Consider the following 230686-nt stretch of genomic DNA (forward strand, 5'->3'; position numbering starts at 1 on the left):
CTTGACCTTGATGTTACAGATACACGTGAAGGTGTCATCTTAGCGCGCGAACTTTTGGCTGCAAACACAGACTATCACGTTGAATTCATCGATTCACTTTCAGACGAAGCTGTTGAATATGAAAAAGAAAACGGTGGCCTTGAAATTACAAGCTTTTAATTAAAAAAAGATGCTTGCCACCCGCATCATCAAAAGATTTACTGCAAAACACTTTAGAAAAGGACGAAAGTCACCACTCTAAAGTGATTTTGTCATACAAATATGTATAGAAAGAAAACAATGATTAAACCATTAAAAATTAACTCCGACGAAGTCGCAGTTTACGCTATTGGCGGACTGGGCGAAATCGGTAAAAACACATATGGTGTCGAATATCAAGATGAAATTATCATCATCGATGCCGGTATAAAATTCCCAGAAGATGATCTTTTGGGTGTCGATTATGTTATCCCTGACTATAGTTATATTGTCGAAAATATCGACCGTATCAAAGGGCTCTTCATTACACACGGACACGAGGACCACATCGGTGGTATTCCCTTCTTGCTTAAGCAAGCAAATATCCCTATTTATGCAGGTCCGTTATCTCTAGCTTTAATTCGTGGAAAATTAGAAGAACATGGGCTTTTGCGTGATGCAAAACTCTTTGAAATTCATGCGGATAGCGAAATTAAGTTTAACAATTTAAGTGTTAACTTCTTCCGCACAACGCACTCCATTCCAGAACCTTTGGGTATTGTTGTCGAAACACCCCAAGGTAAAGTTGTAGCCACAGGTGACTTTAAGTTTGACTTTACACCTGTTGGTGAGCCCGCTGATTTGCATCGTATGGCTGCTCTCGGGGAAGAAGGCGTTTTGCTTCTTCTCTCAGACTCAACCAATGCCGAAATTCCAATTTTTTCTCACTCTGAAAAAGTTGTTGGTCAAAACATCATGAAGATTTTTGAGCGCATTGAAGGACGTATTATTTTCGCTTCTTTCGCTTCAAATATCTTCCGTTTACAACAAGCCGTTGATGGTGCTGTAAAAACTGGACGTAAGATTGTTGTCTTTGGACGTTCTATGGAAAAAGCCATTGTTAACGGTCTTGAGCTTGGATACATAAAAGCCCCTAAAGGAACTTTTATTGAACCCAACGAGGTGAACCAATACAATTCAAGTGAACTGCTCATCATGTGTACAGGTTCTCAAGGTGAACCAATGGCTGCTCTAAGCCGAATCGCTAATGGTATGCACCGTCATATCACATTACAAATGGGAGACACCGTTGTCTTCTCATCTAACGCGATTCCAGGTAACACACATGGTGTAAACCAATTGGCTAATACAATCACCGAAGCTGGTGCAACCGTGGTTTATGGTAAGATGAACAACATTCACACTTCCGGTCACGGTGGACAACAGGAGCAAAAATTAATGCTCCGTTTGATTAAACCAAAATACTTCATGCCTGTTCACGGTGAGTACCGCATGTTAAAAATTCATGCTGGACTCGCTCAAGACACTGGTGTTCCCAAAGAAAATTGTTTCATTTTCGAAAATGGTGATGTTCTGGCTTTGACTGCTGAGTCAGCACGCTATGCTGATCATTTCCCTGCTGCTGACACTTATGTTGATGGCTCAGGTATTGGTGATGTTGGTAATGCGGTGCTTCATGACCGTCATGAGCTTGCTGAAGATGGTATTGTACTTGCTGTTGCTACCGTAGATTTCAAAAATAAAACAGTGCTTGCAGGTCCTGATATGTTAAGCCGTGGCTTTATTTACATGCGTGAGTCTGGTGATTTGATCCGTAATGGTCAGCGTGTACTTTTCAATGCTATCCGTGAAGCCATGCTCAACACAGAAAATGTTAACGAAGCTGTCGTAGCACGCGCCATGCGTGAAGCGTTGGCTCCGTTCCTTTATAAACAAACTGAACGTCGTCCACTCATCGTTCCGATGATTATGACACCTGATGAAAAATAATACAAAACCACATCTTAAGATGTGGTTTTTGGTTTTGTTATTTTAAGCGTATTAAGCTTATTTTCAGTTATCTTACTATAATTAAGGGTAAAAAACGTTTAAATAGCTGAGGGCTTTCATGTATAAATTCTCCAAAATTATCTTTGCTTATTATCTTCTGTTTCTATTTTGGGGGATTCTTTTTAAATTTGACATCACACATACGATAAATACAGCGCATTTTTTCCCTTCCCGTAGTCTAAACGTTTCACCATTTGATGCTTCTGGTGGACGTTTAGAAATCCTTTTTAACATCCTTATTTTCATTCCTTTTGGCTTTTTTATGGGACGCTTTTCAGAACGGAGCTTCCTCGGAAAATGGGGAATAATCTTCCTTATCAGTCTATTTGTCGAAATCCTTCAATTTATTTTCGGAATCGGAGCCACCGATATAACCGACGTCATCACAAATACTTCTGGTGGTTTGATGGGCCTCTTGCTTTATCATGCCTTTCAGAAAAACGAAAGAAGACAAGATGTGACGAGCTTCTTTTTTGGTGGCTTTCTGCTCTTCTTTACTTTCATCCTTCTGCTTCATTAAAAAAAAACTGAGTTCACTCAGTTTTTTTTATCTGTGCATATTCATCGGAAAACAGCTGATGCAGGGCCTCTTTTTCCTCTTCACTAATAAAAGCCCCATCAATAGCATAATGATTGATTCTCTCAAAATCACTCACTTGAAAATCATACCATTCTGCAATTTTCTCATACTCCTTCTGCAAATTGGTATTGCTCACTGTGCGATTGTCAGTATTTACAGTTACATGAAGACCTTTCTTATACAATTCCAAAAAAGGATATTCTTCAAGATGACGGATAGCTTTGGTTTGAAAATTACTGGTTGGTGCCATTTCCAAAACGATCCCCAACTCCAACAAAACATGTTGATAGTCCGGAAGCTCTTTCGTCATGATGCCATGGCCCAAACGTGTTGCTCCCATCTCGACAGAATCAATGATGTTTTGTTCGCACCCTGGACACTCGCCTGCATGCAGCGTGACTTGTACACCACAGCATGTCACCTTATCCAGCAAGTTTTTAAATTTTACCTGCGGATAGTTCACCTCATCACCTGCCATATCAAAGCCAACCAAATGTTCATCATCGATTTCATCAAAAAGCGGCACCAATTTTTCTAAACGTTCAACCGGTAACTGACGTAAACCACAAATAAGAACATTGGCAATAATGTCAAAATCTTCTTCCGCACGAGAAACACCAGCAATTACAGCTTCTACGGCTTCTTCAAGTTCTAGATTTTTTTCTAAATGTTGACCCGGAGCAAAGCGAATTTCAATATATTTGACATTATCCTCGGCAGCTTGACGAACCACATCATAAGCCGCCATCTCAAGATTCACATAGCTTTGAAGTAAAGGCAAGACAAAGTCAAAGCGCTCCAGATACTCTAAAAGACTTTGAGTCGTTTCGGGCGCTTGTGCACGTTTCAGTATTTCATCATCACTCATATTTAAATCGTGCCCCATGTTATTAGCCAACTGCTTAATACAAGACAAACTGAGTGAACCATCAAGATGACAATGAAGTTCAACTTTCGGCATTAAAGCAATGGTTTCTGAATTAAGCATTAGATTAGAGCCCCCATAAAAATATATTTTTTCTATTTTACGCTTTTTTCTTACGACATGCAAATTTTTTCATTAAGAATATATTGCGGTACAGAATATTCTTGCATATCATCCTTGAGTGATTTTTTTGCCATTTAATTGAAAGGCGTTAACTGTTAATTTTGTCTCCGCCGCTTTATTTATCTATTTTAAGTACATATTTCTTACGGCCATTGATTTCTTTTTCTTCTACCTCTGTTTCTGGTGGCAGTGTAAAGGCTGGGCGGATATGGGCGGGGTAGACTACGCCATTTCCTGAAAACATCCCATCTTCAATTGTTTTTGCTACTGCAGAAGCTGTCGCAAAAGCCGTACGGAGCCACCAAGCATAAGCAGTAGAACCACCTTCTAAAAAAGCTAGTCGAGTAGTATTTCCTCCCTCCTTCCTCTTGAAATACAGTAGATTTCCTTCATCTTCCAAAGGAATTTTTTGCTTATAATTTCCTACATCAATATCTGAAAGCAAGAAAAATTTCCGTTCTATCTTATCCATATGCCTTTTTTTCAAAACTAGGTTTCAACGCCCTTATCTTAATTTCTGTATAAGGTATATCTTCTTGTATGCCCTTAGAAAAACGCTGGATAAAGTCCTTATTCATAAAGGAATCAGGTATACTATGTCCGTAATAAAATCTTTTCCACCCCACTTGAAAAGCCATAGGCGGATCCACAAGATATTTTCTTAATAACGAAACATGGCCTTGCCCAATATAATTTTTCGTGAGAACCAGATAAGGTACTAGCTTTCCGTCTTCTTTGACATGAACGGTATAGCCCAAACGTTTATCTCTATCATAGGCTAACTCTCTTAAAGTTTGTGGCTCTTTTGTGGGAAAGAGGTAAATAAAATCCTCCCTTTTTACAACTATAAACACAGCAATAAATAATTGGGTAATGCTTAAGATCATAAATAGCGCCAATCTTTTTTTCCTTTTCATTACTACCTCCTTAGCAAATATTGATAAAAGCTTCACTAACTAATACGAAAAAAAAGAACAAGAAATCATCCTTGTTCTTTTAGTTTTCCATGGCATTTGCCACAGGTATATTTTCTTATATCAATTTTACGTTGGCGTTGATAAATTTGTTGACAGCTTTGACACACATAAGTATGCTTAGCTTCTCTTAGGGATGGAGCATAACGCAGACCTCCCACTTGAGCAAGTAAGACCTTAAACTCCCTGTCCTTATGCTTATAACCTCTTTGCTGGGCATAGAGATGATAATGAACCAACTCATGGAGAATAATACCATCAAACTCTGCTCGATTTGCCATTTTAGGGTTAAAATCCAAATGCATATCCTTAGGAAAGAAGCGACCGCCCGTACTGCGTAACCGACTATTCCACTGCGCAGTGTGCAGAAAAGGACGCGCAAATTTCTCTACAGAAAGTCGGCGCACATGGTCCGTCAATTCCTCATTGTTCACGGGGTTCAACCAAAGTTAAATTAATCTTACCGCGCTCTTGGTCAATTGATTTTACCCAAACGGTTACGATTTGTCCTACAGCGACAACTTCATGAGGATTTTTCACAAAGTTTTTGCTCAAGTCAGAAACGTGAATTAATCCGTCATTTTTTATACCAATATCCACAAAAGCTCCAAAATCGACAACATTACGCACTGCGCCCTCAAGTTTTTGACCCACACGCAAATCGCCCGCAGAAAGAACATCTTGACGTAAGATGGGTGCATCAAAATTATCACGTAAATCACGCCCTGGTTTTGTTAAATCAGCAATAATATCTGTCAATGTTTCGCGCCCAACCCCAAGTTTCTCTGACATTTCGGCAATATTTACTTTTTTCAAAATTGTTGCTGAATGCGCATCAAGATCAGCTATATCAAGCGTTTTGAGTAATTTTTCAACCACTTTATACGACTCTGGATGAACTCCAGTATTGTCAAGAAAATTCTTTGCATCAGGGATACGAAGGAAGCCTGCTGCCTGCTCAAAAGCTTTCGCCCCTAAACGAGGAACTTTTTTCAATTGTGCACGGCTCGCGAGTGCTCCATTTTCCTCACGAAACTTCACGACATTATTGGCTAAAGTTTTGTTAAAACCAGCAACGTGTGAAAGAAGCGCTGGACTTGCTGTATTTACATTGACACCAACTTGGTTGACGACCGTTTCAACAACAAAGTCCAAGTTTTCGGTAAGTTTCTTCTCTGCAACATCATGTTGATATTGGCCTACACCAATAGCTTTCGGTTCTATTTTCACTAACTCAGCCAAAGGATCTTGCAGCCTTCTTGCAATGGAAATAGCCGAACGTTTCTCCACCGTCAGGTCCGGAAACTCTTCACGCGCCAACTCTGAAGCCGAATAAACAGAAGCCCCAGATTCACTGACGATGACATAAAAGACATCAGTAAGACTGTTTTCTTTTAAGACCTCAGCCACAAATGCTTCCGATTCACGACTGGCTGTACCATTACCAATAGCTATCATATCGACCTTATATTTAGAAATCAGCGCTGCTAAATCCTTTTTAGCTTGGGCAATTTGACTCGCATTGGCAGGTTTTACAGGGTAAATAACTGTCGTCGTCAAGAGTTTACCTGTCGCGTCCACAATGGCAAGCTTTGCTCCTGTACGATAAGCGGGGTCAAAGCCCATCACCGTACGCCCTTTAAGCGGTGCCACCAAGAGCAAGTTTTTCAAGTTTTCACCAAATACTTCAATGGCTGCATCTTCAGCTTTTTCCGTTAATTCTCCCCGTACTGCACGTTCCATTGCTGGAAGCAACTTTTTCTTCACTGCTTCTTTAATGGCCAAACTCATGTATTTGTTGTTTCGTGCAGCAAAACGATTTTCAAAAAAGCGTAAAATTTTATCTTCATTATGTTCAAACTTTACAGAAAGAACGCCCATCTTTTCTCCACGATTCAAGGCGAGTACACGATGATTAGGAAGTTCAGACACTTTCTCCGCAAATTCATAATAAATTTGGAAGACTTTTTTCTCATCGAGGCTTTGCTCTTTCAGACGGCTTTCTAAGAGGCTGTTTTGTTTCACTTCACTCAACAACCAGCTCCGCAATTTAGCATCCTCAGAGATAGCTTCTGCTAGGATATCCATGGCACCTTGAAGCGCCTGTGCTGCCGTAGCAAAAGGTTCACTCGTATATTTTTCTGCTTCTTCTTCAAGATTTGCTGTGTTTTTGACAATGAGTTGTGCAAGCGGGAAAAGACCGTTTTCTTTCGCCACTGTAGCTTTTGTGCGACGTTTTCCTTTATACGGGAGATAAAGATCTTCAACTTCAGATAACTTCTCAGCTGCTTTTATTTGAGCTCTAAGCTGATCCGTTAATTTGCCTTGTTCCTCAATCTTTGACAGAACCGCTGTTTTGCGATCCAAAAGTTTTGTCAGGCTGTCGTTTTCATCAATAATTTTTTTGATTTCAACTTCATCTAAGCTGCCTGTAACTTCTTTTCGATAACGGGCAATAAAAGGTACTGTGTTACCTTCTACTGTCAGTTCAAGCACTTTTTGAACTTGTGAACTTTTAATATTTAGTAATTCAGCTATTTTTTGCGTATTTTCCATTCTTCCATTTTACCATATTATCCCCATTTTCAATTCATGTGATTTCGATGTATATTTGCTAAAATAGCTCTAGTAAAAAATTAGAAAGTGGAAGAAATGGAATATTTAGAATTAGCCCAATCACGCCATGCCGTCAAAAAGTTTGACAGCAAGAAAGTCCCCCTTGAAGAAATAAAAGATATTATTAAAACTGCCCGTCTAGCCCCTTCAGGTATCAACATTCAAAGTTGGCACTTTGTCGTTATTGATTCAGCTGAAGCCAAAGCTGCACTTTTAAAAGAAGTAAATCCTTCAAACCACGAACAGATTGAAACGGCGGGTGGATTGTTGATGATTTTTGCGGACAGCCAATATGCTGAGCGTCTTAGACTTATTAGCGAGCGCGGAAGTAAAGAACTGTCAAGTCTGGACATGGAACGTTTTACTCAACGCTATCAAGCTTATGTCAATGGTTTTGATGCTGAATACCTCAATACCTATATGTCCATTACAACTGGTCTGGTCACAATGAACTTGCTCTATGCTATATATGATAAAGGTTATAAAGCAAATGTTGTCCTTGGCTATAAACGCACAGAAAAAATTAATGAGATTCTCAAGGTCGATAAAAAATATCGCCCAGAACTCATCATTCCTTTTGGAACTTCTGAGGAAACAGGCAACCCAAGTTTCCGCTTGGGGCTTGAGGATATTATGGAGATTCGGTAATAAAAAGTCTGCGTTACTGCAGATTTTTTTATTTTGAGTTTAACATTTTTGAGCGTTTTGTAAAAAAAACTCTAAGCCAAACATGGCTTAGAGTTATAACTCGTGTGAAACGAGATTACATCATTTTGTTGTAGAATTCGACGATAAGTGCTTCGTTGATTTCTGTGTTGATTTCATCACGTTCTGGAAGACGAACGAGTGAACCTTCAAGTTTATCAGCATCGAATGATACGAAGTTTGGACGTCCTTTAGTTGCTTCAACAGCTTCAAGGATTGCAGGAACTTTCATAGATTTTTCACGAACTGAGATAACTTGACCAGGTGCTACGCGGTATGATGGGATATCAACGCGTTTGCCGTCAACGAGGATGTGACCGTGGTTTACGAATTGACGTGCTTGACGACGAGTAGTTGCAAGACCAAGACGGAATACAACGTTATCCAAACGTTGTTCAAGCAAAGTCATGAAGTTGAAACCAAGAGTTCCTTCTTTAACACGTGTAGCTGCTACAAACAAGTTACGGAATTGACGTTCAGAAACACCGTAAGTGAAACGGAGTTTTTGTTTTTCAGCCAATTGCAAACCGTATTCAGAAAGTTTTGAACGGTTGTTAGGGCCGTGTTGACCAGGTACGTAGTTACGACGTGCAAGTTCTTTACCAGAACCTGTAAGTGAGATGCCGAGACGGCGTGATTGTTTCCATGATGGACCAGTATAACGTGACATGTAAATGTCTCCTTCAAATTTTTTTGAAGAATATTGACAGCCTCGAATTCGTGCATTTCACTTTCGCCTTACAGCTTCGGTTACTTCGTAACAAGTGAAATGTTGACGAGTTTTCTAGCTGACTGCTATATTCAACTTTACTATTTTAGCAAAATTATTAAAAACTGTCAACATGATAAGTGCATCACTTACCGTAATCTTCTTATTTAGTTTTCACTTTAACAACTGCTGCAACACTATTGCTACTTCGCTTCATTTTCGTTTGATAATAAAATACAGGAATACCCGCAAGTGTGATCGCTATCCCAATCATCGCAAGGACAGGCTGCTGTGTAATAGTCGTCCACATGATAAACAAGGCACCCAACATTCCAACGATAGGAAGGACGGGGTAAAGAACCACTTTGTATGGGCGGTGCAAATTTGGCTCCTTTTTGCGGAGGATAAATACTGCAAGAATTAACAAGAAGGAGAAAAGCCACATCACAAAGATAACAAGATTTGTCAGAATATCAAAGGATCCTGCTGCCATAAAGATACAAGCCAAACTCCCCACCAAGGCTGTTGAAACAAAGGGAATAGCATTTTTATTGAGTTTACTTAAGTGTTTCGAGAAAGGAAGTGAGTTTTCCAAAGCTAGAGCATAGGGTACACGAATTGCTGTCATTGTGTAGCCATTGAGCGTGCCATAAACAGAAACTAAAATTCCAATCGTCACTAACTTACCACCATTTACACCAAATAATTTTTGTGCAGCATCTGAAGCGGTATTCGCATTTCCTGCAATCTGCTCCAGAGGCAGAACTTTCAAAAACCCTAAGCTAATCGCAATATAAATAAATGAAATAACCAATAAACCAATGGTGATAACTTTCGACAGATGTTTTTGCGGATTTTTCATCTCACCGGCGATATTCCCTACATTCATCCAGCCATCAAAGGCAAACAAACTCGCGACTAAGGCGCCACCGAGTCCGGCAAAGAAGCCGATATTTTGTCCCGCCTGAATCGGAAACAACTGCACATCCACTTGCGAATGGGTTGATAAACCAAAAATAATAATCAAAAAAATTGGGATTAATTTCAAAATCGAAGTGACTTGCTGAAAACGTGAAGTAAAACGTGAGCCCAGTAGATTAATAGACATGATAGTTAAAATAGAGGCAATAGCGATAGGTAATAATAAGCCTTGAGGCAGGCCAAGCAAATTCAGGACTTGTGTGGCAAAGATTATTCCTAGGGCTGCCATATTTCCAGGATTATAAATTAATACTTGTACCCAGCCAAAAAGAAAGCCCACTAATTTTCCATAACTGCGCTCTAAATATTTTACAGCACCACCTGTTTCCGGAATGGCAGCAGCTAGTTCAGCAACGCTGAGTCCCGCACAAATCGTTAAAATCCCCCCTACTGCCCAAGCAAGCAAGGTTAGTGAAGCGGATTGGGTTACTGCGACCATTGCAGCAATTTTGAAGAATACTCCAGCTCCAATAACCGTTCCTACAACAATAGATAAGGCTCCGAAAAAACCGATATCATTTTTCAAGTCTTTTTCCATATAAGATCTTCCTTAAGTAATATATTCACTAATTTTTTAGTGTTATGCACTATTATACGTTAAGTACTTCTACACACCAAACCATTTATGGGACTTCACGAGCTTGTTAAGTAAATGTAAATTTTTAGATGAATTAAAGAGTAAAAATTCATCTAAAAAAACTTCTCACCAAGCGCAACTAAAAGGCTGTCCGAAGACAAGAGCTTTTTATCCACTGCTATTTTTTCAAACCAACCTTACACAAGATCATGAACAATACCCCTAAAAATTAATACCAGTTTGTCGGATTATACCAACAAGAAAAAGTATCAAAAGTTCTTCCATAAGTAGTTGCAAGTGCCCATTGTTTAAATCCAGCATTTGCTACTTGGATTCTCGTACCTACTTTAGCTTTAGCACCATGTCTTTGATATCTAGAGCTGTAATGGTTAGAATGTCCTCTTTTCATTCTTCCCCAATCATAAAGTTCAGAGAAATATACCCATCTTCCTGAAGCATGATTAATAGCTGGTCTTGCTTTTTTATTGGTGTTAGAATCTAAGTTACTTTCTACAATATTACCTTCAGGGTCAAAATGGATATATCCCTCAGAATCTGATGTATGTGTGATATCCCCATAGGGTTCTTGTTTGTCCGCAAAAGCAACTGAACCACCGAGAAAACTTCCAAACAGTCCAAAAGAAAGGACTAATGTTGCTAAATATATCGTTTTTTTCATCTTTACCTCCCCAAAATTTTTTATATACAATGTTGCTAGGTCTTCGATAATTTTACAGTGTTGGATTGTTCGTGATCTTGTGTAAGGCTAATTTTAAAAAAGGGCAGTGGAAATTTAAAGCTCTATGCTTTTATTTCCTTTCTTTGCAAGTTCCTCATCATGGGTGACAATGATTACTGCTTTCCCATCTATTGATTGTTGAAATAAAATATCCGTAACGATATCTCTGTTGAGTGAGTCTAAAGAACCTGTGGGTTCATCTGCTAAAATAAGTATGGAGGGTTTTAAAATAATTCGCGCAAGCGCAACGCGCTGTTTTTCACCTCCAGATAAACTGCTAATGGTTGTCGATAGTTTTTTATTTAAATTGACCGCATTCAGTGCCTCCTTTTTTTGTTTTACTTTCTCTTTCCTACTTAATTTGCTATATTTTAAGCCTATTTCTAAATTATAATTAATTGTTTCTTCTTCAACCAGGCCGAAATCTTGAAATAAAAAAGATATTTTATTTCTCTTTATTTTTAGCTTTTCTTTTGCTTTCAGCTCTGCCGTTTCAACACCCTCAAATAAATATTCTCCTGAACTTACCGTATCGTTCATCCCCAGTATGTTTAACAGCGTCGACTTTCCAGAGCCGCTCACACCTTTGATCGTAACAAAATCACCCTTACTTACAGTAAACGCATGGATTGAAAAAATGGGTTTATCCTGTATTTTTTTTTGGATATTAGATAGAGAGACTATTTCGTTTTTATTCATCACTTTCCCCTTTAAAGATTTAATTAGACTTTCTTTTTTCAACTCTAAACAAAGTCATACTGACTATAATGACATTGAGTACCATGGCCAGAAAGATATTAATAACAAATTCTTTGCTGACTTCAGACAAGAGTATAGCTATAGATAAACCGATCATTAATTCAACTATCAACAATAAAAAGACTGATGCATAAGTTTCAAAAAATGAATAACCGTTTAGCCTTAATAAATAAAATTTTTTCTTATTATACTGGAAGAAATAGGCAGTGGTAAGTAAACAAACAATGGAAAAGACAAAAACAGTCAATAAGGAGCTGGTTAATAAATAACCTAATGAAACGGACAGTCTTTTTATTAGCGTGATATCTGCTTTTTCATAGGGAACAAAAGAAGGTAAATTATCCTTTAGCTTGTTTTTCTCTAAAAGATCGTTAAGTTTTTCACTTGACTGCCCAGCTGTTTTTATTTTGATTGGTGGATACCTATCACCATTAAAAATATTCCTTTCCCAACTGTCGCTGTTTTTGAGTGTTAAAATATCTAAAATAGGATAGTCATCAATCCATAGCTTATTGGGAACAAAACTATAGACAGGTTGTTTATCTTTGATATAGATAATCTCAGTTAACTTTTCCTCAAATTGGAGCAATTCTTTAAAATAGTATTTTTCTATCTTCGTTAAGTCTTCACTCCCCTTGAATCTTTCGGGAATGAGTAATATCCTTTTTTCTTCACTTTCTTCTATAAAAACTCTCTGGTTATTTTCATCGAAAATCTCGAATTTTTTTAAATAGTTAGGGTTGAGTTGTATCGTTCGCCCAAATACTTCGTTCTCTTTTGTATTATAATGTTCTATATTTACGAGCAGGCTCCCGTTTTGGTTTAAATAGCGATAAATTTCCTCCTCTTCTTCTGCTCTAAAATCCTTGTCATGGTCAAATTCAAGTTGATTTTTTCCCACAACAACGGGGTAAAAAACATGATAGTTATCTTCACTTATTTTTTTAGGCACCTCACTATTCCACGTGATATTAGATGCTTCATACATAATCCTTGCTAAATCTAGGTGAGTTACGACTAACATCATCAGAAAAATAAGTTTTATTGCTGTGGGTAATAAATGGATAAATAACTTTTCTGCTTTATTTTTACTCTCTTTTTTTCTCCGATTTAACCTCTCCACAACATAAACCATCATCATCAACCAAACATAACTCAAGGAGAGGAGTAATCCAATATTGATCATAAAATTGACACAATAGCTGCGTGAAATGGTCCCTAATAAATACGTAAGTAAAGCAATCGTTGCCAAAATACAAGTTGCATACCCCTTGCCGATGAAGTTATTTATACTCGCTACGATAGAATAGCCATTTTGTCGTAAAATATGAATTTTTTTATGAACCGAAAAAATCCAAAAACTCAACATCACCGTAAAAAAGGCTATGCCAATCTTTAAATAACTTGAAATATTGTAAATATCCCTACCCGATGATAATTCATAACTTTCACTTTTTTCAAAATCTGCAAAATCTTTGTAAGTATAGTTCTCATCAAAAGCTTTGTTATAAGCATTTTTAATCTGTTCTACCGTATCTTTATATTTGTTTTTATCCTCTGTTTTTATAAAAACTTGCCACTCAAATTCATTTTTATTTTTTAAATTATCTACACTGTCTATAGTTAAGACTGATTTACTCAATGGAGGAGTGTACGCGCTCTTTTGATGCGTATTAGGCGTATACAAAGTTATCTCTTCTTTCGGTAGAAACTTAAAATTAATGCCTTCTTCAATAAAGTACCCTTGGTCTACAACTTTATAGAGTGTAAATAATCCCTCCTGTTTTGAAATGTTTTCTATAATATCAATCGCGCTGTCATTCTCTTTTTTATTTGTTATTTTTTTAGTTTTTTTTACAGGAGAATAACTATCCGTATATCTAAAAAAGTCTGTCACTTTATCTCTTGAATATTGCTCTACCTGAAAAATAAACATTCCAAATAAAATGCTGAGTAGAAGAATAGCAAGATTAAATTTTAAAATTCTTTTTTTCAAACAAGCCTCATTTCAGTTAGTATTTTTATTCTCAAGTTCTGTTTTCTACTGTTTTTTGATCTGTTCTGCAATTTGGACTTCAATTCCTCCTATTCACAATAATTTTTATTCATGGCACACTATTATCCGTAAAAAAATATGAGATATAACAAAAAAATCAAAAAAACTTTTTAACTGCTACTTCTAGAATCGCAACGCTTCCTTGAACTCTCCTATTTACTTTGACCTATATAGTACTTCCTGAGACTAGAGTGACAATATTAATGCCAAATTCAAAGCAAAACAAAAAATAGACTCCAAAGAATCTATTTTTTAACTCACGGACTCCAACCGCAATACAGGCTCAGTTTTCATTTCCAACAAAAAAACTCATCTACGAAAGATGAGTTAGGGTTAGTCGGTAATCGGGAAGACAGGATTCGAACCTGCGACACCTTGGTCCCAAACCAAGTACTCTACCAAGCTGAGCTACTTCCCGGAGGTATGAAAATTTTTATAACACTGAGAACTAGTCTTGACTTTTAGCAAGAGTACTTGCAGAGTAAATTTGCCAAGCAAATTTCTATCCGCAACCTCAAAGCAATGCTTTGAGCTCTACCAAGCTGAGCTACTTCCCGGAGGTATAAAGATTTTTTACAATAATAAAACGGGCAAGCCCGAATTAATTATTATGCACCCGGCAGGATTCGAACCTGCAACCGCCTGATTCGTAGTCAGGTACTCTATCCAGTTGAGCCACGGGTGCGTTTTTTAACTACTTGATTATTATAGCAAATCAACTTTGCGAATGCAAGAATAAACTCATAATTAAACAAAAAAAACCGAAATTATTCAGTTTTTTCATTCTAAAAATAAGGACAAGAATTAACGACTAAAGGCATTCCACGACAGTAAAAGAGCAGCCAATATAAAAATACTCAGTAATAAAATAAAATCATTTTTTGACCATTTGAGCTGACGATATTTACTGCGTCCATCGCCTCCTTGATAACCTCTTGACTCCATGGCAACTGCTAGATCTTCTGCACGACGGAAGCTCGAAACAAAGAGCGGAATCAATATCGGAATAATCGAGCGGACTTTTTGCAAGAGATTTCCTTCACCAAAATCCATTCCTCGTGCCTTTTGTGCATTCATAATCATGGTTGTATCGTCCATCAAGGTTGGAATGAAGCGCAGTGAAATTGAAAGCATAAGTCCTAATTCATGTACAGGTACCTTGATTTTCTTCAAAGGCGCCAAGCCAGTTTCAATACCATCTGCCAAAGTTAACGGCGGTGTGGTCAATGTGAGCACTGTCGACATAAAGATAATTAACACAAATCGGAAGAAAATATAGAGTGCGTTTATCAAGCTCTCTGTTGATATCTTCAAGATCCAAAATTGAAAAATAATATGTTCTCCAGGTGTAAAAAGCATCTGAAAAATGACTGTAAATAATATCAAACCAATCATCGGTCTTAGACCTTTAAGGAAATAAGAAATAGAAATGCCTGATAAAAGTACGCCGGCAAAAGTATAAAGAATTAAGAGTAGATAGCCTAACCAGTCATGTGCAAAGAAAATCACGATAACAAAAATAAACATGACTAAAAGTTTGCTGCGAGGGTCTAGACGATGAATCAGCGAATTTCCGGGGATATAACGTCCCATGAGCATATTTTGCATTCTACTTTTTCGCCTCCTTCAGCATTTGAATCAACTCTTGACGTTTGATAGGCAAGCGGTCAAAGAGCACACCTCGTTGCCCTAACTTGACGGCAAATTCCGTTGTTTTAGGTACTCCAAGCTCATGCTGCATCAAAAACTCAACATTTTGAAAAACGTCCTGAGGGGTACCTGATGAAATAACACGTCCTTTTTCTAAGAGGTACACCTTGTCTGCATATTCGGCCACATCATCCATATTATGTGTGACCAAAACAACTGTCTGTCCTTCTTGATGCAGATGACTAAAGAGCTCCATCATCTCGATGCGGGCTTTGGGATCCAATCCAGCTGTGGGTTCATCAAGAACTAAAACTTTAGGTTCCATTGCTAAAATCCCCGCAATGGCAACACGGCGCATTTGTCCACCTGATAATTCAAAAGGTGACTTTTCAAAGTTTTTTTCTGCTAAACCCACAAGCTCGAGTTTTTCCCTTGCAATTTTAAGCGCCTCTTCTTGCGAGACACCAAAGTTTTGTGGACCAAAAGCAACGTCCTTCAAAACGGTTTCTTCAAAAAGCTGACTTTCCGGAAACTGGAAAACAACCCCCACTTTTTTACGTGCTGGCTTAATTTCTTTTTGCTTACTGCTGGCCTGAATAACAATATCGTCAATATTGACCTTACCTTCTGTGGGTTGCAGCAGGCCATTAAGATGTTGTAATAGTGTTGATTTCCCTGAACCTGTATGACCAATAAGGGCAGTATAACTTCCTTCTGCCACCTCTAAATTGATGTCAAAGAGCGCTCGACTCGCAAAGGGAGTATTCGGTTGGTAAGTGAAATTTACCTTATCAAATTTAATCATTTTCTCAGTCTTTCTGCTAAGAGTTCTGCCAGTTCTTCTTCATTTAAATATTTTTCTGGCAAGTTAAAGTCCGCACGTAAATCCTCGGCTAAGTTCGATGTGAAAGGCATGTCTAAACCAATATTAATCATATCCTCACCAGAGGCAAAAAGTTCCTCTGGTTTGGCGGATTTGATAATTTTACCTGCACGCATGACCAATACACGATCCGAAAGGGTAGCTTCATCAAGGTCATGGGTAATCGAGAGCACTGTCAGATTATATTCTGCCTTAATTTCACGGATAACGCGCATGATTTCAGCACGTCCTGTCGGATCAAGCATGGAAGTTGCCTCATCAAGGATAATAATTTCTGGACGCAATGCGATAATACCTGCAATAGCAACACGCTGTTTTTGTCCACCAGATAATCGTGCAGGTTCCTTGCCTTTAAACTCAAGCATATTGACTTGTTTCAAAGCCTGATCTACACGCAAAATCATCTCCTCACGGGGAATGCCCTGATTTTCCATTCCAAATGCCACGTCGTCCTCAACAGTTGCTCCAACAAATTGATTGTCAGGATTTTGGAAAACCATTCCTATTTTTTGACGAAGCGTCCACACGTTCTCCGAACTTAAAATTTGTCCGTCAATTTTTATATTTCCTGATACATTTTCAAGTAAACCATCAATAGCGCGAGCTGTGGTTGACTTCCCTGAACCATTTTGACCAATGATAGAAACCCACTCTCCTGCTTGGACAGCAAAAGATACCCCATCTAAAGTGGGCGCTTCTTGATCTTCTTCATATTTGAAAGTTAGGTTTTCTACTTCGAGGATTTTATTCATAAAACTAATTATACCAAATGACTTGCATTTTCGCTATCTCTCATTTTTACAAAAAAAGCCCTAATGTCAGGGCTTAAACATTTTTGCAAAATCAATTTCCTCTTCAGAAATTTTAACATCCTTCAGGGCCGATTTTAAGGCAAGATTTTTTGCTTTCTTGGGGAGCTGGTACTTTTCTTCAGGGGCATGCGTAGTAGGGCTAGCCAACTTTTGTTGTGTACTTTTTTTCTTTGGGACTTTGGGCTTCATTGCTTTTTGGGACAACTTCATTTCCGGAAAGGCAAGCTTAAGCTTTTCAATAGTCTTTTCTACACCGAAATTACTGCCTATCCAGAAAGGGGTGTCACTCGCTTTTGCTGCTTCTTTTGCAAATCGTACTGAAGCATGAGCGACATTGAGGTTCCGAATCATGACAAAGTCAGCTTGCGCCACTAATTGGTCGATTTCAGAACGCTTAGGCTTTTTCTTATCAAAACCAAGAAAGCCAACTTCTACAGCTGCAAGTCCTTCACGTAAATCATGCCAATAGCCTGACTCACAAATTACTAACACTGTTTTCATATTAGCTTTTCCTTATGAATTTGTTCTACAGCTGCTTTACCGTCATTGAGTTTTTCCCAGATAACTACGCGATGTTCAGCAAGGGATTTTTTCACATCAATAATTCGTTGATTTGAAGACCCTCTAAATTGGAGCAATAAATTTTTCTTACTAAGTTTAAAGCGACCGTCAACAAGTATATCAATATTTCGCAACAGCTCAAGTTTAGTTTCATCCTCTTGTAGAAGCTCTTCCCAAGTATAGCCCGTCCAAGACCAAATGTCCTTTTCAGGAAGTTCTGCACGTATACGTTTGACGAGCGGCAAAGCCACGCCAGTATTGAGGAAAGGCTCGCCACCAAGTAATGTCAAGCCTTGAACATAAGACTGGCTCAAGTCTGACATGATTCTTTCTTCTAATTCTTTTGTATATGGACTACCGTAACGGAAATTCCAGGTTGCTTGGTTGTAGCACCCTTCACAGTGGAATTTACAGCCGGATAAGTAAAGCGAGCAACGCACACCTTCACCATCAACAAAATTGAAAGGCTTATAATCTGAAACATAGCCCTGTTCCAAATCCGAAGCAAGCCACTCTTGTGGTTTGGGATTATTCATCTGTCATTACTCCTATCTCTATTTTATCTAAAATTTCACAGTTCTTCCTCTTAATCACAATGAGGAGGATAACTTACAGGCAAGCCTGATAAAGCTTGTCGACCTTCATTAATTCCTTTAGAAAAAATGAGGGGCATGTATCAAAAAAATGAGCAATTTCTTCCGAAACTACTCATTCTATTATACTACTTTTTAGACTAAATCATTTGATTTTTTTTGCTCACGACGCGCAATAAATGGAAGGAGCATTCCTAAAAGAATCAAGACAACAGGTGTCAAGATGTTCGAAGTCAATTGGAACCACCAAGCAGAAGGATCAGCAGCAAAATCAACTTTCGGTACCATACCAAGCACACATGCTACTAAAGTGAACAAGAAACACCAGATACCTGCAAACATCGCTAAGCGTTTTTGCTTGATAAATTTGTACTCAGAAGTAAAGTGTTTAATCGCACGATTAAGCATGATGAAGGCAAAGAATACCCACATATAGCGCATTGGCATTACGACTGAGTTTAAGTTTGTCAGCCATTTGACCAATTCGTTCATGTTTCCTATTCCAAGTAAAGGCATCAAAATAACGATACTTACCAAAATTCCTGTCAATACAAAACCATTGATCAATGTTCCTTTGGCAGTTGTTTTACGTAGCCAAGCTGGAACAAATTGTGGATCTGCATCCGCAAGCAAGATACGCAATGGCGCATCAATTGAAAAGGCAAGCGCAGCAATTTGACCGATACCTTGTGTAAAGGCATAAACATACATCAGGCTCTTGCCAATGCCATAGTGTTCGCCAAGCATTTGAAAAGCGGCATAAGCACCATTAGCCATGAGGTCATCAGGCAGGTTACCACTTGTAAAGAGCATCCCCATCGCAACGGAGCCAAGAACGGCACAGACACCGACCATAGCAGCAAGCATAAACATTGCTTTTGGAAACTCACGTGCAGGATTCTTCATTTGGTTGACATAAGGTGAAATTTTTTCTGCACCACCAACCGCAAAGACCAGCATAGAGATTGTTGTGAAGTAACTGAAGTCAAATTTAGGGATATATGTGTTGATATTTCCCATATCTGGCGTTGCGATTGCAAAATCTTTTGCAATAAAAGGAACGCTGACAGCCATAACGATAAAGAGCAAGCTCATAACAAACATTGCTGTTCCTGCGAGTCCCCCAATAACTTTAAGCGTGTTTAAGCCTTTTGTTGCCAGCCAGAGGAAGAGAAGGAAAATAATCAATGAAATGATGGCAACCATCGGAACAGACATCAAACTGACAAGCTGTCCATCTCCACGGCCAATCCAACCAAAGGCAATTAAAATAGCTTGAGGTTTTTGGGCCAGGTAAGGGATATGCACCACCCAATATGTCCAGGCTGCATAGTAGGCAAGACGTTTGGTTGAAGTTTGTTCAACCCACGAACTTACGCCCCCTTTACTGTCTTTAAAAGTTGAACCTAACTGCCCAACAATAAGTGCGTAAGGTACAAAGTAAAGCGCCAAAATCAAAATCCATGAGGTAACAACTGTGATCCCTTGCTGGGCGAAGTTATTGACCACATTTCCCATGCCCCAAACCATGTTGAAGGCGATAAATGCGACGGTAAACCATCTAATTTTTTTAGTGTCCATATTACTCCTTAAATTTTTTATCACTCTGCGGACAAGACAAAGTAATTTTTTACGCGCCTTTTACAAATGTAAAAAAGCGGTTGCATTAAAATTATAAAATAAAACTTAAACACTGTCAATCTTATTCTTGAATTTTCACTAAAATTTTAAAATTATTCCTGCTTCTTTACCTTCTCATAAAAAAAGCGAATCCTAAGATCCACTTTTCCCTTTATTTTACAAACTTACTCTTTGCATGATCTACAGCTTCGCTGTCAATACTCTCACCATCTTCAAGAACACCTACAGAGCCATTCATATGTTTCACACGCGCTGATATTTCTTTATGGCGCCCATGAACCATTGGTCGAGCTTGTGGGTTACCGAGGTAACCACATGTGCGTTTTACCACGTCACATGTTTGGGGGTTAGCATTGTCACATTGGGGACATTTAAAGCCACGCTCAGTCGCAGTAAAGTCCCCTTCAAAACCACACTCATAACAATGGTCAATTGGGGCATTTGTTCCCAGATAACCAATGCGATCATAAGCAAAGTCCCAAACGGCTTCCAATGCACGAGGATTTTGTTGAATCATTGGATATTCCGCATAGTGGATAAAACCACCATTGGCATAAACAGGATAATCTTTTTCAAACTCCAATTTTTCAAATGGAGTTGGATTTTTACGCACATCATAATGGAAGCTGTTTGTATAGTAATCTTTGTCAGTGATATCCGCAACGGAACCAAATTTCTCTTTATCCATACGACAGAAACGGTCTGTCAGACTTTCACTTGGTGTAGAGTAAACGGAGAAATGATAGCCGGTTTCTTTGCTCCAGTCTTTACAATCTTGGTTCATGCGTTTTACTATTTCCAAAGTAAAGTCTTTTGCTTCCTTGTTATTTTCCCAAGTTGGTCCATAGAAACTTGTTGCAACTTCATAAAGGCCGATATAGCCAAGAGAAACTGTCGCACGTTCATTTTTATAAAGCTCATCGACTGAATCTTCAGCTTTCAAACGCCCCAAGGCCCCGTTCATAAAGAGAATAGGCGCATTTTTGGGTTGTGCTTCTTTTGTACGGTTAACACGGTAAACCAAAGCATCCTTAGCAATGGCAATGCGTTCATTAAAGATTTCCCAGAACTTTTCTTTATCTCCTGCCGCTTCAAGTGCAATACGTGGAAGATTTACCGTTACAACTCCAAGGTTATTACGACCGGCAGTGACTTCATTGCCCTTTTCATCTTTCCATCCATGAAGGAAACTACGGCATCCCATGCTTGCTTTAAATGAACCTGTTAACTCGACAATCTTGTCATAAGACAAGATATCTGGATACATACGCTTTGTGGCACATTCTAGTGCCAAGTTTTTAATGTCATAGTTTGGCGTACCCACTTCGAGATTTAAACCACGCTTCAAGGTGAAAATTAATTTAGGGAAAATAGCTGTACGATGCTCTTTTCCTAAACCTCCAATACGGACTTTCAGGATAGCTTTTTGGATTTCACGTGCATACCAATCTTCTCCTAAGCCAAAACCAACGGTAACAAAAGGCGTTTGACCATTTGAAGTAAAAAGCGTATTGATTTCATATTCCAAAGATTGCATCGCATCATAGATGTCTTTTTTAGTTTTTGCTTGAGCATAGGCTTCGCGTTTTTCCGGTTGTTCAATCCACTCTTCCGCATCTTTTAAATGCTTCGCATAGTTCAATTTTGCATAGGGTGCTAAAATTTCATCAGCGCGGTCAAATGAACAGCCGCCGTATTGTGAGCTGGCCACATTGGCAATAATTTGTGAAGCTTGAGCGGTCGCTGTTTGAATAGACTTAGGTGAATCTACTTGTGCGTTCCCTAATTTAAAGCCGTTCTCAAACATATTTTTAAAGTCAATCAAACAACAATTTGACATCGTTGTGAAGGGAGAATAATCTAAGTCATGGTAATGAATTTCCCCTTTTTGGTGGGCATTCGCTACATGAGGAGGAAGCATTTTTAAACCAATGGCTTTAGAAACAGCACCTGCAGTTAAATCACGTTGTGTATTGAAAACATCGCTGTCCTTGTTTGCATTCTCATTGACAACTGTTTGATCTTTATTGATCAGTTTTTCGATGGTGAAGTTAATGTCTGTTGCCTTGCTTCTCTCAAGGTCACGCTGTGTCCGATAAGTTGTATACACTTCCGCCCACTTCGTTTCACCAAGTTCCATCAATAAATGTTCTACAATACTTTGAATTTCATAAATCTTAACATTATCCGTAAAACGTGTGAATATTTCACGCACGACCCGATCACAAATTTCTGCGATACGGTTCTCTGAAGCTGGAGGTACTATTTCGTCCCCAGCTTTTTGCAATGCCTCAAAAATTTTGCTACTGTCAAACTTTACGGAGCGACCATCACGCTTAATCACACTGATTTCTTGATCAGTTACGACGGTGGTTTCCTCAACCATTCTCATTCTTTGTTCCCCCATTTTTATAATTCCTTGTGCTTCTATTCTACCAAATAAAAAATTCTTTTTCCACTATATCTAGTATCATTTTTTATGAAAACAAAAGAAAGCACACTATATATAGTGTTGAGGGCAAAAACAAAAAAAGAGCTATTTTTGCTCTTTTTTAGTCATTAATCACATTAATTTGACAAGATTTCATTGTTTCTAAAGCTGCACGATGACTTTCTGGAGTTACACCTGTACAACATGAAGCATCAACAGAAATTTTCACTTCTGGAGCAAATGACTTAATCAACAAAGCATTTGAAACCACACATATATCTGTACAAATACCAATGAGTTCCACTTGATCCACGTTCTCGTTGCGGATATATTCTGCAAGCTCTACCGAACCAAAGATATTTTTTTCGAACACACGTTGAAAACCAACTTGAGCTTCCTTATGTATTTCCCAACCCGGAGTCCCTTTTTGACAGTGAATCACTGGCAAGTTTTGACCTTCTTGAGTTGTCAAATAATCTTCAAAATGTGTATCCTGTGTGGCCAGTCGTTCATTTTCGGCGTAAGTTGCCAACTTCTCGATAACCTTTGGAACAATAGCTTGCGCTTCTTTTGTACCCAAAGAACCATCTATAAAATCATTTTGAAAGTCAATCAATACCAGTAATTTTTTCATAAGCAAACTATACCACACCTCTTAAATAAGGTCAAATGTGTTTCAGAAAAGACTAAATATCACGATTTTTTCAATACTGCTTAAAATAACATATAATGACTTTCAACTAAAACGTAGTTAAAAACGTAACTAATTTTTGTCAGGCAAGGGGCTGTATATCTGAGATATACGGCTTTTTTTATCACCAAAATCTTACGAAAAACAGCACTTTTTTACCACTACTTTTAAGATAGACTCAAAACCTAGGAACAACGCTTCAATACTTTTTCACAATTTTGTGCTAAGCATAGGAACTTATATAAACTTGACAACCACGCGCATTTAGAGATTCATTTTAGGTGTTTTTCTTGATTTTCATGTATGCTAAGGACACTATCAAATGCCTTTTATCCCCACTGTTGAGCGATTTCTATTCAGAAAAAAAGTTTTTCAGAACTCCGTACACTTGGAAAAAGCTAATCTCACTCGGTTCTTTTATCTTATAATTTTTATTCAAGAGGGGTGGGGGTCATACGGAAAAGCCTTGTGTGTTATTTGTGTCTCCCACTCCGTTCCCAAACCCCAAAATAAAAAAGTTTTTCAACGGGGGACAGCCAATTAATAATTTCACACCCCCTTTACTTTTTAAAATGTTGTGCAACTTCATACGTGACTACACCTAACCTATCCTCTATCTAAATTTTTTATTTTATTTTTGACAGGGGGGCTTGATAGATGTGTACTTATTATCGATCACAAATACTAAATCTCACATTCTTTAATTATGGTAAATATATAGTATAATCGGAAATTATTTTATATCCTGTTATCCTTGTCAGTTACTGGGTTTATATCGTCTTTCTACAAATCATTAAAATAGTGTATTTTTTCAATACTAAAAGCCCACAGTTTCACGCTGTGAGCTTTTTAATTAATATAGTTTTACATAGAACGTAATTGTTTAGTTATTATTGTAGCCAAATTTACGTGACTGTAGCATATTTTTCCAATAAATTTCGCGTTCCAATGCATTTTGCTTACCAATATCATTTTTATTAAATATTTCTAGGATACTATATTGAAAATTTTTCTTTATATATTCTATTCCTTTAACATTAACTATTTCCTTCAGCTTTGTATTGGGATATTTGCTATCTTCTAACTCATTTTTATCATATCCCTCAGCAAGATATGTCGACCACCTACCATAAATACCATGTTTTCCTGTTGCCGATCCAACATATAATTTACCTGTTTTTATATCAGTAATTAAATAGACACCATAGACTTCTGATAAAGCCTGAATCCATGATTTATTATTCCAGTGCTGTTTTAAATCATAATAGCTTTCACAAATGTTATTATATCCAGGGAAATCGATATCTAATTCAAAATAAGGCTTAGGCAAAATAGAATTTATGTGAATATTATTTATAATATCTTGGTTTACATAGAAAAAACTTTGACCACGGTTTTTAAAATCAACAACTACCTTTTCCATAAATTTATCGTACTCTTGGAGTCTGACAGCCTCAGCATAACTTTCTGAGAACTCCTCAGATAACTCGTAAGTTAAGCTATACTTTGTTTTTATATCGTATGCCCCTACAAAAAGCCATTTGTGACGTTCTACTTCAATAAATTGGAACTGTATATCCTTTTCTGAGTTTCGAGATTGTTTTTTATTTCCTACTGTTAACATCATCGGAACAAATTTGTTTTCTTTTTTTCTACACATATCAGCATAATCAAAAACCATACTATTTTCTTGCCAATTCGTATTAAATCGAAGTTTAATTCTTTTTCCATTATATTTTTTTAACAAATTATCAAAGTTAAAAATGTCTTTTAGTAAAATGGTCATGGGACTTCCTTCTAAAAATTATTAAGTTATTAATAGTATATCAAATTAAGCATTATCTCTGATAAACATATCTATTCTATTTCTTAACTCCTTGATATTTTATAAATCAGTAAAAGCGCGTGACGAAATACAAAAAGTCCGCTGGAACGGACTCCTTGCACTCTAAATTATAACATACACGCATTTCCGCGATTTTTATTTTGTAAGACTATTATATCAAATGCTAGCCTTTATTTCTTGTAATACTCTTTGGCCAACTTCTTAACCTCTCGAATAGGATCAGCACACAAGCGATAAACCTTGTTATAAGTCAGTCCTGTGAGTTCTGCGACCTCATTAATCTTTAACTCGTCCACAAACCTTAATCTTAAAAGCTCCAGTACCTGGTCACTGAGTGGATTAAATATCTCGTCCAGTTTATCAATAGTTTGTCTGTTCTTCTTAACATTCGTATCATCTCCGCCGAACCGCTCGACAAACTTCTCTGCTCGACTGGTAGACTCTTGTATAAAACCCAGTAAATAGAAACGTATTAAAAATTTGTAATTGCTCATGATTTAGCTCTCCTTTTTTAGATGTGATATAATATTCATGGCAATATTAAACTTAATGAAAAATGAATTACACTTCCACGTCTTGCCAACGTGGTTTTTTGGTTTTATAGAGAATTGAATATATTATTATAAATTAGCTTTAATAACCATATAACGATTTAAATATCACTCATGTTATGTTATAATGTCATTAAATATAATAAGGAGTGGTAAAATTCATGAAAGCACAAAACTTCATACCTCAAAATTTACCTTTGTCTAATACTGTATATGACATTAATATATATGCTGGAAAATTAATAAAAGCAAGTACTTTACTTAATGCTCTTGGACATACAATAGGAAATTCAAAAATAAATTCAGAAATTTTTATGTTACCTTTACTTAATCAAGAGGCTGCTTCATCTACGAGGATAGAAGGAACACAGGTTACTATTGATGACATCTACGAGGCTCAAAATTCAGATTCTGAGAAAAATATCAATAATCAAGAAGCATTAAATTATATTGATGCAATTGATTATGGAAAAGAATGCATTCAAGAAAGAGGGTATATAAGCAAAAGATTGTTGAAAGAAATGCATGCGATTCTTATGTCTAATGGTGTTCGAGGTGAAAAGAAAAAGCCCGGAGAATTTAAAAAAACTGAGAATTATATTGGTAAAAAGGGCTCCAAAAGAGAGCATGCGGACTTTATTCCTCCTGGTCCTGAACATACTGAGGCGTTAATTGACAATTTAGTTGACTACATCAATTCTGAGGTAGATGATGATAAAATTTTATTTAAAACTGCAGTAATTCACGCTCAATTTGAAACAATTCACCCTTTTTTGGACGGAAACGGAAGGATTGGTCGGGTCTTAATTCCTTTATTTTTATATTATAAAAAAGAAATTGATAGCCCTATTTTCTTTATAAGCAAAAGTCTCGAAAAAAATCAATTTCAATATTATCAGAATTTGAATGCTACTAGATGGAATCAAAACTGGAATCAATGGATTGAATTTTTTCAAGAAAATACAATTCGGCAATGTGAAGATACAATAAGTTTAGTTCGCGAGACGGAACAGTTATTAAAAGAAGATTTAGAATTGTTGAAGTCTCAGCATAATCATTATCAAATCGAAAAGTATATAGTTGCAGTATACTCTTCCCCTATTTTTACTTTGAAAAAGATATGTGATCAAACTGGAATCTCTTATCAATCTTGTAGAAGTTATACAAATACATTGTTACAAGAGAATCGAATATTTAGTAATAATACTAAACGTAATACAAGATTCTACAATTATAGATTTTTAGATAAATTACGTTGAAAACTTTTTAATTTAAAAAATAAGTCTACAATAGTCTTTGTTTTTTAGGCACGCTCCTCTCTCGAGGGGCTTTTTTTCACTTCAACATTTTCCAACATGCCTAGCCTTTTTCCTTACCGTAACCTTGCCGTTATTTCTTAAAAAATTTTATCAAAAACCTTGTACTAACCTTGTACCTTTCATTGGTGTAATTTCAAGTTATAAATATTACAGTTAAGCCAACAGTAGCAAGCACAATCACTGCTTTTATAACTTTGCTACTAAAATAGTTTTTTATGCCAACATTTGCCAACAATACGTACCTCTTACCTTAGTAAAACCTTAGAGTTCTGATGTAGTAAAAATTAGTATTATCGTACCTTTTAGAGCCGTGTTCTGACTTATTTCAGCACCCAATTACAACAATTTGCTTAAAACCTAAGCATTACTAGTACTCATAGTATATTTATGATTAACCAAAAACTCCGAAAACATGAAAAAACCCGCAATTTCGTACCTCTTTTCTTAGCTGTATGATCAATTACACAAAACCGCACACGATAATTTTCATTGAACTCCTACTAAGCCAATAAATACAAGCCTTTACATCACTTTTAAAGTTCTTGGAAAATACCGTATTCGTTTGGTTTTGTATTATTTCGTACCTACTATTCATCATACAGTTGCAAGAAGTAGTAAGCACCATTCTTACACAGCTTTCTGATATAGCCCTCTGACACGTTCTGCTCACGCGCAATAGTTGTATAATACACACGCTTGAGATAGTGCCTAATGATGATGTCGTGCTCTCGTGGGTGTTCTTGCTTGAATTGTTCAAGGCAGTTGTTTAAATGCTCTATTTCAGTATCTGAGAAACTATAATACTTGTCATTCCCGAACTCATAGACGTGCCATACCTTAAAAAATAGTCGTTCAAATCGAGTGAATTCATCTTCAGTTATCTTTGCTTTGCTCATGTTTATATGTTCCTTTCTGGTAAAAATAAATGTCAAGTTTTGTTAGGTTTTCGTACCCCTTTAATGCGTACGGATATTCCACCTTTTTCCACCAATTTACTCTAGCATTTTCTAGCAATTCGTACTTTCTTTATTATTTCCAACCTTAGCATTTCTAAGCATTTTCCCTTTTAGGGTGTCGGATTTGTCGGATATCGTACCTTTTTTAGGGTGTGACATTTGTAACCTTTCGTACCCACCGTGTAAAGTTTGTAAGGTTTCGTACCTCTTCCCGTGTCCGATATGTCCGAATGATTGCTCTTTTTTAGGGACTCCAAAAACTCTGAAATCGTACCCTTTTTTAGGGACAGCAGAAAAGGAAATGTCGTACCTTTTTATTTTGAAATACCTACCCAAAACCATACCTACTTAACCACCAAAAGCCTAGTCAATCGACCAGGCAATTTTTTATTTTGCTTTCTCATATCCTTTAGAGAGTGCTTCAGCTATTTCTGAGTGCGTGCTTTTCCACTTTGAGAAAATGGCTTTGTCTACTCCTATAATTTGGTTAGCGATATAAGATTGTTTAAATCCTTGGCGTGCGTATTCTTCGAGTTTTTGTAAGCCCTCTGCAGTTAGCCACTCCGTCACGCTCGGCTTTCTACGTTGCAAAGGTCTTGCTCTGAACCCTAAGAAAGTGTTATCTGCATTATAAGGATCACGTTTATTTATCTGTTCCTGTGGCAGTGGTGCGAACTCTTCAGCAAGTTGCTCCAGTCCTCGGCTTGGTATACCTGCGATAAAGTCACAGACCTTAATTATTTTATCTATGGTTATTCCTCAACTTTCCCCATTACACCCAAACTGCCTTCAAGAATAGAAATAGCTGTTTGGACTTTGTTCATGCTTACAGCGTCCTGCCCGCTCTTTAAAACATGGTCTTGGACTTCATGGAGCTTATTCAACATATCCACGTTGAGCTTGTCCTCTGCGGGTAGGTTGTCATAGGTTTCTTGGTCTTTAGTTTTTACAGGGGTTGCTCCCTCTTCTAATTCAAAGCCTAATAACTCAGAAATAGCTTCTAAAGCGTGCATGTTCATGTCTGCCAAATCTTTCGCCTTGATTTCTGAACCGTCTGTATAACGTGGGATATAGTTTGGGTCGCCTGTAAACATGGAGTCATTCAAGCTATAAATATCTTGTAGTTCTTTCTTGATAGTGTTTGCTGGTAGGCTTTCCTTAACTTCTGCCGTAATACTTAGCTCTGTCATGCCTAAGAGTTCAAGAATACGGTCAAGTTCTTCACTTACTAAAGAACCGAATACTTCGGGATCTCCCGCTGAAAGCTCGTGGGCTTTAAAAGTCATGTCTTGCAAGTCCGTGATAATTGTTTTTACCGTCCCCTGCGCTTGTTCTGTGTGGCTTTCTGTCACTTGGTCTAAAGATAACCCTAAACTTTCTGTAAGTTCGACAAGGCTGGTGCGTAAAGCCTTAGCAAGTGCTTGCTGTGTGGCTGGTGTTTCTACTCCTTTGTCATCAACGGCGATAAAATCCGTATCTGAATGAGAGAGCCCACTGGCAAGCGTAAAGAGAGTGAATAACTTTGTTTTGATGTCATGGCTTCGGCTGTTGCTTAGCAACTGCTCTAGCGCTTTGGTATCATCCTCTGTATCTGAATAGCTAAAGCCCTCTGCGCCTGTTTTCATCATCTCGTGCATATCTAAATCAATACCTAAGATGTTGCAAACTGTAATCATGGCTTTATTAAACTTCTCGTGTCGCTCTGTTGCTGTCAGTTTTGGAAATTTATAGCCATTTTGTAAGTCTGTGATTGTGTTGAGTGCTTCAGCAAGTTCAAACTTCATTTTTCCGATTTCTGTTTTTGGTGTGTGTTCTTCGTTAAATTTGATAATATCTGTCATTTTGTGTTTTCCTTTTCTGTTTTATCTGAGGTTCTAGGCGTACCTATACGCTTGCTCACAAAAGCCAACGTATTGCCTAGGTCTTTATAGTTCAATGTCATAAGTGCGTGCCTAAGGCTCACTGGTAGCCGTATACGCTGTGTCTGCTCGAACTCATTAAGAAGTGCCTGTTTTTCCTTGGGTGCGTTATGGACGATTATAGGCGGTGTTCTGTTTTGGTTTTTCATGGCATTAGTTCCTTTTCTTTTCCTTGTTTTGAATAGAAAGCACAGTAGGTAGCCAATGAGGTTTCTTATAATTTCGTTTTGACTTCGCAAGTGGCATATTGAGTACCTTTGCATTATTGCTTAAAGATAATTCAAATGCTGTAGTAAATAACGGCTCTACAACTGATTTATCACGTCCAGCTTTTAAATCACGTTTCGCTTGTTGTATTAAGCGGTATTTATCAGCAATTTCTTTCGTAATAACAAGAGGCTTTCTCTCTGTATTTTCAGTGAAGTAGATGAACTTACTCACTAAAGCATGACTTTGCTTTTCATCACAGATAAGCAGTGTAAGATTTTTGGTTCGTCTTACTGTTAACGTATATTTTCCTAATCTCATGCTTTTACACCTCCAATATACTCCACTTGGTAACAATCCCCTAAGAAAGTAAAAGTAATGATAGTTTTGCCGTCAAACAGCTTGTCTGTATTGTCGTCAACCTCGATATGGTGGCGTGCTTTGGCTAAACATTTCCCAAACAATATTTTTGCCTCGTCTACATTTATAAATTGTGTCATTATGCTAACTCCTCTGTTATCATTCCTTTGTTTTTTATATGTGATAATTCTTTGCTTGCGTACTGATCAGCTACAATAAAAATAGTTCTGCTGTCTTGGCTTGTAAAGATTTTAGAAAGTACTTTGCGTAAAGCTGTTCCGTTATCCCTGTGTAAGACAAGGAGATAGCTATATAATGACGGTGCTGTTTCTGATTGATAGTTGTAAATATCAAAACTGTAAAATTCTTGTATCTCTAGCAGTCTTTTAAGAATGCGCCGATACATTAAAACAGTATATGGTGTTTTTCCCATTTCTTTTTAGCCTCCAATTTGTTACAATTAGAGAAAGAGAGCGCGTGAGAGCGCGTGAGTTCACGAGATTTTCTCTAATTTGGTTTAAAGTCGTCTTCGCTCTTCCAAAGTTTCAGACGGCTTTTTCTTTTGTCAAAAATTCTTTAATTTCATGAAACGCTAGTCCAGCTTGCAACATACAGATAATGCTATCTGTGTAAGCTCTAAGCGTTTCTTTTTGTTCTGTGGTTAATTTATCGCCTGACTTCTTAAAAGCTCTCAGACTGCGATATTTCCCCTCTGTCGTAAGCTGTACAAGCAAGTCAATGATTATTTTGCGATAGTACGGCTTATAGTTTTTACTCTGTGAAATAGCTTGATTTAATTTGTTCATATTCTTACTCGATCGCTGGGCACGCGCTTTGGTCAGTAATGGTCAGTTTATTTTGTAGGCTTCACATACTGCAGTAATAAAAATGTTTGCGTATGGTGTGCCTTTCTGTTTCCCTAAGAGAATTGCGGATACATCTTGCTTAGGGTATCCAGTTAATCGCACTAAGGCTTGTTGTGTCCAACCCTTATCTGACAGATACTGCTTAATTTTCAAGCGGTAGGCGTCCATGTTTTGCGTTGTGTCAATCATTGTTAAGTGTTCCTTTCTTTTTATGCGTAAGATAATATGTAAGTCATTATGTATATTTATCTTTGACAAACAGTATATGTTTGTGTACAATGAATGTATAGAAAAAATCACTTAATAAACTAAATATCAATGGCTGGCAGGCTTATCGAATTTGTTTATAAGGGCTTTTTGCTTACTTTTTATCTGACAGAATTATAATAACACAAAGATATACTTTCTGTCAAATCTAAACTTACGTTTTGTATTCTTTTTTTACAAAAAACGACTTGAAAGGCACGAAATGACTATCTTTGAAAGAATTAAGGAACTATCCAAAAAAAGGAATATCTCAGTAAAAGAGCTTGCATTGCAACTCGGTTTTAGTGAAAATTTATTCTATCGCTGGAAAACCACCAATCCAAAAGCTGAAGATCTCGCAAAAGTTGCCGACTACTTCAACGTGTCCGTAGACTATTTACTAGGGCGTGAGGAAGCGAAGCCAGTAAACGAACCAATAGACTTGGCAGAAGTCGCAAACTCTGATGATGACGACGCCATTTGGGAAACCTTCCTAAACGCTGGTGGTCGTCCGTTAACTGAAAAAGATAAAATGGGCATTAAGTTACTTTTTGCAGATCGTTGGGAAGAGTTCCGACAAACTGCAAAAGAACATAAAGAAGGTAAAAAATGAGGGCGATACATGAATCAAGAAGAATTGACCGCTCTCGTTATAAATGAGATTGAGAAATTAGGCATTGATTATCGACCTTATAATCTGGATAATCAACACGCTTTAATAAACAACACTTTAAAAGCTGGGAGTTACAACCAAACCACAGCTACACCTTTCGACCACGCGCACGAGTATATGCACGCCTACTATAAAGACGATCGACGAGAAAACGAATGCGACACACTGAGCCGTGCGGAAAAGAGAGCCAACAAAGAGGCTGTCCTCATGTTGTGGGACTGGTTTGTACAACGAGGCGGAACGTTTGACGATATTTATATGTTCTGTCAAGTTACAGGTTGTCCCTATGAGATGACAAATCGGCTTATTCGGTCGATGTGCTGTGATAATTGCGACAAGAGCTTCAAAGAATGCGCGGTTGAATACCTCAGCCAATTCGATGTCATCACACGAGACAATCTCAACATATACAACTTCTTGGATTACTACGACTACCACTACAACGCTTTTGAAGAAGCGAAGTCTTTAATGTGGTCGCTGTGCTGGTTTGAGTTGGTATGATGAAAAGGAGAGTAATATAGATTCAGATAATATGAGTAATTTCGAAGAAGATTTATACAAAGCCGTTGTAATTGCAACTTATGAAAAGAAATTTGGCGATAGATACAGACTACCACATAAAGACTTTGAGGATTTAATGAAGTTACCTGTTTCAGAGCTTGAAAACGTCATAAGTCAAATGATTGCTTCAATTTAGTAAGGAGTTAGATAAAATGGAAAAAAATAGAGATCAAGAACAAGGAAACGTAAGAATGTGTCCTAACTGTAAAACAATAGATGCTTTTATGCTTGGGCGAATTGAACGACTTCAGCGTGATGATTTAACACTTGTCGTTACTGATTGGTATTGTTATGTATGTGATACAAAATTTCCTGACGGTAATAAAAAAATACAAGAAGATGCTAATTACATCCCACTGAGGGCTAGTAACAAACCTTTATAAGTACTTGACATTTCAATTATTGTTAAACGTCCACAAACCATGCGTACACAGTACTTATAGCTGTTTTCCAGTAAATGAAAAGCACTGTATATGTCAAGTTTTGTCACCCTATATAGTTTTAAACCTTAACATTTCTTAACAAAATAAAAAGCGCCTGGGCGCGTGAAAGGAGTTCCGAAAAATGGGAAGAGATTTAACTCAATCGTCAATAGATAGACAAAGCATATTGAACAACCCATTTGCATTAGAAAAAGCTCAAAAAGAATTTAACTTGGAGGGCGTGTACTTTACTAATCAACAAATTGCAGATTTTTATGGCGTTAGTTTACGTACGATTACTGCTACAATTGCAGACAATGAAGAAGAATTAACAAGAAATGGTCTAGAAGTTGTAACTGGAGAAAAATTAAGGAGTATTTTTGCTCACAGTAACTATTTTGGTAATGCAGAACTTTACACTACCAAAACAACAAAGCTGACAGTATCAACGTTTAAGACAGTCTTAAATTTTTCCATGCTTTTAAAAACAAGCGATAAAGCTAGAGAAGTAAGAAGTAAAATTTTAGATATAACAGTAGAAGTTTTAGAGAATAAAACTTCTAACAGCACAAAGTATGTAAACCAACGAGACAAGGAATATATTCCACATGCTCAACGTGAAGCGGTAGAAAGGAAAAAATTCACAAATTCTCTCAAAGATTATATAAATATGGGGAATTATAAATACGCATATTTTACAAACGAAGTATATAAAGCAATCTTCAGAGAACGTGCTCAAGAGTATAAAAACCTTTTAAAACTTACTTCAAAAGAAAATATACGCAACACCCTATATAGCGAGGTATTATTGATTATTGCTAGTTTTGAGGCAGGTTTAGCTAGTGAGTTTGAAAAGAATAGTCTAGCTTTAGGGCGAGGGTTGTCAAAAGAGGAGGCTGATAAGATAATATATGATTTTTCTGAACAACCTCTACTCACGCCATTTTTAGACAATGCAAGAACTTTAATGGCTTCTAGGGATAACTCATTAAGAGATGTAAAACACGAGAAACTTTCAGAATATATAACAGCAATGTCTCAAGAAGACTATGAAAAATTTCTGGGTGAACAAAGTAAATCTTTAGAACAGCAAATCCAAGAAAATAGAGCAGTGTTTGAAAGGTTGAAAGATAAGTGATAAACTATGTGACCTTAGAAATTGCATACAAGGAGCATGAAAAGATAATTAATAAAACTGGTGGGCTTCATGGTATAAGGAACGATCGTTTAGAGAGTGTTTTAGAGCATATTCAAAATGACTTATACTATCCATACTTTGAAGATAAATTGTGCCACTTAGTTTTTTCAGTAGCTGAAAATCATTCTTTTCAAGACGGCAATAAACGATCATCAATCGTTTTAGGTTCTCTATTTTTAAAGATAAACAGTTATCCTGACGAAGTTATCAATGATTTTATACAAAAAATGGAAGCTCTGGTATTAATGATTGTTGAAAAAGAAATTTATAAAGAAGACTTAAATGGGTATATCTATTTCATAATTAATCAAGAAGAAATGCCAGAGGAGCTTTTAGAACCTTTAGAAATTCGCTTGGAGAGAGAGCGGGGTTATTAAGAAAATCAGTAAGTTTCTGCCACAAGTGGCAAAACCGAAAACTTCATTGTTGCATTCCTATATTTTAAGACTGCTCTTTTTAATGAGTCCGACAAGTCCGAAATACCTCCCCAAAATCTCCCTAAATACTTTGCCTAGGCGTTGGCATTATAAGTTGACATATTTTCAAGAAAAAGGCGAAATGGTTGCACAGGGGTAAGATGTAAAGCAGTCGTACCTAAACCGACAATTTGTCGGGTATGCCCTACCCTTGCAAGTGTAGAGCTAAGGTCGCATTTAACAATATTATTTAACTAAAATAGAAAGAAAAAATGAAAACACTCGTAATAATAGCCCACCCTAATATAGAACAATCAAACTTTAATAGAGCTTGGAAAAATGAATTGGAAAAACATGATGTAACGGTACATGATTTGTATAGGGCTTATCCAACGGGCAACATTGACATTGAAAGAGAGCAAGAACTCTTAAAAAGTCATGACCGCATTGTTTTTCAATTTCCTTTATATTGGTATAGTACACCAGCATTACTTAAACAGTGGCAAGATGATGTGTTAACTTACAACTTTGCTTATGGTTCAAAAGGAACTTTTCTACACGGTAAAGAATTCATATTATCTATTTCGGCAGGCTCTTTAGAAGAAGATTATCAAGTAGGTGGGCGTAAGCAATTTTCTATAAGCGAGGTCGTTCGACCGTTACAAATGATGAGCCAGCTATGCGGTTTTAAGTTTATGAAGCCATTTGTACACTACGGAGCAAATACAGCTAACGGCAGTGAGATAACTCTAAGTAGTAAGTCTATGGTTAACCATATTCTTTTGTGACCTAATTGTCCTGTCACAACTCATCCGCAAAGGAGTAGCTCAAACAGCGCCCTAGAAAGGAAATGTAACATGAAAAATCAAAAACGAAAATACTATAAAAAAACCTATCAAATAATAACTCTGGTTATGCTTTTACTTATTCTTCTACTCGTGTACTTATGGCACGAGCATGTTTTGACACTATCATTCTAAGGAGAAAGAAGAGGACTTTGCAATGAAACAAGGCGACACTATCAAACTCTCAAATGGCGAGAAAGCCACAATAACAATGGGAGATGAAAACAAAAATTTTAATAATATCTATGTAGTTCGTTTAGAAAACGGAGAGCGTCGCGTTATCGACCGCAAGACTCTATCTTTAGCGAATAAGGAAAACACCTAGCCAAAATCTAATCAATGACATCAACGCACGCGCCCTGTAACGCTCAAAAATGCGCGTGCCATATAATCATGTTTAAATTCTCTTAACTTTGCCTTGCCTGACAATAGAACAGGAGATACGAACATGAACATAAAAGAGATCACAAAAAAAGACGGTACAATCGCATACCGTGCTAGTGTTTATCTTGGCGTTGATAGTCTGACAGGTAAACAAGTGCGTACAACCGCCACGGCTAAAACTCGCAAACAATGCGAAATCAAAGCTAACCAAGCTATAAATAATTTTAACAAAAATGGCTGCACGGTAGCAAGAGAAAGAGTTGTCTTTAAAGATTTTGAAGAGCTTACTTTAAGTTGGTTTGAAAGCTACAAATTAACTGTTAAAGAAAATTCTATTAGAGTTGCGGAGAACTTTATCAACGTCTATTTGTTACCTTCTATCGGGGCGTATAGGCTTGATAAAATAAACACAGTCTTGTTACAAGGAATAATTAATAAGTGGGCTAGAAATGCTAATACAGCGACTATAATTAATGGACGTCGTGAGAAAGGGAAATGTAAGGACTATAAACTCCTTCTTAATTTCATCACTCGCATATTAGACTATGGTATACAGCTTGGAGCAATTGACAGCAACCCAGCAAAGCAAGTTATACCACCAAAATTGAAAGCTAGAACATCTCAAAAAATTAAATATTTTGATAATGATGAGCTTAAAAAGTTTTTAAAGTATCTAGATAACTTAGAAACAACTGCAGAGAACCAAAGAATTTCTACTCTATATAAGTTATTGCTTGCCACTGGTTTACGTGTCGGAGAAGCACTTGCTTTAAATTGGTCAGATATCGACTTTAAGGATAATTATATCAATGTATCTAAAACAATTGTACAAAAGAGTCGAACTATACAAAATACCCCGAAGACTAAAGAAAGTGGTCGTGTGATTTTTTTAGATGATAACACCGTACAAATCCTTAAAGAATGGAAAAGAACTCAACAAAATGGAGTAATTTCGTTTCATGATGAATTAATCTTTTCTTATAATAAACTCTCTCGGACGTATGCTTGTGAGCGAGAAAAATTAATCCGACACTTCAAAAAGGCTGATGTTCCTAATATAGGTTTTCATGGCTTTAGACACACACACGCAAGCTTACTGATGAATAATGATGTAAACCCTAAGGAGATACAGCACAGGCTCGGTCATTCAGATTACGGAGTAACCATGAACACATACAGCCACCTTGCTAAACACAAAGAAAAAGATACTGCAGAAAAATTCGGCAATATCTTGAAAGCATTATAATTTTTTAATAAACGTAGTTAAAAGCGTAGTTAAATATAATTAAATGAGCTTACTTCCCTTTAGAATAAGGGATAACCCCCTTTTGTTTTTTCATAAGCAAATTATAGCAAAATTACTTTAAAAAGCAAATGCTGATAAAAAAATAAGCTCTTCTTTCATGCCAAAAGAAAAAACTCCACAATCGGAGTTTTTTCTCTATTAACGATGGTACTTCTTGTCTAGATGATTGTAAACAGGAAGACCAATTAAGGTAAAGACAACACCGACCATGGCTGGAACTTGGTTACTCATATAGTCTGAACTGATCAAAGTCATAACCAAGATGAAGACCCCACCAATGATTGCAATAATTGGAATCACAGGATAAAGTGGTACTTTATATGGACGGACTAATTCTGGTTCGCGCTTACGTAAGATAAAGACCGTAATGAAAACCATAGTGTAGAAAATCCAAATTACAAAGACCAACATATTTGTTAAGAAGTCGAAAGCATCGCTTGAAAGCATTGTTACAACTAACATGATTGCTGCAATTGCAACTTGCAGAATACCTGAGTTTACGGGAACACCGCTCGCTGAGAGCTTTTTGAACGTTTTCCAGAAAGGGAAAGATTTCTCTGTTGCCAAAGCGTATGAAGCACGCATCCCTGTCATCGAGTAACCATTAATTGTACCGTAAACAGAAATCAAGATACCAATTGTGACAAGTTTGCCACCCATCCCACCAAATATTGTATTGGCAACAATAGCAGGGAGATTAGGATTATTTTCCATCAAGGTTGGAATACCTAAAGTACGAATATAAGCCGCATTGATAAAGACATAGACAAACATGATCGCAACTATACCGAGAATAATCGCACGCGGCAAATGTTTTGCAGGATTTTTCATTTCACCGGCAATATTACCAGCATAAATCCAACCATCATAGGCAAACATAGTTGCTAAAAGACCTGAACCAATTGCGGATGCCAAGGATAAGTTTTCTCCTGCTGTAATAGGAAGCAATTGGAAATCAACACCACCAGGACGAAGTAAACCAACAACCACAATCAAGGCAATCGGAATTAACTTAATCACTGTTGTAACGGACTGAAGCCCCCCTGCAGCTTTAGAACTAATAAAGTTAATCAAGGTAACTGTAATTGCTGCAATTACACCGACTATTGCGGTATTAGCAGCACTCACATTCATCCCAAATAAATTTAAAAATTGCGTACCAAATACAACAGACAGCGCTGCAATATTTGCAGGGAAGTAGATAATAGACTGTGCCCAACCTAAAAGAAATGACCAACGTTTACCAAAACCACGTTGAATGTAGCGAATCATCCCACCTGTTTCAGGAATAGCAGCAGCAAGTTCTGCCGCAGTTAACCCCCCACAAATTGAAATGATACCACCAAGGATCCAAACCAATATGTGCAATCCTGGTTGGCCAGTGAGTTCCGCAACTCGTCCAGCCTTGAAGAATACACCTGCACCAATAACCGTACCCATTACTGTTGTAAGGGCAGGGAAGAAACCAAGCGTTCGCTTCATTTCATTTTTTTGTTCCATAAGAGCTCCTCTTTCAAAGATAAATTTTTGATAAGATTAATAATAACAATGCTGATTCCTAACATCAGCATTAGAGAGTAATCTTGTAACCGATTACTCTCTTATTTTAACATAATTTTCGATTTTGTGATGGGATGAACTTAGTTTTTAGCCTTTTAATTTCTCTGTAAGTTTTTCAAGCATTTCTTTCGTCATTGCATCTAAATCATATTTAGGATTGAAGCCCCATTCTTCTTTGGCACAAGTTGCATCGATAGAGTTTGGCCAGCTGTCTGCGATACCTTGACGGACTGGATCTACATCATAATCCATTGTAAAGTCTGGCATGAATTTTTTGATTGATGCAGCAATTTCTTCAGGCTCAAAACTCATCGCAGTGATATTGAAAGCGTTACGGTTTACTAATTTGTCTGCAGGTGCATTCATCAAGTCGACAATGGCATCGATTGCATCTGGCATGTACATCATATCCATTTTTGTTCCTTCAGCGATGAAGCTTGAATAATGACCATTTTTGATTGCTTCATAGTAGATATCTACAGCATAGTCTGTCGTTCCTCCACCAGGCAATGTTTTATAAGAAATCAAACCTGGGAAACGCACACCACGTGTATCAACACCAAATTTAGTGTAGTAGTAATCACAAAGCAATTCCATAGAAACTTTAGTTACACCGTACATTGTATTTGGACGTTGAATAGTCACTTGAGGTGTGTTATCCATTGGAGTGCTTGGCCCAAAGGCTGCAATAGATGATGGTGAGAAGTATTGGAGCTTAAGTTCACGCGCTGTTTCCAAGGCATTAACCAAACCACCCATGTTCAAATTCCAAGCAAATTGGGGTTTTGCTTCAGCAACAGCTGAAAGAAGTGAAGCCAAGTGGATAATAGTATCCACACCATTATCTTTAGCAATTGCCATCATTTTGTCGCGGTCCATGACGTCCAAAATTTCAAAATGACCGTCAGTCACAACTGGATTACCTTCGACTTCACGTACATCTGTTGCGATAACATTATCAACCCCAAGATCTTTACGAAGACGTTCTGTTAATTCTGATCCGATTTGTCCGAGTGCGCCTGTGATGAGTACTTTTTTCATTATATTTTCTCCAATATATTTGTTATATGCTTACTTGTAATAAAATGGTTTTTATTGCCTCAAGGAATTAAATCAAGCCGATTTCTTTACCTACTTTGGCAAAAACAGCAACCGCTTCATCTAACATTTCTTTCGTATGCGCTGCTGTAGGCATCGCACGTACACGTCCTGTTCCAAGTGGTACAGTTGGGAATACGATCGGTTTAACATAGACGCCATTTTCAATCAATTTCTTAGAAAACTCTTGTGTTTTCGCTTCATCTCCGAGAATAACTGGAGTGATTGGAGTTTCAGATACACCCGTATCAAAGCCGGCTTTTTGTAATTCTTCTTTGAAATATTTTGCGTTGTCCCAAAGTGTTTCAACATATTCTGGATGATCATGCATTAAGACAAAGGCTTCTTTAGCTGCCGCTGCTGCACCCGGTGTCAATGAAGTTGAGAAAAGGAAAGGACGCCCTTGTGATTTAAGCCAGTCAACCAAAAGTTTTGAGCCTGCTACATAGCCGCCCACTACACCAATCGCTTTTGAAAGTGTCCCGATTTGGAAATCAATCTTATCTTGCAAACCAAAATGTTTTACTGTACCAGCTCCGCCGCCCATAACACCAGAACCATGCGCATCATCAACATAGGTAATCAAATCATATTTTTCAGCGATTTCAACAATTTCTGGTAATTTAGCAACGTCACCATCCATTGAGAACACGCCATCTGTGATGTACATTACTTTATTGTATTCACCAGACTCCGTCGCTTCTTTTGCTTTTGCTTCAAGATCAGCCATATCTTGGTGTTTAACACGGATAATTTTAGCACCTGAGAGACGACATCCATCAATAATTGAGGCGTGGTTCAGTTCATCTGAAAGAATCGCATCCCCTTTTTTCATGACGGCGCTGATCGCTCCCATATTACAATTGAAACCTGATTGAAACGCAATCGCGGCTTCTGTGCCTTTAAATTCAGCAATTGTTTTTTCTAATTCAATGTGTATATCTAAAGTGCCATTGATAGTACGTACAGCACCAGCTCCAGCTCCATATTTATCTGTTGCATCTTTTGTCGCTTGAATTAATTCAGGACGTGTTGCAAATCCCAAATAGTTATTTGAAGCAAGGTTAATCATCTTGTTACCCGCAACTGTAATCTCAGGTCCATTGGCACTATCTAAAACGTCAATCGTGTTGAGTAAACCCTTTTGTTTAAGGTCTCCAAGCCCATTTTCGAGGAACTGTGTTAAAACTTTTGAAGTCATTCTATAACCTTCTTTCAATTTTTAGTTACATGCTTTGTAACCGTTTACAGTAAGTTTAACACTTTTTATTTTCTCATGCAAGGATTTCTTTGCACTTTGATTAAATTTTAATTTAAATTACATGTCTTTGTGAATTTCGTGATGTCAGAGTAAATTATCTCACGATTAAAAAAAGACTGAACTATACAAAAAAAGACTCTGAAATTCAAAGTCTTTTTTTTTAAAGAATTATTGATCGTTGTCATTGGCAATGAGAAAATGATCCACAACATCTTCAATACGGGCCAAGTCAACATTCCCGCCTGAAACGATAGAAACAACTTTTTTGCCCTTCACATAATCATCAACTTTACCTGAGAGGATAGCTGCTGTTGCAAGAGCGCCAGCGCCTTCCACCACGATTTTTGTACGTTGAATCAGATCTTTAATGGCTAATTCAATTTCTGCTTCTGTCACAAGAACCATGTTATCAACGATTTGATTGACTACTTCAAAAGTCAATTCGCCTGGGTAAGCCACATGACAGCCATCTGCAATCGTTGGCGCTTCATCATGGTGTACTTTCTTACGTTCTCTAAAGGATGCCGTCATACCATGACAATTTTCAGCTTGAACACCAATAACTTGAATATTAGGATTAAAAGATTTCAAGGCAACTGCAACACCTGAAATCAAACCACCACCGCCTACGGGCACCAATACTGTGTCAACATCCCACAGGTGATCTAAGATTTCTAAACCGATTGTTCCTTGTCCAGCCATTACCTCTTCATCATCATATGGGGGGATATACGTAATATTATTTTCTTTAGCATAAGCTTCACAGAAGGCCTTTGAATCATCAAACTGTTCGCCTTCAAGCATTACTTCTGCACCATAGCCACGTGTAGCATCAACTTTAGCTTGAGGCGCACCTTTTGGCATAACAATAATACTCTTGATTCCCAAAAGTTTTGATGTTAGAGCAACACCTTGGGCGTGGTTACCTGCTGAACAAGCAATAACTCCACGCTCCTTTTCTTCTTGAGACAATTGAGCAATCTTATTGAAAGCACCTCGGAACTTGAATGAGCCTGTTAATTGCATATTTTCAAGTTTCAAGTAAACTTCGCCACCTGTTTTAGCAGTCAAGAACATTGACTGAATCAATGGTGTTTCACGTGCATATTGTTTAACAGTGTTTTGAGCTTTTTTAATATCTTTAATTGTAATTGGCAGATTTGCTAAATTTGGCATAATTCTTTTTCCTTAGATTTCTTTTTAAAGTTCCGTATAAGTGACATCGATTGAATCAGCAAGTGCTTTAGAAACGACTTTTCCTTTATAAACACTCAAACCAGATAAAAGCTCTTTTGATTTCAATGCCTCATCTAAGCCTTTGACTGAAATGTCCTTGAGGAAAGAGATATTGCCTTGAGCCAAAGCAATTGTCGCTGTACGTGGTGTTGCACCTGGCATATTTGGCACAGCATAATGAATAATGTCATGTTTGATGAAGACGGGATCCGCATGGTTTGTTGCATGATCGATTGTTTCAACAGTTCCCCCTTGGTCAATCGCAATATCCACGATAACAGAACCTGGTTTCATAGATTCAACCATATATTCTTTAACTAATTTTGGTGGTTTAGCGCCAGGGATTAAGATTGTTGAGATAAAGACATCCGCAAGTTTAATATTTTCTTCAAGAGCTTCAGTTGTTGATTTAACGATTTCAACTGTTTTGCCTGCATAACGTTCTTTAAGTTGAGCGATACGCGCATCGCCAAGTTCAATGATAATAACCTTACATCCTAAAGCAACAGCCATATCTGCGGCATTTTCTGCGGCATTACCACCACCAAAGATAACTACAGTACCCGCCTCGATACCTTCAATACCAGGGAGAAGAATTCCTTCCCCTTCATGTTGTTTTTCAAGATAATATTGCCCAATATTAACTGCACGACGCCCTGCAATAGCTGACATTGGTTTAAGTAACTCCAGCACACCATTGATTGAGATGTTTTCACCAGAAATAGCTGTTACACCGACTTCCATCATTTTTTCAACACAAGCTTTATTTGCTGCCAAATGCAAGAATCCCCAAATAATTTGTCCTGGTTTGAAATATTTATATTCAGATTCCATTGGTTCTTTGACTTTAACAATCAACTCCGCTTCCCAAGCAGTTTCTGTATCAACAATTTGCCCTCCAGCTGCTTCGTAAAGGTCATTTGTAAAACCACAACCTGCACCAGCATTGCTATCGACAAGGACTTCATTACCTGCTTCAACGAGTATTTTCACGTTTTCTGGAGTCATCCCCACACGCGCTTCACCTTGTTTTGGGTCTTTAATTACACCAATTTTCATTTTGTTTCTCCTTTGTGAATTCTTTATCAATTAAATGATAGCACTTTCATTCTCTTTTGGCAATTATTTTTGTGAAATAAAACACTTTTTTAACGGTTTATTATTCTTCCTGTCTATATTCTGTCAATTATAAAAAAAGACACTCAAATCTTACAATTTGAATGTCTTTAAACTTATTTTAGTGGTCAACTTCGTCTGGATTGCGTGCTAGACCTGCTTTCCCATGAAGGCTGTCAATAAAGGCGATATCTTCTTCAGTCAAATCAAAATCAAAGATATCCGCATTTTCTTTAATACGGCTTGCCGTTACAGATTTAGGTAAAGGAAGGTAGCCTTTGTGTAAACTCCAACGTAAAACGACTTGGGCAACTGTTTTACCATATTTAGCTGCAATATCCGTCAATTCTGTAACCGCAAAGATTTTACCTGTACCAAGAGGGCTGTAAGCTTCTGTCAAAATATCGTGTGCTTTATTGAAGGCAACAACCTCTTCTTGCTGATCCGAAGGGTTAACCATAATTTGATTGACCACAGGTTTAATTTCGGCGACTTCCAATAATGGTTCCAAGTGACGTGGATGGAAGTTCGATACCCCAATAGCACGCACTTTTTTGTCGTGTACGCCTTCTTCCATGGCTTTCCAAACGGCGGCATTGCGCTCTGCAAAGTTTGGACGAAACGCTTTTGGATTTGGCCAGTGAATAAGATAAAGGTCCACATAGTCTAAACCTAATTTTTCCAAGCTTTCGTTAAGTGCTGCTCGTGCATCTTCTGTTGTGCCAACGGCCCAAAGTTTTGTCGTAATAAACAAATCTTCGCGTGCAATTCCACTGTCTTTAATCGCGCGGCCCACTGACTCTTCATTGCCATACACAGCTGCTGTATCAATATGACGGTATCCCACTTCTAAGGCGGTTTTTACAGCTTGATATGCTTCTTCGCCATCTTTAGATTGCCATGTTCCAAAACCCACTTTTGGAATTGTCATACCATTTGCGAGAGTGTAAGTTTCTGTAAGTGACATAATTTCTCCTTTTCTTTACTTTCTAGCTTCATTCTATCACTTTACGAGGTCAGACAAAAAAATTTTGGTTCAAAAAATGGTAAAATAGAAGAATACTAAGAATAGTGGAGGTAGAAAATATGGCTGAAGTAGAATCATTCCAGCTCGATCACACAAAAGTTTTAGCACCTTACGTGCGTCTAATTGGGACAGAAACTGGTCCTAAAGGTGATATCATCACCAACTTTGATGTCCGTTTTGTGCAACCTAATCACGGTGAAATCCCGACAAGTGGACTACATACTATCGAACACTCAATGGCAAGTTTGATACGTGACCGTATTGATGGCATGATTGACTTTTCTCCTTTTGGATGTCGTACTGGCTTCCATATGATTATGTGGGGCGAACCAACTGCTGAGGAGATTGCCAAAGTAATCACTTCATCTTTGGAAGAGCTTGCAGGAGACAGTTTCACTTGGGATAATGTCCCAGGGGTTGCCGAAAAAGAATGTGGAAATTATCGTGATCATTCATTATTTTCAGCAAAAGAATGGGCGAAGAAAATTTTAAGTGAAGGTATCTCCTCGGATGCTTTCGAACGTCGCCTTGTAAAATAGAGAGAAAGAGAACCATGGGAAAGTATCAATTAGACTATAAAGGGCAAGCCTCTGTCCAAAAATTCCACGAAAAAAATTCAAATAAAAAGACAGATAAGTTGTCAAAAATCGAGGAATTAAAAAAACAACACCAAGCGAAAAAGAAAAAAGAGAAGAAAGCATGAAAAAGTTAAACATTGCTTATGTTGGTTTTGGGAAGTCCACCAATCGCTATCATATTCCTTATGTTAAAATTCGTGAGCACTTCAACATTGCACGCATTGTCAATCGTAGCCTCGGTAAACGTCCTGAACAAGCCATACTTGAGGCTGAAGGAACTGTTTTTTCAACAGACATCAATGATATTATTCAAGACGATTCGATTGATTTAGTCATCGTAGTCACGCCAGGTGCTGCACATTACGAAACCAGCAAAAAGCTTTTACTGGGTGGAAAAAACGTTATCTGTGACAAACCTTTAGTAGAAACTTTAGAACAAGCCAAAGAATTGGTGGGTATCGCTCAAGAAAAGAACCTCTTCTTTATGCCTTTCCAAAATCGTCGTTTTGACAGTGATTTTTTGACGGTCAAAAAAGTTTTGGAGGCGGGTTACCTAGGAGATTTGCTTGATATTACTGTCACTATGGATCACTATCGTCCAGCAGACGCATCTGCTGGAAAAAACTTTGATGGTGCCTGGTATGGCCACGGTGTACACATGGTTGACCAAATGGTTTCACTCTTCGGTCAACCAAAAGATGTACAGTACGATATACGTTCGACACGTGATTCAAACGCTGTAGATGATTACTTCTCTGTAAACTTGCTTTACACCGATTTCCGTGCAACCGTTCAAGCCACTGAACTGGCTGCGCTCAAACGTCCCAAATGGGTGCTTTATGGTTCTAGAGGAACTTTAATTAAAGAAAACGTTGACCAACAGGAAAATGATTTGAAGGTGGGAATCTTCCCAGGAAGTGAAGGGTTTAGTGCCGATACACCACAAGATTTTGCTCAATTGACATACTACAATCAAAATGGAGATCGTATTGACAAGTCAATTCCTACGATTTTAGGCGATTATGGCCGTGTTTATGATACAGCTTATGAGTCAATCGTGAATGGAGCTGAAAAACTCGTTTCAGATGATCAAATTTTGACGGTTATTGAAACTTTAGAAAATGGTTTTAAATAAGAAAGTCCTCTTTGAGGGCTTTTTGTATACCTTTCTATCGGCAAAAATAGCAATTCATTTCCTGAAAGAACTGAAAGATAAAATGTTAAAATGACACTATGACTATTACATTTAAAAATGTCACTAAAAAATACGGAGACAAAGCCGTACTTTCAGATATCAACTTCTCCATTGAAAGTCATGAGTTTTTTGTACTCGCAGGATCTTCTGGTGGCGGAAAAACAACATTACTCAAGATGATTAACCGGCTCATCGAACCCAATGAAGGGCAGGTTCTCATTGATGATCAAGATATTCAAACGATTAATTTAAGAGACTTGCGTCTTCAAATAGGATATGTTCTCCAGCAAATTGCGCTCTTTCCTAACATGACCGTTTTAGAAAATATTGGTCTCATCCCGACGATGAAAGGTTGGAGTAAAAAAGAAACCCGTGCACGTGTACTCGAACTCCTTCCTTTAGTTGGTCTAGATGCTGAAAAGTACCTTAACCGCTATCCTCACGAACTTTCTGGGGGTGAAGCACAGCGGATTGGTATTTTGCGTGCTATTGCCTGCAAGCCAAAGATTATTTTAATGGACGAACCCTTCTCCGCTCTGGATCCTATCTCTCGTAAACAGCTACAGGAACTGGTCAAAGATTTGCAGAAAACCTTGAAAATCACAACAGTTTTTGTTACCCACGATATGTCTGAAGGAATGGCGATGGCTGACCGTATCGCGATTCTCAAAGATGGGGAACTGCAGCAGGTGGGCCGTCCCCAAGAAATTTTAAATGCCCCAGCAAATACTTTTGTGGCCGACTTCTTCACGGACTATCAGCAAGATTTGTCTCAATATAAGTTAAAAAATCTTGAACAAGCTCTTGCGACACATACTTTTTCGGAAGAAACGCCTTTGACAGAAATCTTAAATAGTCTGGAGGACGATGCCCATGAATAATTTGATTGCTACCTTTCAACAGCAAGAGCACCAGTTTTGGACCGCTCTTCTAGAGCATATCCAAATTTCCTTGGTTTCTCTTTTTATCGCTATTCTAATCGCACTTCCTCTTGCCTTACTTTTAAGACGTTATCCCAAAATTGCTGAGCCTGTCCTGCAACTTACTGGAATTTTCCAAACGATTCCAAGTTTGGCCTTGCTTGGATTATTGATTCCTTTCATTGGGATCGGTTCGTTGCCAGCTATTGTCGCATTAGTTGTCTATGCCCTTTTTCCTATTATTCAAAATACCTACACCGGACTTCAACAAATTGATCCGTCCTTAATTGAAGCAGCAACTGCTTTTGGAATGAATCGGCGAGAGCGCTTGATGAAGTTTGAGCTGATACTTGCTTTGCCCTTTATTATGGCTGGTATTCGTACAAGTGCTGTCATGATTATTGGGACAGCAACTTTAGCTGCACTTATTGGAGCAGGTGGGCTCGGAAATTTCATTCTCTTAGGCATTAACTCCAATGATGTTAACCTTATCCTGATTGGAGCGATTTCTTCTGCCTTATTGGCCGTTATTTTCTCAACCTTACTCCGCTTCTTGGAAAAAGCAAAAATTCGTACCATTCTGATTAGCTTCTTTGCTGGTCTTTTACTCTTATTGGGTTCATATTATCACCCTCAATCCAATGCTCATCCACAGATTACCGTTGCTGGAAAGCTCGGAGCTGAGCCGACACTTTTGATAAATATGTACAAGGAAGTCATTGAAAAGAACAGTGACATCGAAGTCACTCTCAAGTCCAACTTTGGAGACACCACCTTCCTTTACAATGCTTTAAAATCCAATAAAATTGATATCTATCCTGAATTTTCTGGAACAGTCTTAACGACATTCTTGAAAAAAACCACAACCTCCACCGATCCAAAAAAAGTTTACGAAGAAGCACGCGCAGGCATAGCTAAGCTTGATAACTTTGCCTATCTTACACCTATGGAGTTTCAGGATACATATGCTTTAGCTGTGAAAAATAGCTACGCCCAGAAACATCACCTTAAAAATATTTCTGATCTCCAGGGGCTGCCTTCAGTTAAAGCTGGCTTTGACTTAGAATTCGCACACCGCCAAGATGGCTATATTGGTATTCAAAGTTTATATGGGCTAAATTTTGACGTGAAGACAATGCAAACAAGTTTGATCTATAATGCCTTGAACAGTGATAGCATTGATTTAGCCCAAGTTTACTCCACAGACAGTCAAATCAAACAGTATGAACTTACTGTACTGAATGATGATAAAAATCTTTTCCCACCTTATCAAGCAGCTCCTTTGATGAATAAAGACCTCCTTAAGAAGTATCCCCAATTGGAGCAAATTTTAAACCGACTTTCAGGAAAAATTACCAATCAGGAAATGATTGACATGAATTACGCCGTCAATGTTGAGCAAAAAGATCCCGCTGCCGTGGCACATGACTTTTTAGTGAAACACAGTTTGATTTAAAGGCTAAGCTTAAGAACTCTTACATAAGGGTTCTTTTTATATATTTCCTAAGCGAGCGCAAGAAATCAGCACCTGAAACTATGCTATAATGAAGTTATGAAAAAATATGATGTAATCGTTGTTGGGGCTGGACCTTCGGGTATGATGGCTGCTATAGCTACTGCAGAAAATGGTGCCCAGACAGCTTTAATTGATAAGAACAAAAAGGTAGGAAAAAAACTGTTGATGACGGGGGGCGGACGCTGTAACGTTACCAACAGCCATTCGGTAGACGACATTATCACTCATGTCCCTGGAAATGGGCGCTTCTTGCACAGTGCTTTTGCTCAATTTTCGAACTTAGATATTATTGACTTCTTTGAAAAAAATGGCATTCCGCTCAAGGAGGAAGACCATGGGCGGATGTTCCCAGTAACCGATAAATCTCGAACCATTATTGAGGGACTTTTCAGTAAAATAGAAGAACTTCAGGTGGACTATTTCCCAAACTCTGCCGTAACTGAACTCAATATAGAACATGGCGCTATTACTGGACTTGAAACAGAAACAGAGAGCTTCACAGCCTCTTGTGTTGTCTTATCTACTGGCGGCCGCGCCTATCCATCGACAGGTTCTACTGGTGACGGTTATAAACTAACACGAAGTGCTGGACATACCATTACAACCCTTTATCCGACAGAGTCCCCCTTAATTTCTTCTGAAACATTTATTAATGAGAAAACTTTACAAGGTATTTCTCTTCGAGATATCCGCTTAAGTGTACTTAATGCTAAAGGAAAAATCATCATTGAACACCAAATGGATATGCTCTTTACGCACTTTGGCCTCAGTGGTCCTGCAGCACTTCGCTGTTCTAGCTTTATCAACCAAGAGCTGGCTAAAGGCGCAGAAAGCGTTACTGTACAGCTGGACAGTTTCCCCGACATATCTGCGGCACAGCTCTTAAATGATTTGAAAAATACTGCACGTGACAATGGAAAGGCTGTTAAAAATGCTTTTGCAGCGCTCACGCAGGAACGTTACTTACTTTTCTTACTGGATAAAGTCCAAATCGATGCGGATATGCCTGCAAAACAATTGACCGAAAAACAATTAGAGAAATTTTCTCATATCCTTAAAGCATTTCCAATCCAAATCGATAAAACTTTTCCGATTGAGAAATCTTTCGTTACTGGTGGAGGCGTTCAGCTTAAAGAAATTAATCCAAAGACAATGGAAAGTAAATTAACGCCTGGCCTATATATGACAGGGGAATTGCTTGATATTAACGGTTATACTGGAGGCTATAATATTACTTGTGCTTTTGTGACAGGTCATGTAGCAGGTACCCATGCTGCAGAAATGGCCTCTTATATGAAATACTGAACATACTTTATAAAAACATCTAAAAATCAAGTTCATTCTTGCATTCTGTCTCGTGAAATGGTATTATATTAAAGTACCAATTCGCGGAAGTGGCGGAATTGGCAGACGCGCAGGATTAAGGATCCTGTGGCCTATCTTGGCTGTGCGGGTTCAAGTCCCGCCTTCCGCATCGCAAAAACACCGGTTATTTACCGGTGTTTTTTATGTTTCTTATTTCAAACAACTGCCTCCTCAGTAATACAAAATACTGGTTTACCGAGACGCAAACATGATATACTGATTTTAACTATTGGAGGACTTTATGCTTTATCTACTCTTTTTTCTCACTGTTTCTGGGATAGGCTATTTGCTGATCAAATTTAAAGACCGCAGTATCTTTGGCGGCTTGCTTTTTGCTGCAGGTTTGATACTCTCATTTTTCACCCTTTTAATTCTTGGACTCGTCTTCCTTGATAAGACCTCCTCTCATGGTTCAATGCTTGCTTTAGCAATTTTTTATTTGCTTATCCCTCTCATCTTTTTAGCTGTATGCATCTATCTCATTTTAAATTCTCAAACGATGCGTACTAAAGAAGGAAAAAGCTTAACTGCAAAGCTCTCCGCTGCCATGGGCCTAAACTTAATCATCAGTTTTCCACTTTTTGTCTTCTTAATTACAGGCGTATTCAAGCTCCCACTCTTTCTGAATATCATTTTGTTATTTATCCTCTTACTTGATCTAATACTGTCTTTTATTTTTATTGCCTATCTCTTTTATTCTTGGATGTACCAAATGCTGCCGCTCAAAAAACATATTGACTATATTATTGTATTGGGATCTGGTATTTCTAGTGAGGATGTTCCTCCTCTTCTAAAAAGCCGTTTGGACAAAGGAATTGAATATTTCTATAAAAATCCGAATGCGAAATTTGTCGTGAGTGGTGGTCAAGGTGCTGATGAGCCTGTTTCTGAAGCTTATGCTATGCGTAAATACCTCCTCTCCCAGCATATTCCTGAAGACATGATTATTCTAGAAGATCAATCAACCACAACTTATGAAAACATGCTCTTTTCAAAACAGCTTATCGAAGAAGATTGGCTCACAAGATGTGAGGCTGAACATCCAAAGCCAAGTATTATCTTTTCAACCAATAACTACCATGTGCTCCGTGCACGTTTATATGCCCGTAGAGTGCATCTCAAGGCTGAAGGGGTTGGTGCACCCACTGCACTTTATTTCTTGCCCACAGCGCTTATACGTGAATATATAGCTCTCTTATCACACAATAAAATATGGGTTATGGGACTCATCGGTTTTGTTTTCTTGATTTTATTGTATAGCTTTTTTGATTTTATTATATAACTTTTTGCCAATATAAAAACACACGGTGAATGAATGACCGTGTGTTTTTGTTATACTACACCAACCAAGGCATAGCGTAAGATGTAAAGAATAAGCAAATGCGCGGGATAAAAATAATAGAATAGATCTCTTTGCCACTGGGCTCCGCTGCCGCCGCGTTGCCCATTGTAGAGGTAAATAAAAGGTAAAACAGTAATAATCATAAATTCATTTGAAAAACTGAGCACCTGATAAAGCGTACCTACTGCACTGCCTGTAAAATAGCCCACCAAACTCCAGGTGAGCAAAAGAAGACTAAAAGTAATAATTCCCGCTGAAATTTTTGCCCATCTTCCTCGGAAAAAATAGAAAATGAGGACCAATACAAGCTCATATGGGCCACCCTCACTCAACAAGATAAAGGGCAAAAGTAATACAATGACTAAGCTGTAAGAAAAATACTTAAGCTTCGTCCCTTGATTTTTACGCATAATATCAATTGCCCAGATGAAAGCAAATAAGAGTGCCAGAGTCATAAAAATATTATGACCAGCAAGAAGTAAAAATATATCAAATTTCCCATATGGATCCTCAAAACTGCTCCTTGTCAGCAAGTTGAAGCTAATATTGATGGCATACATCAATAGACCACTACCTAAAAGCCTTAAAAAATATTTTTTTCGACTTCTTGTATAATGAAAGCCTTCGACCATCATAAAGACAAATAGGGGCGCGACAAATCTCCCTAAAAATCCTATCCAAGTAGGTAAGCCCAAGTAGCTCCCAAGATAAGTGTTCACATGGTCAATAACCATAAATATTATACCTATGATTTTTAAATCATAGCTAGAAAAAATTTTTTTTCATACGCTGTTCTCCTTTATTCGTAAAACAGATTTTCTAGAAGAAACCAGCCTAGCTAAAGAGATTTAAGAGGCAAGAGAGCTGCTTCTATTAAGTCGGCTTTTTTTAGAAAAACTGATACCTTTTTATTATAAAGGAGGAATTGTACATTCACTCTTACATTTCAGTAATTTATGACCTATTAAAAAACTGTTGGAGCAACTTTCCAACAGTTTTTTCTTATTTTGTTATTTGAATAAATAAGACTTTCAAATAATCACCTTCTGGGAAAGAGGAAGCCACCTTGAAGTCGGCCGGCAAATGCTCTTCCTGAAAAATCTCAAATTTAACATTTTTATTTTTAAGGGCCTGTTCCACCATTTTACGGAATTTCTCACGGCTGACATTAGCAGCATTTGTGGAGGCAATCAAAAGTCCTTCTTTATTTAAAATATCGATTGATTCTTGAACGAGTTCCCCATAATTTTTCGCGACCGAAAAAGTCTTCTTCTTGTTACGGGCAAAGCTTGGTGGATCTAAAACAATGACATCGTAACTCAACTCTTTTTTCTTGGCATAATTAAAATAACCAAAAACATCCATAACATAGATGCGCTGACTCTCAGGATCAATACCATTCATTGTAAATTGTTCTCGCGTTTTATCTAAAGAACGTTTGGCCAAATCCACTGAGGTTGTCTGGCTTGCTCCTCCAAACGCTGCTGCAACCGAAAAAGCGCCTGTATAACTAAACATATTTAAAAGAGTCTTACCGACCACTAAACCACTCGCTAAAGTACCACGAACTTCTTTCTGATCTAAGAAAATCCCTGTCATCAACCCTTCATTCATATATGTTGCATAGGTCACTCCATTTTCCATAACAGCCAATGGTTCTGGAGCAATTTTTCCCCCTATATGTCGCGTTTCAAAACTTAATCCCTCAAAACGAATTTTTTCATAAATTCCTTTGATTTCAGGATAAACAGATTGAAAAGCAGCTATAATATCTGTACTTTGCGTATAGATAAAAGGATTGTACCAGCTAAAAACAGCATACTCAGCATAATAATCAACAGTCACCCCTCCTAATCCATCTCCTTCACCATTAAAAATCCGGAAGGCTGTGGTGAGATCATCTTGGAAAAAAGAAAGTCGTGCGCGCTTAGCTTCTTCAAACTTCTCTTCATAGAAGCTCTGGTTTATAGCCTCTGGAATTTGACTTAAAAGCCAACCGGCACCTTTATTTTGCTTCGATAAATAGCCTCTTCCTAAAAAATTTTCTTTTTCATCAACAAAGTCAATAAACCCATCTTCCTGTGGAGTAGACTTTAAATCTTCGGCAACAATTAAGGGGAAAGCGCGGCGAAGCTTAAGTGCGGCCTGCTTTTTTACTGTGATTTTCTTCATAACATTATTGTATCAAAAAAACAGACCATGGTCTGTTTTTTATTGCATTATTTTTCTGTAAGAGCATCAAGTCCTGGAAGAACTTTACCTTCGAGAAGTTCCATAGAAGCACCACCACCTGTAGAGATCCATGAGAATTTATCTGCACGGCCAAGGTTGATTGCTGCAGCTGCTGAGTCACCACCACCGATGATTGATTTCACACCTGGTTGAGCAATGATAGCATCCATAACACCAATAGTACCTGCTTGGAAATCAGGGTTTTCAAAGACACCCATAGGACCGTTCCAAACAACTGTTTTAGCGCCTTCAAGTTCTTTAGCAAAACGTTCCACTGATTTAGGACCTGCATCAAGACCAAGGAAACCTGCATCAACTGCTTCACCTTCAGTATCTTTTACTTCAGTGTAGCCAGCAAAAGCATTTGCTTCTTTTGAGTCTACTGGCAAGATAAGTTTACCGTCTGCTTTTTCAAGCAATTCTTTTGCCAAGTCAAGTTTATCTTCTTCAACTAAAGAGTCACCGATTTCGATACCTTGTGCTTTGAAGAATGTGTAGGCCATACCACCACCGATGATAACTTTGTCTGCTTTACCAAGCAAGTTTTCAATAACACCGATTTTATCTGAAACTTTTGAACCACCAAGAATCGCTACGAATGGACGAACTGGGTTTTCAACAGCTTCTTGGATGTAAGCAATTTCGTTTTCAAGCAAGAAACCAGCTACTGCTTTATCCACGTTAGCAGAAATACCTACGTTTGAAGCGTGTGCACGGTGAGCAGTACCAAATGCATCATTTACGAAGATACCGTCTCCGAGTGAAGCCCAGTATTTACCAAGTTCAGGATCATTTTTAGATTCTTTTTTACCATCAACATCTTCAAAACGAGTGTTTTCAACAAGCAAGATATCGCCATCTTTTAATTCAGCAATAGCAGCTTCCAATTCAGCACCACGTGTAGTACCTGGGAAGACAACTTCTTTGCCCAATTTTTCACCCAAAGCTGCTGCTACTGGAGCAAGAGATTTACCAGCTTTGTCTGCTTCTTCTTTAACACGACCAAGGTGAGAAAAGAGAATTGCGCGTCCGCCTTGTTCAAGTACATACTTGATTGTTGGAAGAGCTGCAGTAATACGGTTATCATTAGTAATTACACCATCTTTAAGTGGGACATTGAAGTCCACACGAATAAGAACTTTTTTACCTTTAAGATCTACATCTTTAACAGTCAATTTTGCCATTTTCTGGAAATCTCCTATAAATTTTTATTTAGTAATAAAGTAATTATATCACAATTTGGGTAAAACTTTCTCTCCAAGCATTATCAATAAACTCACTGCTGATCATATAATATATTCGTTATTTTTTCCTTCAAACGATACTTTTCCATACGGTGCAATTCATCGCCGGCGAGGTAACTTTTGAGGAGCCGTCGGTAGCGTAAATTTAAGTTTTCAAAAACTTCTTCAAGTAAACTTCCAGAAATCAGGATATGTTCTGGACTGGCTGCTTTCCCCTTTAGAGCATCAGAATATTCGTATATATCTACGCCAGTCCCGCAATCAAAACCCCTTTTAAAAGCCCGCTCCCTTCTTTTAATATCAATAAGTCTCTGCTTATAGCGCACCTTAAAATGGCAAAATAAGTTCCTTTGCGTCACACCATCTCCCAGCAAATCGTATAATACCAAACGCCCTTCCTGCTGATAGTCATCAAACGTCCAAAAATTTATCGGAATCAAACGACTGTTCTTCCACACAATATGTTGGACAGAATGAAAAATTTCTTCCAGCTGCTCCATATCTAAATTATGCTCCATCCTAATATTTTTTTCTCCCCTCTAGAATAACTTCCAACTTACCGTAATTTATTTTATTCCCTCCTTTTGTGATATGCCTTACTCCTATATAGTAGAATATCATAGCTTAAGCTAAATACAATTATCAAATTATTTTTTAAATTTCTAAAACATAATCGAAAATATGGACATTTTTTAAGTTCCAGAATATAAATTGACATTTTATCAAAAAAAATAGAATATAGGCACTTATCTTTTCATCTTAGAGTAATAAATAACGATTCTCTGATATTTAACAAAAATAATTTATTTGCCATTTAAAAACAAAAACAGCAACTTCATCTCTAAAATTACTGTTTTTATATATAGATCTTCTTACTATAATTGAACGGAAATATTTGATAATATAATTATTTCCACTCACCCCAATACTCTTTATTCGCTTCATAAAGTTCATCTAAAACTTTTTTACCCGTAGTATAGTCAGGAATCGTTTTATTGAGCATTGTTGCTTCAAGCGCTGCTTGATAAGAATGAGTCAATGCTGCTTCTACTGTCTTTTGCTCATATGCTTTTTGCATTTCCATCAGTCCTTTTTGGAAAGCCGGAATTTTCCCAATATTAATCGGTTCTGCTCCGCTACTTCCAACATAGGCAGGTACTTCTACCACAGCTTCTGGATCAAAATTTGAAATTGCACCATGATTTTTTTGATTTACAACAAAACGCTCCCTCGTGTTATGAATAATCGCATAAGCAATATCTACGATATAGTTTCCATGTACACCTGCATGAAGTTCTGAATCTTTTGCACTTCCTGCCGCAATTACACGTTCACATTCTTCATAAATCCGTTTTTCTCTTCCCTGCATGACATAATCACCACGAGTGAAGTTCGCATCGAGATGTTCCATCGCTTCATCAGGTGTCAAATAATACTGAAGGTAACAATTCGGGAAATATTCTGGGAAGCGGTTAAACAAACTGATCATTTGCTTATAAGTTTCAACCCAATATTCATCCCCCACAGTTTCTTCATTTGACATGAGAAATGTATCAATTTTTCCTGAAAGTACATCTTCTCTCAATTGTGGCAATAAATCTACACCATTTTCATCAATGATGTTTGTCCACCAGCCAAAATGATTCAAACCAAAGTATTTAAAAGTTAAATCACGATGCTCTTTACCAAAGTATTTTGCAATCGCCCCTTCAATAGAGATAGGCATGTCACAGATACAAAGCACTTTTGCTTCTGGAAATTCTTGATAAATTGCTTCAGAAAGAATAGCTTCTGGATTAGTATAGTTCAAAATCCAAGCATCCGGACAAAGTTCTTTCACTTTTTTTATGATTTCTAATACTGCAGGAATTACACGCATGGCAAAAGAAAATCCTCCTAAACCACATGTTTCTTGTCCAATAACTCCATTTTGAATACAGATTTTTTCATCAATAGATCTCTGATAATTTAAACCTGGACGAATTTGCATAAATAGAAAATCTGCTCCTGTTAATGCCTCATCTATATCTGTAGTATAGGAGACATTAACTTTCGAGCCTGTTTCCTTATAGTACATTTCTGTGTATTGTCCTAAGAGTTGTGCTCGTTTTTCATCAATATCATAGAGTACTAAATCTGTGAGATTTAATTCTGAAGAACGTTGACGTAGTACTTCGAGTATTCCAGGAGATTGAGTAGATCCTCCCCCAACCATTACAAATTTGTTTCCCATTATTCTATTTTCTCCTTATTTTATAAATTTCCATAATGGATAATTTCAAGATTTTTAGCTTCAATAAGTGACTTGACTTGAGGTGCAGTCAAAAGTTCGACTTCTCTTATTCTTTGAACATTAAAGGATGAGCCGAAATATAGAGCTTCATCCACGAATGCGGGATGAACCATAAGCTCCGTTATATCTTCTGTCACTCCTTCTAGTACCCTTTGAATTTCTTCTAAGCATTGGTTTTGAGCTTTCAAATATGGAATGTCCATATTGCGAATAGCTGAATAATTCATTAAATCCGCAAAACCTCGGATATCTTTTTGATAATTCAGGTCAACTCGCTCCTCTAAACCAAATGCATTCCGAAATGTGAGCTTGTATTTTTCAGAAATACGTTTGACAATTGACTCGTTACCTTCAAATGTGTGCACATGATGATGACTATCCAAATGAGTCAAAGGTACGCCTTGATTCAATAAATAGTCAATTTGTGTACACCACTCTTTAAAAATTTCTTCATCATTGATTTCATTGCGCTTTTGATGATATTCTTGTAACAAATGAAATTTTCCATCTTCTCCTTTGAGTGTTGTCCCTTGGGTCATCGGTGCGCCACAGGTCAATACTAAGTGTGCTCCAACACCTAATCCCGGATAATCTTTAGCGAGTTTAATCGCTTCATCACAGCCTGGCATATTCGCCATTAAAGTCGTAGAGGATAAAACACCCTCACGAAACGCTTTGATTATTCCTTGATTGACTCCTGAGGAGTATCCAAAATCATCCGCATTGATAATTATTTTTTTCAAATATTTTCCTCTTTCTCTCGTTTTGTTTTTTCTTACAAATGCAGTATACTATATCTAAGTAAGCGTTCGCAATAGATTTATAGCACTTTGCATATGCTTTCAATAACTGAAAATATTTTCAAAAAATAAAGGAAAAGTTATGACAAAAATATATCATCTTGATCGTCTCCTACCAAATAACTCATTTCGTCCAGAAGATGAGAAACTCATTGAGAGCATTATCACAGCAATCCAGAAAAAGGAAAGTTTAGACATCAGAGATATCGCTCAAAAAAATTTCTTTTCTCCTTCTTCAATTAGTCGTTTGGCCAAAAGAGGAGGGTTTAATAATTATAAGGAAATGATTTTTTTCTTGTCTAAAGAATTCTCAGTTCAAAATCTGGAAAAAATTGAAGCTCTTCCCTATGCATTTTGTCAAGAGTCTTCAGATGAAATAGCTTCTATTTTTAGCACAGCTTTTACGGACAAAAAAATCTATCTCTATGGTGAAGGCTTCTGCCAATTTTTAGTAAGTTACACTTATCGTAAATTGCTTCTAAAAAAAGTTTACGCCATCGATTTAGAAGGAGTAGAAATCAGTTTAGTCTCAAATGGTAGGCCCTATACTCTTTTTATTTTTTCACAGTCTGGTGAAAATAAGCGTGGCTTGATTAAAATTCAAGAATGTAAGTCTTCAGGTGGAAAAGTCGTTGTTTTCACAGCCTCCAAAAATAGCAGTTTCACAAGACAAGCAGACCTTTCCTTCATTGTGGAAACAGGATCAAATAAAATTGAGCCTGAAAATCAAGAATTAAATTATTTCTACGGCAACTGTTTAAATTTAATAGAATGGCTTATTCATCAATATGCAAAAGATTAATAAAAGCCCCTCTTTACTTTAAGTGTAAAGATGGGGCTTTTTCAAATTATTCTATTAACCATTGACTAGACCAAGCCGTTTCTTGTAAATCACTGACTTCTAAATAGCCTAAATTGTGCTCAGTATTAATGACTTGTGTGGGTTTCCATCGATTAACGAGACGCACATACCCATCAATAGAAATTTTTTTCCATTGCTCACTATAATAAGTTTCTGGAACTTTTCCGTGCTCTACATAACCTGTCTGGTTTTCATTATGGAGTAATTCCCCTGTTTCAGCATTTTTAATAACATAATATTTCCCTTTAGGAATGAGTTGCCATTTTTCGTTTAAACCATTTTCATTGCTCAAAACTACTTTGTCCGACTCAGAATTTAAAGAAATGAATTCCCCCGTTTGTCTATTTTTCAAATCTTGCTTTGGAATATCATATCCTGAATCTTTTTTGTATACATGAACATAATCCACTGCCCACTCTTTTGGAAAAACGTCATTATGTTTGCCCGAGCCTGCATCAGTATAAATATTAAGAATCATTCCCATTGGATAATCCGGTGATTCATTTATTGTTCTGAATAGCTGTCCATCAAAATAAAACTTTAAAGAGCCTGGTTCCCAATCCACTGCATAGGTATGGTATTCATTCATCAAACTGTCCACCCCTACTGCACCAGGAACAACTGCTTCCGCACCTCCTTGTGTCGCCGTAGTGCTGTCTGTCCAAGAAGTTGAGAAAAACGGATCATTCCAACCAAAGGTCGCAACTTGCCAAATTCCTTTTTGGCGATTTTCTTCAGTAATTCCTTTTGTTCCTACAGGACGTTGGACATTTGCACTATAATCAAAGAATGTTTCGATAATATCAATCTCGCCCGTCTGCTTTGAATTGAACCAATCGTTAGTGTCATTTTGCATTCCGACCAACCACCATGCTTGGTGGCCTCCTCCTCCTGCATTAGAGAGCTTGGCTCGAATTTCAAAATAGCCATAAGTCGTCGCATAACCTCCAGTTTGTGCATCTCCAAGCATCTCCTCGCTGGCTGGAATAGGTGACATTAATTTCTGAGAGCCGCTAAAATTATGTATCCAATTTTTATTGAACGATTGAATGGCACTTGACTTCACGCCGTTCGTACCATAGCCATAATTATCTTTATCTAGAGTAGGTGCCCATGGTTTTTGATTGATATCAATATACTCTTTCAAAACACCATCCTCAATGCGATAATTCGCTTTAGCATCCTCTTTATTGTCTGCCCAATGTGACAAATAAGAATCCGTCCATTTTGTTTTATCTAAGGTGGGTCCATCAAAGTCATCCTGAAAATCAATGTGATACCCTGGCTTTTCTGGTATCTTGCTTTCTCCATGAACATTTTGTACTCCAAAAGAAGCAATGCCTAGTGCTGCGCCTGCCAATAAAATTTTCTTTTTCATACACGAATCTCCTGTCCGTTGTATCCTTGAATATTAAACTGAGAAAATAGGGGAAGTAAATCCTAAAGTCTCTGGATCGTTAACAATCTGACCTTGCTCACTCTCCATAGCAACAATAATAACCATATCCTCCTTTCCTGCAGATTTTATTTCTTCAGTATCCATTTTTGCAAGAAAATCACCATGCTTTATTGATTGTCCTTCTTGTACTTTTATTGTAAAAGGTTTTCCTTGCAAATCTACAGTATCAATTCCCATATGAATAAGAATTTGATGTCCTTCTCTCGTTTCGATTCCAATTGCATGCTTTGTCGGGAAAATATTGGTAATGACACCATCCACAGGTGAATATACTTCTCCATTATGGTTTTTAACCGCAAACCCATCTCCCAATGCTTTACCTGAGAACACTTCATCCGGAACTTGCTCCATTGGAAGAATATTGCCTTTCGCTGGAGAATAGAGTTCTAGATTACTTTTCTTCTGTTGAGAGATATTTGAATGTATTGTTAGGTCCTGTTTCAGTGTACTTGGCAAGTTTAGTTTCCCTGATTTCAAGTTTTCAATATAATTCTCTAAATCTTCTCGTAGCGTCTCAACTCCTATTCCAATGATAATTTGAATATGTTTTTGTTTATCAACTACACCTGATGAAGGGAAGGTTTTCAATAAATTAATATCAACTTTACTTGCATCTTTAACATCACAACGCAAACGTGTGTAACAATTATAAACTTCTACAATGTTTGAAACCCCACCAAGGCCTTGAACAAGTATCGCTAAACCAGCTTCTTTTTCTTTCGCCACCATTGTGTTTTCGTCATCATTTTCAAGCATTGCCTCACGGCCAATGGTTGGTAAATTCAATTTAAGAATAACTGTTTTAAATGCAAAATACTCAATAATCCCCAGTCCCAAAGCAATTGGGAGAATCCAATATTGATGCCCTAAATTTAATGGAACAAATAATGAAGGTATTGTTTCTGGAATACTCCCAATCATTACTTTCAATCCCAAAATATCAGAGAAGAAATAACCTAGCCCAAACACGACTGCATGAATTACCCAAAGTACCGGAGCCGTAAATAAGAACAAAAATTCAATTGGTTCAGTTACACCAGCCAAAGCAGCAACAATAACTGTTGGGAAAACAATTGCTTTAACCTTTGCTTTATTTTCAGGGCGTGCAGTTTTAATAAAGGCAAGGGAAATCGCTAGTGGAAGTGCCAATGGACCAAAATTAGTTAAGAATCCAATTGCGGGATTCATTTGCGTCACCGAACCAATATCCCCAAGTTGTGCCAACCAAATGTTATAGGCGCCACTCACTGCTTGACCAGCAATTTCTGCAGTACCACCTACGGGAGTATAAAGCATTGGCATCCATAAGAGGTGATGCATGCCCACAGGTAACAGCATTCGATTAAGAAAACCATAACCAAAGAACCCAAAGGGGCCAGATTTAGCCATTCCATCTACCAAGAAATTAATTCCTGAATTTATCATAGGCCAAATATAAGTAATAATAATAGCTAGAAAAATTGTCACAAAGAGAGTCAAAACAAAGGCAAACTTCGTTCCCTCATAAGGCGCTAAATATTTGTGGAACTTAACATTACCAAAACGATTAAGCATAAATCCTACAAGGCAACCTAAAATAATGCCTAAAAAGACTCCCATATCATTGACTTGAATTCCTAGAACTGTATTTTGTCCTGTTCCAAACAACCCCATTTCGCCTTCTTTTGCCAAACGATTTGTAAGCGTCAGCCAAGCATTATTCGCAAATAGAAATATCATGAATGTACTCACCGCAGTGATTGCGGCATCTGTTTTCTTTTTAGCGAGTGCAGTTGCAATGCCCACACAGAAAATGATCGATAATGAGCCTATTACTCCACTCGTAATAATACCAAAGAAGAAATCTCCAATAGTTTTAAACAAACCTGGCATAAACTCCATTTTCATTATGGCAGCGATTGAGATAATTAACCCCGAAACTGCCATAAACATCACAGGTTGAATAATCGCTCGTGCAAATGTTTGCGTTGCTTTCTGAAATGATTCTTTCATAATAACTCCTTAATGTTATTTTTATTTTCAATCATAGTTTACAAGATTGCAAACGCTTACGCAATAGACCAGAGGGTTTTATATTCTATTTTCAATTTCTGAAAATATTTGCAACTTTTGAAAATTACATTATCTAACTGTTCATACTCCCTAAAAAAAAGAAGATTTAAAGGAAGTTGCTGGAAAACACAAGAAGCTTATATTTTCAGTAACTTCAATTTTATTAGGATGGTTTTTTTATATATTATAATTTGATATTTTATACACTCAGGACTAATTTTTGAACAAAAAAAAGGCAACTTCATAAGAAATCGCTGTTTTTTTGAGGCTTACTTCTTCTCATCAAATGTAGAATGTTCCATATATCCAATCTTTTTAAGTTTCAAACGAAACTCGAACCCATTTGCACTTTCTGATCAAATCGGAGACCCTATCATCTCCCAACTTACCCCTTTTCCAAATATAGCTTCAAATTTCTCAGAATCGGGATTAGATGCTTAGCATACAAAAACTTTTATGAACTATCCAAAGGTTTTGTTATTGTTTTTTCATATCCCAATAAAGATATTTTTTACCCATATTATAGTACCAACGATATCATTTTAATCGGTGATAACGATACAATTAAACCTAAAATAAAAATAGTCACGTTTACAGTTTCGCAAGACAACAAAAAAAGCAAGAATCGCTAAACTCTTGCTATCACTGATGCCGAGGACCGGTTTCGAACCGGTACGAAGGTTACCCTTCGCAGGATTTTAAGTTTCAAATTTAGCGATTTTTATAGCTTTCTAAAAGTTTAAAACGCTCTACAATCACATTTAACAGCACTTCTATTTTTGTACATTTGCTTAAAACTCTGGTTTTTGGTCAAACTTTGGGAAAGTCATATATTCCTTGGAAGGTATATAATAAATTAGACACGAAGTTAAGAGAATTCGTGAAAGGTTTATTATGGCACGTCCAAAATACACAAGTCGTGGACTCAAAATGAAATAAAAGCGGATTGAAACTTGTCCAAAAGCTGATGCATGAGCAAGAATTAAAATCAGTTGTAAATAAGAAATTCAAAGCTGCTAAAAGTCAGTCAAATAATATTTCAAGAGACAAACTCATAGTTAATGAACCTAGTCACGTCAACCAAGTTCAGGGATTAAAGTATTTAACACCCTATGAATTTGAAAATAAACAGAAAATTATAGCCGCTTAGGCATAAAGGAAATTTACTTATTCTGCTGTCTAATTTCTTGACTTAATGTCAATACTTTTTTATTTTTCTGTATAGATATTTACTTTACTATGACATATACCTAAATAAAAATAAAGGAGTACCATACATTACTATTTGATTTGATTTAACAAATATCGCCTCTACTACTATATTCTTTTCCGCATAGATATTATTAAAAATTTTCAGACATAAAATACTCATTAATAATTCGTTGCTTTTAAACTTCTTCCCACATTGAAAATCTTGACCAAGATTAACATGACCAACAAGTGCACTTAAAACAATATAAGCTCCAGCAATATTAGTCTCTTTACAAATTATTGATACAATATTGTCAACAATAGACAATTCCACTTCTTTGCGTAAGTTCTCATTAATAAATAGTTTCTTAGACATTTTCTTTCCCTTTATATTTTTTCAGAAACTACTTTATTCTTTGATATTAAATAAAAGGTTTTGTTGAAATTTCTGTAAAAGTTCCATTTAAAGTATCGACTTGGTAATATAGTATATTTTCAGTGTTTACAGAGCATATACCAATGACTAGATCATTTACCTTAGTATAGCTCATATTTAAGTCACAACTATTTGAACATTTTATAATTGCCTCTCTCTTCAACCATTTTTGATAAAACATTTTCTTTCTATCTTCTAGCATTAAGTGTTTATTAGATCCGATAAATTTATCATAAGTTTGTTCCTTCCTATCTATATATATTTCTGCATCTAATCCAATAGAAAGTGATGCTATACCTAAAACATAGTAATTACCCGAATGAGATAGGCTTATGAAAAAAGGAAGATTCCTAAATTTATGAACGGAAGTGAAAAAAGACTGAGAAGAAATTTGTTCAGAAAGTCCCTTCATTTTTAGAATTCCATAAACAAAATGACTTCCAACAACCAATTTTCTCTTTGTTGATTTACGACTTGCTTCTTCAAAACGTTTTAAACGTTCACCTGATAAACAATTTTCTAAAGAATTAGTTTTATCTTCAAAAATATATATTTCAATTTCTTTCATTGAGAAAACTCTCTACCTCGATAAGTATATTATTTAATGAACGAGAGGACTCCCTTACTATTTCATATCTAATTTCTTCAATAGAATTAGCATAGGATTGAAGAGACTTATAAAAGTTGAAAACAGAAGATTGAATCTCTTCTAAGTTTGATTCTTTATTCAGAAAAGCACATGCTCCTAGTTTACTAAATTTTTTTATATTCCACATTTGTTCATTAAACATGGGAACACCTATAAAAGGTATCCCTTGTTCAGCCATTGCATAAACAGTTCCTTGCCCCCCATGTATAATAGCGAAATGTATCTTATCTTTCAGATTTTTAAAGTCAATGAGATTTACAAACTCCACATCCTTATCTTTAAAATTATATTTTTCACCAAAGGTTGTTAAGATATAAGGGAAATCATTCGGTAATTTTTCTACAAACTTTTGAACCCAATTTGGGTCAGAAGACGTTCCAAAACTTAAGAGTACTTTCTTTCTCTGCACCTTGAGTATAGGTAACTTCTCAATCTTTTTATTAGGTTTAAAGATTATGGGACCGACCACTTTTAACGAGGATTTTTTTATGTCATAGAATTTACTATAATCAGATATTAAATTTAAATCACCAGTAAAAAGCTCCAAAGCATTTTTCATTGTTTCAGAATTATGATTTTTTAAGTATCGATTCCAAGTTTCTACATTTTTAGAATAATTATTAATTAATTTTTTTAATGTATTTTTTACTTTTTCTGTCTGATACTTTGTCTTTTTATGATATGGTATGACACCTTGAATATTATCAACAATCTCATCAATTTGTATAGCACCTGATAAAATCCAAACCAAAGGTATTTTTTCTATTTTACAACTTATTACAATGCTTAATCTATAGCCTGTAAAAACCGCATCAAAGATATTTTTCTGAAGGAAAGCACGTTCTGCATTACAAATTACAGAAATTTCTTCATCAGACAAGAAGTTAAAATCAGTATCAAAAGAAAAAAACTTCCGATATCGTGTCTTATCGTATATATTTTTATCTTCTTTAAGGCTATGAAATATATATTTTGAATTTTTAAATAGAAAAGAGTAATAAACTTCTCCTAATATATGAATCTCATAGCCAGATTTGAAAAAATAATCAGCAATTTGTGACATGCGTTGACTTTCTCCTAAATTCATCATAAAGGGTGCAAATAAAAACTTTTTCAATAATGTACCTCCTCGTAATAAGAAATGGTGTATAAAATAAGATAGTGCTAAATTTATATTATTTCCGAATAATCATAAATGATACTCCTCCAAAATGAGAATACGAAAGAATGATATAATATCCTGGAGAAAACGAGGAATCATTCAAAAGAAAAGGGATCTCCTCTCCAGCACCATCTGAAGAAAATCCTAAATCATATTTACATACGTTAATGTTTAATAGGCTATCTAAAGACTCAAAAATTTCATATTCTACGGCAGAAGTTTTTTTATTACCATTCCATACGACTTCTCTTATATCTCCCAATTCAAGTCCTATATCTGTAATTTTATCTTTTATAGCAGAGATTATTTTATTTCCAATATATTTTGGAGAATTACTTTTATTATCGTATTTTATTTGTTCGGAACAAATAATTTTGTGAGTATTTGCTTCATCATGTGATGATAAAATCATAGCTTGACAATAATCTGCAGCAACAAATGTATCACCATCATATCCTAAAGTTTCCCAAGCCAGAAGAGATAAGTCAGTCCATTGAGTCGCAGACACAAGTACAATATATTCTAAGCCTTCATTTTTCATAAGCTCTCTAGAATATATTTCTCCATCAATAAACCCAACATTTGAAGAAATAACAGAAACTGGTCCTTTAATCCCAAAAAGAATAGAAAGCATACCAGCCGCTGCATTCATAACAGTAAATGGAAACTTTGCTGCCGACACTTTATTATATCCATCTCTTTGAATTTGATTTTCAATATCTTCCACCACTTCAATAGGTCCTGTAGTCGTACTAAAAAGTATACCTATTTTGCTAGAATCGATTTTTTTTATATTTAAACCACTTCGATCAATTGCTACTGCTACAGTATTTGCTATCATTTTTGAAAAACGATCCATTTTCCTGAACTGAGCTGGATTTAATCTTGAGGATTTTGTTTTATCAATATATCTTAACCCTTCTATTTTAGAAAAATCTGCCGTAATTATTTCGTACATTTCCTTCTTATCACTAGAATTTTCTATTGTAGATGCGAAAGACAAAACATTTGGTTGAACAGATTCCTGAACTTTATACGTTTCTTCAGAAACAGTATCTCTGGCTAAAAGTATGCCGCTATTATTTCCTCCAAAAGCAAAAGACAGATTCAAAGCATAGTCTATTTCTTTTTCAATACTGTCTCTCATGACAAAACGGTTACTATTTTCTTGAAAATCTACTTTTGTAGCAGGTATCTTATTTTCTTGAATAGCTAAAATACAGTTTATTATCTCAAGTATCCCAGCTGCGCCAAGTGCATGCCCTGTACTTCCTTTTGTACTACTTATCTTGGTAGATTCTGGAAAAATTTTATCAAACATTGATTTTTCCATATTATCATTTGCTTTGGTCCCAGTACCATGCCCATTAATATAATCTATTTTATTTAGAGGTACTACTGACTGAAAAGATATATTTTCTGCAACACGAATTGCACCTTCCCCCGTGGACTTAGGAGCTGTGATATGATAACCATCAGAAGTTATTGATCCAGCTAGTATCTTCCCAAAACCTCTCGGTCTATCTCTTTCTAAAACAACAAATCCTGCACCTTCACCTAAACTAATTCCTTTACCAGTAGAGTATGGCTGACAAGCAGATTCTTTATTAATTGCTCCAAGTGAGCTAAATCCAGCTAAAGAAATATCACTCAATTCATCACACCCACCACATATAGCTATATCACATTTATTATCTTGTAAAAGCTGCATTCCCAGAATAACAGCATTGTTACTTGCTGAACATGCTGTAGAAATAACATAATAACTTGCATCATTAAAACCATAGTGTTGAATGAGTTGATCGGCTATATTATGAAGTTGTCTCTCTTCAAATACATGTTTCGGTATAGTATAATTTCCTTTTTTAAATTGATAGAAGGCGGCTTGACCAGGTATTTTACCTCCTAGTGATGTCCCTAAGCAAATTGCAATTCTCGTATGCTTTATATCTTTATTAAAATTAGCAGATTGAATGGCCTCGTCAAAAGCAGAAAAAGCCATTTTAAAATTTTTAGATTGTTTTTGATATTTTTCTGGTATATCTGAAATGTTAGATACCTGTCCAACAAACGCTTGTAACTCATGCTTCCCATTGGTAAATCTTTTTCTATTTATGGTATGTTTTTTAGAAAACAAATTCCTTTTATGTTCTTCTAAGTTAAATCCAAGAGATGATATTACTCCAACTCCTGTAATATTTATATTTGTTTTCATTTCTTTACCAACTTTCAGGGATGACATATGGATTTGAAAGAGTTGTAAGTTCTGTACCATTTTCTGTACATAAGTGGATACCCGAATGAGCATAATATGAATCTACAAAAAGGAGCCCAATATAATTTCTATCTGCCTTACCATCTATATTTTCCTTAACATAATGAATTTTTCCTATTTGTTGTTTATCAAAATAAACTATATCATTTTCACAAACTTTATTGGCAGAAGAAAAGGCAATACTTTGCATAGTAGAATTGTCAATTTTATTTAAAAGTGCTTTTTTCCCCCTAAAGTCTTCTTTCGTAAAATCTAAATTCCAAGAATATCCCAATTCAAATAAATTATTTCTACTTTTAAATATGTTTGACAACGGATGATTGACTTCAAACTTCACATAATCCTCCAGTTCTTTATCAAATTGCTTCACTCCCTTTAAATGTATTTTAATGAATTCCTCTAGATTATCAGAATTTATAAGAAATTGATAACCAAATTCTCCTGAAAATCCAAATCTTGACAAGATAATTTCTGAATTTTCAAATTGTGATAAGATAATTGCTCGAAAATTTAAGGTTGAAATATCATAATTATAAAAATGCTGAGCAATTTCTCCAGAATTTTTTCCTTCAATTTGAATCAATGTTTTTTCTTGTGAGATCTCTTTAATTTCAAAGCCTTCACTATTCGTAAATAATGATAATAAGTCTCCTTCAGAAAACAATAAGTATTTATCTTCTAGTTTATAAAAAAACACCTCATCAAATACCTGTCCGTCTTCATTGAGTATAAATGAATACCCTGACGTATCTATATCTATAAATTCTAAAATTTTAGGAATATAATACTCTAAAATCTCTTCTGCCCTATCTCCAGTGATTTCAAATATATTTCCATCGAATGTCTTCCATGATTTGTTTTTTCTAAAATCAGTATAATTTTTATTATCCATAGTTCTTATCCTCCAATAAATTGAGATATTTTCACATTTTGAGATACTGATTCTTGATTCGGTATCACACAGCGAATTTTTAATTTGTTATTTTCCTTATATGAGTAGATACTTCCCTTAAATATCTTAAAAGATGTATATTGACTATTGGCCTCCTCAAATATAAGTAACTCTTCATCAATTTCCCATGTAGGCCCCTTATTACTATATAAATAGCTCTCTCCATACTTAAAGAATTGAACTTTACTTGCACAAACATAGTCAAATTCAAAAATTGTATATGCAGAAGAATTATTAGAAAAATTTTGTAGCATTAAACTCTCTGCATTCTGATTTAGAACATAGTTCATTTTATTCTTGGTTTCATGTACATCATACCGAATAGATGAATTCATAGTTTGTCCATAGCACTTTATATTTTTTAATAAGTGACCACTAAAATTGACTTTTTTCAATAGAAGCTCTGGAATCTTTGATAAGTTTAAATGCTCAATATCCATTTGACGGAAATGTAGAGAGTAATGGATATTATTTTTAGATTCCTGTAATAAAATTGTAACTAAAGGGCGAAATTGTACCTGATTGCTCCCTCTATTGTTTGTTTGATAGCTCAGTTGAAGCTTTTCTTTTGGGAAATGATACTGAAACTCTTTATTTCTTATTTGATTTTCTCTAACAAAATCATCTGATTCATCTGGAAAAATTCCTGGAATGTATGCCCGATATTTTCCTTTTTCCTTTATAAGGTAATTCTGAGACCTAAACTTTAAGCCATATTTTGCATAAATTTTTTTAGAAACATTGATATCTTTAAAAATATATTGAACATTAATACTGGATCCATCCAATAATAAGATTTTTTCTATATCAACTCCTGAACCAATACATTTGATTATTATTTTTCCTGGATACTCTTCACTATAAAATTTGGTGTTAACCGGTTTAGAAAACTGAAGGAAAGGATCTTCAATAAGTACACGATCTCCATCTTTTTCGATAATATAAAGGTCCCCATCTTCCAAGTTAATTTCTAAGTGATAAGATAAGAATGTTTGGTGTACTGGAACTAATTTACTTCTCGATTCCATATTACTATAGTGGAGATTTGCAAGAATATTACCTTTAGTAGTCGTAATATTAGCAGTACAAAAAATTTCATTTGAAGATGAAAACAATTCAATTTGGGGATTCTCCCTAGATATCATTCCCATTGCTTTCTCATCAGTAGTTAGTTCAATTTGTAATACTTCATCAGAATAGAATTTACTTTTAAAAAACAATCTATTATCTTTTTTAAAAATATAAACTCTAATAAATGAAAAATGTATATCAAAAGGTGACTGCCCCGCTGGAAATACTTTAAACACGATATCTTCATTGGAAATATTTGTGCTAATTTCTGTATATTCCCCTCTGTCCCTCTGTTGAATAACCTTAAATGTATTCATATCATATTCATTAATTATTTTTCCCTTAAGAGTAAATGCTTTCAATATCTTGGGCAATACACTTCGTAATAAATAACAGTGGTAAATATCTTCATAGCTCTCTTTAAATAATGTAAATCCATTATGCTTTGAAAGCGTTAGTGATGCTTTATTATACCGACTAATTTCCGTAAAATGTAATCTAAATCCAAGTTTTGAGGTAGCCATGAGAACTTTTTTTTGGAAAAAATGAATTGCAGCTCCTGTTCGATGTGCTGAATCAATGAGAAGATAACCACTGTAAGTATAACAATCATCAATGGACCCAAAACTAATAAATTTGAAAAAAGCAGTAGTCCCTATAATTTGTCCAAATTTTTCTAAGATGAAAAAATGGCTAACTTCTTTCACCTTCATGGTCTCAATAAAATCTTTTTCAGAAAGTGGAATATTATCTAAAAATTGATAAACTTTATTTTTATTAAAAAGTTGAACAACATCTGGTATATCTTCTCTATGTAATTCTCTTACCTTATAAATATTACTCTTTCCCATTCAATAACCTCTTTTTCAAAGCAAAATGTAAAATTATTACAACAAATGTAAACACTATCACATATAAAAGCATATTATCAAATGAAAGTACATGGCCCCCCAAAGTTTTCAAAGTTATACCATACGATTCACTATAAGTTATTTTTTCACTTGAAGAAGCGGTGCCAAAAACTTCCTTAATGCTACTTGTCATTAGTTCCTGCTTGAGCATTGCATTGACTTGTGTGAGAGGAAACCATGTCATTATTTGAGAAAGAGGGGTACCAACAGTTCCAATTGGAATATATATTCCTGATATAAAACCAATGAAAGTTCCTATAATAGTACTCAAAGTACTAAAGGCGGATCCACTCTTTATAAATAAAAGCAAAGGTAGAGTCATACTTGCGGATAATATACAACTAAGAGTGATTGTGAAAAATATTTTCAAAAAATCAAATATCGTAAAAAGAGCAAAAGCATGAGTTCCATTAAAAATAAGGATTCCCAAGAAACAACAAATGAGAGAAATACATGTTCCTAATAAAATAGCAGAAAGAGCATAAGATAACTCAAATTTCCATGGAGAGTAGGAACTTATCATAAAATCTTCGTCTATCTTATTTTCTCTATCAATAATCATGACACCGAATGCCCCTAATGTACTTGTTAAGGTAGCAACAGTTGTTAATCCAGCAATCAGCCAAAAATTAACCATTTGAACAGCTTGGTCCCGTAATTCTTGATTTGGAACACTTTGTTGTATGGCTTCCATTTGTCCTTTTCCAATAAATATCTGATAGAGAACCAATAGAATGATAATTGAAAGAAATGAAAGAACAAAAGCAATCCTGTCTCGTGTATAAACTAGAAGATTTCTTTTAATTAATGCTATCATAGCTCTTCCCTTTCTATATTTTTTATCAAGTTTAAATAGGCCGTTTCTAAACTAGCCTGTTGTACATCAAAATTTTTTATTTTTCCTCTATTTTCTGAAACAACAGTTACTATTTCGTCGATATTAAGCCCTTCTGCCACAAAATTTCCATCTTCATCCTCAATAAATGTAAAATTTTCTTTTTTTAAAGTTTCTCCGTTTTTCATATTTACTTTTAATTTTGTTGTAGAATTTTTTTTCACCAAGTCTTCTGTTGTTCCAGAATAGAGGAGAGCCCCGTGCACTAAGATATCTACACGATCACAAAATGTCATTTCTTCTAAATAATGTGTAATCAAAATGATCGTCATTCCTTTTTCTTTATTTAATCCATAAATTGCTTCCCATAGACTCTGCCGTGACTGTGGGTCAAGTCCTGTTGTTGGCTCATCTAACAACAGAACAGAGGGCTTATGTATCAAAGCACGTACAATGTCTACTTTTCTTTTCTGCCCACCGGAAAGTGTACCATATTTTTTATTTTTTAATTCATCAATATTCAGAAAGTGTTTCAAATCGCTTAAGTTTTTCAAAGTCTCTTTTTTATCAAGCCCATACAAAGCACCTCTTGATAACAAGTTTTCTTCAACAGTTAAAAACTTATCCAAACGGCTTGTCTGAAAAACCACTCCAATTTTTTTGTACAAGTGTTCCGCCTTGACAATATTAGATTTTTCACTCCAAACAATAGTACCTTTTGTTTGTTTAACAGTTTGAATAAGAAGACTAAATAAAGTTGTTTTACCCGCACCGTTAGGACCTAGTAATCCATAAAATTTTCCTTCTTCATATTCAAAAGAGACATTCTTCAAAGCTTCAAATTTACCATATTTTTTCTCGATACCATGTAAAGATATTTTCATTTTTGTGAAACCAGAACCTTTCCAAAACCAATAACTCTATTATTTTTATTCGAAATTTTTACATCTACTTCAAATAATTTTCCTAGAGCTATTTTTTTTTGACATTTTATATAAAGAACTTCCCCAGGCAATGCAAGACCTTTAAACTTGAAATTTTTGATACTTGCAAGATAACCAACTTTTTGAGCAAGTTCTTCACTATATACAATCTTTTTTTTATCACTATTTTCAATATTGTCTGTATCTATTTCATCTAGAATATACATTAGTGCCGCAGCTTGAGCTCCAGACTCAACAAGTAATACACCTGGTACAATAGGATTCTGAGGAAAATGCCCTTGAAAGTATGGCTCTGTTACTGTTATATTTTTTTTACATAGAATTTCACCTCGAGAATACTCTTCTACAGAATCTACCATTAAAAAAGGAAATCGATGTGGCAATAAAGTCATAATCTGTTTAATATCTAATAAGCTCATAGTATTATCCTTTGCTTTTTTCATCCATAATATAATCTGTGAGTTTATTTATAGATGAAAAAATGGACATGTCATCATCAGTAAGGGATACATCAAATTCCATAGATATACCAATGGATAATTCCAATGCATCAATAGAATCAAGTTCTAATCCTCTTCCAAATAATGGCTGATCATTCTGAATTAACTTTTTATCAATATCTAACATTAAAGATTCTATGATTATATCTTTTATTTTATTTTCAATAGTTATACGTTTATTTATGTTTTGCTCTTCAATTGTCCAATCAATCATTTATCATACCTCCATCAATAACAAAGTTTTTTCCCGTAATATATCTTGATTTATTGCTTGATAAAAATTCAACTAGAAAAGCCACTTCTTCTGGTTTTCCAAATCTTCCCAATGGTATCAAGTCTTTTTGAATCCTCTCTTTATCTAATTTTATAGTCATATCAGTTTCTATAAATCCTGGACTAACACAATTAATTGTAATGTTATCTTTTGCAAATTCTTTTGATAATGATTTTGAAAACGCTATAAGGGCACCTTTACTTGTTGAATAATTTGTTTGCCCAATCTGACCAGTTACTCCACTAGTTGATGAAATATTAATAATCGCTCCTCCTTTTTTCTCTTTTTTCATAATACGTAGTACTTCTTTACATAAATTTACGGCGCCCATTAAATTGATATTTAAAACTGCATCCCACTTCTCCTTGGACATCATTAGGAAATAACCATCTTGAGTGATCCCTGCATTATTAACTAAGCAATGAATAACCCCATACTCTTCATAAATTTCCCTTATAAGTTTTGAAACCTCTGCTGCACTCGAGACATTGCATCTTTTGGTTTGAATGTTTTCAGATTCTTTTTCTAATAGAAAGGCTGATTGTTCATCTTTATGATATATTGCTATGACGGTATCATATGTCCGTGCAAGTTCTAAACAAATGGCTTTACCAATTCCTCTTGTCCCACCTGTTACAATTGCTAATGTCATATTCGTATTTCTCCTTATAAAAATTTTATACTTGTGTCCATTGCTCTTAAATTTTTAGAAATAAACCTATTGGAAGATAAATCATAAACTTCTAGATTCTTCCTTCCAACTTCCAAAAGAATCTCCTCCCAGTTAAAGGTTATGTCAAGTTGATTTTTTATTTCTTGTTTTAAATTTTTAGTATGATATAGATACTTGAAACTACTATTCTGGATAATATTTAAGTTATCAACTAACTGGTAATAATTGTCTCTTAAATCTGATAAAAACTGTGTATGGTAAGGTATTTTTAATCCCAAACTCTTTAATCTCAGAGGAATACCTAAGTTAGCAGCATGTTCTTCTAACTTCAGTTTATCCGATTGAGAAAATGCGAGTACTTCAGTTGTATGATTTGTTCGTATAGAGACTTTAATAATTTCTGAAAGCTCACACACTGTAGTCTCTAAATCCTTACAACTAGATGTTAATGCTAACCACATTTCCTCACTCCCTAAATAACTCTCCATTAAGTCAGCTCTTTTTTTAATAAATGCCAGCAATCTATCTAGTTCTACTGATTCACTTGCAAAAGCAACATTGAATATTCCTGCGCTATGAGATGAAAAATATTCTATTTTTGACAAATCTATCTCTGAAACCCTCCACCAATTGTAAATAAATGTGCTTAACATTGAAGCATAAGTTTCATTTAATGGTATCTCCCCTGATAAAATATTTTTAAAATATTCATAAGAAAACGGACTACTCTGATTTATATGATTTAAGATTTTTTTCCCATTTATAGAACTATTGACCTTAACCAAATCACTCATTCTGAGGTTACCTTGTCCACCGAATAAGACAATTTTTGACATATATTAATTTCCTCCTACTCCTAATGTTTGCCTTTGATTACGATATAATAAAAGGAGATTCCATACTTTTGTAAGAAAAAAGGCGCAATCAAAAAAGATAACTTCTTTTTTGATTGCGCCTAATTTAATAGTAACGACTCCTGATAAAAATGATTATAACACTTCAAGTAAGCGCTGTCAACCCAAATATTTATTTTAATTTTAACATAAGTATTATTTCATATTGTTCCTCTAAAGAATAAAAATACCTTCCTAGAGTAAATAATCTCCTCGGTTTAGCTCCCACGAACTAAATCCTCAAGCTCAAAGATCTTCATTTTCTAAATCACTTAATCTTTTCTCCCGGTTCTCTCTATCCTCTAATGCTTTCTCCCCATTTGTCAACTGCTCTTGGAGAAAAAAGGAATGTGGCTCTTTTTCCAGTTGCTTTCTTAAGCGTTCAATATTTTCTCTCAGAGTCTTTTCCTCACGTTGATAAGTCGCAATCATATTTTCTTTAATTGGTGCAAGTTGACTCTCCAGATTCTCTTTCATAGAATCAAGTTCTTCAATTGTATAGTCCATACATGAGAGGAAATCCTTTTTGCTCACTTCAATATCTGCGTATTTATATCCAAATTCGTAAGTCAAATCTAACATACTCTCTATGAAATCAGAAATTTTTTGATCAACTTTAACACTAAAAGCATCACTAATCCTATTGACCTTGTGATAAACTCCCCCTTTATAAAGCACATATTCATAAAGAGAATGAATACTTACCTGATAATAGTTGGAGAGAATAACCAACTCCTCTAAATTAGGTTCGGCTAACCCCAGCTCCCATTTAAAATAGTCTCCTCGATTGGGTAAGAACGTCTCAATTTCTTCTCTTGTCTCCCCTCTGGATTCTCTGAGATTTCTAAGATTGGATGCTAAAAAGCCACTTCCTTTTACATCTTCAAGCATGGTGTCCATTCTCTTATTTGTCTCATTAAAAAGCTCTACTAATTTTTTCAAGTTTCGCTTATCATCCGTTTCTCCGAGCAAGTAATCAACATTTGTATCAAAAATTTTTGCTAAAAGAACAACTGTATCCAACTTTGGTTCTCTTTTTCCATTTTCCCAACTATTATACGAATTTTGCTTCACCCCGACAGCCTCAGCTACTTCGCTTTGAGTATAATTTTTTGAGAGTCTCAACACTTTTAATCTGTATGCAAATTTTTCCATTTCATTCCTTTTGTCTCGTTTCGAGATTATTTAGTTGACTTTATCCTTAAAGTGAGATATAATCTATTTATCTCATTTGAGGAGCGTTTAATGGTATTATATCACAAATTGTGTATATCTGACAAAAATTGTAAGATTCAACCGGGAGAGAGCCAAGGAATGCGCTCGGGATATAAAAATATCGTCATTGGGGATAATTCTGCACTCAATACTGAAAAAAATAAGAAAATAAGGAAGAACTATGGATTCAAAACAATTAGCTGAACAGCTCCAAATCTCTCCTTCCACTCTAGCAGAGTGGAAGTCACTCATAAAAAAAGAAACCGGTATTGTCTTTGCGACAAGAAAAGTTTCCACGGGCTTCTATAAAGGTTCAAGAAGAGCCAAGCCGCACCGTAAGGTTTATACCTGTACCGATTTTACCCCTAGTGATGTAAAGCGCTTTGAAGAGCTAAAAGTTCTGCTCTCTCAAAAAGTCGGACGTTTAAAAGCCATTCGTGAAGTTTTTGGAAATGACTTTGATGAGAACGACGAAATAGCTCAAATGCGTCACAAGATCAAAGTTCTCAAAACGCTCTGTGGTGAGCATGATGAGGACTATGAGCATCTTTGGCAAAGATTCACTAAAGCGAACTCACTGTGTAAAAAAACGTCAAAATTGAATCAAGAACTTCAAGCAAAAGTTGAAAAACTTGAAGAAAAGAATCTTGCCTTAAGGCAAGAGATTGATGCGTTGAATGCACGTAAACTGACTGCACGTTTATTCAATCGCTGATTCAGAGGTTTGCTTCCTCGTATTTTTCCATGGTCAAGGCTCGGCGCCCCAAAGGCGAACGAAGGCTGGACAATGGAAAAATCCCATGGAGGGGGAGGAAAGCTCCTTGAGAATCAGCACCTTAATGTCCAAGGCTTGATTGACACTAAAAGCTAGCAAGAAAGGTTTTTCGTATGAAAATCAAAACAACTTCAGGCTATTCAGCCGAAACTGCCGCAAAATTTTTGAGTGTCCATGATACTTTCTATCTTTTAAGTACCGAAGTCACTCCCAAAGTCAAATATGACCAAGACAATAAACCAACAGATGAGATTACAGGTTATTCACTCTCCGTGATACAAGAAGGGATCGATGAATCCTTTGAGGTGAAGTTCTCCTCTCGTCCTGATCTCTCCAGCTTAAACTTTCTTTCACCAGTAACCTTGACGGGCCTAGAAGGCTGTGAGGTGGGGGCTAATGTCTATTTCAAAGCAAGTGGTCTTAAGCCTTCAAAAGCTTAACATACAGCTTTACATGCTGGAGGAGGTGAGGGGCAATGTTGATTGGTTCGGTTGTGTCTTTTTAGGCACACCTGCACAAATCAATATTGAGCTTTACTTTCTTCTTGTGGTTGTTTAGAAAAAAGGGTTAAAAAGCCACTTGTAACGCACGGGAATTGATGGGCTTGTCTTCAATCAATTCCCATAAACCCTTTTAACACAAGGAGTTACACCAATTTCATGTTTTCATAAATGGTGTATTTCTCACAATAAAAAAGTAGTCGTTTAGAATTTAGAGGTTTAAAACGACTACCTAAAGTATTACAAAACGACTATAAAACTACTTTTACATTCAAGAAAGGACGATGATTATAAAAGCGAAAACAATACAAGCGAAAACTTTCTTCGGGATGCAATATCTTGAAAAAGAATATTGGCACTTTGATGAAGAAACGCTATCACAATTCGAGAAGTTGATTACTGACCCTCGAAAAAACCAAAAAGAAATCTTTACATTGGTTTGCGAAAAATTCAAACAAGATTATCAAGACGACATCGTCACACTTGCGATTGTCTTACAAGATAAAGATATTAATGAGAATGGCAAACTAGAAGCTCCGCATTTGCATTGGGCAATTCATTTGAAAGAGCGAACAACGCTCAATAAAATTGCGAAAGCGTTCCAAATCGATCCCCAATACATTGAAACAGGCAACCAAGGGAAAAATGCGATGATTGGACGTCTGGCTTATCTGACACATCAAACAGACCCCGATAAATTTCATTATGACCCACAGGATGTAGAAACATTCGGCACTTATGATTACGTGAATTTCGTGAACAACAATAAGATGAAATTCAAGAAAAGTCTTGCGACAAAGCGATACAGAGCTACAAAGTATGAATTGAACTATATCTTACAACAAGTACAGGTAGGAGAACTTTTTATTGAAGATATCCTCTCCGATGAAAAATACTACTTTGTCTATGCCAACAATCTCGCAAAATTCAAAGAAGCTTTTGAAGCTTATGCTCATAGAAACTCTTTATTGACCATACAAGATAGAGTCGCACAAAAATTTGAATTTACTTCCATCTACATTTATGGCCATTCAGGCAGTGGGAAATCTGAAATTGCTTACGACATATTAAAACAGATCGAGCTTTTGAGCCAAGAAGTAGGGTTACGTTGGCACTCTTATTTCGGTGGAAGTAAAAATGCGGTAGACGATTACAAAGGTGAGGAACTTCTGCTCTTTGACGATGTACGTCCTGAGACATTCAGTCCTTCGGATTGGACAAAGATTTTAGATTACAAGAACAAGTCTGCTTTATCGGGGCGTTTTCATAATCGCCCTTTATCGAATCGTTTGGTTCTTATGACCAACACACAAAGCCCTTTTGCGTTCTTCACATTTGAGAATGAACCGATTGAGCAATACTTGAGGCGTTTAACCTATGTAATACGTGTGGAAGCCGTGGGAACAACAGACGAGGAAATGAAAAATACAAAGTTCACTATTCTTATGCCTGATCGTGCCAGAAACTATCATTTGCGAGAAGTGCATCATATGACAGGAAAAGCAGAACTTTACAATTCGAAATGGTTAGACAGCCTTTTTGAGCAACTTATGAACAAAGAAAAAAAGCCATCACTTCCTACTTTGGACGGTAAAAGTGACAGCATAAACTGTGAGGTAATCTAAAAAGATTCCTCTCTTAGTATAACACAGGAGAGCTATGATTAAAAAAATAAACAGACAAGAACTTCAAGAATTAACAGGATTAAGCAAAACACAAATCAATCGGATATTTAAACAGGCTAGGCTCAGTCTAGCTTCAGAGTTTCCTTTTTATCAAAATAGAAAAATTCTATCTCTCCCAGTTTCAGCAATTGAAAAAATTGTGGGATATGAATTAACAGACTAACATGTTATAATAGCACTTGTACAAAAATCAGGTGCTGTTTTTGAAAGGACTTTACAATGACAGTTACCAAAAATAAAAAAACAAAAAAATGGGAGGTAGATATCTCCGACGGTTTCTCACCAATCAATGGTGAAAGAAATCGCCACCGCAAAACTGGCTTTAATACCAAAAAAGAAGCGGAAGATTATGAAGCAAACTTTAGAACTTTTGAACTTCATCAAGTAAGCAAACGTCAAAAAATCAGCATTGAATATCTTTTCTCTATCGTACAACATGACGATATCAACAATGATAAAAAAATGTCTTATCGCATTACTCAGGAAAGAAATTATAATCGATATTTAAAGTCATATTTTGCAAAAGCTGATATGTCCAAGATAACATATGATGATATTATCGAATTTAGGAATCACCTTCTAAGCTGTAAAGCAAAAGGAGGAAATGGACGGACACTAAGTAAAAATACAGTGAACAAACAGATATTGCTCCTAAAAAAAATATTAGATGTTGCCATTGTTAAAGGTCTGATTTTCTCCAATCCATGTAAAAACGTAAGAAAACTGCGTATAGACAAAGTTGACATGAAATATTACACTTTACATGAATTTTCTCAATTCATCAATTGTTTTGATAAAACAGATTATCCCTATAAGCTTATCTTTTCTATGTTGTTTTATTCCGGCGCTCGTATTAATGAATTACTTTCTTTAACTTGGAATGATGTGAATTTTAATATCGGTTACATCGATATCCACCGTAGCATTTTCAGGCTCAAAGGAATAAATTATTATGACACACCCAAAACTAAAGCAGGAATCAGAAAAATTTATATCCATAAAAAGCTTTTGGACGAATTAAAAATATGGCAAACTAAGCAGTTCAACATATTACATGAATACACTGATAATTTGATGAACCTACAAATATTTCAAGACTGTCCCGAAGATATCTACAAAGACCGGGTGCAAATCAAAAAAACAAAAATTTATGAAGAACACCCACATTTGAAGAAAATCAGAATACATGATTTTCGACATTCTCACGCTGCCCTTCTTATCAATCAAGGTTTAGACATCTTCAAAATAAAAGAACGCATGGGACACGAAACAGTTGAAATTACGTATAATTTATATGGACATCTTTATCCCGACAAACAAAAAGAAATAGCGGATTTACTCAATGAAATCAGCTATTAAAAATAAAAGTGGTCAATTCTGGTCAGGTTTACAGTTTCACAAAACAAGATATAAGAAAAGCAAGAGTCGCTAAACCCTTGCTATCACTGATGCCGAGGACCGGTTTCGAACCGGTACGAAGGTTACCCTTCGCAGGATTTTAAGTCCTGTGCGTCTGCCAGTTCCGCCACCCCGGCAAAATATGGAAAATCCCCCACTAAGGGAGAACTAACAAAGCGAACGACGAGATTCGAACTCGCGACCCCAACCATGGCAAGGTTGTGTTCTACCCCTGAACTACGTTCGCAACGCTTAAAGAAAGTTAAACTCTCTTCATACCTCTAGCTGTACTCCATTAGGTCTAAACAGTTAAAGGAATGCCGACTACATGATTCGAACACGCGACCCTCTGATTACAAATCAGATGCTCTACCAACTGAGCTAAGTCGGCTATAAAAGAAATGCGGATGAAGGGACTTGAACCCCCACGCCCTAAAGCACTAGAACCTAAATCTAGCGTGTCTGCCAATTTCACCACATCCGCTTGACAAGTTCTTTTACGCTTTATACCTCAACCTAATGTTAAAGTATGACCCGTGCTGGGCTCGAACCAGCGACCCTTTGATTAAAAGTCAAATGCTCTACCAACTGAGCTAACGAGTCTATTTCTTTTATTACCTTTCAAGTAAGTCTACTTGAAACGGTTCCGACGGGAATCGAACCCGCGATCTTCGCCGTGACAGGGCGACGTGATAACCGCTACACTACGGAACCTATGGGAGTTAACGGGATCGAACCGCTGACCCTCTGCTTGTAAGGCAGATGCTCTCCCAGCTGAGCTAAACTCCCAATCACTTGGCATTTACCATATCTCACAGGGGGCAACCCCCAACTACTTCCGGCGTAATAGGACTTAACTTCTGTGTTCGACATGGGAACAGGTGTATCTCCTATGCAATGAATACCAAATCATGGTCTGAATGTATTGAACACTCAAAACTAAATAACAATCTCTTGATAAATAAGTAAAGCTAAACTCATATGTTCTATTACTTGGTAAAGTCCTCGAGCTATTAGTACTGGTCCGCTCCATCCCTCGCAGGACTTCCACTTCCAGCCTATCAACCTGATCATCTCTCAGGGCTCTTAATTCATAAAGAATGGGAAATCTCATCTTGAGGTGGGCTTCGCACTTAGATGCTTTCAGCGCTTATCCCTTCCCTACATAGCTACCCAGCGGTGCTCCTGGCGGAACAACTGGTACACCAGCGGTAAGTCCACCCCGGTCCTCTCGTACTAAGGGCAGATCCTCTCAAATTTCCTACGCCCGCGACGGATAGGGACCGAACTGTCTCACGACGTTCTGAACCCAGCTCGCGTGCCGCTTTAATGGGCGAACAGCCCAACCCTTGGGACCGACTACAGCCCCAGGATGCGACGAGCCGACATCGAGGTGCCAAACCTCCCCGTCGATGTGAACTCTTGGGGGAGATAAGCCTGTTATCCCCAGGGTAGCTTTTATCCGTTGAGCGATGGCCCTTCCATGCGGTACCACCGGATCACTAAGCCCTAGTTTCCTACCTGCTCGAGTTGTAGCTCTCGCAGTCAAGCTCCCTTATACCTTTACACTCTACACATGATTTCCAACCATGTTGAGGGAACCTTTGGGCGCCTCCGTTACTCTTTAGGAGGCGACCGCCCCAGTCAAACTGCCCGACAGACACTGTCTCCCACGCCGATTATGCGTGTGGGTTAGAGCAACCATGAAGCAAGGGTAGTATCCCAACAGCGACTCACTTGAAACTAGCGTCCCAAGGTCAAAGTCTCCTACCTATCCTGTACATGCTTCACAGGTACTCAATATCAATCTGCAGTAAAGCTCCATGGGGTCTTTCCGTCCTGTCGCGGGTAACCTGCATCTTCACAGGTACTAAAATTTCACCGAGTCTCTCGTTGAGACAGTATCCAAATCATTACGCCTTTCGTGCGGGTCGGAACTTACCCGACAAGGAATTTCGCTACCTTAGGACCGTTATAGTTACGGCCGCCGTTTACTGGGGCTTCAATTCAGAGCTTCGACTAATGTCTAACCCCTCCTCTTAACCTTCCAGCACCGGGCAGGCGTCACCCCCTATACATCACCTTGCGGTTTAGCAGAGAGCTGTGTTTTTGATAAACAGTTGCTTGGATCTTTTCACTGCGGCTGTATTTCTACAGCACCCCTTCTCCCGAAGTTACGGGGTCATTTTGCCGAGTTCCTTAACGAGAGTTCTCTCGATCACCTGAGGCTACTCGCCTCGACTACCTGTGTCGGTTTGCGGTACGGGTAGTATTGAATTAAACGCTAGAAGATTTTCTTGGCAGTGTGACATCAAGGGCTTCGCAACCGTAGTTGCTTCCCCATCACAGCTCAATGTTAAAGGAAAATGCATTTGACACATTCCACACCTCACTGCTTAGACCAGAATCCATTAACTGGCTCCCTTTAGCCTACTGCGTCCCTCCATCACTAACAATACTAGTACAGGAATATCAACCTGTTGTCCATCGACTACGCCTTTCGGCCTCGCCTTAGGTCCCGACTAACCCAGGGCGGACGAGCCTTCCCCTGGAAACCTTAGTCTTACGGTGGATAAGATTCTCACTTATCTTGCGCTACTCATACCGGCATTCTCACTTGTAATCGCTCCAGCACCCCTCACGGTATACCTTCATCGCTGATTACAACGCTCTCCTACCATTTAATTAATATTAAATCCACAGCTTCGGTAATATGTTTAGCCCCGGTACATTTTCGGCGCAGGGTCACTCGACTAGTGAGCTATTACGCACTCTTTGAATGATAGCTGCTTCTGAGCTAACATCCTAGTTGTCTGTGCAACCCCACATCCTTTTCCACTTAACATATATTTTGGGACCTTAGCTGGTGGTCTGGGCTGTTTCCCTTTCGACTACGGATCTTAGCACTCGCAGTCTGACTGCCGCACATGTGTATTAGCATTCGGAGTTTATCTGAAATTGGTAACCCGAGATGGGCCCCTCATCCAAACAGTGCTCTACCTCCAATACACTTAAATTGCGACGCTAGCCCTAAAGCTATTTCGGAGAGAACCAGCTATCTCCCAGTTCGTTTGGAATTTCTCCGCTATCCACAAGTCATCCAAACACTTTTCAACGTGTCCTGGTTCGGTCCTCCAGTGCGTCTTACCGCACCTTCAACCTGCTCATGGATAGGTCACTAGGTTTCGGGTCTACATCATGATACTAAAGCGCCCTATTCAGACTCGCTTTCGCTACGGCTCCGCCTCTTCAGCTTAACCTCGCATCATAACGTAACTCGCCGGTTCATTCTACAAAAGGCACGCTCTCACCCATTGACGGGCTCGAACTTCTTGTAGGCACACGGTTTCAGGTGCTATTTCACTCCCCTCCCGGGGTTCTTTTCACCTTTCCCTCACGGTACTGGTTCACTATCGGTCATTAAGGAGTATTTAGGCTTGGGAGATGGTCCTCCCGGATTCAAACTGGATTTCGCGTGTCCAGCCCTACTCAGGATACTGCTAGGTATAAAGTCTATTTCAAATACGAGGCTATTACTCTCTTTGGCTTACCTTCCCAGGTAATTCTTCTATAGACTTTAAGTCCACGTTGCAGTCCTACAACCCCAAGAAGCAAGCTTCTTGGTTTGGCCTGTTTCCCGTTCGCTCGCCGCTACTTAGGAAATCGTTTTTACTTTCTCTTCCTGCAGGTACTTAGATGTTTCAGTTCTCTGCGTTACCTTCGCGTAAGCTATGTATTCACTTACGGATACTATGCATAACATAGTGGGTTTCCCCATTCGGAGACCTAGGGATCAATGCGTACTTACTGCTCCCCCTAGAATATCGTCGTTAGTCACGTCCTTCTTCGGCTCTTAATGCCAAGGCATCCACCGTGCGCCCTTATTAACTTTGCCATTAAAACAAGTATAAGTTTTTTCGAACTCTTTAAAAGAATTCGCAGCTTTACAGAAATGTTTAAAACATTTCTCGGTTTATTTATCGTTATAAGATATTGTTATTTAGTTTTCAATGATCAATTCCTATTTTAACGTCTTCGTTGACCAGATACTTCCGTATCTTATGGAGCCTAGCGGGATCGAACCGCTGACCTCCTGCGTGCAAAGCAGGCGCTCTCCCAGCTGAGCTAAGGCCCCTTCTCTCAACGCAATCTTCTCTATCTTGCATCAAAAGACTGCTTGTTGGTCTTTATAGACCCCTCAAAACTGAATAAAGTAGAACAACATCTTTTTTTATATTCCTTAGAAAGGAGGTGATCCAGCCGCACCTTCCGATACGGCTACCTTGTTACGACTTCACCCCAGTCATCGGTCTTACCTTAGGAAGCGCCCTCCTTGCGGTTAGGCAACCTACTTTGGGTACTCCCAACTTCCGTGGTGTGACGGGCGGTGTGTACAAGGCCCGGGAACGTATTCACCGCGGCGTGCTGATCCGCGATTACTAGCGATTCCGACTTCATGCAGGCGAGTTGCAGCCTGCAATCCGAACTGAGAATGGTTTTAAGAGATTAGCGCACCCTCGCGGGTTGGCGACTCGTTGTACCATCCATTGTAGCACGTGTGTAGCCCAGGTCATAAGGGGCATGATGATTTGACGTCATCCCCACCTTCCTCCGGTTTATCACCGGCAGTCTCACTAGAGTGCCCAACTTAATGATGGCAACTAGTAATAAGGGTTGCGCTCGTTGCGGGACTTAACCCAACATCTCACGACACGAGCTGACGACAACCATGCACCACCTGTATCCCGTGTCCCGAAGGAACTCCTTATCTCTAAGGATAGCACGAGTATGTCAAGACCTGGTAAGGTTCTTCGCGTTGCTTCGAATTAAACCACATGCTCCACCGCTTGTGCGGGCCCCCGTCAATTCCTTTGAGTTTCAACCTTGCGGTCGTACTCCCCAGGCGGAGTGCTTAATGCGTTAGCTGCGCTACAGAGAACTTATAGCTCCCTACAGCTAGCACTCATCGTTTACGGCGTGGACTACCAGGGTATCTAATCCTGTTTGCTCCCCACGCTTTCGAGCCTCAGTGTCAGTTACAGGCCAGAGAGCCGCTTTCGCCTCCGGTGTTCCTCCATATATCTACGCATTTCACCGCTACACATGGAATTCCACTCTCCTCTCCTGCACTCAAGTCTCCCAGTTTCCAATGCACACAATGGTTGAGCCACTGCCTTTTACATCAGACTTAAGAAACCACCTGCGCTCGCTTTACGCCCAATAAATCCGGACAACGCTTGGGACCTACGTATTACCGCGGCTGCTGGCACGTAGTTAGCCGTCCCTTTCTGGTTAGATACCGTCACTTAAGTAATTTTCCACTCTACTTAACGTTCTTCTCTAACAACAGAGTTTTACGATCCGAAAACCTTCTTCACTCACGCGGCGTTGCTCGGTCAGGGTTGCCCCCATTGCCGAAGATTCCCTACTGCTGCCTCCCGTAGGAGTCTGGGCCGTGTCTCAGTCCCAGTGTGGCCGATCACCCTCTCAGGTCGGCTATGTATCATCGCCTTGGTAGTCCTTTACACTACCAACTAGCTAATACAACGCGGGATCATCAAGTAGTGAAGCAATTGCTTCTTTTAAATAAGAATCATGCGATTCTCATTGTTATGCGGTATTAGCGTTCGTTTCCAAACGTTGTCCCCCGCTACTCGGCAGATTTCCCACGCGTTACTCACCCGTTCGCCGCTCTTCATAAAAATAGCAAGCTATCTTTAATCATCGCTCGACTTGCATGTATTAGGCACGCCGCCAGCGTTCGTCCTGAGCCAGGATCAAACTCTCATTTAAATTTAGTTCATCAAATGAACTGGCTGTTGTTTTGTCTTTCATTATTGAATTGACAGTTGGTATACAAGAAGTTCCCTTCTCGCATATAGTCATTCTACTTTATTCAGTTTTCAAAGGTCTATCGCTCTCACGGGAGATACGCTCTCTCGCGACAACTATTATATTCTATCAAACTACTCCCTCCCTGTCAAGAATAAACTGTGGTTTTTTACTTCTTTTTTTACCCTTGTTCGGAAAACCCCGCCGTTGTCACGTTCTTTAACACTAAAAAAATCAGACACCTAGTGTCTGATTTACATTTTTATTAAAAGAGATCCTCAAAGAGACTTAATTGATTATCTTCTGGCATTCCTTGGAGAATTCCCATCGATTTCATATTGTCAACAACCGTTTGTGACACGCCACCTCGTTTACGAAGTTCCATAATACTCAAGAACTCTCCTTCTTTACGGGCTTCAACAAGTTGTTTTGCCACGTTTTCGCCCAAGCTATCCATGGTAATAAAGGGTGGAATCAATGTATCGCCATCAATAACAAATTCTGTAGCTTCACTGCGGTAAAGGTCAATTTTTCCAAATTTATAACCTCGTTCAAGCATTTCATTACAAAGCTCGAGCGTTGTCATTAAAGAGACCTCAGTGTTTGTTGCATCGAATCCTTTATCACGAATCTCCTTCATCTTCGCCTTGACTGCCTCTAAGCCAGCCCCCATTGTCGCAACATCAAATGTTGTTGCACGAATAGAAAACCACGCACAATAGTAGAGTATTGGTTTATGGACCTTGAAATAAGCGACACGAAGCGCCATCATAATATAGGCCGCTGCATGGGCTTTCGGGAACATATACTTGATTTTCGAACAGGATTCAATATACCAATCTGGAACACCATGCTCACGCATGGCATTAACATAGGTTTCTCTTTCTTCTGCCCCAATCTTGCTCCACATCCCTTTACGTACACGTTCCATAATGTTAAAGGCCATGGATTCATCTAAGCCCGCATGTATCAGGTAAACCATAATATCATCCCGACAACCGATAACGCTGGACAAGTCAGCAATACCGGAACGAATCAATTCTTGGGCATTACCTGCCCATACATCCGTACCATGTGAAAGTCCTGAAATTTGCAGTAAATCCGCAAAAGTTTTAGGCTTCGCTTCAGCAATCATGTTCATTGAAGTGAAGGTTCCCATCTCAGGAATACCTAGCGTTCCAAGTTTTGCGCCCAGTTGTTCCTCCGTAATCCCCAACGACTCTGTACCTGTGAAGAGTTTCATTACCTCCTCATCATCCATAGGAATATCTTGTGGGACAATCCCCGATAAACTTTGGAGTTTTCGAATCATCGTCGGATCATCATGTCCAAGAATATCAAGTTTTAAGATGTTGTCATGAATCGCATGGAAATCAAAGTGGGTCGTTTGCCACTCCGCACGCACATCATCAGCTGGGTATTGAACGGGTGTAAAATCGTAGACGTCCATATAGTTTGGAATAACGATAATCCCGCCCGGGTGTTGTCCAGTTGTACGTTTAACACCTGTTGAAGTCATGGCCAAACGATCAATTTCGGCATTGCTATAAAACTGGTTGTAATCTCGTTCATAACCTTTGACAAAACCAAAAGCTGTTTTTTCGGCTACCGTACCAATAGTTCCCGCGCGAAAAGCATAATCTTCCCCAAAAATATCCCGGACATCCAAATGGGCCAAAGGTTGATCATCTCCCGAAAAGTTCAAGTCAATATCGGGTACTTTGTCCCCCTTGAAACCTAGGAAAGTTTCAAAGGGAATATCGTGACCGTCTTTAACCAACTTATGTCCACATTTTGGGCAATTTTTGTCAGGCATATCATATCCTGAACCATAACTCCCATCGTCATAGCATTCAAAATATTGACATTCTGGGCAGCGATAATGCGGTGCAAGAGGATTGACCTCGGTAATACCAATCATTGTTGCCACAAGTGATGAACCCACCGATCCACGAGAACCTACTATATAACCACGTTCATTTGACCGCCGTACAAGTTCTTGCGAAATAATATAAACCACGGAAAATCCATTCCCTATAATAGAACGTAACTCTTTTTCCAAACGTGCATCTACAATATCTGGCAGAGGATTACCGTACCACTCGTGCGCTTTCTCATAAGTCAAACGCGTGATGCGCTCCTCGGAACTTTCTCCACCTTCAAAGGTCATCTTCGGTGTATAAAGGTCATCTCTTACAGGCGTTAATTCTTCAAACTGCTCTGCCATTTTTTGCGTATTGGTGATAACAATTTCACGCGCTGTGGCTTCGTCTAAGAAACTGAATTCCTCCAGCATTTCGTCTGTCGTACGGAAATGGGCTTCGGGCAAAGGTAGAGGTTTTGCATGCTCGCCTCGCCCTTGGTTCCAGTTGATTTCTGCCCCTTGACCCAGAGAACGTATAATAATCTCACGATTTATCGCATCTTCTGGGTTAAGGTAGTGAGCATCTCCAGTAGCTAAGACGGGTTTGCCTAATTTCTTACCAAGCTTAATCAAGTCCTTCAGCGTTTGTTGGAGCTCTTTTTCATTCTTAAAATTGCCACCGACAACAAGAGAGTGATACAGCGCTGGCGGCATAACTTCAATAAAGTCATAAAACTTCGTAATCTCTAATGCTTCTTCAAAGGTTTTATTTGTTATGGCATCAAAAACTTCACCTGATTTGCAGGCTGACCCAACGATGATACCTTCTCTATGTTCTTGCAAAACAGAACGCGGAATACGTGGTACACCAGCAAGATATTTAACATTAGAATAACTTACAAGTTTAAATAAATTCTTCAACCCTGCTTGCGTTTGAGCATAGAGTGTGACGTGCTTTGGACGAACTTTCTTATAAGAATCTTCCGCTACAAGTTTATCGTTCAAATCAAGCAAGGATGTCCACCCAAAACGATCACGAACTTCGTTAAGGAATACAAACAATAGACGCCCTGTAGCTTCTGCGTCATAGTTGGCCATATGGTGATGTTCTAAACCAATTTGAAACTTTTTCGTTAATTGGCCTAAACCAAAACGTTTCATCTCTGGGTACAGATTACGGGCGAATTCCAAAGTATCCACTACCGGTTGCTTAATGATTGACAAGCCATTACGCTGATAATTCATATTCATAAAGCCGACGTCAAAAGTGGCATTATGGGCAACCAGGATACTGCCTTGACAAAAGTCTTGAAAAGCTTTCAAAACATCATACAGCGGCTTTGCATTTTTTAAATGATCCTGTGTAATACCTGTTAATTCCGTTGTAAAATCACTAATGGCATAACCAGGGTTAATAAACTCATCAAACTCCCCAATGGGATTGCCCTTGTGCATCTTCGTTCCGGCAATTTGAATCAGATCGTTATGAACAGCAGATAATCCTGTCGTTTCCACGTCAAAGACAACATAAGTTGACTCATACATGTTGACATCTTCTTCATTGAACACGATAGGAATCTTATCTTCTACCAGATTTGCCTCTACACCATAGATAATTTTTACACCGTGTTTTTTTCCGGCTTGATGGGCTTCAGGATAGGCTTGTAGACCCGCGTGATCTGTAATAGCAATTGCTTTATGACCAAACTTCGCAGCTTGGGCGACAAGCTTACTTGCAGGTGGCATCGCATCCATGGTCGACATATTTGTATGGCTATGAAATTCCACACGTTTGTCTCCTTCGGCTGCCTTGTCTTCTCGCACTCTTTGTGTCGGTATCTCTTGTAAGTCACTCATCTGGAGGACAAGATCTTTTTTATAGTCATCATGCTGTACTGTGCCGCGTACTCGCGCCCAAATACCTGTCAGCTGTTTAGCCACAGCAATTTCTTCATCCCCACGGACCCATTTTGAGATATAAAAGCTGGATGTATAGTCCGTCATTTCAATCTCTAGCAGGTGGCTAATATTTCCTGTTTTGCGTGATTTAATTTCGCGTAACTCGCTCTTGAAAATATAACCTTCAAACACCAAAGCACCATGAGTAGAAAATTCACTGACCGAACGCATGGGTGTGATTGGCTCAGAATTCTTAATTTCGCGCCCTATCTGAATTTTATCTGATTTTACAGCACTAATTTGCGCCGCAACTCGGCTACAATCTTCTTTTTTAGAAATCTCAACGACATCATTTGCGGTCATCACGAGATCGTCTTTATAAACATCATGTGCAATATTTCCACGCACACGCAGCCAGATGCCCTGATCAAATTGAATCGTACCATCTTCACTTGTATTGGCAGCCTTAACTTTCTCCACGATGGTGTCAAATTGAGCTATTTCATTGTCTTTGCGTCCCCATTTAACCACTTGGAAGATGGAAGTTTCATCCGCAATCTTCATCTCCAAAACATGATTAACCTTGCCTGTACCATTGCTGGCAAACTCACGGTGATGCGCATCAAAAACATAGCCTTCAAAAACAACGCCACTTCCCTCACCAGCGATAAAGCTCATCGAAGTCACGGGGCTTGTGCCATTTATTTTACGTCCAAATGAAATGCCTTCTGTCAGGGCTGTATCAATTTTTTCAGGTGCTTTTTCGGTTTTAGTGCTAGCTTCATCCGTACGCTGCTTTTTGAGTTCACTTATCTGCTGTTGCGATGCGGACTCTGCGGCCAACATGTTATGCACTTTACGTTCATGTGCTTCTCGTTTTTCCAGGGTTAACTTTTCGTCAACAACAGGACGAATAGTAAGCGTTCCAAAGCCAAAATCTTTCAACTTTTGTTCTAAGATAGGGAAGTCTTTTTTTACAAAATGATCCAACTGAGGATTGTCTTCAACCAAAAGATTGATCTGAACGCCTCGTTGCTCTATCTGATATTTTTTAAAAATATTCGCAAAAGCTGTATTTGCTAAGTCTGGTAAAGTCAATGCCAGCTGATAATAATCGTTGAGCATTGCCTCATCAAATTCGGGTTGGTCAACCGTTATCGAAAGTTCCGTCTCAGCGATAGTCGAAAAAGCAGACTCAATCAATCCAGACAAAACCTTCCACTGTTCAACTGGTAAGATTTTCTCAAATTTTAATTGGAATTTCCACAGCTTTCGTTCTGTATGTACTTCTACATTTTCAATGTCTGCACTTGAAAAAAGAGCCGATTCGCGAATTTGGTTTGGCATTTTTATTTGATCCATCAGTTTTTCAAAAAGATTTTCCATTTTTTCTCCGCATATCTCTATTTTTTCTGTATCCTCCATTATAACAAAAAAGCAATATCTGTGCTTTTTATTGGAAATTACTTTGAAGTAAAAAAAGATGAATGTGGTGTCAGCTTCTGTTATTAAATGAGATAAAAAATCACCGTTATAGCAAAGAGAATAAGCAATGAAGACCGCTTTAAATGTCCATAAAATATATTTTTTCTTTCTCATTCACACCCGCGCTACTCTTAAGTAAGGAGTGATAATTTTTCTACTTAACTGCCTCTTTCATAGTACTTCAATACAAGATACCCTAACAAGCTTCTATCAGTAAGAAGAAGAAAAAATATCATGATTAGCATTCCTCCTTACAGTACACTTTTTTGAAACACCCTCACTCTCCTAAAAATTTTGCATTCTTTAAGCGAAACGAATGCACCAGAAAGCGTACTTGCTGAATCAATAAATATCGTTTCTGTTTCCAATGAAAAATTTTCCATACACCCCACCCCTAGACCACTTTCTCAACTCGTCAATCATGTTGATTTCGTTTAACCTAAAAAACAGATAATTAACAATAAATATTTTATTTTCTTAATACCATTATATAATGCGCTAAACATAGGTTCTTTTTTAAGCCTTAGCTTTTTTTCAGTATATTTGTGCTGTGTTTTAGTAATCCTCTCTATCGAAAGCTTATAGTACTCTTCAATGAGACCATTTAGTTAAGCTTATCTCCCTTCAAATATATTGAAATTATAAGAAAAAGTAATGTTAAATCCCCAATATATTTCATTTTAGTCATTTACTCCAAGGCATGTGCTCATTTATTTGTCAAAGATGAGGGCTTTTGTTTATTGCTTTCATCAGTACATACAAAAAAATCGAGAGAATAATTCTCTCGATTTTTTGATGTTTTTATAAATTTTTTATTATTTCGTCAAAATTTCAATCGTATTGACAAGTTCTTCTTTATTGATTTCAACAACTTCACCCGTCGCACGAATTTTAACTTCAACGATGCCTTCGCTTGCTTTTTTACCAATTGTTACACGAACAGGTAAGCCAATCAAATCGCTGTCTGCGAACTTGACTCCAGCACGTTCATTGCGGTCATCCACAAGAACTTGATAGCCTTTACCACGAAGGGCAGTTTCTAATTCAGCCGTTACAGCCATTGCTTCTTCATCTTTTGTATTGACAGGTACCAAGTGGATATCAAATGGTGCAAGCTCTTTAGGGAAGTTGATTGACCAACTAAATTTGTACTCTTCACGTGGTGTTTTCTCTACGTAAATACGGGCAAATTGTTCAAGAATTGCTGAAAGCAAACGGCTTACGCCGATACCATAACAACCCATAACGATCGGTACTGCCTTACCATTTTTGTCAAGAACGTTGGCACCCATTGAATCTGAGTAGCGTGTGCCTAATTTAAAGATGTGTCCAATCTCGATACCACGCGCAAACTTAAGTGTACCACGACCGTCCGGAGACATTTCGCCTTCATTAACCGTGCGTAAATCTACAAATTCGTCTACTTCAAAGTCACGACCAAAATTAGCATTACGATAGTGGAAACCATCTTCATTTGCACCGATGATAGCATTCTTAACCGCTTGAACTTCACGGTCAGCAATGATCTTAACATCTTTCAAACCGATAGGACCAAGTGAACCAAAGTGAGCACCAGCTAAGTTTTCAACATCTGCTTCTGTGGCAGGTTCAACAGAACTTGCGCCCAGGTAGTTTTGGAGTTTCACTTCATTCAACTCATCGTTACCGTGCATCAGCACAACAACCAACTCTTCATCAACACGGAAAACAAGCGTTTTAATCGTTTCAGCAACGTCCGCTTCTAAAAAGGCAGCAACTTCATCGATTGTCTTCGCTTCAGGTGTTGCAACTTTTTCAAGCTCCAAGGTTTCCGTATAGCTGGCGATATTTTCAAACTTGTTTGTTGCCATTTCCAGGTTAGCGGAGTAGTCACCACCGTCAGCATAAACGACTGTGTCTTCACCTGCAACCAACCATTTCGCAAGCTCTTCTTGAATTTGTTCAATAACTGAGTTTGGAATTTCATCAATTGATTCAATGGAATTTCCAAGAACCAACCATTTTTCAAGATCCGTGCGATCAGCTGTGATAGCCATGAACTCTTGACTATCCTTACCGCCCATAGCACCACCGTCACCGATGATTGCTTTGAAATCAAGACCTGCACGGCTAAAGATTTTTTCATAAGCACGCTTGTAGTCGTTATAAGTTTCATCAAGACTTTCATAGTCCGCATGGAAACTATAACCATCTTTCATGATGAATTCACGACCGCGGAGCAACCCATAACGTGGACGTTTTTCATCACGATATTTCGATTGAATTTGGTAAACGTTTAAAGGAAGTTTTTTATATGAAGTAACTTCATCACGCACCAAGGCAGTCATTGTTTCTTCATGCGTAGGACCCAAGATAAAGTCGGAATGGTCGCGGTTTTTCAACTTGTAGAGGTCTTCCCCATAAGTATCGTAACGTCCTGATTCACGCCAGAGGTCTGCTGTTAAAAGTGCTGGAGCCAAGAGTTCCACCGCACCGATTTCTTCAAATTCTTCACGCATGATTGTTTTAAGTTTTTCAAGCACGCGATTTGCCAATGGCAAGTACGCGTAAATACCTGCAGAGATTTGACGGACATAGCCCGCACGGACTAAAAGAGCATGTGAGATAACTTGTGCATCGCTTGGCATTTCGCGAAGCGTTGGTATAAGCATTTTTGATTGTTTCATATTTTATTCCTTAAATTTTTCGTTTCTTATCTAATAAAGGCTCGGAGAATATCATTCCAAGTCACAGCAATCATCAGAACCACCATAAAGACAAGACCCACAAGTGTTAAAATTCCTTCTTTTTCTTGTGAAAGTGGTTTGCCTCGTAAGGCCTCAACAATATTGAGGACGATTTTCCCTCCGTCAAGGACGGGGATTGGGATTAAATTGACGATTCCCAGATTGATTGAGAGCATGGCAAGTAAAGCGATGATGGATAATAGTCCTTCTCGGGCTGCTTGTCCACTTAAATCATAAATAGCGACAGGTCCACCAAGTTTATCAAGGCTTGGCTGTGCTATAAGATTGCCTAAAGCTTTAAATATCAGTGTGGCTGCGTTAGCAGCTTGGGTAAAGCCACCCGTTAGTTTATCTAAAAAGCCCGTTTTAATTGTCTGAGTGATACCAATGCGATATCTTCCGTCAATTTTTTCTGGTTTGAGCTCTAGTGTCTTTGATGCGCCATCCCGTTCAATATCCAGCTTGATTTCACTGCCGTCATTTGCACTAATCCGTTGGACAACTTCTTGCCAGTTGCCCGTTTTTTCGCCATTGACTGCTTGGATTTTATCTTTTGGCTGTAAACCTGCCGAATAAGCAGGGGTACCCGATTGCACTTGTCCGATTTGATTTGTATTAGAAGGTACACCACCTTGCATAAAAGTGATGATGATAAAAGCTATAATCCCTAAAATAAAGTTATTTAAAGGGCCAGCAAAATTTGTTAAAATCTTGCCGAGAACGCTAGCACTTTGATATTGTACATCTCGTGGAGCGATACGAAGTTCCGTTCCATCAGCTTCAATAATTGTTGCGTCATGGTCAACTGAATAACGTTTTATTTCACCAAAAACTTCTCCTTCAATGAAAAGAGCTTCTTCAAAATCGTATTCAGTGACCAGCATGGGGACACTGTTTTCCAAAGTTACCCGTTCAGAAAGATTAATTTTAACCACCTGATTTTCAACAATCATCAAAGATGCCGGGGTCCCTTTTTTTATTTCCGTTGTATCATCGCCCCAGCCCGCCATGCGTACATAACCTCCAAGAGGAAGTATACGAATGCTATAAAATGTGCCATCTTTGGCTTGATGTGCAAAAATTTTGGGCCCCATTCCAATGGAAAACTCGCGAACTAAAATCCCCGCGCGTTTGGCAAAGAACAGATGACCATATTCATGTACAACAACAATAATACCAAAGACAATGATAAATGTTACCAATGTTTGAATCAATAAAGATCCTCCCTTAATCTTCTAGCTTTTCATCAGCTTGTGAGCGAATAACTTTAAAGGTGTATTTATTTCTTATTTTCTTTGAAACAAAACCCTCCTTAACACTCTATTTTACCGAAAGCGTAATAAAATGTGAAGTGAGAGTATTTTATTTCGTATTATTTTACCTCTAGGCTTAGAACAAGCCTAATAAATGCATAATTGGGAAAACAAAGATGAGATTGTCAAAGCGATCAAGTACGCCTCCATGTCCCGGTAAAAGTTTCCCTGAATCTTTTACCCCATAATGACGTTTGATACTTGATTCTACCAAATCACCGATCTGTCCTACAATAGAGAAGACAATAGTGAAGAGAACAAGTTTTACGAAGCCAATTTGAGGCAATTCATTTTTGTAAAAGAGGAACATAAGAGCTGCAACGACTACTGCAGATAAGATACCTCCAATAGAACCTTCTACAGTCTTGTTCGGAGAAACATCAGGAATTAATTTTCGTTTCCCAATTGATTTCCCAACAAAATACGCCCCAATATCTGTAGACCAAACAATAAATAAGGCCAAAAAGACGACAGCTAATCCACTCTCACGGGCCAAGAGTAAGCTTTGGAAGCCAATACCTACATAAAAGGCTGAGAGAAAAGGAAATCCAATATCTTCGAAACTATATGAACCTTTGGAAAAAACCATAGCTGTCAACATGCCAAATAAACAAAGCATGAAGAGAAGGGTACTTCCTTCAACATCCATCCCAAAGAAATATTTTCCAATCGGCAAAGCCAAAAATAGAGCTGCCATGGTTGATAATATTCCTTCAAAAGACATCAATTGTAGTTTGTGCATTTTGAACAATTCATTCATCGCTATAATAACCAACAATGCTATTAAAATTTGAAAATAGGCACCGCCTGCCAACATTAGGCCAATAAAAACGGCTCCTCCGATAATAGCAGTGATTATACGCTTTATCATTTTACTCCTCCATATCTGCGATCACGTTTTTGAAACTCTAAAATAGCAGCATCTAAAGCTGCTTCATCAAAATCTGGCCAAGCTACATCTGTAAAATAAAGCTCACTGTAGGCAGCCTGCCAAGGCAAAAAGTTAGACAAGCGTAATTCCCCTGATGTCCGGACAATCAAATCTGGATCCCGTAAATCTTCAGGTAAAATTGCTGTCTGCAAATGAGCGGAAAATTCTTCTTCTGTAATTTCCGTCAAATCTTTCCCACTTTTTGCCAGCTCTTGAATAGCCAAAAGGATATCCCGACGCCCGCCATAATTCATGGCAAAGTTAAGAATCATTCCTGTGTTATTGGCTGTTTCAGCAGCAGCACGGTCAATTGAATTCAAAGTTGCTTTTGGTAAACCTTCACGCTCACCAATCATCCGAATTTGGATATTTTCTTCATTAAGAATTGGAAGATATTTACTATAAAAATCAATGGGCAAACTCATGATAAACTTGACCTCATCCATAGGACGAGACCAGTTTTCTGTCGAAAAAGCGTAAACAGTCATTACCTTTACACCACGTCTTTGTCCGTGGATAGCTGCTGTCTTTAGGGCATCCATTCCAGCTTTATGACCAAAGATTCTTGGCTTCCCTTGACTTTTAGCCCAACGGCCATTTCCATCCATAATTATTCCAATATGCCGTGGCACTGGAATTTGCTCTTGCGAGTTATTTTTTAAGTTATTAAACATAGCACCTCACAGTTAGTACTCCCATTTTATCATATTTTGGATAAAAACACAGGTAAATTCGATGCATTTTACTCTGAAGTCGCTGTAGCAATGGCTCTCTAAAGAGAAAAAAACCTGTTTTTTTTCAATACAATCTTGGTGTTTTCGAAAAACAAAAAGCCTATCACTCGTGATAGGCTTTTAAACTTATCTTTTACTGCTTATTCTTCGATTGGGTTATCTTCTTTTTTAATTTCTTCAACAACTGTTGTTTCAGAAACTGTTGGTGCTGCAGCAGTGTTGTTTTTTACTGTTTTAACAGCTGCACGGTCAAAAGTCAAAATAACGCCTTCACAATCTAATTCGATAGTTGCATCAGCTTCATTCATACCGCTCAAGACACCGTGTAAACCACCAATAGTTACGATTTCTGCGCCAATAACCATTGAGTTCAATTGTTCTTGACGTTGTTGTTGAGCTTTCTTTTGGCTACGGTTCATGAAGAACATCATCCCACCTACAACAACAACCATAAAGATCAAAGACATAACATTCATTTATTAAATTCTCCTTTAAAACATTGATTATCCACAGACAATAGGACTATTATAGCACATTTTGTAAGGGCTGTCTATAAATACTTGGACGCTTCACGTAAAGACAAATTTGCAAGTTTTTCTTCATTTTCTGAAAGAAAGTGGGCAACCCATTTTGGATGGGTCTTCGAATAATCTCTTAAAGCCCACCCGATAGCCTTATTAATAAAAAATTCCTTTGACCCCAGATTATTTCGAATTACTGAGGACAGGAGTTCCGTATCTGTTGCTTCTTTAAACCCGAGCTGACAATCAATTGCGATGCGACGTATCCAAAAATTTTCATCTACTGACCATTTCAATATATCTGGTGACTTTATCTTCCCGCTAAGCAAGAGATATCCCACCAACTCATCCAAGCTATCCACTGTTTCCCACCAAGATTTAGTCGTTGCCAGCTGATAAATTTTTGGCAAATCTGTAGCTTCTAGATACTTCTTCATTTTTCGGAGATAATCACACGCCAAATATTGAAATTCTCTTTCTTCTTCCGACCATAAGAAATCAACAAGTTGCCAATCGATGACCTTTTCTTGAGCTTTTTCCTTTAAAAAACTTTTTGAGAGTTCGCGACGAACCGGTGTCGGAAGCCCTAAAAATTTAAATTGGTCGCGCAAATACGCTTCTTGCTTCTTTGCCTTTTCTGTATCCGTATGGGCACGAAAGTCTTCTACAATTTTCATTTATGATAGGCACTCCCTCTATTTATCATTTGTGCACGATAAATTTGCTCAATAAGCACAAGACGCATTAATTGATGGGGTAAAGTAAATCGTCCAAAAGAGATTTGTACATCACTGCGTTTATAAACAGCATCGGATAATCCCAAAGATCCCCCAATTACTAAAACCAAGTGGCGTGTGCCATAAATTTCACAGTTCTTCACGAATTCGGCCAGATTCTCACTGGTCATTAGCTTGCCTTGAATGGCAAGAATAGCCAATTTATCCCCATCATCGATTCGAGCCAGTATTTTTTCACCTTCTCGATTTTTCACTGCTTCTTTTTCCTTGTCTGAAGCATTGTCGGGAATTTTTTCATCCGGCAACTCAATAATTTCCACAGGGTTCATCGTGCGCATACGCTTTTGGTATTCGGCTATGCCATCCTTGAGGTACTTTTCTTTCAACTTTCCTACAACAATTAATTTTATCTTCATTCTTCTATTTTATCTTTTTCCCCAGTTGAAAGCAAAATGAAAGCTAGATTTATCAACATTTTTCACAACTTATCCACATTCTTGTGGAAAATCTGTGAATTTTATTCACTTGTTCACAATTATTATTGACTTTTACACAGAAGTGTGGAAAACTTCTTTTTCTATTTCCATTTTAGTGGCTTTTAAGGTATTATATAAATGTGAGTATCCCGCAATTATAAGTATTATATTAAAGATTATTTAAGGAATGTACATTATACTTGTGTATAAATATTTCTTACTGGAAAAGGAGATTCTTGTACTATGGCAAAGAAAAATATCGCCTCATTACTTATTACGGGCGTAGCCGGAGGTGCTATCGCTCTTGGAGGTAGTGCTATCTACCAAAACATGACCAACACACCATCATCTAATAACACTTCGGACAATTCTGTAAGTACGGTTAACGTCCAAGTCAATACAGATACCACCAAAGCAATCAAGAAAATTTCGAACACTGTTGTTTCCGTTCTTAATTACCAAAAATCGTCCTCAAGCAACGATTTTGAGAAGATTTTAGGTGGAGGCGATACAAGCAGCAATGACAGTAACACGCCACAGCTGGCTGGTGAAGGTTCTGGTGTTATTTATAAAAAGGATGGCAATACAGCATACATCGTCACCAACTATCACGTGATTGAAGGTGCTTCTTCCTTAGAAGTTCTCATGGCTGGCGGCCAAAAAGTTACTGCTGAAGTTGTTGGTTCTGATGCTTATTCTGATTTAGCTGTCCTCAAAATTGATGCTAAGTATGTCAAAGAAACAGCAACATTCGGTAACTCTGACAAACTTACTGTTGGTGAGCCCGCTATCGCGGTTGGTTCTCCTCTTGGAAGTGAGTATGCCAACTCAGCAACGGAAGGGATTGTTTCAAGTCTTAATCGTAATGTTACGCTGCAAAACAGCCAAGGCCAAACAATTAATGTGAACGCAATTCAAACCGATGCAGCAATTAACCCAGGTAACTCTGGTGGTGCACTCATAAATATTCAGGGACAAGTCATCGGTATTACTTCAAGTAAAATTACCTCAACACCAAGCGGAACAAGCGGCAGTGGTGTTTCTGTAGAAGGAATGGGCTTTGCGATACCAGCCAATGATGTGGTCAATATTATCAATAAGTTGGAAAAAGATGGCAAAGTTATTCGACCTGCTCTCGGTGTACAAATGGTCAACTTGTCAAGTCTTTCACAAAATATGTTGGCTTCACTTAATCTTCCTGAAAATGTGACAAATGGTGTTGCTATCGCTGAAGTTCAATCAGGAATGCCTGCTGCCAAAGCTGGACTCAAGCAAGGTGACGTTATTGTCAAAATCAATGATGACGAAATCACTTCAAGTATGAACCTTCAAAGTACACTTTATAAGTCATCGATTGGTGATACGATTAAGGTAACTTATTATCGTGACGGAAAACAAGCTACTGCAAATATCAAGTTGGATAAGACAAGTAGTGACATCAACTTTGACAAACAAAATTAAAAAATTACCTCCCCTTGAAGCAGGGGATTTTTTTGATAAGGAATTATAATAAATATTTATTTTTTGTTAATAGAATTATGGTAAAATAGTGACAAGCATGAAAATATTACTTTATTTAGAAGCCGAACAAATTTTGAGCCGCTCAGGAATTGGTCGTGCGATGAAACATCAACAAAGAGCATTGGATCTAATGCAAGTAGAGTGGACCCAGAACCCCAATGAGGACTATGACATTCTCCATCTCAATACTTATGGCCCCCAAAGTTGGCGGATGCTCAAAAAAGCTAAAAAAGCTGGGAAAAAAGTCATCTTCCATGGCCATTCTACAGAAGAAGACTTCCGAGATTCATTTCTCGGTTCTAACTTAATTTCACCTCTGTTTAAACGCTACTTGATGCGCTTTTATCGTCAAGCTGATTTGGTGATCACGCCTACAGACTATTCAGCTGGGCTTTTACGTGGCTATGGCTTGACTTGCCCTATCCTGCCTATCTCCAATGGGATTGATTTGAACAAATATCAAGCAAAGCCTGAAAAAGAAGAAGCTTTCCGCCAATATTTTAAGATTAAAGACGAACAAAAAGTGGTCATTTGTGCCGGACTTTATTTCAAACGGAAGGGTATTGACGATTTCGTTAAAGTTGCCGAAAAAATGCCAAATGTCCAGTTCATCTGGTTTGGTTATCAAAACCTCTGGACCATTCCTGGTTGGATACGTCGACTCGTTAAAAAGAACCATCCTGATAATGTATGCTTTCCTGGTTATATCAAAGGCGACATTTATGAGGGAGCAATGACTGCTGCTGACGCCTTCTTCTTCCCTTCACGTGAAGAAACCGAAGGTATTGTGGTTTTAGAAGCATTGGCCAGTCATCAGGATGTTGTGGTACGTGACATCCCAGTTTATAAAGGATGGCTCGATACCACGTCAGCTAGTTTAGCCACAGATGTTGACGGTTTTGTAGCGGAGCTCGAAAAAGTACTGAACGGCACAATTGATAAAACAGAAAATGGCTATCAAGTTGCACAAACACGCGCCATTGAGCATGTCGCCGCTGAACTCGCTGCTGCTTATCGCCAAACCTTGGAGTTATAAAAGAGAAAGACTATGAGAATCGGAATTTTTACAGACAGCTACTTCCCACAAATTAGTGGTGTGGCTACAAGTATTCAAAGCTTGACTATTGAGTTAGAAAAACTCGGGCATCAGGTTTTTATCTTTACTACAACAGATCCCCACGCTGATGTCGATCATGAACCTGAAAATATCATACGTTTCCAAAGTGTGCCATTCGTGTCACTTGCTGAACGTAAGATTGTAATCAAGGGAGTTTTTGCTGCTTATCAGATTGCACAAACTTACCAGCTTGATATTATCCACACACAAACAGAGTTTGGGATGGGACTCTTAGGAAAAATGGTCGCGCAACAGCTTCAGATTCCTGTCATCCATACTTTACATACAAAATATGAGGATTACGTCCATTATATTGCTAAGGGACATCTGATACGCCCAAGTATGGTGAAGTATATCATCAAAAACTTCCTTCGTGGTAGCGAGGCTATTATTTGCCCAAGCCAAATGGTCTTAGATACTGTGAATGGCTATGGCATCGACTTGCCTAAACGAATTATTCCCACAGGGATTGATTTGTCTCGTTTCAAACGTGATGAAATTACACACGAAGAGATTCAAGACCTACGTCATAGCTTAGGCCTTAAAGATGATGAAACAATGCTTCTTAGTCTCTCCCGGATTGCGGCAGAAAAAAATATCCAAGCAGTTGTGGCAGCCTTGCCACAATTGGTTGAACAAATTGCTGTAAAATTGATCATTGTCGGAGATGGTCCATATATGAAGAATCTTCAAGAGCAAGTGACTGAGTTAGGGATGGAAGAATACGTTGTCTTTACAGGAGCTGTAGAAAATACAAAGACGGCTTACTACTATAAAGCCGCAGACTTTTTCATTTCAGCCTCTACTTCTGAAACACAAGGTTTAACTTATCTTGAAGCACTGGCTGCCGGTACACGTGTTCTAGCAACCGTAAACCCATATCTCACACAGCTTATTGATGATAAGGAGTTTGGCCGTCTCTTTGCTTCTGATGAAGAAATCGTCGATACGGTCATCGCAGCGGTACGGGAAAGCCAAACAATTGATCAAGAAAAATTTGCTAAAAAATTGTACGAAATTTCTGCCGAAAACTTTGCACAACAAGTATATAACTTCTATCAAGACACTATCGTTGAGTATCAAGCACGTAAAAATTCTGAGCATTTTTTAGAAGAATTTGATGTCGTTACTCAAAAATGGTCAAGACAAATGAAACGTTCTATTCGTAGAGAAAAAATTAGGGCACAATATTTAACAAAAAAAGCAACTAAACTCGCTAAAAATCTACAGAATTATGTTAAAATAGATAAAGAAAATATGAAATAAGGCTTGTGGGACAATTAAAAAGTCCCTTAAAATAAGCATTGGAGGAAATAATGAAATCACATTTGATGGCAATCATGGATCGTTTGAATCGTTTGATTGAAACGGCTGATCCAAAAGAAACTTACAACTTTGAACGCGAAGGTGAAGTTATTGCAACTGTAAGCTTCGTGCCAGAAGAAACTGCCTTTTCTATCAAATATCCAAAACAAAAAGATGTTGCTATCTTTGATGATATCGACCTTGTAGCAATTGAACTTTACGATATGATTTATTAAAAAAAAACCATCCTAGATGGTTTTTTTTATTTTTCCGGCACTGTAACTTTACCATCAATAATATTTTGTTTTGCTGCTTCAACTTCTTTCCAAGTTTTATCGGATAAGTTATCTTTGGCAAGACTTACCCCACCATTTTTTAGGTTGTAGTTAAGAACTTGCCCGCCAGGGAATTTATCCTCCTTGGTTTTGTTTGCAATATCTTTTACAGCAACGCCAACTTCTTTAACAGATGAAGCCAAGACAAAGTTAGAATCTTTTCCGTCTTTAGATTTATAATTTCCAAGATACTCTTGATCTTGGTCTACTCCAATGACCCACACCTTATCTGCTTCATTTTTTGTGGCATTAAGAGCTTTAGCTTCAGAAAAGACACCGGCACCAGAACCGCCTGCTGCTTGATAAATAACATCGTTACCTGAACCATACATTGCTGCAGCGATGGTTTTACCTTTGGCTGCATCAGTAAAGGTACCCGCATATTGCACTTCAATTTTTATATCAGTGTTCACTGATTTTACCCCAGCTGTAAAACCTTTTTCAAATGCAGTGATAATATCGGATTGCATCCCGCCAACAAAACCGACTTTATCTGTTTTAGTGGTTTTTGCTGCAGCTACCCCCGCCAGATAAGCTGCTTCTTGATCTGCGAAAGTTGCTGAGGCAACATTGTCTTCTCCTTTTATCACTGAATCAATAATTGTAAATTTTGTATCAGGATTATTTTTGGCTGCCTGTGAGGTTGCTTCTTGGAGGTCGAATCCTACACCGAATATCAAACCATAGCCTGCTGAAACAGCGGAATTAAAGTTGGTTGTATATTCAGAAACAGCACTTGCGTTAAAGTAGTTGATGCCTTTTGATTGTGACAAACCATTTTCTTTGCCCCACTCTTGTAGGCCCTCCCAGGCAGATTGATTAAAGGAACGGTCATCTACCCCACCTGTACTTGGAACAAGTGCTACCTTTAAGTCTGTTGCAGCACCCGCTGATTCAGTATTACGTCCTCGACAACCAGCTAGAACAGTTACTGAGGCAAGTGCAAGTGCGCCAAGTGTTAAAATTCGTTTATTCATTAAATAAAATTCTCCCCAAATTTAATAGATACCTACTATAACATAAGAAAAGACTTTTTGAAAATATTTTCTCACAAAATTCGACTTTTTGTAAAACTTTACATTTTTTCTTATAAAAAAATACCAGATAACCTCTGGTATAATCTCTCTTAAGACGTTTATGCTTCACCATAATAGATTTTGTGAACTTCTTCTGTATAAGCGCCATCCTCTCCATGAACAATCAAAGGTGGAAGAAAAACTTCCCCCCCAGCTTTCCCATCTTTAATCGCATCAATCAGTAGTATATTTGCTGCTTGATTGGCTTTGGGATAAACAAACTGAATGCGTTTGGGAATCAGATTATGAGCTCTCATTTTATCTACAATCTCAAAAAAACGATCAGGGCGATGGACCAGAGCCAAATGACCATTTGTTTTTAAAAGACGCTTACTGGTTTCAAAAATTTCATCAAGATTCGTCGCTAACTCATGGCGTGCAAGTGTGTAATGGTGATTATCATTAATATGGCTCGCCTCATCCAACTTAAAATATGGTGGATTACAAAAAATTAAATCAACTGTTGAGGTATTGATATAATCTAAAGACTTGTTCAAGTTATCATTGATAACAGTCATTTGTTCTTCTAAGCCATTTAGTTTAATAGAGCGCTGTGCCATTTCTGCTAGACGCTCTTGCAGTTCAATTTCTGTAATATGTGCTTGGGTCATGGAGCTAGCAAAAAGGCCTACCGCTCCATTTCCCGCACACATATCCACAATTTTTCCTTTTTTAGGAAGGCGCGGAAATCTTGCGAGGAGAATAGCATCAATCGAAAAGGAAAAAACCTCTCGACTTTGAATAATCTGGACATTTGATGCCGCGATTTGATCTATGCGTTCACCAGCTTTTAATTCGATTTTAGTCATTCTTCTATTATACAATTTTCATTTCTAAAATTCCTGATGAAAAGAAAGGATGCAAAAAAGCGAGGCAACGCTCGCTCTAACTTTTACAATTGAAAAACCATTGCTGTGCGGGCAGCTAATGAAAGTTCAAGTTTCCCCGTTTCTTTTTGATGAGAAAAACTTGATCGAGGACCAAATCCTCCATATTTTTGATCATCTGTATCGAGGAGAAATGTCGGCGGATTATCTACATCAAGCTTTAGTTTCTTCTCCATGGTGGGATGGAAATTAAAAACGAACAGCAAGCTTCCCTTACGATAAGCTAAAAGCTTGTCCTCATTTTTTATCCAGTATTGTTGCAAGCTATCACTTTGTTTCAAAAAGTGATAGTTTTTTTCTAAAGCAATCATATCATGATCGAACTTGAGCAGGTAGTGGTACCGCAAGTTCTCCTTTTCTGCGAGAGACCATTGACGACGAGCATGTTGAAAACTGTCTTGGTTGCCTTCTCTAGGGAACTCTAACCATTCTGGATGACCAAATTCATTTCCCATAAAGTTAAGGTAGCCTTCTCCAGCTAAACTAAATGTAATCAAGCGTACTATTTTATGCAAGGCAACGGCTCGGTCAACCACCATTGATGCACTATGGATATCCATCGCATCATAGATTGCTTCATTTGCCAGCCACATCATGAGCGTCTTATCGCCGACCAAAGCCTGATCATGACTTTCCACATACCCAATATTCTTTTCCCCGGGACGGCGCGTGGTTAATTCCCACCAAAGTTGCATTAAATCAAGCTCTTCATCAGATTTTTCTTTAAATTGCTTAATCCAATAATCCGGCACCCCCATCGAAAGACGATAGTCAAACCCAATCCCTCCCTCAGAGATAGGAAGCGCCATTCCTGGCATAGCCGACATGTCTTCGGCAATTAATGTTGCCTGTGGGTTCACTTGATGGACAAGTTCAGTCGCCAACATAAGATAAACAACTGCTTCGATGTCTGTATCTGTTGAAAAATACTTCTTATAACTATCAAAACTTGTACCTAACCCATGATGATGATACAACATACTCGTAACTCCATCAAAGCGGAAACCATCAAAATGATAAGTCTCTAACCAAAACTTGAGGTTAGATAAAAGAAAATGAATAACTTCATCTTTCCCATAGTTAAACAATTTTGTATTCCAAGCTGCATGCTCACCACGCGCACCTTGATGGAAGTACTGATCACTACTTCCATCAAAAAGATTCAGACCATCTCCGACATTTTTTACAGCATGTGAATGGACCACATCCAACAAAACACGAAGTCCCATCCCATGTGCTGTATCAATTAAAGCCATCAAATCCTCAGGTTTTCCGAAACGGCTTGATATTGCAAAAAAGTTCGAAACTTGATAACCAAAACTTGCATATAAGGGATGCTCCATAATGGCCATAAGCTGTATCGTATTGTATCCCGCCGCCTTGATTCGCGGCAAAATATCTTGCGTAAATTCTTGATAGGTATTTATTTTATGCTCTTCGCTAGAAATTCCAATATGAGCTTCATAAATAAGTGGTGCTTCCTCTTCTAAGAGAGGGGACGAATGCTGAAATTGATAGTCTGGGGCAACAATCACACCGTCCAGTTCGAGGTATTCATTTTGAACAGCATAGAGCGCATAAGACGGCACTCTATAAACTTCAGCTCCGTTGATAATTAGTTTAACCTTAACCTTGGAGCCAAGTGGTAAAGCTCCTGGTACAGCTATTTCCCATGTGCCACCCTAAGCTGCCTTCAGTTCATGTTTGTCTGTCCAATCATTAAAGTCCCCTACTAAAAAAGCTTTTTCAGCATGAGGGGCCCATTCACGGAAAGTCCAATACTCTTTTTCTTGTTGAAAGCCAAAATATTTATGACCATTGGCAAAATCTGTAAGCTTCCCCTCCATTCCAAGTAATCTCTTCTTCGTTCTGGAAAATTCAAATAAGCGGTAGGACAAGTCCGCCTTATAGGGTTCTAGGTACGGATCATACTGCAAAATATTTAACATTCTGAGAAACCTCCTCTTCATCACGGTGACAATCTTTTCCTTATTTTACCATTTTTAGATGTTGGATTATATTTTTATGAGGGATTTAAACAAAAACAGAGAAAACGTAAATTTTCTCTGTTTTTTATTTTTAAAAGTTCTTAGCATTTGGCTTATTGTAGCCATATTTTTCACAAAAATCTTCTCTAAATTCTAGAAGATTATCATCCATGATAGCTTGACGAACATTTGTCATCAAGTTAATCAAGAAATGCAAATTATGGTAGCTTAAAAGGCGCAGTCCAAACGTTTCATCTGCCTTGAATAAATGGCGCAAATAAGCACGGGTGTAGTTTGAGCAGCAATAGCAATCACATTCTGGATCAAGGGATGTGAAATCAAGCTCATATTTGGCATTTTTAATATTCACACGGCCGAAACTTGTCATTGCTGTACCATTACGCGCAATACGTGTAGGGAGTACACAGTCAAACATGTCTACACCACGAATAACACCGTCAATCAAACTGTCAGGTGCACCAACCCCCATCAAATAGCGTGGCTTATCTTCTGGTAAAAGTGGTGTTGTAAAGTCAAGGACGGCATTCATCTCAGCGTGTGACTCACCTACAGCAAGCCCCCCAATAGAATAGCCAGGGAAATCCATGCTGACGAGATCACGCGCAGATTGGCGGCGTAAATCTTCAAAGCCAGCACCTTGTACAATACCAAAAAGTCCTTGATCATGTGGACGTTGATGCGCTTTTAAGCCACGCTCTGCCCAACGAGACGTACGTTCCACAGAAGCTTTGACGTAATCATAAGGTTGGTAGAAAGGGGGACACTCATCAAAGCTCATCATGATATCAGAGCCTAAATTATTTTGGATTGAAATTGCTTTTTCTGGATTGAGGAAAAGTTCGCGACCGTCAAGATGACTTTTAAACTTAACCCCTTCTTCACTGATATTCTTCTTGTTTTGTACTAAAGAATAGACTTGGAAGCCGCCACTATCTGTTAAAATAGGCTGATCCCAGTTCATAAATTTGTGCAATCCGCCTGCTTGAGCAACAAGCTCGTCTCCTGGACGAAGCCACAAGTGATAGGTATTGGCAAGAATAATCCCAGAACCCATCTCTTTGAGTTCTTCTGGAGATTGTGTCTTAACCGTGGCTTGTGTCCCTACAGGCATGAACATAGGTGTTGGAAAAGTCCCATGTGGCGTTATAATTTCACCGAGACGCGCGCCTGTATGTTTTTCTTTTTTAATCAGTCTGTATTTTATTGCATGTTCAGTCATGTAAACTCCTTTAAACTTCTACAAGTATACCAAATTTCTTGGATTTTGCCCAGCCGATCTATGCCTCCCTTTCTCTAAAAGTTTTTGGTTGTGAAGCCCCGTCTTTTATGGTATTCTAAGAAATGGAGGATACTATGAAGTTTAAAGATTTAAAAGAAAGAGCCAAGGACGCTCTGAGAGAAAACTTTGGCGCTAAATTACGTTTGTTCTTGATTCCAATTTTCTGGGGAATTATCTCAACAAACATGACTTACCAATCCAATTATAATTCCAATATGGATACGGTCAATAATTTTGATGCCAATACTATGACCACAGGACTATTACTTTCTATACTCCTAGGAATACTTATCGGCGGGTTGATTGGTCTTATGATCTCGGTCATTATAGATGTCATCACCGTTGGTGCACGTTTCAATTACATTAAAATATACCGTGGAGAAAGAGAAAACCCACGCTTTAAAAATGTTTTTACTCCTTTTAAAGACGGCAGTTGGACGAAAATTTTTGTTCTTCACTTAGTGACTGCACTTCTCATTGCTCTTTTAACGGTGACGATTATTGGTATTCCTTTTGCTATATATCTTGGCTTAGGTTGGTCTCAAAAAGATTACATTCTTTTTGACCAATTAGAATCTGGGACTTATACTGGTATTTGGGGCGTGCTTAATGCATCTGCTCAAGTAATGCGTGGATCACGTGGGGAATATTTCCTCTTCTTGTTGAGCTTCATCTTATGGTATATCCTCTCAGGTATTACTTTAGGTCTTGCTAAATTCTGGACAACCCCATATATCGAAATGTCTACTATCGCTTATTACCAAAACTTAATCGATACGAAGAGACACATGAATCAAACTGCATATTAAAAAGAAGCTCCTACTGAGCTTCTTTTTTTACTTTTTTCCCATGAGTGAAATAGTAGATAACAATGATTAAAACGATAAATATTGCTGATGCATAATACAAATTACGATAACCTAAAAACGGAACGAGAAGTCCCATGATGAAGGGACCAAAGCCTACACCCATATCTAAAAAGCCAAAAAATGTCGATGTGGCTACACCTAAACGATCAACGCCTGAGCTACGTATTGCAATAGCTTGACCAAAAGGTGAAAATGAACCATAACCCAGCCCAATAAAAATAGCAGCCAGTAGTAGAAGGATTGAAGACTGTGCCAAGCCGATCAGTAGCAAGCCAATTGCAAAAAAGATAAAGACAGGGTACATCACATAATTATCACCTTTGATATCAAAGATACGACCGGTTACAGGCCGTGAAACCAATATGGCTAAGGCATAAATAAGGAAAAACAGAGAGCCAGCGGTTGCAAGCCCAATTTCTGAGGAATAGGTATTCATAAAGGCCAAAATACTTGAATAAGCAATACCGATCAACATACCTATTACAGAAATAGAAACAGCTTTCTTTTCAAAATAATTTGACCAAGAGAATTTCTTCTTAACGCTTTCTGTACGCGCTACAGTTGTATGAGGCACTTTAATAAAGAAGATACCAATAAGTGCAAGCAGCAAGAGCACATTTGAAAGGTGAATTAAGAGTGTAAAACCATATTTACCATAAAGAAACATGGAGAGGAAAGGGCCAATAGCTGAAGACATCGTTACCGATAAAGCATAATAACCGATACCTTCACCTCGGCGAGAAGAAGGAACCGTTGCTCCTGCTAAAGTCCCTGAAGCTGTTGTTGCTATACCAAAACCAATCCCATGCAGGAAACGAAGAACAAGCAAGCTCTCAACGCTTGGTACAAGATAGTATGCCAAGCCAAAGAGCAAATAAATACTTGTCCCCATAAGGAGCATTTTCTTAACGCCCCATTTAGAAATGTTGTTCCCCGCCCAAAGACGTGCAAATAAACTACCAACAATAAAAAGTCCTGTCAAAATTCCGGCTGTACCCGCTGAAGCATTATACTTTGCCATCGCGTATGTACCAATAACAATCGTTGGAATATAAAATACTAAATAATATATAAAATTGAGTAGCATATTAATAATAAAACTTGGTGTCCATAACTTTTCTTTTTTCATTTTTCTCCTTTTCTTGTATCCGCTATCAATCAAATAAAAAGCAGGAAAACTCCCGTTTCCGAGAGCTTATCCTAGCATTTTTTGATTATAGCCTAATTTTAGTTACATATTATTATATCACTTTTCTGCCTATTTTAATTTCCTGAAGCTTCACATTTTACTCCCGTGTTCGCCGACATAAGTTTTACGAACAGCAAAGGAGGCCATTTAAAATTCATTCGAAAGACTGATTATTTCTAAATTTTAGAATGTTATAATAAAGATATAAACAAATCGAAAGGGTTACTGACTATGCTATTCTTATTCTTCTTTATTCTATGTACTTATCTATTTCTCAAGGGCTTTGTTAAATTCATCTTGCCATTGCTTATTTTTATCTTCCTTGCAAAAATTTTTCTGGGCGGTCTCTTTCTCTTCTTCAATACCCATTTCCTTTTCACACTAGCGATTATTGCTTTCTTCATCTGGTTAATTCGTACGGTGAGCAGTCAAAACTACCGCTAAATAAAAAACACTCTCTAATCAATAGGGAGTGTTTTTTATATTCTATAATTCAAAAAGCTTATTTTGCTTCATACCAGCTGTCGCCCGTATTTTCATCTGCAATTAAAGGAACGTTTAACTCGACCGCAGATTCCATGGTTTGTTTCACCAAGTTTTGAACCGCCGTAAGTTCTTCCTTAGGTACTTCAAGAATAATCTCATCGTGAACTTGCAGCAACAATTTGGCTTTAAACTTGCCTTCTGACAATGCTGCATCAAGGTTAATCATGGCAATTTTCAAGATATCGCCGGCTGACCCTTGAATTGGGGCATTAATAGCTTGACGTTCTGCACCCTGACGCACCATGAAGTTGCGATTATTGATTTCTGGCAGTTTACGACGGCGGTTAAACATCGTGCTTACGTAACCTTTATCCTTGGCTTCACGTTTTGTTTCTGCTATATAATTTGCCACTCCTGGATAACGTTCAAAGTATGCTTGGATCATCTCTGCTGCTTCCTTATTGGAAATACTCAAGCGTTTAGCGAGTCCGTATTCTGTTTCTCCATAGGAGATACCAAAATTGACAGCTTTCGCATTGCGACGATCATTAGGCGTAACATTTTCGGGCTTGTCTATGTTGAACACACGCATTGCTGTACTGCTATGAATGTCAGCGCCATGATTAAAGGCATCAATAAGATGTTCGTCTTTAGACATATGTGCCAAAACCCGAAGTTCAATTTGTGAATAGTCGGAACTTAACAGAATGTTATTTTCAGCAGCTACAAAAGCTTTGCGAATCAAGCGTCCGGCTTCTAAGCGTACTGGAATATTCTGCAGATTTGGATCAATCGAGGAGAGACGCCCTGTTTGGGTTAAATCCTGCACATATCGTGTATGGATACGTCCATCTTCGGCTATTTGCGGAATCAAACCTTGCACATAAGTGGATTGTATTTTTGAGATTTGACGATATTCAAGTATTTTGGCCACTAATTCATAATCTTGAGCCAAGTTTTCTAAAATATCTGCTGCTGTTGAATAGCCTGTCTTTGTTTTTTTCCCATGCGGCAACTGTAATTTTTCAAAAAGAATGACTCCAAGTTGTTTAGGTGAGTTGATATTAAATTCTTCACCTGCAAGTGCATAAATTTGTTCAGTTAAATCAGCAATCAGCTTTTGATTTGCCGCACCAATTTCTTCTAAGGTGCTTACTTCAGCAGCTATTCCTGCTATTTCCATTTTAGCTAACACGTTGGCCAGGGGTAATTCCATTTCCGTCAGAAGATGATATTGTTCATTTTCCTCGAGATTTTGGATCATTACTGCTTTCGTTGTGGCCAAGACATGGATTTTTCCTGCTAAATGTTTGAATAAAATTTCATCTTCAGGGATACGACGTTTTGCTCCTTTGCCGTAAACTTCTTCATCTGTAGATATATACTTGTTCGCAAATAATCGACCAATCGTTTCAACCTTATTATCTTCCGTTGTAGAAATAAGATATTTAGCTAACATACTGTCGTACTTGGCTGTCGGTAGTTCAATTCCTAAGCGATGAAGCAAAACTTTATTTTTCTTAAAATCGTATGTATTTTCTGGAAAGACAAAATGCTTTAAGAGTTCTGTATTCTTCGAGACAAAAACTTTTTCTTCATTTCCCCAAGCAAAGCCAATGATTTCTTCTTTGTGGTAATTTTCATTTAAAATTTCGATATAAAAGAAATCGTCTTTGTCCACTAAAATATCTGCTGCTTCTTCCACAACTTCAAAGCTAAGTGTAACCTCATCAGCCTCAGCCGTTTCGAGTTTGGCTTTGAATTGCGCAAATCCCATCTCATCATAAAACTTGATCAACTCTGCTGCATCCACAGGTTTAATCAAAGTATCAGCAAGATCAATTTCAATTGGAGATTTCGTATCAATCGTTGCAAGAGTACGAGATAAAAAGGCCATTTCACGGTCAGCAATAAGATTTTCCTTCATCTTACTTTTCTTAAGTGAATCAATATTCTCATAGAGATTATCGATAGAACCCCACTCTTGAAGCAACTTCAAGGCCGTCTTTTCACCGACTTTTGTTACACCTGGATAATTATCCGAACTATCCCCCATCAAACCTTTAAGATCAATAAACTGTTGTGGGGTTAAGCCCGTTTTTTCCATTAAATAAGCAGGTGTGAAGCTTTCAAACTCAGCGACGCCCTTCTTCGAAATTTCCACTGTCGTATTGGAGTCCACTAACTGAATCAAATCCTTATCCCCAGTTACGATTGTGACATCATAATCACCAGCTTCAGGGAGTTCAGCCATTTTGTCTAAAGTACCAATAATGTCATCTGCTTCATAGTTTTTAAGCTCATAATGATTATAGCCTAACTTTTCAATCAGCTCCTTAATAAAGGGCAGCTGTTCACGGAATTCATCCGGTGTACGTGCCCGCCCATCTTTGTAAGCAGCGAACATTTCCGTTCTAAAGGTTGTTTTTCCTGCATCAAATGCAATCAGAACATGATTAGGTTCTAATCTTTCGACCAAATTATTAAGCATAAGATGAAAACCATAGATCGCATTGGTATGTAAGCCACTTGGAGCCACAAAACGATCTACCTGATTATAGAGGGCAAAAAAAGCCCGAAATGCTAATGAAGATCCATCAATAAGCAGTAATTTATTTTTCTTGTTTTCCATAACTCCTATTATACCTTAAATTTATAAAAAAAAAGAAGCCTTAGCTTCTTTACTTCACTTGGCATTTACCATATCTCACAGGGGGCAACCCCCAACTACTTCCGGCGTAATAGGACTTAACTTCTGTGTTCGACATGGGAACAGGTGTATCTCCTATGCAATGAATACCAAATCATGGTCTGAATGTATTGAACACTCAAAACTAAATAACAATCTCTTGATAAATAAGTAAAGCTAAACTCATATGTTCTATTACTTGGTAAAGTCCTCGAGCTATTAGTACTGGTCCGCTCCATCCCTCGCAGGACTTCCACTTCCAGCCTATCAACCTGATCATCTCTCAGGGCTCTTAATTCATAAAGAATGGGAAATCTCATCTTGAGGTGGGCTTCGCACTTAGATGCTTTCAGCGCTTATCCCTTCCCTACATAGCTACCCAGCGGTGCTCCTGGCGGAACAACTGGTACACCAGCGGTAAGTCCACCCCGGTCCTCTCGTACTAAGGGCAGATCCTCTCAAATTTCCTACGCCCGCGACGGATAGGGACCGAACTGTCTCACGACGTTCTGAACCCAGCTCGCGTGCCGCTTTAATGGGCGAACAGCCCAACCCTTGGGACCGACTACAGCCCCAGGATGCGACGAGCCGACATCGAGGTGCCAAACCTCCCCGTCGATGTGAACTCTTGGGGGAGATAAGCCTGTTATCCCCAGGGTAGCTTTTATCCGTTGAGCGATGGCCCTTCCATGCGGTACCACCGGATCACTAAGCCCTAGTTTCCTACCTGCTCGAGTTGTAGCTCTCGCAGTCAAGCTCCCTTATACCTTTACACTCTACACATGATTTCCAACCATGTTGAGGGAACCTTTGGGCGCCTCCGTTACTCTTTAGGAGGCGACCGCCCCAGTCAAACTGCCCGACAGACACTGTCTCCCACGCCGATTATGCGTGTGGGTTAGAGCAACCATGAAGCAAGGGTAGTATCCCAACAGCGACTCACTTGAAACTAGCGTCCCAAGGTCAAAGTCTCCTACCTATCCTGTACATGCTTCACAGGTACTCAATATCAATCTGCAGTAAAGCTCCATGGGGTCTTTCCGTCCTGTCGCGGGTAACCTGCATCTTCACAGGTACTAAAATTTCACCGAGTCTCTCGTTGAGACAGTATCCAAATCATTACGCCTTTCGTGCGGGTCGGAACTTACCCGACAAGGAATTTCGCTACCTTAGGACCGTTATAGTTACGGCCGCCGTTTACTGGGGCTTCAATTCAGAGCTTCGACTAATGTCTAACCCCTCCTCTTAACCTTCCAGCACCGGGCAGGCGTCACCCCCTATACATCACCTTGCGGTTTAGCAGAGAGCTGTGTTTTTGATAAACAGTTGCTTGGATCTTTTCACTGCGGCTGTATTTCTACAGCACCCCTTCTCCCGAAGTTACGGGGTCATTTTGCCGAGTTCCTTAACGAGAGTTCTCTCGATCACCTGAGGCTACTCGCCTCGACTACCTGTGTCGGTTTGCGGTACGGGTAGTATTGAATTAAACGCTAGAAGATTTTCTTGGCAGTGTGACATCAAGGGCTTCGCAACCGTAGTTGCTTCCCCATCACAGCTCAATGTTAAAGGAAAATGCATTTGACACATTCCACACCTCACTGCTTAGACCAGAATCCATTAACTGGCTCCCTTTAGCCTACTGCGTCCCTCCATCACTAACAATACTAGTACAGGAATATCAACCTGTTGTCCATCGACTACGCCTTTCGGCCTCGCCTTAGGTCCCGACTAACCCAGGGCGGACGAGCCTTCCCCTGGAAACCTTAGTCTTACGGTGGATAAGATTCTCACTTATCTTGCGCTACTCATACCGGCATTCTCACTTGTAATCGCTCCAGCACCCCTCACGGTATACCTTCATCGCTGATTACAACGCTCTCCTACCATTTAATTAATATTAAATCCACAGCTTCGGTAATATGTTTAGCCCCGGTACATTTTCGGCGCAGGTCACTCGACTAGTGAGCTATTACGCACTCTTTGAATGATAGCTGCTTCTGAGCTAAACATCCTAGTTGTCTGTGCAACCCCACATCCTTTTCCACTTAACATATATTTTGGGACCTTAGCTGGTGGTCTGGGCTGTTTCCCTTTCGACTACGGATCTTAGCACTCGCAGTCTGACTGCCGCACATGTGTATTAGCATTCGGAGTTTATCTGAAATTGGTAACCCGAGATGGGCCCCTCATCCAAACAGTGCTCTACCTCCAATACACTTAAATTGCGACGCTAGCCCTAAAGCTATTTCGGAGAGAACCAGCTATCTCCCAGTTCGTTTGGAATTTCTCCGCTATCCACAAGTCATCCAAACACTTTTCAACGTGTCCTGGTTCGGTCCTCCAGTGCGTCTTACCGCACCTTCAACCTGCTCATGGATAGGTCACTAGGTTTCGGGTCTACATCATGATACTAAAGCGCCCTATTCAGACTCGCTTTCGCTACGGCTCCGCCTCTTCAGCTTAACCTCGCCATCATAACGTAACTCGCCGGTTCATTCTACAAAAGGCACGCTCTCACCCATTGACGGGCTCGAACTTCTTGTAGGCACACGGTTTCAGGTGCTATTTCACTCCCCTCCCGGGTTCTTTTCACCTTTCCCTCACGGTACTGGTTCACTATCGGTCATTAAGGAGTATTTAGGCTTGGGAGATGGTCCTCCCGGATTCAAACTGGATTTCGCGTGTCCAGCCCTACTCAGGATACTGCTAGGTATAAAGTCTATTTCAAATACGAGGCTATTACTCTCTTTGGCTTACCTTCCCAGGTAATTCTTCTATAGACTTTAAGTCCACGTTGCAGTCCTACAACCCCAAGAAGCAAGCTTCTTGGTTTGGCCTGTTTCCCGTTCGCTCGCCGCTACTTAGGAAATCGTTTTTTACTTTCTCTTCCTGCAGGTACTTAGATGTTTCAGTTCTCTGCGTTACCTTCGCGTAAGCTATGTATTCACTTACGGATACTATGCATAACATAGTGGGTTTCCCCATTCGGAGACCTAGGGATCAATGCGTACTTACTGCTCCCCCTAGAATCTCGTCGTTAGTCACGTCCTTCTTCGCTCTTAATGCCAAGGCATCCACCGTGCGCCCTTATTAACTTTGCCATTAAAACAAGTATAAGTTTTTTCGAACTCTTTAAAAGAATTCGCAGCTTTACAGAAATGTTAAAACATTTCTCGGTTTATTTATTCGTTATAAGATATTGTTATTTAGTTTTCAATGATCAATTCCTATTTTAACGTCTTCGTTGACCAGATACTTCCGTATCTTATGGAGCCTAGCGGGATCGAACCGCTGACCTCCTGCGTGCAAAGCAGGCGCTCTCCCAGCTGAGTCTAAGGCCCCTTCTCTCAACGCAATCTTCTCTATCTTGCCATCAAAGAGACTGCTTGTGGTCTTTATAGACCCCTCAAACTGAATAAAGTAGAACACATCTTTTTTTATATTCCTTAGAAAGGAGGTGATCAGCCGCACCCTCCGATACGGCTACCTTGTTACGACTTCACCCCCAGTCATCGTCTTACCTTAGGAAGCGCCCTCCTTGCGGTTAGGCAACCTACTTTGGGTACTCCCAACTTCCGTGGTGTGACGGGCGGTGTGTACAAGGCCCGGAACGTATTCACCGCGGCGTGCTGATCCGCGATTACTAGCGATTCCGACTTCATGCAGGCGAGTTGCAGCCTGCAATCCGAACTGAGAATGGTTTTTAAGAGATTAGCGCACCCTCGCGGGTTGCGACTCGTTGTACCAATCCATTGTAGCACGTGTGTAGCCCAGGTCATAAGGGGCATGATGATTTGACGTCATCCCCACCTTCCTCCGGTTTATCACCGGCAGTCTCACTAGAGTGCCCAACTTAATGATTGTGCAACTAGTAATAAGGGTTGCGCTCGTTGCGGGACTTAACCAACATCTCACGACACGAGCTGACGACAACCATGCACCACCTGTATCCCGTGTCCCGAGGAACTCCTTATCTCTAAGGATAGCACGAGTATGTCAAGACCTGGTAAGGGTCTTCGCGTTGCTTCGAATTAAACCACATGCTCCACCGCTTGTGCGGCCCCCGTCAATTCCTTTGAGTTTCAACCTTGCGGTCGTACTCCCCAGGCGGAGTGCTTAATGCGTTTAGCTGCGCTACAGAGAACTTATAGCTCCCTACAGCTAGCACTCATCGTTTACGGCGTGGACTACCAGGGTATCTAATCCTGTTTGCTCCCCCACGCTTCGAGCCTCAGTGTCAGTTACAGGCCAGAGACCGCTTTCGCCTCCGGTGTTCCTCCATATATCTACGCATTTCACCGCTACACATGAATTCCACTCTCCTCTCCTGCACTCAAGTCTCCCAGTTTCCAATGCACACAATGGTTGAGCACTGCCTTTTACATCAGACTTAAGAAACCACCTGCGCCTCGCTTTACGCCCATTAAATCCGGACAACGCTTGGGACCCTACGTATTACCGCGGCTGCTGGCACGTAGTTAGCCGTCCCTTTCTGGTTAGATACCGTCACTTAAGTAATTTTCCACTCTACTTAACGGTTCTTCTCTAACACAGAGTTTACGATCCGAAAAACTTCTTCACTCACGCGGCGTTGCTCGTCAGGGTTGCCCCCATTGCGAAGATTTCCTACTGCTGCCTCCGTAGGAGTCTGGCCGTGTCTCAGTCCCAGTGTGGACCGATCACCCTCTCAGGTCGGCTACTGTATCATCGCCTTGGTAGTCCTGTACACTACCAACTAGCTAATACAACGCGGGATCATCAAGTAGTGAAGCAATTGCTTCTTTTAAATAAGAATCATGCGATTCTCATTGTTATGCGGTATTAGCGTTCGTTTCCAAACGTTGTCCCCCGCTACTCGGCAGATTTCCCACGCGTTACTCACCCGTTCGCCGCTCTTCATAAAAATAGCAAGCTATCTTTAATCATCGCTCGACTTGCATGTATTAGGCACGCCGCCAGCGTTCGTCCTGAGCCAGGATCAAACTCTCATTTAAATTTAGTTCATCAAATGAACTGGCTGTTGTTTTGTCTTTCATTATTGAATTGACAGTTGGTATACAAGAAGTTCCCTTCTCGCATATAGTCATTCTACTTTATTCAGTTTTCAAAGGTCTATCGCTCTCACGGGAGATACGCTCTCTCGCGACAACTATTATATTCTATCAAACTACTCCCTCCCTGTCAAGAATAAACTGTGGTTTTTTCGAAAAAATTTATCTTTGTTCGGTTTAAGCCCCGTTTACTGGGCTTCGGGAGCTTTTGTTTTTTTAAAATTTCCAGTTAATTAAGATGAGAATATCGGGATGTAAATAAAAAAATGGCCAAATGACCATCTTTTTTATTTACATATCTACATTATGATAAACTTTTTATTTCAGTTTCTTCTATTGTATTATATACTCATAGAACCTTTATATATAAGCATTCGTGCATATCAAACTTTTTTGAAAAGTTATAGAAAACATATAAAAGTTTTATACTTATGCCCCTTTTGTGCCCCTTAAATTAAAATCCCCACAGAGTGTAGGGATAAATTGAAATAATGATTTGTGTACTTAGAGTATAACAAAAAAATCCCTATTGTCATAGAGATTTACCTATTAAGAACAGACATTTATTATAACATAATTATAATTTGACAAAAAGCCATTTTTGAACGATTAGACTCTGAATTCCATATCCTTTATTGACAAAATGCCTGTTTTGTTAAATAGCCTTATTATGTTTTGGTGCACATTTTTATAATATGGAATCTGCGACCGTCATTTTTTGACGGTACCAAAACTACAAATCCAGTAATACCAAGTGTTTGAGTGGTCTTAAAATTACTATAATCTGCTCTAATTTACTCTAATCCGCTTTAAACCGCATAATATCAATTTTTCGTGAGGTCAGCAATAATGGAGATGTTGCAAAAAATACAATAACTTAGTTCTAAACGGGTCGAATTCGACTCGTTTGGATTTAATTTGGAAAATAAATATGTACGAATAGATGTGCGATTAAATGGCTCTGTTAAGCTTTTTGTTAGTATTAACAAGATGGTACGTGTACGATTTGTAGTAATTCAGAAAATAAAAAAAGCTCCCCCAACCTGAAAAGGGAGCTATATCAAACTCTTTTTCTTATAAAGCGCATAAGATTGGTTTATGTGAGCTTGATACACTTACATTATAACAAAAAAACCTCTTGAAATACACGAACGCACTACAAGAAGTTCTGCCAGGCGTAAACATTGATTAGAAACTTGCCTAAAATTGTAAGTGGGTTGTATGGCCGCCTGACATAGTCAGTATAACACAACCGCTAGACAATAGCGAACCATACAAAAAAGACACCCAATATGCGAGAGTGCCTTCCTGATGAATAGCCTAGTTATAATTACTCGTCATAACTAGAGTTCGTATTCGAGGTCTGACTTCGTCGAAGAGAAGTAGCCTACGAACATTCTTACTATAACACTAATATGTCCAATAGCATAATGATACAAAAAAAACACCTGCTTAATGCAAGTGTTTAGAAAAAGATGGCTTCTGATTTGGTCAAAACGAAGCTAATATTATTATATCAAAAAAAGCCACGTTGGCAAGACGTGGTTAAAGTGTAATTAATTTAATTTTTTTAGAATTGTTTTGCCTTGTTAAATATAACATATCTCATTGGTATATAAAAACAAAAAACACCCCAGAAAAGGCTGGAGATGCTTAAAGGTATAACTTATTGTACACTATCTCCTCGATAATGTCAACGCTTTCTTTTCCACTTAATACAAAAAAACTCCCAGTCACATAACCGGGAGCTAAGAAAAACAAAAAGCCCGGCCAATGGACCGGGCGCACTTTTTATTTTGTTCCACCTGTCAAAGCTTCCAATACTTGGTCAATCTCTCGTTGATTGATATCTTTGCCAACAATTTTCGGTTTCCCAAAGAATTGTGTCATTATTTTTGATTGTTCACTTGTTTCGATGTAATTTTTACCTGTTGAGCTAATGACGTACTGTTTTCCGTCTGGATATTGAATAAACATTTGAAGTCCTCCTAATTGAATTTTGTTGCTTGTCCCACCACCATTCGATGGTTTTTCTTCTTTCTTACGCACTACTCCGCTAAAGCCGTTATACCATGACCAACTATTGTCATCTGGTAGTTCTTGAACGTACATAGCGCCAAGAACATTCTGCTCATAAGTAATGACGTTACCATTTGCTACGCTTGCTACAATTCCTACGTGGCCCGTAGATAAGCCATCTCGTGCAGAGATGAAGAAAATATCTCCGGCTTTAAGCTGACTAAAACTTGGATTATCAATTTTTTCAAAACCTATAGCTGACCAGTCGGTTTGTGTAAATACATTCCAAGCAGTCGCACAATCTGACTCTGGCACCCATTTTGCATTTATTCCAGACATACCATAGGCAAACTGATAAACCTTATCTGTAAGGACAGACAGCCAATAAGAGGCAAGAGCCCCACATTGTCCTACACTACTAGAATAGCCAACCTGCTTGCCAACAAGTGGTCCTATGGTTGCTGTTACACTATACATGCTACTCCTCCTCGTATAATATATTTTATGGGTATTTTTCACCCCAATTTTCTAACAATTGTTATCGTTTTACTTGACTATTGTGACGTTTCCCAGAATAATTATTCTTAGGAATGGACTCAAAAGGAATATGCTAACTCTCCTTGTTGCTTCGTCTTCTTCATAAGTCTGCGACCCGAGCTGTATCAAATCTTCCAACTCACTAGCTGTTTCCACCGTGATTACTCTGCTCTTAGTAGCGAGCAGGCGGTAAGTAATCGCTGTGATGGGTATTCTAATAAGCGAGGATGAAGGGATACAGAGTTCTGGGGAATCTCTCAGTAGTCAAGTATAGTTTCCTAATCAAATGAAAGGAGGTCCTTCCAAATGAAATGTTTTGTCGGTTTAGACGTCAGCTCTACCAAACTCGATGTGTGCATCATGTCAAATGACACGGAACTTGGAGTCTTGTACGCTGCTTCACTTACCAATGATATGATTGGTGCTTCTGAAATCAAAGAACAAGTACTCTCACTTAACGAAAAGTATGAATTTAATAGAGTCGTCATTGGCATGGAAGCCACATCCCTCTACAGTTTTCATCCCTGCAATGTTCTTCCACGAAGACTCGGAGTTAAAGCAGCTCGGAGTCGAGGTCATGGTGGAACAACCAGCCAAAATAAAGAAATATCGTGAGGCATTCGAAGAAAACAAGAATGATACCCTTGATGCTTTCTACATCGCGGATTACTTCCGCATTGAACGCTTTACAAGATCTTATCTTAAAGAAGAAAAGTATCTGGCACTACAACATCTCACAAGAACTCGACTTCAGCTCGTGGAACAATTAGTACGTACAAAACAACACTTCATTGAAAACATCTACTACAAGTGCAATACGCTCTCTGCGGAATTAAAGAATGAAGAATTGAGTACCTCTGTTTGGTCTGCCACAATTATGACACTCATGACCGAAGATTACACGCTAGATGAACTCGCAAATACTCCTCTTGAAGATTTCACGGAACTCATCCAGAAACTCGGGCGAGGTCGCTTCAAAGCTCCTGAGAAACTTGCAAAAGCAATAAAAGCTGCCATAAAAGGAAGTTACCGCTTATCACTCGTCCAACAAGATTCTGTCAATATTGTACTCAGTCTCCTTGCTCGCGAAATACGGAGTTTAGAGAAGATGATTAAAGAAATTGATCGAGCCATTGAAGACATGGTAGAAATTATCCCTGAATACCAATGTTTGACCAGTGTACCTGGTATTGGAAAGGTATTCGCTGCAGGAATTATCGCTGAAATAGGACAGATTGAACGCTTTAAAGACCATCCTCAAGTCGCTAAATATGCTGGCTTGAATTGGAAAGAAACACAATCTGGCAATACCTCATCTCAAAATACTTCTCTTGCAAAACGAGGCAATCGTTATCTTCGCTATTACTTAGTTGAAGCCGCCAACTCTGTACGAAGACATAACGTGGAATACGCAGAGTTTTACAAGAAAAAGAAAGATGAAGTCCCCAAACATAAACACAAAAGAGCCGTCGTTTTAACCGCAAGAAAACTTGTGCGTCTGGTGGATGTGCTACTACGCAACCACCAACTCTATACGCCACCAAGGAGGTTTATGGAAGATAATTAGTTTTATCTGCACAATTCCTTGTCTAGCCTAGTAAAATTTGCCAAATTTTACTAGATTCTTTCGTGCTGTCTTTTTTCAAGATTTTTACTCAGAATCTAGCAACTTATCATTTGACTTAATACCACTAGACTTATTTAATTTAATAGCACTTGCTGAATCATCACCGACATAGCCGCTTCCTAATGATGTTAGAACAGATACCAATGCTGCTAGTAATGATACACTTAAAGCATTTACCCAATCTACATCAAGCACACCGGTAACTCCTGCAGTCTTGACTGCAGCCATTGATTGTGCAAATGTTTTTACTGCACGTTCTGCAGTATCTTTCAAAAATGTTTGGTTAAACATATTTTTATCCTCCTATAATTTTGATATTAAATATCCGACACACGAAATGGCAATCGTTATCATGAATCCCCATGACCATTTGTTTGTGGCTTCCATTTTTCGTATATTGTCCTCATTTTTTAAAGCTATAGAATAAGCCTTGTCAGCTTTATCCCGTACTGACTCATAATTATCTAACTTCGTTTCAATTCTAGCAAGACGTTCAAGGACCTCTCGCAGCGCTTTTTCTTCCAATTTTTATTATTCCCCTTCATTTATACTGGCACATATGGAATATATATGCTAAATCTGTGAGTGCTCATAAGCTTATCTGTATTTGGTGCGAGATAAAAAATTATATCCCCAGTAGATTTTTGGACTTTCCCACTATACCTAAGGACACCACCATTCATACTACTCCAAACAAATTGGATGTCATGGGCAGAAACAATATCTCTAAATCCTGCTGGGAGTCTTGCTACAGTGTAATAAGATTGACCAGTCAGCCCATCAACTTTTGGACGGGCACCATCTATGTAAATTGATAAAATACCATTTGTCATTTTTACATAATGACCATTAGCCGTCCAAGCAGCATCAAATTCGAGGGGTATTTTTTCTGTATCACTTGAAAAATGCAATTGATCAAAAATTGTTTCCCCTTGAATATGGTTAGGTTCAGTTAAACTTGCATAACGTTTGTCTCCGTTTGTTGTATCGAGTATCTCATCGCCAGCAGGAGAAATTAACTTCCCATCATTTCCAAACTTCCACCATTTACCAGTGACTCCACCTGATTGATATCCAGCTCCTATGTAAACATTTTGATCTGCTGAAAGAATACCATGCTCATTTCCACCTGATAGCCCCGAAAGAACTGGAGGAAGTTCACCCTTTTCCATGGCTGCTAATATAGAGGCAGGGGATTCCCCACCCCCAATGATGGTATTAGCTCCTAGCGAGATACCTACAGTATTACCATTAGCTCCTTGCCCTGTTAAATTTTCATTGAATCTTAAGAGGGGTAAACTAGTGCCTGACGTGTTAACCAATAAAGCTTGTTCAGTTGTTCCATTCAATCTAGGTTGTGCATTTACCTGCACAATACCACCAAAATTTTTTCGCCCCATTATCGTTTCGGTTCCACTTTTATGAACGATGTCCGAATCATTCGCCGCATTTACATTAATATCTTGCGTTCCATCAAAGTCAGCTCCATTTATTTTGCGTGCTGTTTTGAGTTTTGTTGCTGTCCCAGCATTGCCCGTTACATTTGCCTGTGTAGGCATAGTAACAGTCTTTGTATTTACCCCAGTAACATGTCCTTGGCTATTTCTTTGTACAGAATCAACCACCTCAAAAGTAGAACCATTATTGGGAGATTCTGATGAAGTTGTATCATTTTGAGAAACACTAGGATGTACATAAGCCACTGGAAGTTTTACTGTTTTAGTATTTGCTCCAGTCACCCGTCCCTTTGTGTCTGTCTTTACACTGTCAACCGTTGTGAATGTTTCATTATAGTTTGGCGAAACAGAACTGGTTGTATCACTTTGAGTAATTGTAGCTAAAGTTGTTGTTAACCCAACAGCTTGTGTACCGTCAAAAGTAGTACTTCCTGAAGCATCTCCTGTTAAGGTTACTTTCTGAGGAGTCTTTAGCTTAGTAGCACTTCCAGCATTTCCGGAAATATTGCCAACAATCGTTGAAGTAAAAGTTTTGATACCTGCAATAGTTTGGTTAGTGGACTTATCAACCAAATCTGCTATTTTATCCCAGATACTTTTACGGTCAGTATTCGCTGAATCAATCTGGTCTTGTAATTTCTTTACTTCATCATCTACTCGTTCATTAGTAGCTGGAGAAACAGGATCTACAACCGTACTGACCGTATCACTATTGGACAATGTCAATTGAGGTCTAATTGTATATTCTGTGACTTCTGCAGCATTTTCTGCTGGCAATCGGAACGGAGTTTGTGCTGTTGTAGCTGCAGCCAAGAACTCTGCTCCATTATATTTACACACCAGTAAAAGAGTGTTCATATCGTAGTCAACAGTATTACCAGTACTATTTAAAATACCTGTAACAGTGACTGTGGAACCAGATATTTTTACACTTGATACTGGAAAAGTACTCTTGATTTTAATGGTACTTAAAACTAAATCATCAAAACTTTCCAAATCACTCTGTGCAAATTTATCGTCGCTAGATATAAATCGTACAAACTCAATTTTATTTTGGGTAGAAATTGCTGCTACTTCTGTGCTAGCATATTTTTTTGTAATTACCCAATTATTATATAAAGCCAAATTTAGCCTCCTTCCGCATATTTTGTCTTCTTGCTTGTTACCTTACCTGCGAGCATACCACTCACACCATGTTTTGTAGGACCTTTTGTAGAAGTTTGCCCATAGTTGAATGTTTTGAATGTGAGATTTGCTGGCAAGTATGATTTCATCAAGCTATTTAATCTTCGTAGGGCTTGAGCATCGGTGGTTTCTGTTTTTACTTCAACATCGAACCCAGTCACTGAGAGTTTAGCGTTAATATTTAGCGTTTGAATCAACTCATTAAATGATTTTATAGTAATTGGTCTTGGAGGTAACATCCGTGCAATAACGTTATATTGGAGCTATACTATAAAAGTAGACACAAATATGTGTGTTATAATCTGTCTAAGAAGACACAAAAATGAAAGGACTTTTATGTCAGGCTTTAAACGTTACGACGAGGAATTCAAACAATCTCTCGTCAACCTCTATCAAACAGGTAAAACTCAATCCGAACTCTGTAGAGACTATGGCGTCTCCGTCTCTGCTCTTGCAAAATGGATTAAGCAGTACTCTCAAGTTCGTCTTGAAGATAATACGGTGTTGACTGCCAAACAGATTCAAGAATTACAAAAAAGGAATGCACAACTTGAGGAAGAAAATCTGATCTTAAAAAAAGCGAGTGCCATATTCATGCAAAACTCCAAGTGAGATTAAAAGCAGTCTATAGACTCCGATTTGAACACACGACAGTTATGCTCTGTCGTGTTTTACATGTCAATCGTTCCACCTACTATAACTTCATTAACAAGAAGCCTTCGAAGCGTGAAATAGAAAATCAACGCTTGAGAAAATTACTCCTTGAGATTTATATGAAAGCTAAGAAAAGAATTGGAACGAGAGCTTTTAAAATCATTCTTCTGCGTGATTATGGCGTTAATATTTCTGAAGGCCGTATCTTACGACTTCTCAAGTCTATGACACTCCCTAAAATGTCGACCATTAAACCTCGGGTTAAATCAAAACACTCTCCTGCATTTTCTTCTGATAATCTCCTTAAACAAGAATTTAATCCGAAGTCCCCGAATCAAGTTTGGACAACTGATTTCACTTATATTTCTATAGGACCTAAGCGTCACGTTTATCTCTGCGCCATTCTTGACCTCTACTCTAGAAAATGCATCGCTTGGAAAGTAAGTGATAAGATTGATGCTAAACTTGCTTGTGACACCCTAGAGATGGCTATAAATAAGAGAAAACCTAAGGAACCAATTATTTTTCATTCAGATCAAGGGAGTCAATTTAAATCAGCTTCCTTTAGAAAAATATTAGATGAGCATCAGTTACTTGCTTCTTACTCTAAACCTGGGTATCCTTATGATAATGCCGTAACTGAGGTCTTTTTCAAGTACCTTAAACAAAGAGAAATTAATCGAAGAACTTATCACACCATTCAAGAGGTTCAACTCTCTTGCTTTGAATACATCGAACAATTCTACAACAACTATAATCCTCATTCTGCCAACAATGGTTTAACTCCAAATCAGAAGGAAGAAAAATATTTTAAGAAAATATAGCTCATTTTATGTCCAATTATTTGACATTAGTCCAAAGTCAGATTTAATCGATCAATTGAACAAAAAAATAAGCGGAGCATAGCAGCCCCGCTTTCATTATTTGTAATTTGTGCCCCTCGCGTGCCCCTTTTGCTATTTCCTCAAAGAAACGCACACCTACGACTCAACTATATAAACGTTCATCATAGATTTGCAACATTATGATAAACTTTTTGAACATCGTCGTCATCTTCCAAAGCATCCACCAAACCTTCAAAGGTTTCTAAATCTTCACCAGAAAGTTCAACTTCGCTCTGTGCAATCATCTCGAGTTCAGTTGTTGTAAATTCAGTGATACCTTTTTCTTTGAGCGCAGCAATTGCTTTATGTAAATCTGTAGGCTCTGTATAAACAATAATTTGACCTTCTTCCGCAGAAACATCACGGACGTCAATTTCTTGTTCAATCAAATATTCAAAAATCTCGTCAGCATCATCACCTGCAAAGACGATCACACCTGTATTATCGAACATGTAGCCTACAGAACCTTCCGCACCAATATTCCCACCATTTTTATGGAAAATGGTACGGATATTAGAAATTGTACGGTTTACATTGGAAGTTAGCGTTTCACAGATAATCATTGATCCATTCGGTCCGAACCCTTCATAGCGTCCGGAAACGAAAGCTTCTTCTGCTCCACCTTTAGCTTTGTCAATCGCTTTATCAATAACATGCTTTGGAACTTGTGCTTGCTTCGCACGTTCAATAACAAACTTAAGCGCTGTATTTGATTCTGGATCTGGCTCCCCTTGCTTTGCGGCTACATATATTTCAACACCAAATTTGGCATAAACTTTTGATGTTGCTCCGTCTTTAGCTGATTTTTTTGCGGCAATATTGGCCCATTTGCGTCCCATGGGACACCTCCTATTTTCAATTTATTCTTAAATATTATATCACAAAATCAAGGGTTTGCGCCCGTGGTTCTGTTCTTTAAAACTACGATTTCCTAATTGATAAATATCATCTGATTTTTGCGTAAGTAAATCCCATGATTCTTTTCCAATACGGGTCACAAGTTTATCCTTCACTCTAGCCAAATGATGTTGTCCTTGCTTAGTAAAGCCTAACACATGAATATTTTGTGGCAGCTGAAAATCACGTGGGATATCCAATAAAACATAGGTCAATAACCTTCTCACACGCGCTCTAGTATAGCGCTTCGTATGCACTGCCTCTACCAATTCGTCCACTGTACTTACTTTCTTGATGACCGTTTTTATCCGACTTTCCAACTCTGTGTTCATTTGAAAAATTAGACTCAAATCTTGAGAAATTATCTTATACTTAAGCAAAGTGAAATAATTATCCCAAGAAACTCTGGGGTGCTGATAGAGTTGCTTTAAATTTTCAGGAACAAAATTAAAAATATCTGGTTGGTCAATATTTGCTCTGATGGCTGTTGCTGAAGCAATTTCACCAGATAAGCTTCGCGAATGAAAATCGTTACTGCGGCGAATAGCTCGGAGTCTTATATCTTTGTCCACACTGGCTTTGGCATAAGCGAGAGCAAGGACATGGTTCGGGGTATTCCCATCAAAATGTAAACCTGAGAACTTCTGCCACATCATCTGAGTTTTTTCGGGATAACTCAACGTATCAGGCAAATCTTTAATGAAACGCTCCATTTCTGTTGACTTCTCTTTATAAAGATTCACGATTTTTTGGTAATCCAGGGCAGACTCCGAACCAAAAACAAGTTCATCAATCCCCATTTTATCAAGAATATCCACTGCTGCCTGCGCAAAAAAATCTGCAGCTTGGACAGCTCCCATGACAGGAAGCTCAACCACGATATCTGCACCATTTTTTAGAGCCATTTCCGCTCTTGTCCATTTATCAAAAAGAGCTGGTTCACCCCTTTGCATAAAATTTCCAGACATGGCAACGATTTTTATACCCTCGCCTGCCTGATCTAATAAATATTTATGTCCATTGTGAAAAGGGTTGAACTCAGCAACAATTCCTATTATTTTTTGCATACAAAGAACCAACGTAAGCTTTCTTCTTCAGGTTTTTTATCTTCAAAATCAGCGTATACTTCTACTTTAGAAAATTTCTGAAGTCCTGTCAAATATTCCTTTATTGGGTATGTTCTCTCTTGGTGTACTTCATCTTTACGCACAAATTTCCCATCAGAATCTTTAACAAAGAAAGTTAATTCGTGGACAACGGAATGGGGATCATCCCCCTCAAAAGAATCCCAAAGAAAAGCAAAGTCTTCATCATTTTCGTGATAAGCGTAACCCGGAAAGACAGAATCCACCTGATATGTCGAATGAACATCAAAGATAAAAACCCCATCCGCATTTAAAGAATTATAAACCCCATCAAAAACACGTTGAACTTCAGAAGCATTCGACATGTAACAAAGCGAATCCGAATAGCAAGTCACAACATCAAATGTGGTCGTTCCCGATAATTCACGCATATCTCCGGCAGCAAAAGTAATCTTTTCCCCCATCTGACGTGCCCGTTGATCCGCAATAGTCAGCATTTCCTCGGACAAATCAACACCGGTTACTTCGTAACCTGCTTGACTAAATCTTATCGAGAGAATACCTGTACCGCATGCCAGTTCCATGATATTTTGCGTTTTTGCCGGAAAATGTCTTTGACTAAAATCAAACCATAAGTCATAAAGTTCCTCATCCATTACGGAATCATAGACCCGCGCAAATTCCTCATAAGAAGCTGTCATTTATTCAGAAATCCATTCATTAATAGTAACAAGTGGTGCATCTGACCAAAGTTTTTCCAAGTTAAAACGCAAGCGTGAATCATGGTCAAAAACATTGACAATCACGTCACCTAAGTCAACTAAAACCCATCCTGTGCGTGCATCGCCTTCAATATGACCTGCTGCTTGAACACCAAGTTTGTCTGCTTCTTCAGCGACATTATCAACAATCGCATCAATCTGACGTGTATTCATCGCTTCAAGGACAACGAAATAATCTGCAACGCCTGATACGGCAGCGACATCAAGAGCTACAATATCCAAAGCTTTTTTATCATCGGCTGCTTTTACAACTGTTTCGAGTAATTGTTTTGAATTCATTTTATTCCTATTTTCTATTTTATTATTATTTTTTAAGATATTTGATAAATGCATTATATGTTTCGATACTTTGAGGATAAATTTTTACACGAAGCTCAGCCAGATAATCAATAAGCCGCATTGTCTCAAAGGCCACCGCCATATTAAGAGAGCAATCCGCGATAGCTCGCGCTTCAATCACACCCGGGAAATCGCGCCCTTCTTCAATATAATCCGCCACATAAAGCACTTTTGCTAAGTCAGACATCGCTGCACTCCCTACAGTGTGAACCTCAATTGCATGAAGAATTTCGGGATCTTTCAACCCTAAATCTTCTTGCATTTTATAAATACCCACTGTACCATGCCAGATGTTATTGCCCCAATTTTTTAAATCAGGATCCAAGTTATACTTTTCAATCAACGCTAAGAAGATATGATCTGCTGTTTCTTTTGCGTAGTCATGTAAAAGAGCAGCAAGACTGGCTTTATGCACATTTACATGGTATTTTTCAGCAAGTGCAATTGCAGCTTTCTCTACTCCTAGAATATGTTGGAAACGTTTTTCAGACATTTGAGCTTTTATCTTCATGAGCAGCTCTTCTCTTGACAAGTTTACTTCTGGATAAAATTCAAACATACAGCCCCTCTTTCTTGATATATGCAAGTACTTTTGGCGCCAACAAGAAATTTGGAACAAGTCCTCGACTAAATTGTTCACGTATCATATTGCCAGAGATATCCATTCCCGGTACATCAACCCACAAAATAGGATAACTTGTCCCCGCGCGGAAGCGTGGGCGGCGTACACCAACAAGCTGTACTAATTCTAAAAGTTGCTCAATATTTTTCCAGCTCGGTAAACTATTGATTAAATCTCCCCCAATGATAAAGTAAAAATCTGTATCGGGATGTTCTTCCTTGAGGGCCTTTACTGTTTCATATATACCTTCATCTGCTTGGCAGCGGCATTTGTTCAAGACAAGACCTTCTTTTCCTTCGAGTGCCAGTTCTAACATGCGTGTAACATGCCCATCGGTATTATGTTCCGGAAGAAAAACAACTTGTTCTAAATTCAGCTGCTGACGCACTTGATCAGCAATTGTTAAATGTGCGATGTGTACAGGATTGAAACTTCCCCAAAAAAGGCCGATGGCACGGCGAACACGAGCATTTTCCTCTTGTAGATCCACCTTAGTAAAAGGTGTTAGAAGTTCAAGCGACATAACTTATACCTTTTTTACATCTTCTGAAATTTTACGATTTTCTTTACGGTCACTGACCTTAAAGACCACTACATTACGCCCGATAATTTGGACAACGTTAAGCCCCATTTCGTCAATCATCGCTGCAACATCTTTGGCAGTTTCATCAGAGTTTTGCAAGATGTTGACTTTAATTAATTCACGTGCATCTGCAGCGTGGCGGATACTTGTAAGGATTTCGTTAGACACGCCAGATTTTCCGATTTGAACTATGGGGCGAATATTCACTGCGAGACTTCGCAAGTAACGCTTTTGTTTTCCAGTTAATTCCATTTTATTTCTCTTTTCTAATAATTATCCAGCTTCCAGGTCATGTTAGGGGCAATGAGCCCTTTAACTTTATAAGCTGTCTCACCTTCAATAACATCGTTGACCATGGCTATTTTTTTCAGTTCAGGAAGTTTATAAGCCATTGCATAAGGAAGGTCCAACTCAAAAGCGACAAAGAGCTCATGCAATTTTTCTAAAATTGCAGTACGTAACCACTGAACGCCTTCGTCTGACTTAATCGAAAGTTGTACTGCTGGGGCCAAAGTAGGTACAAAATCCTGAGCAATATCCATCTTATTATAGACATTTAACACAGGAATACCTTGAATATCCATTTCTTCCATCAATTTTTGGACTGTTTTTTCATGGACTTCATGATGGGGATTACTTGCGTCAATAACATGGATAAGTAAATCCACATGAGTCGACTCTTCCAATGTCGACTTGAATGCTTTAATCAGTTCCGTCGGCAAATCTTGAATAAAACCAACCGTATCCGTAAGACTGACTGTAAAATCCTCTTTTATTTTCACCAACTTTGTTGTTGCATCTAGTGTGGCAAAAAGTTCATCTTTTTCATATTGCGTTTTTTCAGTCAGAGCGTTCATTATGCTTGACTTTCCGGCATTTGTATAACCAATCAAGCCAATCTTAAAGATCGAACTTTCTTTACGCTTTTTCCGAATCGTTTCACGGGTTTTTTCAACTTTTTTGAGCTGTTTGTCAATATTTTCAATACGTGTCCGAATATAACGACGGTCTGTTTCAAGTTTACTTTCACCAGGACCTTTGGAGCCGATACCGCCTCCTTGACGACTGAGCATGATACCTTGCCCGACCAAACGTGGCAACAAATAGCTAAGTTGAGCCTGCTCAACTTGAAGCATCCCTTCATGAGAACGTGCCCGCAATGCAAAAATATCCAAAATCAATTGCATCCGATCAATAACTTTTATCCCTAAAGCTTCTTCCAGATTGATGTTTTGGCGAGGCGTCAGACGGTCATTGAATATAACCGTATCTATTTCTCCAACTTCAATTGCCCACTTCATTTGTTCAAGCTTGCCAGTTCCAATCAGAAATTTAGTATCATATCTGTCCCGCTTTTGTGTAAAAGCATCAACCACAATCCCTCCTGCTGTTTTAGTGAGTTCAGCAAGTTCAAGCATCGAGCTTTCAAAATTTTCACTATTTTCAAAGGTCTCTACACCAGCCAGTAAAATACGTTCTTGTTTTTCTTCTAGATTTATCATACTCATACCAATGCCTTACGCAGAACTACATCTACACCTTCTGGCACCCATGCGGCAACAACGCCACGTTCCGCAACCCGAATCCATCCTAGACCAGAGAAGACAATATCTGATTTTTCTTTGACAGAAAATTCTTTACGGATGAGTTTGGGAAAGTACGAAAGATTTTTTGCTCGTGGCGGTTGGAGTAACCCACCCGCATGTTTTTCATAAAATTCAGTAGCTCCTTCTAATTTTGTACGATGAATATCTAACTCATTGTCACAAAAAACAGTAAGGCCTTGTTTTTCACCTTGTATATAGTCAAAACGTGCAAGCCCTCCTAAAAATAGGGTTTGTCCTGCATTAAGTTGGTAAGTTTTAGGCTTAATTTCTTTTTTAGGAGAAACGAGTTTTAGGTCTTTTGCTTCAAGATAGTGGGCCATTTGTCCACGATGAATAATCCCCGGTGTATCAATAAGCAAACTATCATCATCAAGAGGAATCTCAATCTTATCTAAAGTCGTACCGGGAAAGCGGCTGGTTGTAATCACATTATCATCCCCTGTGACAAGTTTGATAATGGCGTTAATCAATGTAGATTTACCCACATTCGTCACACCAACCACATAAACGTCACGTCCTTTACGCATTTTCTCAATTTTTTCCATGAGTTCTCGGACATCATCTTGATTTTTAGCTGAAGTTACAAGAACATCAAGGGGACGGAGACCCGCTCTCTTTGCTTGCTCCTTAAGCCAAGCGCTCATTTTACCAACCTTTAATGAGTGAGGCAGAATGTCTTTCTTATTGGCGACTAAGAGAAGATCATTATTGCCCGTAAAACGATGCAAGCTTGGGATGAGAGAGCCATTAAAATCAAAGATGTCAACAACATTCACAATTAACGCATCATGTTCACCGATTTCGCTTAAAAGGCGTAAAAAATCATCGTCTGTCAAACTGACATCCGCGATTTCATTATAGTGACGGAGGCGGAAACAACGTTGACAGTACAATGCGTCATCTTCTCCTCTTTTCGCAAGTGCTCCTGCAGGCAGGAAACCCAAGTCATTTTTATCTTCTGTTTGAATCAATGCACCGCAGCCAATGCAATGCAATTCTTCCATAATATTTTCAGTTTCATTCATAGGCCTATTATAACATATTTCATACAATAACCATTTGTCCTTTTGTTTGCGACTTGCGCTTGTGAGTAAAGGTCGTTTTTAAAATGATAAAAAATAAAAAAAACGTAAGTTTCCTTACGTCTTCTTATTAACGATAGTCTGGTTTTTCTTTGTGACTATTGTATACATTAGCAATACGTTCTGCTGCTCCTGGCTCAACCATTTCTAGAGCATTTGAAATTTCGTTAAAAGCTCCGTCATAGTTGCGCGCACGATCAAAGAGTTGTAAGCTTCGAGCGATAGCTCCAGCAATACGTTCATCACTTGCTTTATAACGATTAGCATATTGCATCAATTGTTCTGCAAGAACCGCATGGTCTACTAAATCATCCGTTGCATCTTTCAAGGCTTCCATATCTTGAGTAGATGTGTCAAGCTGATGGTTCACTACATCAATATTAATACGTACTTTACCTAATTCTTTAAAGAGGGCTTCTAAACGCTCACTTGTTGCAAAGAAGAGATCCAAATAATCTTTCGGCAAACCTGGAAGATTGCGTTTTTCCACATATCTCTTGATAATGCGTAGCTCTGAGTCAAAGCGATCAGCAGCTTCTTGTGCAACTTTTTCTTGCTCACGTAAGTTAGCAAGTCCTTCACTAATGCTAATTTGATTCTTCTCAATATCTTCCAAAGCTTCAATGATTGAATTTACATTTCCACCTAAGGCAGAGTAAGGTTTTTGTTTTTCTTTAACTGCTTCAAGCACACTGTCAACTTCCCCTTCGAGAATATCAAGGTGTTCAGAGTAGCTACGTACAGCTGCTTTTTCATTGTCAGAAAGCAAATATGCCTGCATCGTATGGTCGATTTCTAACAAGAGGTTTTTGTTATTTGCACGTGTATGTTCAATATAGCTTCGGAGAATATTCACTCGTTTTTCTACGCTACGGCGTGCTTTATATTCACGCTCAAAAATGTCATAAATACCATTAATACGATCGTTAATTGAAGAAATACGGGCTTCCATTGCTTCAAGTTCAAAGCTATCAAGAAGAGCTTTAGCTTCTTCTAAATCATCTTGGATGGCTTTCATTTCATTCTCAAGATTAACACTTGCAGGAAGTACGTAATCTTCCTCCTCGAACTTCTGAACTGTCTCTTCTAACTCTTCGATTTGTTTTGGCAATTCTTTGTCGACAACAGCAAGCAAGCCTGGAATTTGCTCCGTAATTGCACGCAAAGCAATTGTATGTTCTTCCGCAGTTTCCAACACTTCTGCTGCCTCAATCGGATCCCCTGTTGAGTTAAGTGTAACAAACTGTGAAAATTCAGTTTCTATGTTTGCTAAGTGACGGTTAATTTCGTCAATAACTGTACCATATTTTTCTTGATTGTCAGTGATTTCATCACGGAGTGTTTCATAAAGGTCAAGAGATTCTTGAATTTTTGTCGAATTACGTTTTTCTTGTTCGACCAATTCTGCAACACCTGCACGAATCGCTTCGACTTCAGATTCCATCACTTCGATCTGTGCTTCACTATCATCAGCAGACTCACGCGCACGGAAAAAATGGAAGGAGTCATTCAATTGCTCAGCTTCAAAAATATGGTTTTCTAAATCAGCAAATGAATCTGATGACAAATCAATCCATTTTTGGTTCCATTCACGGAAAATGGTCTGTGACTGCCCAACCAGATGCATCTTCTTGACGGCATCTAATTCTTCTTGCACAGGTAAATCAAAAAGCAGCTCCTTGCGCTCTTCTAACTCAAGAATACGATTTTCTGTTTTCTTACGCATTACCATTGAAAATACATAGAATCCAACGACAATCACTATGAGAACGCCCAAAAGAATAATTATTGTACTTGACATCTTCTCTCCAAAACTTTAGGTAATTTTATCTTTTTATTTAAACTTAATTTTAAATACAAAGTTTCACTCTTTATTATAGCACATTATATTTGATTTTACATCACTTTTCTACATTTTTTAGATTACACGCACTCTACGTTTAAAACCACGCAAAAGAAGGCCTTCACACAAACAATCATAAAAAAAAAAAACAGTCCATTAGAACTGTTTTTTCTTAATTAAGCAAGACCTGCTGCTTCAGCGACTTCTGCCGCGAAGTTGTTTTCTGCTTTCTCGATACCTTCACCAACTTCGTAACGTGTGAACGCTACAACTTTAGCACCTTTAGACTCAAGGAAAGCTTCTACTGTTTTGCTGTCATCCATAACATAAAGTTGTCCAAGAAGTGTGTAAGCTTGGTCGACTTTAGTATTGTCAATGATGAATTTTGCAACTTTACCTGGGATAATTTTGCCCAAGATTGCTTCAGGTTTACCTTCAGCCAAAAGCTCTTCTTTCATTTCTGCTTCAGCATTTGCAAGAACTTCTTCAGTCAATTGACTACGAGAACCGTAGGCAAGATGTGGAAGCATTGGTTTGTTTACCAATTTACGGCTTTCGTTATCTTCATCGATGGTGTGGTTCAATTTAGCCAACTCATCATGAACAAACTCAGCATCCAATTCTTTGTAAGAAAGAACAGTTGGGTTCATCGCAGCGATATGCATTGCAACTGCTTTAGCAAGCTCTGCATCTCCACCTTCAACAACTGTAACTACACCGATACGACCTTGGTTGTGTTGGTAAACACCAAATGTTTGCGCATCTGTTTTTTCGATAAGTTGGAAACGACGGAATGAAATTTTTTCACCAATTGTCGCTGTAGCTTGTGTGTAAGAATCTTCAAGGCTGATACCTTCTGCAGTTGTCAAAGCCAAAGCTTCTTCATTAGTTGCCGGTTTTTTCTCTGCAATAAGTTCAGCTGTTTCTTTAACGATAGCAACGAATTGTTCGTTTTTAGCAACAAAGTCTGTTTCTGAGTTCAATTCGATAAGCGCTGCAGTATTACCGTTTACAGCGATACCTGTCAAACCTTCAGCGGCGATACGGTCAGCTTTTTTCTCAGCTTTCGCAATACCTTTTTCACGAAGGAGCTCAGCGGCTGCTTCCATGTTTCCATCAGTTTCAACAAGTGCACGTTTAGCATCCATGATACCTGCACCAGTTTTTTCACGCAATTCTTTTACTTGAGCTGCTGTTACTGCCATTGTATAGTTCTCCTATTATTATATTTTATAAAAAAACAGGGAGGCGTAGGGCCTCGCCTGTATTATTCATTACAAATTATTTGCCTTCAACGATTTCAGCAAGTTCTTCAAGTGATTCTTCTGAAGCAGCAGTATCTTTAACTGCAAGTTCAGCTTCTACTGAATCTTCGCCTTGACGACCTTCGATGATAGCGTCAGCCATTTTAGCAGTGATCAATTTAACTGCACGGATAGCATCATCGTTTGCTGGGATAATAACGTCGATTGGATCTGGGTCAGCGTTTGTATCAACCATTGCTACAACTGGGATTCCCAATTTTTGAGCTTCTTGGATAGCGATTTGTTCATTGTGTGGGTCAACAACGTACATCACATCTGGGATGCGAGGCATGTCAGCGATACCACCGATGAATTTTTCAAGACGTTCGCGTTCTTTGTTCAAAAGAACAACTTCTTTCTTAGGCAAAACTTCGAAAGTTCCGTCTTCTTCCATTTTGTTGATTGATTTAAGGCGTGCTACACGTTTTTGGATAGTGTTCCAGTTAGTAAGCATACCACCAAGCCAACGGTGGTTTACATAGTATTGACCAGCACGAAGTGCTTCTTCTTTAACAGCTTCTGAAGCTTGTTTTTTAGTACCAACAAAAAGTACTACAGCACCTTCAGATGAAGCGTTACGTACATAGTTGTAAGCATCGTCAACAAGTTTAACTGTTTTTTGAAGGTCGATAACGTGGATACCATTACGTTCTGTGAAGATGTATGGTTTCATTTTTGGGTTCCAACGACGAGTTTGGTGACCGAAGTGAACACCAGCTTCAAGAAGTTGTTTCATTGAAATAACTGACATATTAATGTCTCCTTTTAAAATAGTTTTTCCTCTTTTAACTGTCAGCCAATGCCGCTACACACGTGCACTACGACACTGTCAAGTCAAAATGTGAAATTATTGCCCATAGACAACAGTACTATTATACACTAAACACTTCCTTATTGCAAGAGCTTGTTGTATCATTTTGTCGCCTTTCCTGTCTTCGCAAATTGCGAGAGATTTAGTTTCCTGAAAACGCTCATTTATGATAAAATAATTATACGAATATTAAATGTTAAAGGAGCCAAGATATGCGTGAAAAAATTTTAGTTGGCGGTTACACTAAGCGTGAATCAAAGGGGATTTATAGTTTTGACTTAGATATTGCAAAGGAAGAACTTTCTAATCTAACAGAAGTTGCCCATATTCAAAATGCAACATATTTTGCTTTGGACAAAGCAAAACAACACCTTTACACTTGTGCTGCAGATGAAAATGGTGGCGGTATTGCTGCGCTCAGTTATAAAAGAGGAAAAACAGAGCTTCTCAACTATGTTACTAGTGTTGGCGCACCTCTTTGCTATGTAGCTGTTGATAATGAACGTGGTTTTGTTTATGGTGCAAATTATCACTTAGGGGAAATTCGAGTCTACAAAATTCAAAAAAATGGTTCGCTTACCTTAACAGACACTGTGAAACATGAAGGCGAAGGTTCAAAAGTACATCCTGGTCAAGAACGTCCTCACGTGCATTACACAGATCTTACACCTGATGGACGATTGGTTACTTGTGACTTGGGTACAGATGAGATTACGGTTTACGATGTCGTTGGTGAAGAAGGCAAGCTCTCTCTTGTAAGCCTCTACCGTATGCCTGCAGGTACTGGAGTACGTCATCTTACTTTCCATCCCAATGGCAAGATTGCTTACGCCATTGGCGAGTTTTCTTCTACTGTAACTGTTCTCAGCTACAATGAGGAAAAAGGACGCTTTGCCGCACTCGAAACAATCAGTACTCTTCCCGTAGATTTTGAAGGCACAAAGAGCGCATCTGCTCTCCGTCTTTCTTCCGATGGTGCGTTTCTCTATGCTTCGAACCGCGGACATAATTCTATCGCTATCTACAGTGTCAGCCCCTTGGGAACAAAAATAACTTTAGAAGATATTGTAAAAACTGAAGGGGATACACCTCGAGATTTCAATTTCAATAGTACAGAAGATTTTATTATCGTAGCACATCAAGACAGTGATAATATTAGTCTTTTCCGCCGTAATAGGAAGACAGGAATGCTCACACTTAAACAAAAAGATTTTTATAGCCCAGAGGGCACATGTATCTTACCAACGCTCTAAAAAAACCGCCATTCAGGCGGTTTTTTTATCATTAAAATGCAGATAGTATTTTATCAAAAAAAGTTTGTGTGTTTTTACACAATATTGTTTGACAGCACTTTCAAAGTTTGTTAAAATGATAACGTGATAAATTTCACAAAGGAGAAATTTAAATATGTCAAGCAAGAATACCAAAAAAGAACTAACAGCCGCTGATAAAGCTACACTTGTAGAAAAAGCAGAGCAATATACAGACGGTCTCGTCAAAAAAGCACATCAAGCTGCTTTGCAGTTTGAAGGCTACACACAAGCGCAAGTAGATAAAATTGTCGCAGCAATGGCCTTAGCCGCAAGCGAACATTCCCTTGAACTCGCACACGAAGCCCATAATGAAACAGGCCGAGGAATCGTTGAGGATAAGGATACTAAAAATCGCTTTGCTTCAGAATCTGTTTATAACTCCATCAAAAATGACAAAACAGTCGGAGTAATCAGCGAGAACAAAGTTGCTGGCTCAGTAGAAATCGCAGCCCCTTTAGGCGTGCTTGCAGGAATCGTACCTACTACCAACCCTACTTCTACAACAATTTTCAAATCACTCTTAACAGCAAAAACACGAAACGCTATCGTTTTCGCCTTTCACCCTCAAGCACAAAATTGTTCCTCTCATGCCGCACGTATTGTCTACGAAGCTGCTCTGAAGGCCGGGGCCCCAGAAAACTTTATCCAATGGGTCGAAGATCCAAGTCTTTATAACACTACCGCACTTATCCAAAACCACGGTATTGCTTCTATCCTCGCTACAGGTGGACCAGGGATGGTCAATGCAGCGCTCAAGTCAGGTAATCCTTCCTTAGGTGTGGGTGCAGGTAATGGCGCCGTCTTTGTTGATGCTACTGCAAATGTTGACCGTGCAGTTGAAGACCTGCTACTTTCTAAACGATTTGACAACGGCATGATTTGCGCTACCGAAAACTCTGCTGTAGTTGCTGCAGAAATTTACGATGAATTCCTCGAAAAACTTCAAGTTCACGGTGCTTACGTTGTACCAAAGGAAGATTATCCAGCCATCGAAAAATTTGTTTTCGTCGAACGTGCAGGTGAAGGCTTCGGTGTAACGGGGCCGGTTGCCGGTCGTCCTGGACCGTGGATTGCTGAGCAAGCTGGCGTACAAGTACCTGAAGGTAAAGATGTTCTTCTCTTTGAATTGGAGGAAAAAAACATCGGGGAAGCCCTCTCTTCTGAAAAGCTCAGCCCGCTTTTGTCAATCTACAAATCTACTTCACGCGAAAATGGTACTGCAATCGTCCAAAAACTTTTAGCTTATCAAGGTGCTGGACACAACGCAGCTATCCAGATAGGTGCACAAGATGATCCTTTTGTGAAAGAATATGCTGATGCTATTGGTGCTGCACGTATCTTAGTTAACCAACCCGATTCTATCGGTGGCGTTGGGGATATCTATACTGATGCAATGCGTCCATCACTGACTTTAGGAACTGGTTCATGGGGGAAAAATTCAATCTCACACAATTTGAGTACATATGATCTATTGAATATCAAAACAGTGGCACGTCGTCGTAATCGCCCACAATGGGTTCGTCTGCCAAAAGAAATTTACTACGAAAACAACTCTATTTCTTACCTACAAGAAATGCCTAATATCGAACGCGCTTTTGTCGTCACCGACCACGGTATGCTGCAATTTGGCTTTGTCGACCATATGCTTGAGCAATTGGCCGTTCGTGAAACACAAGTACAAACTTCAATTTATGGTTCTGTAAAACCTGACCCAACACTTTCACAAGCCATTGAAATTGCGCGACAAATGGCTGATTTTAAACCTGACACAGTTATCGCTCTCGGCGGTGGCTCTCCACTTGATGCAGCAAAAATTGGGCGCTTGATTTACGAGTATTCTGCTCGTGGAGAGGTTGACCTCAATGACGATGCCGCACTAAAAGCACTCTTTGAGCAGTTGGCTCAAAAATTCATCGATATTCGTAAACGTATCGTCAAATTCCCGCACCAAGATCAAACACAGCTGGTATGTATCCCGACCACTTCTGGTACAGGTTCTGAAGTAACACCTTTTGCTGTTATCACCGATGATGAAACACATGTTAAATATCCTTTAGCTGATTATCAGCTTACACCTCAAGTAGCCATCGTTGATCCTGAGTTTGTTATGACTGTGCCAAAACGTACCGTGGCTTGGTCTGGTATTGATGCCCTTAGTCACGCGCTTGAATCTTATGTTTCAGTCATGGCTTCGGATTACACTAAACCATTGTCACTTCGTGCCATTAAGTTAATTTTTGATAATTTGACAACCTCATATCAGTACGACCCATCAAAACCTTCCAAAGAAGGGCAAGTCGCACGCGCTAATATGCACAATGCAGCAACCTTAGCTGGTATGGCCTTTGCCAATGCCTTTCTCGGTATTAATCACTCCCTCGCCCACAAAGTGGGAGGTGAGTTTGAATTACCACATGGCTTAGCTATCGCTATCGCTATGCCTCACGTCATTAAATTTAACGCTGTAACAGGAAACGTTAAACGTACACCATACCCACGTTATGAGATTTACCGTGCCCAAGAAGATTACGCTGAAATTGCGCGTTACATCGGTCTTACAGGTAAAGATGATGCGGAGCTTGTAGACAAACTTATTAAAGAAATTAAAAAATTGACGGACAGCATCGATATCGATGTCACTCTATCAGGAAATGGTGTTGATAAAAATCACTTGGAGCGTGAACTCGATAAGCTTGCAAACCTTGTTTACGACGATCAATGCACACCAGGCAATCCACGCCAACCAAGTATTTCAGAACTTAAAACACTCTTACAAGATCAATATTAAGCAAAAAAAAAGCTGTAATTTACAGCTTTTTTTATTTTTCGAGACAGTCTAGTGCATCTTGGATCGTCTTTACAGGTACGATTTTCATATCTGTATTCAACTTTTTAGCTGCCGCAAGTGCATCTGTGTAGTTATTTGTTGTACCAGAAGCCTTTGCCTGTTCTTCCGTTTCATCCGGGCAAAGGAAAATTTTTGCACCCGAATTGCTTGCTGTAGCAACTTTTTTATCAACGCCACCTATTTGCCCGATGCTGCCATCTTCATTGATCGTTCCAGTACCTGCAATTTCGCGTCCTTGACGTAAATCTTTGCCTGTGATTTGGCTATATATTTCCAAGGTAAACATCATCCCAGCACTTGGCCCGCCAATACTTCCGGCATCGATCTTAACTTTAGGGTCTGTCACAACCTGTGTATGATCTACTAAACCAATACCAATCCCTGTTTTACCATTACTCAACTTAATGTACTTGCCTGTGGCTTCATGGTTGCTGCCATCCATCCGTGTGTACTTGATGGTCACCTCATCTCCAACTTTTTGTTGAGACACATAGTCAATCATATCAGTTGAAGATTTGAAAGTGTGGCCATTAACTGCCGTTATCGTATCCGAAAGTTGCAAGTCATTTTTAAATGTCGAATCCTCAGTGATACTCAAAACGTAGACCCCTTGATACTTCATCTCATAAGGTTTCCCTGCCAACTTAAAGGCCTGATAAACAGCTGTATTTTGCGCGGTCTGCATATAGAACTGGTTGACCAAGTCAAATTGCTGATTGGTCATCCCACCCGTCATCTCTTCACTACTCAAAATAGTGGCAAAAGAGTTCGACTTGGAATAAAGCATACTTGCGGCATTGGCCCGTACCATTTCAACAGTCGTTAAATAAAAATTGCCTTTATGTTCATCTTTCTTTCCCGCAACATCAACCATCTGATTAACTGGAATGGTTCCTCCTGGCTGCTCGATATAGTAAGGTAAGGGGAAGAATAAACCCACTACAATAAGAAGCGGTAACGCGATGGCAAAGAATAGCTTTAGTTTTTTATGCTTTTTTATTTTTTCATTTTTCATGTGTTTTTTTCTCATTCAGTGCTTCAATAACATTTGCAGGCAACCATCGGCTTAGATCTTGGCCAAAATGATAAAGTTCACGCATCCGTGTAGAACTAATATTTTCGAGTTCTGGTTTTGCAGTCAGTAAGATTGTTTCTATCCCCGTCATTTCACGGTTAAAGTAAATCATATTTTTCTCATAGTCTAAATCAGCTGCATTACGAACGGAACGCACAAGCGCCGTTACTTCAAGTTGCTTCGCAATGTTTACCGTCAAATCATTCGCATGTGCAATGACTTCCACATTGGTTAATTGTAAATCTGCTAAGGCTCTTTCGATTAAGACTACACGTTCTTCTAGACTGAAGAGAGGATTTTTAGCTTCATTTTTAAAAATACCAATATAAAGCTTATCAAAAAGCTTGCTGGCACGTTCAACGATGTCCAAATGGCCTTTTGTGACCGGATCAAAAGTACCTGTAAATAAACCTATTTTATCTTTCATAGATGCTTACCTTTGAAATTCCATATACTTTTTCTTTACTTAAAGACAAATGACCAATATTTTCCGGAAGTGTGACTTCCTTATCCGTCTCACAAACAACGATAACATCATCTGCTAACATGTCTTTTTTCTGCATTTCTTCTAAATTAGCAACAATGCTTTCTTTCGCATAAGGCGGGTCTAATAAAACCAAGTTGAACTGCCCAGAAAGATGAGTCAAGGCACGCTCGGCTGGCATTTTAAGAAGCTGAAACTTTTTCTCTTCTTTGGTCATTTTAATATTTTCTGCAATCACCAACTGTGCCGAACGGTCTTTTTCAACCATTACAGCACTGTCCATCCCACGTGAGACAGCCTCGATAGCAAGTGAACCTGAACCTGAGAATAAGTCTAAAACTCGCCCACCTTCAAAATATGGGCCAATCATATTAAAAATTGCACCCTTAACTTTGTCCGTCGTTGGACGTGTTGTTTTTCCTGCCAATGTCTTCAGTGGTCTACCACCATAATTTCCTGCTACAACTCTCATTGCTCTATTATAGCACACTGTGTCTTCATCGCCCACAAGCATAAAAAACCACAGTTCGATGTCCTGCGGTTTTTGTTTTTATCTCATTTTTGATTAAAGACGTGCGTTTAATTCGGCACTCAATTCTTCAAAGCCTGGTTTGCCAAGAAGCGCAAACATGTTACGTTTGTATGCTTCAACACCTGGTTGGTCAAATGGATTGATACCATTCAAGTAGCCAGAGATTGCGATTGCAAGCTCAAAGAAGTAAATAGTATAACCTAAAGTGAATTCATCTTGCTCAGGCAAAGTAACGATCATGTTTGGCACATCACCATCTGTATGGGCAAGGAGCACACCGTCAGCTGCTTTTTTGTTGACAAAGTCAACATCTTTACCTTGCAAGTAGCCAAGACCATCAAGATCTGCTTCAAGCTCAGGAATGTTAATGTTCTTACGTGGTTTTTCCACACGGATAGCTGTTTCAAATACAGAACGTGTACCTTCTTGGATAAATTGACCCAATGAGTGCAAATCTGTTGAGAAGTTGGCTGATGTTGGGTAAATACCTTTTTGGTCTTTACCTTCAGATTCACCTGCCAACTGTTTCCACCATTCTGAGAAGTATTGCAATGATGGCTCATAGTTAATCAAGATTTCTGAAAGTTTACCTTTACGGTAAAGGATATTACGAAGCGCTGCATAAGCATAAGCATCATTTTCACGTACGTCTGTGGCTGTATATTCTTTACGCGCTGCGTTAGCACCTTCCATAAGAGCTGTAATATCAGCACCTGATGCTGCGATAGGCAAGAGACCAACAGCTGTCAAAACTGAAAAACGTCCGCCAACTGAATCTGGAACAACAAAAGTATCCCAGTTGTTTGCATCAGCATTAACTTTAACGGCACCCTTTTCTTTATCTGTTGTTGCATAGATACGTTTATTTGCTTCTTCACGGCCATATTTTTTAACCAAAAGTTCTTCAAAGACACGGAAAGCAATTGCTGGTTCAGTTGTTGTTCCTGATTTAGAAATAACATTAACAGAGAAATCTTTATCTGCAACATATTCTACCAAGTCTGAAAGATAGCTTGAAGAAATTGAATTTCCTGCATAAAGAATTTGTGGCGCTTTACGTTCTTCTTTTGATTGAAGATTAACAAAGCTGTTGTTCAAAAAGTCAATTGCAGCGCGGGCACCAAGGTATGAACCACCGATACCGATAACAATAAGAACTTCTGAGTCAGATTGAATTTTACTTGCTGCTTTTTGGATGCGGGCAAACTCTTCTTTGTCATAGTCTTCTGGAAGATCTAACCAACCGATGAAGTCAGAACCAGCACCAGTTCCTTCACGAAGAAGTTTATCTGCGCCGTCAACTTGCCATTGAATTTCGTCAAGTTCTTTATCAGCTACAAATGGTTTCAATTTAGAATAGTCAAATTTAATATGTGCCATCTTTTATCTCTCCTTAGAGTTTTTTTCTTTGTTTATTTTATCACTTTTCCATAGGTTTAACAAGAAATGAAAATTTAAGATATTGTAAACCTATCTATACCAAAAAGAAAAAATTCCCACAATTAGGAACTTTTCTAGGTCTCATCGACTATTTTTGTAACTCTTCAATACGGGCTTGAGTGCTTTCAAACTTCTCTTGATAGTCTGCTAATTTAGCACGTTCTTTATCTACAACTTCTGCTTTGGCATTTGCCACAAATTTTTCATTAGAAAGCTTGCGGTTAACCATATCGAGTTCTTTTTGCCATTTGTCTAGTTCTTTATTGAGACGAGCAATTTCTTCTTCGATATTAATCAAGCCTGCGAGTGGAAGGTAGATTTCCGCACCAGTAACTACTGCTGACATGGCTTGTTCAGGTGCTGTCACATCCGCTTCAATAGTTAACTCACTTGGATTGGTAAAACGTCTGATATAAGGAGCCACCTTGTTCAGGAAGGCTTCCTTGTCTGATTTGATTATCATTGGCACGGCTTTTGATAAAGGCGTATTCACTTCCGCACGGATATTACGTACCGCTGTGATAATCTCAATCAACATGGCAACACCATCTCCTGCTTCTGCATCATCAAATTCTGGACGTACTTCTGGATACTCAGATACCACAATAGATTTGCCTTCAGTTGTCGGAAGTTTTTCGAAAATTTCTTCTGTAAAGAAAGGCATGATTGGGTGCAACAGGCGGAGCACTTGATCAAGGACATGCACAAGTACTGAACGTGTGACGTCTTTTTCTGCCTCATCGTCGCCAAACATTACTTCTTTGGTCAACTCAAGATACCAGTTGGCAAACTCATCCCAAATGAAGTTATACAGAATATGACCTGCAACACCAAACTCAAATTTATCCATTTGTTCAGTCACGCGCGCAATTGTATCATTCAAACGTGTGAGAATCCAGCGATCGGTAACATTACCTGCTGTTTTCGCTGCTACTTGGTCAAGATGAGCAGAAATTTCTTCTGCTGTGATATCTCCTGCATTCATCAAGATATAGCGTGAAACGTTCCATATCTTATTGATGAAATTCCAAGCTGCATCCATTTTGTCGTAGCTGAAACGCACGTCTTGTCCTGGGGCTGAACCATTGGACAAGAACCAACGTAAGGCATCTGCACCATATTTTTCAATTACATCCATTGGGTCAATACCATTACCCAAAGATTTGGACATTTTGCGTCCTTCTTCATCACGAATCAAACCGTGGATAAGGACATTATTAAATGGTGCTTTTCCTGTAAACTCTAGGGATTGGAAAATCATACGTGAAACCCAGAAGAAGATGATGTCATAGCCCGTAACCAAGGTCGATGTAGGGAAGTAGCGTTGGAAGTCTTCTGCCTTTTCATCCGGCCAGCCCATTGTTGAGAAAGGCCATAAAGCAGAGGAGAACCATGTATCAAGCACGTCTTCATCTTGTACCCAACCTTCACCTTCTGGTGCTTCCTCACCGACATACATTTCGCCAGCTTCATTGTACCAGGCAGGGATTTGATGCCCCCACCAGAGTTGGCGCGAAATAACCCAGTCATGTACGTTTTCCATCCATTGAAGGAATGTGTCGTTAAAACGTGGAGGGTAAAATTCAACCGCATCTTCTGTTTTTTGATTAGCGATAGCATTTTTAGCCAATTCTTCCATCTTAACAAACCATTGTGTCGATAAGCGTGGCTCCACCATCACACCTGTACGTTCTGAGTGCCCAACAGAGTGCATCATTTTCTCAACTTTAACTAAGTTGCCGAGCTCATCTAATTTTTTAATGATGGCTTCGCGAGCTTCAAAGCGATCCATGCCATTAAACTCACCTGTAAGCTCATTCATTGTACCGTCAGCATTCATCACATTGACTTGCGGCAAGTTATGACGTTGACCCACTAAGAAATCGTTAGGATCATGGGCGGGCGTAATTTTAACCACACCTGTCCCTTTTTCCATGTCTGCATGTTCGTCGCCAACAATAGGAATTTCTTTGTTAATGATTGGGAGAACGACGCTTTGACCAATGTATTTGGCATAACGTTCATCTGCTGGGTTAACAGCAACAGCAGTGTCGCCAAAGAAAGTTTCTGGACGCGTTGTCGCTACTTCAAGTGCACCTGAACCATCCGCCAAAGGATAAGTAATGTGATAGAAGGCTCCTTCAACATCCTTATGGATAACTTCAATATCAGAGAGCGCCGTCATGGCTTTTGGATCCCAGTTAATGATAAATTCACCACGGTAAATCCAGCCTTTTTTGTAGAGTTGAACAAAAACTTTACGGACTGCAGCAGACAAACCTTCATCTAGAGTAAAACGTTCACGATTGTAATCCACAGAGATACCCATTTTACCCCATTGTTCTTTAATGGTTGAGGCATATTCGTCTTTCCATTCCCAGACCTTGTCTAAGAATTTCTCACGGCCTAAATCATAGCGGGAAATCCCATCTTCAGCTAAACGCGCTTCCACTTTGGCTTGCGTGGCAATTCCTGCGTGGTCCATACCTGGCAACCAGAGGGTATCGAAACCTTGCATCCGTTTTTGACGGATGATGATGTCTTGCAAGGTTGTATCCCAAGCATGTCCCAAGTGGAGTTTACCTGTGACGTTGGGTGGTGGAATAACGATACTATAAGGTTTTGCTTTTTTGTCACCCGAAGGGGCAAAAACACCTTGTTCGAGCCATTTCTCGTAGCGTCCTGCTTCGACTTCAGCAGGATTAAATTTTGTTGATAATTCTTCTGTCATTTATTTTTCCTTTCGGTATGAAAACAGTTGATAATGTCGAGGGGAAAGTTCAAGAGTACGTCAATAAAAAAATACCGCACCCAAACATCCAAAATAGGACGCTCACGCGCGGTACCACCTAAATTCCTGCTTTTTTATAAAGCAGACACTTAATTTTATTTAACTGACCACAATGCAACCTTCACAAGCTTCATCTGAAATCTCACAGCGACCGATTTCTCTCTCAAAGATTAGACTTGCTACTCCTCATTTAGTGTTTTTATTCTATCAGATTTGTCGGTTTTTTGCAAGGTCGCTCAGCGTTCCTTGATTATTTCTAAGAAATGCTCTAAACCTTCTATTGTTTGCATTTGTCGGTTACAGTTCACACTATCCATACAGATATATGTTCCATTCTTAGTATAGGTACCATCAGAGCCTCTTTTTGTGGTTGCTAAAAACTGCGTCACTTGGCTGTTTTTTTGACAAATCGCACAAATATTTTTTATACTTCCTGATGTCGTTCCATAAAAACCCCGTCCGTCACTGGTCACGATATACTTGCGCTGACTGGAAATCTCATTCCAAGCAAAATAGGTGAGTTCTTTCATGTCCCAGGATGCTTGCGCTGGAACTTTGAGCTTTTTGACCTTCTTAAAAATCTTTTTAATCTGACTTTCAGAGGGCAAGACAAAAGCTTCAACTAAATCCTTCAAGTGAAGTAACTCGCGTTCTGCTTGTTCTTTAGTTGTTTTACTGTCAGCCAGTTTCTCTAAAAAGAGTTCGACTTCTTTTGCTTTCGAGAGCTCTTCTATTTCAGCTACAGTTTGAGCATAAACTGCTGCTACTGTGGCTTTATCATTAACCGAATGATAGACATTGATAAGGTCAAAGGTAAGATATTTTATTCTGTTGTATTCGTATGCTTTCATTTTTTCTCCTTAACTATCCGCTAAGTGAGAATATTGTTAACTTAGCGGTAAACTTATGCGAGAGCAGTTACTCGCACTTGTTTACCAACCATAGGATTTAATTTCATAAAACCCTCCTTGTGACTTAAAAAGTTTTTGTACCTAAATCTGGTACGTCGTGGAAATCTTTACCCGCTTTATAGTTTTCAAATTTCCCTTGAATAAATTGATAGGCATCGAGACGGCTTTCATAACGAATAGCTGCTTCTTTTGCTTCAATTTTTTTATCTTCATGCGCAATTTTTTCTGCGGCTTTCATTGCAATTTCTGAAAGTTGAACCTGTTGGTCCACCCACTCACTAAAATCTTTTAAAAATTTTTCTTTATATTCCATTTTTATTCTCTTTTTGGTTTGATTAAATGATAACTGTTCTCAATCATCTGTTTCGCTTGTTTCTCTGAAACGTCACCACCAAAATGAATATCATTCCAGTGTGTTTTATTCATGTGCCAGGCCGGGCGTATGGAGTCAAAAGATTCACGAAGTTCTTCATTGACAGAGGGTAAACCTTTGACACCCAAAACAAGCTTGCCTTCACGCTCCGAAATGTAGACAAAAGATTTTTTATTTTTGAGATGCTTCACCACAATCGTAGCCGGGCCTTTTTCCATCTTTGCAAAAGGTGTATCTGCAAAAGTTGGACCAAGCGATAAGCAAAACTCTAACCAGTTTTCTTTATTCAACTCCTTCTCCTAAAAGGAGTTGATAAGCAATACGATCTCCTTCATAGAAAACCATACCACGTTTTTCAAATCCCTCACGCTCAAATACTGCCTGCATCACTGCATTGGCTGGATGCGTATCCACGCGGAAATCTTTATAGCCACGTGCTTGCATCAAAGTAAAGATGTTTGAAAAAAGATATTTTGTCAGACCCAGACCACGATAGTGGTCAGACAAGGCTAAACAATGGACGGTGACGTAGTCCAAACTATCATTTAACCACTCGCCATTATAAATTTTCGTATATTGTGTATCTTCGCCGGTAATAACCGCACAAAAGCCTGCAACTTTTTCATCAACAATCAGAACGTAACCCACAGCTTTGTAAATAAAATTTTCAATATCACTTTGTGCGGGGTACTCTGCTTGCCATTGATCGCTGCCTGATTTGCCCAGAAATTCACGCGCCTGAGCAATAATCGGCATAATCGCTGCAACATCTGCTGTGGTTGCCTTTCTTAAATAAATCATGCTTTTCCTCCTCGCTCAAACTATAAGCCTATTTTATTTTCTTTTTCTACGGGGCTTGTCGTATTGTTGCTTTGGCTTTTCAGCACGGAAAGGTGCTGCCAATGGTTGGGCAAGTTTACGCATTTTCACCACGGCTTCAGTACGTGCTGTATGTGGGAACATATCAACAGATTGGATATATTCGATGCTGTAAAATTGCGAAAGAATGACCAAGTCTTTTGCCAATGTTGAAACATTACAAGAGACATAAACCAGTTTTTCCGGTGTATAAGTGGTGATTGTTTCCAACAAGGCATCATCCAATCCTGTACGTGGTGGGTCAACGATAAGGGCTGTGGCTCTATGACCTGATTTATACCAGTTAGGAATGATACGCTCCGCCTTACCTACCTCATAGTGGCAGTTTTTAAAGCCAAGACGTTTTGCGTTGGCTTTAGCATCTGCGATAGATTCTGGCGTAATATCCATTCCATGGACAGATTTTACTTTCTTGGCTACACCAAAACCGATTGTCCCAACGCCACAGTAGGCATCAATCACACGGTCATCTTTTTTCGGATTTAGCGCACGTACAGCTTCACCGTAAAGCACATTTGCTTGTTCTGAATTAAGTTGATAAAAAGCACGGGGTGACAACTCAAAGTCATAATCCAAAACGCCTTCAGTAATCGTTTCTTTTTCCGCAAAAAGCATCTGTGTGCGGTCACCATAAATTTCGCTGGTTTTCTTTGGATGGAAGTTGGCTGATACAGAAACAATCTCTTGAAACTCTTCCGTCAAGTCAGATAAAATATTATCCATCTTCACCAAATCTTTGCGTTGACGTTTTGAGAGCTCTTCCCGTGGTGCAGGCCAAACCTGTCCATCTAAACTGATACGTGCAGAGGTAACGAAAATAATTTGGACTTCACCTGTTTTTTGGCTACGTCGCGCAACGATTGTGCGGATACCCATGACCTTACGCTCATCATAAACAGGCAAGTTGTATTTTTCAATCAAACGACAAATACGGTTAGCGATATTTTGGATGACTTCGTCTTGAACCAAGCAATTTTCTAAATTCACCAAGTGATGTGTGCCTTCTTTGTATAATCCAGCAATAACATCTCCATTATTTAGACGGCGCACTTGGAATTGCAATTTGTTACGGTAACGCAAAGGATTTTCCATCCCAAGTGTAGGTAAAAGTTCATACTTCTTCCAACCTGTTGGACGGTATTTTTCGAGAGATTGACGGAGCAAATCGCGCTTAAATTCTAATTGTTGCGGATAAGCAAGATGCATGATATGTGAGCCGCTCAGTTCATGGTAAACACGATCTTCGGGTTTAACACGGTATTTTGACTTTTTATTTATCTTTACAACTTTTGCGCGTGAAAAATTGCGTGCATTTTCTGTAATTTCTGCCAAAATTTCTTCTGTAGGCAGTGCATAAGGCACAAATACTAAGCGCCCATGGTAAGAGGCGATTCCTTCGCCATTGATACCCATACGCTCAATATTGAGTGGGATTTTTTGTCCAATTTTCAGATTAATCATATCCCAATTTTACTATAACCTACTATATATAGCAACCTAATACTTTTTTGTGATAATAAAGCACCTATAAAACATGAAAATGCAGGTAAAAAAGAGCGCCACACGTCAACAAAGTAAAAGCGATTGCCCCATCCTACTATGGAGTTCTTCCGACAGCTGCAGCTCGGCAAAGAAAGACTTATTGTATCTTATCTGGTGACTCTGTTATAATAAAGTTATGATAAAAATCAAGGAAATCACAAAACTCAAAAAGCTTTACAAAGTTACACTGACAGAGCCTTTTTCCTATAAAGAATGGGAGGAAGCTAAAGATAAAATTTATGTCTGTGAGGATACAATTGTAAAATACATGCTGACTAGGGACAAAGCCTTTTCTCCAGCTGAACTGGAGCAGCTCTTAACTTTTGACAATTTTGCACAAGGCAAATCTCTGGCACTTTACTTTATTTCCTTCAAAGCTCGAACAACATCAGAAGTAAAAAAATATCTCTCTGACCATAATATCCACCCCCTTCAAGTAGAGGAGATCATTGACAACCTTACCACAAACGGCCTCCTCAACGACCGCGCTTATATCGAAAGTTATATTCAGGGAAAAGTTCGCACAGCAAGTGCCGGCCCTTATCAGATAAAACAAAAGCTCTACCTCAAGGGACTTGATTTGCAACTTATTGATGAAGGAATAGCCCAAGTCTTTAATGAAGAAAAACAAATTGACGTGGCTGTCACTCTGGCGGAAAAAATAGTCCGCCAAAAAGCAAGTCGTCTCACTCTACAACAGCTTAAACAAAAAGTCACACAAGGACTCACTGCTAAGGGTTTTTCCTATGCCATTAGCGCCGTAGCGCTTGAAAGCTTAGAACTTGAAGCAGATGAAGAAAATGAGCTGGAACTTCTTTACACCGAACTCGACAAAAGCGCACGTAAATACAGTAGAAAATACGAAGGCTATGAACTTAAGCAACGCATAACCCAGGCCTTGGCCCGTAAAGGCTTTGACTTTAGTGATATTTCTAGCGCCATTCGAGACTATGATTTTGAAGAGGAATAAATCAACTTTCTATTTAAAAGCATTTCCCATTTTCCACCTCAAAATTGTGTTATGATATAATAAAAGCAAGACTGGAAAGCATATGACACAATCTCTCATCACACGTATCAACTCTTATTACGATAACCTCAGTAAATCTGATCAAGCCATTTCAAATTACTTGATTGAAAATATGGACAGTGCCGCGCGCTTATCCATTCAAGAATTTGCAAAGAATACGAAAGTCTCTACTGCAACCATTTCGCGGTTTGCCAAAAAAATCGGCTTTGATTCATTCCAAGATTTAAAGTTAGCTATCCATAGTACTGAAAAATTTAAATCCGACAACTTTTTCAGTGAACTATCGCCAGAAGACAGCTATAAAGATATTCTTGCCAAGAACTTTACCAGTAATATTTCTTCTCTCAATGCCACCTTGCAACTGATAGAGAGCGAAACATTGGAGAAGGTTATGAATATCCTCTTATCCGCCAAAACATGTGGTTTTTTTGGTCTTGGTGGCTCTAATGCCGTTGCTTTAATTGCTTACCATAAATTTTTGCGTATGCCACTGCAAACGGTATATCATCAGGATTTTCATTACCAACAAATGTTGGCTTCTAAGCTGACGGAAAAAGACTGTGCTTTCGTTATTTCACATACCGGAAAAAACAAAGATACACTGAAGATCGTTGATATTTTGAAGAACAATCACGTCCCTGTGATTGCCATCACATCATTTGCCAACTCAGCCTTGGTGAAAAAAAGCGACCTGGCACTTATTTCAATAGCTGAAGAAATATCTTTTCGGCCTGAAGCTGTCGCTTCAACCGTCTCTCAAATTAGTCTTCTAGATGCAATCTTTTTGATGTACGGCATGAAAGCTCAGGATACAATCGAAGATACTTTAGAAAATATTCGAGAAGTAATCAGCCAAACCCGTTTAAATTAAACGGGAAAGTTAATGATAAAGGAGGACCAAAATGGCATTTACTGAAACAAAAGGACGCTATGCAAGCTATGGAACTGTCTCTAGTATTCCTGGTGAAATCATTGACAGTTTTTGGTTCATCATTGACAATCAGCTAAAAGGCGTTATCCCGCTTGAGCCCCTTATCAATTTTGAATTACTCAACCAAAAAGGACTGCTCTCTGTGAAATTTTCACAGCCTCACAATCCTTTAACTCTTACGGTTGATTTCCAATATCCTTTTAATAATTCTTGGCCTCGGCATTTCCATGCTGTTGATAATAATGGTAAAGAAACCATTATCTCTTCACAAGAACGTTAAACAAAAGTCTCCAGAAGTTTATCTGGAGACTTTTTAAATTTCATAATAGACGATTTCTGGGGGAACACCAAACCTGATTGGTAAAAAGGTTAACCCGATACCGGCATTTACAAAAAGTTTTGTATGTATTCCTAAGGTATAAAGACCAGAATCATACATCTTTGACCCATCATTACGTAACCGCAAATTACCAAGACGAATTTGCCCACCATGACTATGTCCTGCAACGACTAAATCATATTTTTCAGGAAATTCTACTTGTAAAATGGTATCCGGCTCATGAATCATTAAAATCGAAAACTTTCCTTGCTCAGGAACCATACTAAAATTTGGTTGCCCTTCACGTAAATCATCAAGCCCCGTTAATGATACTGGTCCTGACATGAGCGATTGATTGGTAAGTACAGTAAAACCTGCTTCCTCTAAAAAAGTTCTTATATAGTGCGCGTGCCCTTCATACGAAAAATCATGATTGCCCAAAATCGCAAATTTTCCTAAAGGTGCTTCAAGTTCTGCTAAAATTTCTTTTACTTTATCAACATCATGCGCTTGCGCCCAATTGACTTTATCAAATAAGTCACCTGTGAACAAGATCAAATCAGGTCGTGTTTTTCTTATGTGTTTTGCAAATTTTAAAAAGCGGCGTGGATGTGTATGCCAATTAAAGTGTGTATCTGTAAAGTGTGCCACTTTCAGCCCAGTTGTGTTTGAAATTCTCACTTGTCGCACACGCATAAAATGCGGTTCAAGGAAAATCCCATAAGCCAAAAGGCAAAAAAGTAAAATTATAATCCATGTCATTGCTTTATTTTACCACATTCAGATTTTTTATTCTTCATAAAAATTCTATTAAAAAAGCAGGGCAGCTTTCCCTATCTTTTTATTTATGGTATTCTAACAGATACTTGAGCTACTCCATCCGCTGTAGGCAATCCTGCTTTCCAATAAGTATCCCAGTTTAAGCCGACAGGAAGTTGTGATGTACCAATAATTGAAAAATCAGATGAATCAATATTTCCATTTAACCATTTGGCTGTCAGACCCACCCAGTTGTTGTCTGTATCATTCCATAACGTCATTCCTTTTTCACTCGTTTGTACGTCTGAAAATTGTGCATTAACGCTATCACCTCTAATACGGGCAGAACCTCCGACATTTGCAATCAAGTGATTTCCCCAACTTGTAGCAACATAATTTTTATCAAAGTCTGGCGCATAAGCTGTCCCAACTAAGCTTCCGTTCACATAAAAGCCTACGGCCTTAGAAGCCTCATAATATGCGATTTCAATCTTCGTCCACTGATTAAGTACGGCAGGTGGCCCATATGAGGTATAAACATGGGAACTTCCATTAATATTTTCGCTCATATAAACAGGTTTACCTGCGGCTGAGCCTGCATGGAAACTAGATTCCTTATCTACCTGAACACCAAAACTTATTGCATGCTCCCCTGTACCATTAAGCGTGAATTTCGCCTGATAGCCTGTCCCTGCTCCTGTTAATTTAACATTCCCAGATATAAAAGCTGTTTTAGGACCACTTAAAGGTAGGTTCAATGCTGGAGAGCTTCCATCTTTGGGTAAGGCATACCAAGAAATTCCTTCATACTTCCATCCCCGAGATACTAAAACTTTCTTTTCATAAGTATCCATTGTAGAATGATGGGCACCAATACCTGCAGCAGGATTATAGAGACGATAAACTGGTTTATCTCTATTCGTTGCAGAGTAAAAAGCAACTCCTTCTGCTCGCCAACCATGCTTACTCGTCAGAACTTTTACTTCATAGCTGTCTTTGGTATACAAATGTTCTCCAGATTTAGGATTATATACACGAAAAACAGTATCACCCGATACAGGTGCGGCCCATGCAATACCTTCATATTTCCAATCTTTTGATAATTTAGGAAGCCTATTCTTTTCATTTACATCTGCAGTATGCAAATGCTCCATATTACGGGTATTATAAAGTCGATAAATGGGCTGACTCTGGGGGCTATCTGCCATCACTCTATCTAACTTTGTAAATCCCAAAAAGGTAAACAAAGTTAAGACAAGCCATGTCCCTAAAAATATTTTGAAATACTTCCTCATTTTTCTCTTCTACTCCTTAAAATTTTTTAATTCCTATATAAAGCTTAACATAAAGAACTAGGCAAGTAAAATATTTTCAGAACAAAAAAAACACCCGAAGGTGCTTATTTATTTCTTAGTTTTCGTCAGAAGCTACGAATGGCAAGAGAGCCATAACACGTGCGCGTTTGATAGCTGTAACCACTTTACGTTGATTTTTAGCTGAAGTACCAGTTACGCGACGTGGCAAGATTTTACCACGTTCTGAGATAAAACGTTTCAAGAGTTCAGTGTCTTTGTAATCAACAACTTCGATTTTGTTAGCTGCGATAAAGTCAACTTTTTTACGGCGTTTGAAGCCACCACGTTTTTGAAAAGCCATAGTGTGTTTCTCCTTATATTATTGTATGATGTTGTTGATTAGAAAAAACAAAATGTTTTTCTAATCAACAAATAAGAGGCTCAGACAGACATTTAGAAGGACTGTCTTAATTGTTAGAATGGAAGATCATCATCTGAGATTTCCATTGGTGAGCCACCAAATGGATCTGCATCACGACCAAAATCAGGTGTTGCATTTCCTGCTGAGCTGTTAGAGCCAGCAAAAGGACGATTTTGTGATTGTTGTTGCTGTGGTGCAGAATATGAACCAGAGCCACCTTCACGTGCGGCACGACTCTCAAGCATTTGGAAGTTATCAGCCAATACTTCAGTCACGTAAACACGTTGACCTTCTTTGTTCTCATAATTTCGCACTTGAATACTACCTGTTACACCAATCAAGGCACCTTTTTTAGCCCAATTTGCCAAGTTTTCAGCAGATTGACGCCAGATGACACAGTTAATGAAATCAGCTTCACGTTCGCCTTGCGCGTTTTTAAAACGACGGTTAACAGCAATCGTAAATGTAGCAACCGCAGTATTTTGCGGTGTATATCGCAGTTCAGGGTCACGCACAACGCGTCCGACCAAAACAACATTATTAATCATGATGCTTCTCCTTTAAATTTGTCCAGCTAAACTAGAATTAAGCTTCTACTTTAGTGATCATGTGACGAAGAATGTCGCCGTTAATCTTAGCAAGACGGTCAAATTCGCTCAAAGCTTCTGAATCAGTAGCAGCTTCAAGAGTTACGATGTGGTAGATACCTTCGCGGAAGTCTTGAATTTCGTAAGCGAGTTTGCGTGTTTCCCAGTCTTTAGACTCAAGATTAGCAGCACCGTTGTCAGTCAAGATACTATCGAAACGTTCAACGAGGGCTTTCTTTGCTTCTTCTTCAATGTTTGGACGAATAATATAAAGAATTTCGTATTTTGTCATTGATTTTTCCTCCTTTTGGACTAATGACACAGGTTGGAGCCTGTGTAAGTTATGAGTTTTTACTCACAAGTATATATTCTATCAAATTTAGCTGCTTTTTGCAAGCTGGTTTATCTTATCTTATTTTATTCTATTATAAAATAAAAAAATAACCCTCTGTCCCTGCAGAAGATTTTTCATTGTTTTTATCACTAAGCCACTACATCCAGGACATTCGCTGGAATGTAACGATACTCACCTTCTTTCGATTGATAATAACCAAGCTTTTTCACAATAAAATGTAACTTACAACGGCTGTCAAAGCGCTGATATAAGTGGGAAATCTCCCCTTGCTGGCTACGGGTTACGCATACAATTTTTTCTCCCGCGTAAGTTGGAGATACATATTTTGGGGTAAACGTCATAGAAAACCACCTCCAGATATAGTTGAGATGAAACCGTAATCATCTCTCCTTATATTATAACTCTTTTTAGTCTCTAAAACAAATCCCTCGATTTTTTTAAATATACAGGCATTAAAAATTCTGTTATTTTAAATAAGGTTGTGTATAATTATTCATTCCTTGCAGGCTCGTCCTTGACATCCCCCTCAAATTAATCTAAAATGTTCATAAATACTTAATAAACGATAGAGGTCGCAACCAATAATAAGCTAAACAGAGCTAGAGCATGCTGAGAAGTTTAGCCCAGGAGCGGTTGCCGAAAGAGAAGTTATGCTCACAGACTTTTCTTGGTTTAGCGGGAAACACCTGTTAAACTGTCGTGGTCTTACTATGACCACGATGCGCTATTCGGATGAAAGATCTTTCTGACGTTTAGCAATCTCTAGGGATTGCTTTTTGTATTAATATTTATAAATTTAGGAGAGAAGTAATGGACAATACTTCAAATAATGAGGCCACGCCATCCACGCAAGTCAAACGTGGCCTTAAACATCGTCACTTAACAATGATTGCCTTAGGAGGAACTATTGGTACCGGCCTATTTGTTGCATCAGGCGCAACGATTTCTCAAGCTGGACCTTTAGGTGCATTAGTTGCCTATGTCGCTATTGGACTCATGGTTTTCTTCCTTATGACGTCTCTAGGAGAAATGGCTTCCTATCTTCCAGTATCTGGCTCTTTTGCTTCTTTCGCTGACCGCTATGTAGATAAAGCTTTTGGCTTTGCTATGGGTTGGAACTATTGGTTTAACTCCGCAATTACTGTGGCGGTTGAGGCGGCTACAGTTGGTGTCATTATGCAATTTTGGTTGCCCCATGTGCCTACATGGATATGGTCAACTATCGTGATTGCGCTTATCCTCTTGGTTAACCTTATTTCAGCTAAGGCCTATGGTGAAGCAGAATTTTGGATGGCGACAATTAAAGTCATCGCTGTTATCGCCTTTATCGTGATTGGTCTCGCAACAATTTTTGGGGTTATGACTTATAAGCCAGATGTGGCACGCAATCTTTCTGCCGGAGGAAATCATGGTTTTGTCGGTGGTATTGGAGGTATGATTGCTGTCTTCATGATTGCAGGTTTCTCTTTCCAAGGTACAGAAATCGTTGGTATTGCAGCCGGCGAGTCAGAAAACCCTGAGAAAAATGTACCTTCAGCGATTAAGCAAGTTTTTTGGCGGATTATTATTTTCTATTTCCTCTCAATATTCGTAATCGGTGCCTTGGTTTACTATAAAGATCCAAGTCTCCTCCGTGCAGCGACCCAAAGTGACATTACTGTTTCTCCATTTACCTTGGTATTTGAACGTGCTGGCTTAGCCGCTGCTGCATCTGTTATGAATGCTGTCATTTTAACCTCCGTTATTTCCTCTGCCAATTCTTGGTTATATGCTGCTTCCCGCATGCTTTTTGGCATGGCAAAAGAAGGGCATGCGCCGAAAGTCTTCGCTAAAACAAATACAAGCAACGGTGTGCCAATTTATGCAATTTTAGCGACTGTTGCCATCGGTCTTTTGGCCTTCTTAACAAGTATCTTCGGAACTGAGATTTATTTCTATTTGGTTGCCGCTTCTGGTTTGTCCGGCTTCTTGGCTTGGATTGGAATTGCTATCTGTCACTTCCGCTTCCGCCGTGCTTTTATTAAGCAAGGCCATAAACTTTCTGAGTTAGGCTACCATGCCAAATGGTTCCCTATTGGACCAATTATCGCTCTTATTCTTTCAATCATTATCGTTATCGGGCAAATTACTACTGTAACGATGAATGCGCAAAGCATCATCACGACCTATCTTGCTTTACCACTCTTCTTGATTTTATATTTCTCTTACAAAATCGTGAAGAAAACAAAACTCATTCCGCTTGAAGAAGTCGATTTAAGCCGCGAGATTGATTAAAACGAATATAAAAAACGCCACAAGGCGTTTTTTTAGTCATTAATTACTTTCACTTTTTCACCAAAAAATTCTTTGGCCTTACTGACAAGGGCTTCTTCTGCTTCTGGCTCAGATTCCGTGTCTTTTATCACATGCTGCTCTCCTTTTTTAAGGCTTAAGACATACTCTTGACGTACAGCCTGCCAATCTTGCTCTGCTAAAGCAATAATCTCGGGCGAAAATCCCAGTATTGATGACATTAAATTGCCAAAAGTTAACTGTAGGTTTTCATTTTCTGTAACGCGCTTGGCTAAATTACCATGAGGAAAAGTAACCACCACAAAATTACTTGAGGCTGCCACAGGTGCGGTATTATTGATTAAGGCACGATCTGAAGGTTTGGTAAAGCTAGAAACAATCTCAGGCCATGCACCATAAACTGCTTGGCGTGCTTCGTTGGTCGCTTCCTTTAGAGCTTTAAAAACCAAATCTTGATTTACAGTGTACTTTTCAGTCACTGTTTTTGTTTTCACTTGCTGCTTAATTTGAACTTCTTGACTGACAGTGGATACCACAGTTTGGCTTCCCGTTTCTGCCAATTTAGCTTTTAACTCTGCAACTTCTGCTTTTAAGGCTTGAAGCTCATGGTTCAAACTTTCCGGAAGTTCTTTAGGTTCAACAGATGAATAAGCTCCTGTATCCACAAGACGCATTGTCATCACATCAGCAGCAATTTTGCTCTGGGTCGTTTCTTTAATAATTTTTAGAGACTCAATCGCAATGTTGATCCATTGGTAAAGACGGGGACGTGGGATTTCATTGTCTCCCCTCAAAAGCAAATCACGGAAATAAGTTAAGAGATCTTCCGTAAAGCGCAACATATTTTTCCCTTCAAGAAAAATTTTCTCTAAGGTATCAAGTGCAGTTGGTCCATCTGAAGTTGCCAAAGCTGCAACATAAGAGACAAGCGCTTCATTGGCAATGGAACCTGTCACTAAGAGAGCATCCTTCTCTGCAAGCTTGCCATCAGAAAAGCTTAAGGCCTGATCCAATAAACTCAACGCATCACGCATTCCTCCCTCAGCAGATTTTGCAATAACATCCAGTGCCGCATCTTCAAACTCAATCTTCTCATCTGCTAAAACTTCTGCTAAATGCTGACGAATATCATGCGTTGTAATTGCTTTAAAAGCAAATCTTTGCACACGGCTAATAATTGTTGCCGGAATTTTTTGAAGCTCAGTTGTTGCTAAAACAAAGACAACATTATCTGTAGGTTCTTCTAAGGTTTTCAGCAAAGCGTTGAATGCCCCCGTTGACAACATATGAACTTCATCGATAATATAAACCTTATAATTTGCGCGACTCGCTGCATAAGTTGATTTATCGCGAATCTCACGGATTTCGTCCACCCCATTATTTGAAGCGGCATCAAGTTCAATCACATCTTCAAGGCTCCCTTGGGTAATGGCCTGACAAATATCACAAGTGTTACAAGGCTCTCCCTCTTTTTGATTCGGGCAGTTGATTGCTTTGGCAAAAATTTTTGCGGCGGAAGTTTTCCCTGTCCCACGCGGGCCACTAAAAAGATAGGCATGAGAAATCTGCCCATTAACGATAGCATTCTTTAAGGTTGTGGCCACCACTTCTTGGCCAACCATCTCATCAAATCTTTGACTACGGTATTTTCTATATAAAGCTTGGTAAGCCATTTTTCATTCCTTCTAATAAAGGTCTGGCTCTGCGCCAAGACCGAGCTCTTCATTGATTCGGAAAAGAACATCACGTGCCAGTATGGACTGATCAATATCGGCAGCATTATAATTTTTCATTGCCTTGTAAATAGCCCATACACGAGCGCGGATGACTGTTGCCCTATCGGCTTCAGCAGCAGAGAAAAATATCTTTCTTTGTTTCTCATCAAATATTTCCCATGCAATGGTCAAATCACAGGCAGGATCACCAATTATGGAAGCTGCTGTTTCAGCCACCCCAGAAAATTTATCGGCCCTCTTCCACACAGTGTCCAAGTTCAACTCGCCATGTAAAACAACCGCAGGCTTGGTCCATGGATTTTTAGAAGCTTTATCCCAATACAAGCGTAAACCTTCTACAGGTGCAATTCTTTTCATTTGGTCCAACAGTGTCAAAAATTCAGCTTCAATGACCGGCAACATTAAGGCTGGATTTTCCGCTCCTGTTGCTTCTAATTGGTGCAGCTGGTACACAAAATTACCCAAATCTTGAGCAAATGCTTTAGGTTGAGCCAAAGGATCAAAACCTACAGGACACACCTCACTGGTACCAAATTGATCTGCTATAAAGTTATTCACTGTTTCTTTCATCGTTTCCCTCGTTCAAAAAAATTTCCAATCCGTCATCTCTGACAAAATGTGGCAGAATTCTTCAAGATATTTTTGATCGACGTCATCATAAAAGGAAGTTTCTGAAGCATCCAAATCTAAAACACCTTTTAATTCGCCGTCTTTAATGAGCGGTACTACAATTTCTGACAGCGCTCGGCTGTCACATGAAATATAGTTTTTATGTTCTTTAACATTGTCCACAATTAATGTTTGACGTTTCTCTGCGGCTTCACCACATACTCCAGCGCCTAACTTTATTTCGACACAAGAAACCCCACCTTGAAAAGGACCTAAAATAAGTTGTTCGCCGTTGTACAAATAAAACCCTACAAAGACTTGATTAGGTAAGAAGTCATTGAGAAGAGCTGATGCATTGGAGAGATTTGATAATGTATAGTTTTGTGCTGAAAGTAAACCTTTCAGTTGTAGATTAAGGAGTTCATATCCTTCAATTTTTTCGCTTTTATTCATCTTATAATTATAAACTTAACCCGTAATAGAGTCAATACTTGCGGTTAAATTATCTTTTATTTTCTTTTTGAAATATCTTTGGCTTTCATTTTCTCTAGCTCTTTATTTATCTTGCTTTTTCTTGACTCTTTTCCTCCTTGATACAGCATGATTAAGACGAAGAGCCCAACAAAAGGCATCACAATATCCTTAAAGTTAAAACCGAGAGCGCCTCTGTATAAGAAAACACCTACAGCGGCCATGAAAGCAAGCGGAAGCAAGGCACCCAGGTACTTGTTTTCTCTATAGCCCGCAAATGTCTGAAATGCGATAATAACCCCAATTATTGCTATCTCCATTAAATGATTCATCTCAAATCTCCCTATGTTTTTTTATAATCTCTTTGGCACTACTCAGACTCACTTTTTCATCGATAACCATTTGCATAATACTTACTTCAAAGGAATCCTTTTTACTGTCATTCAGACCTATTTTCTCAATTAACCGATCTATACGCAACCGCACAGTAGGATAACTCACCCCATAATACTGGGCCAACTCTTTTAAAGAACCCGATGCAAAAATAAATTGCTTGATAAATTCTTGTTCTTCTTCTTCCAGATTAAAAAACCAATCCATAATTTCTCCAAACTTAACATTATTTATTAAAGTTTAACATTATTAAAACCAAAAGACAAAATTTTTTATTTAAATAAATATCGTTCGCTTTTTTTATTTAAAAATTGTCCTCCAGAAGCTTTTGTGTCATAATAAAAATATGACTTTAGAAAAAACCCGTAAAGAAATTGATGCACTAGACGATCAAATTATTGTGCTTTTAGAAAGACGTATGTCCTTGGTCGAAGAGGTAATCACAGCTAAGGCAGAAGAAAATAGAGAGGTCTACGATTCTGATCGAGAACACTTTATTTTCGAAAAGATAAAAAAAAGGACAGAGAAACCCCAATACGAGCCTGCTATCCATTCTATCTATAAAGAAATTATGAAACGTTCCCGAGAATATCAAGAAAAAAATCGCTTTAAATAGCGATTTTTCCTTTCATACTTGAATGGAGTGCCATATATTCTAACTGTGGCAAGTCCAAAAGAACCACTTTACTGCTTTTGATTAAATCAGCAGAAAGGAGGGTATTCAAAAAGCCCTTAATTTCAGTCGTTCCTAATTCCAGACATTCTACAAAAATGATATGTTGCGGTGCTTTCAGTTGACCAAGCAATGCCTCAAAATCTTCTTGTTGAAGTGCAGTTTCTGGGTCCTTGCGATTAACAACCGTCAGATCTTCATTTTCTGACAAATATTTGGCGGCAAAGTCCTCAAACAGTGCACCATCAGCAGCTGGTTCTTGCGGTCCAGATACTGCATAGGCTCCTCTCTCCAACATCGCAAGTTTTGCAACCTGTCCATAGTCTAGTTTATCTATAATATTTTTTAAATTTTCTTTTATATCCATATGTCTAGTTTAGTCTTTTTAGTATAAAAATTCAAAAAAAGCATCTCAAGGATGCTTCTCTCTTTTAGTAAAGTTCCAAATAGTTATCGATTTCCCATTGGCTTACAAATTGTGCATAGCTCGCCCATTCGATTTTCTTGGCTTCCACAAAGTTAACCAAAACATGCTCACCTAAAGCAGCCGTTACTACTTCATCTTCACGTAATGCTTTCACAGCATTATGCAAAGTAGAAGGCAGGTCTGTAATACCATGTGCTTTACGTTCACTTTCGGTCATTACATAAATATTCGCTTCCACAGCTTCTGGTGCGGTGATTTTATTTTCAATCCCATCAAGACCAGAGGCAAGGAGAACAGCCATTGTCAAATAAGGATTGGCTGATGGATCTACTGAGCGAAGCTCAACACGTGTAGACATTCCACGAGATGCGGGTACGCGAATCAGCGGTGAGCGGTTACGTCCAGCCCAGGCGATGTAAACAGGAGCTTCATATCCAGGGACTAAACGTTTGTAGCTATTCACTGTTGGGTTCGTGATTGCGGTATAGTTATAAGCATGCTTAAGTAAACCACCAATAAAGTAATTTGCAGCTTCCGAAAGTCCCATATCACCTGCTTCATCATAAAAAGCATTTTGCCCATCTTCTGTGAAGAGCGACATGTTGCAGTGCATACCGGATCCATTGATACCAAACTTAGGTTTGGCCATAAAGGTTGCGTGTAAACCATGTTTACGCGCGATAGTTTTCACGACAAGTTTAAAGATTTGAATATTATCACAAGCTTTCAAAGCATCGGCATACTTGAAGTCGATCTCGTGTTGCCCAACAGCTACTTCATGGTGACTTGCTTCTACTTCAAAACCGAGATCAGTAAGAACATTTACAATTTCGCGACGTGTATTTCCAGCCAAATCGGTCGGTGCCAGATCAAAATATCCACCTTTATCGTTTACTTCCAGTGTGGGTTCTTGATTTTCATCAAGCTTGAAGAGGAAAAATTCAGGTTCTGGACCAAGATTGAATTTTTTAAAGCCCAATTTTTCCATATTGTTAAGATTACGCTTCAATACACCACGTGGATCTCCTGGGAAAGGTTGTCCTTCTGCTGTATAAACATCACAAATAACGCCAGCTACTTTTCCATACTCATCTCCCCAAGGGAAGATAATCCATGTGTCCCAATCTGGATAGAGGTACATATCTGATTCATTGATACGGACAAAACCTTCAATTGAACTGCCATCAAACATCATCTTGTTGTCAAAAAGTTTGTCTAACTGTTCGTCAGTTGCTGGAACTTCTACGTTTTTAAGCGTTCCTAAAATGTCGGTAAACATTAGGCGTAGAAACTTAATATTTTTTTCTTTGACATCACGACGGATGTTTGCTGCTGTGATTCCCATAATACGGCTCCTTTTAAGAATAAACGATGCTTCAATTTCCTTAATGTAAGTTTTTCTTACATACGCGGCTGGTTAAAATGAGTGGATGTCGGATGTCCGAAACGACCTTGCTGTGCAAATTCACGTTCTAAAGCAAGATGTACTTCACTGATGGAGAGATTTTTCATAGCTTTTTTCTGTCTTTGAGCATAGATGCGCTTAATATCAGCGATATTATTGCCTTCCGACAGCAAGTCAGCAATATCAAAAACAATCTCAATATCATTAAGAGAATACATGCGGCGGTTGCCTTCGTTACGCTCTGGAAAAAGTAAACCTTGTTCCTCATAATAGCGAATTTGTCGCGCACTCAATCCTGTTAGTTTCATAACAGTACCAATAGGTAGCACTGCTAGTGAGTGTCTCAATTCACGTTCTTTCACCCGTCATCTCCTCAATTTCAACTCTATGGCCATATTATAAACCTAGTTTTATCTCTTGTCAAAGGTTTATGTCATATCATATAACATCACTTGCCATTATTTTCTAAAATATTTAAACAACCTTCTTTTACCAGACGATAAGTTTCCTCGAAATCTCCCGTATACCAAGGGTCCGGGACTGATTTATTCAAAAGCATTTTTATTTTATGTTTTTGATCTGCAGGAGCCATTTTCTCTAAATTTTCTTTATTTAATTCATCCATTGCAATAATTTGATCAAAATATTGAAAATCTTCTTGTGAAATCTGCTGGCTTCCTTTAGTAGCATCAAATGGGATACCATATGCGGTTAAAAGAGCACGTGTCCCTGGATGGATGGGATTCCCGTGTTCCCAGCTCGACGTGGCTCTACTTTCCACCTCGAAATTTTTTCCCTCTTTTTCAACTAAGTCTTTCATGACAAACTCAGCCATGGGGCTTCGACAAATATTACCTAAGCAGACAAATACTATTTTTTCCATATCTTCATTATAGCACAGCTCTGGGTATAAAAATTACCATATAAAGAAATTTTACTCAAGTAAGACATATAAAAAATACTCCATATGGAGTATTTTTTATTTCTCTTGATAAGGGTAACCCAAATGTTCATAGGCTTTAGGTGTCGCTTTACGTCCTTGCTTCGTTCTCATGATAAAGCCCTTTTGAATCAGGTAAGGCTCATACATATCTTCGACAGTTTCTTGATCTTCTGCTATATTAACCGCCAGCGTCCCTAAACCTACCGGACCTCCATTATACATTTCGATCATTGTACGTAAGATTTTTTGGTCAATATAGTCAAGTCCCGCATTGTCCACATCTAAAATCTGAAGTGCTTTATCTGTGATTTCTTTATCTACACGGCCGTCACCCATAATTTGCGCAAAATCTCGAACGCGCTTCAGCAGACGATTTGCGATACGTGGGGTACCTCGGCTTCGCAATGCAATCTCAAGCGCACCTTGGTCTACAATCTCCACTTCAAAGATATCTGCTGTCCGTTTGACGATTTCCTCCAAGTCACGTTCAGTGTAATACTCCATATGTGCCGAAATTCCAAAACGCGCACGCAGAGGATTTGAAAGCATCCCAGCTCGCGTTGTTGCACCCACTAATGTAAAAGGCGGCAAATCCAAATGAACCGAACGGCTGCCATCGCCAGATCCTAGCATGATATCAATGTAGAAGTCTTCCATGGCAGAGTAAAGTACCTCTTCTACTTGCATCGGCATGCGGTGGATTTCATCAATAAAAAGGACATCTCCTGGCTCAAGCTCGTTCAAGATAGCAACTAAATCTCCTGGTTTTTCAATTGCTGGTCCAGATGTTTGTTTGATGTTGACCCCTAGCTCATTCGAAATAACAAAGGCCATGGTTGTTTTCCCCAAGCCGGGAGGCCCAAAAAGAAGCACGTGATCCAGTACTTCTTCACGTAGTCTTGCTGCTTTGATAAATATTTCAAGTTGTTCTTTAACCTTGTCTTGACCGATGTATTGATTGAAAAATTGAGGCCTTAAAGACTTCTCAACCATCATTTCATCTTCAAGTGGTGTTGCTGATAAGTTTTCGTTCATTGTTTTTATTATAACAAAAATCCGTGTTGTACGGATTTTATTTCATCATTAATTTGAGAGCGGCCTTAATATACTCTTCACTGGTCAATCCAGATTCAGCTTCAAGTTTCTTCTGAATTTTCTTAAGTTCAGTTGCTTTATAGCCTAAGGCTTGCAAAGCTTCAATCGCTTCAATAAGAGCTAGGTTTTCATTTTTAGCCGCAGTTTTGACCATTTCAGCTGAAGCTGTGGCATCAAATTTACCAGCTAAATCCAGAACCATCTGCATCGCTGTTTTTTTACCGACACCTGGAAATTTCGTCAAATACTTAATGTCACTATTGTCGATCGCATGAACAAGACCCACGTTATCATCTGCAGCAATGATTGCTAAGGCAGATTTTGGACCAATGCCTGAGACACTAATCAAACGTAAAAACAAAGATTTCTCTGCATCATCCATAAAGCCATATAAGCTATGTGCATCTTCCCTAATCACTTGGTGCACATATATTTCAATTTCTTGATTCATCCTATGGGACCAAGCATAGGGATTTGCTACATTGATGAGGTAACCAATATTGGCGACATCAACAACGATATATGTTGGTGTAATTTTAACTAACTTACCTTTGAAGTATTCGTACATTAGTCCTCATCACCTTCTGTGTTAATAAAGTCTTGGATAATAAAACGTGGGCGTGCTTTAACTTCAAGGAAGATTTTACCAATATACTCACCAATAATCCCAAGGGCCAAGAGTTGAATGCCACCTAGCCCAATAATAGCAACCATGATTGAGGCCCAACCCGTCGTTGGGAAGCCGCCGATGAAATGACGCACCACAACATAGATTCCAGCTACAAAAGCAAGCAGGAACATCGTCAAGCCAGTCCAGAAAATAAAGCGCATAGGTGTTGCTGAAGTTGAAGTAATCCCATCAATCGCAAAACTCACCATCTTTTTGAGGGGATACTTGCTTTCCCCTGCAAAACGTTCTCCACGTTTATAGTAAACATTAGTTGATTTATATCCTACAAGAGGAACCATTCCACGTAAAAAGAGATTTACTTCTTCATACTCAGCCAAACCATTTAAGGCACGACTGCTCATCAGGCGGAAGTCTGCCGAATTAGGCACAGATTCACTGCCTAGTTTCTTCATCAAGCCATAAAAAGCCATTGCTGTACGACGTTTAAATGCCGTATCTGTGTCTCGATTATCACGGACGCCATAAACGACTTCGTAGCCTTTTTCATACTCTTCAAGCATTGCATCAATAGCATTGATATCGTCCTGTAAGTCTGCATCCATTGAAATAACAGCATCTGCTAAGTCTTTAACTTGCATCAATCCCGCCAAGAGCGCATTTTGATGACCTCTGTTACGTGAGAGATTGATCCCACTAAACATCGGGTTAGCCGCATGTTTTTCTTGAATTTTTTCCCAGGTACTGTCTCGCGAACCATCATTAACATAAACAACGCGGCTTTTTTCATCAATCTTCCCAGCTTTTTTCAAAGCTGCATATTTTTCTTCAAGGCGGCGAGATGTTTCATCAAGCACCAATTCCTCGTTGTAACAAGGGACTACCATGTATAAAGTTGTCATTTTCCTTCTTTTCCTATTTTTAATTTATATTCTTCCAACTTGCGGCTTTAGAGAGATGTGTTTCTTGACGACGCCGGAACATTTTTTCTAAATCTCCACCATTAAAATGGACAATTGTTGGACGTCCATGCGCACAAGAGTAAGGATTCTCACAAGTAGCAAGTTCTTTCACTAATGCCCGTGCTGATTCTGCATCAAGCGGATGATTTGCCTTAATCGAGCTCTTACATGCCACCATTGTTGCTAAATCATGTCGGTATTTTTTGACTGAGAATTCTTTTGTCAAAAGGATTTCATCAATCATCTCATAAACCGTTTCTTCCAAGTCGTTTTCTTGAAGCCATGTGGGGTGTTCACGCAGAATGAATTGATTTTCTCCATATTCCTCAAGGAACAATCCAGCTTCTTCCAAAATATGTTTTCGGTCTAAAAACATCAAAAAATCATTCTTAGGTAGACTAAAGATATAAGGGGCCAGCAAAATTTGTTGGTCCATGCTGACTTCACCGATTTTATCCCGCCAATATTCATATTTTATACGCTCTTGAGCTGCATGTTGATCAATAATATAAAGACCATCTTGCGCTTGGCAAAGCAGGTAAGTAGCATGCAGTTGTGCCAGATATTCCAAATCAGGAAAGGCTGTTTTTCCTTCTATTCCTTTTGAGCTTTCCGGTGCTTGTTTTTCTTCAAGCACCACTTCTTCGAAAATAGAAGGTGTACTAGGGGCTTCTTCTGGAGGTAGAACTTTCTCCTGAGGGCTATTGTACGTCTCACGTACCTGAGTTTTATCCACAAAGAAATCCTGACTCACCTTATCATAGTAAAGGTTTGCTGATTTGCTCTCCCTTACAACTTCTGGTTGTTCCTCTAGTTTTACACGTCGTGAATTGAGATTTTCCAATGCATCAGGAATTAAAGTTTGCTCCACAAAAACACTTTGAATAGCTTCTGTAATCAAGCGCATGAGTTCACGCTCTTTTGACAAGCGGACTTCTTGCTTAGTCGGGTGCACATTGACATCGGCTAATTGTGGATCAATCTCAATAGAAAGCACAACGATAGGGAAACGTCCCACCATCAAGCGGTTGCCGTATCCTTCAAGGATTGCACGATTCAGCAAGAAATTTTTGATGAAACGTCCATTTATCATCAAGGTGATGTAATTACGGTTAGCACGCGTCAGCTCGGGCAGGCTCACGTATCCCGAAATCGTAAAGTCTAAATCTTCCGCCTCCACTTTCAACATTTTTTTAGCGGTTGGCAGGCCGTAAACACTGGCAATAACTTGCCGTAAATCACCATTTCCTGCCGTTTTCATCAGCTCTCTACCCTCATTGATCAGCGTGAAAGAAATCTCAGGGTGAGCCATACTTTGGCGATTAATAACATCCGTGATGTGGCTAAGTTCTGCTTGCAAGGAGCGGATATATTTTAAGCGTGCCGGCGTATTGTAGAAAAGGTTTTGTACAGTAACCTTGGTCCCTTCTCTTTGGGCAATTGCTTCTAATGTGTCCACTTTTCCACCATGACTTACCAAGCGCGTGCCGGACTCTTCATCCGTCACACTTGTCTCGATAGAAAATTCACTGACCGAAGCAATTGAAGGCATCGCTTCACCCCTAAATCCAAGCGTACGTATTTTAAACAAATCCGCTTTATTTTTGATTTTACTGGTTGCGTGCCGCTTTAAAGCCTTAGCAACATCTTCTTTTTCAATCCCCGTTCCATTGTCAATCACTTCAATGAGCCGTAAGCCACTCTCTTGAATTTTCACAATGATACGCGTTGCACCAGCATCAATGGAGTTTTCTACTAATTCTTTTACAACGCTAGCAGGCCGTTCTACGACTTCACCTGCTGCTATCTGATTCGCAAGTGATTCATCAAGTTCGATTATTTTTCCCACTTATTCAGACCTCCGCATCAAGTGACTGTTTCGCTTTTTCATAGTCAGTACTTATTATAGCATATTTTCAAGAGACAAATTTGAAAGCTGAAGAAGCTTCTTGATAACAAAGAGAACCTCTCCTGAAATACACCGGAGAGGTCTCTCATATTATCACTTCGTCAATCTATTTTTAATACTGAAGCTGATCCATATTACTGAATATAGCTGCGCCAATAATCATAAAGAAAAGCAAGAGAAGAACGGTAACTACTGCACCAATGATAAAGGCGACTAAACCGGCACGGTTCCAACCGTCCATAACCTTACGAAACTCTTCTTCATCACGGTAGCGATTGTCTGGATTTTGTAGCGCCCAACGTTCTCCATTGAGACCGAAAACAATAGCCCAAACAATACCAAAAATCCAGCCAAGCCAAGGAATAACCACAAGTAAACTGAGCAAACCTAGGTAAGAGCGATTCGCTACACCAAAGAAAACAGGCATCGCCATTGCGCCCCAGTTCCATTTTGGAGTTATTCCTGATTTGACACGGTTGTCTGCCAAAAATGGCCAATCTGCATAATTATACTGAGAAACTTTAGGTTCTTCAGTTGCTTCTTTGTCAGTAATAAAATCATCTTTTAATTCTGCAACAGGTGCTTCAACTTCTTGCTCTGTAATAGTCTCTCCACTTTCCACTGGCTCATCAGCAGGAGAAGGTTTATCTGTCTCTGACACAACAAGAATTTCTTCCTCTGTCACTTCAGGAGCTGTGTCAACGCCCTCTTCTACTATAGCTTCAACTTCGGGGACCTCAGGTGTTTCGAGAATTTTATCTTTATCTTCCGCCATATACTCTCCTTTTAACGCTTCTTTATTTACTTCATTCTAACAATTTTGCCATTAAAAACCAAATCTTACAGCTTGTCTTTGAGATCCCATAAAAAGTTCAAAGCTTCGCGTGCTGTCATATTATCGACATTCGTTTCTTTTAATCTCTCAATCAACTCTTGATGGTTATCTTCAAAAGTGAAAAGGCTCAATTGCTCTTTTTCAACTACGGGTGCTTTACTCATTACAGGCTTATTCTCCAACTTTTGCAGAATAATATCGGCACGTTCAAGTAATTTTGTTGGCAGTCCTGCAATTTTAGCCACATGAATACCATAGGATTTATCTGCTGGACCTTCCGTAATCTTATGCAAGAAAGTCACATCACCACCTTTTTCCAAGGTTGCAACATGCACATTTTCTAACTCCTCAAGACTGTCTGCCAACTCCGTCAGCTCATGGTAATGTGTCGCAAAGAGTGTTTTAGCATGAATATTATCATGAATATACTCAATAATCGACTGCGCCAAAGCCATTCCGTCATAAGTTGCAGTGCCTCGTCCAAGTTCATCAAAAATGATTAAAGAATGCGGCGTAGCATGTTGGATAGCATGGTTGGCTTCCATCATTTCAACCATAAAGGTCGACTCTCCTGAAATTAAGTTATCACTTGCACCAATACGTGTAAAAATCGCATCAAATATCGGAAGTTCAGCAAGCTCAGCTGGTACGAAAGAGCCGATCTGTGCCATAATGACAATCATCGCAAATTGACGCATGTAGGTTGATTTACCAGACATATTTGGCCCAGTGATAAGCTGAATTGCGGTTTGATTTGGCAACTTAATGTCATTGGGTACATATTCTTGAGCGCCAAGAACACTCTCCACCACAGGATGACGCCCTTTTACAATATTTACCTTTCGCTCTGGGGTAAAAATGGGACGAGTATACTGGTATTTTTCCGCAACGGTCGCTAAGCTTTGCAAACAGTCGATACTGGCAATTGCTTTTGCTAATTTTTGCAGGCGCGAGATATATTGTTCAGTCTCTGTACGTACCTGCGCAAAAAGATCATATTCTAAAACACTTGATTTTTCACGCGCTTCAAGCATAATTTCTTCGATTTCAGCCAACTCTTTTGAACCAAAGCGCTCTGAATTTTTCAAGGTTGCCTTACGATAAAAATGGTCAGGAACACTGCCAAGCTGACTTTGCGTAATATGGAAATAATAACCGTCTTTGCGGTTGAAATCAATTCTTAATGTCGAGATTCCTGTGTTGGCTTTTTCTTTCGCTTCCAACTCTGCTATCCATGAAGTACCGTTTGTTAAAGCTTCGCGATATTTGTCCAGTTGCGCATTATAACCTGACTTAATGACGCCCCCTTCAGTAATGACACGTTGCGCTGATTCATCAATTGCCTGACGTATTAAGGCGATAAGTTCTGGAATTTCATCCAGTTGAGAGATGAGGGGGTCCAGAACTGGATTGTTCATGGTCAGTAAAACATTTTTAATGCCTGGGACATTCGACAAGGAATTTTCCAACTGCAAATAATCCACGGGAAGAACTTTACCGAAGGACACTCGGGAAGCTAGGCGTTCAAGGTCATAAACACCTTTGAGAGCCTCAATCAAATCGGCACGTTCAAAGAAATTGTCCACGAAAAGTTGTACAACATCCGCACGTTTATTGATGGCGTCAGCAGAAATCAACGGGCGGTCTACCCAACTTCGGAGTAAACGTGTCCCCATAGCTGTTTTGGTTTGATCAAGCAACCAATAAAGAGTGCCATGCTTTTTTCCTTCTCGTTTATTGGCGGTTAACTCCAGAGAAGATTTCGTTGCAAAGTCCATTTGCAGAAAGTCTTTTATTTCATAGTGTTCCACTTCCTGCAAGTGGCTCAAGTCCCTTAATTGAGTACGCTTAATGTAGGCCAAGAGTTTTGAAGCCACTTGATTTTCTAAGGGAGAAAGTGTGGAAGCAATGTCTTCATAATCATACTGCTTTGAGACCATCACATTCAGTTGCTTTTCAAAGACTTGTCTGTCATCGTCTGATAGCTCATAACCCACAACAATCTCACGTGCCTTTAGGGAGGATATCTCACTGAGGGCTGCTGAAAAGTCGGAGAATTGAGTGGCTTTAAATTCGCCTGTCGATAGATCCATATAAGCCAGGGAAAATGTTTCAGAAGCTTTATCCAAGGCCACTAAAAAGTTATTCTCAGTTGTTAAACCCACATCTACAGCTGTACCTGGTGTAATAACTTGCGTAACCGCGCGTTTGACGATACCAGCAGCCGTTTTAGGGTCTTCCATTTGCTCTGCCACGGCAACCTTATGGCCTAAATTCACAAGCTGCTCGATATATTGATCTGCTGAATGGTGAGGAACGCCTGCCATCGGAATCGGATTTTCTGCATTCTTATTGCGCGAAGTCAGAGATAATTCTAAAATTTGTGCTGCATTCACTGCATCTTCATAAAAAAGCTCGTAAAAATCTCCCATGCGAAAGAGCAAGAAAGCATCCGGATAATCAGCTTTGATATCAAGATATTGCTGCATTCCTGGTGAAATTTTTTCAGACATATAATTCTTCTTTCTTTTGAAAATTGTTTGCTTCTATTATAACATACAAAAAGCCAGCTCAAGCTTGGAGGTAAAACAAAAAGGACACGAGGTCCTTCTCCCAATAGCCTAATGTCCCAAGGCTTCATTAACTTTACTTTCAATTTCACCGGTCACATGATTCAAAAGAGCATCAACTGGCTGCATTTTTAAAAGATAATCCTCAACTAAGGGATCGTTTTTTAAAGACTTGTGTATCCTTTGGGCTGCATTGGATGTCTCTTTAAAGGCCTGCATTTTGCCTATTTTTTGATAGAGAACAGCTTCCTTTTGCAACTCCTTCATTTTACTTTGTTGCTCAAACAACTCTTTTTCTTCCTGTAAAGCGTTTTCTGCTTTTTGAAAAGACTTCACATAATCCAAATCAAGAATACGTGCAATCAATTTTTCTTTACTTGCATTATAAGGCATCTTCAATCTCCAAGGCTAATCGCTCTGCTGCCGCTTCATCCTTACAAATGAGCAATAAAGTATCTGCACCAGCCAAAGTCCCTAAAATTTCTGGGCGTTGCTCATCATCAAAAGCATTAGCCAAAAGATCTGCCTCACCAAGGTGCGTGTGTACAACTACATTAACACTGGCAACATCCACTTTCAGCACAAAGTTCGTCAAATATTGCTGCAGCAGAGATTGTGACGGCGAATTAAGCTCTGTCAAAAAAACATAAAAGCTCTTGCCGTCTTCACGCTTTTTAATAATATGTAACTCACGAATATCACGTGACAGACTCGCCTGTGTAATCTTTACCCCTCTAGATTCTAGAACACTTTGAAGCTCTTCCTGTGTCCCAATCTTATTTTCAGAGATAATTTGTTTAATTAAATTTAATCGTTCTTCTCTTTTCATAATCTCATTATAGCATAAAAATACTTAACAAAATATAGGAATAAAGCTACATTTGTCTTTATTTTAAGTTATTATTTATACATATTTTACCTCCTAGGATAAAAATATATGCACCCATCCTTATAATACCAATGAATAAAGAGACTTCTCCCTTGCTTCAACCCTTTCATCTTCTTTTTAAAAATGTATAAAAATACAAAATAAGTCATTTGTTATTTTTTCAACCCTTAAATTCAAGACATTACACAAAAATACAGCTATGAAAAAGAAAGCTCTTTATCCTATAAGTTATTTGGCTCACTTCACTCATAAAGCTTAAAATTTAACGCAATAAGCACTATACTTTTTTATTTCTATTATGGTATAATTATTCCATGAATGAAAAACTATTAGCAGCAAAATCTTTGTTCGCCGTACTCGATGGTGCGCTTGAACTCGAACAAATCGAAAATTTGCTTGAAAAACCAAAATCATCAGAAATGGGCGATATCGCATTTCCAGCTTTCAGTTTAGCCAAGACTTTGCGCAAAGCCCCACAAATCATCGCTGGTGAAATCGCTGAGAACATTGATGCTACTGGCTTTGATAAAGTAGTTGCTACTGGTCCTTACGTGAATTTCTTCCTTGACAAAAAAGCTGTTGCCACAGCAGTTATCAACGAAGTTATCACTGAAAAAGAAGACTATGGCGACCAAAATATCGGTCATGGTGCTAATGTTCCTATTGACATGTCAGCTCCAAATATTGCCAAGCCTTTTTCTATTGGTCATTTGCGCTCAACGGTTATCGGAGACTCCCTTTCAAAAATTTACGAAAAGATTGGTTACAATACAATCAAAATCAATCACTTGGGGGATTGGGGTAAACAGTTTGGTCTCTTGATCACTGCTTATAAAAAATATGGTGATGAAGCGACAATCACTGCTAATCCAATCGATGAGTTATTGAAACTCTATGTGCAAATCAATGCTGAAGCTAAAGAAGATCCCGCAGTAGACGAAGAAGGTCGTGCTTGGTTCCTTAAGATGGAACAAGGCGATGAAGAAGCACTTCGCATCTGGAAATGGTTCTCTGATGTCAGCTTGATTGAATTTAACCGTATTTACGGCAAATTAGGCATTGAGTTTGATCACTTTACAGGTGAATCTTTCTACTCTGATAAGATGGATGCCGTTGTTGAAGACTTAGAATCTAAAGGCTTAATGCACGAGTCTAAAGGTGCTATGGTTGTAGACCTCGAAAAATACAACCTTAATCCAGCCTTGATTAAGAAAACTGACGGTGCAACATTATACATCACACGTGACTTGGCAACAGCAATGTACCGTAAAGCAACTTTTGATTTTGTAAAATCACTTTATGTTGTGGGTGGCGAGCAACAAAATCACTTCAAACAATTGAAGGCAGTGCTCAAGGAAGCCGGTTATGACTGGTCAGACAATATGACACACGTTTCCTTCGGTATGGTTACCCAAGGAGGGAAAAAATTCTCCACACGTAAAGGTCACGTTGTTAAGTTAGAAACAACACTTGACGAAGCGGTAGAACGTGCTCTGAAACAAATCAATGATAAAAATCCTGACTTGCCAAACAAAGAACGTGTCGCACAACAAGTTGGGGTTGGCGCTGTGAAGTTTTATGACTTAAAAACTGACCGTAACAATGGTTACGACTTCAACCTTGAAGAGATGGTTTCATTTGAAGGTGAGACGGGCCCTTACGTCCAATATGCATATGCGCGTATCCGTTCCATCTTACGTAAAGCAAACTATGTACCTCAACCTGTCAATGTTGAAGAAACACCAGCTGAAGCTTGGGAAATTGTGAAATTACTCCAAGACTTTGGTAATGTCGTTAAACGTGCCGCCGACAAATATGAGCCTTCTATTATTGCGAAATACTCAATTTCATTGGCCCAAGCCTTTAACAAATATTATGCACATGTACGTATCCTTGAGGACAACGAAGGACTTCAAGCGCGTTTAGCACTTGCGAATGCGACTTCACTTGTCTTAAAAGAAGCATTGCGCTTACTTGGTGTTGAAGCACCTGAGGAAATGTAAATTTTCAAATAAAAAAAATAGACCATCTGGTCTATTTTTTTATTTGTTTGGTCTCACGCCTTCTGGCCACCAAAGTTTAATCAGCGCTTGTGTACCATCATTTTCATAACCTTCTTCTGCTAAGCGATCATAAAGCTTTTTCGCTCCTGCTGTGGCAGGAAGTTCAATCCCCATTTTTTCAGCCTCAGCTAAAGCGATACCTAAATCTTTAATAAAATGTTTAACGAAGAAACCCGCACTAAAGTCCTCACGTAAAATACGCGGTGCATAATTGGTCATTGACCAAGTGGCTGCCGATCCGCCTCCTACTGTTTGAAGAACTTTTTCCACATCTAACCCCGCTTTATCTGCATAAACCATTAGCTCTGTCATTGCGGTCATCGTTCCTGCAATAGCAATTTGGTTGGCCATTTTGGTATGTTGACCCGCTCCTGCTGCACCTTGACGCGTAATCGTTTTGCCGATAGTTTCAAAGTAAGGCAAGAGATGTTCATAGGCTTCTTCCTCACCACCTACCATAATTGTTAAGCTTGCATTCTGCGCCCCAATGTCACCTCCCGATACTGGAGCATCTAAAGCCGAAGCTCCCGCTTCTTTTGCAGCCCGATAAATCTCTTGTGCCAAAGCCGGCTCTGATGTTGTCATATCTACCAAAAATGCACCTTGTACATCCGCCTTAAATACACCTTTTTCGCCAAAGTAAATTTCGCGAACATCTTTGGGATAGCCTACAATAGAAAAAACGATATCCGTTGCTTCTGCAATTTCTTGTGGCGTCGCGCAGTAAGTTGCGCCACGTGCCACTAAAGCGTCTGTTTTTGCTTTTGTTCTATTATAGACGAACAGTTCATTGCCTGCATCAAGTAGATGACCTGCCATTGCTGCGCCCATTACTCCCGTACCGATAAATCCAATTTTTGCCATGATTTCTCCTTTATTTGTTCAATCTTCTTTGCCTTGCTGCTGTCCGACGTAAAGCTTTAATCTTTTGATTGCGATAATCTTCTAACTTATAGCTTTTCAGCAATTTTTCAATCCCGACACGCGTTAAGCCCACTTCCTCTCCTATATTTGCTAGCGCACGGAGGGGATTTTCATCTATGCGCTCCTGCAGCTCTTCTTTTGTCAATCTTCTTGCCATATATTCACCTCTTAAATAAAAAATCCCGCCTAAGCGAGATTGTAACTGGTTATGGGGGAGAGGGGATTTGAACCCCCACGCCCTTACGAGCACATGCACCTGAAGCATGCGTGTCTGCCATTCCACCACTCCCCCAGCACTACCTATAATACCAGTTTCAATAGTGTTTTGCAAGAAATAGCTTACGCACCTGTATGCCCTAAAAGGATGGCTATAACCAATACAGCAAGTACCATCATCGTAATAATGACATACATTTTATCGCCCTCTTTTGCAAAGGCAAAAATAGAAGCAACCACCCGAAGTACAGGTGTTAAGATCAAAAGAAACAGACCAGTCATAAGCCAAGCAAAGGCTTTAAAGGCGACAAGTCCCTCTGCAATTTCAGACAAGCCTCGAGGATAAGTCGTTCCTGGGTAGCCAGAATGCCCCGTGAAAACAAACATAATTAAACCAATAATGATAATTGACGAGCTAATGAATACACCCGCTCTTAAAATTTTTCCTATTCTGAGTTCAATTTCAAGTAATTTTTCTTTTTCTTCCGTCATAAACCAAGTCCTTTAAGTATCATTTGTAAAGCCATAAGACCAATTACAGGAATAAATATCAAGCGAATCGTCCGAGCAGGTAAATGTGGCATAATACGTGAGCCAATAGCTGCGCCAGCTACAATTCCTATCGCTAAAGGTCCTGCTAAGGACGGGTCAACATAGCCGTTAAAGAAGTAGACTGTCGCTGAAGCTGCTGCAGTTACCCCAATCATGAGGTTTGAGGTGGCGGTTGACGGTTTTAATGGCATTTTCATCGTTGTATCCATAGCTAAAACCTTAAACGCCCCCGAACCTATACCTAAAAGTCCTGAAGCTATTCCTGCACCAAACATAATCGAAGCGCCAGCTGGGACTTTCTCCACTTGATAGGCGACTTCTTTTCCTGTTTGCTTATCAAAGTAAGAAGAATTAAGCTTCATCTTTTCTGCCCACTTATCTGAGGTAACATTTTGCAAGACTTTCTCACCTTGATGCAGCTTGCGCCACATATTATAGGCTTGAAAAATCAATAAACAAGCAAAAAGAATATTTAATACCGCAGCATTAAAGAGTCCGGCCAAAATCGCTCCTAGTAATCCACCAATTGTGGTAAAAATTTCTAAAAACATGGCAACACGAACATTGACCAAATCATCTTTCAAATAAGAAATGGCGGCGCCTGAACTCGTTGCAATAACAGCGACAATACTGGCACCGATTGCATATTTTATATCAACACCAAAAAAAGAGGTAATAATCGGCGTGATAATAATTCCACCACCGAGACCTAAAATGCTTCCTACAATACCGGCAACAACGCCAAGCAGGAGCATACAAAGTGTAAAAGTTAATAAAGACATATTTCTATTCTATCACTTTCATTCGAAAGAATCTCACTTGGAGGGCGCAAAGGTGATTTTGTGATATAATTTTCTTAGTAGTAAATTTTTCTCATATAAGGAAATCATTATGAATCGTAAAGAGCTTGAAGAGAGACTTCAAAAAGAATTAAACTTACCTTTTTATCGTGCTAAAATTGCTGAGCGTGACTATACTGAAGCTGAGTATCAGGATATAAAAGCACAGTTAAACAAAGACTATCTGGACTATGTTGATACTTATATCGACTATGCTGAAAATGATGTTTGATAATCAATAGAAAGAAGAGACTTATGAGTAAACAAGTACTTTTTACCATGTTCGGGGCAACTGGTGACCTCGCTAAACGGAAACTTTATCCCGCCCTTTTCCAACTTTATAAAAAAGGCGAAATTGCAGAAAATTTTGCAGTGATTGGTACTGCGCGTCGCCCGTGGACCGATGAGTATTATCGCCAAATCGTTATCGAATCTTTGGCGGGTTTAAGCCATGATCAAGACGAACTCAAGGCCTTCTCGAGCCACTTCTACTATCAAAGCCATGATGTCAATGACAGCAGTCACTATCATGCCCTCAAAGAGCTGGGAGATCAGCTCCGAGAAAAGTATGATACTGCTTGCAACCAAGTTTTCTATCTGGCTATGGCGCCACAATTTTTCTCAATCATTGCTAACCATCTCAAGTCAGAAAAGATTCTGACAGGGAAAGGTTTTGAACGTGTGATTATCGAAAAGCCATTCGGAAGTGATTTGGAAACAGCTCAAGAACTGAATACCGCACTTAAAGATGTCTTTTCGGAAGACCAAACCTTCCGTATTGACCACTATCTCGGAAAAGAAATGATTCAATCGGTTTCAGCTATCCGTTTTGCCAACCAAATGTTTGAATCCATCTGGGACAAGGACCATATCGACAATATACAGATTACATTTGCTGAAAGTATTGGTGTTGAAGATCGCGGCGGTTATTATGAAACGAGTGGCGCACTCAAGGATATGATTCAAAATCATGTGCTCCAGGTTTTGGCTTTACTAGCTATGGAAAAACCTCAAACTTTTACACAAGAAAATATTTTGAACGAAAAGGTCAAGGCCCTCCACAGCATTCGTAAATATTCAAGACAAGAAGCGCTTGAAGCTTTCATTCCTGGCCAATATATCGAGGGCAAGATTGATGGCAAGGACTTTGCAGCCTATCGTTCTGAACCTTCTGTAGCGCCAGATTCTAACACAGAAACTTTTGTCGCTGGAAAATTCCTCATTGACAATGACCGTTGGGCTGGCGTCCCTTTCTACGTACGTAGCGGGAAACGTTTGACAGAAAAAGGAACACGCATTAACATTGTCTTCAAGCAAGACCCTAACAATATTTTTGATACAGCTCTTGGGGAAAACATCCTTACCATTTATATCCAACCTACTGAAGGCTTCTCCCTTACAATTAATGGCAAAGAAGTCGGTCAAGGCTTCAATATCGCGCCTATCAAACTTGGCTACCGCCATGATGCAGCAATTTTAGGAAATTCTCCCGAAGCTTATGAAAAACTCTTGCTTGACGTTTTACATGGTGATGGTACTAATTTCTCCCACTGGGAAGAAGTTTCTCGTTCTTGGGAACTCATTGATGTTATCCGCCAAGCATGGGATGAAGCTCATCAGGAGCTCCCTAAATATCCGGCAGCAAGCATGGGACCACAGGAAGCTTTTGATCTTCTTGAAAAAGATGGAAGACATTGGATCTGGCAGCCTGATCAATGGTATAAAGAACGTGGCTTAATGTAAATAAAAAAAGAAACTTCATTGAGGTTTCTTTTTTTCCACACATTTATTCACAGTTTTCCACATTTTTGTGAATAAGGTGTGTAAAACTGTGGAAAACTTGGGATAAGTAGAAAAATAAAGTGGAAAACCTCGGGAAAAGTCCAGCAAAAGAAAATAACCCTGCCTCTGCAGAGTTATAATCTTGTATTCCATTTAGGATAGCCGTATTTTCGAATCAACTTTTTCCACACACGGCGTTCACGCCAACGGTTGAACTTGGTACTCCAACCGTCAGACTCCACCAATTGTTTGACAAGAATACTACGGACTCCTGCACGATGAGCTGCTCGAATATCTGTCATGAGTTGATCCCCAACCATAATGACGTGGTCCGGTTGTTCGTTAAGTTTAACTAAGGCTTTATTTATTCCCCAAGCAAAAGGTTTCATCGCACGCGAAACAAAACCAACATCAAATTTAGCTACCGCACGTTTGACACGTTCATGTTTATTGTTTGACACGACAATAACCTTTATACCATTTGTACGCATTAGCTGTAGCCATTGGTGCAATTCGGGTGTTCCATCGGGATTATTCCAAGCGATAAGTGTATTATCTAAATCCACCATAATTCCTCGGATATCTCGCTTTTTTAAGTTTTCCACATCCAAGTTATACACAGCTTCTAGAAGATAGTCTGGTTTATAATTCACAAGTTTCATAAAAACATTATATCAAATACAGTAGCATTTACCTAATTGATAAACAAAAAAACTGTCTAAGGACAGCTTTTTTATTTAAATTTATCGAAAAAACCTTTTTTCTGTTCTGATATATTTTGCCCGCTCGCTTTTGCAAACTCACGCAAAGCATCACGTTGAGCTTCATTCAATTTTTCAGGTGTGACAATATTAATCACAACATGTTGGTCACCTTGACCGCTACCACGTAATTTAGGTGCACCTTTGCCTTTAAGTCGGAAGTTGGTACCTGTTTGCGTACCAGCAGGAATCTTCAACTTCACATTCCCGTGAACGGTTGGTACTTCAATCTCATCACCTAAGGCTGCCTGAACAAAGTTCAATGGCATCTTGTAATAAATTTCGCTACCATCACGTTCAAACTTATCGCTTGCAGCAACTTGGAAGCGGACGTAGAGATCCCCATAAGGACCGCCGTTTGTCCCCGCATCACCTTGACCTTGGAGGCGCATTTGTTGACCAGATTCAACACCAGCTGGGACTTTTACCTTAACAGTGTGTGCCAATTTTTCGTGACCTGTACCGTGACATGTAGGACAAGGAGATTTGATTTCTTTACCTGTACCATGACAAACATCACAGACGACATTTGTTGACATACGTCCTAATGGAGTATCGCGAATAACTTGTGTTTGACCTCGTCCATGACATTTATGACATGTTTCAGCATGAGTACCCGGTTTGGCACCTGAACCCGCACAAGTGTGACAAAGCTCTTCGCGATGATATTTGATTTCTTTCTCAACACCAAAAATGGCTTCTTCAAATGTCAAATTGATACGATATTGTAAGTCATCTCCTTGACGTGGCGCATTCGGATCAGCTTGACCACCGCCCCCACCGAAGAAGCTTGAGAAAATATCCTCAAAACCACCAAAGCCACCTGCACTTTGGAAACCGTCAAAGCCAGAGAAACCACCTTGACCTCCACCAAAACCACCATTAGCACCTGCGGCACCATATTGATCGTAGCTCGCACGTTTTTGTTCATCACTTAAAGTTTCATAAGCTTCTTGAACCTCTTTGTACTTGTCTTCTGCACCCGGATCTTTATTAATATCTGGGTGATACTTTTTGGACATCTTTCGATAAGCTTTTTTAATTTCGTCTTGGCTGGCATTTTTATCCACACCTAGGCGTTCGTAAAATTCTGTGTTATTCATATGATTTAAACCTTCTTGACATGGAATTTTTAGAGACTCACTTGGTTTTTCAACCATCGCCTCTCTAAAAGTAGATTATATTCACTTCTACCATAATCTATTTTAGCATTTTTTATGACTTTTGGCAAAAAAATTAGCACTCTAATATAAAGAGTGCTAAAATTTTGAGATAAAAAATACAAACCGTAGTTTGTATTTAAATCTTATTTAATTATGGACGAATGAAGCTTACGCCAGCTGTTGAACATTCACGTGTTGTTCCCCATCCGCCGTTGAAGTTTCCTTCAATAACTGTCATTTTTGAACCAGATACAGAAAGAACAACTGCAACGTGTCCTACGCCGCCTGCGCCTTGGTTACCTGGTGGGAATACAGCAATTGTACCTGCTGCAGGTCCACTGTTTGCATAAGCAACCCAGTCACCAGCATTCCCCATGTATGTTGGCATGTTACCACCAAAGTAGTCCCAGACAAATGCAGTACATTGACCAGCAGGATAAGGGTTAGTCCCACTGTGTCCTGGATTTACAGGTTTACCTGGATCTGGAGTTGGTTCTGGATCTGGAGTTGGTTCCGGTGTTGGTGTTGGTGTAGAAGAATTGCTATTACCAGCAGTATTACCAGTAGATGGAGCTGGATTAGAAGCAGCAGGAGCCGCAGCTACAGCTTTTTCTTGTTGAGCTACTACAGACTTAGCTGCAGCGGCTTTTTCAGCGGCTGCTGCTTTTTCAGCGGCTTTTTCAGCGGCTGCTTTTTGGCTCAATAAATCTTGTTTTTTACCTTCTGCAGTAGTTACTGTAGCTTGGTAGTTTAACTGTGCAACTTTGAGAGCAGCTTCTTGTGTCGCCAACTCATTAGCTTGTGCATCTAACTCTTGTTGAAGTTTTGTTGCTTCAGCATATTTCTTTTGGTTATCCGCTAACTTCGTTTGAATAGCTTTTTGATCAGCTTGTTGTTGCTCAATCATTGACTTGTTAGCGCCAGCAACTGTTGCCATTGCTGTCATTTTTTGAATCGCATCTGTTAAAGATTTTGAGTCCAGTACAGCAGACATATAGTTTGTTGCTGAACCATCAGTTTGTGCACTACGTGCTTGAGCTTCAAGTGCGGTATTGCGCTCCTTGATACTCTCACTCAACTTTTGAATCTGTTGTGATTGTTCCTTTTGTTGAGCCATCAACTCATTAACTTTTTTAGTCATTGATGTTTGCTTTGATTTTAAAGTGCTTACTTGTGATTGAATTGAATCAACTTGTGATTGCGCTTTAGCAGCTTCATTTTTTGCATTAGCGATTTTTGAATCTTGTTGTGCAATTTTTGAATCTGTTGAATCAGCCTTTACGGCAGCAAAAGGTGCGCCAGCCGTAAGCACGACTGTCGAAAGCATCAATGCTGTAATAAGTTTTTTCTTCATAAAATTTTAAATTTGCCTCCCTAGGTTAGTTCGGTGAATATAGTATATTGTATCATGTGCCCACACCCATTTTGTAACAAAACAATTACAGTTACGTTTAAGTTTGTTTCTGTCGATTTCTATTTTTTATCAATGGACAAAAAAACAAGCAATATTCATTACTTGTTTTGAATTATTTCTTATGGACGGATGAAACTTACACCTGCAGCTGAAACTTCGCGAGTTGTGCGGATACCTAAACCGCCACCATTAGGTCCTGAGAAGTTTGTTTCTGAGACAGTAAGTTTATTACCATTTACAGCTGTGACCACGGCAACGTGACCTACACCACCGGCACCTTGATTCCCTGGAGGGAACACCGCAATTGTGCCAACTGCTGGTCCACTATTTGCGTAAACTACCCAGTCACCAGCGTTACCGGCATAAGTAGGGATGCTTCCACCGAAGTATTCCCAAACACCCCAAGTACATTGTCCCCATGGATAAGGATTGCTCAAGCTTGATCCTGGAGTACTTGTTGAACCTGAACCTCCAGATGCATTATTATTGTTAGTGTTGTTGCTGTTGTTAGTGTTATTTGAACCAGTACTTGTATTTGAGTTTGAACCAGTATTCGTAGTGGTTGTGTTGTTATTTGATGCTGGTTTGCTTTCTTCTACAGCTGGCGTTGATGCTGCTGGTGCAGAGGCCGCTGGAGCTGTCTCAACAACAGGTGCTGTAACAACAGGTACTGTTTCTGTACTTGCAGTTGATTTATTTTCGCTCTTAGATGCTGCAGCTTGTTCTGCTTGTGCTTTTTGAGCGGCTTGAGCGGCTTGAGCAGCTTGCTCTGCTTTCGCTTGTTGAGCTTCCACTGCTGCAGCTTGTTTAGCTGCGGCTTCTTGAGCAGCTACTGCAGCTGCTTTTTGGTCAATCAAACTTTGTTTTTTGCTCTCAGAGTTAGCAATTGTTGTTTGATAATTTAACTGAGCAACTTTGAGGGCGGCTTCTTGGCTTGCCAACTCGTTACTTTGTGCTTCTAACTCTTGTTGAAGTTTTGTAGCTTTAGCGTATTTTGCTTCATTATCTTTTAACTTGGCTTGAATAGCTTTTTCATCTTCTTGTTGTTTTTCAAGCATGGCTTTGTTGGCACCAGAAACGGTTGCCATCGCTGTCATTTTTTGAATTGCATCAGTCAAAGATTTTGAATCCAAGATAGTAGACATGTAGTCTGTCGCTGAACCGCTTGTTTGAGCGCTACGTGCTTGTGCTTCAAGAGCTGTGTTACGTTCTTTGATGTCTTTGTGCAAACGAGCAATCTCTGCTGATTGTTCTTTTTGCTCCTTCATCAATTTATTTACTTCATTTGCTGTTGAAGTTTTTTTAGATTGTAAGCTATTTACTTGTGATTGAATCGCATCTACTTTTGCTTGCGCTTCAGCAGAAGAACCTTTAGCAGCGTTGATTGCTGCATCTTGTTTTGCGATTTGATCGTCTGTGCTGTCCGCTTTTACCGCTCCAAGGCTTGCGCCCGATGATAAAATGACTGTCGACAACATCAATGCGGTGATAAGTTTCTTTTTCATAGTTTTCTTTTCTTCCCGTTTTCTATAATTTATAAATATAACGCTAAGATAGTCCCAAGTATAACACTCTTTCATAACCTAATCAAGTCAATTTAATTTCTTTAAGAATACTTTTTTTACTCTTTAATTACAAAAAGATGTTCACCGAAGGCGATACATCTTTTCTAAAGGCCATTGCAGCAGTATTGCAAAGACAATATTTAAGGCTAATGTTGGTGCAAGTTGTCTAACGATAAATGAGACAAAATTGACATTGACAACACCCACCAAGTTAACAATAAGTGTACTTAAAACTTGGAAAGCAAAAACAATGATAATCACTGTAAATAAACGTGTCCAGCGGTTAGTAAATACAACAGTTTGGATTTGATAAACAAAAAGAGCAATAAGGGGCAAAATCAAACTGGCAATACCAAAAATTCCTAAAAAGTAACTGTCATAGACAATTCCCAAAAGAACACCTACGATGAGAACATAGCTATGACGGTGCTGTGTCACAGTATATACCATGAAAATGAGCAGCAGGTGGCTTACAGGCATGATACTTCCACCGGACAAAGCCGTAAAGAAATGCGTCAGCTGCCCATCAAGCAAGAGCAGGAAAAAAAGAAATAGAGGACTAAAAAATTGAAAGCTAAAACGACTCATATTTAGTTGCCTCCAATCATGCCTTGAATCACAAAGACAAACCGGATATCATACAAATTGCTGGCAGGTTTCACATATACTTTACGGTTCAAGCCTTGATCTGTTTCTTTAACATCAATTACTGTTCCAAGCAGGAGACCACGTGGTGAATCTCCTCCAAGACCGCTAGTAACAACCTGGCTTCCCTTTTCGATATTGCCTTCCCCCACTAAAGATGTGACAACATAAGCATTCTGATCCTCATCATAGCTCGCAAGAAGTCCATTTACTGGATCACTCGGGCTACCCAGGCGAACGGGGATTTTAGCATCAATACCTTTATCGGAGCTCAGCAAGGAAACTTTAGAGGAATTTTCGTTTACCTGACTTACACGCCCAATAACACCCCCATTAGCCATAACGAGTTGACGGTTTTTGATACCTTGTTTACTCCCACTGTCAATAACGAGCGTATCTGCCCAGCTGGCAGGATTACGTGTAATCACATTTGCCGAAATACTCTTATAGTCTGTCAATGTTTCTTGAAGCTTCAAGGCTTCTTTTAATTCTTTATTTTCAACTTCTAGACTTTCTTGATTATTTTTCGTACTGCTTAAGTCTGCCACCTGTGTTTTCAATGACTGATTTTGTTTATATGTATCAAAAAGATTGCCCACTTGATTGGCTTTGTCCTGAACAAAACGGATCGGTGCACCAATAATTCTGTCTATGGTTCCTGTACCATCATTAATAATTTGCGTCATCGTTGATGGATTTTTATTATTCTTAAAATTATCAGCCGAGATGAAGATTGCTGTAAATGCTGAAATAACAATAATTAAGGCGATAATAATCATTTTACTAAGATTGAATTTTTTCACTGTTCATATTTCCCTTCGCAAGAGCTTTGTTTAGCCTCTTTATTTTATCAAAATTGTCAACTTTTTGATAGAATATAATTAAATTTTCTTCTATAAAATTATATCGGAGGGCCGTAAATATGACACAACAAGAAATTCCAGTCTTCGGTGAAAAAATTGCCGGAGTCGATTACCAATACCGTTATGGAGTGTATGGGATTGTTTCACGTGAAAACAAGAGCCAAATCTGCCTTGTTCAAGCACCAAACGGGGCCTTTTTTCTCCCTGGCGGAGAAATTGAAGCAGATGAAAATCATGCCCGCGCTTTAGAAAGAGAACTTCTGGAAGAGTTAGGGGCGACTGCGACCTTAGGCCGATATTTCGGTCAAGCCGACGAATATTTTTATAGCTCACATCGGGATAAATATTTTTGCAATCCTGCTTACATCTACGAGACTCTGGAGGTTCATTTTGATCAGGCTCCTCTTGAAGATTTCAATAAAATTTTCTGGTTTGATGTGCCGACTGCTTTGGCGAAACTCAAGCGGGGATCTCATAAGTGGGGCGTGGAACAATGGCTTAAGACCAAATAAAAAGAAGGAGTCCTCTCCTTCTTTTTATTTTTCTATAATTTTCACACCGGCTTGTCCTGCAACAATAACTTTTTTGACCATGTTATTAAACAAACCATGCTCGACAACTCCCACTGTTAAGTCAAGCTCTTCAGCCAACTTTTCTGGCTCAGTAATCTTTTCGATATGCAAATCAATAATATAATGTTGCATATCAGTTATAAGTTTATCTTGGCCATTCATACGCCATGTTGGGCCATAACCTGCCGCTTCAAATTTTCGGAACAACTGCTCTGAACCATAAGGAATGACTTCAACAGGAACTTTAAAACTTCCAAGATTTTGTGAAAGTTTACTTTCATCAACAATCCAAATATAATCTTTAGAATATGTGGCTACGATTTTTTCCATCAGCAAGGCTGCACCGCCACCTTTAATCCCATTAAGGGCTGTATCAATTTCATCTGCACCATCTACTGTCACATCAACATGGTCCACTTCATCAATTGATTTTAAAGGAATATTAAGACTTGCAGCTTGCTGACTGGTTACATTTGATGTCGTAACGCCAACAATATTTAGACCTTCTTCCTTAACACGACGTCCCAGTTCTTCCACAAAGAAAGCCGCCGTTGAACCTGTGCCTAAACCAACAATCATACCAGACTTCACGTATTCAGCTGCTTTTATACCTACTTGTTTTTTTAAATTTTCCATTTGTAAAATCCCTTCAAATACTCTTCTCAATCATTATAACAAAAAAGCGAAAATAACTCGCTTTTTATTTGAAGAGCTAAGTTTTTCTTAAACCTTTCAAAGCCACTACATTAGCTACGTAAAATACAAGAGCAAGCCCCCCTAAAATAAGCAGGTTATTCCCAATTTGAGAGAGGCCCATACCTTGTTTCACTACTTTTTGAAGTGCATCAACTCCATAATACAGAGGCATAAGATGGGCAATCCAGCGCAAGGGCTCTGCCATTGTGTCGACATTAATAATACCTGAAAAGAGGAATTGTGGTACGACAGCTATCGGAACAAATTGGATAAATTGAAATTCAGTTTTTGCAAGGGCAGACAACAAAAGTCCAATCAAAAGCGCAATCAGAGCAATCAGTAAATTAATCAACAAAACAAAGATGAAGTTCCCCAAAATCTGCATTTGTAAAACATAACGTGTCCAAAGCACAATTAAGCTTGTTTGAAGGAGGGCGAGGAAACCATAGGCTAAAGTATAACCAGCCACAATTTCAGTCCGTCTGACAGGCGTAACCAGCATTCGCATAAGTGTACCACTGCTTCGTTCATTAACAAGAGAAATGCCTGATATTAAAAAGACAAAGAAGAAGACGAAGAAGCTGACCAGCAGTGGCGCCAGATTGTCAAACATACTCAATGAACTGTCTCCATAAAGATAATGACTTTTTACGTTCAGGGTGGGGGGCTCTAACGAGGCTTGCGGCACTTTTTCTACAGAACTTTTTGCTGGGTTTTCTCGCATGATCGCTGGGATCTTTTGAGCAACTTGTCCAATCATCTGAGTAAGTGCTTGTGTTTTTGCTGTGTCTCTATTTGCATAGGTTACTTCTATTTCATTTCCTACTAGCTGTACAAGGGCATCCAAATTGTGAGCATTTACTGTTTCTCGTTTATCTAACGTTTCTTCTATTTCAATCACTTCTAGTTTATCGTTCTGCTTGAAAACTTGTGCTAAAACGTGTTGGTTTTCTTGTAGACCCACACGGTATTTTATATCCGACGGAACTTGAAGAAGAAAATATAAAAGAGTGAGAATGCCAAGAGGAGCAAAGAAAAGTAAAGCTAAGCTTCGTTTATCTCTCAGTCTTTGGAGCAGTATACGTTTAAAAATCGCTTTAATTCTCATCATCATCACCTGCTTGTGCTGCTTGAATAAATGCCTCTTCCACAGTAGAAACATGGAACTGGGATTTAAGGGCTTCAGGACTTCCTTGGGCCACAAAGTGCCCGTCTCTTAATAAAATAACTCGATCACACCGCTCTGCCTCATCCATGACGTGTGTCGTCATAAGAATAGCTTTGCCCATCCCTGCTTGTCGTTTAAGCTCTGTCCATATTTCCTGTCGAAGTTCTGGATCAATACCAACGGTGGGCTCATCCAGACATAGTAAAGGGGCATTCGTCTGTAGGGCAATGGCCAAAGACAAGCGGCGTTTCATCCCGCCAGAATATTTTGAGACAGCTTTGGACAAGGCGGATGTTAACCCCACGGTTTGAGCAGCTTTAAGCAGCTCCTCTTCACTTATTTTTCCTTGAAGGGCGCCGAAAAATTCCATATTTTGTTTGCCTGTAAGTTCTGCAAACAAGGCATCCGACTGTGCCATATAGCCAATCTTACGCATCACTTTGCGGTTAGGAATCTGGATGTCAAGGAGTTTGATTTCCCCACTATTAGGAGCAACAATCCCGAGCAATGCATTTATAAAAGTTGACTTTCCTGAACCTGAAGGACCAATGAGTCCCACAATTTCTCCTGCAAATAGACTTAAAGATAGGTTTTTCAAAACCACCTCTTTTTCAAATTGGACACTTAAATTTTTTACAGAAACTACTTCTTCCATAGCTACTCCTTGAGTTTTAAAATTTCCTCTTCTGTGAGCGGACGATACGCGCCCAAAGTTAATGCCTTATCCAGTTTTAAACTTCCCATACGTATCCGTTTGAGATAAGTTACCTTCATCCCTACAGCTTCAAACATTCGTTTGACCTGATGAAATTTCCCCTCATGAATAATGAGGCGGATGTCACTTTTACTCTCCTCTGATTTCTCAATAAAAAGTTGACCTGGTTTGACGTTCTCTCCAGATTTCAAGGTCAAACCTGCTGCAAATTCTCGAACTGTCTCTTGTGTAACTTGGCCTTGGATTTGAGCAAAATATTCTTTTTCCACATGTTTCTTGGGGCTCAAGAGATTATGACTGAGTGGTCCATCATTTGTCAGCAAAAGAAGGCCTTCTGTATCTTTATCTAAACGCCCTACAGGAAAAAGATCTTCGCGAAAATCTTGAGCCTTTAATAATTCAACAACTGTTTTGTCCTTATTATCCTTTGTCGCCGAAACAACACCAGCAGGTTTATTAAGGAGATAATAATAAAATTCTTGATAAACTAGGGGCTGGCCATCATAGTTTACACTGTCTTTACCTGGCTCAACATGTCGTTTGCCATCTTTCACCTTCTGATCATTCACTGTCACTTTTCCTGTCTTCAGAATCACCTTCACTTCTTTACGTGATCCGAGTCCGGCTTCCGCCAAATATTTATCCAATCTCATACTCTTATTTTACTAGAATTTTGCTCAATATGGATAAGATAAACCTTTAAGAAGGAGTTGACGAATCTTTATTTTTATCACGACTTGTTATATAATAAGGCATACTGAAATTAGTAATTAGGATAAAAATATGATAACAAAAGAATTTGATACTATAGCAGCCATTTCCACACCTTTAGGTGAAGGAGCGATTGCTATCGTCCGATTGTCTGGTAGCGATGCGCTCTCAATCGCTAAAAAGGTCTTTCAAGGAAAAGATCTCGATAAAGTAGCTTCACACACCATCAACTACGGTCATATATTTGATAAAGACCGTCTCGTTGATGAGGTTATGCTCTCTGTGATGAAAGCTCCTAAAACCTTTACACGTGAGGATCTTGTAGAAATCAACACACATGGCGGAATTGCTGTCACTCAAGAAATTTTGCAACTCCTGCTTCGCTCTGGCGCACGCCTCGCTGAACCGGGTGAATTTACTAAACGTGCTTTTTTAAATGGACGTATTGACTTGGCCCAAGCCGAATCCGTAATGGATTTGATTCGCGCTAAAACAGACCAGGCAGCCAATATTGCTGTAAAACAACTTGATGGAAGCCTCTCTAACTTGATTAACAACATTCGTCAAGAAATTTTAGAATCACTTGCGCAAGTTGAAGTTAATATTGATTATCCTGAATATGATGACGTTGAAACAATGACAAGTCAAATGCTTCTGGAAAAAACGGCTCATTTTGAACAGCTTCTGGAAACACTGCTTGCCACAGCTAAACGTGGCAAGATTCTCCGTGAAGGTTTGAGAACAGCAATCATTGGTCGTCCAAATGTGGGGAAATCAAGTTTGCTCAATCAGCTTTTACGTGAAGAAAAGGCCATTGTTACCGATATAGCAGGAACAACACGTGATGTTATCACAGAGTTTGCCAATATTGGTGGTGTGCCCCTTGAGTTAATTGATACTGCTGGTATACGAGAAACTGAGGATGTCGTTGAAAAGATTGGTGTCGAACGTAGTCAAAAAGCCTTAGAAGAAGCCGACTTGGTCTTGCTTGTACTTGATGCTTCATCACCTTTAACTCCTAAAGATCTGGAATTATTGGAACTTTCCTCTGCGACAAACCGTATCATCTTGCTGAATAAGACCGATCTACCAGAAAAAATTGAGCTCGAAAAACTCCCTGAAGACTTTATCAGAATTTCTGCCTTAAAAAATGAAAATCTTGATGCCGTTGAAAAACAAATACGCGCTCTATTTTTCTCTGGGGAAATTGAAGCAAAAGATGCAACTACTCTTTCCAATGCACGTCATATCGGTCTGGTCGAACAAGCTTTAGATGCTTTGAAAGAAGCAAACAGAGGGTTGGCGATGGGACTTCCTGTGGACCTCATCCAAGTGGATATCACGCGCTGCTGGCAATTGCTTGGTGAAATAACCGGAGAAGCTGCACCGGATGAACTGATTACTCAGCTTTTCAGCCAGTTCTGTTTAGGAAAATAAAAAACATAAGTCGGAGATACTCCGCTTATGTTTTTTATTTACTGCCAGCCCATAAATAAAGCCAGAAGAATAGATGCTGATCCGATAAATGAAAGGAAACACAAGGCAAAACCAAAGGTAAAGATACTTGTTCCATCTCCTTCATAGGATCTTCTTGTGCGCTTTCCTTTATAGGCAAACATACTGCTTAAGGAGAGGAGAGTGAAGATGAACTGCATGGGAAGAGACTGCCATTCGGCAGAAAAATTCATCAGAGAAAGTCCACCACCTAGAAATGCTAAGAGAAGTCCCATGTTTTTTCCTTCTTTCTTGAATTCACAATTTCAACGTTAATCAAAGCCACCGTCAACATCCAAGTCTGCAAGCATCATCTGATATTCTGGGCGGTCAGGTGTTTTAAAAACTTCCTGCGCTTCTTGACGTGCCACCTCTAAAATATTGTAATCATTCACTATGTCAGCTGCTAGAAATTCTGGTAAACCTGATTGACGCACGCCGAATATTTCTCCGGAGCCTCGCATCTTCAGATCTTCTTCCGCTAAACGGAACCCATTCTGCGTTTGACACATGATCTCCATCCGGTTTTTACCTGATTCTGTCTTGGGATTGGCAACAAGTATCGTATAGGACTTCTTACTCCCCCGCCCTACACGGCCTCGTAACTGATGCAGCTGAGAGAGGCCAAAGCGATCCGCATCCATAATCACCATAATCGTTGCATTCGGCACATCCACACCGACTTCAATCACCGTTGTGGAAACCAGAACAGACAAATCCCCTGCCTTAAAGGTCTGCATGATCTGATCTTTCTCTTCATTTTTCATCTTCCCGTGCAGTAAACCTATGCCTGTTTCTTCGCCAAAATATTGGTTTAACTCTTCATAAAGAGCTACAGCATTCTTTAAATCTAAAGCTTCTGATTCTTCAATAAGCGGCGAAATAAAATAGACTTGAGCCTGCTGCACCAGTTCTTCTTTTATCCATCGTAAGACCTCTGGAAGCTGCTCATGTTTTACCCATCTGGTCGTAATCGGTTGCCGTCCTTTAGGCAATTCATCGATGATGGAGACATCCATATCCCCAAAAGCCGTAATCGCTAAAGTCCGAGGAATTGGTGTCGCAGTCATCATAAGTACATCAGGGTTTTGACCTTTTTCGCGTAAAACTTTCCGTTGGTTAACCCCAAAGCGATGTTGTTCATCGGTAATGACCAGACCCAAGTCATAAAAATCAACACCTTCCTGAACCAAAGCGTGCGTTCCCACAACCATCTGTGTCTGACCACTTGCTAAACTGTCTAGTATCTCTCTTCTCTCCGCAACTTTTAAACCCGAAACGAGAAGGCTAATTTTTAGCTCGGGAAAAAGATTCTTTAAGTTAGCAAAATGTTGTCGGGCTAAAATTTCAGTAGGGACCATTATAGCTGCTTGAAGCCCTGATAATACAGCTGCATACATTGCTAAGCTGGCAACGACTGTTTTACCTGACCCGACATCACCTTGTAAAAGACGGTTCATATGGTAAGCTGAGGACATATCTGCTAAAATTTCATCTAATGATTTTTGTTGGGCACCTGTCAGGTCAAAAGGAAGATTTTTAATTTTTTCTTCCATCAACTGCTGGTCAAAAATAACCTTCCGTCCAAAGCGTTGTGCTTTCTCTTTATGTTTCAAAGCCTGCAACTTCAGTTGAAAGTAAAAGAGTTCTTCAAACTTCACGCGCCTTAAAGCTTGCTTGTGCATCTCCATATCCTCTGGAAAATGCATGGCACGTACCGCCTCCTGCCGAGGCATCAAACGGTACTTTTTCAATAAATAGTCTGGCAGATTCTCGTTTAACTCCGATAGAAGCCCACTTTCAAAGGCCATTTGAATTGTTTTCACCAAGCTGGATTGCTTCATCCCTGCGGTAAGGTGATATACAGGGGAAAAGCCGTCTTCTGCTTGTGTTAATATTTTCATCCCTAGCAATTGCTGCTTTTTTTGTTCCCACTTGCCATAGACCGCGACTTCTTTTCCAACCTCAATCTTATCCGCCAAATAGGGCTGATTAAAAAAGCTCACAGCAACCACAGCTTCACCTTGTTTGAGTTTAAACGTGAGCCTGTTGCGTTTAAAGCCATAATATTGGACATTGGCGGGTGTCACCACTTCACCAATCACCGTTGCTTTTTCTCCATCTACCATTTCAAAAATTGAACGTCCAGCAAAATCTTCATAACGAAAAGGGAAATAAAGCAATAAATCCTGTATTGTAGCAATGCCAAGCTTCTGATAATTTTCAAAAGATTTAGGTCCGACACCTTTCAGGTATTGTATACTGTCTGTTAGTTTCATAAGTTCATTTTAGAAAACAGAAGCCCAAAAAACCTTTAAACAAGCTGTTTGACAACTTTTCAAGATAATCTTACCTCCTCTGTTTTCCCTAACTTTCCCTCTCTTTCCGCCTAGTTTGGTTAGTTTTTGGTTAGTCCTAAAAACTAAGCTCATTCATTTTAAAATTTAAATCATTTCGCATGTTTTTGGTTACATGACTGTACACTTGTAAAATCATTTTCTCATTTGAATGCCCAACTCGTTCCATAATCACCTTGATAGGTACATTCATTTCAACTAATAATGAAATATGAGAATGTCTTAACATATGTAAATGATAACGACGTTCTTCACCTTCACTCCCCAACTTTTTAGAACAAATTCTCTTAAAATAGGTTGATAATTCGTCTCTCCCATAAATACGACCTTTTTCACTTACAAAGATAAACTCTTTATCATAACTATCATTAGAAAATAATTCTAATATTTCCATACATCTTTTATTCAATGAAATAGTACGATACGAATGCGCAGTCTTAGGTGAAAGCAATTGTCTTGCATTCGCTACATAACCATGTAAATTTAAAGTATGATTAACAGTAAGAGACTTTTTTTGAAAATCAATATCTTCCCATTTTAAAGCAAGTAATTCTCCTATACGTAAACCCGTTAGAAACATAAATTCAAATAATGCTGTCTGCCTTCGATACTTTGACAAACTATACCCATAATTAAGAATTAATCTCATTTCTTTACGGTCGAGAAACCCATTTTGTTTTCTTCTTACATCATCTGAAGTAGCTCTAATTTTAGGTAAAACAACCTGTAACATTGGGTTGCTTTTTATATATCCAACCTTTTGAGCATACTCGAATAATAAATTGTAATAAGTTTTTCTTATCACACGTGTTGTAGGTGCTAAATTTAAATCTAAAATAAACCTCTGTATTTCCTGCCCTGTAACATCTGATATTGGTTGTGTTCCAAACTTTTTCAAAAACTTAATGAAAGCCCATGTTTCAGTATGAACAGATGAAGCCTTTAATTCTTCATCTCGAATTTCTCTCCACTCTTTAAAAACTTCGTCAACTGTGGGTACTTCTTGTAGAATTTGAACTTCTTCTTTTAAAAGTATTTTTTCAATTTTTAAAGATAATCTATTTCTTGCTTCTGATTGTGCAATTCTACTTTTTGAGTTAAGTGTAATTGTTGTTTGTCGCCATTTCCCTTGATTTTTATCAAAAAATTTTTCAAAATAGCGATATTTGCCATTTTCTAACTTTTTATAAAACATATATTCTCCCTGTAAACCAAGCAAGAAAATGTGTATACCGTTATTATAACATTTCTCGTTGCTTTTCTCCTTTACTTATCCAATAATCGTAGAACCCTGCATAACTTACCATAGTGTGTCCTCGTGGTCCAACTACATATTTACTGAACTCATGATTCCCTCTCATTTGACTAATATAATTTTGTATTGTCTTTTTCTCATATTCAAAAATTTCTGCTAACTTATTTGGTGTACATAAATCTGTAAATCGTTCTTCCATTTCTTTTTCCCTTCTCTATTTTTTAGACACAATAAAACTCATCAAATACTGATAAGCTCTTTTTACCCAAAAATAAGGCGAGATCTCTCCCGCCCTTAATATTCACCGATTTTATTTTAACTACTTACAATTCTTGTCTTACAACTTTCCCCTCCTTATCTTTTTTGATAATAAATTTCTCTACTATTTCATTTTTACAGTAGGCTATCGCCCCTCCTGTATAATTAAAGTTTCTATCTAATGAAAAAGACACATAATCATATTCAGGATAAACAGACCTCTCAGGCACATCTGAACAGTACAAGCTCACAAGTCTATTTCCTCTTAATCTGTAAACAATCATTGCCCCTCCAATTCCAATTGATAAGACTTTCCATTAATCCAATGCATAGACCCTAATTGCCTAGCTTTCTGTAATGTAGAATTTATCGAAAGACCGTTTTTTTCTAAATCCTCCGCATAACCTCTCACATAGCGAACGCAATTATCTAAGAAATTTAAAAAGACTTCCAAACGCTGACTATATTTTTTATCTAAGTTCACTAAGAAAATCACAAATTCTGACATAACAGATATTGCCCTATTGTCTTTACTTTGATAATCGTATATGTTTTGTTCTAATTTCCCCCATGCTTCATTTGATAACGTCATTGTAGACTGGCGCATAAGTTCAATTTTTCGTTCATAAGCAATCAATTTCTCGCACCATTGAATGACATCAGATAGTCTAGCATACGGTGGTAAAGATAATTCCTGTTCAATTTCTCTTAACCGTTTATCAAAGGCAATATACTTCATATTCCATTGACTTTCTGCATTCTTTACTTGATTACGAAGCCGTGTTAAATCCATAATTTCTAATATCCAGAACGTTCGACAAGTTCAGTTACTGGTGCGATATACTCTGCTACGAAACCAGTATATCTAGCGAAATCTTCGCTACCTATATTTTTATAACGGATAATCACGGTATGATTTCCACATTTATAAATAGTCCTGCTATCATTAACACTCACACAGCGAAATATCAAATGCTTATAATAGTGGAGCTATACTATAAAAGTAGACACAAATATGTGTGTTATAATCTGTCTAAGAAGACACAAAAATGAAAGGACTTTTATGTCAGGCTTTAAACGTTACGACGAGGAATTCAAACAATCTCTCGTCAACCTCTATCAAACAGGTAAAACTCAATCCGAACTCTGTAGAGACTATGGCGTCTCCGTCTCTGCTCTTGCAAAATGGATTAAGCAGTACTCTCAAGTTCGTCTTGAAGATAATACGGTGTTGACTGCCAAACAGATTCAAGAATTACAAAAAAGGAATGCACAACTTGAGGAAGAAAATCTGATCTTAAAAAAAGCGAGTGCCATATTCATGCAAAACTCCAAGTGAGATTAAAAGCAGTCTATAGACTCCGATTTGAACACACGACAGTTATGCTCTGTCGTGTTTTACATGTCAATCGTTCCACCTACTATAACTTCATTAACAAGAAGCCTTCGAAGCGTGAAATAGAAAATCAACGCTTGAGAAAATTACTCCTTGAGATTTATATGAAAGCTAAGAAAAGAATTGGAACGAGAGCTTTTAAAATCATTCTTCTGCGTGATTATGGCGTTAATATTTCTGAAGGCCGTATCTTACGACTTCTCAAGTCTATGACACTCCCTAAAATGTCGACCATTAAACCTCGGGTTAAATCAAAACACTCTCCTGCATTTTCTTCTGATAATCTCCTTAAACAAGAATTTAATCCGAAGTCCCCGAATCAAGTTTGGACAACTGATTTCACTTATATTTCTATAGGACCTAAGCGTCACGTTTATCTCTGCGCCATTCTTGACCTCTACTCTAGAAAATGCATCGCTTGGAAAGTAAGTGATAAGATTGATGCTAAACTTGCTTGTGACACCCTAGAGATGGCTATAAATAAGAGAAAACCTAAGGAACCAATTATTTTTCATTCAGATCAAGGGAGTCAATTTAAATCAGCTTCCTTTAGAAAAATATTAGATGAGCATCAGTTACTTGCTTCTTACTCTAAACCTGGGTATCCTTATGATAATGCCGTAACTGAGGTCTTTTTCAAGTACCTTAAACAAAGAGAAATTAATCGAAGAACTTATCACACCATTCAAGAGGTTCAACTCTCTTGCTTTGAATACATCGAACAATTCTACAACAACTATAATCCTCATTCTGCCAACAATGGTTTAACTCCAAATCAGAAGGAAGAAAAATATTTTAAGAAAATATAGCTCATTTTATGTCCAATTATTTGACATTAGTCCAAATTTCAAGGATATCAAAAAGGTATACAATCTTCTTGATTATTATCATTTAAATAAGAGTGACAATAGAAGGATACTTGATGATTTACAACAATTAGAAACCGCTATCAAGAAAATAGATCACTCAAAGCAACTGATACAAAAAATGGAAACCACTCCGAATATACAAACTATAAAAGAAGCTAAGGAGGAGGTAAGGGAATTATCAGGAAATTTTATTAAAGAAGATAAGATAGCTATGATGAAGAAAATTCAATTAGTTGAATCGCAAACTCGAAAGATAGAAAATGAGAAACTTAAATATAAAAATAAGAAAATAGTTGCCTTAACATTTGATGATGGACCTAATCCCTCGACTACTCCTATCCTACTTCAAATATTAAAAGAGGAACAAGTACCTGTGACATTTTTTGCCTTGGGAGAACAAGCAGTAAAATATCCTAATATTAACCCGAATTGCTAGTTAATTTCATTGGAAAATAAATAAGTCGTGCTATCCTAATCTTAAACCACTAAGCATTAGAAAGCGCACGACTTATATGACTTATAATAGCACACTTCCAAAAGTTTTTGTTTATTTACTGACAACCATTGAGACGCTTTATCAAACGAGTGTACCCCTTGAGGTTCAAAACCGAAAGAACGTCCATCTCGCAACATCAGATTGCTTAGTTATCGCTTGTTACCTATGGGGCGTACTGCATTTTAGTGAAACGCTTAAAGCTAAGCACCAAGTGGCTCAAAGTTTATTTCCTAATTTCCTAGAATATTCTCGCTTTGTCCGTCGTTGTAATGCCCTCTTACCGAGTATCCAAGTCATTCGCCAAGCACTCGTCTTTAAAGAGGTTGAAGGAATTAGTGTATCCATTATTGATAGCTTCCCCATTCCTTTGTGTCAGCCTATTCGTAATTTCAGAAGCAAAGTTCTTGGAGATTATGCAAATGTTGGCTACAATGCTACAAAGGGACAGTACTTCTATGGATGTAAATGTCATGCTTTAGTCAGTGAATCAGGCTATGTCATAGACTACACAATTACTCCTGCTTCAATGGCTGATAGTTCAATGACCGAGGAAGTGTTGAGTCAATTTGGGACACCAACAGTCCTTGGAGATATGGGATATCTAGGTCAGTCACTGCATGATAGGCTGGAATTAAAAGGAATTGATCTAATTACACCTGTCAGGAAGAACATGAAGCAAAAGAAAATCCTTTTCCCTAATTTTTCAAAACGTAGAAAAGTGATTGAGCGAGTTTTCTCTTTTTTGACAAATCTAGGAGCTGAGCGTTGTAAAAGTCGTTCGCCTCAAGGTTTTCAATTGAAATTAGAGATGATACTTTTAGCGTATTCTTTACTGTTAAAATCAGCTAAATCACTGGAACCAGAGACTTTAAGATATTCTATCGGGTATCAAGTCATGGCTAAATAATCAACTAGCAATTCGGGTAATATTATCAAAAAAGAATCTGATGATGGACATGAAGTGGGATCTCATACTTGGGATCATAAAGATTTAGTTACTCTTTCTTCTAAAGATCAAATAAGCGAAATTAAAAATGCTAGTCAGTTCATTAATAAGATAACTGGTAAAGATGTCAAACTTTATAGGCCGCCCTATGGAAGTTATAATACAGGTATTTTAAATATTACAGATTTAACCGCGATAAATTGGAGTGTGGATACAAATGATTGGAGATATACTACAAGTGCCCCCGTGGTATCAAATGCTATTTCTAATGTACATGATGGTGCGATTATTTTATTACATGATATTCATCCGTGGTCGGTCAATGCAGTGCCTCAAATTATTCAACAATTAAAACATCAAGGATATAATTTTGTAACAGTGAGTACTTTGCTGGATATAGAAGTAAATGGTGCAAAAAAACATAAAGTTTATTTTGGAGATTAGTATTAATGAGAAAAATAATAAGAAAAACAATAAAATCATGTTTTAGAGTGATTTTAGGAATAATAATATTTGGAGTATTATTGAGTATATCTGGACCTCTTATACAATATTCTTGTCCAAAATTGTTAGCTCACTTTATAACTTTAGCTATTGGTATGGGGATTTTATTGGAAATAGATATTTTTAAACCAACTAATTAAGGGATAAACAAATATGATATATATATATTGTGATAAATCTGATAAAAGATTTCAAAGAGGTGTTGTGTGGCTAAAAACACATAAATTAGATTTTAGTATAATAACCTCTCATAATATTACCAAAGAATTGATTTTGCAGGCATTACGAGTTTCAGAAAATGGTTTTGATGATATACTAATTCCGGTTGAAAAAATGTCATCAACAAAAAAGGAGATTTATGAATTTTTTTGTGATGAAAGTATGTCTGTTTCTACCTTACTATCTGTACTTAGATATACACCTATGTTGCTCAAATCTCCTATTATGTTTGATGACAAGCACTTGATGACTGGTTTTGATGAATATGAAATAAGAAAATTTTTACCTAGAACTTATAGAGAAAGAAGTCGTTTCCGATAAATGGACCAATGACATTAAGTCAAGTAATTTCATGCTTTTAGCAAAGAACATTGAGCTTAATTCTAGGTTATTTGTAGTTCCTGAGGAAGTCTGATATAATGAGTCCATCATGAAAAAATTTGTTAAGGTTATAAGTTTATTGTTAGGCTTTCTTGTGGTATTAATTTTAGGACTGGTGCTTGTGTTTAATCTCTCCCCACGTCCCGGATGGATGGAGCTATACTATAAAAGTAGACACAAATATGTGTGTTATAATCTGTCTAAGAAGACACAAAAATGAAAGGACTTTTATGTCCAATTATTTGACATTAGTCCAGGATAGCACGACTTATTTATTTTCCAATGAAATTAACTAGCAATTCGGGTAGTTAATCCAATAATTTAAAACTCAAACTTAACTTATATTGTTAAAGAAAGGAATAACAATGATAAAAAAATCTTCATTACTATTGGCGGCAGGAATCTTAATCTTGCCTTCCACTACGCCGCTTGTTGCGACAGCCACAGAGGTGACCCTCTCGTCCCAAATCAAAAGTACTTCAAGTACACCTTCGAAGCCGCTTCCTTCAACGCTTCCCTCAGCCTCCAGTTCAAAGGGTTCTGCACCTCAAACGTCAGAACCTGCCTCAACTTCTCAAAGTCAAGCGACTTCTAAGGAAACCGTAGCCAGTTCAAAACCAGTGGTAACGACGACCCAAAAGAAGGAGCCAACCGCTCAAGCACAGCAGAGCACTTCTTCTAATCTCGCAGCTATCGCTTCAGGCACATGGGGGACGGTGGCATGGAACATTGATGCCGCAGGTAACTTGCACTTAGGTGCAGGGACGCTTGAAGATACATCCAATAACGTATCGCCATGGGACCAATATAAGTCAAAGATTAACAAGATTTCCTTTGATGGCGCAGTTGTGGCGGCAGCAAATTCATCGTATCTGTTTTCTGGTCTAGATCAGCTAACAGAGATTGATAACATCAGTAATTTCAATACCTCCAACGTAACCGATATGCGCCATATGTTCTGGAAATGTCACGCCTTAACCACCTTGGATCTATCTTCATTTGATACTTCTAATGTAACCGATATGAACTATATGTTCTATGACTGTTCCGCCTTAACCACCTTGGATCTATCTTCATTTGATACTTCTAATGTAACCAATATGAGCACTATGTTCTATGGCTGTAGCGCCTTAACCACCTTGGATCTATCTAAATTTGATACTTCTAATGTAACCAGTATGAACTATATGTTCTATGGCTGTAGCGCCTTAACCACCTTGGATCTATCTAAATTTGATACTTCTAATGTAACCAGTATGAACTATATGTTCTATGGCTGTTCCGCCTTAACCACCTTGGATCTATCTTCATTTGATACTTCTAAGGTAACCGATATGAACTCTATGTTCTATGGCTGTCCCGCCTTAACCACCTTGGATCTATCTAAATTTGATACTTCTAATGTAACCAGTATGAACTATATGTTCTATGGCTGTAGCGCCTTAACCACCTTGGATCTATCTAAATTTGATACTTCTAAGGTAACCACTATGAACTATATGTTCAATGGCTGTAGCGCCTTAACCACCTTGGATCTATCTAAATTTGATACTTCTAATGTAACCAGTATGAACTATATGTTCTATGGCTGTTCCGCCTTAACCACCTTGGATCTATCTAAATTTGATACTTCTAATGTAACCAGTATGAACTATATGTTCAATGGCTGTAGCGCCTTAACCACCTTGGATCTATCTAAATTTGATACTTCTAAGGTAACCACTATGAACTATATGTTTTCGAATACGACCATTAAAAAGCTAACTTTAGGATTGAAATCACACTTGTTAGGTACATGTGATTTGAATCCTGTTCCAAAAAATAATAATTATACAGGAAAATGGCAAAGTATCGGAACAGGTACCCCAGCTTCACCAAATGGAACTTGGTCAGGGGATACCGCGGACTTGATCAGTCGAAGTCAGACCGGTGTGGCGGATACCTATGTTTGGCAACCAGCAGTTCCTGCGGCAGATGTGACGGTGAAGTACGAGGATACAGACGGCAAGTCAATCCATGCTTCTCAAACGATTAGCGGAAATGTGGGCGATACTTATGATGCAACGACGGCAACTTATAAGTTAGCCATTGATGGGTACACCTTAGATGCGAGTCAATTGCCGGCAAATGCGACCGGAACATTATCAGCCACGGCTCAAACAGTGACCTATGTTTATACAAAGAATCCCGTTCCTGCGGCAGATGTGACGGTGAAGTACGAGGATACAGACGGCAAGTCAATCCATGCTTCTCAAACGATTAGCGGAAATGTGGGCGATACTTATGATGCAACGACGGCAACTTATAAGTTAGCCATTGATGGGTACACCTTAGATGCGAGTCAATTGCCGAAAAATGCGACCGGAACATTATCAGCCACGGCTCAAACAGTGACCTATGTTTATACAAAAAACCCAGCACCAGTGAAAGCCGCAGATGTGACGGTGAAATACGTGGATACAGACGGTAAGTCAATCCATGCTTCTCAAACGATTAGCGGAAATGTGGGCGATACTTATGATGCAACGACGGCAACTTATAAGTTAGCCATTGATGGGTACACCTTAGATGCGAGTCAATTGCCGAAAAATGCGACCGGAACATTATCAGCCACGGCTCAAACAGTGACCTATGTTTATACAAAAAACCCAGCACCAGTGAAAGCCGCAGATGTGACGGTGAAATACGTGGATACAGACGGTAAGTCAATCCATGCTTCTCAAACGATTAGCGGAAATGTGGGCGATACTTATGATGCAACGACGGCAACTTATAAGTTAGCCATTGATGGGTACACCTTAGATGCGAGTCAATTGCCGAAAAATGCGACCGGAACATTATCAGCCACGGCTCAAACAGTGACTTATGTTTATAAAGAAAATTCAACTCCACCTTCTAAACAAGAAGTGGTAAATGTTTATCGTCTTTATAATAAAAAATCAATGGAACATCTCTATACAGCTGATGCTTATGAATACAAACATCTCCCAGAACTTTCAAGTGATTGGGTTCGCGAAGGTATAAACTTTAAAGAGTATAAAAAATCGGACTCTACGACTGTGACTGTCCATCGTCTTTATAATCCTAAATCAGGAGAACATTTGAATACGAAAGATTCAAATGAGGTTAAAGTTTTGACGTCTAAAGGGTGGAAGAGCGAAGGAGTTGCTTTCTATACACCAAAAGCAGGTGGAAAACCAGTTTATCGCCTCTTTAATCCTAAAGCAGGTATTGGTGCTCACTTTATGACAGCAGATTCTTATGAGAAGAGTGTTTTAACAAAAGCACCGAAAGAATGGAAATATGAAGGTGTAGCGTGGAATTCTGTGAAGTAAATTGAAAAATATATAATCGCAAATTGAAAAAATTGGGATACCATATAAAAAATAAAGGGAGCAGCAGGCCGTAGATGGCTTGTTGCTCCCTTTTTTGGTATAATAGTAAGGTAGAGTTTATGAACGGTAGCCCCGATTGGAGGTGATGCCATGGTTTTAGTGGCAATTCCTCACAAAACATGAAAGGCGAAAATTTTTTGACTGTTTACCAGGCATTGAGTCTTATGATTGCTTTTGCAACATTAATGATTCTTGTCTTAAACACAAGTAACAAAAAATGACCGTTCAGCTTAGCAGAGCTATTGGTCATTGATTAAGTAGTATTGCTACCGTTCTTAAAACGGCTACATGGGACTTATATCGAGCAAGTCCTTTTTCTTTACTTTTATTATAACATAGAAAGTAAAATTATGTTACTAAATAAACCAAATATGATATTTTTCTCTGCTATGATACAATAGGTAAAGTTAAATAAAGGATGAAAGATGATTAAAGTTTATTATAGAGGAAGCTGTGGTTCTTCTCGACGTGCATTTGCTTGGTTTGAAAAATATAATATTGATGTAGAAAAACTACAAATTAGTAAGATGACCAAGAGTGACCTTATCAAACTCCTCCAACATTCCGATGAGGGTTTAAAATCTATTGTGAAACGCCCAGGAAAGAGCAGCTCAGAAGTTAAAGAAGCTCTACAATATATGGAACATCTTTCCCTCAATGAAGCGCTAGACTTCATACTCTCACATCCTTACGTCATGCCCACTCCAATTATTATGGAGGACAATAATCACTTTATTGGGTATAATGAAGATGAAATACGGATATTTCTACCAAAAGAGTATCGTCGTCATCGACCATAAACAAGACAAAAGAAGAACGCTGATGTTCTCCTTTTTTTTAGTGTAGATATTTTATAAGCCATTTGCTTTTTTTATTTTGTAAACGGTAGGTCGAGAAAGACCATTTTTTTTGGCTATTTTTGCCACTGGGATTTCTTCCTTTAGCATATCTACTACTGCTTTATAAACTAACTTTTTTTGAGGGTCTGCCGAGTTGAGAGAGTATTCTGTTGGGCGTCCTTTGTATCGTCCTGCTTGCTTTGCTAAGAGTACGCCTTGGCGCTGTCGTTCTCGTATTTTCTCACGTTCATTCTGTGCGATGTAACTTAGAAGAGATAAAAACATATCAAACATGGCGTTGTCGAGAAGTTCACTTCCTGTGTTAAAATCTAAAAACTGTGCATCTAATATTTTCAAAGCGACATTTTTCTGCTTCATAAAAGCAACTGTATTTTTTATATCCTCATAATCACGACCTAGTCGATCAAGAGAGGTGACGATGACCTGGTCTCCTTCACGGATATACTTCAACAATTTTTGAAACTCTGGGCGCTGCGTATCTTTTCCGCTCACTTTTTCTTGGAAAAGTTTATCGATGTTTTGTTCCGACATCATCTCTAATTGCCGGTCTAAATTTTGATCTTGTGAAGAGACTCGAATATATCCAATATTTGCCATAAAAATTCCTTTTTTTAAAACGATATAATTTACATGTAAAATTTACTCGTGTTTTTACTGCTATTATAACATTTCTCAAAATAAATTATAAGTAGACTTAAAATTTACAGTTGATAAAAAAATAGCACTCTCTAAACTATAGAGAATACTGTTCTATCGTTATTGCAAAATAATCTATAAGCCTTTTGAAAGAAGTTGAAAAGTTTGAGCTATAAGTTCAATAAATTCTTTCTCGGACATTATTTTTATTTGTTGCCCTGATTGGGCAGCTTCTTCTGCTTCTAAGAGCTTCTGTGATGGATGATAACCTTTTATTAAATCAATCGGAAAATAACCTATGACGAGTCGTGTGGTTTTCTTAGTCACGCTGCTTTGGTTATGACCTTTTAATCCAGTAATAATAGATTGTGCTTGTTTTCTTGTCATCGTTGTAAGTGTTCCAGTGAACACAAAATATTCATCTTTCAGCATTCACTCCACCTCACATTCTTTTGACTGAACTCAATGCTCAACTTATTTGACCTTTTACAAATCCAATTATAGCAGAAAGTGAAGATAAGCCATTGTAGTATACTCTGATGGACACTTGTAATATATGAATATAAAGGTATATTTGACATAGTTTATCAATATGGTATAATGAAATAAGAAAAGCGATAGGAATTGCCGTTCCTACCGCTTGATAAGTCTCGGAGTATTACTAGATATCAGCGTCTACTTTTTATAGTGGGCGCTTTTTTTGATACAGTAGGCTTTCGCACAGGAAATTTTATATTTCCCATAAGCAATGTAAAACTTACCTAATGCACCAAGTATAATCGCAATAGCAGTCGCAATTCCGATAATCAAGTAATACTCCCTCTCTATAGATGTAGACATAAGGTTATACCTCCAGTCTCGAATAAATTTGAGAGAATAGCCTTCTATCTTTACTCCATAAAGAAACTTATCAGGAGTTTCAAAGTAATGAACTGTCCACTCCATAAACTAATTATACCATAGAGAACACAAGACCTGCAGTTAAATTCAGGCTTTTTTTATTAACCTGCAAGTAATTCTAATCGTCTTAAGTGAGATATTTTTGTCTTTGCCTCGACTCTTCTTTTTTCCTTTGGGATAAACTTTCTAATGTTCTCACTGTCGTATCCCAGCTGTACTCTTTTTTCATCAAAAATAATAGGAGTACATAATAATTCCAAATGATTTTGTAAAAAGGATAGAGCGGACTCTAAAGACATTTCCTCAAGACTCTTTACAAGCCACTGATAGTTTGGGGCTGTCTTTTTCTTTCGGCCATATAATGCAGATAGCCCCTCTTCTTCCAGGCTTAATATTTGAATCAAAATATCACGAGTAAGATTGAAAGGTTGACGACTGATATTGATTTCTTCATAATCAATGTCATGAGTATCTAGCCACCGTCTCGCATTTCGACAAGATGTACTGCTATTCTTTGTGATTATCGTTGGAGCTATACTATAAAAGTAGACACAAATTAGTGTGTTATAATCTGTCTAAGAAGACACAAAAATGAAAGGACTTTTATGTCAGGCTTTAAACGTTATGACGAGGAATTTAAGCAATCTCTCGTTAATCTCTACCAAACAGGTAAAACTCAATCCGAACTCTGTAAAGACTATGGTGTCTCCCCTTCTGCACTTGCAAAATGGATCAAGCAGTACTCTCAAGTTCGTCTTGAAGATAATACGGTCTTGACTGCTAAACAGATTCAAGAATTACAAAAAAGGAATGCACAACTCGAAGAAGAAAATCTTATCTTAAAAAAAGCGAGTGCCATATTCATGCAAAACTCCAAGTGAGATTAAAAGCAGTCTATAGACTCCGATTTGAACACACGACAGTTATGCTCTGTCGTGTTTTACATGTCAATCGTTCCACCTACTATAACTTCATAAACAAGAAGCCCTCAAAACGTGAAATAGAAAATCAACGCTTGAGAAAATTACTCCTTGAGATTTATATGAAAGCCAAGAAAAGAATTGGAACGAGAGCTTTTAAAATCATTCTCCTGCGTGATTATGGCGTTAATATTTCTGAGGGGCGTATCTTAAGACTTCTCAAGTCTATGACACTCCCTAAAATGTCAACGATTAAACCTAGAGTTAAATCAAAACACTCTCCTGCATTTTCTTCTGATAATCTCCTTAAACAAGAATTTAATCCTAAGTCCCCGAATCAAGTATGGACAACTGATTTCACTTATATTTCTATAGGACATAGACGGCATGTTTATCTCTGCGCCATCCTTGACCTCTACTCTAGAAAATGTATTGCTTGGAAAGTAAGTGACAGGATTGATGCTAAACTTGCCTGTGACACATTAGAGATGGCTATAAATAAGAGGAAGCCTAAGGAACCAATCATTTTTCATTCGGATCAAGGTAGCCAATTTAAATCAGCTTCCTTTAGAAAAATATTAGATGAGCATCAGTTGCTTGCTTCTTACTCCAAACCTGGATATCCTTATGATAATGCCGTCACTGAGGCCTTTTTCAAGTACCTCAAACAACGGGAAATAAACCGAAGAACTTATCACTCCATTCAAGAAGTTCAACTCTCTTGCTTTGAATACATCGAACAGTTTTATAACAACTATAATCCTCATTCCGCAAACAATGGATTAACTCCAAATCAGAAGGAAGAGAATTTTTTTAAGAAAATATAGCTCATTTTATGTCTAAATATTTGACATTAGTCCAGTTTTTTGGTTAGTTATTTTTATAAATACTATTCAAAGCTTTACCTTGTAAGGTTACAACCTCTTAAATTTCATAAGTTCATTAATAAGAAAAGACCTCCAAATCTTTTTTGAAAGTCTATACTTTAGGGTTCACATCAGTATTAATTTCAGCACCCCTTTACTTTATATATTTTTGTTTACACATACTCTTTTTTATCTGCTTAATTTAATATACAAATTCGTATCTAGCTTTCTACATATAAAGACTGATTTCGTGACCTAATGATTAGGAAAGATGAAACTAAAAAGAATATTACTATAGCACAAACTGATACTAATTCAAAAGAATATAACCTATCAAAGTAGCTAACTCCCCACAGAAATATTAACGAAACTACACTAGAAACTGTTCCACTAAAAGAAACTATAGAGGAGAAAGCCTTTGTAGGTGCTTCTTTTTGTAATTCTAGCACTAATTGATTGCTATAAATATAAAATGGGAACAAAAAGCAAATTATAGAAAATACAAATAAAAGTTTGTTACTCATCACAAAAGAAACTATTAGAAATAGGCTAAGTGCTGAAATTAATGGAAATTTCAAAGAATAAAAGTCAAATCTCTTAAAAATTCTATTACTTACAATTGCAACTATTTGAAACAAGATATAGAATAATCCAAAATATACGTCAGAAATTTTTGTGTTTAAAAACATAACTTGCCAAAATTGAAAGAAAAGTTGCATAATAATTTGAAAAGCCGAAAGTAAACCTATGCTTAAAAATATACTCTTATTTTTTATTTGTTTTATAGTACCTAATATTTCAGTTACTTGTTGTGGCTTTTTCAATTGATGTATTGCCTCTTCTTTAAAAAAGAAAATAATAATTAACGCTGACACAATAATAGTCACAATTGATATTACATAAAGACCTAGATCTAAAAATTTATAAATAAATGACCCGATCCCACCACCAATTAATCCACTATACAATTGTGTATTATTAAAATTCACATTAAATTTCTTTATTTTTTCACCATCATTATCATAACTTCTTAGAAAATAAGTTTCTAAAGAGCCACTAATCGCTGCACTACTAATTCCATAGACAAACCATGACATACATAATGGAATTAAACTATCAGAAAATATTATTATAAAATAGGATAGCGCAAGAAGCCCTAAAGACATTATATATATTTTTTTTTCAGACCAGATGTCTGTAATAATCCCTGATGGAAATTCAAATAGTAAGACTGCTAACATAAAGAAACCTTGAATAAAAGCAATATTACCTACTGTCATACCTTTATTAAGAAGAATTACTGTTAAAACAGCATGCGGTAGTACACGTGCTAAATTATATAAAAAATAGCTTAGATAATAAATCTTTACTTTATCTGAATACTTTATAACTCTATTCACTATAACATTTCCTCCTTCCAAATATACTCAATTTTTTTTACTTCACCTAAAGATATTAACGTTTTCTCATTCAACATGCAATAAGAATAAACAGTATCAAACATATCTAAAAATTTATCAATTAATTTTTTTTCACCATACAATGAAATAGCCTCGTTTAATAAATAATTTATGGCTTCATCTGTATATTCAATATCAAAATCTAGTAATAAATAGTGTATGTTATCTTTTATTGTATCCTTTGTTAAGGGTAAAAGTTTAAAAATATTAAATCTTCTAATGAATGCTGTATCCTGTTGTATCCGATTTAACTCCGAATAAGTTGTTGCGCCTATTAAAGAAAGCTGACCTGATGATAGGTGAGGCTTTAATATGTCTAGTGCTGAGACCCCTCCTTCGGTTAATCCTAAATTATACAGAGTATGAACTTCATCTATAAAAAGGACAATATTATTTTCAATAGAAAATTTTATTATTTCATTAATTTTTTCCTCGAAGCTTCCCCTATACTCTGTTCCTGCAATTAAATTAGTAATGTCTACAGCCATAATATTAGAATTATTCCTTTTTGCATTTAAATGAGAAATAATTTCTGTTTTACCAACCCCTGCTTCACCCACTAATATTATATTTGATCTTCTTTTTTTATTTAATAAAATCTCTAATAGATCATACTCCTTATCTCTACCAATTAGTTGCCCATTAGGAACTAAAGGTAGCAATCCATTTGGAAGATTTAAAGCATCCAGTTTATCCTCGTTTAAAGCGTTATTAGTGATATTATTAATTATTTTTATTGCATGTGTTTCCGCAAATATAGTTAATGCCTTTTTTTTATAAAAAAACAATTCATATGTTTCAAAGTTATAAAAAGTATTTTGGGGTAGCGTCATGAAGATATTATCGTACTTCAACTCCCTTAATTTATTAATTATTATTACTTCAGGATTATCAGATACTAGATACTTTAGATGTATCCCTTTAACAATAAACTCACTCAACGAGATTTTCTCATAATTCATATTTGTCAATTTCCATAGTGTCCATATTTAATGCAATTCTTGTTGCAAAAGTTGATGGGTTTGCACAACCAGTAATATATTTTATGACCTCAAATGCTGTAAATTGTCCCACAGAACCATTTAAAGGCTCAATAACTGTAGTTACATATAGTTTATCATTTAGCCTTGATATCTTTTCAATGGAGTTCTCATGGTTAGGAATTAAATCCCCATATTTCTTTGTTTTTCCTTTAAGAATCATAGGTCCAACAATTGCAGTTGAAGTACTTGAACCATTATAAATATAAGGAATTTCGAGATCGTATATTGCTTCATCAACAATATAGCGTATTTCACCTCTTGGATTATCCATTGTATTAACCACAAAATCGTACTTCTGCTGCCCAAGTATTTCTTGTATCTGTTCTTTATTAAATATTTGTTTATTAATCGTTGTAATATTGGCTTCTGGGTTTATCTCTTGTAGTCTTTTTTTAGCTATATCAATCTTCTTCTTGCCAATATCCCCCTCCTCGTATAATATATTTTATGGGTATTTTTCACCCCAATTTTCTAACAATTGTTATCGTTTTACTTGACTATTGTGACGTTTCCCAGAATAATTATTCTTAGGAATGGACTCAAAAGGAATATGCTAACTCTCCTTGTTGCTTCGTCTTCTTCATAAGTCTGCGACCCGAGCTGTATCAAATCTTCCAACTCACTAGCTGTTTCCACCGTGATTACTCTGCTCTTAGTAGCGAGCAGGCGGTAAGTAATCGCTGTGATGGGTATTCTAATAAGCGAGGATGAAGGGATACAGAGTTCTGGGGAATCTCTCAGTAGTCAAGTATAGTTTCCTAATCAAATGAAAGGAGGTCCTTCCAAATGAAATGTTTTGTCGGTTTAGACGTCAGCTCTACCAAACTCGATGTGTGCATCATGTCAAATGACACGGAACTTGGAGTCTTGTACGCTGCTTCACTTACCAATGATATGATTGGTGCTTCTGAAATCAAAGAACAAGTACTCTCACTTAACGAAAAGTATGAATTTAATAGAGTCGTCATTGGCATGGAAGCCACATCCCTCTACAGTTTTCATCCTGCAATGTTCTTCCACGAAGACTCGGAGTTAAAGCAGCTCGGAGTCGAGGTCATGGTGGAACAACCAGCCAAAATAAAGAAATATCGTGAGGCATTCGAAGAAAACAAGAATGATACCCTTGATGCTTTCTACATCGCGGATTACTTCCGCATTGAACGCTTTACAAGATCTTATCTTAAAGAAGAAAAGTATCTGGCACTACAACATCTCACAAGAACTCGACTTCAGCTCGTGGAACAATTAGTACGTACAAAACAACACTTCATTGAAAACATCTACTACAAGTGCAATACGCTCTCTGCGGAATTAAAGAATGAAGAATTGAGTACCTCTGTTTGGTCTGCCACAATTATGACACTCATGACCGAAGATTACACGCTAGATGAACTCGCAAATACTCCTCTTGAAGATTTCACGGAACTCATCCAGAAACTCGGGCGAGGTCGCTTCAAAGCTCCTGAGAAACTTGCAAAAGCAATAAAAGCTGCCATAAAAGGAAGTTACCGCTTATCACTCGTCCAACAAGATTCTGTCAATATTGTACTCAGTCTCCTTGCTCGCGAAATACGGAGTTTAGAGAAGATGATTAAAGAAATTGATCGAGCCATTGAAGACATGGTAGAAATTATCCCTGAATACCAATGTTTGACCAGTGTACCTGGTATTGGAAAGGTATTCGCTGCAGGAATTATCGCTGAAATAGGACAGATTGAACGCTTTAAAGACCATCCTCAAGTCGCTAAATATGCTGGCTTGAATTGGAAAGAAACACAATCTGGCAATACCTCATCTCAAAATACTTCTCTTGCAAAACGAGGCAATCGTTATCTTCGCTATTACTTAGTTGAAGCCGCCAACTCTGTACGAAGACATAACGTGGAATACGCAGAGTTTTACAAGAAAAAGAAAGATGAAGTCCCCAAACATAAACACAAAAGAGCCGTCGTTTTAACCGCAAGAAAACTTGTGCGTCTGGTGGATGTGCTACTACGCAACCACCAACTCTATACGCCACCAAGGAGGTTTATGGAAGATAATTAGTTTTATCTGCACAATTCCTTGTCTAGCCTAGTAAAATTTGCCAAATTTTACTAGATTCTTTCGTGCTGTCTTTTTTCAAGATTTTTACTCAGAATCTAGCAACTTATCATTTGACTTAATACCACTAGACTTATACAACATTTGTCTTGTTACATTCGTAAGTTCGATTTCATCATAATCCAATAGAGTTATATTTCCAACTCCACTCGCTACCAGAGAATGGGCTGTATGCCCACCTGTCCCCCCTACACCTAATACTAATACATTAGCATCAAACAACTTCTTTTGCATTTCTTGGGCTGTAATGTAATCAATATTATTATATGAAGCAAAAAACAGTAGTAATCTATCATATTTAATTAATTGTTTTTCAGATAATAAATACGATTTAGAATTATCCAGAATCAAATTATTCTTTATAAAAATATCTTTGATAATCTTTTTCAATTCTTCCTTAGATATATCAATGTTATTGTTTCTTAGAGTTAATATTATTTCATTTAGTGTATGGTTTCCATCTAAGCAATAAGCAACATCTATCAGTATATTTTTAGGATCTTCATATCCCAAAACTTCCTCAGCAGATTTACCAATAATAGTTGTAGTCCCTTCTTTATCAAAAACTACACTTTTAATTTTCAAATTATCAAAATTCATAACTCTCCTTTTTAACTTCTAAAAAATTCAAAACTATTTTTTCATATAAACAAAAAACCCCTATATTAGTAGGGGAATATAAAATTAATTACCTTGGTGCATTGAAACTACACGTTCTGATACTTTTGATGAAACTTTTACTTTTGTGATAATCATATATTGCTCCCTTCATAAACATTTGTACTTTTTAGTACGCTTTCATTATATGTTATTTTCAGATAATTTGCAACTGTAAGGTGTATTCTTGTTATTCTTTATTTTAGCTAATAATATATACGATATTTTTTGTAAAAATCTACAAAATAAAAGGCTACTAAATATCATTCTACAGCAGTCCTTTATTTTATAAGTTTTATTATACACATTTCAGTATCTTGGTTAGTTTCTTGGTTAGTTATTTTTTTACTATCATTCAAAGCTTTATTCATAAAGGATTTCTGCTCTTAAATTTCATAAGTTCATTATAGCAGAAAAGCTGTTTTACTGCCTTTTCCTTTATCCTCAAATAAAAAAACGACCAGAAGGTCATTTTTTATTTATGCTTTCTTAACAACTGAGCCCTTCAACCCAATGGCCCCAAAACCATCAATTTTTGAATCTATATAGTGTTCATTTTTCCCAAATTCATTGATGCGGATATTTTTAACTTTTGTACCTTTTTTAATGGGTTTTGGCATTCCTTTGACGGGGAGATCTTGAATGATAATTACAGCATCTCCATCAGCTAAAGGCTGTCCCACACTATCAAGCACCACAAATTTGTCTGCTTCTAGATCTGCTTGTGTAAATTCGTTACCACATTCTGAGCAGCCAAATGTCGTGTCTGACAGCTCATAGGTATATTCACTTGAACAAGTTGGGCATTTAGGTGTTTCCATTTTTTCTCCATTCTCTGGTTTTAATTGTTGGTATTGTTTATTATACGTTTAATCTACTTTATAGAAAATTGCTTGTTGTACTGCTAATTTTTGTCTTTCTGGAAGGCTCTGCGCACTTGGACCAAAAGTGTTGGACAGCCAAAGACGTGGTTTTGCTTTGTCTGTATCTGCCCAATCATAACCTGTGGGAATAAAGGAGAGTCCTGCTCCAGCAGGAGAACCTTCAGGATTACTATTTACCATGAGAAAGCCTTGATTTTGCAGATTATCTGTTGTTAGAGGAGTAAGAACAAGTTTGGTTTTCCGTCCATCCTCTACAATGTAACACTGATTATTTTCAAAAGTTATTGTGCTGCCGTTCAAAGCTTTCCAAGTCCCTTGGACACTTGAATAATCACCTTGAATAATTTGTTCTAAATTCATCTCAGAATTTAAGCTTGTCAATTGGGCAGAATCAATTACTCTGGAAGCTATTTTTTCAGTCGCTTGTTTCGCTGTGGGAGTTTCAAAATAATTTGCAAGAACTGTATTTATTTTTGTTGTTTGCTCTTCTGTTTCCCATGTTTCAGCATTGATATAATTATATTTAACTGTCGCTTGGTTAATTTTTAAATTAACTTTATGGATGATTTTGTTTGAATCATACCACTCTATTGCACCATCCTCAAGATCCCCTGTCATTGCCATATGGTCCGATGACAAAATCGTGGTTTGAGGATTCAATTGAGCATAGGATTGGGCCAATAAAGCAATTTGTTGGTTAAGATCCAAGCTTTTCCATTCTGTTAAAGCTATGGATATCGGATCTGATTTACTCGCTTGAGTTGAACTCGCACTCGTTAGCGAACTTTCTGAAGTTCTGTGTTGATTTAAAGCTCGCGCAGTGTCTTTTTTAGGTTTAGGAGAGAAAACAACAATCAGAAATATAGCTATTCCAATAAGTAAAAGACCTGCAAGAAGTCCTCCTAAAATAATCCTTCTCTTTTGTGGCTTTTTATCCATGCTCCTATCCTCGCTTTCTCCAGCCCTGCTCCTTGTACGTATCTCCCTATAGTGTACTATATTATGAAAAAAATCTCAAAGACTCACTAAAAAATAAAGACAACAAAAAAACAGAGGAGCTAAGCTTCTCTGTTTCTAACGTTAAATAACAGAATTATTTAGCGATTTTAGCGAAGTATTCAAGTGTACGAACGAGGTTAGATGTGTAAGACATTTCGTTATCGTACCAAGCAACTGTTTTAACCAATTGAACGCCGTCAGCTGTAGTAACTTCAGTTTGAGTAGCGTCAAAGAGTGAAGAGTTAGAGATACCTACGATATCAGATGAAACGATTTCATCTTCGTTGTAACCGTAAGATTCGTTAGATGCTGCTTTCATAGCTGCATTTACTTCTTCAACAGTAACTTCTTTATCAAGAACTGATACAAGTTCTGTCAATGAACCAGTTGGAACTGGTACACGTTGTGCGTGACCTTGAAGTTTACCATTCAATTCTGGCAATACAAGACCGATAGCTTTAGCAGCACCTGTTGAGTTAGGTACGATGTTTTCAGCTGCAGCACGTGCACGACGGAAGTCACCACCACGGTGTGGGCCATCAAGAGTCATTTGGTCACCAGTGTAACCGTGGATAGTTGTCATTGTACCAACTTTAAGACCGAAGTTTTTGTTCAAAGCATCAGCCATTGGTGCGAGACAGTTAGTAGTACATGATGCACCAGAGATAACTGTTTCTTCACCAGTCAAGATTTCGTGGTTAGTGTTGAAAACGATAGTTTTAACATCGTTTCCACCAGGTGCTGTGATAACAACTTTTTTAGCACCGTTAGCGTGCAAGTGTTGTTCAGCTTTTTCTTTAGTTGCGAAGAAACCAGTTGCTTCAAGAACGATTTCTGCACCATCTTCAGCCCAGTTGATGTTAGCTGGGTTAGCTTCTGCAGTAACTTTTACAAATTTACCATTAACTTCGAAACCACCATCTTTAACTTCAACTTCACCGTCGAAACGACCTTGAGTTGTGTCATATTTCAACAAGTGAGCAAGCATTGCTGGATCTGTAAGGTCGTTGATTGCTACTACTTCAACACCTTCAACGTTTTGAATACGACGGAAAGCAAGACGACCGATACGTCCGAAACCGTTAATACCAACTTTAACTACCATGAGTAAGTCTCCTTATAGGTTTAAAATTTTGTTTATAGAGAAATTCTCTATCACTAAGTTAATCATTTAACTTACTCTTACATTTTAACACTTTTTTGAGATTTTGCAAACATAAAAGCCGGAAAATAGGCACAACCGTGGGAACGAAGAGGAAAACGTTTACATTTGTCTACTTCCACATATTTCTAATAAAAAAATAACAGTATTGCCACTGTTATTATTTTCCGAAAAGTTTGGCAAAGAAACCTTTTTCTGATTCCGCCTTCATTTCAAGTAAAAATTGATTATTATCACTCAAAGATTTTTCCATCAGTTCTTGTTGACGGTTGATTTGTTTATCTTTTTCTGCAATTTGTGCATCTTTGGCCATCAATTGCTGATTAAGGCGGTCAATTTCTGCATTCTTGTCTTTCATCAGATTTGAAACCAACTCAAAAACAGCTGTGTCCGTTGGCGATGTTGAAAGTTCTTGTGTGTTATCCTTATCATCAACAACTTCCGCCTGCGCTGTCACAACCTTGCCATAAAGGCGTTCAAGTTCATGAATGCCGCCCTCATTAATTACAGTAACATTTTTTTCATTTTTCTCTACATATTGCTCGTCTAGCTGCTTGATGCGTTTATTCATCGCTTGGCGAGTCACACCAAAAAGTTCTGCAAGTTCACTTACTGTTTTCGTTTCCATATCTACCATAATACCACATTTTTAGCTATTTATACAGCTTTTTCTGAACGCTAAATCGTTTTGTAACAAATGATAAAAATATTATAATTATATTATAAAACATTTTATAAATTAGGACAAAAAGTAGAATAGAGGATTTATGAATTATAAGAAAAGTAATATAAAAAAGATTAAAGAGTACTATAAAACCAGCACTTCAGAGGGTTTAAATAAAGAGCAAGTTACCGCTCACCGAGCGAAATACGGCAGCAATGTTTTTCAAGAAGCCAAAGAAAAAAGTATTTTTCAAAAGCTTTTGAAGCATCTACTTGAGGTAATGAATCTTGTTTTAATCATTGTCTCAGTTCCTGCTTTTTACCTCTCGATGGATACTGGTAACTTCACTAAACCCATCGTTATTCTGTTAATCGTTGTCATCAATGTCATCGTTGCCCATATGCAAGAGGAACGTGCCGAAACAGCATTATCAGCCCTCAAGAAATTATCAGCCCCTAATTCTACGGTTATACGTGAAGGGAAGCTAAGCACCATTCCTTCTGAGGAATTGGTTGTCGGTGATTTACTTCAGCTCAACGCTGGCGAACAGGTTGGTGCTGATGTTCGTCTCCTTTCAGCAAATAGCTTACAAGTCGATGAATCTTCACTCACAGGGGAATCAGAACCAATAGAAAAAGATGCTTCACGCGAGATTCTTGAAGACGTGCCTTTGGGAGACCAAGTAAACATGGTTTTCTTGGGAACAAATGTGCTTAATGGTACAGCGAAGGGTATTGTTGTTGCTACAGGAATGAAAAGTCAAATGGGACAGATTGCCCAACTTTTAGAAGACCAGGTTAAAGGGAAAACACCCTTACAAAAACGGATTGATTCATTAGCGAAGCGTCTTGCCGCAATTGCTTTTGGCGCGGGTGCAATCATCTTTATTGTCAATTTATTGCACGGTGGTATTCCTTTCAGTGAAAACATGATGACAGCTGTTATTCTTGGTATTGCTGCCGTGCCGGAAACCCTTCCAGTCATCGTGACCTTATCCCTTGTTTATGGTGTAGAAAATATGGCGTATAAAAAAGCCATCATTCGTAACATTCCTGCAGTTGAAACCCTCGGAAATGCTTCTGTCATTGCTTCCGATAAAACAGGAACACTTACTCAAAACCAGATGACTATTCAAAGACTCTGGGTACAAGGAGAAGAAATTTGGCATAAGGACCAACTCTCGGATAAAGAGAAAGATTTAATTTACAAGTTTGGTTTAGTATCTAATGCGACAGCCGCACAAGACGAAGGAAAATGGGTCACTCACGGCGATCCAACGGAAACAGCCATCATCAACTTCCTCATCGCGCATAATGCTTACCAGCCCGATAAAAATCCCCCGCGTCTCTTGGAACTTCCTTTTGATTCTACCAGAAAAAAAATGACGGTTGTTGTACCTCACGAAAGCGGAGGCTACCTCGTTATTACAAAAGGAGCCTTTGATCGGCTGGTCCCGGATCATTTTAGCGAAGCACATAATATTCACGACACCTTTGCAGAAAACGCTTTGCGTGTCCTTGCTCTTTCCTACAAAGTAATTGAAGAGATTCCAGAAAATCATCAATTATTGGAAGAAGATCAAACATTCTTAGGAATTATTGGAATGATTGATCCTCCACGACCTGAAAGTAAACACGCCGTAGCTGAAGCCCGTACTGCTGGAATTATTCCTGTAATGATTACAGGGGATCATGCCTTAACTGCTAAAGCAATCGCAGAGGAACTTGATATTTACCGTGAGGGGGACTTGGTCGTAGATGGGATTACCTTGGCCAACATGACCGATGAGGAGCTCAAGGAAAAGATTGAAAAAATTTCAGTCTATGCACGTGTCTCGCCTGAAGACAAACTCCGAATTGTGAAAGCTTGGCAGGATAAAAAACATATTGTTGCCATGACTGGTGACGGTGTCAATGATGCTCCCTCATTGCGGGCGGCAGATGTCGGAACCGCAATGGGAATCGCTGGAACAGAAGTAGCCAAAAATGCCTCTGATATTATCTTAGCTGACGATAATTTTGCGACGATTGTGAGTGCAATTGCTGAAGGACGTCGTGTTTACATTAACATTAAAAGAACGATTTATTATCTTCTTTCTGCCAATGTTGCCGAAATACTTATCATGCTGTTTGGGGCTATTATTGGTTGGGGGTTGCCACTTACAGGCATGCAACTTCTCTATATCAATGTCCTTGCAGATGGTATTCCTGGATTTGGCTTAAGCCGAGAAACCTCTGATAAGTACATTATGAAAAAAACACCTATCGATGTAAACGAAAGCCTCTTCTCTAGGGGCGTTTCACAACGTATCCTCACATCGTCCACAACCTTTATCATTATTTCGCTGATCGGGTTCTATATTGGAAGATTTGTAGAAATAGCAGGAACAACTCCAAGTATGCAAGTTGGACAATCAATGACATTTCTCGTCCTCGCTCTTGCTTCAACTTACCATATCTTTAATGCTCGGAGTAACGATTCCATATTTAAAGATGGTTTGTATTCAAATAAAACAATTTTCTGGACAACTATTATATCCTTGTTCATCACCTTTATCTTCACACTTACACCTTTACGATCATTCATTGATGTTGTGCCCCTCACAACAACACACTGGCTTATTGCCATACTCCTCTCACTTCTGATCTTTGTTGTGATAGAACTTGAAAAATTCTTCATCAAGAAGGCAAACAAAACTTTCCTTGCCTAAGATAAATTACACCACTTTCGCTTTTAGTGAAAGTGGTTTTCATATATTAATTTTCAATAAAAACAAAAAAGACCTAAGAATACTTAGATCTTTTATTTTATGCCGAAGGCCGGGGTCGAACCGGCACTCCCGTGAAGGAACCAGATTTTGAGTCTGGCGCGTCTGCCTATTCCGCCACTTCGGCAACAGACTTTTCTCAAATAAAATATTTGAACTGGGGTAGCTGGATTCGAACCAACGCATGAGGGAGTCAAAGTCCCTTGCCTTACCGCTTGGCTATACCCCATTAAAAGGGCGGATGACGGGAATCGAACCCGCGAGTGCCAGCGCCACAAGCTGGTGTGTTAACCACTTCACCACATCCGCCATAATACAAACACGGGCAGCAGGAATTGAACCCACACCAAAGGTTTTGGAGACCTTTGTACTACCTTTATACTATGCCCGTAAAACTATGGAAGGGGAGGGATTCGAACCCCCGAACCCGAAGGAGCGGATTTACAGTCCGCCGCGTTTAGCCTCTTCGCTACCCTTCCGCTATTTAATTGTCATTGAATATATTATAACATATTCAATGGGAGTTAACGGGATCGAACCGCTGACCCTCTGCTTGTAAGGCAGATGCTCTCCCAGCTGAGCTAAACTCCCAATCACTTGGCATTTACCATATCTCACAGGGGGCAACCCCCAACTACTTCCGGCGTAATAGGACTTAACTTCTGTGTTCGACATGGGAACAGGTGTATCTCCTATGCAATGAATACCAAATCATGGTCTGAATGTATTGAACACTCAAAACTAAATAACAATCTCTTGATAAATAAGTAAAGCTAAACTCATATGTTCTATTACTTGGTAAAGTCCTCGAGCTATTAGTACTGGTCCGCTCCATCCCTCGCAGGACTTCCACTTCCAGCCTATCAACCTGATCATCTCTCAGGGCTCTTAATTCATAAAGAATGGGAAATCTCATCTTGAGGTGGGCTTCGCACTTAGATGCTTTCAGCGCTTATCCCTTCCCTACATAGCTACCCAGCGGTGCTCCTGGCGGAACAACTGGTACACCAGCGGTAAGTCCACCCCGGTCCTCTCGTACTAAGGGCAGATCCTCTCAAATTTCCTACGCCCGCGACGGATAGGGACCGAACTGTCTCACGACGTTCTGAACCCAGCTCGCGTGCCGCTTTAATGGGCGAACAGCCCAACCCTTGGGACCGACTACAGCCCCAGGATGCGACGAGCCGACATCGAGGTGCCAAACCTCCCCGTCGATGTGAACTCTTGGGGGAGATAAGCCTGTTATCCCCAGGGTAGCTTTTATCCGTTGAGCGATGGCCCTTCCATGCGGTACCACCGGATCACTAAGCCCTAGTTTCCTACCTGCTCGAGTTGTAGCTCTCGCAGTCAAGCTCCCTTATACCTTTACACTCTACACATGATTTCCAACCATGTTGAGGGAACCTTTGGGCGCCTCCGTTACTCTTTAGGAGGCGACCGCCCCAGTCAAACTGCCCGACAGACACTGTCTCCCACGCCGATTATGCGTGTGGGTTAGAGCAACCATGAAGCAAGGGTAGTATCCCAACAGCGACTCACTTGAAACTAGCGTCCCAAGGTCAAAGTCTCCTACCTATCCTGTACATGCTTCACAGGTACTCAATATCAATCTGCAGTAAAGCTCCATGGGGTCTTTCCGTCCTGTCGCGGGTAACCTGCATCTTCACAGGTACTAAAATTTCACCGAGTCTCTCGTTGAGACAGTATCCAAATCATTACGCCTTTCGTGCGGGTCGGAACTTACCCGACAAGGAATTTCGCTACCTTAGGACCGTTATAGTTACGGCCGCCGTTTACTGGGGCTTCAATTCAGAGCTTCGACTAATGTCTAACCCCTCCTCTTAACCTTCCAGCACCGGGCAGGCGTCACCCCCTATACATCACCTTGCGGTTTAGCAGAGAGCTGTGTTTTTGATAAACAGTTGCTTGGATCTTTTCACTGCGGCTGTATTTCTACAGCACCCCTTCTCCCGAAGTTACGGGGTCATTTTGCCGAGTTCCTTAACGAGAGTTCTCTCGATCACCTGAGGCTACTCGCCTCGACTACCTGTGTCGGTTTGCGGTACGGGTAGTATTGAATTAAACGCTAGAAGATTTTCTTGGCAGTGTGACATCAAGGGCTTCGCAACCGTAGTTGCTTCCCCATCACAGCTCAATGTTAAAGGAAAATGCATTTGACACATTCCACACCTCACTGCTTAGACCAGAATCCATTAACTGGCTCCCTTTAGCCTACTGCGTCCCTCCATCACTAACAATACTAGTACAGGAATATCAACCTGTTGTCCATCGACTACGCCTTTCGGCCTCGCCTTAGGTCCCGACTAACCCAGGGCGGACGAGCCTTCCCCTGGAAACCTTAGTCTTACGGTGGATAAGATTCTCACTTATCTTGCGCTACTCATACCGGCATTCTCACTTGTAATCGCTCCAGCACCCCTCACGGTATACCTTCATCGCTGATTACAACGCTCTCCTACCATTTAATTAATATTAAATCCACAGCTTCGGTAATATGTTTAGCCCCGGTACATTTTCGGCGCAGGGTCACTCGACTAGTGAGCTATTACGCACTCTTTGAATGATAGCTGCTTCTGAGCTAACATCCTAGTTGTCTGTGCAACCCCACATCCTTTTCCACTTAACATATATTTTGGGACCTTAGCTGGTGGTCTGGGCTGTTTCCCTTTCGACTACGGATCTTAGCACTCGCAGTCTGACTGCCGCACATGTGTATTAGCATTCGGAGTTTATCTGAAATTGGTAACCCGAGATGGGCCCCTCATCCAAACAGTGCTCTACCTCCAATACACTTAAATTGCGACGCTAGCCCTAAAGCTATTTCGGAGAGAACCAGCTATCTCCCAGTTCGTTTGGAATTTCTCCGCTATCCACAAGTCATCCAAACACTTTTCAACGTGTCCTGGTTCGGTCCTCCAGTGCGTCTTACCGCACCTTCAACCTGCTCATGGATAGGTCACTAGGTTTCGGGTCTACATCATGATACTAAAGCGCCCTATTCAGACTCGCTTTCGCTACGGCTCCGCCTCTTCAGCTTAACCTCGCATCATAACGTAACTCGCCGGTTCATTCTACAAAAGGCACGCTCTCACCCATTGACGGGCTCGAACTTCTTGTAGGCACACGGTTTCAGGTGCTATTTCACTCCCCTCCCGGGGTTCTTTTCACCTTTCCCTCACGGTACTGGTTCACTATCGGTCATTAAGGAGTATTTAGGCTTGGGAGATGGTCCTCCCGGATTCAAACTGGATTTCGCGTGTCCAGCCCTACTCAGGATACTGCTAGGTATAAAGTCTATTTCAAATACGAGGCTATTACTCTCTTTGGCTTACCTTCCCAGGTAATTCTTCTATAGACTTTAAGTCCACGTTGCAGTCCTACAACCCCAAGAAGCAAGCTTCTTGGTTTGGCCTGTTTCCCGTTCGCTCGCCGCTACTTAGGAAATCGTTTTTACTTTCTCTTCCTGCAGGTACTTAGATGTTTCAGTTCTCTGCGTTACCTTCGCGTAAGCTATGTATTCACTTACGGATACTATGCATAACATAGTGGGTTTCCCCATTCGGAGACCTAGGGATCAATGCGTACTTACTGCTCCCCCTAGAATATCGTCGTTAGTCACGTCCTTCTTCGGCTCTTAATGCCAAGGCATCCACCGTGCGCCCTTATTAACTTTGCCATTAAAACAAGTATAAGTTTTTTCGAACTCTTTAAAAGAATTCGCAGCTTTACAGAAATGTTTAAAACATTTCTCGGTTTATTTATCGTTATAAGATATTGTTATTTAGTTTTCAATGATCAATTCCTATTTTAACGTCTTCGTTGACCAGATACTTCCGTATCTTATGGAGCCTAGCGGGATCGAACCGCTGACCTCCTGCGTGCAAAGCAGGCGCTCTCCCAGCTGAGCTAAGGCCCCTTCTCTCAACGCAATCTTCTCTATCTTGCATCAAAAGACTGCTTGTTGGTCTTTATAGACCCCTCAAAACTGAATAAAGTAGAACAACATCTTTTTTTATATTCCTTAGAAAGGAGGTGATCCAGCCGCACCTTCCGATACGGCTACCTTGTTACGACTTCACCCCAGTCATCGGTCTTACCTTAGGAAGCGCCCTCCTTGCGGTTAGGCAACCTACTTTGGGTACTCCCAACTTCCGTGGTGTGACGGGCGGTGTGTACAAGGCCCGGGAACGTATTCACCGCGGCGTGCTGATCCGCGATTACTAGCGATTCCGACTTCATGCAGGCGAGTTGCAGCCTGCAATCCGAACTGAGAATGGTTTTAAGAGATTAGCGCACCCTCGCGGGTTGGCGACTCGTTGTACCATCCATTGTAGCACGTGTGTAGCCCAGGTCATAAGGGGCATGATGATTTGACGTCATCCCCACCTTCCTCCGGTTTATCACCGGCAGTCTCACTAGAGTGCCCAACTTAATGATGGCAACTAGTAATAAGGGTTGCGCTCGTTGCGGGACTTAACCCAACATCTCACGACACGAGCTGACGACAACCATGCACCACCTGTATCCCGTGTCCCGAAGGAACTCCTTATCTCTAAGGATAGCACGAGTATGTCAAGACCTGGTAAGGTTCTTCGCGTTGCTTCGAATTAAACCACATGCTCCACCGCTTGTGCGGGCCCCCGTCAATTCCTTTGAGTTTCAACCTTGCGGTCGTACTCCCCAGGCGGAGTGCTTAATGCGTTAGCTGCGCTACAGAGAACTTATAGCTCCCTACAGCTAGCACTCATCGTTTACGGCGTGGACTACCAGGGTATCTAATCCTGTTTGCTCCCCACGCTTTCGAGCCTCAGTGTCAGTTACAGGCCAGAGAGCCGCTTTCGCCTCCGGTGTTCCTCCATATATCTACGCATTTCACCGCTACACATGGAATTCCACTCTCCTCTCCTGCACTCAAGTCTCCCAGTTTCCAATGCACACAATGGTTGAGCCACTGCCTTTTACATCAGACTTAAGAAACCACCTGCGCTCGCTTTACGCCCAATAAATCCGGACAACGCTTGGGACCTACGTATTACCGCGGCTGCTGGCACGTAGTTAGCCGTCCCTTTCTGGTTAGATACCGTCACTTAAGTAATTTTCCACTCTACTTAACGTTCTTCTCTAACAACAGAGTTTTACGATCCGAAAACCTTCTTCACTCACGCGGCGTTGCTCGGTCAGGGTTGCCCCCATTGCCGAAGATTCCCTACTGCTGCCTCCCGTAGGAGTCTGGGCCGTGTCTCAGTCCCAGTGTGGCCGATCACCCTCTCAGGTCGGCTATGTATCATCGCCTTGGTAGTCCTTTACACTACCAACTAGCTAATACAACGCGGGATCATCAAGTAGTGAAGCAATTGCTTCTTTTAAATAAGAATCATGCGATTCTCATTGTTATGCGGTATTAGCGTTCGTTTCCAAACGTTGTCCCCCGCTACTCGGCAGATTTCCCACGCGTTACTCACCCGTTCGCCGCTCTTCATAAAAATAGCAAGCTATCTTTAATCATCGCTCGACTTGCATGTATTAGGCACGCCGCCAGCGTTCGTCCTGAGCCAGGATCAAACTCTCATTTAAATTTAGTTCATCAAATGAACTGGCTGTTGTTTTGTCTTTCATTATTGAATTGACAGTTGGTATACAAGAAGTTCCCTTCTCGCATATAGTCATTCTACTTTATTCAGTTTTCAAAGGTCTATCGCTCTCACGGGAGATACGCTCTCTCGCGACAACTATTATATTCTATCAAACTACTCCCTCCCTGTCAAGAATAAACTGTGGTTTTTTACTTCTTTTTTTACCCTTGTTCGGAAAACCCCGCCGTTGTCACGTTCTTTAACACTAAAAAAATCAGACACCTAGTGTCTGATTTTTTAGTTCTATAATATTGGACTCAGTAATCGCGAAAAGTTTTGCTTGATTTTAAGCCAGAGAGATTGTTGAGCAATTTCTTCATCAGTAAGGAGGCTTGAATCTTTTAAGTCTGCCTCAAAAGTCTTTCTCATCTCTTCTGCTACTCCTTCATCATAGCAAAAAGCACTTATCTCAAAATTTAATTCGTAACTGCGTATATCTTGATTAGTTGTACCAAAAACGCCTAATTTCCCATCCATTACAAGAGTTTTAGAATGTATAAAGCCATTTGTATAATTGTATATTTTTACACCTTGTTTATGCAGATAATTTGCGTAATATTGCGTTGCTCTAAAAATAAAAGGATGGTCAGGCATATCGGGAATCATTATTCTTACGTCCACACCAGAATTCGCCGCGGCTACAAGTGCCGTTATCATCGAGTCATCAGGTATCAAATAAGGCGATTGAAGCCAGATATAGTCTTCAGCATCCATAATCATTTTAATAAAACCTGTTCTTAAGGTTTTATTATCATTTTCTGGACCGTTAGCCACAATCTGAATATCAATGTTTCCCTCTTCTTCTGGTACTACAAAATATGTATCTCTTCGTTCAAGTTTCTCTCGAGGATCTTTAACTGAAACATTCCAATCTCGAATAAATGTTTCCTGAAGACCGAAAGCTGCTGTACCAACGATTCTGCCATGTGTATCACGCCAGAAGCCAAACTTTTTACTGTTGTATATATATTGATCACCAACATTAAAACCACCAGTCCAGCCAATTTGACCATCTATCACTACTATTTTACGATGTAAATGATAGTTCAGTCGTGTTTTCATTAGCGCATTACGTGAGGTGATAAAGGCTGTAACTTTTCCTCCGGCTTCCTCTAAAGGTTTAAAGAAATCTTTTTTGGTTTTTCCTCCCCATGGGTCGTAAACCACTCTCACTTCAACACCTTCTTTAGCTTTCGCAATCAAATGATCGCGAAAAGCGGTCCCAATTTTATCATTAAAAAATGCATAGTATTCCACATGAATATTGTCTTTAGCATTTTTTATATCTTCAAATAAGGCTGAAAATTTATCTTCGCCATTGAGATAAAATTTCACGGTGTTCCCACGACAAAGCGGGGTACGTTCCATATTATTAAAATATCTTTTAAGTAATTTTTCGTGCGGTGTCATGTCTTTTGGTCCAAATTTTTCATTGTTTTCATGAACTCTTTGGCCAAGAATGGACAGGTTATATTTATTTTCTTCTTCAAAACGTCGCGTTGTTGTGCGATCCAGCCCTCGTCCTAAGAAAAGATAACCAAGGAATCCAACACCTGGTAAAAAAACTAAGAACATAAACCAAGCCAAAATACTGGCAATAGACCTCGGTTTACGAAAAATCGTCACAAGGGCAAGCACCGTGTTAATCGTTATCAGTGTTCCAATAAAGCTATAAATTGTCGCAAGTGACATAAAATATTTCTCCCTAAATAATCCTCTATAAAATAATATTGTTCATCCAATTATACCAAAATTAAGGGAATATTAAACGTCAGCTAGACATTAATATTCTATTGTGTAAAAATTTAAAATAAAAACGATTGGAATCTTCATTTCTATCGAAACATACCAATAGAAGTTTAGTCTATTATCGGTTATTCATTTTTATGAAAGATACTGTTTTTTTCATAAAAACAGCGCTATAATGTAAGATAAGTTTTAAAGGACAAGGAGGAATTTTTATGCAAATTACTTTCTTAACACAACTGGATTGGTTGATTCGACTAATATTAGCAGGAATTTGTGGCTATGCCATTGGTTATGAAAGAAATAGCCGTTATAAAAATGCTGGCACACGCACGCATTTAATTGTAGCTTTGAGTGCTGCCTTGATGATTATTGTCTCAAAATACGGCTTTATGGACATCATTAGTACCCATGGGGTCAATTTTGATCCTTCCAGAATAGCTGCTCAAATTGTAAGCGGAATTGGTTTCTTAGGGGCAGGATTGATTTTTGTTCACAATCAATCCGTTAGAGGCTTAACCACCGCTGCTGGAGTTTGGGCAACTTCTGGTATTGGGATGGCTATTGGTTCTGGATTATATTTTATAGGTATTGTAGCTACTTTACTCATTTTACTTTTTCAAATTATTTTACATCAAAATTATCGGTGGATAAAATCAGCAACAAGCAATCATCTTATCGTTCAATTAGAAGACTTTGAAGGTCTTCACAAGCTACAAAAACAACTGAAAAATGAGCATGTCGAAATCCTGAGTATAAAAGTCGAAAAAAAATCAAATAATTCTTTGAAAACGAATCTATATTTAAGATTACCCAAAACTTATGAACTTGCATCCCTGATGGCTCTTTTAGAGTCAAATAAGAAGATCAAGACAATTGAATACTGACCATAAGACCACGATTACTTAAATGCAGCCCTACGAAAAATATGAAAAAGACACCCGTAAAATACGGGTGTCTTTTATTTTTATATGGATAGAAAAAAGTGAATTTTACACCATTCTCCACCAAATAATAGTCCAAAACGTTGGTATATCTGAAACAGATTAACGTTTTGAGCGCCAAAGGTTTGATATTAGCACTTTTATATCCTTCTCTATCCTTACAGTTGAGCCATTCTATATTTTTAGAAAATGATAGATATGGATAAGAATTGATAGTTTTGGAATAG

Annotated in this window: 204 protein-coding genes, 20 tRNA genes, 9 rRNA genes, 8 pseudogenes, 1 riboswitch and 1 other annotated feature (1 of these 243 running past the window's edge); of the genes and pseudogenes, 61 read left to right on the forward strand and 180 right to left on the reverse strand. The window is 38.5% G+C overall.

Going from position 1 to position 230686, the window contains the following annotated elements:
- The 3 genes from PYW30_RS08960 to PYW30_RS08970 all read left to right on the forward strand — a co-directional run.
- Window positions 1-159, forward strand: partial view of a DNA-directed RNA polymerase subunit epsilon gene (locus PYW30_RS08960; protein WP_017369648.1) — the 3' portion only. The gene continues 72 nt to the left of window position 1, outside the view; only the last 159 of its 231 coding nucleotides appear in the window; its start codon lies off the left edge, out of view; the stop codon is at window positions 157-159.
- Between the two features lie 120 nt (window positions 160-279).
- Window positions 280-1968, forward strand: a complete 1689-nt coding sequence (gene rnjA / locus PYW30_RS08965; protein WP_042218476.1) for a ribonuclease J1 — start codon at window positions 280-282, stop codon at window positions 1966-1968.
- Between the two features lie 118 nt (window positions 1969-2086).
- Complete coding sequence (locus PYW30_RS08970) at window positions 2087-2548, forward strand: VanZ family protein (RefSeq protein ID WP_014025425.1); 462 nt, start codon at window positions 2087-2089, stop codon at window positions 2546-2548.
- A gap of 13 nt (window positions 2549-2561) precedes the next feature.
- Here PYW30_RS08970 and add read toward each other — a convergent pair whose 3' ends face one another.
- The 4 genes and pseudogenes from add to PYW30_RS08990 form a co-directional block, all read right to left on the reverse strand.
- Window positions 2562-3596 (reverse strand): adenosine deaminase, encoded by a 1035-nt coding sequence (add, locus tag PYW30_RS08975; RefSeq protein ID WP_042218478.1) that lies wholly within the window; start codon window positions 3594-3596, stop codon window positions 2562-2564.
- Window positions 3597-3771: 175 nt separating this feature from the next.
- Window positions 3772-4573 (reverse strand): annotated as a pseudogene (locus PYW30_RS08980) (DUF6273 domain-containing protein).
- Window positions 4574-4638: 65 nt separating this feature from the next.
- On the reverse strand, window positions 4639-5073 hold the full coding sequence (locus tag PYW30_RS08985) for a SprT family protein (RefSeq protein ID WP_042218480.1): 435 nt from the start codon (window positions 5071-5073) through the stop codon (window positions 4639-4641).
- Window positions 5054-7186, reverse strand: a complete 2133-nt coding sequence (locus tag PYW30_RS08990; RefSeq protein ID WP_042218482.1) for a Tex family protein — start codon at window positions 7184-7186, stop codon at window positions 5054-5056. Before PYW30_RS08990 ends, PYW30_RS08985 begins: the two co-directional genes overlap by 20 nt.
- Window positions 7187-7282: 96 nt before the next feature.
- Between PYW30_RS08990 and PYW30_RS08995 the strand changes: the two genes are divergently transcribed.
- A complete protein-coding gene (locus PYW30_RS08995) occupies window positions 7283-7894 on the forward strand; it encodes a nitroreductase family protein (protein ID WP_042218484.1) in 612 nt (203 codons plus the stop codon).
- A gap of 115 nt (window positions 7895-8009) precedes the next feature.
- Here the strand turns inward: PYW30_RS08995 and rpsD are convergent, their stop codons facing one another.
- From rpsD to PYW30_RS09080, 17 genes are all read right to left on the reverse strand, one after another.
- Complete coding sequence (rpsD, locus tag PYW30_RS09000; RefSeq protein ID WP_003133217.1) at window positions 8010-8621, reverse strand: 30S ribosomal protein S4; 612 nt, start codon at window positions 8619-8621, stop codon at window positions 8010-8012.
- Window positions 8622-8823: 202 nt separating this feature from the next.
- Entirely contained in the window at window positions 8824-10179 is a 1356-nt protein-coding gene (locus PYW30_RS09005; protein WP_042218486.1) for an APC family permease, read from the reverse strand.
- Between the two features lie 268 nt (window positions 10180-10447).
- Window positions 10448-10897 carry a hypothetical protein gene (locus PYW30_RS09010; protein WP_042218489.1) on the reverse strand — a complete coding sequence of 150 codons (450 nt, stop codon included), beginning with the start codon at window positions 10895-10897 and terminating at the stop codon, window positions 10448-10450.
- A gap of 114 nt (window positions 10898-11011) precedes the next feature.
- Window positions 11012-11656 (reverse strand): putative bacteriocin export ABC transporter, encoded by a 645-nt coding sequence (locus tag PYW30_RS09015; RefSeq protein ID WP_042218491.1) that lies wholly within the window; start codon window positions 11654-11656, stop codon window positions 11012-11014.
- Window positions 11657-11675: 19 nt separating this feature from the next.
- Complete coding sequence (locus tag PYW30_RS09020) at window positions 11676-13712, reverse strand: DUF1430 domain-containing protein (RefSeq protein ID WP_042218494.1); 2037 nt, start codon at window positions 13710-13712, stop codon at window positions 11676-11678.
- Between the two features lie 404 nt (window positions 13713-14116).
- A tRNA-Pro gene (locus PYW30_RS09025) sits at window positions 14117-14190 on the reverse strand.
- Window positions 14191-14383: 193 nt separating this feature from the next.
- Window positions 14384-14457: transfer RNA gene (locus PYW30_RS09030), tRNA-Arg, on the reverse strand.
- Between the two features lie 119 nt (window positions 14458-14576).
- On the reverse strand, window positions 14577-15380 hold the full coding sequence (locus PYW30_RS09035) for an energy-coupling factor transporter transmembrane component T family protein (RefSeq protein WP_042218496.1): 804 nt from the start codon (window positions 15378-15380) through the stop codon (window positions 14577-14579).
- A 1-nt stretch (window position 15381) separates the two neighbouring features.
- Window positions 15382-16227, reverse strand: coding sequence for an energy-coupling factor ABC transporter ATP-binding protein (locus tag PYW30_RS09040; protein ID WP_042218498.1), 846 nt, complete (start codon window positions 16225-16227; stop codon window positions 15382-15384).
- Window positions 16224-17057: an energy-coupling factor ABC transporter ATP-binding protein gene (locus PYW30_RS09045; RefSeq protein ID WP_003133209.1), complete on the reverse strand. Its 834-nt coding sequence runs from the start codon at window positions 17055-17057 to the stop codon at window positions 16224-16226. Before PYW30_RS09045 ends, PYW30_RS09040 begins: the two co-directional genes overlap by 4 nt.
- A gap of 66 nt (window positions 17058-17123) precedes the next feature.
- Window positions 17124-17618 (reverse strand): DUF2325 domain-containing protein, encoded by a 495-nt coding sequence (locus PYW30_RS09050; protein WP_042218500.1) that lies wholly within the window; start codon window positions 17616-17618, stop codon window positions 17124-17126.
- The gene (nrdG, locus tag PYW30_RS09055; RefSeq protein ID WP_003133207.1) at window positions 17615-18214 is read right to left on the reverse strand and encodes an anaerobic ribonucleoside-triphosphate reductase activating protein; all 600 of its coding nucleotides are present in this window, start codon (window positions 18212-18214) and stop codon (window positions 17615-17617) included. Before nrdG ends, PYW30_RS09050 begins: the two co-directional genes overlap by 4 nt.
- A 192-nt stretch (window positions 18215-18406) precedes the next feature.
- Window positions 18407-19852, reverse strand: coding sequence for an APC family permease (locus PYW30_RS09060; RefSeq protein WP_014025445.1), 1446 nt, complete (start codon window positions 19850-19852; stop codon window positions 18407-18409).
- 211 nt (window positions 19853-20063) lie between these two features.
- Window positions 20064-22304 (reverse strand): anaerobic ribonucleoside-triphosphate reductase, encoded by a 2241-nt coding sequence (gene nrdD, locus PYW30_RS09065; RefSeq protein ID WP_003133205.1) that lies wholly within the window; start codon window positions 22302-22304, stop codon window positions 20064-20066.
- A 160-nt stretch (window positions 22305-22464) separates the two neighbouring features.
- Complete coding sequence (locus tag PYW30_RS09070) at window positions 22465-22977, reverse strand: cysteine hydrolase family protein (protein ID WP_042218503.1); 513 nt, start codon at window positions 22975-22977, stop codon at window positions 22465-22467.
- Window positions 22978-23917: 940 nt separating this feature from the next.
- Entirely contained in the window at window positions 23918-24820 is a 903-nt protein-coding gene (locus PYW30_RS09075; protein ID WP_042218508.1) for a GIY-YIG nuclease family protein, read from the reverse strand.
- Window positions 24821-25050: 230 nt separating this feature from the next.
- Window positions 25051-25374, reverse strand: a complete 324-nt coding sequence (locus tag PYW30_RS09080; RefSeq protein WP_042218511.1) for a sigma-70 RNA polymerase sigma factor region 4 domain-containing protein — start codon at window positions 25372-25374, stop codon at window positions 25051-25053.
- Between the two features lie 218 nt (window positions 25375-25592).
- Between PYW30_RS09080 and PYW30_RS09085 the strand changes: the two genes are divergently transcribed.
- A complete protein-coding gene (locus tag PYW30_RS09085) occupies window positions 25593-26690 on the forward strand; it encodes a Fic family protein (RefSeq protein ID WP_042218514.1) in 1098 nt (365 codons plus the stop codon).
- Window positions 26691-27337: 647 nt separating this feature from the next.
- Here the strand turns inward: PYW30_RS09085 and PYW30_RS09090 are convergent.
- The 8 genes from PYW30_RS09090 to PYW30_RS09125 all read right to left on the reverse strand — a co-directional run bounded on the left by PYW30_RS09090 (window position 27338) and on the right by PYW30_RS09125 (window position 31247).
- Window positions 27338-27646 (reverse strand): antiterminator Q family protein, encoded by a 309-nt coding sequence (locus tag PYW30_RS09090; RefSeq protein WP_042218516.1) that lies wholly within the window; start codon window positions 27644-27646, stop codon window positions 27338-27340.
- Window positions 27647-28093: 447 nt separating this feature from the next.
- On the reverse strand, window positions 28094-28297 hold the full coding sequence (locus PYW30_RS09095; protein ID WP_232254525.1) for a hypothetical protein: 204 nt from the start codon (window positions 28295-28297) through the stop codon (window positions 28094-28096).
- Between the two features lie 161 nt (window positions 28298-28458).
- Window positions 28459-29547 (reverse strand): hypothetical protein, encoded by a 1089-nt coding sequence (locus PYW30_RS09100; RefSeq protein ID WP_042218520.1) that lies wholly within the window; start codon window positions 29545-29547, stop codon window positions 28459-28461.
- 231 nt (window positions 29548-29778) lie between these two features.
- A complete protein-coding gene (locus PYW30_RS09105; protein ID WP_080719674.1) occupies window positions 29779-30153 on the reverse strand; it encodes a hypothetical protein in 375 nt (124 codons plus the stop codon).
- Window positions 30150-30332, reverse strand: a complete 183-nt coding sequence (locus PYW30_RS09110) for a DUF1655 domain-containing protein (RefSeq protein ID WP_042218523.1) — start codon at window positions 30330-30332, stop codon at window positions 30150-30152. The genes PYW30_RS09105 and PYW30_RS09110 overlap by 4 nt, the downstream gene beginning before the upstream one ends.
- On the reverse strand, window positions 30332-30625 hold the full coding sequence (locus tag PYW30_RS09115; RefSeq protein ID WP_019292810.1) for a hypothetical protein: 294 nt from the start codon (window positions 30623-30625) through the stop codon (window positions 30332-30334). Before PYW30_RS09115 ends, PYW30_RS09110 begins: the two co-directional genes overlap by 1 nt.
- A 112-nt stretch (window positions 30626-30737) precedes the next feature.
- Window positions 30738-30998, reverse strand: a complete 261-nt coding sequence (locus tag PYW30_RS09120) for a hypothetical protein (RefSeq protein WP_042218525.1) — start codon at window positions 30996-30998, stop codon at window positions 30738-30740.
- A 42-nt stretch (window positions 30999-31040) separates the two neighbouring features.
- On the reverse strand, window positions 31041-31247 hold the full coding sequence (locus tag PYW30_RS09125; RefSeq protein WP_004259899.1) for a helix-turn-helix domain-containing protein: 207 nt from the start codon (window positions 31245-31247) through the stop codon (window positions 31041-31043).
- A gap of 280 nt (window positions 31248-31527) precedes the next feature.
- Here PYW30_RS09125 and PYW30_RS09130 point away from each other — a divergent pair, with 280 nt between their 5' ends.
- From PYW30_RS09130 to PYW30_RS09170, 9 genes are all read left to right on the forward strand, one after another.
- On the forward strand, window positions 31528-31917 hold the full coding sequence (locus PYW30_RS09130; protein WP_042218529.1) for a helix-turn-helix domain-containing protein: 390 nt from the start codon (window positions 31528-31530) through the stop codon (window positions 31915-31917).
- A 9-nt stretch (window positions 31918-31926) separates the two neighbouring features.
- Window positions 31927-32478 carry a hypothetical protein gene (locus tag PYW30_RS09135; protein ID WP_042218531.1) on the forward strand — a complete coding sequence of 184 codons (552 nt, stop codon included), beginning with the start codon at window positions 31927-31929 and terminating at the stop codon, window positions 32476-32478.
- Entirely contained in the window at window positions 32465-32674 is a 210-nt protein-coding gene (locus PYW30_RS09140; protein ID WP_143467441.1) for a hypothetical protein, read from the forward strand. Before PYW30_RS09135 ends, PYW30_RS09140 begins: the two co-directional genes overlap by 14 nt.
- Before the next feature lie 16 nt (window positions 32675-32690).
- Window positions 32691-32921, forward strand: a complete 231-nt coding sequence (locus tag PYW30_RS09145; RefSeq protein WP_042218533.1) for a hypothetical protein — start codon at window positions 32691-32693, stop codon at window positions 32919-32921.
- A 181-nt stretch (window positions 32922-33102) separates the two neighbouring features.
- Window positions 33103-34098 (forward strand): hypothetical protein, encoded by a 996-nt coding sequence (locus PYW30_RS09150; protein ID WP_042218535.1) that lies wholly within the window; start codon window positions 33103-33105, stop codon window positions 34096-34098.
- 8 nt (window positions 34099-34106) lie between these two features.
- Window positions 34107-34535, forward strand: a complete 429-nt coding sequence (locus tag PYW30_RS09155) for a type II toxin-antitoxin system death-on-curing family toxin (protein ID WP_232254524.1) — start codon at window positions 34107-34109, stop codon at window positions 34533-34535.
- A gap of 311 nt (window positions 34536-34846) precedes the next feature.
- Entirely contained in the window at window positions 34847-35362 is a 516-nt protein-coding gene (locus PYW30_RS09160; RefSeq protein WP_042218539.1) for an NAD(P)H-dependent oxidoreductase, read from the forward strand.
- 214 nt (window positions 35363-35576) lie between these two features.
- On the forward strand, window positions 35577-35744 hold the full coding sequence (locus PYW30_RS09165) for a bacteriocin (protein ID WP_042218541.1): 168 nt from the start codon (window positions 35577-35579) through the stop codon (window positions 35742-35744).
- 123 nt (window positions 35745-35867) lie between these two features.
- Window positions 35868-37049 carry a site-specific integrase gene (locus PYW30_RS09170; protein ID WP_042218543.1) on the forward strand — a complete coding sequence of 394 codons (1182 nt, stop codon included), beginning with the start codon at window positions 35868-35870 and terminating at the stop codon, window positions 37047-37049.
- Window positions 37050-37247: 198 nt separating this feature from the next.
- Here the strand turns inward: PYW30_RS09170 and PYW30_RS09175 are convergent, their stop codons facing one another.
- The 6 genes from PYW30_RS09175 to PYW30_RS09200 form a co-directional block, all read right to left on the reverse strand.
- Window positions 37248-38609: an APC family permease gene (locus PYW30_RS09175; protein WP_003133203.1), complete on the reverse strand. Its 1362-nt coding sequence runs from the start codon at window positions 38607-38609 to the stop codon at window positions 37248-37250.
- A 147-nt stretch (window positions 38610-38756) separates the two neighbouring features.
- A complete protein-coding gene (locus PYW30_RS09180) occupies window positions 38757-39710 on the reverse strand; it encodes an L-threonine 3-dehydrogenase (protein WP_003133202.1) in 954 nt (317 codons plus the stop codon).
- A gap of 67 nt (window positions 39711-39777) precedes the next feature.
- Window positions 39778-40968 carry a glycine C-acetyltransferase gene (locus tag PYW30_RS09185; protein ID WP_014025448.1) on the reverse strand — a complete coding sequence of 397 codons (1191 nt, stop codon included), beginning with the start codon at window positions 40966-40968 and terminating at the stop codon, window positions 39778-39780.
- A gap of 228 nt (window positions 40969-41196) precedes the next feature.
- On the reverse strand, window positions 41197-42204 hold the full coding sequence (gene tdcB / locus PYW30_RS09190; protein WP_042218546.1) for a bifunctional threonine ammonia-lyase/L-serine ammonia-lyase TdcB: 1008 nt from the start codon (window positions 42202-42204) through the stop codon (window positions 41197-41199).
- A 24-nt stretch (window positions 42205-42228) separates the two neighbouring features.
- Window positions 42229-43323: an alanine dehydrogenase gene (locus tag PYW30_RS09195; RefSeq protein WP_042218547.1), complete on the reverse strand. Its 1095-nt coding sequence runs from the start codon at window positions 43321-43323 to the stop codon at window positions 42229-42231.
- A gap of 178 nt (window positions 43324-43501) precedes the next feature.
- Window positions 43502-44347, reverse strand: a complete 846-nt coding sequence (locus tag PYW30_RS09200; protein ID WP_003133195.1) for an aldo/keto reductase — start codon at window positions 44345-44347, stop codon at window positions 43502-43504.
- 119 nt (window positions 44348-44466) lie between these two features.
- Between PYW30_RS09200 and PYW30_RS09205 the strand changes: the two genes are divergently transcribed.
- The 8 genes from PYW30_RS09205 to PYW30_RS09240 all read left to right on the forward strand — a co-directional run bounded on the left by PYW30_RS09205 (window position 44467) and on the right by PYW30_RS09240 (window position 51263).
- A complete protein-coding gene (locus PYW30_RS09205) occupies window positions 44467-44946 on the forward strand; it encodes an S-ribosylhomocysteine lyase (RefSeq protein ID WP_003133193.1) in 480 nt (159 codons plus the stop codon).
- Window positions 44947-44960: 14 nt separating this feature from the next.
- Window positions 44961-45110 carry a hypothetical protein gene (locus tag PYW30_RS09210; RefSeq protein WP_014025452.1) on the forward strand — a complete coding sequence of 50 codons (150 nt, stop codon included), beginning with the start codon at window positions 44961-44963 and terminating at the stop codon, window positions 45108-45110.
- On the forward strand, window positions 45107-46120 hold the full coding sequence (locus PYW30_RS09215) for a Gfo/Idh/MocA family oxidoreductase (RefSeq protein ID WP_042218549.1): 1014 nt from the start codon (window positions 45107-45109) through the stop codon (window positions 46118-46120). The genes PYW30_RS09210 and PYW30_RS09215 overlap by 4 nt, the downstream gene beginning before the upstream one ends.
- 98 nt (window positions 46121-46218) lie before the next feature.
- On the forward strand, window positions 46219-47061 hold the full coding sequence (locus tag PYW30_RS09220) for an ABC transporter ATP-binding protein (protein WP_042218551.1): 843 nt from the start codon (window positions 46219-46221) through the stop codon (window positions 47059-47061).
- Window positions 47054-48556: an ABC transporter permease/substrate-binding protein gene (locus tag PYW30_RS09225; RefSeq protein WP_042218553.1), complete on the forward strand. Its 1503-nt coding sequence runs from the start codon at window positions 47054-47056 to the stop codon at window positions 48554-48556. The genes PYW30_RS09220 and PYW30_RS09225 overlap by 8 nt, the downstream gene beginning before the upstream one ends.
- A gap of 96 nt (window positions 48557-48652) precedes the next feature.
- Complete coding sequence (locus PYW30_RS09230) at window positions 48653-49921, forward strand: BaiN/RdsA family NAD(P)/FAD-dependent oxidoreductase (protein WP_042218555.1); 1269 nt, start codon at window positions 48653-48655, stop codon at window positions 49919-49921.
- 83 nt (window positions 49922-50004) lie between these two features.
- A tRNA-Leu gene (locus tag PYW30_RS09235) sits at window positions 50005-50090 on the forward strand.
- A gap of 132 nt (window positions 50091-50222) precedes the next feature.
- Window positions 50223-51263, forward strand: a complete 1041-nt coding sequence (locus PYW30_RS09240; protein ID WP_042218557.1) for a YdcF family protein — start codon at window positions 50223-50225, stop codon at window positions 51261-51263.
- Between the two features lie 50 nt (window positions 51264-51313).
- Here PYW30_RS09240 and PYW30_RS09245 read toward each other — a convergent pair whose 3' ends face one another.
- The 6 genes from PYW30_RS09245 to PYW30_RS09270 all read right to left on the reverse strand — a co-directional run bounded on the left by PYW30_RS09245 (window position 51314) and on the right by PYW30_RS09270 (window position 57835).
- A complete protein-coding gene (locus tag PYW30_RS09245) occupies window positions 51314-52099 on the reverse strand; it encodes a TraX family protein (protein WP_255204101.1) in 786 nt (261 codons plus the stop codon).
- Between the two features lie 226 nt (window positions 52100-52325).
- Window positions 52326-53495 (reverse strand): class I SAM-dependent rRNA methyltransferase, encoded by a 1170-nt coding sequence (locus tag PYW30_RS09250; protein WP_042218561.1) that lies wholly within the window; start codon window positions 53493-53495, stop codon window positions 52326-52328.
- A gap of 47 nt (window positions 53496-53542) precedes the next feature.
- Window positions 53543-54739 carry a phosphoglycerate kinase gene (locus PYW30_RS09255; RefSeq protein WP_014025460.1) on the reverse strand — a complete coding sequence of 399 codons (1197 nt, stop codon included), beginning with the start codon at window positions 54737-54739 and terminating at the stop codon, window positions 53543-53545.
- 92 nt (window positions 54740-54831) lie between these two features.
- Complete coding sequence (locus tag PYW30_RS09260) at window positions 54832-55317, reverse strand: hypothetical protein (RefSeq protein WP_042218563.1); 486 nt, start codon at window positions 55315-55317, stop codon at window positions 54832-54834.
- A gap of 389 nt (window positions 55318-55706) precedes the next feature.
- Window positions 55707-57032: a family 4 glycosyl hydrolase gene (locus tag PYW30_RS09265; protein WP_042218565.1), complete on the reverse strand. Its 1326-nt coding sequence runs from the start codon at window positions 57030-57032 to the stop codon at window positions 55707-55709.
- Window positions 57033-57052: 20 nt separating this feature from the next.
- On the reverse strand, window positions 57053-57835 hold the full coding sequence (locus PYW30_RS09270; protein WP_042218567.1) for a carbohydrate deacetylase: 783 nt from the start codon (window positions 57833-57835) through the stop codon (window positions 57053-57055).
- A gap of 139 nt (window positions 57836-57974) precedes the next feature.
- Here PYW30_RS09270 and PYW30_RS09275 point away from each other — a divergent pair, with 139 nt between their 5' ends.
- Complete coding sequence (locus tag PYW30_RS09275; protein WP_042218569.1) at window positions 57975-58694, forward strand: MurR/RpiR family transcriptional regulator; 720 nt, start codon at window positions 57975-57977, stop codon at window positions 58692-58694.
- A gap of 46 nt (window positions 58695-58740) precedes the next feature.
- Here the strand turns inward: PYW30_RS09275 and PYW30_RS09280 are convergent, their stop codons facing one another.
- Both PYW30_RS09280 and PYW30_RS09285 read right to left on the reverse strand, forming a co-directional pair.
- Window positions 58741-60132, reverse strand: coding sequence for a glycoside hydrolase family 16 protein (locus tag PYW30_RS09280; protein ID WP_052370180.1), 1392 nt, complete (start codon window positions 60130-60132; stop codon window positions 58741-58743).
- Between the two features lie 33 nt (window positions 60133-60165).
- On the reverse strand, window positions 60166-62205 hold the full coding sequence (locus PYW30_RS09285) for a glucose PTS transporter subunit IIA (RefSeq protein WP_042218571.1): 2040 nt from the start codon (window positions 62203-62205) through the stop codon (window positions 60166-60168).
- Between the two features lie 1006 nt (window positions 62206-63211).
- Between PYW30_RS09285 and PYW30_RS09290 the strand changes: the two genes are divergently transcribed.
- Window positions 63212-63415 (forward strand): hypothetical protein, encoded by a 204-nt coding sequence (locus PYW30_RS09290; protein WP_042219674.1) that lies wholly within the window; start codon window positions 63212-63214, stop codon window positions 63413-63415.
- Between the two features lie 87 nt (window positions 63416-63502).
- Here PYW30_RS09290 and PYW30_RS09295 read toward each other — a convergent pair whose 3' ends face one another.
- From PYW30_RS09295 to PYW30_RS09355, 13 genes are all read right to left on the reverse strand, one after another.
- Complete coding sequence (locus PYW30_RS09295; RefSeq protein ID WP_042219675.1) at window positions 63503-63832, reverse strand: hypothetical protein; 330 nt, start codon at window positions 63830-63832, stop codon at window positions 63503-63505.
- A gap of 46 nt (window positions 63833-63878) precedes the next feature.
- A complete protein-coding gene (locus PYW30_RS09300; protein ID WP_052370195.1) occupies window positions 63879-64460 on the reverse strand; it encodes a 4'-phosphopantetheinyl transferase family protein in 582 nt (193 codons plus the stop codon).
- Window positions 64447-65658: a glycosyltransferase gene (locus tag PYW30_RS09305; protein ID WP_042219677.1), complete on the reverse strand. Its 1212-nt coding sequence runs from the start codon at window positions 65656-65658 to the stop codon at window positions 64447-64449. The genes PYW30_RS09300 and PYW30_RS09305 overlap by 14 nt, the downstream gene beginning before the upstream one ends.
- Before the next feature lie 58 nt (window positions 65659-65716).
- Window positions 65717-67918, reverse strand: coding sequence for a beta-ketoacyl-[acyl-carrier-protein] synthase family protein (locus tag PYW30_RS09310; protein ID WP_042219708.1), 2202 nt, complete (start codon window positions 67916-67918; stop codon window positions 65717-65719).
- A 4-nt stretch (window positions 67919-67922) separates the two neighbouring features.
- Window positions 67923-68870, reverse strand: a complete 948-nt coding sequence (locus PYW30_RS09315) for an aminomethyltransferase family protein (RefSeq protein WP_042219678.1) — start codon at window positions 68868-68870, stop codon at window positions 67923-67925.
- A 5-nt stretch (window positions 68871-68875) separates the two neighbouring features.
- Window positions 68876-70852, reverse strand: a complete 1977-nt coding sequence (locus tag PYW30_RS09320; RefSeq protein ID WP_042219681.1) for a hypothetical protein — start codon at window positions 70850-70852, stop codon at window positions 68876-68878.
- Window positions 70839-71729: an ABC transporter permease gene (locus tag PYW30_RS09325; RefSeq protein WP_042219683.1), complete on the reverse strand. Its 891-nt coding sequence runs from the start codon at window positions 71727-71729 to the stop codon at window positions 70839-70841. The genes PYW30_RS09320 and PYW30_RS09325 overlap by 14 nt, the downstream gene beginning before the upstream one ends.
- Complete coding sequence (locus tag PYW30_RS09330; protein WP_042219685.1) at window positions 71726-72631, reverse strand: ABC transporter ATP-binding protein; 906 nt, start codon at window positions 72629-72631, stop codon at window positions 71726-71728. Before PYW30_RS09330 ends, PYW30_RS09325 begins: the two co-directional genes overlap by 4 nt.
- On the reverse strand, window positions 72628-73110 hold the full coding sequence (locus PYW30_RS09335; protein WP_042219688.1) for a 3-hydroxyacyl-ACP dehydratase FabZ family protein: 483 nt from the start codon (window positions 73108-73110) through the stop codon (window positions 72628-72630). Before PYW30_RS09335 ends, PYW30_RS09330 begins: the two co-directional genes overlap by 4 nt.
- Before the next feature lie 4 nt (window positions 73111-73114).
- Complete coding sequence (locus tag PYW30_RS09340; RefSeq protein WP_042219689.1) at window positions 73115-73405, reverse strand: phosphopantetheine-binding protein; 291 nt, start codon at window positions 73403-73405, stop codon at window positions 73115-73117.
- Window positions 73398-74117, reverse strand: a complete 720-nt coding sequence (gene fabG, locus PYW30_RS09345; RefSeq protein WP_042219691.1) for a 3-oxoacyl-ACP reductase FabG — start codon at window positions 74115-74117, stop codon at window positions 73398-73400. The genes PYW30_RS09340 and fabG overlap by 8 nt, the downstream gene beginning before the upstream one ends.
- A 14-nt stretch (window positions 74118-74131) precedes the next feature.
- Window positions 74132-74974 (reverse strand): hypothetical protein, encoded by an 843-nt coding sequence (locus PYW30_RS09350; RefSeq protein WP_042219693.1) that lies wholly within the window; start codon window positions 74972-74974, stop codon window positions 74132-74134.
- Between the two features lie 303 nt (window positions 74975-75277).
- A complete protein-coding gene (locus PYW30_RS09355) occupies window positions 75278-76186 on the reverse strand; it encodes a helix-turn-helix domain-containing protein (RefSeq protein WP_080719693.1) in 909 nt (302 codons plus the stop codon).
- A gap of 241 nt (window positions 76187-76427) precedes the next feature.
- Here PYW30_RS09355 and PYW30_RS09360 point away from each other — a divergent pair, with 241 nt between their 5' ends.
- The 5 genes from PYW30_RS09360 (at window position 76428) to PYW30_RS09380 (ending at window position 80565) form a co-directional block, all read left to right on the forward strand.
- Window positions 76428-76961 (forward strand): hypothetical protein, encoded by a 534-nt coding sequence (locus PYW30_RS09360; protein ID WP_042219695.1) that lies wholly within the window; start codon window positions 76428-76430, stop codon window positions 76959-76961.
- 173 nt (window positions 76962-77134) lie between these two features.
- Entirely contained in the window at window positions 77135-77461 is a 327-nt protein-coding gene (locus PYW30_RS09365) for a hypothetical protein (protein WP_042219697.1), read from the forward strand.
- 344 nt (window positions 77462-77805) lie between these two features.
- Window positions 77806-79146 (forward strand): Rep family protein, encoded by a 1341-nt coding sequence (locus PYW30_RS09370; protein ID WP_042219700.1) that lies wholly within the window; start codon window positions 77806-77808, stop codon window positions 79144-79146.
- Window positions 79147-79180: 34 nt separating this feature from the next.
- Complete coding sequence (locus PYW30_RS09375; RefSeq protein WP_042219702.1) at window positions 79181-79369, forward strand: DUF3173 family protein; 189 nt, start codon at window positions 79181-79183, stop codon at window positions 79367-79369.
- A 56-nt stretch (window positions 79370-79425) separates the two neighbouring features.
- A complete protein-coding gene (locus tag PYW30_RS09380) occupies window positions 79426-80565 on the forward strand; it encodes a site-specific integrase (RefSeq protein WP_042219704.1) in 1140 nt (379 codons plus the stop codon).
- 90 nt (window positions 80566-80655) lie between these two features.
- Here the strand turns inward: PYW30_RS09380 and PYW30_RS09385 are convergent.
- The 20 genes and pseudogenes from PYW30_RS09385 to rlmH all read right to left on the reverse strand — a co-directional run bounded on the left by PYW30_RS09385 (window position 80656) and on the right by rlmH (window position 99062).
- Window positions 80656-80741, reverse strand: a tRNA-Leu gene (locus PYW30_RS09385).
- A gap of 38 nt (window positions 80742-80779) precedes the next feature.
- Window positions 80780-80851 (reverse strand) — tRNA-Gly (locus PYW30_RS09390).
- A 71-nt stretch (window positions 80852-80922) separates the two neighbouring features.
- A tRNA-Thr gene (locus PYW30_RS09395) sits at window positions 80923-80995 on the reverse strand.
- Window positions 80996-81006: 11 nt separating this feature from the next.
- Window positions 81007-81088 (reverse strand) — tRNA-Leu (locus PYW30_RS09400).
- Between the two features lie 46 nt (window positions 81089-81134).
- Window positions 81135-81207 (reverse strand) — tRNA-Lys (locus tag PYW30_RS09405).
- Window positions 81208-81245: 38 nt separating this feature from the next.
- A tRNA-Asp gene (locus PYW30_RS09410) sits at window positions 81246-81318 on the reverse strand.
- A gap of 2 nt (window positions 81319-81320) precedes the next feature.
- Window positions 81321-81393, reverse strand: a tRNA-Val gene (locus tag PYW30_RS09415).
- A 4-nt stretch (window positions 81394-81397) separates the two neighbouring features.
- Window positions 81398-81513: ribosomal RNA gene (gene rrf / locus PYW30_RS09420) — 5S ribosomal RNA — on the reverse strand.
- An 84-nt stretch (window positions 81514-81597) separates the two neighbouring features.
- Window positions 81598-84499 (reverse strand): 23S ribosomal RNA (locus PYW30_RS09425).
- Between the two features lie 167 nt (window positions 84500-84666).
- Window positions 84667-84739, reverse strand: a tRNA-Ala gene (locus tag PYW30_RS09430).
- A gap of 109 nt (window positions 84740-84848) precedes the next feature.
- Window positions 84849-86397 (reverse strand): 16S ribosomal RNA (locus tag PYW30_RS09435).
- Together the 16S, 23S and 5S rRNA genes with 8 tRNA genes alongside form the textbook arrangement of a ribosomal RNA operon.
- 304 nt (window positions 86398-86701) lie before the next feature.
- Window positions 86702-90559 (reverse strand): annotated as a pseudogene (locus PYW30_RS09440) (PolC-type DNA polymerase III); the annotation flags it as partial.
- A 426-nt stretch (window positions 90560-90985) separates the two neighbouring features.
- Window positions 90986-91798, reverse strand: a pseudogene (locus PYW30_RS10675) (PolC-type DNA polymerase III N-terminal domain-containing protein); the annotation flags it as partial.
- 701 nt (window positions 91799-92499) lie between these two features.
- A complete protein-coding gene (locus tag PYW30_RS09445; protein WP_042219622.1) occupies window positions 92500-94350 on the reverse strand; it encodes a proline--tRNA ligase in 1851 nt (616 codons plus the stop codon).
- Window positions 94351-94376: 26 nt separating this feature from the next.
- Entirely contained in the window at window positions 94377-95624 is a 1248-nt protein-coding gene (rseP, locus tag PYW30_RS09450) for an RIP metalloprotease RseP (protein WP_014025467.1), read from the reverse strand.
- Between the two features lie 175 nt (window positions 95625-95799).
- On the reverse strand, window positions 95800-96594 hold the full coding sequence (locus tag PYW30_RS09455; RefSeq protein ID WP_003133509.1) for a phosphatidate cytidylyltransferase: 795 nt from the start codon (window positions 96592-96594) through the stop codon (window positions 95800-95802).
- A complete protein-coding gene (locus PYW30_RS09460; protein WP_003133511.1) occupies window positions 96591-97328 on the reverse strand; it encodes an undecaprenyl pyrophosphate synthase in 738 nt (245 codons plus the stop codon). Before PYW30_RS09460 ends, PYW30_RS09455 begins: the two co-directional genes overlap by 4 nt.
- Window positions 97329-97528: 200 nt before the next feature.
- Window positions 97529-97864 carry a preprotein translocase subunit YajC gene (yajC, locus tag PYW30_RS09465; protein ID WP_042219624.1) on the reverse strand — a complete coding sequence of 112 codons (336 nt, stop codon included), beginning with the start codon at window positions 97862-97864 and terminating at the stop codon, window positions 97529-97531.
- A 74-nt stretch (window positions 97865-97938) separates the two neighbouring features.
- A complete protein-coding gene (locus PYW30_RS09470) occupies window positions 97939-98586 on the reverse strand; it encodes a DNA alkylation repair protein (protein WP_042219626.1) in 648 nt (215 codons plus the stop codon).
- Entirely contained in the window at window positions 98583-99062 is a 480-nt protein-coding gene (gene rlmH, locus PYW30_RS09475) for a 23S rRNA (pseudouridine(1915)-N(3))-methyltransferase RlmH (protein WP_003133515.1), read from the reverse strand. Before rlmH ends, PYW30_RS09470 begins: the two co-directional genes overlap by 4 nt.
- Before the next feature lie 303 nt (window positions 99063-99365).
- Here rlmH and PYW30_RS09480 point away from each other — a divergent pair, with 303 nt between their 5' ends.
- From PYW30_RS09480 to PYW30_RS09495, 4 genes are all read left to right on the forward strand, one after another.
- A complete protein-coding gene (locus PYW30_RS09480; protein ID WP_042219629.1) occupies window positions 99366-100583 on the forward strand; it encodes a S1C family serine protease in 1218 nt (405 codons plus the stop codon).
- Window positions 100584-100680: 97 nt separating this feature from the next.
- Window positions 100681-101679, forward strand: coding sequence for an LTA glycolipid anchor biosynthesis glycosyltransferase, IagA/BgsA family (locus PYW30_RS09485; RefSeq protein WP_042219630.1), 999 nt, complete (start codon window positions 100681-100683; stop codon window positions 101677-101679).
- Between the two features lie 12 nt (window positions 101680-101691).
- Window positions 101692-103026, forward strand: coding sequence for a glycosyltransferase family 4 protein (locus PYW30_RS09490; protein WP_042219632.1), 1335 nt, complete (start codon window positions 101692-101694; stop codon window positions 103024-103026).
- 50 nt (window positions 103027-103076) lie between these two features.
- Entirely contained in the window at window positions 103077-103301 is a 225-nt protein-coding gene (locus tag PYW30_RS09495) for a DUF1797 family protein (protein WP_003133519.1), read from the forward strand.
- Window positions 103302-103327: 26 nt separating this feature from the next.
- On the opposite strand, the gene PYW30_RS09500 is transcribed toward PYW30_RS09495, so the two are convergent.
- The 4 genes and pseudogenes from PYW30_RS09500 to tgt all read right to left on the reverse strand — a co-directional run bounded on the left by PYW30_RS09500 (window position 103328) and on the right by tgt (window position 108591).
- Window positions 103328-104377: a BMP family lipoprotein gene (locus PYW30_RS09500; RefSeq protein WP_042219635.1), complete on the reverse strand. Its 1050-nt coding sequence runs from the start codon at window positions 104375-104377 to the stop codon at window positions 103328-103330.
- 158 nt (window positions 104378-104535) lie between these two features.
- Window positions 104536-105285 (reverse strand): tRNA1(Val) (adenine(37)-N6)-methyltransferase, encoded by a 750-nt coding sequence (locus tag PYW30_RS09505; protein WP_019298937.1) that lies wholly within the window; start codon window positions 105283-105285, stop codon window positions 104536-104538.
- 83 nt (window positions 105286-105368) lie between these two features.
- Window positions 105369-107336 (reverse strand): annotated as a pseudogene (locus tag PYW30_RS09510) (alpha-amylase family glycosyl hydrolase).
- Between the two features lie 106 nt (window positions 107337-107442).
- Entirely contained in the window at window positions 107443-108591 is a 1149-nt protein-coding gene (tgt, locus tag PYW30_RS09515) for a tRNA guanosine(34) transglycosylase Tgt (protein WP_042219637.1), read from the reverse strand.
- A gap of 134 nt (window positions 108592-108725) precedes the next feature.
- Here tgt and PYW30_RS09520 point away from each other — a divergent pair, with 134 nt between their 5' ends.
- Complete coding sequence (locus PYW30_RS09520; RefSeq protein WP_014025476.1) at window positions 108726-109460, forward strand: DUF975 family protein; 735 nt, start codon at window positions 108726-108728, stop codon at window positions 109458-109460.
- 10 nt (window positions 109461-109470) lie between these two features.
- Here the strand turns inward: PYW30_RS09520 and PYW30_RS09525 are convergent, their stop codons facing one another.
- From PYW30_RS09525 to PYW30_RS09555, 7 genes are all read right to left on the reverse strand, one after another.
- On the reverse strand, window positions 109471-110649 hold the full coding sequence (locus PYW30_RS09525) for an MFS transporter (protein ID WP_042219640.1): 1179 nt from the start codon (window positions 110647-110649) through the stop codon (window positions 109471-109473).
- A gap of 562 nt (window positions 110650-111211) precedes the next feature.
- Window positions 111212-113827 (reverse strand): DNA polymerase I, encoded by a 2616-nt coding sequence (gene polA / locus PYW30_RS09530; protein WP_042219643.1) that lies wholly within the window; start codon window positions 113825-113827, stop codon window positions 111212-111214.
- A 56-nt stretch (window positions 113828-113883) separates the two neighbouring features.
- Window positions 113884-113999: ribosomal RNA gene (gene rrf / locus PYW30_RS09535) — 5S ribosomal RNA — on the reverse strand.
- Between the two features lie 84 nt (window positions 114000-114083).
- Window positions 114084-116985, reverse strand: a 23S ribosomal RNA gene (locus PYW30_RS09540).
- 167 nt (window positions 116986-117152) lie between these two features.
- Window positions 117153-117226, reverse strand: a tRNA-Ala gene (locus PYW30_RS09545).
- A 108-nt stretch (window positions 117227-117334) separates the two neighbouring features.
- A 16S ribosomal RNA gene (locus tag PYW30_RS09550) occupies window positions 117335-118878 on the reverse strand.
- A 1848-nt stretch (window positions 118879-120726) separates the two neighbouring features.
- On the reverse strand, window positions 120727-121431 hold the full coding sequence (locus PYW30_RS09555; RefSeq protein ID WP_042219905.1) for a CHAP domain-containing protein: 705 nt from the start codon (window positions 121429-121431) through the stop codon (window positions 120727-120729).
- 366 nt (window positions 121432-121797) lie between these two features.
- Between PYW30_RS09555 and PYW30_RS09560 the strand changes: the two are divergent.
- Window positions 121798-123058, forward strand: a pseudogene (locus tag PYW30_RS09560) (IS110 family RNA-guided transposase).
- 84 nt (window positions 123059-123142) lie between these two features.
- Here PYW30_RS09560 and PYW30_RS09565 read toward each other — a convergent pair.
- The 4 genes from PYW30_RS09565 to PYW30_RS09580 are packed head-to-tail and all read right to left on the reverse strand — an operon-like array spanning window position 123143 to window position 125999.
- Window positions 123143-123409 (reverse strand): holin, encoded by a 267-nt coding sequence (locus PYW30_RS09565; protein WP_150385308.1) that lies wholly within the window; start codon window positions 123407-123409, stop codon window positions 123143-123145.
- 12 nt (window positions 123410-123421) lie between these two features.
- The gene (locus tag PYW30_RS09570; protein WP_042219896.1) at window positions 123422-123643 is read right to left on the reverse strand and encodes a hemolysin XhlA family protein; all 222 of its coding nucleotides are present in this window, start codon (window positions 123641-123643) and stop codon (window positions 123422-123424) included.
- A gap of 20 nt (window positions 123644-123663) precedes the next feature.
- The gene (locus tag PYW30_RS09575; protein WP_052370201.1) at window positions 123664-125700 is read right to left on the reverse strand and encodes a hypothetical protein; all 2037 of its coding nucleotides are present in this window, start codon (window positions 125698-125700) and stop codon (window positions 123664-123666) included.
- 2 nt (window positions 125701-125702) lie between these two features.
- Entirely contained in the window at window positions 125703-125999 is a 297-nt protein-coding gene (locus tag PYW30_RS09580; protein ID WP_042219898.1) for a hypothetical protein, read from the reverse strand.
- A gap of 97 nt (window positions 126000-126096) precedes the next feature.
- Here PYW30_RS09580 and PYW30_RS09585 point away from each other — a divergent pair.
- A pseudogene (locus tag PYW30_RS09585) lies at window positions 126097-127251 on the forward strand (IS3 family transposase); the annotation flags it as partial.
- Between the two features lie 169 nt (window positions 127252-127420).
- Here the strand turns inward: PYW30_RS09585 and PYW30_RS09590 are convergent.
- The 12 genes from PYW30_RS09590 to rpsB all read right to left on the reverse strand — a co-directional run bounded on the left by PYW30_RS09590 (window position 127421) and on the right by rpsB (window position 138193).
- Window positions 127421-128137 carry a YebC/PmpR family DNA-binding transcriptional regulator gene (locus PYW30_RS09590; protein ID WP_042218949.1) on the reverse strand — a complete coding sequence of 239 codons (717 nt, stop codon included), beginning with the start codon at window positions 128135-128137 and terminating at the stop codon, window positions 127421-127423.
- Window positions 128138-128176: 39 nt separating this feature from the next.
- The gene (locus PYW30_RS09595) at window positions 128177-129262 is read right to left on the reverse strand and encodes a nucleotidyltransferase (RefSeq protein ID WP_042218951.1); all 1086 of its coding nucleotides are present in this window, start codon (window positions 129260-129262) and stop codon (window positions 128177-128179) included.
- Window positions 129250-129981, reverse strand: a complete 732-nt coding sequence (locus tag PYW30_RS09600) for a class I SAM-dependent DNA methyltransferase (RefSeq protein ID WP_042218952.1) — start codon at window positions 129979-129981, stop codon at window positions 129250-129252. The genes PYW30_RS09595 and PYW30_RS09600 overlap by 13 nt, the downstream gene beginning before the upstream one ends.
- Window positions 129982-130341 carry a ribosome silencing factor gene (rsfS, locus tag PYW30_RS09605; protein ID WP_042218954.1) on the reverse strand — a complete coding sequence of 120 codons (360 nt, stop codon included), beginning with the start codon at window positions 130339-130341 and terminating at the stop codon, window positions 129982-129984.
- Window positions 130342-130366: 25 nt separating this feature from the next.
- The gene (yqeK, locus tag PYW30_RS09610) at window positions 130367-130960 is read right to left on the reverse strand and encodes a bis(5'-nucleosyl)-tetraphosphatase (symmetrical) YqeK (RefSeq protein WP_003133172.1); all 594 of its coding nucleotides are present in this window, start codon (window positions 130958-130960) and stop codon (window positions 130367-130369) included.
- Window positions 130953-131546 (reverse strand): nicotinate-nicotinamide nucleotide adenylyltransferase, encoded by a 594-nt coding sequence (locus PYW30_RS09615; protein ID WP_003133170.1) that lies wholly within the window; start codon window positions 131544-131546, stop codon window positions 130953-130955. Before PYW30_RS09615 ends, yqeK begins: the two co-directional genes overlap by 8 nt.
- Window positions 131547-131549: 3 nt before the next feature.
- Window positions 131550-131858 carry a ribosome assembly RNA-binding protein YhbY gene (yhbY, locus tag PYW30_RS09620; RefSeq protein ID WP_003133168.1) on the reverse strand — a complete coding sequence of 103 codons (309 nt, stop codon included), beginning with the start codon at window positions 131856-131858 and terminating at the stop codon, window positions 131550-131552.
- A 14-nt stretch (window positions 131859-131872) separates the two neighbouring features.
- Window positions 131873-133108 carry a GTPase HflX gene (gene hflX, locus PYW30_RS09625; RefSeq protein ID WP_042219036.1) on the reverse strand — a complete coding sequence of 412 codons (1236 nt, stop codon included), beginning with the start codon at window positions 133106-133108 and terminating at the stop codon, window positions 131873-131875.
- A gap of 2 nt (window positions 133109-133110) precedes the next feature.
- Window positions 133111-134217: a ribosome biogenesis GTPase YqeH gene (yqeH, locus tag PYW30_RS09630; RefSeq protein WP_042219038.1), complete on the reverse strand. Its 1107-nt coding sequence runs from the start codon at window positions 134215-134217 to the stop codon at window positions 133111-133113.
- A gap of 148 nt (window positions 134218-134365) precedes the next feature.
- On the reverse strand, window positions 134366-136096 hold the full coding sequence (gene ezrA / locus PYW30_RS09635) for a septation ring formation regulator EzrA (RefSeq protein WP_042218957.1): 1731 nt from the start codon (window positions 136094-136096) through the stop codon (window positions 134366-134368).
- Window positions 136097-136314: 218 nt separating this feature from the next.
- Window positions 136315-137343 carry a translation elongation factor Ts gene (gene tsf / locus PYW30_RS09640; protein WP_003133160.1) on the reverse strand — a complete coding sequence of 343 codons (1029 nt, stop codon included), beginning with the start codon at window positions 137341-137343 and terminating at the stop codon, window positions 136315-136317.
- A gap of 76 nt (window positions 137344-137419) precedes the next feature.
- The gene (rpsB, locus tag PYW30_RS09645; RefSeq protein WP_003133158.1) at window positions 137420-138193 is read right to left on the reverse strand and encodes a 30S ribosomal protein S2; all 774 of its coding nucleotides are present in this window, start codon (window positions 138191-138193) and stop codon (window positions 137420-137422) included.
- A 272-nt stretch (window positions 138194-138465) separates the two neighbouring features.
- Here rpsB and PYW30_RS09650 point away from each other — a divergent pair, with 272 nt between their 5' ends.
- Window positions 138466-139506, forward strand: coding sequence for a lactonase family protein (locus PYW30_RS09650; RefSeq protein WP_042218960.1), 1041 nt, complete (start codon window positions 138466-138468; stop codon window positions 139504-139506).
- Between the two features lie 154 nt (window positions 139507-139660).
- Entirely contained in the window at window positions 139661-142354 is a 2694-nt protein-coding gene (gene adhE / locus PYW30_RS09655; protein WP_003133155.1) for a bifunctional acetaldehyde-CoA/alcohol dehydrogenase, read from the forward strand.
- 31 nt (window positions 142355-142385) lie between these two features.
- On the opposite strand, the gene PYW30_RS09660 is transcribed toward adhE, so the two are convergent.
- The 10 genes from PYW30_RS09660 to rlmD all read right to left on the reverse strand — a co-directional run bounded on the left by PYW30_RS09660 (window position 142386) and on the right by rlmD (window position 152360).
- The gene (locus PYW30_RS09660; RefSeq protein WP_042218963.1) at window positions 142386-143429 is read right to left on the reverse strand and encodes a SepM family pheromone-processing serine protease; all 1044 of its coding nucleotides are present in this window, start codon (window positions 143427-143429) and stop codon (window positions 142386-142388) included.
- Window positions 143419-143916 carry a pantetheine-phosphate adenylyltransferase gene (gene coaD, locus PYW30_RS09665; RefSeq protein WP_042218964.1) on the reverse strand — a complete coding sequence of 166 codons (498 nt, stop codon included), beginning with the start codon at window positions 143914-143916 and terminating at the stop codon, window positions 143419-143421. The genes PYW30_RS09660 and coaD overlap by 11 nt, the downstream gene beginning before the upstream one ends.
- Window positions 143906-144445: a 16S rRNA (guanine(966)-N(2))-methyltransferase RsmD gene (gene rsmD / locus PYW30_RS09670; protein WP_014025494.1), complete on the reverse strand. Its 540-nt coding sequence runs from the start codon at window positions 144443-144445 to the stop codon at window positions 143906-143908. Before rsmD ends, coaD begins: the two co-directional genes overlap by 11 nt.
- 93 nt (window positions 144446-144538) lie before the next feature.
- A complete protein-coding gene (locus PYW30_RS09675) occupies window positions 144539-145885 on the reverse strand; it encodes a glucose-6-phosphate isomerase (protein ID WP_003133148.1) in 1347 nt (448 codons plus the stop codon).
- 148 nt (window positions 145886-146033) lie between these two features.
- Window positions 146034-148676, reverse strand: a complete 2643-nt coding sequence (locus PYW30_RS09680) for a valine--tRNA ligase (protein WP_042218966.1) — start codon at window positions 148674-148676, stop codon at window positions 146034-146036.
- Between the two features lie 91 nt (window positions 148677-148767).
- Window positions 148768-148939 (reverse strand) — a binding site (T-box leader).
- Between the two features lie 33 nt (window positions 148940-148972).
- Entirely contained in the window at window positions 148973-149587 is a 615-nt protein-coding gene (locus PYW30_RS09685; RefSeq protein WP_042218968.1) for a FusB/FusC family EF-G-binding protein, read from the reverse strand.
- Window positions 149588-149711: 124 nt separating this feature from the next.
- On the reverse strand, window positions 149712-149960 hold the full coding sequence (locus tag PYW30_RS09690) for a DUF1912 family protein (protein ID WP_003133144.1): 249 nt from the start codon (window positions 149958-149960) through the stop codon (window positions 149712-149714).
- A gap of 2 nt (window positions 149961-149962) precedes the next feature.
- Entirely contained in the window at window positions 149963-150310 is a 348-nt protein-coding gene (locus PYW30_RS09695) for an MmcQ/YjbR family DNA-binding protein (RefSeq protein ID WP_042218971.1), read from the reverse strand.
- Entirely contained in the window at window positions 150303-150821 is a 519-nt protein-coding gene (locus PYW30_RS09700; protein WP_042218973.1) for a GNAT family N-acetyltransferase, read from the reverse strand. The genes PYW30_RS09695 and PYW30_RS09700 overlap by 8 nt, the downstream gene beginning before the upstream one ends.
- Window positions 150822-150854: 33 nt before the next feature.
- Window positions 150855-152360 carry a 23S rRNA (uracil(1939)-C(5))-methyltransferase RlmD gene (rlmD, locus tag PYW30_RS09705; protein WP_042218975.1) on the reverse strand — a complete coding sequence of 502 codons (1506 nt, stop codon included), beginning with the start codon at window positions 152358-152360 and terminating at the stop codon, window positions 150855-150857.
- Between the two features lie 217 nt (window positions 152361-152577).
- Here rlmD and recX point away from each other — a divergent pair, with 217 nt between their 5' ends.
- From recX to PYW30_RS09720, 3 genes are all read left to right on the forward strand, one after another.
- Window positions 152578-153411 carry a recombination regulator RecX gene (gene recX / locus PYW30_RS09710; RefSeq protein ID WP_042218977.1) on the forward strand — a complete coding sequence of 278 codons (834 nt, stop codon included), beginning with the start codon at window positions 152578-152580 and terminating at the stop codon, window positions 153409-153411.
- Window positions 153412-153493: 82 nt separating this feature from the next.
- Window positions 153494-154342 carry a MurR/RpiR family transcriptional regulator gene (locus PYW30_RS09715; protein ID WP_042218979.1) on the forward strand — a complete coding sequence of 283 codons (849 nt, stop codon included), beginning with the start codon at window positions 153494-153496 and terminating at the stop codon, window positions 154340-154342.
- 31 nt (window positions 154343-154373) lie between these two features.
- The gene (locus PYW30_RS09720) at window positions 154374-154682 is read left to right on the forward strand and encodes a DUF960 domain-containing protein (protein ID WP_014025499.1); all 309 of its coding nucleotides are present in this window, start codon (window positions 154374-154376) and stop codon (window positions 154680-154682) included.
- A gap of 33 nt (window positions 154683-154715) precedes the next feature.
- Here PYW30_RS09720 and PYW30_RS09725 read toward each other — a convergent pair whose 3' ends face one another.
- The 6 genes from PYW30_RS09725 to PYW30_RS09750 all read right to left on the reverse strand — a co-directional run bounded on the left by PYW30_RS09725 (window position 154716) and on the right by PYW30_RS09750 (window position 158479).
- Window positions 154716-155483, reverse strand: coding sequence for a metallophosphoesterase (locus PYW30_RS09725; protein WP_042218981.1), 768 nt, complete (start codon window positions 155481-155483; stop codon window positions 154716-154718).
- 83 nt (window positions 155484-155566) lie between these two features.
- Window positions 155567-156775: a hypothetical protein gene (locus PYW30_RS09730; RefSeq protein WP_042218983.1), complete on the reverse strand. Its 1209-nt coding sequence runs from the start codon at window positions 156773-156775 to the stop codon at window positions 155567-155569.
- Window positions 156776-156890: 115 nt separating this feature from the next.
- Complete coding sequence (gene rpsR / locus PYW30_RS09735) at window positions 156891-157136, reverse strand: 30S ribosomal protein S18 (protein WP_003133134.1); 246 nt, start codon at window positions 157134-157136, stop codon at window positions 156891-156893.
- Between the two features lie 113 nt (window positions 157137-157249).
- Window positions 157250-157744: a single-stranded DNA-binding protein gene (gene ssb / locus PYW30_RS09740; RefSeq protein WP_003133131.1), complete on the reverse strand. Its 495-nt coding sequence runs from the start codon at window positions 157742-157744 to the stop codon at window positions 157250-157252.
- A 37-nt stretch (window positions 157745-157781) separates the two neighbouring features.
- Window positions 157782-158075 (reverse strand): 30S ribosomal protein S6, encoded by a 294-nt coding sequence (rpsF, locus tag PYW30_RS09745; protein WP_003133129.1) that lies wholly within the window; start codon window positions 158073-158075, stop codon window positions 157782-157784.
- Between the two features lie 191 nt (window positions 158076-158266).
- Window positions 158267-158479: a hypothetical protein gene (locus PYW30_RS09750; RefSeq protein ID WP_016171080.1), complete on the reverse strand. Its 213-nt coding sequence runs from the start codon at window positions 158477-158479 to the stop codon at window positions 158267-158269.
- 217 nt (window positions 158480-158696) lie between these two features.
- Window positions 158697-158873: riboswitch (Lysine riboswitch) on the forward strand.
- Between the two features lie 75 nt (window positions 158874-158948).
- Between PYW30_RS09750 and PYW30_RS09755 the strand changes: the two genes are divergently transcribed.
- Window positions 158949-160412, forward strand: a complete 1464-nt coding sequence (locus PYW30_RS09755) for an amino acid permease (RefSeq protein ID WP_003133128.1) — start codon at window positions 158949-158951, stop codon at window positions 160410-160412.
- A gap of 32 nt (window positions 160413-160444) precedes the next feature.
- On the opposite strand, the gene dnaX is transcribed toward PYW30_RS09755, so the two are convergent.
- Genes dnaX through PYW30_RS09780 form a run of 5 tightly spaced genes read right to left on the reverse strand, consistent with a single transcriptional unit; the run spans window position 160445 to window position 163846 of the window.
- Window positions 160445-162103 carry a DNA polymerase III subunit gamma/tau gene (dnaX, locus tag PYW30_RS09760; protein WP_042218986.1) on the reverse strand — a complete coding sequence of 553 codons (1659 nt, stop codon included), beginning with the start codon at window positions 162101-162103 and terminating at the stop codon, window positions 160445-160447.
- A gap of 12 nt (window positions 162104-162115) precedes the next feature.
- Window positions 162116-162736, reverse strand: coding sequence for a protein kinase family protein (locus PYW30_RS09765; protein WP_042218989.1), 621 nt, complete (start codon window positions 162734-162736; stop codon window positions 162116-162118).
- A 12-nt stretch (window positions 162737-162748) separates the two neighbouring features.
- Entirely contained in the window at window positions 162749-163228 is a 480-nt protein-coding gene (locus tag PYW30_RS09770; RefSeq protein WP_014025504.1) for a GAF domain-containing protein, read from the reverse strand.
- Between the two features lie 56 nt (window positions 163229-163284).
- A complete protein-coding gene (locus PYW30_RS09775; protein WP_042218991.1) occupies window positions 163285-163578 on the reverse strand; it encodes a hypothetical protein in 294 nt (97 codons plus the stop codon).
- 1 nt (window position 163579) lies between these two features.
- Entirely contained in the window at window positions 163580-163846 is a 267-nt protein-coding gene (locus tag PYW30_RS09780; RefSeq protein WP_042218993.1) for a DUF2089 family protein, read from the reverse strand.
- A gap of 139 nt (window positions 163847-163985) precedes the next feature.
- On the opposite strand from PYW30_RS09780, the gene PYW30_RS09785 reads away from it, so the two are divergent.
- On the forward strand, window positions 163986-164255 hold the full coding sequence (locus PYW30_RS09785) for a chorismate mutase (RefSeq protein WP_042218995.1): 270 nt from the start codon (window positions 163986-163988) through the stop codon (window positions 164253-164255).
- On the opposite strand, the gene PYW30_RS09790 is transcribed toward PYW30_RS09785, so the two are convergent.
- The 12 genes from PYW30_RS09790 to argR form a co-directional block, all read right to left on the reverse strand.
- Window positions 164248-164679 (reverse strand): hypothetical protein, encoded by a 432-nt coding sequence (locus PYW30_RS09790; protein WP_042218996.1) that lies wholly within the window; start codon window positions 164677-164679, stop codon window positions 164248-164250. The genes PYW30_RS09785 and PYW30_RS09790 overlap by 8 nt on opposite strands.
- A gap of 64 nt (window positions 164680-164743) precedes the next feature.
- Window positions 164744-166084 (reverse strand): type I glutamate--ammonia ligase, encoded by a 1341-nt coding sequence (gene glnA / locus PYW30_RS09795; protein WP_003133120.1) that lies wholly within the window; start codon window positions 166082-166084, stop codon window positions 164744-164746.
- Window positions 166085-166140: 56 nt separating this feature from the next.
- Window positions 166141-166506: a MerR family transcriptional regulator gene (locus PYW30_RS09800; RefSeq protein ID WP_003133119.1), complete on the reverse strand. Its 366-nt coding sequence runs from the start codon at window positions 166504-166506 to the stop codon at window positions 166141-166143.
- Window positions 166507-166592: 86 nt separating this feature from the next.
- Window positions 166593-167027: a low molecular weight protein-tyrosine-phosphatase gene (locus tag PYW30_RS09805; RefSeq protein WP_042218999.1), complete on the reverse strand. Its 435-nt coding sequence runs from the start codon at window positions 167025-167027 to the stop codon at window positions 166593-166595.
- Between the two features lie 96 nt (window positions 167028-167123).
- Window positions 167124-168122, reverse strand: coding sequence for a Holliday junction branch migration DNA helicase RuvB (gene ruvB / locus PYW30_RS09810; protein WP_014025511.1), 999 nt, complete (start codon window positions 168120-168122; stop codon window positions 167124-167126).
- A 37-nt stretch (window positions 168123-168159) separates the two neighbouring features.
- Window positions 168160-168750: a Holliday junction branch migration protein RuvA gene (gene ruvA, locus PYW30_RS09815; protein WP_042219001.1), complete on the reverse strand. Its 591-nt coding sequence runs from the start codon at window positions 168748-168750 to the stop codon at window positions 168160-168162.
- A complete protein-coding gene (locus PYW30_RS09820; protein WP_042219002.1) occupies window positions 168750-169712 on the reverse strand; it encodes a glycosyltransferase in 963 nt (320 codons plus the stop codon). Before PYW30_RS09820 ends, ruvA begins: the two co-directional genes overlap by 1 nt.
- Before the next feature lie 19 nt (window positions 169713-169731).
- Window positions 169732-171621: a DNA mismatch repair endonuclease MutL gene (gene mutL / locus PYW30_RS09825; protein ID WP_042219004.1), complete on the reverse strand. Its 1890-nt coding sequence runs from the start codon at window positions 171619-171621 to the stop codon at window positions 169732-169734.
- Window positions 171622-171793: 172 nt separating this feature from the next.
- The gene (locus tag PYW30_RS09830; RefSeq protein WP_042219006.1) at window positions 171794-172456 is read right to left on the reverse strand and encodes a hypothetical protein; all 663 of its coding nucleotides are present in this window, start codon (window positions 172454-172456) and stop codon (window positions 171794-171796) included.
- A gap of 65 nt (window positions 172457-172521) precedes the next feature.
- Window positions 172522-175029 (reverse strand): DNA mismatch repair protein MutS, encoded by a 2508-nt coding sequence (gene mutS, locus PYW30_RS09835; RefSeq protein ID WP_042219008.1) that lies wholly within the window; start codon window positions 175027-175029, stop codon window positions 172522-172524.
- Window positions 175030-175137: 108 nt separating this feature from the next.
- Window positions 175138-175479, reverse strand: a complete 342-nt coding sequence (locus PYW30_RS09840; RefSeq protein WP_003133110.1) for a YlbF family regulator — start codon at window positions 175477-175479, stop codon at window positions 175138-175140.
- A complete protein-coding gene (argR, locus tag PYW30_RS09845) occupies window positions 175469-175915 on the reverse strand; it encodes an arginine repressor (protein WP_003133109.1) in 447 nt (148 codons plus the stop codon). The genes PYW30_RS09840 and argR overlap by 11 nt, the downstream gene beginning before the upstream one ends.
- A 374-nt stretch (window positions 175916-176289) precedes the next feature.
- On the opposite strand from argR, the gene argS reads away from it, so the two are divergent.
- Window positions 176290-177978, forward strand: a complete 1689-nt coding sequence (gene argS / locus PYW30_RS09850; RefSeq protein ID WP_003133108.1) for an arginine--tRNA ligase — start codon at window positions 176290-176292, stop codon at window positions 177976-177978.
- A 39-nt stretch (window positions 177979-178017) separates the two neighbouring features.
- Here argS and PYW30_RS09855 read toward each other — a convergent pair whose 3' ends face one another.
- The 5 genes from PYW30_RS09855 to PYW30_RS09875 all read right to left on the reverse strand — a co-directional run bounded on the left by PYW30_RS09855 (window position 178018) and on the right by PYW30_RS09875 (window position 180512).
- Entirely contained in the window at window positions 178018-178902 is an 885-nt protein-coding gene (locus PYW30_RS09855; RefSeq protein ID WP_042219010.1) for an NAD(P)-dependent oxidoreductase, read from the reverse strand.
- A 10-nt stretch (window positions 178903-178912) separates the two neighbouring features.
- A complete protein-coding gene (locus tag PYW30_RS09860; protein WP_016171078.1) occupies window positions 178913-179119 on the reverse strand; it encodes a hypothetical protein in 207 nt (68 codons plus the stop codon).
- A 52-nt stretch (window positions 179120-179171) separates the two neighbouring features.
- Window positions 179172-179254 (reverse strand) — tRNA-Leu (locus tag PYW30_RS09865).
- Between the two features lie 47 nt (window positions 179255-179301).
- Window positions 179302-179670, reverse strand: a complete 369-nt coding sequence (locus PYW30_RS09870) for a DUF1634 domain-containing protein (protein WP_014025517.1) — start codon at window positions 179668-179670, stop codon at window positions 179302-179304.
- Window positions 179667-180512, reverse strand: a complete 846-nt coding sequence (locus PYW30_RS09875; RefSeq protein ID WP_003133104.1) for a sulfite exporter TauE/SafE family protein — start codon at window positions 180510-180512, stop codon at window positions 179667-179669. Before PYW30_RS09875 ends, PYW30_RS09870 begins: the two co-directional genes overlap by 4 nt.
- A 109-nt stretch (window positions 180513-180621) precedes the next feature.
- Between PYW30_RS09875 and PYW30_RS09880 the strand changes: the two genes are divergently transcribed.
- Both PYW30_RS09880 and zwf read left to right on the forward strand, forming a co-directional pair.
- Window positions 180622-180801, forward strand: a complete 180-nt coding sequence (locus PYW30_RS09880) for a hypothetical protein (RefSeq protein ID WP_014025518.1) — start codon at window positions 180622-180624, stop codon at window positions 180799-180801.
- A 23-nt stretch (window positions 180802-180824) separates the two neighbouring features.
- A complete protein-coding gene (gene zwf / locus PYW30_RS09885) occupies window positions 180825-182312 on the forward strand; it encodes a glucose-6-phosphate dehydrogenase (protein WP_003133102.1) in 1488 nt (495 codons plus the stop codon).
- 173 nt (window positions 182313-182485) lie between these two features.
- Here the strand turns inward: zwf and PYW30_RS09890 are convergent, their stop codons facing one another.
- The 6 genes from PYW30_RS09890 to mreC all read right to left on the reverse strand — a co-directional run bounded on the left by PYW30_RS09890 (window position 182486) and on the right by mreC (window position 188702).
- Window positions 182486-183013, reverse strand: coding sequence for a YqeG family HAD IIIA-type phosphatase (locus PYW30_RS09890; protein WP_042219012.1), 528 nt, complete (start codon window positions 183011-183013; stop codon window positions 182486-182488).
- A gap of 71 nt (window positions 183014-183084) precedes the next feature.
- Window positions 183085-184215, reverse strand: coding sequence for a molecular chaperone DnaJ (gene dnaJ / locus PYW30_RS09895; protein ID WP_003133099.1), 1131 nt, complete (start codon window positions 184213-184215; stop codon window positions 183085-183087).
- A gap of 211 nt (window positions 184216-184426) precedes the next feature.
- The gene (locus tag PYW30_RS09900) at window positions 184427-185629 is read right to left on the reverse strand and encodes a coiled-coil domain-containing protein (RefSeq protein WP_042219014.1); all 1203 of its coding nucleotides are present in this window, start codon (window positions 185627-185629) and stop codon (window positions 184427-184429) included.
- Between the two features lie 179 nt (window positions 185630-185808).
- Window positions 185809-187194: a CHAP domain-containing protein gene (locus tag PYW30_RS09905; RefSeq protein WP_042219016.1), complete on the reverse strand. Its 1386-nt coding sequence runs from the start codon at window positions 187192-187194 to the stop codon at window positions 185809-185811.
- Between the two features lie 141 nt (window positions 187195-187335).
- A complete protein-coding gene (gene mreD / locus PYW30_RS09910) occupies window positions 187336-187842 on the reverse strand; it encodes a rod shape-determining protein MreD (protein ID WP_003133093.1) in 507 nt (168 codons plus the stop codon).
- A 2-nt stretch (window positions 187843-187844) separates the two neighbouring features.
- Window positions 187845-188702 carry a rod shape-determining protein MreC gene (mreC, locus tag PYW30_RS09915; RefSeq protein WP_042219018.1) on the reverse strand — a complete coding sequence of 286 codons (858 nt, stop codon included), beginning with the start codon at window positions 188700-188702 and terminating at the stop codon, window positions 187845-187847.
- A 119-nt stretch (window positions 188703-188821) separates the two neighbouring features.
- Between mreC and PYW30_RS09920 the strand changes: the two genes are divergently transcribed.
- Window positions 188822-189274 carry an NUDIX domain-containing protein gene (locus PYW30_RS09920; protein WP_042219020.1) on the forward strand — a complete coding sequence of 151 codons (453 nt, stop codon included), beginning with the start codon at window positions 188822-188824 and terminating at the stop codon, window positions 189272-189274.
- Window positions 189275-189298: 24 nt separating this feature from the next.
- On the opposite strand, the gene rpiA is transcribed toward PYW30_RS09920, so the two are convergent.
- The 4 genes from rpiA to PYW30_RS09940 all read right to left on the reverse strand — a co-directional run bounded on the left by rpiA (window position 189299) and on the right by PYW30_RS09940 (window position 192566).
- Window positions 189299-189970, reverse strand: a complete 672-nt coding sequence (gene rpiA / locus PYW30_RS09925; RefSeq protein ID WP_042219022.1) for a ribose-5-phosphate isomerase RpiA — start codon at window positions 189968-189970, stop codon at window positions 189299-189301.
- 76 nt (window positions 189971-190046) lie between these two features.
- Window positions 190047-191138: an ABC transporter permease gene (locus PYW30_RS09930; protein WP_042219024.1), complete on the reverse strand. Its 1092-nt coding sequence runs from the start codon at window positions 191136-191138 to the stop codon at window positions 190047-190049.
- Window positions 191128-191853 carry an ABC transporter ATP-binding protein gene (locus tag PYW30_RS09935; RefSeq protein WP_023889716.1) on the reverse strand — a complete coding sequence of 242 codons (726 nt, stop codon included), beginning with the start codon at window positions 191851-191853 and terminating at the stop codon, window positions 191128-191130. The genes PYW30_RS09930 and PYW30_RS09935 overlap by 11 nt, the downstream gene beginning before the upstream one ends.
- A 2-nt stretch (window positions 191854-191855) precedes the next feature.
- Window positions 191856-192566, reverse strand: coding sequence for a pseudouridine synthase (locus PYW30_RS09940; RefSeq protein WP_014025528.1), 711 nt, complete (start codon window positions 192564-192566; stop codon window positions 191856-191858).
- Window positions 192567-192696: 130 nt separating this feature from the next.
- On the opposite strand from PYW30_RS09940, the gene mnmE reads away from it, so the two are divergent.
- The gene (gene mnmE, locus PYW30_RS09945) at window positions 192697-194061 is read left to right on the forward strand and encodes a tRNA uridine-5-carboxymethylaminomethyl(34) synthesis GTPase MnmE (RefSeq protein WP_003133081.1); all 1365 of its coding nucleotides are present in this window, start codon (window positions 192697-192699) and stop codon (window positions 194059-194061) included.
- Window positions 194062-194099: 38 nt separating this feature from the next.
- Here the strand turns inward: mnmE and PYW30_RS09950 are convergent, their stop codons facing one another.
- The 6 genes from PYW30_RS09950 to PYW30_RS09975 form a co-directional block, all read right to left on the reverse strand.
- Window positions 194100-194354 (reverse strand): hypothetical protein, encoded by a 255-nt coding sequence (locus PYW30_RS09950; RefSeq protein WP_042219026.1) that lies wholly within the window; start codon window positions 194352-194354, stop codon window positions 194100-194102.
- Window positions 194355-194390: 36 nt separating this feature from the next.
- Window positions 194391-196397 (reverse strand): ATP-dependent DNA helicase RecG, encoded by a 2007-nt coding sequence (recG, locus tag PYW30_RS09955; protein ID WP_042219028.1) that lies wholly within the window; start codon window positions 196395-196397, stop codon window positions 194391-194393.
- A 136-nt stretch (window positions 196398-196533) separates the two neighbouring features.
- Window positions 196534-197670, reverse strand: coding sequence for a tyrosine-type recombinase/integrase (locus PYW30_RS09960; RefSeq protein WP_042219030.1), 1137 nt, complete (start codon window positions 197668-197670; stop codon window positions 196534-196536).
- A gap of 43 nt (window positions 197671-197713) precedes the next feature.
- Entirely contained in the window at window positions 197714-197929 is a 216-nt protein-coding gene (locus PYW30_RS09965) for a hypothetical protein (RefSeq protein WP_042219031.1), read from the reverse strand.
- Between the two features lie 124 nt (window positions 197930-198053).
- Window positions 198054-198272, reverse strand: a complete 219-nt coding sequence (locus tag PYW30_RS09970; protein WP_019291529.1) for a hypothetical protein — start codon at window positions 198270-198272, stop codon at window positions 198054-198056.
- Entirely contained in the window at window positions 198269-198781 is a 513-nt protein-coding gene (locus PYW30_RS09975; RefSeq protein ID WP_042219033.1) for a hypothetical protein, read from the reverse strand. The genes PYW30_RS09970 and PYW30_RS09975 overlap by 4 nt, the downstream gene beginning before the upstream one ends.
- A 270-nt stretch (window positions 198782-199051) precedes the next feature.
- Here PYW30_RS09975 and PYW30_RS09980 point away from each other — a divergent pair.
- The 9 genes and pseudogenes from PYW30_RS09980 to PYW30_RS10020 all read left to right on the forward strand — a co-directional run.
- Window positions 199052-200206: pseudogene (locus PYW30_RS09980) on the forward strand (IS3 family transposase); the annotation flags it as partial.
- Between the two features lie 165 nt (window positions 200207-200371).
- The gene (locus PYW30_RS09985; RefSeq protein WP_150385311.1) at window positions 200372-200689 is read left to right on the forward strand and encodes a polysaccharide deacetylase family protein; all 318 of its coding nucleotides are present in this window, start codon (window positions 200372-200374) and stop codon (window positions 200687-200689) included.
- A 76-nt stretch (window positions 200690-200765) separates the two neighbouring features.
- The gene (locus PYW30_RS09990; protein ID WP_042219927.1) at window positions 200766-201656 is read left to right on the forward strand and encodes an IS982-like element ISLll1 family transposase; all 891 of its coding nucleotides are present in this window, start codon (window positions 200766-200768) and stop codon (window positions 201654-201656) included.
- Between the two features lie 24 nt (window positions 201657-201680).
- Entirely contained in the window at window positions 201681-202139 is a 459-nt protein-coding gene (locus PYW30_RS09995; protein ID WP_257874155.1) for a polysaccharide deacetylase family protein, read from the forward strand.
- A gap of 5 nt (window positions 202140-202144) precedes the next feature.
- Complete coding sequence (locus tag PYW30_RS10000; protein ID WP_042219940.1) at window positions 202145-202339, forward strand: hypothetical protein; 195 nt, start codon at window positions 202145-202147, stop codon at window positions 202337-202339.
- A gap of 64 nt (window positions 202340-202403) precedes the next feature.
- Window positions 202404-202739 (forward strand): ArsC/Spx/MgsR family protein, encoded by a 336-nt coding sequence (locus tag PYW30_RS10005; protein ID WP_162174787.1) that lies wholly within the window; start codon window positions 202404-202406, stop codon window positions 202737-202739.
- A gap of 425 nt (window positions 202740-203164) precedes the next feature.
- Window positions 203165-206134: a BspA family leucine-rich repeat surface protein gene (locus PYW30_RS10010; RefSeq protein WP_197911534.1), complete on the forward strand. Its 2970-nt coding sequence runs from the start codon at window positions 203165-203167 to the stop codon at window positions 206132-206134.
- A gap of 179 nt (window positions 206135-206313) precedes the next feature.
- Window positions 206314-206415 carry a putative holin-like toxin gene (locus tag PYW30_RS10015; RefSeq protein WP_255204113.1) on the forward strand — a complete coding sequence of 34 codons (102 nt, stop codon included), beginning with the start codon at window positions 206314-206316 and terminating at the stop codon, window positions 206413-206415.
- Between the two features lie 204 nt (window positions 206416-206619).
- Window positions 206620-206994: an ArsC/Spx/MgsR family protein gene (locus PYW30_RS10020; protein ID WP_042219915.1), complete on the forward strand. Its 375-nt coding sequence runs from the start codon at window positions 206620-206622 to the stop codon at window positions 206992-206994.
- 51 nt (window positions 206995-207045) lie between these two features.
- On the opposite strand, the gene PYW30_RS10025 is transcribed toward PYW30_RS10020, so the two are convergent.
- The 4 genes from PYW30_RS10025 to PYW30_RS10040 all read right to left on the reverse strand — a co-directional run bounded on the left by PYW30_RS10025 (window position 207046) and on the right by PYW30_RS10040 (window position 209147).
- The gene (locus tag PYW30_RS10025) at window positions 207046-207651 is read right to left on the reverse strand and encodes a recombinase family protein (RefSeq protein WP_042219918.1); all 606 of its coding nucleotides are present in this window, start codon (window positions 207649-207651) and stop codon (window positions 207046-207048) included.
- A 174-nt stretch (window positions 207652-207825) separates the two neighbouring features.
- Window positions 207826-208122 carry a BRCT domain-containing protein gene (locus tag PYW30_RS10030; protein WP_042219880.1) on the reverse strand — a complete coding sequence of 99 codons (297 nt, stop codon included), beginning with the start codon at window positions 208120-208122 and terminating at the stop codon, window positions 207826-207828.
- Between the two features lie 243 nt (window positions 208123-208365).
- Window positions 208366-208530, reverse strand: coding sequence for a hypothetical protein (locus PYW30_RS10035; protein WP_169740176.1), 165 nt, complete (start codon window positions 208528-208530; stop codon window positions 208366-208368).
- 161 nt (window positions 208531-208691) lie between these two features.
- The gene (locus tag PYW30_RS10040; protein WP_338150028.1) at window positions 208692-209147 is read right to left on the reverse strand and encodes an ArsC/Spx/MgsR family protein; all 456 of its coding nucleotides are present in this window, start codon (window positions 209145-209147) and stop codon (window positions 208692-208694) included.
- Window positions 209148-209195: 48 nt separating this feature from the next.
- Between PYW30_RS10040 and PYW30_RS10045 the strand changes: the two are divergent.
- Window positions 209196-210353 (forward strand): annotated as a pseudogene (locus PYW30_RS10045) (IS3 family transposase).
- A gap of 244 nt (window positions 210354-210597) precedes the next feature.
- Here PYW30_RS10045 and PYW30_RS10050 read toward each other — a convergent pair.
- Genes PYW30_RS10050 through PYW30_RS10060 form a run of 3 tightly spaced genes read right to left on the reverse strand, consistent with a single transcriptional unit; the run spans window position 210598 to window position 213321 of the window.
- Window positions 210598-211776, reverse strand: coding sequence for an MFS transporter (locus PYW30_RS10050; RefSeq protein WP_052370199.1), 1179 nt, complete (start codon window positions 211774-211776; stop codon window positions 210598-210600).
- Window positions 211776-212798, reverse strand: a complete 1023-nt coding sequence (locus PYW30_RS10055; protein ID WP_042219872.1) for an AAA family ATPase — start codon at window positions 212796-212798, stop codon at window positions 211776-211778. The genes PYW30_RS10050 and PYW30_RS10055 overlap by 1 nt, the downstream gene beginning before the upstream one ends.
- Window positions 212788-213321, reverse strand: a complete 534-nt coding sequence (locus tag PYW30_RS10060) for a ThiF family adenylyltransferase (RefSeq protein WP_096822746.1) — start codon at window positions 213319-213321, stop codon at window positions 212788-212790. The genes PYW30_RS10055 and PYW30_RS10060 overlap by 11 nt, the downstream gene beginning before the upstream one ends.
- A 344-nt stretch (window positions 213322-213665) precedes the next feature.
- Here PYW30_RS10060 and PYW30_RS10065 point away from each other — a divergent pair, with 344 nt between their 5' ends.
- Window positions 213666-214925 carry an IS110 family RNA-guided transposase gene (locus PYW30_RS10065; protein WP_042219922.1) on the forward strand — a complete coding sequence of 420 codons (1260 nt, stop codon included), beginning with the start codon at window positions 213666-213668 and terminating at the stop codon, window positions 214923-214925.
- A gap of 84 nt (window positions 214926-215009) precedes the next feature.
- Here PYW30_RS10065 and PYW30_RS10070 read toward each other — a convergent pair whose 3' ends face one another.
- The 5 genes from PYW30_RS10070 to PYW30_RS10090 all read right to left on the reverse strand — a co-directional run bounded on the left by PYW30_RS10070 (window position 215010) and on the right by PYW30_RS10090 (window position 219321).
- Window positions 215010-215582, reverse strand: coding sequence for a ThiF family adenylyltransferase (locus PYW30_RS10070; protein WP_150385317.1), 573 nt, complete (start codon window positions 215580-215582; stop codon window positions 215010-215012).
- A 536-nt stretch (window positions 215583-216118) separates the two neighbouring features.
- Window positions 216119-216460, reverse strand: a complete 342-nt coding sequence (locus PYW30_RS10075) for a zinc ribbon domain-containing protein YjdM (protein ID WP_003133078.1) — start codon at window positions 216458-216460, stop codon at window positions 216119-216121.
- A 48-nt stretch (window positions 216461-216508) separates the two neighbouring features.
- A complete protein-coding gene (locus tag PYW30_RS10080) occupies window positions 216509-217462 on the reverse strand; it encodes a DUF6287 domain-containing protein (RefSeq protein WP_042219864.1) in 954 nt (317 codons plus the stop codon).
- Between the two features lie 154 nt (window positions 217463-217616).
- Window positions 217617-218627: a type I glyceraldehyde-3-phosphate dehydrogenase gene (gene gap / locus PYW30_RS10085; RefSeq protein WP_003133076.1), complete on the reverse strand. Its 1011-nt coding sequence runs from the start codon at window positions 218625-218627 to the stop codon at window positions 217617-217619.
- 217 nt (window positions 218628-218844) lie between these two features.
- Window positions 218845-219321, reverse strand: coding sequence for a DUF536 domain-containing protein (locus PYW30_RS10090; RefSeq protein WP_003133075.1), 477 nt, complete (start codon window positions 219319-219321; stop codon window positions 218845-218847).
- A gap of 130 nt (window positions 219322-219451) precedes the next feature.
- Between PYW30_RS10090 and PYW30_RS10095 the strand changes: the two genes are divergently transcribed.
- Complete coding sequence (locus PYW30_RS10095) at window positions 219452-222058, forward strand: cation-translocating P-type ATPase (RefSeq protein WP_042219867.1); 2607 nt, start codon at window positions 219452-219454, stop codon at window positions 222056-222058.
- A 100-nt stretch (window positions 222059-222158) separates the two neighbouring features.
- Here the strand turns inward: PYW30_RS10095 and PYW30_RS10100 are convergent.
- From PYW30_RS10100 to cls, 11 genes are all read right to left on the reverse strand, one after another.
- Window positions 222159-222242 (reverse strand) — tRNA-Leu (locus PYW30_RS10100).
- Between the two features lie 30 nt (window positions 222243-222272).
- Window positions 222273-222344: transfer RNA gene (locus tag PYW30_RS10105), tRNA-Gln, on the reverse strand.
- A gap of 7 nt (window positions 222345-222351) precedes the next feature.
- Window positions 222352-222424, reverse strand: a tRNA-His gene (locus tag PYW30_RS10110).
- An 11-nt stretch (window positions 222425-222435) separates the two neighbouring features.
- Window positions 222436-222506, reverse strand: a tRNA-Trp gene (locus PYW30_RS10115).
- A 7-nt stretch (window positions 222507-222513) separates the two neighbouring features.
- Window positions 222514-222594: transfer RNA gene (locus PYW30_RS10120), tRNA-Tyr, on the reverse strand.
- Window positions 222595-222633: 39 nt separating this feature from the next.
- A tRNA-Val gene (locus PYW30_RS10125) sits at window positions 222634-222706 on the reverse strand.
- Between the two features lie 4 nt (window positions 222707-222710).
- Window positions 222711-222826, reverse strand: a 5S ribosomal RNA gene (rrf, locus tag PYW30_RS10130).
- Between the two features lie 84 nt (window positions 222827-222910).
- Window positions 222911-225812, reverse strand: a 23S ribosomal RNA gene (locus PYW30_RS10135).
- A gap of 167 nt (window positions 225813-225979) precedes the next feature.
- Window positions 225980-226052 (reverse strand) — tRNA-Ala (locus PYW30_RS10140).
- A 109-nt stretch (window positions 226053-226161) separates the two neighbouring features.
- Window positions 226162-227710: ribosomal RNA gene (locus PYW30_RS10145) — 16S ribosomal RNA — on the reverse strand.
- 302 nt (window positions 227711-228012) lie between these two features.
- Window positions 228013-229461, reverse strand: a complete 1449-nt coding sequence (gene cls / locus PYW30_RS10150) for a cardiolipin synthase (protein WP_023889510.1) — start codon at window positions 229459-229461, stop codon at window positions 228013-228015.
- Window positions 229462-229730: 269 nt separating this feature from the next.
- Here cls and PYW30_RS10155 point away from each other — a divergent pair, with 269 nt between their 5' ends.
- Window positions 229731-230402 (forward strand): MgtC/SapB family protein, encoded by a 672-nt coding sequence (locus tag PYW30_RS10155; RefSeq protein WP_042219553.1) that lies wholly within the window; start codon window positions 229731-229733, stop codon window positions 230400-230402.
- Window positions 230403-230686 lie beyond the last annotated feature (284 nt).

The sequence above is a fragment of the Lactococcus garvieae subsp. garvieae genome, from assembly GCF_029024465.1.
In the GTDB taxonomy this organism is placed as follows: Bacteria; Bacillota; Bacilli; order Lactobacillales; family Streptococcaceae; genus Lactococcus; species Lactococcus garvieae.

Bases quoted from the DNA above. Each gene is read 5' to 3' on its own strand.
- rnjA (WP_042218476.1), top strand. From the start codon at position 280: ATGATTAAACCATTAAAAATTAACTCCGACGAAGTCGCAGTTTACGCT.
- PYW30_RS08970 (WP_014025425.1), top strand. From the start codon at position 2,087: ATGTATAAATTCTCCAAAATTATCTTTGCTTATTATCTTCTGTTTCTA.
- add (WP_042218478.1), bottom strand. From the start codon at position 3,596: ATGCTTAATTCAGAAACCATTGCTTTAATGCCGAAAGTTGAACTTCAT.
- PYW30_RS08990 (WP_042218482.1), bottom strand. From the start codon at position 7,186: ATGGAAAATACGCAAAAAATAGCTGAATTACTAAATATTAAAAGTTCA.
- PYW30_RS08995 (WP_042218484.1), top strand. From the start codon at position 7,283: ATGGAATATTTAGAATTAGCCCAATCACGCCATGCCGTCAAAAAGTTT.
- rpsD (WP_003133217.1), bottom strand. From the start codon at position 8,621: ATGTCACGTTATACTGGTCCATCATGGAAACAATCACGCCGTCTCGGC.
- PYW30_RS09005 (WP_042218486.1), bottom strand. From the start codon at position 10,179: ATGGAAAAAGACTTGAAAAATGATATCGGTTTTTTCGGAGCCTTATCT.
- PYW30_RS09010 (WP_042218489.1), bottom strand. From the start codon at position 10,897: ATGAAAAAAACGATATATTTAGCAACATTAGTCCTTTCTTTTGGACTG.
- PYW30_RS09015 (WP_042218491.1), bottom strand. From the start codon at position 11,656: ATGAATAAAAACGAAATAGTCTCTCTATCTAATATCCAAAAAAAAATA.
- PYW30_RS09035 (WP_042218496.1), bottom strand. From the start codon at position 15,380: ATGCAAAATATGCTCATGGGACGTTATATCCCCGGAAATTCGCTGATT.
- PYW30_RS09040 (WP_042218498.1), bottom strand. From the start codon at position 16,227: ATGATTAAATTTGATAAGGTAAATTTCACTTACCAACCGAATACTCCC.
- PYW30_RS09045 (WP_003133209.1), bottom strand. From the start codon at position 17,057: ATGAATAAAATCCTCGAAGTAGAAAACCTAACTTTCAAATATGAAGAA.
- PYW30_RS09050 (WP_042218500.1), bottom strand. From the start codon at position 17,618: ATGAAAACAGTGTTAGTAATTTGTGAGTCAGGCTATTGGCATGATTTA.
- nrdG (WP_003133207.1), bottom strand. From the start codon at position 18,214: ATGAATAATCCCAAACCACAAGAGTGGCTTGCTTCGGATTTGGAACAG.
- PYW30_RS09060 (WP_014025445.1), bottom strand. From the start codon at position 19,852: ATGGACACTAAAAAAATTAGATGGTTTACCGTCGCATTTATCGCCTTC.
- nrdD (WP_003133205.1), bottom strand. From the start codon at position 22,304: ATGAGAATGGTTGAGGAAACCACCGTCGTAACTGATCAAGAAATCAGT.
- PYW30_RS09070 (WP_042218503.1), bottom strand. From the start codon at position 22,977: ATGAAAAAATTACTGGTATTGATTGACTTTCAAAATGATTTTATAGAT.
- PYW30_RS09075 (WP_042218508.1), bottom strand. From the start codon at position 24,820: ATGACCATTTTACTAAAAGACATTTTTAACTTTGATAATTTGTTAAAA.
- PYW30_RS09080 (WP_042218511.1), bottom strand. From the start codon at position 25,374: ATGAGCAATTACAAATTTTTAATACGTTTCTATTTACTGGGTTTTATA.
- PYW30_RS09085 (WP_042218514.1), top strand. From the start codon at position 25,593: ATGAAAGCACAAAACTTCATACCTCAAAATTTACCTTTGTCTAATACT.
- PYW30_RS09090 (WP_042218516.1), bottom strand. From the start codon at position 27,646: ATGAGCAAAGCAAAGATAACTGAAGATGAATTCACTCGATTTGAACGA.
- PYW30_RS09100 (WP_042218520.1), bottom strand. From the start codon at position 29,547: ATGACAGATATTATCAAATTTAACGAAGAACACACACCAAAAACAGAA.
- PYW30_RS09105 (WP_080719674.1), bottom strand. From the start codon at position 30,153: ATGAGATTAGGAAAATATACGTTAACAGTAAGACGAACCAAAAATCTT.
- PYW30_RS09110 (WP_042218523.1), bottom strand. From the start codon at position 30,332: ATGACACAATTTATAAATGTAGACGAGGCAAAAATATTGTTTGGGAAA.
- PYW30_RS09115 (WP_019292810.1), bottom strand. From the start codon at position 30,625: ATGGGAAAAACACCATATACTGTTTTAATGTATCGGCGCATTCTTAAA.
- PYW30_RS09120 (WP_042218525.1), bottom strand. From the start codon at position 30,998: ATGAACAAATTAAATCAAGCTATTTCACAGAGTAAAAACTATAAGCCG.
- PYW30_RS09125 (WP_004259899.1), bottom strand. From the start codon at position 31,247: ATGATTGACACAACGCAAAACATGGACGCCTACCGCTTGAAAATTAAG.
- PYW30_RS09130 (WP_042218529.1), top strand. From the start codon at position 31,528: ATGACTATCTTTGAAAGAATTAAGGAACTATCCAAAAAAAGGAATATC.
- PYW30_RS09135 (WP_042218531.1), top strand. From the start codon at position 31,927: ATGAATCAAGAAGAATTGACCGCTCTCGTTATAAATGAGATTGAGAAA.
- PYW30_RS09145 (WP_042218533.1), top strand. From the start codon at position 32,691: ATGGAAAAAAATAGAGATCAAGAACAAGGAAACGTAAGAATGTGTCCT.
- PYW30_RS09150 (WP_042218535.1), top strand. From the start codon at position 33,103: ATGGGAAGAGATTTAACTCAATCGTCAATAGATAGACAAAGCATATTG.
- PYW30_RS09160 (WP_042218539.1), top strand. From the start codon at position 34,847: ATGAAAACACTCGTAATAATAGCCCACCCTAATATAGAACAATCAAAC.
- PYW30_RS09165 (WP_042218541.1), top strand. From the start codon at position 35,577: ATGAAACAAGGCGACACTATCAAACTCTCAAATGGCGAGAAAGCCACA.
- PYW30_RS09170 (WP_042218543.1), top strand. From the start codon at position 35,868: ATGAACATAAAAGAGATCACAAAAAAAGACGGTACAATCGCATACCGT.
- PYW30_RS09175 (WP_003133203.1), bottom strand. From the start codon at position 38,609: ATGGAACAAAAAAATGAAATGAAGCGAACGCTTGGTTTCTTCCCTGCC.
- PYW30_RS09180 (WP_003133202.1), bottom strand. From the start codon at position 39,710: ATGAAAAAAGTACTCATCACAGGCGCACTCGGACAAATCGGATCAGAA.
- PYW30_RS09185 (WP_014025448.1), bottom strand. From the start codon at position 40,968: ATGACTTCAAAAGTTTTAACACAGTTCCTCGAAAATGGGCTTGGAGAC.
- tdcB (WP_042218546.1), bottom strand. From the start codon at position 42,204: ATGCCAAATTTAGCAAATCTGCCAATTACAATTAAAGATATTAAAAAA.
- PYW30_RS09195 (WP_042218547.1), bottom strand. From the start codon at position 43,323: ATGAAAATTGGTGTAATTAAAGACCCAAAACAAGGTGAAGCGCGTGTG.
- PYW30_RS09200 (WP_003133195.1), bottom strand. From the start codon at position 44,347: ATGTCACTTACAGAAACTTACACTCTCGCAAATGGTATGACAATTCCA.
- PYW30_RS09205 (WP_003133193.1), top strand. From the start codon at position 44,467: ATGGCTGAAGTAGAATCATTCCAGCTCGATCACACAAAAGTTTTAGCA.
- PYW30_RS09210 (WP_014025452.1), top strand. From the start codon at position 44,961: ATGGGAAAGTATCAATTAGACTATAAAGGGCAAGCCTCTGTCCAAAAA.
- PYW30_RS09215 (WP_042218549.1), top strand. From the start codon at position 45,107: ATGAAAAAGTTAAACATTGCTTATGTTGGTTTTGGGAAGTCCACCAAT.
- PYW30_RS09220 (WP_042218551.1), top strand. From the start codon at position 46,219: ATGACTATTACATTTAAAAATGTCACTAAAAAATACGGAGACAAAGCC.
- PYW30_RS09225 (WP_042218553.1), top strand. From the start codon at position 47,054: ATGAATAATTTGATTGCTACCTTTCAACAGCAAGAGCACCAGTTTTGG.
- PYW30_RS09230 (WP_042218555.1), top strand. From the start codon at position 48,653: ATGAAAAAATATGATGTAATCGTTGTTGGGGCTGGACCTTCGGGTATG.
- PYW30_RS09240 (WP_042218557.1), top strand. From the start codon at position 50,223: ATGCTTTATCTACTCTTTTTTCTCACTGTTTCTGGGATAGGCTATTTG.
- PYW30_RS09250 (WP_042218561.1), bottom strand. From the start codon at position 53,495: ATGAAGAAAATCACAGTAAAAAAGCAGGCCGCACTTAAGCTTCGCCGC.
- PYW30_RS09255 (WP_014025460.1), bottom strand. From the start codon at position 54,739: ATGGCAAAATTGACTGTTAAAGATGTAGATCTTAAAGGTAAAAAAGTT.
- PYW30_RS09260 (WP_042218563.1), bottom strand. From the start codon at position 55,317: ATGGAGCATAATTTAGATATGGAGCAGCTGGAAGAAATTTTTCATTCT.
- PYW30_RS09265 (WP_042218565.1), bottom strand. From the start codon at position 57,032: ATGGGAAACAAATTTGTAATGGTTGGGGGAGGATCTACTCAATCTCCT.
- PYW30_RS09275 (WP_042218569.1), top strand. From the start codon at position 57,975: ATGACAAAAATATATCATCTTGATCGTCTCCTACCAAATAACTCATTT.
- PYW30_RS09280 (WP_052370180.1), bottom strand. From the start codon at position 60,132: ATGAAAAAGAAAATTTTATTGGCAGGCGCAGCACTAGGCATTGCTTCT.
- PYW30_RS09285 (WP_042218571.1), bottom strand. From the start codon at position 62,205: ATGAAAGAATCATTTCAGAAAGCAACGCAAACATTTGCACGAGCGATT.
- PYW30_RS09295 (WP_042219675.1), bottom strand. From the start codon at position 63,832: ATGTCTAAGAAACTATTTATTAATGAGAACTTACGCAAAGAAGTGGAA.
- PYW30_RS09300 (WP_052370195.1), bottom strand. From the start codon at position 64,460: ATGAAAGAAATTGAAATATATATTTTTGAAGATAAAACTAATTCTTTA.
- PYW30_RS09310 (WP_042219708.1), bottom strand. From the start codon at position 67,918: ATGAAAACAAATATAAATATTACAGGAGTTGGAGTAATATCATCTCTT.
- PYW30_RS09315 (WP_042219678.1), bottom strand. From the start codon at position 68,870: ATGGATAATAAAAATTATACTGATTTTAGAAAAAACAAATCATGGAAG.
- PYW30_RS09320 (WP_042219681.1), bottom strand. From the start codon at position 70,852: ATGGGAAAGAGTAATATTTATAAGGTAAGAGAATTACATAGAGAAGAT.
- PYW30_RS09325 (WP_042219683.1), bottom strand. From the start codon at position 71,729: ATGATAGCATTAATTAAAAGAAATCTTCTAGTTTATACACGAGACAGG.
- PYW30_RS09330 (WP_042219685.1), bottom strand. From the start codon at position 72,631: ATGAAAATATCTTTACATGGTATCGAGAAAAAATATGGTAAATTTGAA.
- PYW30_RS09335 (WP_042219688.1), bottom strand. From the start codon at position 73,110: ATGAGCTTATTAGATATTAAACAGATTATGACTTTATTGCCACATCGA.
- PYW30_RS09340 (WP_042219689.1), bottom strand. From the start codon at position 73,405: ATGATTGATTGGACAATTGAAGAGCAAAACATAAATAAACGTATAACT.
- fabG (WP_042219691.1), bottom strand. From the start codon at position 74,117: ATGACATTAGCAATTGTAACAGGTGGGACAAGAGGAATTGGTAAAGCC.
- PYW30_RS09350 (WP_042219693.1), bottom strand. From the start codon at position 74,974: ATGTCAAAAATTGTCTTATTCGGTGGACAAGGTAACCTCAGAATGAGT.
- PYW30_RS09355 (WP_080719693.1), bottom strand. From the start codon at position 76,186: ATGGAAAAATTTGCATACAGATTAAAAGTGTTGAGACTCTCAAAAAAT.
- PYW30_RS09360 (WP_042219695.1), top strand. From the start codon at position 76,428: ATGGATTCAAAACAATTAGCTGAACAGCTCCAAATCTCTCCTTCCACT.
- PYW30_RS09365 (WP_042219697.1), top strand. From the start codon at position 77,135: ATGAAAATCAAAACAACTTCAGGCTATTCAGCCGAAACTGCCGCAAAA.
- PYW30_RS09370 (WP_042219700.1), top strand. From the start codon at position 77,806: ATGATTATAAAAGCGAAAACAATACAAGCGAAAACTTTCTTCGGGATG.
- PYW30_RS09375 (WP_042219702.1), top strand. From the start codon at position 79,181: ATGATTAAAAAAATAAACAGACAAGAACTTCAAGAATTAACAGGATTA.
- PYW30_RS09380 (WP_042219704.1), top strand. From the start codon at position 79,426: ATGACAGTTACCAAAAATAAAAAAACAAAAAAATGGGAGGTAGATATC.
- PYW30_RS09445 (WP_042219622.1), bottom strand. From the start codon at position 94,350: ATGAAACAATCAAAAATGCTTATACCAACGCTTCGCGAAATGCCAAGC.
- PYW30_RS09455 (WP_003133509.1), bottom strand. From the start codon at position 96,594: ATGATAAAGCGTATAATCACTGCTATTATCGGAGGAGCCGTTTTTATT.
- PYW30_RS09460 (WP_003133511.1), bottom strand. From the start codon at position 97,328: ATGTTTAATAACTTAAAAAATAACTCGCAAGAGCAAATTCCAGTGCCA.
- yajC (WP_042219624.1), bottom strand. From the start codon at position 97,864: ATGAATGTTATGTCTTTGATCTTTATGGTTGTTGTTGTAGGTGGGATG.
- PYW30_RS09470 (WP_042219626.1), bottom strand. From the start codon at position 98,586: ATGAAAATTGTAGAAGACTTTCGTGCCCATACGGATACAGAAAAGGCA.
- rlmH (WP_003133515.1), bottom strand. From the start codon at position 99,062: ATGAAGATAAAATTAATTGTTGTAGGAAAGTTGAAAGAAAAGTACCTC.
- PYW30_RS09480 (WP_042219629.1), top strand. From the start codon at position 99,366: ATGGCAAAGAAAAATATCGCCTCATTACTTATTACGGGCGTAGCCGGA.
- PYW30_RS09485 (WP_042219630.1), top strand. From the start codon at position 100,681: ATGAAAATATTACTTTATTTAGAAGCCGAACAAATTTTGAGCCGCTCA.
- PYW30_RS09490 (WP_042219632.1), top strand. From the start codon at position 101,692: ATGAGAATCGGAATTTTTACAGACAGCTACTTCCCACAAATTAGTGGT.
- PYW30_RS09495 (WP_003133519.1), top strand. From the start codon at position 103,077: ATGAAATCACATTTGATGGCAATCATGGATCGTTTGAATCGTTTGATT.
- PYW30_RS09500 (WP_042219635.1), bottom strand. From the start codon at position 104,377: ATGAATAAACGAATTTTAACACTTGGCGCACTTGCACTTGCCTCAGTA.
- PYW30_RS09505 (WP_019298937.1), bottom strand. From the start codon at position 105,285: ATGACTAAAATCGAATTAAAAGCTGGTGAACGCATAGATCAAATCGCG.
- tgt (WP_042219637.1), bottom strand. From the start codon at position 108,591: ATGACTGAACATGCAATAAAATACAGACTGATTAAAAAAGAAAAACAT.
- PYW30_RS09520 (WP_014025476.1), top strand. From the start codon at position 108,726: ATGAAGTTTAAAGATTTAAAAGAAAGAGCCAAGGACGCTCTGAGAGAA.
- PYW30_RS09525 (WP_042219640.1), bottom strand. From the start codon at position 110,649: ATGAAAAAAGAAAAGTTATGGACACCAAGTTTTATTATTAATATGCTA.
- polA (WP_042219643.1), bottom strand. From the start codon at position 113,827: ATGGAAAACAAGAAAAATAAATTACTGCTTATTGATGGATCTTCATTA.
- PYW30_RS09555 (WP_042219905.1), bottom strand. From the start codon at position 121,431: ATGTATAGTGTAACAGCAACCATAGGACCACTTGTTGGCAAGCAGGTT.
- PYW30_RS09565 (WP_150385308.1), bottom strand. From the start codon at position 123,409: ATGTTTAACCAAACATTTTTGAAAGATACTGCAGAACGTGCAGTAAAA.
- PYW30_RS09580 (WP_042219898.1), bottom strand. From the start codon at position 125,999: ATGTTACCTCCAAGACCAATTACTATAAAATCATTTAATGAGTTGATT.
- PYW30_RS09590 (WP_042218949.1), bottom strand. From the start codon at position 128,137: ATGGGACGCAAATGGGCCAATATTGCCGCAAAAAAATCAGCTAAAGAC.
- PYW30_RS09595 (WP_042218951.1), bottom strand. From the start codon at position 129,262: ATGCAAAAAATAATAGGAATTGTTGCTGAGTTCAACCCTTTTCACAAT.
- PYW30_RS09600 (WP_042218952.1), bottom strand. From the start codon at position 129,981: ATGACAGCTTCTTATGAGGAATTTGCGCGGGTCTATGATTCCGTAATG.
- rsfS (WP_042218954.1), bottom strand. From the start codon at position 130,341: ATGAATTCAAAACAATTACTCGAAACAGTTGTAAAAGCAGCCGATGAT.
- yqeK (WP_003133172.1), bottom strand. From the start codon at position 130,960: ATGTTTGAATTTTATCCAGAAGTAAACTTGTCAAGAGAAGAGCTGCTC.
- PYW30_RS09615 (WP_003133170.1), bottom strand. From the start codon at position 131,546: ATGTCGCTTGAACTTCTAACACCTTTTACTAAGGTGGATCTACAAGAG.
- yhbY (WP_003133168.1), bottom strand. From the start codon at position 131,858: ATGGAATTAACTGGAAAACAAAAGCGTTACTTGCGAAGTCTCGCAGTG.
- hflX (WP_042219036.1), bottom strand. From the start codon at position 133,108: ATGATAAATCTAGAAGAAAAACAAGAACGTATTTTACTGGCTGGTGTA.
- yqeH (WP_042219038.1), bottom strand. From the start codon at position 134,217: ATGGAAGAATTGCATTGCATTGGCTGCGGTGCATTGATTCAAACAGAA.
- ezrA (WP_042218957.1), bottom strand. From the start codon at position 136,096: ATGTCAAGTACAATAATTATTCTTTTGGGCGTTCTCATAGTGATTGTC.
- tsf (WP_003133160.1), bottom strand. From the start codon at position 137,343: ATGGCAGTAACAGCAGCTCAAGTAAAAGAATTGCGTGAAAAAACTGGT.
- rpsB (WP_003133158.1), bottom strand. From the start codon at position 138,193: ATGTCAGTTATTTCAATGAAACAACTTCTTGAAGCTGGTGTTCACTTC.
- PYW30_RS09650 (WP_042218960.1), top strand. From the start codon at position 138,466: ATGCGTGAAAAAATTTTAGTTGGCGGTTACACTAAGCGTGAATCAAAG.
- adhE (WP_003133155.1), top strand. From the start codon at position 139,661: ATGTCAAGCAAGAATACCAAAAAAGAACTAACAGCCGCTGATAAAGCT.
- PYW30_RS09660 (WP_042218963.1), bottom strand. From the start codon at position 143,429: ATGAAAAATGAAAAAATAAAAAAGCATAAAAAACTAAAGCTATTCTTT.
- coaD (WP_042218964.1), bottom strand. From the start codon at position 143,916: ATGAAAGATAAAATAGGTTTATTTACAGGTACTTTTGATCCGGTCACA.
- rsmD (WP_014025494.1), bottom strand. From the start codon at position 144,445: ATGAGAGTTGTAGCAGGAAATTATGGTGGTAGACCACTGAAGACATTG.
- PYW30_RS09675 (WP_003133148.1), bottom strand. From the start codon at position 145,885: ATGGCACATATTAAATTTGACTATTCTAAATTGAAACCATTTGTAGCT.
- PYW30_RS09680 (WP_042218966.1), bottom strand. From the start codon at position 148,676: ATGACAGAAGAATTATCAACAAAATTTAATCCTGCTGAAGTCGAAGCA.
- PYW30_RS09685 (WP_042218968.1), bottom strand. From the start codon at position 149,587: ATGAAAGCATACGAATACAACAGAATAAAATATCTTACCTTTGACCTT.
- PYW30_RS09690 (WP_003133144.1), bottom strand. From the start codon at position 149,960: ATGGAATATAAAGAAAAATTTTTAAAAGATTTTAGTGAGTGGGTGGAC.
- PYW30_RS09700 (WP_042218973.1), bottom strand. From the start codon at position 150,821: ATGATTTATTTAAGAAAGGCAACCACAGCAGATGTTGCAGCGATTATG.
- rlmD (WP_042218975.1), bottom strand. From the start codon at position 152,360: ATGATTAATCTGAAAATTGGACAAAAAATCCCACTCAATATTGAGCGT.
- recX (WP_042218977.1), top strand. From the start codon at position 152,578: ATGATAAAAATCAAGGAAATCACAAAACTCAAAAAGCTTTACAAAGTT.
- PYW30_RS09715 (WP_042218979.1), top strand. From the start codon at position 153,494: ATGACACAATCTCTCATCACACGTATCAACTCTTATTACGATAACCTC.
- PYW30_RS09720 (WP_014025499.1), top strand. From the start codon at position 154,374: ATGGCATTTACTGAAACAAAAGGACGCTATGCAAGCTATGGAACTGTC.
- PYW30_RS09725 (WP_042218981.1), bottom strand. From the start codon at position 155,483: ATGACATGGATTATAATTTTACTTTTTTGCCTTTTGGCTTATGGGATT.
- PYW30_RS09730 (WP_042218983.1), bottom strand. From the start codon at position 156,775: ATGAGGAAGTATTTCAAAATATTTTTAGGGACATGGCTTGTCTTAACT.
- rpsR (WP_003133134.1), bottom strand. From the start codon at position 157,136: ATGGCTTTTCAAAAACGTGGTGGCTTCAAACGCCGTAAAAAAGTTGAC.
- ssb (WP_003133131.1), bottom strand. From the start codon at position 157,744: ATGATTAATAATGTTGTTTTGGTCGGACGCGTTGTGCGTGACCCTGAA.
- rpsF (WP_003133129.1), bottom strand. From the start codon at position 158,075: ATGACAAAATACGAAATTCTTTATATTATTCGTCCAAACATTGAAGAA.
- PYW30_RS09750 (WP_016171080.1), bottom strand. From the start codon at position 158,479: ATGACGTTTACCCCAAAATATGTATCTCCAACTTACGCGGGAGAAAAA.
- PYW30_RS09755 (WP_003133128.1), top strand. From the start codon at position 158,949: ATGGACAATACTTCAAATAATGAGGCCACGCCATCCACGCAAGTCAAA.
- dnaX (WP_042218986.1), bottom strand. From the start codon at position 162,103: ATGGCTTACCAAGCTTTATATAGAAAATACCGTAGTCAAAGATTTGAT.
- PYW30_RS09765 (WP_042218989.1), bottom strand. From the start codon at position 162,736: ATGAAAGAAACAGTGAATAACTTTATAGCAGATCAATTTGGTACCAGT.
- PYW30_RS09770 (WP_014025504.1), bottom strand. From the start codon at position 163,228: ATGAATAAAAGCGAAAAAATTGAAGGATATGAACTCCTTAATCTACAA.
- PYW30_RS09775 (WP_042218991.1), bottom strand. From the start codon at position 163,578: ATGAATCATTTAATGGAGATAGCAATAATTGGGGTTATTATCGCATTT.
- PYW30_RS09780 (WP_042218993.1), bottom strand. From the start codon at position 163,846: ATGGATTGGTTTTTTAATCTGGAAGAAGAAGAACAAGAATTTATCAAG.
- PYW30_RS09785 (WP_042218995.1), top strand. From the start codon at position 163,986: ATGACTTTAGAAAAAACCCGTAAAGAAATTGATGCACTAGACGATCAA.
- PYW30_RS09790 (WP_042218996.1), bottom strand. From the start codon at position 164,679: ATGGATATAAAAGAAAATTTAAAAAATATTATAGATAAACTAGACTAT.
- glnA (WP_003133120.1), bottom strand. From the start codon at position 166,084: ATGGGAATCACAGCAGCAAACATCCGTCGTGATGTCAAAGAAAAAAAT.
- PYW30_RS09805 (WP_042218999.1), bottom strand. From the start codon at position 167,027: ATGGAAAAAATAGTATTTGTCTGCTTAGGTAATATTTGTCGAAGCCCC.
- ruvB (WP_014025511.1), bottom strand. From the start codon at position 168,122: ATGAACGAAAACTTATCAGCAACACCACTTGAAGATGAAATGATGGTT.
- ruvA (WP_042219001.1), bottom strand. From the start codon at position 168,750: ATGTACGAATACTTCAAAGGTAAGTTAGTTAAAATTACACCAACATAT.
- PYW30_RS09820 (WP_042219002.1), bottom strand. From the start codon at position 169,712: ATGACAACTTTATACATGGTAGTCCCTTGTTACAACGAGGAATTGGTG.
- PYW30_RS09830 (WP_042219006.1), bottom strand. From the start codon at position 172,456: ATGGCGGAAGATAAAGATAAAATTCTCGAAACACCTGAGGTCCCCGAA.
- mutS (WP_042219008.1), bottom strand. From the start codon at position 175,029: ATGTCTGAAAAAATTTCACCAGGAATGCAGCAATATCTTGATATCAAA.
- PYW30_RS09840 (WP_003133110.1), bottom strand. From the start codon at position 175,479: ATGCCTTATAATGCAAGTAAAGAAAAATTGATTGCACGTATTCTTGAT.
- argR (WP_003133109.1), bottom strand. From the start codon at position 175,915: ATGAAAAGAGAAGAACGATTAAATTTAATTAAACAAATTATCTCTGAA.
- argS (WP_003133108.1), top strand. From the start codon at position 176,290: ATGAATGAAAAACTATTAGCAGCAAAATCTTTGTTCGCCGTACTCGAT.
- PYW30_RS09855 (WP_042219010.1), bottom strand. From the start codon at position 178,902: ATGGCAAAAATTGGATTTATCGGTACGGGAGTAATGGGCGCAGCAATG.
- PYW30_RS09860 (WP_016171078.1), bottom strand. From the start codon at position 179,119: ATGGCAAGAAGATTGACAAAAGAAGAGCTGCAGGAGCGCATAGATGAA.
- PYW30_RS09870 (WP_014025517.1), bottom strand. From the start codon at position 179,670: ATGACGGAAGAAAAAGAAAAATTACTTGAAATTGAACTCAGAATAGGA.
- PYW30_RS09875 (WP_003133104.1), bottom strand. From the start codon at position 180,512: ATGTCTTTATTAACTTTTACACTTTGTATGCTCCTGCTTGGCGTTGTT.
- PYW30_RS09880 (WP_014025518.1), top strand. From the start codon at position 180,622: ATGAATCGTAAAGAGCTTGAAGAGAGACTTCAAAAAGAATTAAACTTA.
- zwf (WP_003133102.1), top strand. From the start codon at position 180,825: ATGAGTAAACAAGTACTTTTTACCATGTTCGGGGCAACTGGTGACCTC.
- PYW30_RS09890 (WP_042219012.1), bottom strand. From the start codon at position 183,013: ATGAAACTTGTGAATTATAAACCAGACTATCTTCTAGAAGCTGTGTAT.
- dnaJ (WP_003133099.1), bottom strand. From the start codon at position 184,215: ATGAATAACACAGAATTTTACGAACGCCTAGGTGTGGATAAAAATGCC.
- PYW30_RS09900 (WP_042219014.1), bottom strand. From the start codon at position 185,629: ATGAAGAAAAAACTTATTACAGCATTGATGCTTTCGACAGTCGTGCTT.
- PYW30_RS09905 (WP_042219016.1), bottom strand. From the start codon at position 187,194: ATGAAAAAGAAACTTATCACCGCATTGATGTTGTCGACAGTCATTTTA.
- mreD (WP_003133093.1), bottom strand. From the start codon at position 187,842: ATGAGTCGTTTTAGCTTTCAATTTTTTAGTCCTCTATTTCTTTTTTTC.
- PYW30_RS09920 (WP_042219020.1), top strand. From the start codon at position 188,822: ATGACACAACAAGAAATTCCAGTCTTCGGTGAAAAAATTGCCGGAGTC.
- rpiA (WP_042219022.1), bottom strand. From the start codon at position 189,970: ATGGAAAATTTAAAAAAACAAGTAGGTATAAAAGCAGCTGAATACGTG.
- PYW30_RS09930 (WP_042219024.1), bottom strand. From the start codon at position 191,138: ATGAGAATTAAAGCGATTTTTAAACGTATACTGCTCCAAAGACTGAGA.
- PYW30_RS09935 (WP_023889716.1), bottom strand. From the start codon at position 191,853: ATGGAAGAAGTAGTTTCTGTAAAAAATTTAAGTGTCCAATTTGAAAAA.
- PYW30_RS09940 (WP_014025528.1), bottom strand. From the start codon at position 192,566: ATGAGATTGGATAAATATTTGGCGGAAGCCGGACTCGGATCACGTAAA.
- mnmE (WP_003133081.1), top strand. From the start codon at position 192,697: ATGATAACAAAAGAATTTGATACTATAGCAGCCATTTCCACACCTTTA.
- PYW30_RS09950 (WP_042219026.1), bottom strand. From the start codon at position 194,354: ATGGGACTTCTCTTAGCATTTCTAGGTGGTGGACTTTCTCTGATGAAT.
- recG (WP_042219028.1), bottom strand. From the start codon at position 196,397: ATGAAACTAACAGACAGTATACAATACCTGAAAGGTGTCGGACCTAAA.
- PYW30_RS09960 (WP_042219030.1), bottom strand. From the start codon at position 197,670: ATGTTTTATAAAAAGTTAGAAAATGGCAAATATCGCTATTTTGAAAAA.
- PYW30_RS09965 (WP_042219031.1), bottom strand. From the start codon at position 197,929: ATGGAAGAACGATTTACAGATTTATGTACACCAAATAAGTTAGCAGAA.
- PYW30_RS09970 (WP_019291529.1), bottom strand. From the start codon at position 198,272: ATGATTGTTTACAGATTAAGAGGAAATAGACTTGTGAGCTTGTACTGT.
- PYW30_RS09975 (WP_042219033.1), bottom strand. From the start codon at position 198,781: ATGGATTTAACACGGCTTCGTAATCAAGTAAAGAATGCAGAAAGTCAA.
- PYW30_RS09985 (WP_150385311.1), top strand. From the start codon at position 200,372: ATGGAAACCACTCCGAATATACAAACTATAAAAGAAGCTAAGGAGGAG.
- PYW30_RS09990 (WP_042219927.1), top strand. From the start codon at position 200,766: ATGACTTATAATAGCACACTTCCAAAAGTTTTTGTTTATTTACTGACA.
- PYW30_RS10000 (WP_042219940.1), top strand. From the start codon at position 202,145: ATGAGAAAAATAATAAGAAAAACAATAAAATCATGTTTTAGAGTGATT.
- PYW30_RS10010 (WP_197911534.1), top strand. From the start codon at position 203,165: ATGATAAAAAAATCTTCATTACTATTGGCGGCAGGAATCTTAATCTTG.
- PYW30_RS10015 (WP_255204113.1), top strand. From the start codon at position 206,314: ATGAAAGGCGAAAATTTTTTGACTGTTTACCAGGCATTGAGTCTTATG.
- PYW30_RS10020 (WP_042219915.1), top strand. From the start codon at position 206,620: ATGATTAAAGTTTATTATAGAGGAAGCTGTGGTTCTTCTCGACGTGCA.
- PYW30_RS10025 (WP_042219918.1), bottom strand. From the start codon at position 207,651: ATGGCAAATATTGGATATATTCGAGTCTCTTCACAAGATCAAAATTTA.
- PYW30_RS10030 (WP_042219880.1), bottom strand. From the start codon at position 208,122: ATGCTGAAAGATGAATATTTTGTGTTCACTGGAACACTTACAACGATG.
- PYW30_RS10035 (WP_169740176.1), bottom strand. From the start codon at position 208,530: ATGTCTACATCTATAGAGAGGGAGTATTACTTGATTATCGGAATTGCG.
- PYW30_RS10055 (WP_042219872.1), bottom strand. From the start codon at position 212,798: ATGAATTATGAGAAAATCTCGTTGAGTGAGTTTATTGTTAAAGGGATA.
- PYW30_RS10065 (WP_042219922.1), top strand. From the start codon at position 213,666: ATGAAATGTTTTGTCGGTTTAGACGTCAGCTCTACCAAACTCGATGTG.
- PYW30_RS10070 (WP_150385317.1), bottom strand. From the start codon at position 215,582: ATGAATTTTGATAATTTGAAAATTAAAAGTGTAGTTTTTGATAAAGAA.
- PYW30_RS10075 (WP_003133078.1), bottom strand. From the start codon at position 216,460: ATGGAAACACCTAAATGCCCAACTTGTTCAAGTGAATATACCTATGAG.
- PYW30_RS10080 (WP_042219864.1), bottom strand. From the start codon at position 217,462: ATGGATAAAAAGCCACAAAAGAGAAGGATTATTTTAGGAGGACTTCTT.
- gap (WP_003133076.1), bottom strand. From the start codon at position 218,627: ATGGTAGTTAAAGTTGGTATTAACGGTTTCGGACGTATCGGTCGTCTT.
- PYW30_RS10090 (WP_003133075.1), bottom strand. From the start codon at position 219,321: ATGGTAGATATGGAAACGAAAACAGTAAGTGAACTTGCAGAACTTTTT.
- PYW30_RS10095 (WP_042219867.1), top strand. From the start codon at position 219,452: ATGAATTATAAGAAAAGTAATATAAAAAAGATTAAAGAGTACTATAAA.
- cls (WP_023889510.1), bottom strand. From the start codon at position 229,461: ATGTCACTTGCGACAATTTATAGCTTTATTGGAACACTGATAACGATT.
- PYW30_RS10155 (WP_042219553.1), top strand. From the start codon at position 229,731: ATGCAAATTACTTTCTTAACACAACTGGATTGGTTGATTCGACTAATA.